217 protein-coding genes, 2 tRNA genes and 2 riboswitches (1 of these 221 running past the window's edge) are annotated in these 222,893 nt (G+C 67.2%); of the genes, 131 read left to right on the top strand and 88 right to left on the bottom strand.

Features of this window, described 5'->3' with window-relative positions; genetic code table 11:
- The 18 genes from AC1DP9_RS07955 to AC1DP9_RS07870 form a co-directional block, all read left to right on the top strand.
- Window positions 1-749: the 3' portion of an acyl-CoA dehydrogenase family protein gene (locus AC1DP9_RS07955; protein ID WP_092291335.1), read on the top strand. The gene continues 382 nt to the left of window position 1, outside the view; the window shows 749 of its 1,131 coding nt (coding positions 383-1,131); its start codon lies beyond the left edge, outside the window; its stop codon occupies window positions 747-749.
- 114 nt (window positions 750-863) lie between these two features.
- Window positions 864-1,532, top strand: coding sequence for a 2-hydroxychromene-2-carboxylate isomerase (locus AC1DP9_RS07950; RefSeq protein ID WP_092291337.1), 669 nt, complete (start codon window positions 864-866; stop codon window positions 1,530-1,532).
- Window positions 1,529-2,221 carry an HAD family hydrolase gene (locus AC1DP9_RS07945; RefSeq protein ID WP_477107004.1) on the top strand — a complete coding sequence of 231 codons (693 nt, stop codon included), beginning with the start codon at window positions 1,529-1,531 and terminating at the stop codon, window positions 2,219-2,221. Before AC1DP9_RS07950 ends, AC1DP9_RS07945 begins: the two co-directional genes overlap by 4 nt.
- The gene (locus AC1DP9_RS07940; RefSeq protein WP_092291341.1) at window positions 2,218-2,649 is read left to right on the top strand and encodes a YchJ family metal-binding protein; all 432 of its coding nucleotides are present in this window, start codon (window positions 2,218-2,220) and stop codon (window positions 2,647-2,649) included. The genes AC1DP9_RS07945 and AC1DP9_RS07940 overlap by 4 nt, the downstream gene beginning before the upstream one ends.
- Before the next feature lie 51 nt (window positions 2,650-2,700).
- On the top strand, window positions 2,701-4,308 hold the full coding sequence (locus AC1DP9_RS07935) for a carboxyl transferase domain-containing protein (RefSeq protein ID WP_477105391.1): 1,608 nt from the start codon (window positions 2,701-2,703) through the stop codon (window positions 4,306-4,308).
- A 72-nt stretch (window positions 4,309-4,380) separates the two neighbouring features.
- A complete protein-coding gene (locus AC1DP9_RS07930) occupies window positions 4,381-5,304 on the top strand; it encodes a dienelactone hydrolase family protein (protein WP_092291345.1) in 924 nt (307 codons plus the stop codon).
- A 31-nt stretch (window positions 5,305-5,335) separates the two neighbouring features.
- Complete coding sequence (locus tag AC1DP9_RS07925; RefSeq protein ID WP_477107003.1) at window positions 5,336-6,124, top strand: enoyl-CoA hydratase/isomerase family protein; 789 nt, start codon at window positions 5,336-5,338, stop codon at window positions 6,122-6,124.
- Window positions 6,125-6,380: 256 nt separating this feature from the next.
- Window positions 6,381-7,799 (top strand): adenosylmethionine--8-amino-7-oxononanoate transaminase, encoded by a 1,419-nt coding sequence (gene bioA / locus AC1DP9_RS07920; protein ID WP_477107002.1) that lies wholly within the window; start codon window positions 6,381-6,383, stop codon window positions 7,797-7,799.
- Complete coding sequence (gene bioF / locus AC1DP9_RS07915; protein WP_092291351.1) at window positions 7,789-9,003, top strand: 8-amino-7-oxononanoate synthase; 1,215 nt, start codon at window positions 7,789-7,791, stop codon at window positions 9,001-9,003. The genes bioA and bioF overlap by 11 nt, the downstream gene beginning before the upstream one ends.
- Window positions 9,000-9,764 carry a dethiobiotin synthase gene (gene bioD, locus AC1DP9_RS07910; protein ID WP_477107001.1) on the top strand — a complete coding sequence of 255 codons (765 nt, stop codon included), beginning with the start codon at window positions 9,000-9,002 and terminating at the stop codon, window positions 9,762-9,764. The genes bioF and bioD overlap by 4 nt, the downstream gene beginning before the upstream one ends.
- Window positions 9,765-9,794: 30 nt before the next feature.
- Complete coding sequence (gene bioB, locus AC1DP9_RS07905) at window positions 9,795-10,865, top strand: biotin synthase BioB (protein ID WP_477107000.1); 1,071 nt, start codon at window positions 9,795-9,797, stop codon at window positions 10,863-10,865.
- Window positions 10,866-10,930: 65 nt separating this feature from the next.
- The gene (locus AC1DP9_RS07900; RefSeq protein WP_477106999.1) at window positions 10,931-12,964 is read left to right on the top strand and encodes an acetyl/propionyl/methylcrotonyl-CoA carboxylase subunit alpha; all 2,034 of its coding nucleotides are present in this window, start codon (window positions 10,931-10,933) and stop codon (window positions 12,962-12,964) included.
- 96 nt (window positions 12,965-13,060) lie between these two features.
- Window positions 13,061-14,002, top strand: a complete 942-nt coding sequence (locus tag AC1DP9_RS07895) for a 2-hydroxyacid dehydrogenase (RefSeq protein ID WP_477106998.1) — start codon at window positions 13,061-13,063, stop codon at window positions 14,000-14,002.
- A 41-nt stretch (window positions 14,003-14,043) separates the two neighbouring features.
- Window positions 14,044-14,976, top strand: a complete 933-nt coding sequence (locus AC1DP9_RS07890) for a hydroxymethylglutaryl-CoA lyase (RefSeq protein WP_477106997.1) — start codon at window positions 14,044-14,046, stop codon at window positions 14,974-14,976.
- A 46-nt stretch (window positions 14,977-15,022) separates the two neighbouring features.
- Window positions 15,023-15,556, top strand: coding sequence for a YbaK/EbsC family protein (locus AC1DP9_RS07885; protein ID WP_477106996.1), 534 nt, complete (start codon window positions 15,023-15,025; stop codon window positions 15,554-15,556).
- Between the two features lie 8 nt (window positions 15,557-15,564).
- Window positions 15,565-15,825, top strand: coding sequence for a DUF1289 domain-containing protein (locus AC1DP9_RS07880; protein ID WP_092291365.1), 261 nt, complete (start codon window positions 15,565-15,567; stop codon window positions 15,823-15,825).
- Window positions 15,822-16,763: an MBL fold metallo-hydrolase gene (locus AC1DP9_RS07875; protein ID WP_441591433.1), complete on the top strand. Its 942-nt coding sequence runs from the start codon at window positions 15,822-15,824 to the stop codon at window positions 16,761-16,763. The genes AC1DP9_RS07880 and AC1DP9_RS07875 overlap by 4 nt, the downstream gene beginning before the upstream one ends.
- A gap of 15 nt (window positions 16,764-16,778) precedes the next feature.
- Window positions 16,779-17,327: a GNAT family N-acetyltransferase gene (locus tag AC1DP9_RS07870; RefSeq protein ID WP_477107091.1), complete on the top strand. Its 549-nt coding sequence runs from the start codon at window positions 16,779-16,781 to the stop codon at window positions 17,325-17,327.
- 3 nt (window positions 17,328-17,330) lie between these two features.
- Here the strand turns inward: AC1DP9_RS07870 and AC1DP9_RS07865 are convergent, their stop codons facing one another.
- The 6 genes from AC1DP9_RS07865 to AC1DP9_RS07840 form a co-directional block, all read right to left on the bottom strand.
- Window positions 17,331-19,472 (bottom strand): TonB-dependent receptor, encoded by a 2,142-nt coding sequence (locus tag AC1DP9_RS07865; protein ID WP_477106995.1) that lies wholly within the window; start codon window positions 19,470-19,472, stop codon window positions 17,331-17,333.
- 60 nt (window positions 19,473-19,532) lie between these two features.
- Window positions 19,533-20,018: a hypothetical protein gene (locus tag AC1DP9_RS07860; RefSeq protein ID WP_477106994.1), complete on the bottom strand. Its 486-nt coding sequence runs from the start codon at window positions 20,016-20,018 to the stop codon at window positions 19,533-19,535.
- The gene (locus AC1DP9_RS07855; RefSeq protein ID WP_477106993.1) at window positions 19,951-21,135 is read right to left on the bottom strand and encodes a GTP-binding protein; all 1,185 of its coding nucleotides are present in this window, start codon (window positions 21,133-21,135) and stop codon (window positions 19,951-19,953) included. The genes AC1DP9_RS07860 and AC1DP9_RS07855 overlap by 68 nt, the downstream gene beginning before the upstream one ends.
- 241 nt (window positions 21,136-21,376) lie before the next feature.
- On the bottom strand, window positions 21,377-21,796 hold the full coding sequence (gene dksA / locus AC1DP9_RS07850; RefSeq protein ID WP_008642844.1) for an RNA polymerase-binding protein DksA: 420 nt from the start codon (window positions 21,794-21,796) through the stop codon (window positions 21,377-21,379).
- Between the two features lie 617 nt (window positions 21,797-22,413).
- Entirely contained in the window at window positions 22,414-23,508 is a 1,095-nt protein-coding gene (locus AC1DP9_RS07845; protein ID WP_477106992.1) for a CobW family GTP-binding protein, read from the bottom strand.
- 31 nt (window positions 23,509-23,539) lie between these two features.
- Window positions 23,540-24,058, bottom strand: coding sequence for a Fur family transcriptional regulator (locus AC1DP9_RS07840; RefSeq protein ID WP_092292099.1), 519 nt, complete (start codon window positions 24,056-24,058; stop codon window positions 23,540-23,542).
- Window positions 24,059-24,416: 358 nt separating this feature from the next.
- On the opposite strand from AC1DP9_RS07840, the gene AC1DP9_RS07835 reads away from it, so the two are divergent.
- The 4 genes from AC1DP9_RS07835 (at window position 24,417) to AC1DP9_RS07820 (ending at window position 28,145) form a co-directional block, all read left to right on the top strand.
- On the top strand, window positions 24,417-25,403 hold the full coding sequence (locus AC1DP9_RS07835) for a tripartite tricarboxylate transporter substrate-binding protein (RefSeq protein WP_092291373.1): 987 nt from the start codon (window positions 24,417-24,419) through the stop codon (window positions 25,401-25,403).
- 210 nt (window positions 25,404-25,613) lie between these two features.
- Window positions 25,614-26,150 (top strand): ATP-dependent protease subunit HslV, encoded by a 537-nt coding sequence (gene hslV / locus AC1DP9_RS07830; protein ID WP_092291375.1) that lies wholly within the window; start codon window positions 25,614-25,616, stop codon window positions 26,148-26,150.
- A 48-nt stretch (window positions 26,151-26,198) separates the two neighbouring features.
- A complete protein-coding gene (gene hslU / locus AC1DP9_RS07825; protein ID WP_477106991.1) occupies window positions 26,199-27,530 on the top strand; it encodes an ATP-dependent protease ATPase subunit HslU in 1,332 nt (443 codons plus the stop codon).
- A gap of 243 nt (window positions 27,531-27,773) precedes the next feature.
- Window positions 27,774-28,145 (top strand): hypothetical protein, encoded by a 372-nt coding sequence (locus tag AC1DP9_RS07820; protein ID WP_092291379.1) that lies wholly within the window; start codon window positions 27,774-27,776, stop codon window positions 28,143-28,145.
- Between the two features lie 60 nt (window positions 28,146-28,205).
- On the opposite strand, the gene AC1DP9_RS07815 is transcribed toward AC1DP9_RS07820, so the two are convergent.
- On the bottom strand, window positions 28,206-28,799 hold the full coding sequence (locus AC1DP9_RS07815; protein ID WP_092291381.1) for a response regulator transcription factor: 594 nt from the start codon (window positions 28,797-28,799) through the stop codon (window positions 28,206-28,208).
- Window positions 28,799-30,127, bottom strand: a complete 1,329-nt coding sequence (locus AC1DP9_RS07810; RefSeq protein ID WP_255370705.1) for an ATP-binding protein — start codon at window positions 30,125-30,127, stop codon at window positions 28,799-28,801. The genes AC1DP9_RS07815 and AC1DP9_RS07810 overlap by 1 nt, the downstream gene beginning before the upstream one ends.
- Before the next feature lie 276 nt (window positions 30,128-30,403).
- On the opposite strand from AC1DP9_RS07810, the gene AC1DP9_RS07805 reads away from it, so the two are divergent.
- Entirely contained in the window at window positions 30,404-30,901 is a 498-nt protein-coding gene (locus tag AC1DP9_RS07805) for a copper chaperone PCu(A)C (protein WP_477106990.1), read from the top strand.
- 8 nt (window positions 30,902-30,909) lie between these two features.
- Here the strand turns inward: AC1DP9_RS07805 and AC1DP9_RS07800 are convergent, their stop codons facing one another.
- The 4 genes from AC1DP9_RS07800 to AC1DP9_RS07785 form a co-directional block, all read right to left on the bottom strand.
- A complete protein-coding gene (locus AC1DP9_RS07800; RefSeq protein WP_477106989.1) occupies window positions 30,910-31,848 on the bottom strand; it encodes a LysR family transcriptional regulator in 939 nt (312 codons plus the stop codon).
- A 62-nt stretch (window positions 31,849-31,910) separates the two neighbouring features.
- Entirely contained in the window at window positions 31,911-32,126 is a 216-nt protein-coding gene (locus AC1DP9_RS07795; protein ID WP_441591424.1) for a cysteine-rich CWC family protein, read from the bottom strand.
- Window positions 32,123-32,347, bottom strand: a complete 225-nt coding sequence (locus tag AC1DP9_RS07790) for a zf-HC2 domain-containing protein (protein WP_441591422.1) — start codon at window positions 32,345-32,347, stop codon at window positions 32,123-32,125. Before AC1DP9_RS07790 ends, AC1DP9_RS07795 begins: the two co-directional genes overlap by 4 nt.
- 36 nt (window positions 32,348-32,383) lie before the next feature.
- A complete protein-coding gene (locus AC1DP9_RS07785; protein ID WP_477107090.1) occupies window positions 32,384-32,995 on the bottom strand; it encodes a sigma-70 family RNA polymerase sigma factor in 612 nt (203 codons plus the stop codon).
- Between the two features lie 153 nt (window positions 32,996-33,148).
- Between AC1DP9_RS07785 and argB the strand changes: the two genes are divergently transcribed.
- The 6 genes from argB (at window position 33,149) to AC1DP9_RS07755 (ending at window position 38,842) form a co-directional block, all read left to right on the top strand.
- Entirely contained in the window at window positions 33,149-34,066 is a 918-nt protein-coding gene (gene argB, locus AC1DP9_RS07780; protein WP_092291393.1) for an acetylglutamate kinase, read from the top strand.
- A 79-nt stretch (window positions 34,067-34,145) separates the two neighbouring features.
- Window positions 34,146-35,198 carry a pyrimidine 5'-nucleotidase gene (locus tag AC1DP9_RS07775; RefSeq protein WP_477106988.1) on the top strand — a complete coding sequence of 351 codons (1,053 nt, stop codon included), beginning with the start codon at window positions 34,146-34,148 and terminating at the stop codon, window positions 35,196-35,198.
- Entirely contained in the window at window positions 35,195-35,854 is a 660-nt protein-coding gene (slmA, locus tag AC1DP9_RS07770) for a nucleoid occlusion factor SlmA (RefSeq protein WP_477106987.1), read from the top strand. Before AC1DP9_RS07775 ends, slmA begins: the two co-directional genes overlap by 4 nt.
- Window positions 35,855-36,154: 300 nt before the next feature.
- A complete protein-coding gene (gene metX / locus AC1DP9_RS07765; protein ID WP_477106986.1) occupies window positions 36,155-37,333 on the top strand; it encodes a homoserine O-succinyltransferase MetX in 1,179 nt (392 codons plus the stop codon).
- Entirely contained in the window at window positions 37,330-37,941 is a 612-nt protein-coding gene (gene metW / locus AC1DP9_RS07760; RefSeq protein WP_092291401.1) for a methionine biosynthesis protein MetW, read from the top strand. Before metX ends, metW begins: the two co-directional genes overlap by 4 nt.
- A 70-nt stretch (window positions 37,942-38,011) precedes the next feature.
- Complete coding sequence (locus AC1DP9_RS07755) at window positions 38,012-38,842, top strand: acyl-CoA thioesterase (RefSeq protein WP_477106985.1); 831 nt, start codon at window positions 38,012-38,014, stop codon at window positions 38,840-38,842.
- A 6-nt stretch (window positions 38,843-38,848) separates the two neighbouring features.
- Here AC1DP9_RS07755 and AC1DP9_RS07750 read toward each other — a convergent pair whose 3' ends face one another.
- On the bottom strand, window positions 38,849-40,132 hold the full coding sequence (locus tag AC1DP9_RS07750; protein WP_092291405.1) for a muropeptide transporter: 1,284 nt from the start codon (window positions 40,130-40,132) through the stop codon (window positions 38,849-38,851).
- A 148-nt stretch (window positions 40,133-40,280) separates the two neighbouring features.
- On the opposite strand from AC1DP9_RS07750, the gene AC1DP9_RS07745 reads away from it, so the two are divergent.
- Both AC1DP9_RS07745 and AC1DP9_RS07740 read left to right on the top strand, forming a co-directional pair.
- The gene (locus AC1DP9_RS07745) at window positions 40,281-41,201 is read left to right on the top strand and encodes a M48 family metallopeptidase (protein ID WP_177219863.1); all 921 of its coding nucleotides are present in this window, start codon (window positions 40,281-40,283) and stop codon (window positions 41,199-41,201) included.
- 116 nt (window positions 41,202-41,317) lie between these two features.
- Window positions 41,318-41,791 carry an excinuclease ATPase gene (locus AC1DP9_RS07740; RefSeq protein WP_092291407.1) on the top strand — a complete coding sequence of 158 codons (474 nt, stop codon included), beginning with the start codon at window positions 41,318-41,320 and terminating at the stop codon, window positions 41,789-41,791.
- A gap of 75 nt (window positions 41,792-41,866) precedes the next feature.
- On the opposite strand, the gene argC is transcribed toward AC1DP9_RS07740, so the two are convergent.
- Complete coding sequence (gene argC / locus AC1DP9_RS07735; RefSeq protein WP_477106984.1) at window positions 41,867-42,814, bottom strand: N-acetyl-gamma-glutamyl-phosphate reductase; 948 nt, start codon at window positions 42,812-42,814, stop codon at window positions 41,867-41,869.
- Between the two features lie 162 nt (window positions 42,815-42,976).
- Here argC and AC1DP9_RS07730 point away from each other — a divergent pair, with 162 nt between their 5' ends.
- Window positions 42,977-43,273 carry a type II toxin-antitoxin system MqsR family toxin gene (locus AC1DP9_RS07730; RefSeq protein ID WP_092291411.1) on the top strand — a complete coding sequence of 99 codons (297 nt, stop codon included), beginning with the start codon at window positions 42,977-42,979 and terminating at the stop codon, window positions 43,271-43,273.
- A 30-nt stretch (window positions 43,274-43,303) separates the two neighbouring features.
- Window positions 43,304-43,705 carry a type II TA system antitoxin MqsA family protein gene (locus tag AC1DP9_RS07725; RefSeq protein WP_477106983.1) on the top strand — a complete coding sequence of 134 codons (402 nt, stop codon included), beginning with the start codon at window positions 43,304-43,306 and terminating at the stop codon, window positions 43,703-43,705.
- Window positions 43,706-43,741: 36 nt separating this feature from the next.
- Here the strand turns inward: AC1DP9_RS07725 and AC1DP9_RS07720 are convergent, their stop codons facing one another.
- On the bottom strand, window positions 43,742-44,518 hold the full coding sequence (locus AC1DP9_RS07720; protein WP_477106982.1) for an exodeoxyribonuclease III: 777 nt from the start codon (window positions 44,516-44,518) through the stop codon (window positions 43,742-43,744).
- Between the two features lie 31 nt (window positions 44,519-44,549).
- On the opposite strand from AC1DP9_RS07720, the gene pyrE reads away from it, so the two are divergent.
- Both pyrE and AC1DP9_RS07710 read left to right on the top strand, forming a co-directional pair.
- Window positions 44,550-45,227 carry an orotate phosphoribosyltransferase gene (gene pyrE, locus AC1DP9_RS07715; RefSeq protein WP_441591415.1) on the top strand — a complete coding sequence of 226 codons (678 nt, stop codon included), beginning with the start codon at window positions 44,550-44,552 and terminating at the stop codon, window positions 45,225-45,227.
- A 54-nt stretch (window positions 45,228-45,281) separates the two neighbouring features.
- Window positions 45,282-46,625 (top strand): DUF3734 domain-containing protein, encoded by a 1,344-nt coding sequence (locus AC1DP9_RS07710; RefSeq protein WP_477106981.1) that lies wholly within the window; start codon window positions 45,282-45,284, stop codon window positions 46,623-46,625.
- 10 nt (window positions 46,626-46,635) lie between these two features.
- Here the strand turns inward: AC1DP9_RS07710 and AC1DP9_RS07705 are convergent, their stop codons facing one another.
- From AC1DP9_RS07705 to AC1DP9_RS07690, 4 genes are read right to left on the bottom strand one after another with little or no spacing between them, the layout of a single operon-like run.
- Window positions 46,636-47,445, bottom strand: a complete 810-nt coding sequence (locus AC1DP9_RS07705) for a PPK2 family polyphosphate kinase (RefSeq protein WP_477106980.1) — start codon at window positions 47,443-47,445, stop codon at window positions 46,636-46,638.
- Between the two features lie 37 nt (window positions 47,446-47,482).
- Entirely contained in the window at window positions 47,483-48,349 is an 867-nt protein-coding gene (gene dapF, locus AC1DP9_RS07700) for a diaminopimelate epimerase (protein WP_477106979.1), read from the bottom strand.
- Window positions 48,350-48,363: 14 nt separating this feature from the next.
- The gene (locus AC1DP9_RS07695; RefSeq protein ID WP_092291425.1) at window positions 48,364-49,257 is read right to left on the bottom strand and encodes a lipid A biosynthesis lauroyl acyltransferase; all 894 of its coding nucleotides are present in this window, start codon (window positions 49,255-49,257) and stop codon (window positions 48,364-48,366) included.
- Window positions 49,254-50,150 (bottom strand): lysophospholipid acyltransferase family protein, encoded by an 897-nt coding sequence (locus AC1DP9_RS07690; RefSeq protein ID WP_092291427.1) that lies wholly within the window; start codon window positions 50,148-50,150, stop codon window positions 49,254-49,256. Before AC1DP9_RS07690 ends, AC1DP9_RS07695 begins: the two co-directional genes overlap by 4 nt.
- A 325-nt stretch (window positions 50,151-50,475) precedes the next feature.
- Between AC1DP9_RS07690 and metK the strand changes: the two genes are divergently transcribed.
- Both metK and AC1DP9_RS07680 read left to right on the top strand, forming a co-directional pair.
- Window positions 50,476-51,639, top strand: a complete 1,164-nt coding sequence (gene metK / locus AC1DP9_RS07685) for a methionine adenosyltransferase (protein ID WP_092291429.1) — start codon at window positions 50,476-50,478, stop codon at window positions 51,637-51,639.
- Between the two features lie 131 nt (window positions 51,640-51,770).
- Window positions 51,771-52,664 carry a Kdo hydroxylase family protein gene (locus AC1DP9_RS07680; protein WP_477106978.1) on the top strand — a complete coding sequence of 298 codons (894 nt, stop codon included), beginning with the start codon at window positions 51,771-51,773 and terminating at the stop codon, window positions 52,662-52,664.
- A gap of 31 nt (window positions 52,665-52,695) precedes the next feature.
- Here AC1DP9_RS07680 and AC1DP9_RS07675 read toward each other — a convergent pair whose 3' ends face one another.
- Window positions 52,696-54,099 carry a coniferyl aldehyde dehydrogenase gene (locus AC1DP9_RS07675; protein WP_477106977.1) on the bottom strand — a complete coding sequence of 468 codons (1,404 nt, stop codon included), beginning with the start codon at window positions 54,097-54,099 and terminating at the stop codon, window positions 52,696-52,698.
- A gap of 230 nt (window positions 54,100-54,329) precedes the next feature.
- On the opposite strand from AC1DP9_RS07675, the gene AC1DP9_RS07670 reads away from it, so the two are divergent.
- Window positions 54,330-56,021 carry a GMC family oxidoreductase gene (locus tag AC1DP9_RS07670; protein ID WP_441591411.1) on the top strand — a complete coding sequence of 564 codons (1,692 nt, stop codon included), beginning with the start codon at window positions 54,330-54,332 and terminating at the stop codon, window positions 56,019-56,021.
- Window positions 56,022-56,034: 13 nt separating this feature from the next.
- Here the strand turns inward: AC1DP9_RS07670 and AC1DP9_RS07665 are convergent, their stop codons facing one another.
- Together AC1DP9_RS07665 and AC1DP9_RS07660 are read right to left on the bottom strand one after the other, a co-directional pair.
- A complete protein-coding gene (locus AC1DP9_RS07665; protein ID WP_477106976.1) occupies window positions 56,035-57,576 on the bottom strand; it encodes a methyl-accepting chemotaxis protein in 1,542 nt (513 codons plus the stop codon).
- A 175-nt stretch (window positions 57,577-57,751) separates the two neighbouring features.
- Window positions 57,752-59,419, bottom strand: a complete 1,668-nt coding sequence (locus AC1DP9_RS07660) for an acyl-CoA dehydrogenase family protein (RefSeq protein ID WP_477106975.1) — start codon at window positions 59,417-59,419, stop codon at window positions 57,752-57,754.
- 234 nt (window positions 59,420-59,653) lie between these two features.
- Window positions 59,654-59,755: riboswitch (TPP riboswitch) on the top strand.
- A 104-nt stretch (window positions 59,756-59,859) separates the two neighbouring features.
- Between AC1DP9_RS07660 and thiC the strand changes: the two genes are divergently transcribed.
- The 6 genes from thiC to AC1DP9_RS07630 all read left to right on the top strand — a co-directional run bounded on the left by thiC (window position 59,860) and on the right by AC1DP9_RS07630 (window position 65,785).
- Window positions 59,860-61,737, top strand: coding sequence for a phosphomethylpyrimidine synthase ThiC (gene thiC, locus AC1DP9_RS07655; protein ID WP_092291440.1), 1,878 nt, complete (start codon window positions 59,860-59,862; stop codon window positions 61,735-61,737).
- Window positions 61,738-61,794: 57 nt separating this feature from the next.
- Window positions 61,795-63,003, top strand: a complete 1,209-nt coding sequence (locus AC1DP9_RS07650; protein WP_454756747.1) for an FAD-dependent oxidoreductase — start codon at window positions 61,795-61,797, stop codon at window positions 63,001-63,003.
- Window positions 63,004-63,018: 15 nt separating this feature from the next.
- Window positions 63,019-63,216: a sulfur carrier protein ThiS gene (gene thiS / locus AC1DP9_RS07645; RefSeq protein WP_092291444.1), complete on the top strand. Its 198-nt coding sequence runs from the start codon at window positions 63,019-63,021 to the stop codon at window positions 63,214-63,216.
- Window positions 63,217-63,222: 6 nt separating this feature from the next.
- Window positions 63,223-64,071 carry a thiazole synthase gene (locus AC1DP9_RS07640; protein WP_092291446.1) on the top strand — a complete coding sequence of 283 codons (849 nt, stop codon included), beginning with the start codon at window positions 63,223-63,225 and terminating at the stop codon, window positions 64,069-64,071.
- Window positions 64,068-65,240, top strand: coding sequence for a thiamine phosphate synthase (locus tag AC1DP9_RS07635; protein ID WP_477106974.1), 1,173 nt, complete (start codon window positions 64,068-64,070; stop codon window positions 65,238-65,240). The genes AC1DP9_RS07640 and AC1DP9_RS07635 overlap by 4 nt, the downstream gene beginning before the upstream one ends.
- A gap of 110 nt (window positions 65,241-65,350) precedes the next feature.
- Window positions 65,351-65,785, top strand: a complete 435-nt coding sequence (locus AC1DP9_RS07630) for a PaaI family thioesterase (protein WP_092291450.1) — start codon at window positions 65,351-65,353, stop codon at window positions 65,783-65,785.
- On the opposite strand, the gene AC1DP9_RS07625 is transcribed toward AC1DP9_RS07630, so the two are convergent.
- The gene (locus AC1DP9_RS07625; protein ID WP_092291452.1) at window positions 65,782-66,198 is read right to left on the bottom strand and encodes a PGDYG domain-containing protein; all 417 of its coding nucleotides are present in this window, start codon (window positions 66,196-66,198) and stop codon (window positions 65,782-65,784) included. The two genes, AC1DP9_RS07630 and AC1DP9_RS07625, sit on opposite strands and share 4 nt — an antisense overlap.
- A gap of 9 nt (window positions 66,199-66,207) precedes the next feature.
- Window positions 66,208-67,047, bottom strand: a complete 840-nt coding sequence (gene thiD / locus AC1DP9_RS07620) for a bifunctional hydroxymethylpyrimidine kinase/phosphomethylpyrimidine kinase (protein WP_092291454.1) — start codon at window positions 67,045-67,047, stop codon at window positions 66,208-66,210.
- A gap of 98 nt (window positions 67,048-67,145) precedes the next feature.
- A riboswitch (S-adenosyl-L-homocysteine riboswitch) is annotated at window positions 67,146-67,217 on the top strand.
- Between the two features lie 110 nt (window positions 67,218-67,327).
- Here thiD and ahcY point away from each other — a divergent pair.
- The 4 genes from ahcY (at window position 67,328) to AC1DP9_RS07600 (ending at window position 70,815) form a co-directional block, all read left to right on the top strand.
- On the top strand, window positions 67,328-68,746 hold the full coding sequence (gene ahcY, locus AC1DP9_RS07615) for an adenosylhomocysteinase (RefSeq protein ID WP_092291456.1): 1,419 nt from the start codon (window positions 67,328-67,330) through the stop codon (window positions 68,744-68,746).
- A gap of 78 nt (window positions 68,747-68,824) precedes the next feature.
- Window positions 68,825-69,172 carry a phage holin family protein gene (locus AC1DP9_RS07610; protein ID WP_477106973.1) on the top strand — a complete coding sequence of 116 codons (348 nt, stop codon included), beginning with the start codon at window positions 68,825-68,827 and terminating at the stop codon, window positions 69,170-69,172.
- Window positions 69,173-69,184: 12 nt separating this feature from the next.
- Complete coding sequence (gene metF / locus AC1DP9_RS07605) at window positions 69,185-70,015, top strand: methylenetetrahydrofolate reductase [NAD(P)H] (protein ID WP_441591404.1); 831 nt, start codon at window positions 69,185-69,187, stop codon at window positions 70,013-70,015.
- Window positions 70,016-70,053: 38 nt separating this feature from the next.
- The gene (locus tag AC1DP9_RS07600; protein WP_477106972.1) at window positions 70,054-70,815 is read left to right on the top strand and encodes a Mut7-C RNAse domain-containing protein; all 762 of its coding nucleotides are present in this window, start codon (window positions 70,054-70,056) and stop codon (window positions 70,813-70,815) included.
- On the opposite strand, the gene AC1DP9_RS07595 is transcribed toward AC1DP9_RS07600, so the two are convergent.
- Entirely contained in the window at window positions 70,812-71,405 is a 594-nt protein-coding gene (locus AC1DP9_RS07595) for a 5-formyltetrahydrofolate cyclo-ligase (RefSeq protein WP_477106971.1), read from the bottom strand. The genes AC1DP9_RS07600 and AC1DP9_RS07595 overlap by 4 nt on opposite strands.
- Window positions 71,406-71,523: 118 nt before the next feature.
- Here AC1DP9_RS07595 and AC1DP9_RS07590 point away from each other — a divergent pair, with 118 nt between their 5' ends.
- The 4 genes from AC1DP9_RS07590 (at window position 71,524) to AC1DP9_RS07575 (ending at window position 76,678) form a co-directional block, all read left to right on the top strand.
- Entirely contained in the window at window positions 71,524-73,482 is a 1,959-nt protein-coding gene (locus tag AC1DP9_RS07590; RefSeq protein WP_477106970.1) for a lytic transglycosylase domain-containing protein, read from the top strand.
- A gap of 83 nt (window positions 73,483-73,565) precedes the next feature.
- Complete coding sequence (locus AC1DP9_RS07585) at window positions 73,566-74,588, top strand: complex I NDUFA9 subunit family protein (protein ID WP_441591401.1); 1,023 nt, start codon at window positions 73,566-73,568, stop codon at window positions 74,586-74,588.
- A 142-nt stretch (window positions 74,589-74,730) separates the two neighbouring features.
- Complete coding sequence (locus tag AC1DP9_RS07580) at window positions 74,731-75,420, top strand: glutathione S-transferase family protein (RefSeq protein WP_477106969.1); 690 nt, start codon at window positions 74,731-74,733, stop codon at window positions 75,418-75,420.
- Between the two features lie 7 nt (window positions 75,421-75,427).
- Complete coding sequence (locus AC1DP9_RS07575; protein WP_477106968.1) at window positions 75,428-76,678, top strand: multifunctional CCA addition/repair protein; 1,251 nt, start codon at window positions 75,428-75,430, stop codon at window positions 76,676-76,678.
- Window positions 76,679-76,688: 10 nt separating this feature from the next.
- On the opposite strand, the gene AC1DP9_RS07570 is transcribed toward AC1DP9_RS07575, so the two are convergent.
- On the bottom strand, window positions 76,689-76,883 hold the full coding sequence (locus tag AC1DP9_RS07570) for a DUF2905 domain-containing protein (protein ID WP_092291474.1): 195 nt from the start codon (window positions 76,881-76,883) through the stop codon (window positions 76,689-76,691).
- A gap of 12 nt (window positions 76,884-76,895) precedes the next feature.
- Window positions 76,896-78,074 (bottom strand): class I SAM-dependent methyltransferase, encoded by a 1,179-nt coding sequence (locus tag AC1DP9_RS07565; protein WP_477106967.1) that lies wholly within the window; start codon window positions 78,072-78,074, stop codon window positions 76,896-76,898.
- Window positions 78,075-78,090: 16 nt separating this feature from the next.
- On the opposite strand from AC1DP9_RS07565, the gene AC1DP9_RS07560 reads away from it, so the two are divergent.
- The 3 genes from AC1DP9_RS07560 (at window position 78,091) to ttcA (ending at window position 80,381) form a co-directional block, all read left to right on the top strand.
- Window positions 78,091-78,909: an SDR family oxidoreductase gene (locus AC1DP9_RS07560; RefSeq protein WP_092291478.1), complete on the top strand. Its 819-nt coding sequence runs from the start codon at window positions 78,091-78,093 to the stop codon at window positions 78,907-78,909.
- A gap of 64 nt (window positions 78,910-78,973) precedes the next feature.
- Window positions 78,974-79,366: a dihydroneopterin aldolase gene (locus AC1DP9_RS07555; RefSeq protein ID WP_092291480.1), complete on the top strand. Its 393-nt coding sequence runs from the start codon at window positions 78,974-78,976 to the stop codon at window positions 79,364-79,366.
- A gap of 70 nt (window positions 79,367-79,436) precedes the next feature.
- The gene (ttcA, locus tag AC1DP9_RS07550) at window positions 79,437-80,381 is read left to right on the top strand and encodes a tRNA 2-thiocytidine(32) synthetase TtcA (protein WP_477106966.1); all 945 of its coding nucleotides are present in this window, start codon (window positions 79,437-79,439) and stop codon (window positions 80,379-80,381) included.
- Here the strand turns inward: ttcA and AC1DP9_RS07545 are convergent.
- Window positions 80,374-81,186, bottom strand: a complete 813-nt coding sequence (locus tag AC1DP9_RS07545; RefSeq protein WP_092291484.1) for a DUF6279 family lipoprotein — start codon at window positions 81,184-81,186, stop codon at window positions 80,374-80,376. The genes ttcA and AC1DP9_RS07545 overlap by 8 nt on opposite strands.
- Before the next feature lie 254 nt (window positions 81,187-81,440).
- Here AC1DP9_RS07545 and glmU point away from each other — a divergent pair, with 254 nt between their 5' ends.
- The 9 genes from glmU (at window position 81,441) to AC1DP9_RS07500 (ending at window position 91,475) form a co-directional block, all read left to right on the top strand.
- A complete protein-coding gene (gene glmU, locus AC1DP9_RS07540) occupies window positions 81,441-82,805 on the top strand; it encodes a bifunctional UDP-N-acetylglucosamine diphosphorylase/glucosamine-1-phosphate N-acetyltransferase GlmU (RefSeq protein WP_477106965.1) in 1,365 nt (454 codons plus the stop codon).
- Window positions 82,806-82,912: 107 nt separating this feature from the next.
- The gene (gene glmS / locus AC1DP9_RS07535; RefSeq protein WP_454756753.1) at window positions 82,913-84,751 is read left to right on the top strand and encodes a glutamine--fructose-6-phosphate transaminase (isomerizing); all 1,839 of its coding nucleotides are present in this window, start codon (window positions 82,913-82,915) and stop codon (window positions 84,749-84,751) included.
- 251 nt (window positions 84,752-85,002) lie between these two features.
- Complete coding sequence (locus tag AC1DP9_RS07530; RefSeq protein WP_477106964.1) at window positions 85,003-87,225, top strand: catalase; 2,223 nt, start codon at window positions 85,003-85,005, stop codon at window positions 87,223-87,225.
- Between the two features lie 235 nt (window positions 87,226-87,460).
- Window positions 87,461-88,057 carry a GTP cyclohydrolase II gene (gene ribA / locus AC1DP9_RS07525; protein ID WP_092291492.1) on the top strand — a complete coding sequence of 199 codons (597 nt, stop codon included), beginning with the start codon at window positions 87,461-87,463 and terminating at the stop codon, window positions 88,055-88,057.
- Window positions 88,058-88,234: 177 nt separating this feature from the next.
- Window positions 88,235-88,690 carry a PA2169 family four-helix-bundle protein gene (locus AC1DP9_RS07520; RefSeq protein ID WP_092291494.1) on the top strand — a complete coding sequence of 152 codons (456 nt, stop codon included), beginning with the start codon at window positions 88,235-88,237 and terminating at the stop codon, window positions 88,688-88,690.
- A gap of 252 nt (window positions 88,691-88,942) precedes the next feature.
- Window positions 88,943-89,431 (top strand): bacterioferritin, encoded by a 489-nt coding sequence (gene bfr, locus AC1DP9_RS07515; RefSeq protein ID WP_092291496.1) that lies wholly within the window; start codon window positions 88,943-88,945, stop codon window positions 89,429-89,431.
- 95 nt (window positions 89,432-89,526) lie between these two features.
- Window positions 89,527-89,601 (top strand) — tRNA-Cys (locus AC1DP9_RS07510).
- A 353-nt stretch (window positions 89,602-89,954) separates the two neighbouring features.
- Window positions 89,955-90,398, top strand: a complete 444-nt coding sequence (locus tag AC1DP9_RS07505; RefSeq protein ID WP_092291498.1) for a GNAT family N-acetyltransferase — start codon at window positions 89,955-89,957, stop codon at window positions 90,396-90,398.
- Between the two features lie 93 nt (window positions 90,399-90,491).
- Window positions 90,492-91,475: a quinone oxidoreductase family protein gene (locus tag AC1DP9_RS07500; protein WP_477106963.1), complete on the top strand. Its 984-nt coding sequence runs from the start codon at window positions 90,492-90,494 to the stop codon at window positions 91,473-91,475.
- Between the two features lie 15 nt (window positions 91,476-91,490).
- Here AC1DP9_RS07500 and dmeF read toward each other — a convergent pair whose 3' ends face one another.
- Together dmeF and AC1DP9_RS07490 are read right to left on the bottom strand one after the other, a co-directional pair.
- A complete protein-coding gene (gene dmeF, locus AC1DP9_RS07495; protein WP_477106962.1) occupies window positions 91,491-92,492 on the bottom strand; it encodes a CDF family Co(II)/Ni(II) efflux transporter DmeF in 1,002 nt (333 codons plus the stop codon).
- 105 nt (window positions 92,493-92,597) lie between these two features.
- Entirely contained in the window at window positions 92,598-93,515 is a 918-nt protein-coding gene (locus AC1DP9_RS07490) for a LysR family transcriptional regulator (RefSeq protein ID WP_477106961.1), read from the bottom strand.
- Window positions 93,516-93,686: 171 nt separating this feature from the next.
- On the opposite strand from AC1DP9_RS07490, the gene AC1DP9_RS07485 reads away from it, so the two are divergent.
- Both AC1DP9_RS07485 and AC1DP9_RS07480 read left to right on the top strand, forming a co-directional pair.
- The gene (locus AC1DP9_RS07485; RefSeq protein WP_477106960.1) at window positions 93,687-94,565 is read left to right on the top strand and encodes an alpha/beta fold hydrolase; all 879 of its coding nucleotides are present in this window, start codon (window positions 93,687-93,689) and stop codon (window positions 94,563-94,565) included.
- A gap of 445 nt (window positions 94,566-95,010) precedes the next feature.
- Window positions 95,011-95,598, top strand: coding sequence for an acyloxyacyl hydrolase (locus AC1DP9_RS07480; protein WP_255370706.1), 588 nt, complete (start codon window positions 95,011-95,013; stop codon window positions 95,596-95,598).
- Between the two features lie 11 nt (window positions 95,599-95,609).
- Here the strand turns inward: AC1DP9_RS07480 and AC1DP9_RS07475 are convergent, their stop codons facing one another.
- Window positions 95,610-97,043 (bottom strand): aminotransferase-like domain-containing protein, encoded by a 1,434-nt coding sequence (locus AC1DP9_RS07475; RefSeq protein WP_092291510.1) that lies wholly within the window; start codon window positions 97,041-97,043, stop codon window positions 95,610-95,612.
- Between the two features lie 299 nt (window positions 97,044-97,342).
- On the opposite strand from AC1DP9_RS07475, the gene aptA reads away from it, so the two are divergent.
- Window positions 97,343-98,674 (top strand): omega-aminotransferase AptA, encoded by a 1,332-nt coding sequence (aptA, locus tag AC1DP9_RS07470; RefSeq protein WP_477106959.1) that lies wholly within the window; start codon window positions 97,343-97,345, stop codon window positions 98,672-98,674.
- Window positions 98,675-98,717: 43 nt separating this feature from the next.
- Complete coding sequence (locus tag AC1DP9_RS07465; protein ID WP_477106958.1) at window positions 98,718-100,244, top strand: CoA-acylating methylmalonate-semialdehyde dehydrogenase; 1,527 nt, start codon at window positions 98,718-98,720, stop codon at window positions 100,242-100,244.
- A 57-nt stretch (window positions 100,245-100,301) separates the two neighbouring features.
- On the opposite strand, the gene AC1DP9_RS07460 is transcribed toward AC1DP9_RS07465, so the two are convergent.
- From AC1DP9_RS07460 to AC1DP9_RS07450, 3 genes are all read right to left on the bottom strand, one after another.
- On the bottom strand, window positions 100,302-100,592 hold the full coding sequence (locus tag AC1DP9_RS07460; RefSeq protein ID WP_144199064.1) for a contact-dependent growth inhibition system immunity protein: 291 nt from the start codon (window positions 100,590-100,592) through the stop codon (window positions 100,302-100,304).
- Window positions 100,593-100,598: 6 nt separating this feature from the next.
- On the bottom strand, window positions 100,599-101,429 hold the full coding sequence (locus AC1DP9_RS07455) for an RNase A-like domain-containing protein (protein WP_144199062.1): 831 nt from the start codon (window positions 101,427-101,429) through the stop codon (window positions 100,599-100,601).
- 227 nt (window positions 101,430-101,656) lie between these two features.
- The gene (locus AC1DP9_RS07450) at window positions 101,657-102,073 is read right to left on the bottom strand and encodes a WapI family immunity protein (protein WP_477106957.1); all 417 of its coding nucleotides are present in this window, start codon (window positions 102,071-102,073) and stop codon (window positions 101,657-101,659) included.
- Between the two features lie 150 nt (window positions 102,074-102,223).
- Here AC1DP9_RS07450 and AC1DP9_RS07445 point away from each other — a divergent pair, with 150 nt between their 5' ends.
- Window positions 102,224-103,633, top strand: a complete 1,410-nt coding sequence (locus AC1DP9_RS07445; RefSeq protein WP_477105986.1) for an amino acid permease — start codon at window positions 102,224-102,226, stop codon at window positions 103,631-103,633.
- Window positions 103,634-103,643: 10 nt separating this feature from the next.
- Here AC1DP9_RS07445 and AC1DP9_RS07440 read toward each other — a convergent pair whose 3' ends face one another.
- Complete coding sequence (locus AC1DP9_RS07440; protein WP_477106956.1) at window positions 103,644-105,050, bottom strand: aminotransferase-like domain-containing protein; 1,407 nt, start codon at window positions 105,048-105,050, stop codon at window positions 103,644-103,646.
- Between the two features lie 176 nt (window positions 105,051-105,226).
- Between AC1DP9_RS07440 and AC1DP9_RS07435 the strand changes: the two genes are divergently transcribed.
- Together AC1DP9_RS07435 and icmF are read left to right on the top strand one after the other, a co-directional pair.
- Window positions 105,227-105,565 (top strand): DUF2917 domain-containing protein, encoded by a 339-nt coding sequence (locus AC1DP9_RS07435; RefSeq protein WP_477106955.1) that lies wholly within the window; start codon window positions 105,227-105,229, stop codon window positions 105,563-105,565.
- Window positions 105,566-105,799: 234 nt separating this feature from the next.
- Window positions 105,800-109,114, top strand: a complete 3,315-nt coding sequence (gene icmF / locus AC1DP9_RS07430; protein WP_477106954.1) for a fused isobutyryl-CoA mutase/GTPase IcmF — start codon at window positions 105,800-105,802, stop codon at window positions 109,112-109,114.
- A 27-nt stretch (window positions 109,115-109,141) separates the two neighbouring features.
- Here the strand turns inward: icmF and AC1DP9_RS07425 are convergent, their stop codons facing one another.
- The 4 genes from AC1DP9_RS07425 to AC1DP9_RS07410 all read right to left on the bottom strand — a co-directional run bounded on the left by AC1DP9_RS07425 (window position 109,142) and on the right by AC1DP9_RS07410 (window position 112,170).
- The gene (locus AC1DP9_RS07425) at window positions 109,142-110,671 is read right to left on the bottom strand and encodes a T6SS phospholipase effector Tle1-like catalytic domain-containing protein (protein WP_477106953.1); all 1,530 of its coding nucleotides are present in this window, start codon (window positions 110,669-110,671) and stop codon (window positions 109,142-109,144) included.
- A gap of 94 nt (window positions 110,672-110,765) precedes the next feature.
- On the bottom strand, window positions 110,766-111,227 hold the full coding sequence (locus AC1DP9_RS07420) for a DUF3304 domain-containing protein (protein WP_477106952.1): 462 nt from the start codon (window positions 111,225-111,227) through the stop codon (window positions 110,766-110,768).
- A 14-nt stretch (window positions 111,228-111,241) separates the two neighbouring features.
- Window positions 111,242-111,592 carry a DUF3304 domain-containing protein gene (locus AC1DP9_RS07415; RefSeq protein WP_222944701.1) on the bottom strand — a complete coding sequence of 117 codons (351 nt, stop codon included), beginning with the start codon at window positions 111,590-111,592 and terminating at the stop codon, window positions 111,242-111,244.
- Between the two features lie 125 nt (window positions 111,593-111,717).
- Complete coding sequence (locus AC1DP9_RS07410) at window positions 111,718-112,170, bottom strand: DUF3304 domain-containing protein (protein ID WP_477106951.1); 453 nt, start codon at window positions 112,168-112,170, stop codon at window positions 111,718-111,720.
- Window positions 112,171-112,397: 227 nt separating this feature from the next.
- Between AC1DP9_RS07410 and AC1DP9_RS07405 the strand changes: the two genes are divergently transcribed.
- Together AC1DP9_RS07405 and AC1DP9_RS07400 are read left to right on the top strand one after the other, a co-directional pair.
- Complete coding sequence (locus AC1DP9_RS07405; RefSeq protein ID WP_092291535.1) at window positions 112,398-112,826, top strand: HIT family protein; 429 nt, start codon at window positions 112,398-112,400, stop codon at window positions 112,824-112,826.
- A 51-nt stretch (window positions 112,827-112,877) separates the two neighbouring features.
- Entirely contained in the window at window positions 112,878-113,732 is an 855-nt protein-coding gene (locus AC1DP9_RS07400; RefSeq protein ID WP_144199048.1) for a 3-hydroxybutyryl-CoA dehydrogenase, read from the top strand.
- 46 nt (window positions 113,733-113,778) lie between these two features.
- On the opposite strand, the gene AC1DP9_RS07395 is transcribed toward AC1DP9_RS07400, so the two are convergent.
- Entirely contained in the window at window positions 113,779-114,447 is a 669-nt protein-coding gene (locus AC1DP9_RS07395; protein WP_092292105.1) for a Crp/Fnr family transcriptional regulator, read from the bottom strand.
- 231 nt (window positions 114,448-114,678) lie between these two features.
- On the opposite strand from AC1DP9_RS07395, the gene AC1DP9_RS07390 reads away from it, so the two are divergent.
- From AC1DP9_RS07390 to AC1DP9_RS07360, 7 genes are all read left to right on the top strand, one after another.
- The gene (locus AC1DP9_RS07390) at window positions 114,679-116,643 is read left to right on the top strand and encodes an AMP-binding protein (protein ID WP_477106950.1); all 1,965 of its coding nucleotides are present in this window, start codon (window positions 114,679-114,681) and stop codon (window positions 116,641-116,643) included.
- A 13-nt stretch (window positions 116,644-116,656) separates the two neighbouring features.
- Complete coding sequence (locus tag AC1DP9_RS07385; RefSeq protein WP_092291541.1) at window positions 116,657-117,577, top strand: ABC transporter ATP-binding protein; 921 nt, start codon at window positions 116,657-116,659, stop codon at window positions 117,575-117,577.
- Between the two features lie 15 nt (window positions 117,578-117,592).
- A complete protein-coding gene (locus AC1DP9_RS07380; RefSeq protein WP_092291543.1) occupies window positions 117,593-118,507 on the top strand; it encodes a branched-chain amino acid ABC transporter permease in 915 nt (304 codons plus the stop codon).
- A gap of 20 nt (window positions 118,508-118,527) precedes the next feature.
- Entirely contained in the window at window positions 118,528-119,604 is a 1,077-nt protein-coding gene (locus AC1DP9_RS07375; protein WP_092291545.1) for a branched-chain amino acid ABC transporter permease, read from the top strand.
- 59 nt (window positions 119,605-119,663) lie between these two features.
- The gene (locus AC1DP9_RS07370; protein WP_092291547.1) at window positions 119,664-121,001 is read left to right on the top strand and encodes an ABC transporter substrate-binding protein; all 1,338 of its coding nucleotides are present in this window, start codon (window positions 119,664-119,666) and stop codon (window positions 120,999-121,001) included.
- 79 nt (window positions 121,002-121,080) lie between these two features.
- Window positions 121,081-121,896, top strand: coding sequence for an ABC transporter ATP-binding protein (locus AC1DP9_RS07365; RefSeq protein WP_477106949.1), 816 nt, complete (start codon window positions 121,081-121,083; stop codon window positions 121,894-121,896).
- Window positions 121,897-121,916: 20 nt separating this feature from the next.
- Window positions 121,917-123,167: a phenylacetate--CoA ligase family protein gene (locus tag AC1DP9_RS07360; protein WP_454756762.1), complete on the top strand. Its 1,251-nt coding sequence runs from the start codon at window positions 121,917-121,919 to the stop codon at window positions 123,165-123,167.
- Here the strand turns inward: AC1DP9_RS07360 and AC1DP9_RS07355 are convergent.
- From AC1DP9_RS07355 to AC1DP9_RS07325, 7 genes are all read right to left on the bottom strand, one after another.
- Window positions 123,158-123,568 (bottom strand): YbaN family protein, encoded by a 411-nt coding sequence (locus tag AC1DP9_RS07355; RefSeq protein ID WP_477107089.1) that lies wholly within the window; start codon window positions 123,566-123,568, stop codon window positions 123,158-123,160. The two genes, AC1DP9_RS07360 and AC1DP9_RS07355, sit on opposite strands and share 10 nt — an antisense overlap.
- A gap of 132 nt (window positions 123,569-123,700) precedes the next feature.
- Window positions 123,701-124,678 carry an NAD(P)H-dependent flavin oxidoreductase gene (locus tag AC1DP9_RS07350; protein WP_441591379.1) on the bottom strand — a complete coding sequence of 326 codons (978 nt, stop codon included), beginning with the start codon at window positions 124,676-124,678 and terminating at the stop codon, window positions 123,701-123,703.
- 298 nt (window positions 124,679-124,976) lie between these two features.
- On the bottom strand, window positions 124,977-126,170 hold the full coding sequence (locus AC1DP9_RS07345) for a class I SAM-dependent rRNA methyltransferase (RefSeq protein ID WP_477106948.1): 1,194 nt from the start codon (window positions 126,168-126,170) through the stop codon (window positions 124,977-124,979).
- A 4-nt stretch (window positions 126,171-126,174) separates the two neighbouring features.
- A complete protein-coding gene (locus AC1DP9_RS07340) occupies window positions 126,175-126,480 on the bottom strand; it encodes a YbeD family protein (RefSeq protein WP_477106947.1) in 306 nt (101 codons plus the stop codon).
- 25 nt (window positions 126,481-126,505) lie between these two features.
- On the bottom strand, window positions 126,506-127,699 hold the full coding sequence (locus AC1DP9_RS07335; protein ID WP_092291560.1) for a D-alanyl-D-alanine carboxypeptidase family protein: 1,194 nt from the start codon (window positions 127,697-127,699) through the stop codon (window positions 126,506-126,508).
- Between the two features lie 43 nt (window positions 127,700-127,742).
- Entirely contained in the window at window positions 127,743-128,387 is a 645-nt protein-coding gene (locus AC1DP9_RS07330; protein ID WP_477106946.1) for an alpha/beta hydrolase, read from the bottom strand.
- 98 nt (window positions 128,388-128,485) lie between these two features.
- Entirely contained in the window at window positions 128,486-128,806 is a 321-nt protein-coding gene (locus tag AC1DP9_RS07325) for a (2Fe-2S) ferredoxin domain-containing protein (protein ID WP_092291564.1), read from the bottom strand.
- A gap of 421 nt (window positions 128,807-129,227) precedes the next feature.
- Here AC1DP9_RS07325 and AC1DP9_RS07320 point away from each other — a divergent pair, with 421 nt between their 5' ends.
- The 4 genes from AC1DP9_RS07320 to cmdF are packed head-to-tail and all read left to right on the top strand — an operon-like array spanning window position 129,228 to window position 135,600.
- Window positions 129,228-130,514 (top strand): dicarboxylate/amino acid:cation symporter, encoded by a 1,287-nt coding sequence (locus AC1DP9_RS07320; protein WP_092291566.1) that lies wholly within the window; start codon window positions 129,228-129,230, stop codon window positions 130,512-130,514.
- Window positions 130,515-130,563: 49 nt separating this feature from the next.
- Window positions 130,564-132,576: a sensor histidine kinase gene (locus AC1DP9_RS07315; RefSeq protein WP_477106945.1), complete on the top strand. Its 2,013-nt coding sequence runs from the start codon at window positions 130,564-130,566 to the stop codon at window positions 132,574-132,576.
- 27 nt (window positions 132,577-132,603) lie between these two features.
- A complete protein-coding gene (locus AC1DP9_RS07310; RefSeq protein WP_092292109.1) occupies window positions 132,604-133,923 on the top strand; it encodes a sigma-54-dependent transcriptional regulator in 1,320 nt (439 codons plus the stop codon).
- 60 nt (window positions 133,924-133,983) lie between these two features.
- Window positions 133,984-135,600, top strand: a complete 1,617-nt coding sequence (gene cmdF / locus AC1DP9_RS07305) for a tyrosine 2,3-aminomutase (protein WP_441644581.1) — start codon at window positions 133,984-133,986, stop codon at window positions 135,598-135,600.
- A gap of 10 nt (window positions 135,601-135,610) precedes the next feature.
- Here the strand turns inward: cmdF and AC1DP9_RS07300 are convergent, their stop codons facing one another.
- The 4 genes from AC1DP9_RS07300 to AC1DP9_RS07285 all read right to left on the bottom strand — a co-directional run bounded on the left by AC1DP9_RS07300 (window position 135,611) and on the right by AC1DP9_RS07285 (window position 139,178).
- The gene (locus tag AC1DP9_RS07300) at window positions 135,611-137,707 is read right to left on the bottom strand and encodes an ATP-dependent helicase (RefSeq protein ID WP_477106944.1); all 2,097 of its coding nucleotides are present in this window, start codon (window positions 137,705-137,707) and stop codon (window positions 135,611-135,613) included.
- 135 nt (window positions 137,708-137,842) lie between these two features.
- Window positions 137,843-138,025 (bottom strand): helix-turn-helix domain-containing protein, encoded by a 183-nt coding sequence (locus AC1DP9_RS07295; protein WP_477106943.1) that lies wholly within the window; start codon window positions 138,023-138,025, stop codon window positions 137,843-137,845.
- Window positions 138,026-138,109: 84 nt separating this feature from the next.
- Window positions 138,110-138,649 (bottom strand): TlpA disulfide reductase family protein, encoded by a 540-nt coding sequence (locus tag AC1DP9_RS07290; RefSeq protein WP_477106942.1) that lies wholly within the window; start codon window positions 138,647-138,649, stop codon window positions 138,110-138,112.
- Window positions 138,650-138,704: 55 nt separating this feature from the next.
- Window positions 138,705-139,178 carry a thioredoxin fold domain-containing protein gene (locus tag AC1DP9_RS07285; protein ID WP_477106941.1) on the bottom strand — a complete coding sequence of 158 codons (474 nt, stop codon included), beginning with the start codon at window positions 139,176-139,178 and terminating at the stop codon, window positions 138,705-138,707.
- Between the two features lie 157 nt (window positions 139,179-139,335).
- Between AC1DP9_RS07285 and AC1DP9_RS07280 the strand changes: the two genes are divergently transcribed.
- Both AC1DP9_RS07280 and AC1DP9_RS07275 read left to right on the top strand, forming a co-directional pair.
- Window positions 139,336-139,938 (top strand): hypothetical protein, encoded by a 603-nt coding sequence (locus AC1DP9_RS07280; protein ID WP_441591376.1) that lies wholly within the window; start codon window positions 139,336-139,338, stop codon window positions 139,936-139,938.
- Window positions 139,939-139,978: 40 nt separating this feature from the next.
- Window positions 139,979-140,638, top strand: coding sequence for a LysE family transporter (locus tag AC1DP9_RS07275; RefSeq protein ID WP_441644587.1), 660 nt, complete (start codon window positions 139,979-139,981; stop codon window positions 140,636-140,638).
- A gap of 234 nt (window positions 140,639-140,872) precedes the next feature.
- Here AC1DP9_RS07275 and AC1DP9_RS07270 read toward each other — a convergent pair whose 3' ends face one another.
- Both AC1DP9_RS07270 and AC1DP9_RS07265 read right to left on the bottom strand, forming a co-directional pair.
- Window positions 140,873-142,420: a YifB family Mg chelatase-like AAA ATPase gene (locus AC1DP9_RS07270; RefSeq protein ID WP_092291584.1), complete on the bottom strand. Its 1,548-nt coding sequence runs from the start codon at window positions 142,418-142,420 to the stop codon at window positions 140,873-140,875.
- 103 nt (window positions 142,421-142,523) lie between these two features.
- The gene (locus AC1DP9_RS07265) at window positions 142,524-142,802 is read right to left on the bottom strand and encodes an accessory factor UbiK family protein (RefSeq protein WP_092291586.1); all 279 of its coding nucleotides are present in this window, start codon (window positions 142,800-142,802) and stop codon (window positions 142,524-142,526) included.
- Window positions 142,803-143,349: 547 nt separating this feature from the next.
- On the opposite strand from AC1DP9_RS07265, the gene AC1DP9_RS07260 reads away from it, so the two are divergent.
- From AC1DP9_RS07260 to bfr (AC1DP9_RS07215), 10 genes are all read left to right on the top strand, one after another.
- On the top strand, window positions 143,350-144,159 hold the full coding sequence (locus tag AC1DP9_RS07260; protein WP_092291588.1) for a TorF family putative porin: 810 nt from the start codon (window positions 143,350-143,352) through the stop codon (window positions 144,157-144,159).
- A 55-nt stretch (window positions 144,160-144,214) separates the two neighbouring features.
- The gene (locus tag AC1DP9_RS07255; RefSeq protein WP_092291590.1) at window positions 144,215-144,553 is read left to right on the top strand and encodes a P-II family nitrogen regulator; all 339 of its coding nucleotides are present in this window, start codon (window positions 144,215-144,217) and stop codon (window positions 144,551-144,553) included.
- Between the two features lie 36 nt (window positions 144,554-144,589).
- Window positions 144,590-146,128 carry an ammonium transporter gene (locus tag AC1DP9_RS07250; RefSeq protein WP_092291593.1) on the top strand — a complete coding sequence of 513 codons (1,539 nt, stop codon included), beginning with the start codon at window positions 144,590-144,592 and terminating at the stop codon, window positions 146,126-146,128.
- Between the two features lie 423 nt (window positions 146,129-146,551).
- The gene (gene gshA, locus AC1DP9_RS07245; RefSeq protein WP_092292113.1) at window positions 146,552-147,847 is read left to right on the top strand and encodes a glutamate--cysteine ligase; all 1,296 of its coding nucleotides are present in this window, start codon (window positions 146,552-146,554) and stop codon (window positions 147,845-147,847) included.
- A gap of 21 nt (window positions 147,848-147,868) precedes the next feature.
- A complete protein-coding gene (gene gshB / locus AC1DP9_RS07240) occupies window positions 147,869-148,816 on the top strand; it encodes a glutathione synthase (RefSeq protein WP_092291595.1) in 948 nt (315 codons plus the stop codon).
- Between the two features lie 109 nt (window positions 148,817-148,925).
- Window positions 148,926-149,381 (top strand): PTS sugar transporter subunit IIA, encoded by a 456-nt coding sequence (locus tag AC1DP9_RS07235; protein ID WP_092291597.1) that lies wholly within the window; start codon window positions 148,926-148,928, stop codon window positions 149,379-149,381.
- Window positions 149,350-149,619: an HPr family phosphocarrier protein gene (locus AC1DP9_RS07230; protein WP_092292115.1), complete on the top strand. Its 270-nt coding sequence runs from the start codon at window positions 149,350-149,352 to the stop codon at window positions 149,617-149,619. The genes AC1DP9_RS07235 and AC1DP9_RS07230 overlap by 32 nt, the downstream gene beginning before the upstream one ends.
- 49 nt (window positions 149,620-149,668) lie before the next feature.
- Entirely contained in the window at window positions 149,669-151,426 is a 1,758-nt protein-coding gene (ptsP, locus tag AC1DP9_RS07225; RefSeq protein WP_477106940.1) for a phosphoenolpyruvate--protein phosphotransferase, read from the top strand.
- A 239-nt stretch (window positions 151,427-151,665) separates the two neighbouring features.
- The gene (locus tag AC1DP9_RS07220; RefSeq protein WP_092291601.1) at window positions 151,666-151,971 is read left to right on the top strand and encodes a (2Fe-2S)-binding protein; all 306 of its coding nucleotides are present in this window, start codon (window positions 151,666-151,668) and stop codon (window positions 151,969-151,971) included.
- A gap of 99 nt (window positions 151,972-152,070) precedes the next feature.
- The gene (gene bfr, locus AC1DP9_RS07215) at window positions 152,071-152,550 is read left to right on the top strand and encodes a bacterioferritin (RefSeq protein WP_092291603.1); all 480 of its coding nucleotides are present in this window, start codon (window positions 152,071-152,073) and stop codon (window positions 152,548-152,550) included.
- A 187-nt stretch (window positions 152,551-152,737) separates the two neighbouring features.
- Here the strand turns inward: bfr (AC1DP9_RS07215) and AC1DP9_RS07210 are convergent, their stop codons facing one another.
- The 3 genes from AC1DP9_RS07210 to gpmA all read right to left on the bottom strand — a co-directional run bounded on the left by AC1DP9_RS07210 (window position 152,738) and on the right by gpmA (window position 156,173).
- The gene (locus AC1DP9_RS07210; protein WP_477106939.1) at window positions 152,738-153,490 is read right to left on the bottom strand and encodes a HesA/MoeB/ThiF family protein; all 753 of its coding nucleotides are present in this window, start codon (window positions 153,488-153,490) and stop codon (window positions 152,738-152,740) included.
- A 101-nt stretch (window positions 153,491-153,591) separates the two neighbouring features.
- Complete coding sequence (locus AC1DP9_RS07205; RefSeq protein ID WP_092291607.1) at window positions 153,592-155,208, bottom strand: S41 family peptidase; 1,617 nt, start codon at window positions 155,206-155,208, stop codon at window positions 153,592-153,594.
- A gap of 218 nt (window positions 155,209-155,426) precedes the next feature.
- Window positions 155,427-156,173, bottom strand: a complete 747-nt coding sequence (gene gpmA, locus AC1DP9_RS07200; protein ID WP_477106938.1) for a 2,3-diphosphoglycerate-dependent phosphoglycerate mutase — start codon at window positions 156,171-156,173, stop codon at window positions 155,427-155,429.
- A gap of 109 nt (window positions 156,174-156,282) precedes the next feature.
- On the opposite strand from gpmA, the gene AC1DP9_RS07195 reads away from it, so the two are divergent.
- From AC1DP9_RS07195 to AC1DP9_RS07175, 5 genes are all read left to right on the top strand, one after another.
- Window positions 156,283-156,696, top strand: coding sequence for a rhodanese-like domain-containing protein (locus AC1DP9_RS07195; protein ID WP_092291611.1), 414 nt, complete (start codon window positions 156,283-156,285; stop codon window positions 156,694-156,696).
- An 89-nt stretch (window positions 156,697-156,785) separates the two neighbouring features.
- Window positions 156,786-157,043 (top strand): glutaredoxin 3, encoded by a 258-nt coding sequence (gene grxC / locus AC1DP9_RS07190; protein ID WP_092291613.1) that lies wholly within the window; start codon window positions 156,786-156,788, stop codon window positions 157,041-157,043.
- A gap of 174 nt (window positions 157,044-157,217) precedes the next feature.
- Window positions 157,218-157,736, top strand: coding sequence for a protein-export chaperone SecB (secB, locus tag AC1DP9_RS07185; protein WP_092291614.1), 519 nt, complete (start codon window positions 157,218-157,220; stop codon window positions 157,734-157,736).
- 209 nt (window positions 157,737-157,945) lie between these two features.
- Entirely contained in the window at window positions 157,946-158,974 is a 1,029-nt protein-coding gene (locus AC1DP9_RS07180) for an NAD(P)H-dependent glycerol-3-phosphate dehydrogenase (protein ID WP_441593647.1), read from the top strand.
- Window positions 158,975-159,015: 41 nt separating this feature from the next.
- Window positions 159,016-160,002, top strand: coding sequence for a Bug family tripartite tricarboxylate transporter substrate binding protein (locus tag AC1DP9_RS07175; protein ID WP_477106937.1), 987 nt, complete (start codon window positions 159,016-159,018; stop codon window positions 160,000-160,002).
- A 33-nt stretch (window positions 160,003-160,035) separates the two neighbouring features.
- On the opposite strand, the gene trmL is transcribed toward AC1DP9_RS07175, so the two are convergent.
- Window positions 160,036-160,506 carry a tRNA (uridine(34)/cytosine(34)/5-carboxymethylaminomethyluridine(34)-2'-O)-methyltransferase TrmL gene (trmL, locus tag AC1DP9_RS07170; protein ID WP_477106936.1) on the bottom strand — a complete coding sequence of 157 codons (471 nt, stop codon included), beginning with the start codon at window positions 160,504-160,506 and terminating at the stop codon, window positions 160,036-160,038.
- 68 nt (window positions 160,507-160,574) lie between these two features.
- Window positions 160,575-161,363 carry a phosphoribosyltransferase family protein gene (locus AC1DP9_RS07165; RefSeq protein WP_477106935.1) on the bottom strand — a complete coding sequence of 263 codons (789 nt, stop codon included), beginning with the start codon at window positions 161,361-161,363 and terminating at the stop codon, window positions 160,575-160,577.
- Between AC1DP9_RS07165 and AC1DP9_RS07160 the strand changes: the two genes are divergently transcribed.
- From AC1DP9_RS07160 to AC1DP9_RS07125, 8 genes are all read left to right on the top strand, one after another.
- Entirely contained in the window at window positions 161,352-162,290 is a 939-nt protein-coding gene (locus AC1DP9_RS07160) for a methyltransferase domain-containing protein (protein ID WP_441593644.1), read from the top strand. The genes AC1DP9_RS07165 and AC1DP9_RS07160 overlap by 12 nt on opposite strands.
- A gap of 271 nt (window positions 162,291-162,561) precedes the next feature.
- The gene (locus AC1DP9_RS07155; protein ID WP_092291622.1) at window positions 162,562-163,077 is read left to right on the top strand and encodes a DUF2244 domain-containing protein; all 516 of its coding nucleotides are present in this window, start codon (window positions 162,562-162,564) and stop codon (window positions 163,075-163,077) included.
- Between the two features lie 61 nt (window positions 163,078-163,138).
- Window positions 163,139-164,419, top strand: coding sequence for a cytochrome c oxidase subunit II (gene coxB, locus AC1DP9_RS07150; RefSeq protein WP_092291624.1), 1,281 nt, complete (start codon window positions 163,139-163,141; stop codon window positions 164,417-164,419).
- 41 nt (window positions 164,420-164,460) lie between these two features.
- Window positions 164,461-166,092, top strand: a complete 1,632-nt coding sequence (gene ctaD, locus AC1DP9_RS07145; protein WP_477106934.1) for a cytochrome c oxidase subunit I — start codon at window positions 164,461-164,463, stop codon at window positions 166,090-166,092.
- A 12-nt stretch (window positions 166,093-166,104) separates the two neighbouring features.
- Window positions 166,105-166,254: a cytochrome oxidase small assembly protein gene (locus tag AC1DP9_RS07140; RefSeq protein ID WP_218158021.1), complete on the top strand. Its 150-nt coding sequence runs from the start codon at window positions 166,105-166,107 to the stop codon at window positions 166,252-166,254.
- 12 nt (window positions 166,255-166,266) lie between these two features.
- Window positions 166,267-166,863 (top strand): cytochrome c oxidase assembly protein, encoded by a 597-nt coding sequence (locus tag AC1DP9_RS07135; RefSeq protein ID WP_092291628.1) that lies wholly within the window; start codon window positions 166,267-166,269, stop codon window positions 166,861-166,863.
- A 1-nt stretch (window position 166,864) separates the two neighbouring features.
- Window positions 166,865-167,086 carry a DUF2970 domain-containing protein gene (locus AC1DP9_RS07130; RefSeq protein ID WP_477106933.1) on the top strand — a complete coding sequence of 74 codons (222 nt, stop codon included), beginning with the start codon at window positions 166,865-166,867 and terminating at the stop codon, window positions 167,084-167,086.
- A 107-nt stretch (window positions 167,087-167,193) separates the two neighbouring features.
- Window positions 167,194-168,054, top strand: a complete 861-nt coding sequence (locus AC1DP9_RS07125) for a cytochrome c oxidase subunit 3 (protein ID WP_092291632.1) — start codon at window positions 167,194-167,196, stop codon at window positions 168,052-168,054.
- A 100-nt stretch (window positions 168,055-168,154) separates the two neighbouring features.
- On the opposite strand, the gene AC1DP9_RS07120 is transcribed toward AC1DP9_RS07125, so the two are convergent.
- Window positions 168,155-168,364, bottom strand: a complete 210-nt coding sequence (locus AC1DP9_RS07120; RefSeq protein WP_092291634.1) for a twin transmembrane helix small protein — start codon at window positions 168,362-168,364, stop codon at window positions 168,155-168,157.
- A 69-nt stretch (window positions 168,365-168,433) separates the two neighbouring features.
- Between AC1DP9_RS07120 and AC1DP9_RS07115 the strand changes: the two genes are divergently transcribed.
- The 5 genes from AC1DP9_RS07115 to AC1DP9_RS07095 all read left to right on the top strand — a co-directional run bounded on the left by AC1DP9_RS07115 (window position 168,434) and on the right by AC1DP9_RS07095 (window position 172,630).
- Window positions 168,434-169,201 (top strand): SURF1 family protein, encoded by a 768-nt coding sequence (locus AC1DP9_RS07115; protein WP_477106932.1) that lies wholly within the window; start codon window positions 168,434-168,436, stop codon window positions 169,199-169,201.
- Between the two features lie 7 nt (window positions 169,202-169,208).
- Window positions 169,209-169,865: an SCO family protein gene (locus AC1DP9_RS07110; RefSeq protein ID WP_092291638.1), complete on the top strand. Its 657-nt coding sequence runs from the start codon at window positions 169,209-169,211 to the stop codon at window positions 169,863-169,865.
- 6 nt (window positions 169,866-169,871) lie between these two features.
- Entirely contained in the window at window positions 169,872-170,984 is a 1,113-nt protein-coding gene (locus tag AC1DP9_RS07105) for a COX15/CtaA family protein (RefSeq protein ID WP_477106931.1), read from the top strand.
- 8 nt (window positions 170,985-170,992) lie between these two features.
- A complete protein-coding gene (gene cyoE, locus AC1DP9_RS07100) occupies window positions 170,993-171,919 on the top strand; it encodes a heme o synthase (RefSeq protein ID WP_177219866.1) in 927 nt (308 codons plus the stop codon).
- Window positions 171,920-172,012: 93 nt separating this feature from the next.
- Window positions 172,013-172,630, top strand: coding sequence for an SCO family protein (locus tag AC1DP9_RS07095; RefSeq protein WP_477106930.1), 618 nt, complete (start codon window positions 172,013-172,015; stop codon window positions 172,628-172,630).
- A 67-nt stretch (window positions 172,631-172,697) separates the two neighbouring features.
- Here the strand turns inward: AC1DP9_RS07095 and rpoH are convergent, their stop codons facing one another.
- Window positions 172,698-173,582 carry an RNA polymerase sigma factor RpoH gene (gene rpoH, locus AC1DP9_RS07090; RefSeq protein WP_255370730.1) on the bottom strand — a complete coding sequence of 295 codons (885 nt, stop codon included), beginning with the start codon at window positions 173,580-173,582 and terminating at the stop codon, window positions 172,698-172,700.
- Between the two features lie 417 nt (window positions 173,583-173,999).
- Here rpoH and AC1DP9_RS07085 point away from each other — a divergent pair, with 417 nt between their 5' ends.
- Window positions 174,000-174,875 carry a pirin family protein gene (locus AC1DP9_RS07085; RefSeq protein WP_477106929.1) on the top strand — a complete coding sequence of 292 codons (876 nt, stop codon included), beginning with the start codon at window positions 174,000-174,002 and terminating at the stop codon, window positions 174,873-174,875.
- Between the two features lie 33 nt (window positions 174,876-174,908).
- On the opposite strand, the gene ybiB is transcribed toward AC1DP9_RS07085, so the two are convergent.
- The 4 genes from ybiB to AC1DP9_RS07065 all read right to left on the bottom strand — a co-directional run bounded on the left by ybiB (window position 174,909) and on the right by AC1DP9_RS07065 (window position 179,093).
- Window positions 174,909-175,904, bottom strand: a complete 996-nt coding sequence (gene ybiB, locus AC1DP9_RS07080; protein WP_454756767.1) for a DNA-binding protein YbiB — start codon at window positions 175,902-175,904, stop codon at window positions 174,909-174,911.
- 93 nt (window positions 175,905-175,997) lie between these two features.
- Complete coding sequence (locus tag AC1DP9_RS07075; RefSeq protein ID WP_092291650.1) at window positions 175,998-176,801, bottom strand: ABC transporter ATP-binding protein; 804 nt, start codon at window positions 176,799-176,801, stop codon at window positions 175,998-176,000.
- A gap of 24 nt (window positions 176,802-176,825) precedes the next feature.
- On the bottom strand, window positions 176,826-177,737 hold the full coding sequence (gene ntrB, locus AC1DP9_RS07070) for a nitrate ABC transporter permease (RefSeq protein WP_092291652.1): 912 nt from the start codon (window positions 177,735-177,737) through the stop codon (window positions 176,826-176,828).
- A gap of 48 nt (window positions 177,738-177,785) precedes the next feature.
- Window positions 177,786-179,093: a CmpA/NrtA family ABC transporter substrate-binding protein gene (locus tag AC1DP9_RS07065; RefSeq protein ID WP_092291654.1), complete on the bottom strand. Its 1,308-nt coding sequence runs from the start codon at window positions 179,091-179,093 to the stop codon at window positions 177,786-177,788.
- Window positions 179,094-179,623: 530 nt separating this feature from the next.
- Here AC1DP9_RS07065 and AC1DP9_RS07060 point away from each other — a divergent pair.
- Both AC1DP9_RS07060 and maiA read left to right on the top strand, forming a co-directional pair.
- Window positions 179,624-180,325 (top strand): fumarylacetoacetate hydrolase family protein, encoded by a 702-nt coding sequence (locus AC1DP9_RS07060; RefSeq protein ID WP_441593640.1) that lies wholly within the window; start codon window positions 179,624-179,626, stop codon window positions 180,323-180,325.
- A 7-nt stretch (window positions 180,326-180,332) separates the two neighbouring features.
- Window positions 180,333-180,977, top strand: coding sequence for a maleylacetoacetate isomerase (gene maiA, locus AC1DP9_RS07055; RefSeq protein WP_477107088.1), 645 nt, complete (start codon window positions 180,333-180,335; stop codon window positions 180,975-180,977).
- A gap of 94 nt (window positions 180,978-181,071) precedes the next feature.
- Here maiA and AC1DP9_RS07050 read toward each other — a convergent pair whose 3' ends face one another.
- Window positions 181,072-183,408, bottom strand: coding sequence for a carboxypeptidase-like regulatory domain-containing protein (locus tag AC1DP9_RS07050; protein WP_477106928.1), 2,337 nt, complete (start codon window positions 183,406-183,408; stop codon window positions 181,072-181,074).
- Window positions 183,409-183,643: 235 nt separating this feature from the next.
- Window positions 183,644-184,963 carry a signal recognition particle-docking protein FtsY gene (gene ftsY / locus AC1DP9_RS07045; protein ID WP_477106927.1) on the bottom strand — a complete coding sequence of 440 codons (1,320 nt, stop codon included), beginning with the start codon at window positions 184,961-184,963 and terminating at the stop codon, window positions 183,644-183,646.
- Between the two features lie 61 nt (window positions 184,964-185,024).
- Here ftsY and AC1DP9_RS07040 point away from each other — a divergent pair, with 61 nt between their 5' ends.
- From AC1DP9_RS07040 to AC1DP9_RS07020, 5 genes are all read left to right on the top strand, one after another.
- On the top strand, window positions 185,025-186,575 hold the full coding sequence (locus AC1DP9_RS07040; RefSeq protein ID WP_092291663.1) for a M16 family metallopeptidase: 1,551 nt from the start codon (window positions 185,025-185,027) through the stop codon (window positions 186,573-186,575).
- Window positions 186,576-186,584: 9 nt separating this feature from the next.
- Window positions 186,585-187,952: a M16 family metallopeptidase gene (locus AC1DP9_RS07035; protein WP_477106926.1), complete on the top strand. Its 1,368-nt coding sequence runs from the start codon at window positions 186,585-186,587 to the stop codon at window positions 187,950-187,952.
- A gap of 117 nt (window positions 187,953-188,069) precedes the next feature.
- Window positions 188,070-188,714, top strand: a complete 645-nt coding sequence (rsmD, locus tag AC1DP9_RS07030; protein ID WP_177219859.1) for a 16S rRNA (guanine(966)-N(2))-methyltransferase RsmD — start codon at window positions 188,070-188,072, stop codon at window positions 188,712-188,714.
- A gap of 192 nt (window positions 188,715-188,906) precedes the next feature.
- Window positions 188,907-189,392: a pantetheine-phosphate adenylyltransferase gene (gene coaD, locus AC1DP9_RS07025; protein ID WP_092291667.1), complete on the top strand. Its 486-nt coding sequence runs from the start codon at window positions 188,907-188,909 to the stop codon at window positions 189,390-189,392.
- Between the two features lie 65 nt (window positions 189,393-189,457).
- Window positions 189,458-189,718: a YfhL family 4Fe-4S dicluster ferredoxin gene (locus tag AC1DP9_RS07020; RefSeq protein WP_092291669.1), complete on the top strand. Its 261-nt coding sequence runs from the start codon at window positions 189,458-189,460 to the stop codon at window positions 189,716-189,718.
- A 107-nt stretch (window positions 189,719-189,825) separates the two neighbouring features.
- Here the strand turns inward: AC1DP9_RS07020 and pth are convergent, their stop codons facing one another.
- The 7 genes from pth to AC1DP9_RS06985 all read right to left on the bottom strand — a co-directional run bounded on the left by pth (window position 189,826) and on the right by AC1DP9_RS06985 (window position 196,080).
- Window positions 189,826-190,422, bottom strand: a complete 597-nt coding sequence (gene pth, locus AC1DP9_RS07015) for an aminoacyl-tRNA hydrolase (RefSeq protein WP_092291671.1) — start codon at window positions 190,420-190,422, stop codon at window positions 189,826-189,828.
- Between the two features lie 122 nt (window positions 190,423-190,544).
- Window positions 190,545-191,162: a 50S ribosomal protein L25/general stress protein Ctc gene (locus AC1DP9_RS07010; RefSeq protein ID WP_092291672.1), complete on the bottom strand. Its 618-nt coding sequence runs from the start codon at window positions 191,160-191,162 to the stop codon at window positions 190,545-190,547.
- 170 nt (window positions 191,163-191,332) lie between these two features.
- Window positions 191,333-192,286, bottom strand: a complete 954-nt coding sequence (locus AC1DP9_RS07005) for a ribose-phosphate pyrophosphokinase (protein ID WP_092291674.1) — start codon at window positions 192,284-192,286, stop codon at window positions 191,333-191,335.
- A 98-nt stretch (window positions 192,287-192,384) separates the two neighbouring features.
- Window positions 192,385-192,461: transfer RNA gene (locus AC1DP9_RS07000), tRNA-Gln, on the bottom strand.
- Between the two features lie 60 nt (window positions 192,462-192,521).
- Window positions 192,522-193,400: a 4-(cytidine 5'-diphospho)-2-C-methyl-D-erythritol kinase gene (gene ispE / locus AC1DP9_RS06995; RefSeq protein ID WP_477107087.1), complete on the bottom strand. Its 879-nt coding sequence runs from the start codon at window positions 193,398-193,400 to the stop codon at window positions 192,522-192,524.
- An 8-nt stretch (window positions 193,401-193,408) separates the two neighbouring features.
- Window positions 193,409-194,029 (bottom strand): outer membrane lipoprotein LolB, encoded by a 621-nt coding sequence (locus AC1DP9_RS06990; RefSeq protein WP_304441450.1) that lies wholly within the window; start codon window positions 194,027-194,029, stop codon window positions 193,409-193,411.
- 137 nt (window positions 194,030-194,166) lie between these two features.
- Window positions 194,167-196,080, bottom strand: coding sequence for a tetratricopeptide repeat protein (locus AC1DP9_RS06985; RefSeq protein WP_092291676.1), 1,914 nt, complete (start codon window positions 196,078-196,080; stop codon window positions 194,167-194,169).
- 215 nt (window positions 196,081-196,295) lie between these two features.
- On the opposite strand from AC1DP9_RS06985, the gene mutM reads away from it, so the two are divergent.
- From mutM to mutY, 3 genes are all read left to right on the top strand, one after another.
- Window positions 196,296-197,231, top strand: coding sequence for a bifunctional DNA-formamidopyrimidine glycosylase/DNA-(apurinic or apyrimidinic site) lyase (mutM, locus tag AC1DP9_RS06980; RefSeq protein ID WP_477106925.1), 936 nt, complete (start codon window positions 196,296-196,298; stop codon window positions 197,229-197,231).
- Between the two features lie 318 nt (window positions 197,232-197,549).
- Window positions 197,550-199,493 (top strand): dynamin family protein, encoded by a 1,944-nt coding sequence (locus AC1DP9_RS06975; protein ID WP_441644599.1) that lies wholly within the window; start codon window positions 197,550-197,552, stop codon window positions 199,491-199,493.
- A 71-nt stretch (window positions 199,494-199,564) separates the two neighbouring features.
- Entirely contained in the window at window positions 199,565-200,734 is a 1,170-nt protein-coding gene (mutY, locus tag AC1DP9_RS06970) for an A/G-specific adenine glycosylase (protein WP_477106924.1), read from the top strand.
- A 27-nt stretch (window positions 200,735-200,761) separates the two neighbouring features.
- Here mutY and AC1DP9_RS06965 read toward each other — a convergent pair whose 3' ends face one another.
- The 11 genes from AC1DP9_RS06965 to AC1DP9_RS06915 form a co-directional block, all read right to left on the bottom strand.
- On the bottom strand, window positions 200,762-201,424 hold the full coding sequence (locus AC1DP9_RS06965; protein ID WP_441593633.1) for an LON peptidase substrate-binding domain-containing protein: 663 nt from the start codon (window positions 201,422-201,424) through the stop codon (window positions 200,762-200,764).
- Window positions 201,425-201,469: 45 nt separating this feature from the next.
- A complete protein-coding gene (gene rapZ, locus AC1DP9_RS06960) occupies window positions 201,470-202,372 on the bottom strand; it encodes an RNase adapter RapZ (RefSeq protein ID WP_441593632.1) in 903 nt (300 codons plus the stop codon).
- Window positions 202,373-202,436: 64 nt separating this feature from the next.
- Window positions 202,437-202,769 (bottom strand): PsiF family protein, encoded by a 333-nt coding sequence (locus tag AC1DP9_RS06955; RefSeq protein ID WP_092291688.1) that lies wholly within the window; start codon window positions 202,767-202,769, stop codon window positions 202,437-202,439.
- Between the two features lie 108 nt (window positions 202,770-202,877).
- Window positions 202,878-203,849 carry an HPr(Ser) kinase/phosphatase gene (gene hprK, locus AC1DP9_RS06950; RefSeq protein ID WP_008650955.1) on the bottom strand — a complete coding sequence of 324 codons (972 nt, stop codon included), beginning with the start codon at window positions 203,847-203,849 and terminating at the stop codon, window positions 202,878-202,880.
- Window positions 203,850-203,905: 56 nt separating this feature from the next.
- Window positions 203,906-204,361, bottom strand: coding sequence for a PTS sugar transporter subunit IIA (locus AC1DP9_RS06945; protein ID WP_092291690.1), 456 nt, complete (start codon window positions 204,359-204,361; stop codon window positions 203,906-203,908).
- Window positions 204,362-204,839: 478 nt separating this feature from the next.
- On the bottom strand, window positions 204,840-205,193 hold the full coding sequence (gene hpf, locus AC1DP9_RS06940; protein ID WP_092291692.1) for a ribosome hibernation-promoting factor, HPF/YfiA family: 354 nt from the start codon (window positions 205,191-205,193) through the stop codon (window positions 204,840-204,842).
- Between the two features lie 50 nt (window positions 205,194-205,243).
- On the bottom strand, window positions 205,244-206,725 hold the full coding sequence (locus AC1DP9_RS06935; protein WP_092291696.1) for an RNA polymerase factor sigma-54: 1,482 nt from the start codon (window positions 206,723-206,725) through the stop codon (window positions 205,244-205,246).
- A gap of 133 nt (window positions 206,726-206,858) precedes the next feature.
- Complete coding sequence (lptB, locus tag AC1DP9_RS06930; RefSeq protein WP_092291698.1) at window positions 206,859-207,659, bottom strand: LPS export ABC transporter ATP-binding protein; 801 nt, start codon at window positions 207,657-207,659, stop codon at window positions 206,859-206,861.
- 40 nt (window positions 207,660-207,699) lie between these two features.
- Window positions 207,700-208,344 (bottom strand): lipopolysaccharide transport periplasmic protein LptA, encoded by a 645-nt coding sequence (gene lptA, locus AC1DP9_RS06925; protein WP_441593631.1) that lies wholly within the window; start codon window positions 208,342-208,344, stop codon window positions 207,700-207,702.
- Between the two features lie 63 nt (window positions 208,345-208,407).
- Window positions 208,408-209,043: an LPS export ABC transporter periplasmic protein LptC gene (gene lptC, locus AC1DP9_RS06920; RefSeq protein WP_092291702.1), complete on the bottom strand. Its 636-nt coding sequence runs from the start codon at window positions 209,041-209,043 to the stop codon at window positions 208,408-208,410.
- A 12-nt stretch (window positions 209,044-209,055) separates the two neighbouring features.
- On the bottom strand, window positions 209,056-210,039 hold the full coding sequence (locus AC1DP9_RS06915; protein WP_092292131.1) for a KpsF/GutQ family sugar-phosphate isomerase: 984 nt from the start codon (window positions 210,037-210,039) through the stop codon (window positions 209,056-209,058).
- A 173-nt stretch (window positions 210,040-210,212) separates the two neighbouring features.
- Here AC1DP9_RS06915 and AC1DP9_RS06910 point away from each other — a divergent pair, with 173 nt between their 5' ends.
- Window positions 210,213-212,192, top strand: a complete 1,980-nt coding sequence (locus tag AC1DP9_RS06910) for a monovalent cation:proton antiporter family protein (protein WP_092291704.1) — start codon at window positions 210,213-210,215, stop codon at window positions 212,190-212,192.
- A gap of 24 nt (window positions 212,193-212,216) precedes the next feature.
- On the opposite strand, the gene AC1DP9_RS06905 is transcribed toward AC1DP9_RS06910, so the two are convergent.
- Window positions 212,217-212,600 carry a ribbon-helix-helix domain-containing protein gene (locus AC1DP9_RS06905; RefSeq protein ID WP_092291706.1) on the bottom strand — a complete coding sequence of 128 codons (384 nt, stop codon included), beginning with the start codon at window positions 212,598-212,600 and terminating at the stop codon, window positions 212,217-212,219.
- Window positions 212,601-212,675: 75 nt separating this feature from the next.
- On the bottom strand, window positions 212,676-213,254 hold the full coding sequence (locus tag AC1DP9_RS06900; protein ID WP_092291708.1) for a DJ-1/PfpI family protein: 579 nt from the start codon (window positions 213,252-213,254) through the stop codon (window positions 212,676-212,678).
- Between the two features lie 135 nt (window positions 213,255-213,389).
- On the opposite strand from AC1DP9_RS06900, the gene AC1DP9_RS06895 reads away from it, so the two are divergent.
- On the top strand, window positions 213,390-213,962 hold the full coding sequence (locus tag AC1DP9_RS06895) for an adenine phosphoribosyltransferase (protein ID WP_092291710.1): 573 nt from the start codon (window positions 213,390-213,392) through the stop codon (window positions 213,960-213,962).
- 147 nt (window positions 213,963-214,109) lie between these two features.
- Window positions 214,110-215,792, top strand: coding sequence for a Na/Pi cotransporter family protein (locus AC1DP9_RS06890; RefSeq protein ID WP_092291712.1), 1,683 nt, complete (start codon window positions 214,110-214,112; stop codon window positions 215,790-215,792).
- Between the two features lie 18 nt (window positions 215,793-215,810).
- Here the strand turns inward: AC1DP9_RS06890 and uvrA are convergent, their stop codons facing one another.
- Window positions 215,811-218,675: an excinuclease ABC subunit UvrA gene (uvrA, locus tag AC1DP9_RS06885; protein WP_092291714.1), complete on the bottom strand. Its 2,865-nt coding sequence runs from the start codon at window positions 218,673-218,675 to the stop codon at window positions 215,811-215,813.
- 291 nt (window positions 218,676-218,966) lie between these two features.
- Between uvrA and AC1DP9_RS06880 the strand changes: the two genes are divergently transcribed.
- Window positions 218,967-220,223 (top strand): MFS transporter, encoded by a 1,257-nt coding sequence (locus AC1DP9_RS06880; protein ID WP_441593629.1) that lies wholly within the window; start codon window positions 218,967-218,969, stop codon window positions 220,221-220,223.
- A 207-nt stretch (window positions 220,224-220,430) separates the two neighbouring features.
- Window positions 220,431-220,994 carry a single-stranded DNA-binding protein gene (locus tag AC1DP9_RS06875; protein WP_092291718.1) on the top strand — a complete coding sequence of 188 codons (564 nt, stop codon included), beginning with the start codon at window positions 220,431-220,433 and terminating at the stop codon, window positions 220,992-220,994.
- A gap of 115 nt (window positions 220,995-221,109) precedes the next feature.
- Here AC1DP9_RS06875 and AC1DP9_RS06870 read toward each other — a convergent pair whose 3' ends face one another.
- The gene (locus AC1DP9_RS06870) at window positions 221,110-222,432 is read right to left on the bottom strand and encodes an HdeD family acid-resistance protein (protein WP_477106923.1); all 1,323 of its coding nucleotides are present in this window, start codon (window positions 222,430-222,432) and stop codon (window positions 221,110-221,112) included.
- A gap of 231 nt (window positions 222,433-222,663) precedes the next feature.
- On the opposite strand from AC1DP9_RS06870, the gene AC1DP9_RS06865 reads away from it, so the two are divergent.
- A partial coding sequence (locus AC1DP9_RS06865; RefSeq protein ID WP_477106922.1) for a cysteine hydrolase family protein occupies window positions 222,664-222,893 on the top strand: 230 nt, incomplete at its 3' end.

Below are 222,893 nucleotides of genomic sequence, written 5' to 3'. Positions count from 1 at the left end.
TCGGGTCGGACGCCGCCGCGCTGCGTACCACCGCCCGGCGTGACGGCGACCACTACGTGCTCAACGGCGTGAAGCAGTTCATCACCAGCGGCAAGCACGCCGACGTGGCCATCGTCATGGCCGTGACCGACAAGGCCGCCGGCAAGCGTGGCATCAGCGCCTTCCTGGTGCCAACGTCCACGCCCGGCTACGTCGTGGCGCGCATCGAGGACAAGCTCGGCCAGCATTCGTCCGATACCGCCCAGATCGTGTTCGAGGACTGCCGCATCCCGGCTGAGAACCTGCTGGGCGAGGAGGGCGCCGGCTACAAGATGGCGCTGTCCGGGCTCGAAGGCGGGCGCATCGGCATTGCCTCGCAGAGCATCGGCATGGCCCGCGCCGCGTTCGACGCCGCGCTGGCCTACGCCAAGGAGCGGGAAAGCTTCGGCCAGCCGCTGTTCCAGCATCAGGCCGTGCAGTTCCGGCTGGCCGACATGGCTACCCGCATCGACGTGGCGCGCCAGATGGTCTGGCACGCGGCGACGCTCAAGGATGCCGGCCGCCCGTGCCTGAAGGAAGCCGCCATGGCCAAGCTGTTCGCCAGCGAGATGGCCGAGGCGGTCTGCTCGGACGCCATCCAGGTCTTCGGCGGCTACGGCTATGTGACCGATTTCCCGGTCGAGCGCATCTACCGGGACGTGCGCGTGTGCCAGATCTACGAAGGCACGAGCGACATCCAGAAGATCCTCATCGCCCGCGCGCTCGGCTGAGCGCGGGCGGGAAGCGTACTATCGGCAATCGTACTTGTACTATTGGCAATCGCCGTCGCAGTTCCTAGTTCCTGACCCCAACGCAAGCGAATCTGACCTGGAGCCCCCTTCGCCATGACCGCACCGATCGACTTCTACTTCGATTTTTCCTCGCCCTACGGCTACTTCGCCAGCACCCGCATCGACGAGATCGCGCAGAAGTACGGCCGCTACGTGGCGTGGCATCCGATCCTGCTGGGCGTGGTGTTCAAGACGACGGGCTCGTCGCCGCTGCCGAGCATCCCGCTCAAGGGCGAATACTGCTGGCGCGACTTCGAGCGCACCGCCGAATTCCACCACATCGACTACAAGCGCCCGACACACTTTCCGCTGCCCACCCAGCACGCCGCGCGCGCGGTGCTGTGGCTGCAGAACCACCATGGCGCCGATGTGGCCACGGCGTTCGCCAAGGCCGTGTACCGGGCGCTGTTCGTCGATGACCTCAATATCGCCGAGCCGGCGGAGCTGGCCAAGCTGGCCGAGCCGCTGGGCGTCGACCCCATCGCCATGAACGAGGGCGCCACCAGCTACCAGATCAAGGACCAGCTCAAGGCCGAGATCGAGGTGGCGATGGCCAAGGGCGTGTTCGGCTCGCCGTTCGTGATCATCGACGGGGAGCCGTTCTGGGGCTTCGACCGCTTCGAGCAGGTGGAGTCCTACCTCAAGAGCCGGCGGCAGACGGCACAGACCCCGCTGCGCGCCGTCGGCGGCAATGACATCACCAAGGAAAAGAAACCCGCATGACCGCAGCAACCCAGGCCCCCGTGCAGCCCTCCGCCTTCGATTGCGTGATCTTCGACTGTGACGGCGTGCTCGTCGACAGCGAGCCCATCGTCCACCGCGTGCTCAACGAGATGCTCAACGAGCTGGGCGTCGCCATCTCGCTGGAGGAGTCGAAGCGCTGGTTCCTCGGCCGCGCCGTGCGCGACGAGCTGGGCAATATCGAACGCCGGCTGGGCAAGCCGCTGCCCGACAACTGGCTGTCGACGTGGCTCGCGCGCCGCAACCAGGTGCTGGAGGCCGAGGTGGTGGCCGTGCCGCACGTGCGCGAGGCCATCGAGGCCATCACCGCGCGCGGCCTGCCCGTGTGCGTGGCTTCCGGCGCGGACCGCATCAAGGTGAAGCTGCAACTGACGCGCACCGGGCTGGTCGAGCTGTTCCAGCAGGACACGCGCGAGCACATCTTCTCCTCCACCGAGGTCGAGCGCAGCAAGCCGGCGCCGGACGTCTACCTGCTGGCCGCGCGCACGATGAGTGTCGATCCGTCGCGCTGCGTGGTGGTGGAAGACAGCCCCACCGGCGTGACGGCCGGCGTGGCGGCGGGCATGACCGTGCTCGGCTACGCCGCGCTGAACGATGCCCGCGAGCTGCGCGAAGCCGGCGCAAGCGCCATCTTCACGGACATGCGCCAACTGCCGGAGCTGATCGGATGAGTCCAAGCCGCCCTCAGCGCGCCGGTCCCGAGCCTTGCCCGTGCGGCCATGCCGACTACGCCGCGTGCTGCGGGCGCTTTCATCGCGGCGAGGCGCTGCCGCCGAACGCCGAGGCGCTGATGCGCTCGCGCTACAGCGCCTACGTCAAGGGGCTGGTGGACTGGCTGCGCCAGACCTGGCACGCCACCACCTGCCCGAACGACCTGGCCCCGGAGCGCGAGACGCGCTGGCTCGGGCTGACGGTCAAGGCCCACGCCCAGCAGGACGACACCCACGCCATCGTCGAATTCGTCGCCCGCTACAAGGTGGGTGGCCGCGCGTGGCGGCTGCATGAGCGCAGCCGCTTTGTGTTCGAGCCGCGCGAGGCCGGGGAGACGCCGCGCTGGCTCTATGTCGATGGCGAGATGCTCGGGCAGGATCAGGGGTAGGGATTGGCAGGGAAGCGGTAAGCGGGAACGAGACAAAGAACAGGACGAGACATGCCCACGCTGGAAACCAAACTGAACGCACGCTCGGAAGCCTTCAAGGCCAACGCCGAGGCCATGCAGGCGCTGGTGGCGGACCTCAAGGCCCGCATCGCCAAACTGGCCGAAGGCGGCGGCGAAGCCGCCCGCGCCAAGCACCTGGGTCGCGGCAAGCTGCTGCCGCGCGACCGCGTGCAGCAACTGCTCGATCCGGGCACCCCGTTCCTGGAGCTGTCGCAACTGGCCGCGTACGAGATGTACGACGACGCCGCGCCCGGCGCCGGCATCATCACCGGCATCGGCCGGGTGGCCGGGCAGGAGTGCGTGATCGTCTGCAACGACGCCACGGTCAAGGGCGGCACCTACTACCCGATCACGGTCAAGAAGCACGTGCGCGCGCAGGAAATCGCCGAAGAGAACAACCTGCCGTGCATCTATCTGGTCGATTCGGGCGGCGCCAACCTGCCCAATCAGGACGATGTCTTCCCGGACCGCGACCACTTCGGCCGCATCTTCTACAACCAGGCCAACCTGTCCGCCAAGGGCATTCCGCAGATCGCCGTGGTGATGGGTTCCTGCACGGCCGGCGGCGCCTACGTGCCGGCGATGAGCGACGAGTCGATTATCGTCAAGGACCAGGGCACGATCTTCCTGGGCGGCCCGCCGCTGGTGAAGGCGGCCACCGGCGAGGAAGTCAGCGCCGAGGACCTGGGCGGCGCGGACGTCCACACCCGGCTGTCCGGCGTGGCCGACTACTTCGCCCAGAACGACCACCACGCGCTGTCCCTGGCGCGCAACATCGTCCAGCACCTGAACCGGCGCAAGCCGGACCAGATCCGCCTGCACGAGCCGGCGCCGCCGCTGTATCCCACCGAAGAACTCTACGGCGTGATCCCCACCGACACGCGCAAGCCCTACGACGTGCGCGAGGTCATCGCCCGCCTCGTCGATGGCTCGGAATTCGACGAATTCAAGGCACGCTACGGCACCACGCTGGTCTGCGGCTTTGCGCGGATCTGGGGCTACCCGGTCGGCATCATCGCCAACAACGGCATCCTGTTCTCGGAGTCGGCGCTCAAGGGCGCGCACTTCATCGAGCTGTGCTGCCAGCGCAAGATCCCGCTGGTGTTCCTGCAGAACATCACCGGCTTCATGGTCGGCCGCAAGTACGAGAACGAAGGCATTGCGCGCAATGGCGCCAAGATGGTGACCGCCGTGGCCACGGCGCAGGTGCCGAAGTTCACGGTCATCATCGGCGGCTCGTTCGGCGCCGGCAACTACGGCATGTGCGGCCGGGCCTACTCGCCGCGCTTCCTGTGGATGTGGCCGAACGCGCGGATTTCGGTGATGGGCGGCGAGCAGGCGGCCAGCGTGCTGGCCACGGTGCGGCGCGACGGCATCGAGGGGCGCGGCGGCAAGTGGAGCGCCGATGAGGAAGAGGCGTTCAAGCAGCCCATCCGCGACCAGTACGAGCATCAGGGCCATCCGTACTACGCCAGCGCGCGGCTCTGGGACGATGGTGTCATCGACCCGGCGCAGACGCGCACCGTGCTCGGCCTGGGCCTGTCCGCCAGCCTCAACGCGCCCATCGGCGACATGAAGTTCGGCGTGTTCCGGATGTAGGCCCGCCAGTCAGCCACGTTTTTGCCGTACCCGTTTCGACCTTTCCCTCACCGCATTTTTTCTGGTTTGACCATGTTGCGCCTTGCCCCCCTCGTTCGCGGCGTTGCCGTCGCGCTGGCCTGCGTCACGCTGTGCGGGGCGGCCGTCGCCCAGTCGGCACTGGCCGCGCTGCCGCCGCGCACGATCGAGCGCGTGGTGATGGTGCCCAAGGCCGGCGCGGACGCCAACGTGGACCTGGAGACCACCATCTTCCGGCCCGCCGCCGATGGCCGCTACCCGCTGGTGGTGATCAACCACGGCAAGGCGCCCGGCAAGCCCGCCTACCAGGGCCGCGCGCGCTTTGCCGCGCAGAGCGCGGAGTTCGTGCGGCGCGGCTACGTGGTGGCGCTGCCGATGCGGCAGGGCTTCTCGAAGTCCGGCGGCGCCTACGTGGGCGGTAGCTGCAACATCAGCGCCAACGGCATGGCGCAGGCCGAGGATGTCATCGCCGCGCTCGACTACCTCGTGCAGCAGCCCTATGTGGACCCGACCCGCATCGTGGTGATCGGTCAGTCGCATGGCGGGCTCTCGACCATGGCGCTGTCCGCCATCGGCTATCCGGGCGTGCGCGGCGTGGTCAACTTCGCCGGCGGGCTGCGCAATGCCGCGTGCGCCGGCTGGGAGAACAACCTGATCGATGCGTTCGGCGACTACGGCCGCACGGCGCGCTACCCGTCGCTCTGGTTCTACGGCGACAACGACAGCTTCTGGCCCTGGCCGCTGCCCGAGCGGCTGTACAACAACTACAAGGCGACCGCGAGCGGCCCGGCCGCCGACGCGCGCTTCGTCGACGTGGGTGAGTTCGAGGGCGACTCCCACAAGCTGTTCAGCAGCCGCCACGGCATCGCGCTGTGGCTGCCCGAGGTGGACGCCTTCTTCCACCATATCGGCATGCCGTTCGACGACGCGCCGGAAGACCCGCCCAAGCCAGCCGGCGCCACCGAGCGCGCCTCCTGACACCCCCATCGATGCCCCGGAGACAGAGACCATGCACTTCACCACGCTGAACGTGACCGCCGCGCACCACGTTGCCACGGTCACGCTGAACCGCCCGGACGTGCGCAACGCGTTCAACGAAACCGTGATTGCCGAGGTGACCGGCGCGTTCCGCGCGCTGGGCGATACCCCCGACGTGCGCGCCATCGTGCTGGCAGGCACCGGCCCGGCCTTCTGCGCCGGTGCAGACCTGAACTGGATGAAGAAGATGGCCGGCTACACGGACGATGAAAACCGTGCCGATGCCCTGACGCTGGCCCAGATGCTCCACACCATCTGGGCCTGCCCCAAGCCGGTGATCGCCCGCATCCACGGCGACACCTACGCGGGTGGCGTGGGCCTGGTGGCCGCGTGCGACATCGCCGTGGCTGCCGAGCCTGTCAACTTCTGCCTGTCCGAGGCCAAGCTCGGCCTGCTGCCGGCCACCATCAGCCCCTATGTGATCCGGGCAATGGGCGAGCAGGCCGCGCGGCGCTACTTCATCACGGCGGAGCGGTTCGACGCCGCCGAGGCGCTGCGGCTCGGCTTCGTCCATGCCGTGGTGCCGGCCGCACAACTGGACACCAAGGTGGCCGAGGTGGCCGCCGCGCTGGTCGCCAACAGCCCCAACGCCGTGCGCGAGAGCAAGCGGCTGGTGCAGGAAGTGGCGGGGCGGGCCATCGACAACGACCTGCTGGCCGACACCGCGAACCGCATCGCGGCGATCCGCGCGTCCGAGGAAGGGCGCGAGGGCGTGCGGTCTTTCCTCGAAAAACGCGCGCCGGCATGGCGTCCGCAATGATTTTTCTGCCGATTTGTTTCGGGACGATGCCGGACGTTAGCGGCTGGAAGCCCGCATGGGGCGGCGCGCGCGTCACCGCATCCGCCAACATCGTGCAACCTCGGCCAAGTTGCCGCTAACGTGCCGGGGCAGCCCGGTTTGCCAAGTCCCCAAGGACCTTCCTACCATGAGCCTCCCCATTCCGTCCTGCTTGCCAGCGCGCCCCGGCCTCGTCCGGCGTGGCGCCGGCGTGGACGGACAACAAAGGAGGCTTCCCTTGGAACATCCGGAACACCTTTCTTCCCCAGCGGCTGACGGATCACTCGCCGCGCGCAGCCAGCGCGCCGTGTGGCACCCGTGCACGCGCCTGCGGCCCGACGCGGGCGCCAACGAGCCGCCGCTGGCCATCGCACGTGGCGAAGGCCCGTGGCTGATCGACACCGACGGCCGCCGCTACTTCGACGCCATCAGTTCGTGGTGGGTCAACCTGTTCGGCCACGCCAACCCGGTCATCAACGCCGCGCTGGCGGACCAGATGCAGACGCTCGAACACGTGATGCTGGCCGGCTGCACGCACGCGCCGGCCGTGGCGCTGGCCGAGCGGCTGTCCGCGCTCACCGGCGGGGCGCTCGGCAACACCTTCTATGCGTCCGATGGCGCGTCGGCGGTGGAGATCGCGCTCAAGATGAGCTTCCACTACTGGCACAACACCGGCCTGCCGGCCAAGCGCGAGTTCGTGTGCCTGCGCCACGGCTACCACGGCGAGACGGTGGGCGCGCTGGCCGTGACCGATGTGGAGATCTTCCGCGACGCCTACGCCCCGCTCACGCGCCGCGCCCATGTGGTGATGTCGCCGGACGCCCGCCAGGCCAATCCCGGCGAGAGCGCCGCCGATGTCGCCACCCGCGCGCTGGCCGACCTGGAAGCGCTGCTGCGCGAACGCGCCGGCCAGATCGCCGCGCTGATCGTCGAGCCGCTGGTGCAGGGCGCCGCCGGCATGGCGATGTATGACCCGTCCTATCTGGAAGGCGCCCGGGCGCTGTGCGACCGCTATCGCGTGCACCTGATTGCCGACGAGATTGCCGTGGGCTGCGGCCGTACCGGCACGTTCTTCGCCTGGGAGCAGGCGCGCGAGCGTCAGGAGGGTGAAGCCTTGCCCGCCCACGCGTGGCCAGACTTTCTGTGCCTGTCGAAGGGCATCAGCGGCGGCTACCTGCCGCTCTCGCTGGTGCTGTCGCGGCCGGAGATCCAGCGCGCCTTCGTCGCCGACGACATCGCGCGCAGCTTCCTCCATTCGCACTCGTACACCGGCAACCCGCTGGCCTGCCGCGCCGCGCTGGCCACGCTCGACCTGTTCGACGCGGAAGACGTGCTCGCCCGCAACCGCGCCCGCGCCCGCTGGCTGGCCGACGCCATGGCGCCGCTGGCCGCCGACCCGCGCCTGGTCAACGTGCGCCAGCGCGGCATGATCTGGGCTGCCGATGTGGACCCGGAGGTCGCCGGCGCCGATTTCGCGTCGCGCTTCCATCTGGCCGCGCGCGAACAGGGCGTGCTGGCGCGCCCCATCGGCAACACCCTCTATCTGATGCCGCCGTACGTGTTCGACCAGCAACTCGCCGAATGGCTGGGCGAGCAGCTGCTCACCACGCTGCACGCGGTGGCGGGACCGATGCCGGAGGTGCGCCATGCTGCTTGAGCAACTGACCCGCGCCGCCGCCGACCGCGAAGCCCAGGCGCTCACGCGCCGGCGCCGCATCGCCCACACGGCCTGCGCGCCGCACCAGTCGGTCGGCGCCATCGACGCCAGGCCGGTGCCGCTGCTGACCTTCAGCAGCAATGACTACCTCGGGCTGGCCAACCATCCGGCGATTGCCGAGGCGCTGGCCGATGGCGCGCGTCGCTATGGCGCCGGCAGCGGGGCTTCCCACCTCGTCAGCGGCCATTCGATTGCGCACGCCCAGCTCGAACAGGAACTGGCGCGGTGGCTGGCGCCGCATATCCCGCAGGCGCAGGCGCTGTACTTCTGCACTGGCTATATGGCGAACCTTGCCGTGCTGACCTCGCTCGGCACCGCCGGCGCGACGCTGTTCTGCGAGACGCTGAACCATGCCTCGCTGATCGACGGCGCCCGGCTGGCCCGTGCCGATGTGCAGCGTTATCCGCATGGCGATCTCGCCGCGCTGGACGCCCAGCTCGCCGCCCACACCGGCGGCCTGAAGCTGATCGTGACCGACAGCGTGTTCAGCATGGATGGCGATATCGCGCCGCTGGCTGGCCTGCTGGCGCTGGCCGAGCGCCACGATGCGTGGATCATCGTCGACGATGCCCACGGCTTCGGCGCGCTGGGCGAGAACGGGCGGGGCGTGCTGGAGCACCTCGGCCTGCGCTCGGAACGGCTGATCTATATCGGCACGCTGGGCAAGGCCGCCGGCGTGGCCGGGGCGTTCGTGGCGGCGCACGCCACGATCATCGAGCATCTGGTGAACACCGCGCGCCCCTATATCTATACGACGGCGGCGCCGCCGGCCGTGGCGCACGCGCTGCTGACCAGCCTGGCGATCATCGCCGGTGAGGAAGGGCGCCAACGCCGCGCGCAGCTTGGCGGGCTGATTGCCACGCTGCGCGACGGACTGGCCCGGCTGGCCGCGCAGGCCGGCTGGACGCTGGGCGAAAGCGACACGGCGATCCAGCCGCTGATCGTCGGTGACAACGCCGCCGCGCTGGCGCTGTCTGCCGCGCTGGAGGCCGAGGGCATCCGCGTGGGCGCCATCCGGCCGCCGACCGTGCCGGCCGGCACCGCGCGGCTGCGCATCACGCTGTCCGCCTCGCACACCGCGCAGGACGTGCAGCGGCTGCTCGATGCCATCGCGCGGGCCATCCCGCACCGGGAGGCCGCATGAAGGATATCGACAAGGAGCAGAAGAAGCCCGGCCGCGTGGCCTGCTTCGTCACCGGCACCGATACGGGCGTCGGCAAGACTCACGCCACGGCCACGCTGCTGCACGCGCTGCACGCGGCGGGCTACACCACTGTCGGCATGAAGCCGGTGGCGAGTGGCGGCGAGTGGCTGGACGAGCGCTGGCAGAACGACGACGTGGAGCAGTTGCGCGCCGCCGGCTCGGTGATCGTGCCGCAGGAGGAGATGTGCCCGTTCCTGATGCGCACGCCGGTCTCGCCGCACCTGGCGGCGGCCATGGAAGGGCTGCGCATCACGCGCGAGCCGATCCAGGCCGCGTTCGCGTCGCTGCGCCATCGCGCCGAAGCCGTGGTGGTGGAGGGCGTGGGCGGCTTCCAGGTGCCGCTCGACGTGGGCGCCGCGCGCTGGAACACCGCCGACCTGGCCGAAATGCTCAACGTGCCCGTGGTGATGGTGGTGGGCGTCCGGCTTGGCTGCCTGAACCACGCGATGCTGACCGCCGACGCGGTGCGGGCGCGCGGGCTCACGCTGGCCGGCTGGATCGCCAACCGCATCGACCCCGACATGCTGCTGCCGCACGAGAACATCGCCACGCTGCACGACGCGCTCGGCGCGCCCTGCCTGGGCGAGCTGCCCTGGCAGGTGGCCCCCGCCGTGGCGGCGACGGAACTCGACCTCGCCCCGCTGCTGGCCAGCATGCCGCCGCATATCCGATACACCGCCGTGGCCCAGTTCGCTGACTGAGCCCCGACTACACAGAATCCGCAAAAGACCATGACCCAACAAGCCCAACAAGCCCAACAATCCCAACAGACCTCCGCCCAGACCGTCGCCACGATTTCCGCCGACGCCCTGCGCCAGTCCGCCCGCAACCTGCAAGCCGCCGCCGAGCGTGATGAAAACGCCGCATGGCGGGTCGATGACGTCGCCGCGCTGTTCGCGCTGCCGTTCAACGACCTGCTGTTCCGCGCGCAGCAGGTGCATCGCGAACACTTCGACGCCAACACGGTGCAGCTTTCCACGCTGCTGTCGATCAAGACCGGCGGCTGCGAGGAGGATTGCGGCTACTGCCCGCAGAGCGCGCACCACGACGCCGGCGTGAAGGCCGAGAAGCTGATGGAACTGGACGCCGTGCTGGAGGCCGCCCGCAACGCCAAGGCCAACGGCGCCACCCGCTTCTGCATGGGCGCCGCCTGGCGCAGCCCGAAGGACCGCCATCTGGAGCCGGTGATCGACATGGTGCGCGAGGTCAAGGCGATGGGCCTGGAGACCTGCGTGACGCTGGGCATGCTCAAGGCCGAGCAGGCGCAGCGCCTGGCTGACGCCGGCCTGGACTACTACAACCACAACCTCGATACCTCGCCCGAGTTCTACGGCAAGATCATCGGCACGCGCACCTACCAGGACCGCCTGGACACCATCGGCCACGTGCGCGGCGCCGGCATCAACGTCTGCTGCGGCGGCATCGTCGGCATGGGCGAGGCCCGCGAGGCGCGCGCCGGCCTGATCGCCCAGCTGGCCAACCTGGATCCGTACCCCGAGTCGGTCCCCATCAACAACCTGGTGCAGGTGGAGGGCACACCGCTGGCGGGCACCGAAGCGCTGGACCCGTTCGAGTTCGTCCGCACGATTGCCGTGGCACGCATCACCATGCCGCGCGCGATGGTGCGCCTGTCCGCCGGCCGCGAGGCCATGGACGAAGCGTTGCAGGCGCTGTGCTTCATGGCCGGCGCCAATTCGATTTTCTATGGCGAAAAGCTGCTGACCACCGGCAACCCGCAGGCCGAGCGCGACCGCGCGCTGCTGGCCCGGCTCGACATCCGCGCGGAAGGCTACGCGGGATGACGGCCCTGCCGTGAGGTAAGCAACTGGCCGCCCCCCCGGATAACAAGGGAAACAAAGGAGGAGCCATGTTCAACAAGATCCTGATCGCCAACCGTGGCGAGATTGCCTGCCGTGTGGCGGCCACGTGCCGCCGGCTGGGCATCCGCACGGTGGCCGTCTACTCCGATGCGGACGCGAACGCGCGCCATGTGGCGTTCTGCGACGAAGCCGTGCATATCGGCGGCCCGGCCGCGCGCGACAGCTACCTGCGCGCGGACCACATCATCGAGATGGCGAAGGAGACCGGCGCCCAGGCCATCCACCCGGGCTACGGCTTCCTGTCCGAGAACGAGGCGTTCGCGCAGGCGTGCGCCGCCGAAGGGCTGGTCTTCATCGGCCCGCCGGCCTCGGCCATCCACGCCATGGGCAGCAAGAGCGCGGCCAAGCAGCTGATGGAAAGCGCGTCCGTGCCGCTGGTGCCCGGCTACCACGGCGAGGATCAGGACCCGGCGCTGCTGCGCCGCGAGGCGGACCGCATCGGCTACCCGGTGCTGATCAAGGCCAGCGCGGGCGGCGGCGGCAAGGGCATGCGCGTGGTGGAGGCGGGCGAGGGCTTCGAGGCCGCGCTGGCCTCGGTCAAGCGCGAGGCATCGGCCAGCTTCGGCGACGACAAGGTGCTGGTCGAGAAATACCTGACCCGCCCGCGCCATATCGAGATTCAGGTTTTTGCCGACACCCACGGCAACTGCGTCTACCTGTTCGAGCGCGACTGCTCGGTGCAGCGGCGCCATCAGAAGGTGCTGGAGGAGGCCCCCGCGCCCGGCATGACCGAGGAACGGCGCCGCGCGATGGGCGAGGCGGCGGTGGCGGCGGCCAAGGCCGTGGGCTACGTCGGCGCCGGCACGGTCGAGTTCATCGCCAATCAGGACGGCTCGTTCTACTTCATGGAGATGAACACCCGCCTCCAGGTGGAGCATCCGGTCACGGAGATGATTACCGGCCAGGATCTGGTGGAGTGGCAGTTGCGCGTGGCGGCCGGCGAGCCGCTGCCGCTGACGCAGGACCAACTCCGCATCGACGGCCACGCGCTGGAAGCGCGCATCTACGCCGAGAACCCCGAGAACCAGTTCCTGCCGTCCACGGGCACGCTGCGCTTCCTGCGCACGCCGCCGGCGGTGCAGTTCATGCTTGGCGGGGACTCCCACGGCCCGGCAGGCGTGCGGATCGATGCCGGCGTGCGCGAGGGCGACACCATCAGCCCGTTCTATGACCCGATGATCGCCAAGCTGATCGTCTGGGGCCCCAACCGCGACGCGGCGCTGGCGCGCATGGAGCAGGCGCTGGCCGGCTACCACGTGGTGGGGCTGCAAACCAACGTCGCCTTCCTGCAGCGGCTGGTCAAATCCGAGGCGTTCCGCACGGCAGACCTCGACACCGGCCTGATCGAACGCAACCAGGCGGTGCTGTTCCCGCCGCCCAAGGCGGCCGGCATGGAGGCCATCGCGCTGGCCGTGGCTGCGCTGCTCGAGCGCGAGACCCGCACGCGCCGCATCGACGAGGCCGACCGGCACTCGCCGTGGACCCACGCCGGCCCGTGGCGCCTGAACGGCCGGGAGTCCCGTACGCTGTACTTCTCGCATCGCGGCAACAAGGTGGAAGTGGTGCTGCGCGCCGACCCGCGCCGCAGCACGCTGATCTATGCCGATCAGGCGGCGCCGTTCGCCTACGTGTTCAAGGCCGACGACATCCGCGTGGACCTGGGCACCCGCCGCACCCACGGCCAGGTGCACGTGGAGGGCGACATGTTCCACGTCTTCACCGCCGGCCGGCACACGGAACTGGCGTGGCTGGACCCGCTGGGCCACGCCGGCGAGGCCGAGAGCGAGGGCGGCAAGCTCACCGCCCCGATGCCGGGCAAGGTCATCGCCGTGATGGTGACGCCCGGCAGCACCGTCACGCGCGGCACGCCGCTGCTGGTGATGGAAGCCATGAAGATGGAACACACCATCAGCGCGCCCGCCGACGGCGTGGTCAGCGAGGTGCTCTACGGCGTGGGCGAGCAGGTGGCGGAAGGCGCGCAACTGCTGGCGTTTGCGGTGGCGGAGCCAACGGCTGCCTGACGGTTTGCTCCCCTCTCCCAGAGGGAGAGGGGAGCAAAGCAGGGTCTGCCGTGCCAAAATGCCCCCACAACACCCCCGAAAAGAACTGGAGTCGAGATGAAGTTGCAGTTGTACGTGCCGGATGGCCGCTATGAACCCTGGATCGAAGGCTTTGCCGAGGCGCTGCCCGAGGCGCAATGCCTGAAGTGGGAGGAAAGCCAGGGCGAGGCCGCCGACTACGCCGTGGTCTGGCGTCCGCCCGTGGCCATGCTGCGTGGCCGCCAGGACCTGCGCGCCGTGTTCAACCTCGGTGCCGGCGTGGACGGCATCCTGCGTCTGCGCGACGAAGACCCCGAGGCGCTGCCGGCCGGCGTGCCCATCGTGCGCCTCGATGACGCCGGCATGGCCGCCCAGATGGCCGAATACGTCACCGCCGCCGTGCTGCGCTACTTCCGCAAGCTCGACGCCTACGACGCCCAGGAACGCGCCGGCACGTGGAAATTCCTCAAGCCCCATCGCCGCGCCGACTTCACCATCGGCGTGATGGGCATCGGCACGCTGGGCGCCCACATCGCCCGCACGCTGGCCGGCTTCGGCTTCCCGGTGCGCGGCTGGAGCCGCTCCGCCAAGGCCGTGGATGGCGTGGAATCGTTCCACGGCGAGGATGGCCAGCGCAACTTCCTCGACGGCCTGCGCGTGCTGGTGAACGTGCTGCCGCTGACCACCGAGACCGAGGACATCATCGACACCGGCCTGCTCTACCGCCTGGCCCGTGGCGCCTATGTGATCAACGTGGCGCGCGGCCCRCACCTGGTGGAAGACGACCTGCTGGCCGCCGTGCGCGAAGGGCAGATCGCCGGCGCCACGCTGGACGTATTCCGCACCGAACCGCTGCCGGCCGACCATCCGTTCTGGCAGGAGTCGCGCATCACCATCACGCCGCATATCTCGGCGCTGACGCTGCGCGAGGACAGCATCGCCCAGATCGCCGGCAAGATCCGCGCGCTGGCCGAAGGCAAGCCGATTGCCGGCGTGGTGGACCTGCAGCGCGGCTACTGAGCCGGGCCGGCACGTCCAGACAAGGAACCGAGGAGACAGCCATGACCATGCCCCAGTACGTGAAGATCGTCGAAGTGGGCCCGCGCGACGGGCTCCAGAACGAAAAAGCGATGGTGCCCGCCGACGTCAAGGTGACGCTGATCAACCAGCTCACCGACGCGGGCTTCGTCAATATCGAGGCCGCGTCGTTCGTCTCGCCCAAGTGGGTGCCGCAGATGGCGGACGGCGCCGAGGTCATGGCGCGCATCCAGCGCCGCCCCGGCACGCTGTATTCGGCCCTGACGCCGAACCTGAAGGGCTTCGAGGGCGCCGTGGCGGCCGGGGCCGACGAGGTGGTGATCTTCGGCGCGGCCAGCGAGGCGTTCTCGCAGAAGAACATCAACTGCTCGATCGCCGAGTCGATCGCCCGCTTCGAGCCGGTGGCGGCCGCCGCCAAGGAAGCCGGCGTGCGGCTGCGCGGCAGCATCTCGTGCACGCTGGGCTGCCCCTACCAGGGCGAGGTGTCCGTCCACGACGTGGTGGACGTGGTGCGCCGCATGCGCGACCTGGGCTGCGACGAGATCGACATCGCCGATACCATCGGCGTCGGCACGCCCGCGCGGGTGCAGGAAGTGATGCGCGCGGCGTCGATGGAGTTTGCGATCGACCGGCTCTCGGGTCATTTCCACGATACCTACGGGCAGGCGCTGTCCAACATCCTGGCCAGCCTGGAAGTGGGCATCGGCATCTTCCACGCGTCCGTGGCGGGGCTGGGCGGCTGCCCGTACGCCAAGGGCGCCACCGGCAATGTGGCCACCGAGGACGTGCTCTACATGCTCCACGGCATGGGGCTGCATACCGGCATCGACCTGGAGGCGGTGGTGCGCACCGGCGACTACATCTCGCAGGCCATCGGCCGCCCGAACAACTCGCGCGTGGGCCGCGCCCTGCTGACCAAGTGGGCGGCGGCGGACGACGCGGCGGTCTGCGTCTGAGCCTGAGCCGCCCCTATATATATAGACAGATAACGAGAACCGATCGATGAGCGCGTCCCCCGCATCCAATGAGCCGAACCCACCCGGCGAATTGCCCGACGCCGCGCAGCGCGTGGCCGCCCTGCTGGCCGGCATCGGCCATGACCGCCCAGTGGTGATGCTGCCGGCCACCGGCAAGACCTCGGCCGAAGCCGCCGCCGGGCTCGGTTGCAGCGTGGCGGAGATCGCCAAGTCGATCATTTTCCGGCGCGTGGCGGACGACGCCCCGGTGCTGGTTATCGCCAGCGGCAGCAACCGCGTGGACGAGGCCAAGGTGGCCGCCCGCGTGGGCCCGCTGGGCAAGGCCGATGCGAAGTTCGTGCGCGAGAAGACCGGCTATGCGATTGGCGGCGTCTGCCCCATCGGCCACGCCGTGCCGCCCGTGATGCTGCTCGACCAGGACCTGTTCCGCTACGAGAGCCTGTGGGCCGCCGCCGGCCATCCGCACGCGGTGTTCAACCTCACGCCGCACCAGCTCCAGGCCATGACCGGCGCCGAAGTCGCCGATGTGGCGGCGCAGGTGGCGCAGGTGGCAAACTGACCCGCGCGATGTCCGCCGTGCTCCCGCCCGCCGCGCGCCGCCTGCAAGCCGACCTCACGCGCGGCGCCGCTGCCGCGTTGGGGACGTCGCCGGTGGCGTCCCCGTGCCGCAACGTCTGCAAGATGGACCCGGTGACCGGCTATTGCGAAGGCTGCCTGCGCACCATCGAGGAAATCGCCGGCTGGTCCCAGGCCGATGATGCCGAGCGCCGGCGCGTCTGGGCGCTGCTGCCTGCGCGCGTGGCGTGGCTGGGCGGAGACGGGGCATGAACGCGCCGCTTTCCTTTTCCGCCTCTTTGCCGCCGTCCGTCCGCGTGTTCGAGCGCGGCTGGCTGTCGGCCAACAACGTGCTGCTGGTCGATGACGAGACTGGCGACACGGCGCTCGTCGATACCGGCTACCTGACCCACGCCGCCCAGACCGAGGCGCTGGTCGCATCGGCGCTCGATGGCCGGCCCTTGCGGCAGGTCATCAACACCCATCTCCATTCGGACCATTGCGGCGGCAACGCCGCGCTGCAGGCGCGCTGGCAACCGCGCACGTCGATCCCGGCCGCCGAGGCGGCGGCGGTGTCCGCGTGGGATGACGACGCCCTGAGCTTCGTGGCCACCGGCCAGCAGTGCCAGCGCTTCACCTTCGACGCGCTGCTGCACGACGGCGACCACCTGCGCCTGGGCGGCCTGGACTGGCACGTGGTGGCCGCGCCGGGCCACGACCCGCACGCAGTCATGCTGTTCGCCCCCGGGCCGCGCATCCTGATCTCGGGCGACGCGCTCTGGGAAAACGGCTTCGGCGTGATCTTTCCCGAACTCGACGGCGAAAGCGGCTTCGCGGAGCAGGCCGCCGTGCTGGCGCGCATCGCCGAACTCGACGCCCGCCTCGTCATCCCCGGCCATGGCCGCGTGTTCGGCGATGTGTCCGAGGCGGTGGCGCGCGCGCAGGGCCGGCTGGCCCACCTGCGCGGCGACCCGCTGCGCAACGCCAGCCACGCGGTAAAGGTGCTGGTGAAGTTCAAGCTGCTGGAGCAGCAGTCGATGTCGCGCACCGCGCTGCTGGCGTGGATGCACGGCACGCCGCTGATGCAGCGCATCCACGCGCGCTTCATGGCCGAGACGCCGTTCGAGACGGTCTTCGCCCAGACCCTGCGCGGGCTGGCGGCGGTGGGCGCGCTGGCGCTGGACGGCGAGACCGTCCACAACCGCGACTGAGGCGCCCGGGCCATGATGCCGCCGCTGCGGGGCAAGGACTTCATGCTGCGGCCCTTCCGTGCGGCTGACGTGCAGCCGTTCGCGGCGGCGGTGCGGGAGTCGATGGCCACCGTCGGCGCCTGGATGCCGTGGGCGCGGCACGACTACAACACGCTGGACGCCCAGGAGTGGTTCGCGCGCTGCGACACCAATATGGCGGATGGCTCCGCGTTCGACATCGGCGTGTTCTCGCCCGATGGCCGAGAGCTTTACGGCGGCGTGGCGATCAACCAGATCCGGCCGGAGGACAACCTCGGCAATCTGGGCTACTGGATTCGGGAGAGCCGCCAGCGGCAGGGGCTGGCGGCGGGCGCGGCCACGATGATGGCCTGCCATGGCTTCCACGGGCTCGGCCTGACCCGCATCGAGATCGTGGCGGCCGAGGCCAACGTGGCGAGCCGCGCCGTGGCGGTGAAGATCGGCGCCACGCTCGAATGCATCGCCCGCAACCGGCTGATCCTGCGCGGCAGGCCGGTTGCGGCGGCGGTGTACTCGCTGGTGCCGGAGTGGTTCTCGGGGGGCTGACCCTTAGAACGACGTCCGCATGCCGATCTTGACGCTGCGGCCCGGCAGCGGGGCGATGTCGCGCAGGATCGACGTGGCGCTGCGGGCTTCCTCGTTGGTGAGGTTGTCGCCGCGCACGTAGAACAGCGTCTGCACGCCCGATACCTTGAGCTTGTACGTCAGCGCCACGCCCAGCGTGGTGTACGCGTCGGTGGGCGTGTCGCCGCTCGGCACGCGGCTCTGGCGCGCGTTCCAGTTCACGTCCATGCGCGCGCCCCACGGGCCGGCGCCGTAGACCAGCGCGCCGCCCAGCCGCAGCGGGGACAGGCGCGGCAGGGCCTCGCCGGTGTTGCGGTTCTCGCCGTGGACGTAGTCGGCGCGGGCTTCGAAGTCCAGCGTGTCGCTGGTCGTCAGCATCTTCTGCAGCAGCCGCGTCTTGCCTTCGGCCTCGAAGCCATACAGCGTGGCCGGCACGCCGAGGTATTGCAGCTCCGGCAGCGCGCCGTCACTGCCGGCGGCCACCACATTGCCTTCCGCGTCGCGGAAGCTGCCCGAATTCACCAGCGCCAGGTAGTTCTGGAATCGGCTGTAGTAGCCCGAGAGCGAGCCGCTATGCGCGCCCTGCTTGAAGCGCACGCCCAGGTCCAGCGAGGTGGCGCGCTCCTTGTTCGCGTTGGGGTCGCCTACCTCGTAAGAGCCGGTGGCCAGGTGGGGGCCGTTGGCGTACAGCTCGTAGAACGTGGGCGCGCGCTCGGTGTAGGACAGGTTCGTGGTCACCGACCACACCGGGTCCAGCTTCCACAGCAGCCCGGCCGAAGCGCTGCCCGCGTTGAAGCTGCGGTTCGCATCGGTAAAGCGGTCGTTGCCGTTGGCGCTGGCCTTGACGCTGCTGTGGTCCAGCCGGCCGCCGAGGTTCAGCTTCAGGTCGCCCGAGGCCACCAGCGGCATTTCCTCGAACACGAAGATGGCGGCGTTGTCCGTGGCGGTGCTCGGCACGAACGCCTCCTCGCCCAGCGCGGAGAAGTTGGTGTGGCCGAACTGCGTGCCGATCACCCCGGTCATGTTGCCGATCTTGCCGTGCGTGGCTTCCAGGCGGGCGTCCCAGCCGTGGTTCTTGAAGATCGTGCCGGTCTCGCCGTCCTCGATCTCGCGGTGTTCGTAGTCGGTGTAGCTGAACTTGCCCTTCACCGCCTCGATAAAGCCACCGGTGTTGTTCGACAAATTGCGCGCCTCGCCCTCCACCGCGTAGCGGTCCTGGCGCATCTTGATGCGCGCGTCGGCTTCGGCCGGGGTGCCGTAGTCGTTGCGATAGGTCGAGAAGTTGGCGCCGACGAAGCCGTCGTTCCAGGTGTAGGCGCCGCCCATCGCGCCGCCTTCCTGGTGCGCGTTGGTGTTCGGGATCTTGCCGTAGGCCTCGCTCTCGCCCTCGGGCAGCGGCTGGGTGGCGCGCAGGTTGCCGCTGCGTGCGTAGCCGGGGATCTTCAGGTCGCTGGTCTGGCGCACGAAGGCGTCGGCGTGCACGGCGAACTGGCCATTGCCGGCCTCGATCAGGCCGCTGGCGTTGCGGCCCTTGTCGCCGCCGATGGTGCCGCTCACGTCCGCCGCGCCGCTCACGCCGGTAATCGGGTCGCGCGGGATGCGGTTATCGATCACATTCACCACGCCGCCGATGGCGCTGCCGCCGTACATCAGCGCGGCCGGGCCGCGTACCACTTCGATCTTCTCGGCCACCAGCGGGTCGATGGGCACCGCGTGGTCATAGGACAGCGTGGAGGCGTCCAGCGTGGAACCGCCGTTCTGGAGCACCTTGATGCGGTCGCCATCGAGCCCCCGGATGATCGGCCGGCTCGAGTTCGGGCCGAAATAGGTCGACGTCACACCGGGCAGGCTGTTCAGCGTCTCGCCGAGTGTGCTGGCCTGGCGCACGGCCAAGGCGTCCCCGCCGAGCGAGGAGACCGGCGCGACCATGTCGTTGAGGTCGCTGCCGAGCGGATTGGCGGTGACCACCACTTCCTTGAGGGTTTGCGGGGCGGCCTGAGGGGCAACCGGAGTCGCGGCTTCCTGAGCCGAGGCGCCAGCGGTGAAGCCGGCGGTGACGAGAAAGGCGGCAACGGCCGCCAGCGGGGTGCGGCGCACCGCCGAGGAGAAGTGAATAGGGGAGGACATGGCTCGCGATTCGAATTCGATGACGAAGCGCGGGCGGCGGTTCACACCGCAGCCGCGCGATCAGGCGAAGACGGGCGAGGCAGGCGGGGCGCGAGAGTGGAAGGGCCGGGCGGCGGGCAGGTCGGGCCAACGCCAGGCGAGGCTGGCCGGCTTGACCGGCTTGCCGAAGGCCAGCACCGGCAGGTCGACGCTGCCGTGGTGGCTGTCAGCCAGCGTCGCGCCATCGAACAGCACGCACGAGTGCAGGCCGAGCTTGAGCGCGAAGGTGTCGGTATGGGTGTCGGTGCTGTCAGTGGCGGCTTCAGCCGTCACCGGGGCCGTCATGCCCGGCAGGCCGCCGTGCATCACGCGGTGGATCAGGCCCGCGTGCTGGGCCAGCAGCAGGCCCAGCACGAGGCACAGCGCGGTCCAGAGGCCGGGGCCGTGGGCACGCCAGCGGGCCATCCGGCCGCCGATGCGGTCGGCGAGAAAGGTGGCTTCAGTGCGCATGGCCGCAATCGCACGCGTCATCGCCATGATCGTGGTCATGGTCGTGCGCGTGGTCATGATCGTGATCGTCACCGAAGGCGTCGCCCCAGTCGGGGAACGGGTCGGGGTAGGCCGCCCATGCTTCGGGGCCCGCCGCGAGTTCGGCGTCGGTCAGCAGGCAGGTGTCCAGCCGGGCCTCGAGCCCCGGGGCGTCGAGATTCTCGCCGATCAGCACGAGTTCCTGGCGGCGGTCGCCGTACTCGGCGGGCAGGCCGTCATCGACCATATCGGCCTCGATACCGGCGCGCGAGGCGGCGTCAGCCGGCCATTCCTCGGCGTCGATCGCGGCCCACCAGGCGCCGGCGGCACCGGGGCGGCACACGCCGCCTGCCTGATGCCAGTCGCCGGCAATGTCCATGCGGCTGGCCAGCCAGAAGATGCCCCGGGAGCGCAGCACGTCGCCATGCTCGCGCATCCATTCGGTATGAATCAGGTCCGCGAAACGCTGCGGATGGAACGGGCGGCGCCGGCGGTACAGCAGGGCCCCCATGCCAGCGGCGGCCGGCACCGGCTCGCCCTGCAGCGCCACCTGCCAGCCGGCGGCATTCGGGGTGGCGTCCGGGTCGAAGCGGCCCGTGCCGAGCACGCGCCCGGCCGGCACCTTGCCGTGGCTCGCATCGACGAGGTCCGCGCGCGGGTTCAGCGCGTGCAGCACGGCGTGCAGGCGGCCGAGCTGGCCGGCATCGACCAGGTCGATCTTGTTGATGACGATGACGTCGGCGACTTCGATCTGGTCGATCAGCACGTCCACGACGGTACGGTCGTCGTCGTCATGGGCGGCCAGGCCGCGCTCGGACAGGAAATGGGCGTCGTGATAGTCGCGCAGGAAGCGCTCGGCATCGACCACCGTGACCAGGGTGTCCAGATGCGCCACGCCCGCCGGGGCGTCGCCGTGGGCGTCCTCGAAGGCGAAGCCCTCGGCAATGCCGAGCGGCTCTTCGGTGGCCTGGGCCTCCGCCACCACGTAGTCGTGCTGGCCGGCCTGCGCCAGCCGGTCTACCTCGGCCAGCAGGTCGCCCTGGCTCGCGGCCACGGCCACGCGCGCGCCGCCCTGCGCGAGCAGGTGTTGCAGCACGGTGGTCTTGCCGGCGCCGGAGAAGCCGGACAGTACGGTGACGGGCAGACGAGGAGCCATGGAACGGGCGATTTCGGCGATGGGCGCGCCAAAGCGGCGCGCAAGGTGTTATTGCAACAAGGTTGCGACTGTAGCAGAAAGCCGCTCCGGACGACAGCCCGGCCAGGTGGGTAGGTGTCCTGCCAATGGTAGTGCCGTGGCCGCCGTGAGACAAACCGCCCGGCACCGGCGCGTCATCAATGTGTCACCAAACAAAACGGCCCGGATGACCGGGCCGTGTTTGTCGGAGCGGGGCGGGAGATCAGTCCCCGAACAGCTTCTGGCGCAGTTCGCGGCGCTGCTGGGCTTCCAGCGACAGCGTGGCCGTGGGGCGGGCCAGCAGGCGCGGCACGCCGATCGGCTCGCCGGTTTCCTCGCACCAGCCGTAGTCGCCGGACTCGATGCGCTGCAGCGACTGCTCCACCTTCTTCAGCAGCTTGCGCTCGCGGTCGCGGGTGCGCAGCTCGAGGGCGTGTTCTTCCTCGATGGTGGCGCGGTCGGCCGGGTCCGGCACGATCACCGTCTCGCGCAGGTGTTCCGTGGTCTGGTCCGCATTCTTGAGGATTTCGTCGCGAAGCTGCTCAAGGCGATTCTTGAAGAAGGCCAGTTGCGCCTCGTTCATGTAATCCTTGTCGCTCATCTTCAGGATTTCAGCTTCAGTCAGAAGTTTGTTGCTGCTCATGGTTGCTGCTGATTCTCTTGTTGATGCGACCGGCGGCGTCTTGGTCCGCTCGGGTGCAGTGGCCGCCCGCTTGCGCGGTGCGGTCGGTTCACTCTGGCTGGCTGCAGTCTTGCTGCTTCGCGTGCCTCCCTTGGCCTCGCCCGCATCGGCGTGCGCCGTACTGCCGCGGGGAGCTGGCGCTGCCTTCACTGCTGGCTGCGCGTCTGGCGTCTCCGCCGCAGCGGTGCCTGTCTTGCTGCGGCTTTCTTTGGTCTTCGTTGCGGCTGTCATGGGGACACCTCTCTCTACGCGTCGACGAGTGACGGCGCTGTTGCCAAGGTACCCCAAGCGGAGGGCGGTCTCCGCATGAAGCACTGCGACCGCGCCTGCCGGCGGCCCGCCTCATGCTGACGACGACCGCCGCCCTGCCAATACCGGCGCCGCTCAAACGTGCGTCGCCCGTATCAAATCCGGCCTATTGTACTTGAACAAGTTTTTCGTAGATATGGGAGAAAGCCGGACAAGAGACAGGAGTTTTCCCGGTACCCCGCCCAAAGGAGGGGAAGGGTGGGCGGAAAACCGGTCCGGCGGCAACCGCCACAGGATGCGGCGGTTGCTTCACATCGGGTGGGAGGGGCTCAGGCCAGGCAGGCGGCCAGTCCCTTGAGGATGGCATCGCGCGGCAGGTCCACGCCGATGAAAACCATCTTGGTGACCGGGGTCTCGTCTTCCCACTTGGCGCCGATGTCGCTGCCCATCAGCTGGTGCACGCCCTGGAACACCACCTTGCGGTCCACGCCTTCCATATAGAGCACGCCCTTGTAGCGCAGCAGCTTCTCGCCATAGACCGACAGGATGCCCGACAGGAATTCCTCGAGCTTGCCGTAGTGGAACGGCTTGTCGCTGCGGAAGACGAACGAGGCGATGTGGTCCGTGTGGTGGTGATGGTGGTGGTGGTCGTGCACGCCATGCCCGTGACCGTGGTCGTGGTCATCGTGGTCGTGGCCGCAGTGCTCGTCGTGCACGTGGCCATGATCGTGGTCATGGTCGTGCTCATCGTGCTCATGGGCCTCGGCGCGCAGGAAATCGGGGTCGATCTCGAGCTTCTCGTTCAGGTTGAAGCCGCGCAGGTCGAAAATCGTGTCGATCGGGGTCTCGCCGAAGTTGGCGGTGCGGATCGGCGCGCGCGGGTTCATGTGCAGCAGGCGATGGCGCAGGTCGGCCACCTCGGCCTCGGGCACCAGGTCGGACTTGGTGATGAAGATGGCGTCGGCAAAGCCCACCTGGCGCTGCGCTTCCTCCTGCTTGTCCAGCTGGAGGTTGCCGTGCTTGGCGTCCACCAGCGTGATCACGGCGTCCAGCAGGTAGCGCGCGGCGATTTCCTCGTCCATGAAGAAGGTCTGCGCCACCGGGCCCGGGTTGGCCACGCCGGTGGTCTCGATCACCACGCGGTCGAAATCGAGCTTGCCTTCGTCGCGCTGCGTGATCAGGTCGGACAGCGCCTGCACCAGGTCGCCCCGGATCGTGCAGCAGATGCAGCCGTTGCTCATCTGGACGATCTGCTCGCGGCCGTCCTGCACCAGGATCTCGTTGTCGATGTTCTCCTCGCCGAACTCGTTCTCGATGACGGCGATTTTCATGCCGTGCTGCTCGGTGAGGATGCGCTTGAGCAGCGTGGTCTTGCCGCTGCCGAGGAAGCCCGTCAGGATCGTGACCGGGATCAGTTTGGACATGTCTTGGAACTCCGGGAAAGGTTTGCGGCGCCTAGTGGGCGTCGCCGGCGCCGCGCGTGCGGCCGCATTCGGCGCACACGCCGTTGACGGTCAGCTCCACGTGCTCGACGGCAAAGCCGCGCGGCACCTTGGGCGCTACCGACGGCGCGGGCACGCCGGCCGCCTCGAGGCAGAACGTGCGGTCGCAGCGGGTGCAGTGGAAATGGCTGTGCTGGCGATGGACTTCGGCGCGCGCGGCCTCGTGCTCCACCAGCGTGAAGCGGAACACGCGGTCATGGCCCGCGCGCTTCTGCGCCAGCCCCTGCTCGACCAGCCAGTCGAGCACGCGGTAGACCGTGACGCGGTCCACGTCGCCATCGGCCGGCAGGCGGTCGATCACGGCCTGGTGCGTGAGCGGGTCCTCGGCGTCGATCAGGCAGGCGAGGATGGCCACGCGCGGCTGCGTCACGCGCGCGCCAAGCTGGCGCAGGCGCGCCTGCGCAGCGTCCAGCGTGGCGTCGGGGAGCGGCCCGGCTGCCTGGGCGGCCGGATGCGGGATGGTGCGTGTCATGCGGGCCATTTAACCATAGCGCCCGGGTCGATGCAATTCAGTTGCGTAAGCGGCTGCGCGGCACGAGCGCGGCGCAAGCGTGGCGAATCCGCCGAAAACGCCGCTTTCTCGCGGGTTAGCCCCTATACCTCGCTAATCTTTCAGGTTGCTAACATCCACCTCCGGCTCCGCCTGTCAGCGGGGTCAGTTGCTGTTCGCTTCCCATACATTGAGCCGATGGTCACCGCGTGTTTCCAATATGGACCGCGACCGGCGGCGCCGCCTCCCGGGCGGCCCGGCCGGCGGCAAGGGGTGTAAAGAGGAGGAGGCAAGGCGGACGGTGAGAACGGGAAAAGCAGGGTATCCAGGAGAGACAGTAATGAAACGAGTTGCAATGCATTTCGCGGCCGCGCTGGCTGTTGCCGGCGTGGGCGTTTTCACGGGGGCGCAGGCTCAGGAATATCCGGGCAACAAGCCGGTCCAGGCCGTGGTGCCGTTCGCGGCTGGCGGCCCGACCGACAAGGTGGCGCGCGAGCTGACCATGGTCATGTCCAAGCACCTGGGCACCACCATCGTGATCGAGAACCTCGGCGGTGCCGGCGGCACCATCGGTGCCAAGAAGGTGGCCCAGTCCAAGGGCGATGGCTACACCATCCTGATCCACCACATCGGCATGTCCACGGCCCCGGCGCTGTACCGGAACCTGGGCTTCGACCCGCTGAAGGACTTCGAGATGGTCGGTGAAGTGGCCGACGTGCCGATGGTGCTGGTCGGCAACAAGCAACTGCCGCCGGCTACCTTCAAGGACCTGCTGCCGTACATCAAGGCCAATGCCAGCAAGCTGTCGATGGCCAACGCCGGCATCGGCTCGGCCTCGCACCTGTGCGGCCTGCTGTTCCAGAGCGCGATCCAGACCGAGCTGACCACCGTGCCGTACAAGGGCACGGCGCCGGCGCTGACGGACATCCTGGGCGGCCAGGTCAACCTGATGTGCGACCAGACCACCAACATCGCCGGCCAGCTGAAGGCTGGCGCGCTGAAGCCGTACGCGGCCATGCAGTCGCGCCGCGTGGAGGCGTTCAAGGACATCCCGACCGCGGCCGAGCAGGGCCTGCCGGGCGTGGAAGTGAAGATCTGGCACGCCATGTACGCGCCGAAGGGCACGCCGAAGCCGGTGATCGACAAGCTCTCCGCCGCGCTGCAGAAGGCCGTGGCTGACCCGACGTTCCGCGCCAAGATGGCGGAACTCGGCGCCGAGGCCGTGCCGGCCCAGCGCGCCACGCCGGAGTCGCTGCGCACGTTCCTGACGGCGGAAATCAACAAGTGGACGCCGGTAATCAAGAAGGCCGGTGTGTACGCGGACTAAGCACGGACTAACCCCCGCGCCAGCCCGGAAGGCAGAAGGCCACGCAGCGATGCGTGGCCTTTTTGTTTTGGCGCCCGCCCGGCGCCTTCTATATTGTGGGGATTGCCCGTGGCGGGCGCCTGTGATGCGTGCGGCTCTTGAAAGCGCGCCGCGTGTCGCCACCTACCCCCTGACACACTCCACAGATCACAGAAGGACCACGAAGGCACCATGGAACAGTATCACGGCACTACCATCGTCAGCGTCCGACGCGGCAACCAGGTTGCGCTCGGCGGTGACGGCCAGGTCACTCTCGGCAATATCGTGATGAAGGGTACGGCGCGCAAGGTGCGCCGCATCTACAACGGCAAGGTGCTGGTCGGGTTTGCCGGCAGCACGGCCGACGCCTTCTCGCTGCTCGACCGCTTCGAGGCCAAGCTCGAGAAGTACCAGGGCAACCTGACCCGCGCCGCGGTGGACCTGGCCAAGGACTGGCGCTCGGACCGCGCGCTGCGCCGGCTCGAGGCCATGCTGATCACGGCCGACCGCGACACCACGCTGGTCATTACCGGCAACGGCGACGTGCTGGACCCCGAGGGCGGCATCGCGGCCATCGGCTCGGGCGGTGCGTACGCGCAGTCGGCGGCCAAGGCGCTGATCGAGAACACCGAACTGGCTCCCCAGGACGTGGTCGAGAAGGCGCTGACCATCGCCGGCGAGCTCTGCATCTACACGAACACGAACTTCGTCATCGAGACGCTGGAATAAGCGTCGCCCGCTGGCGCTGCACCGCACCGCACTGAACCCCCGGATACCATGTCGCAAACCATGACCCCGTCGGAAATCGTTTCCGAACTCGACAAGCACATCATCGGCCAGAACAAGGCCAAGAAGGCCGTGGCCGTGGCGCTGCGCAACCGCTGGCGCCGCCAGCAGGTGGAAGACCCGCTGCGCCAGGAAATCACCCCGAAGAACATCCTGATGATCGGGCCCACCGGCGTGGGCAAGACCGAGATCGCGCGCCGGCTGGCCAAGCTGGCCGATGCGCCGTTCATCAAGATCGAGGCCACCAAGTTCACCGAAGTGGGCTACGTGGGCCGCGACGTGGACACCATCGTGCGCGACCTGGCCGAGATGGCCATCAAGCAGACGCGCGAATCGGAAATGAAGAAGGTGCGCACCAAGGCCGAGGACGCCGCCGAGGACCGCATGCTGGACGTGCTGCTGCCGCCGCCGCGCGACATCGGCTTCGCCCAGACCGAGGACAAGGACTCGAACACGCGCCAGGCCTTCCGCAAGAAGCTGCGCGAGGGCCAGCTCGATGACAAGGATATCGAGCTGGAAGTGGCCGCCGGCCAGCCGAGCATGGACATCATGGGCCCGCCGGGCATGGAGGACATGACCGAGCAGATCCGCACGATGTTCGCCGGGCTGGGCCAGGGCAAGAAGCATCGCCGCAAGATGAAGGTCAAGGAAGCGTTCAAGCTGCTGGTCGACGAAGAGGCCGCCAAGCTCGTCAACGAGGAGGAGCTGAAGCACAAGGCCATCGCCAACGTCGAGCAGAACGGCATCGTGTTCCTGGACGAGATCGACAAGATCGCCAGCCGCAGCGATGTGGGCGGCGGCGAGGTGTCGCGCCAGGGCGTGCAGCGCGACCTGCTGCCGCTGGTGGAAGGCACCACGGTGAACACCAAGTACGGGATGATCAAGACCGACCACATCCTGTTCATCGCCTCGGGCGCGTTCCACCTGAGCAAGCCGAGCGACCTGATTCCCGAACTGCAGGGCCGTTTCCCGATCCGCGTGGAACTGGAGTCGCTGTCCGTGCAGGACTTCGAGGCCATCCTCACCCAGACCGACGCCAGCCTGACCAAGCAGTACCAGGCGCTGCTGAAGACGGAAGAGGTGGACCTGCAGTTCGCGCAGGACGGCATCCGCCGGCTGGCCGAGATCGCGTTCTCGGTGAACGAGAAGGTCGAGAACATCGGCGCGCGCCGGCTGTACACGGTGATGGAGCGGCTGCTGGAAGACCTGTCGTTCCACGCCACCCGCTCCTCGGGCGAGACGGTGACCATCGACGGCAAGTATGTCGATGAGCGCCTGGCCGACCTGGCCGGCAACGAGGACCTGTCGCGCTACGTGCTGTAAGCCGCCCCGGCGGGTTTGAAGGAACAACGAGCCAGACCGATGTCTGGCTCGTTTTGTTTTGGGGTCTTGACCGGCATGTGTCAGCGGCCCGCGCGGATGCCTCCCGCCAGTAACGACCGTAAGCATTGGTAAGCATGCTGGCGCCGGACCTCGTCGAAATGCGACCCTTGCGCACCTTGCTGGTCGATGGACCGGAGCGGGAGCCACCGCATTTCACTTCAAACACCTGCCGGGAGTCTGCCTATGTCGCGCCAACCTTCGCGCACGCTTTTTTTCAAACGCAACCAGGTGCGCAAGCGCCGCGTTGCCATCGCCACCGCGAGCGTGGTGGCGAGCATCACCGCCGCCACCGTCTTCCTGTGCGTCCGGCCCGCCGTGACCCCGGCCGCCGCCGCCGCGCTGCCGATCCCGGCTTCGGCCTCGGTCCACGCGGACCAGCCCGAGCGGCAGGCCGCGCACGGCGGCCAGGCTGCCGCCACGGCGCTGGCCATCGCCTCGGGCGAGCTGGTCACCCTGGCCGACCGCCACGCCAATGACGCCGTGCGCATGGCCGGCGTGGACCATGAATCGTCCGCCGATGATCTTGGCTGGGACTACGTCCAGCTTCGTCTGTAAGTTATTTCGCTTCGCCCGACGCGCCTAGCGCGACTATCGCGACTATCGCGACTATCGCGACTATCGCGACACCGGCCGCTTGCCGAGCTTGCGCTGCAAGGTGCGCCGATGCATGTTCAGCGCCCGTGCCGTGGCCGAGATATTGCCGCCGTGCTCGGTGAGCACGCGCTGGATATGCTCCCATTCGAGTCGCGCCACCGATAGCGGCGTCGGCTCCTCCAGCGCCGCCTCGGCCGCCTCTTCCGAAATCCCCGCCATCAGTGCCGTCAGGATCGAATCGACATTGGCCGGCTTGGCCAGGTATTCGTCCGCCCCCTGCTTGACCGCCGCCACGGCTGTGGCAATGCTCGCGTAGCCGGTCAGCACGAGGATGCGCGCGTCCGGCAGCGCGGCGCGCAGCGGCGCCACCAGATGCAGGCCCGATTCCGCCTGCGCCGTGCCGCTGGCCTCGGCGGGCGGCCCCAGATGCAGATCCAGCGTGACGTAGGCAAACGGCGTGCGCGCAGCCAGCGCCAGCGCCGCGCTGCCGTGGTGGGCCACCTGCACCGCATAGCCGCGCCGCGTCAGCGCCCGCGCGAGCGTGCCCGAGAAGACCTCGTCGTCATCGATCACCAGGAAGGGCGTTGCGTCGGTGGGCGCGGAGGCGTCTGTCATCACGGTTGGAAGTCGGAGGAAGTGAGGTTGAGCGGGGTGGCGCCGGCCAGCGGCAGGCGCAGCACGGCCACGGTGCCACCGCCGCGGTGGTCCTGCCAGGACAGGCTGCCGCCAAGCTGGCGCGCGGCGCTTTGCGCGAGGTAGAGGCCGATGCCCTGGCCGCCGTGCGTGCTGGCGACGGGCGCCTCGCCCAGTTGCGCGCGCAGCGCCGGGGGGATGCCGCCGCCGTGGTCGGTGACGGCGAAGCGCAGCGCGTGGCCATCGCCGGTGATATCCAGCCGCAGCGGCGGCGTCTGGCGCATCGCATGGCCCATGGCCTGCTGGCTGCGCGCGGCGTTGTCCAGCAGGATGGTCAGGATCTGGCTCACACGCGCGGCGTCCACGGGGTGGGTAGCCGCGTCCGGCGCCAGCGTCGATTGCAGGCTGGCCTGCGGATGGCGCAATTGCCAGCGTTCGACGAACGGCGCGAGCCAGGTGTCGAGCGGCTGCGGCGCCAGCGGTTCGCGGTCCGCGCGCAGGCGGGCCAGGATCGAGCGGCACAGGTCCAGCTGCTGCTCCATCGTGCGGAAATCGGGGAGGTAGTCGGCGAGTGGCGTGTTCGCACGCGCTGCGTCGGAGGCATCCCCACGCAACTCGCCGGCGATCACCGCCAGCGTGGCCAGCGGCGTGCCGATCTCATGCGCGACAGCCGCCGCCTGGTCGTTCAACGCCTCGGCACGCGACTCCCGCAGCAGTTGCTCGCGGGCGAGGTTCAACTGGGCATCGCGCTGGCGCAGCACGCCCGACAGCCGCGCCACGAAGAAGGCGATCATCACCGCGCTGGCCACGAAGTTCAGCCACATGCCGGCCAGGTGGTAGTTCACCGCGTTGTCCGGGTTGTGCAGGTGCAGCGGCACGTATTCGAGCAGCAGCAGCGAATAGCACGCCAGCGCATAGAGCGCGAGCGCCGAGACGAAGCGCCACGGCAGGATGGCCGATGCGATGGCCAGCCCGGGCAGGTAGAACGAGACGAACGGATTGGTGGCGCCGCCGGTGTAGAACAGGATGGCCGACAGCGCGGTCAGGTCCACGATCATCTGCGCCATCAGTTCGGCGTCCGACGGGACCGTGTTCTGCTGCCCGTGCCAGTGCAGGCGGACCACCGTCAGCACATTGAAGATGGCCTGCGCGGCGAACAGGTAAAGCAGCGGCTTGTAGGGCAGGTGGATGCCGGCCACCGACTCGCACGACACCAGCAGCAGCGCCTGCCCCGCCAGCAGCGCCCAGCGCAGCCAGCACAGGCGGCGCAGGCTCACCAGGCCGTGGCGCTGGGGCGCCCCGCCCGGCATGGCTGGGGCGGGAGCCGGCGCGACGGAGGCAGCGGGAGTCGGCGGTGCGGTAAGGGGCGGGGAGGGCGGCATGCCGGCAGTGTAGCAATGCCGCCATGCCGCGCGGCGGCGGCGACCCGGCGTGCGACACCTTGCCGCATTCAGGCCGGCCCGCGGCGCTGCCAGACTAGGCGGTTGCCATGCCCGGCAGGTTCGGGGGCGCCATGGTCTAATAGCCGCCTTTCGTTGAATTTCGTTGATCCCGTCGATTCCGTCGACTTCGTGGAGATGTTACCGATGCAAGCCCGTTTTCGCGCGCCGCGCGCCGCCTCGATCGTCACCCTGGCCCTGGCCGGCCTGCTGGGCAGCGCACACGCGTTGGCGCAGGTCGACGTGAGCAATGCCTGGGTGCGCGGCACGGTGCCGGCGCAGTCGGCGTCCGGCGCGTTCATGACGCTGCACGCGCATGCGGCCGCAAAGCTGGTGGGCGTGTCGTCGCCCGTGGCTGCTGCCGAGCTGCATGAGATGAAGATGGAGAACAACGTGATGCGCATGCGCCAGGTGCCGTTGCTGGACCTGCCGCAGATGCAGGACGTGGAACTCAAGCCGGGCGGCTATCACATCATGCTGATGGGGCTGAAGTCCCAGCTCAAGGCCGGGGATACCGTGCCGCTGACGCTGAAGATCGAGCAGAACGGCAAGATCGTCGAGCAGCAGGTCAAGGCGCAGGTGCGCGACCTGACCGCCGGCGCGCCGACGGCAGGCGCCGCCGGCCACGGCGATCACAAGCACTAAGACGCGGATCAGCCGCGCAGGCTGATCGCCGCCTCCGCTTCCGATTCCGGCGCTGCCGCCGCCTGCAGCACCCGCTCACGCAGCCAGGTGTGGCCCGGATCGGCCTCGGCCCGCTCGGGCCAGATCATGCTGTAGCTGAAGCCGGGAATCGAGAACGGCGCCTCGAAAATGGTCAGGCGCGGATCTTCCAGCGCCGCCAGCGTACGCCGCGCTGCCGTCAGGACCATATTGGTCCCGGCGATCAGTGCCGGCGCCACGCTCCAGTGCGGTACCGTGCACGCAATCTTGCGGCGACCGCCCAGGCGCGCCACGGTAGCGTCGATCAGCTCCCCGCGCTCGCTCGCCGCGCTCACCAGCACGTGGGAGCGCGCCAGATAGGCCACGTGATCGAGCCGGCCGGTGTCGCGCACCGTGGCCGCATCCACCGCACACGCAAAGTCATCGTCGAACAGCACCGCCGTGCGCACGCCTTCCGGCTGGTAGGTGAAGGCGCCCAAAGCAATGTCGAGTTCGCCGTCGGCCACCTGCGCCGTCATGGTCTCGCGGCTGGCTTGCGTGACCACGAGGTCGATGTTCGGCGCGGCCTTGCGCACCGTGCGCAGCAGCCGGGGCAGCACCACCAGTGCGCCGTAATCGGACATCGCCACGCGGAAGGTGCGGCGCGCCATGGACGGCTGGAAGCCGCCCGGGCCGAGCAGGATACGCACCTGCGCCAGCGCCTCGGCCAGCGGGGCAGTCAGTTCATGCGCGCGGGGCGTCAGCACGAGCCCGCCCTGGCCGCGCACGAGCAGAGGGTCGTCGAGCAGTTGCCGCAGCCGCGCCAGCGAATGGCTGACCGCCGGCTGGCTCAGTTGCAGCCGCAGTGCGGCCCGCGAGATATGGCGCTCGGCAAACAGTGCTTCGAGCACCACGAGCAGATTGAGGTCGATTCCGCGTAGGCTATTCATGTGGCGAATATTAAACCGGATGCGTCCGGTTATGCCATTCGTCGAGCGGAATTTTTAGGGCTTCAAGTGTTTTGCGAGGCGTCCCGCCGGGCCTTCAGGCAATCCGGGCACAGGCAGTGCTGGCCCGCCACGATCTGCCGCGCAGGCAGCAGCGGCTGGCTGGCGCACCAGCATTCCGGCAGTCCGGCCACGTAGCCGCAGACGAAGGCCGCGCCGCAGCGGCTGCACCGCTCCACGGGGCGTAGCTGGCCGGTCTGGATGGTCGATGGATCGGTCATGGCCTCGGGCCGGGTCCGTCGCCACCATCCTGCCCAAGCCGCCGCATCGCCTCGCGCATCATCCGCATCTGCCCGCTGAAGTGGGTACACGTGGCACAGATGGCCAGATGGCCGCGCAGGCGCAGCCGCTCCCCCCACGTCAGGGGCTGGTCCATGCCCTTCATGGTCAGGTGATGGATTTCCTCGCAGTTCGGCAGCAGGCGGCGGCGGGGTTCGGACATGAGACGAATTCGGCCTATCTATATAGAGGGGTGGGGTCAGCGCGACGGCGCGACGGGGGCGGCTGTTGTATTCGCACCACGGTTGCCGAACCATTTCACTTCCAGGCATTCGCGCAGCCGCATGCGGGCGCGGTACAGCATCACCCATGCGTTGGTCGCGCTGATCTGCAAGGCCTGACAGATTTCTTCGGTCTCCAGTTCGAGCCATTCCCGCATCATGAAAATCCGCGCGGACTTGGCGGGCAGGCGGTCGACGCAGATTTGCAGCACTTCGAAGAACTCGCGGCGCTCGAAAGTGCGGTCGGGGTCGCCCCAGTCGGAGGGCGGATGCTGGTAGTGGCCGTTGCGCGTGAACAGCGCGTCGAAGGCGTCCTGCTCGGATTGCGGCTCGCCATCGTCGCCGGTGGCCAGCGCCAGGCGCACCTCGCGCTTGCCGCTGCGCAGGATATCGACGATCTTGTGCTTGAGAATGCCGACCAGCCACGTGCGCAGCGCTGACTGGCCTGCAAAGCGCTCCGGATGCTCCAGCGCGGCCAAAAGGGTCTCGGAAACGGCGTCTTCGGCGAGCGCTTCGTCGCGCAGCTGCAACCGGGCAAAGCGCAGCAGATAGGGCCGCACGGCCTGCAATTCGGCGGGATCGAGGCTCATTGCGGGGGCGGCATCGGGCGTGCCGGGGATCAGGTTCTTGTCGTCTTCGCGCGTGCCGCGCGGTTTCTTGTAAAATCGGCGCCTGCCCGTCAAAGCCAGTCCGGCGGACGGATTCGCCATGATACCTGCTGATTCCAACGGATGTCCCTTGCCATGAACGCCGACAATCCTGGGCCGGCCACCACCACGGTTGCCGCCATCGCCCCCTCCCTCAAGGCCGAGATCCTCGCCGAGGCGCTCCCCTATATCCGCAAGTTCCACGGCAAGACCATCGTGGTCAAGTACGGCGGCAATGCGATGACGGAGGAGAAGCTCAAGCACGGCTTCGCGCGCGACGTGATCCTGCTGAAGCTGGTGGGCATGAACCCGGTGGTGGTGCACGGCGGCGGGCCGCAGATCGACGAAGCCCTGAAGAAGGTGGGCAAGGTCGGCACCTTCATCCAGGGCATGCGCGTCACCGACGAAGAAACCATGGAAGTGGTGGAGTGGGTGCTCGGCGGCGAGGTGCAGCAGGACATCGTCATGCTGATCAACCAGTACGGCGGCCAGGCTGTGGGCCTGACCGGCAAGGACGGCGGCCTGATCCGCGCCAAGCGCCTGCAGATGCCGGACCGCGAAAAGCCCGGCACCTTCATCGACATCGGCTACGTGGGCGATATCGAGGCGATCAACCCGGCCGTGGTCAAGGCGCTGCAGGATGACGCGTTCATCCCGGTGATCTCCCCGATCGGCTTCTCCGACGACGGCCAGGCGTACAACATCAACGCCGACGTGGTCGCCGGCAAGATGGCCGAGATCCTCAAGGCCGAGAAGCTGGTGATGATGACCAACATCCCGGGCGTGATGGACAAGAAGGGCAACCTGCTGACCGACCTGTCCGCGCGCGAGATCGAGGAACTGTTCGCCGATGGCACGATCTCGGGCGGCATGCTGCCGAAGATCTCGTCCGCGCTGGATGCCGCCAAGAGCGGCGTGCACTCGGTCCACATCATCGACGGCCGTATCGAGCACTCGCTGCTGCTGGAAATCCTGACCGAGCAGGCGTTCGGCACGATGATCCGCTCGCACTGAGCCGGATTTGCGGGCGCAGGGGCGGATTGACGCCGCCGCGCCCGCACCCCTCCCACCAGTCATCCCCCTGCAGCCCGGCGTGTTCCTCAGACAACCTCACCAGCGCCGCGGCGTGGCGCACGCGCGCCCGTCGGAGGCATCGACTCCCGCCGCGCGGCAACGCCCCCGGCATCCTCGGGTGCGCCGGCCAGCGGGCGACCAGTCGGGCGATATCGTCTGGCTGTTCGATCTCGACAACACCCTGCACGACGCCTCCCACGCGATCTTCCCGGCCATCAACCGGCGCATGACCGCCTACGTGGCGCGCGTGCTCGGGAGCGACGAGGCCACCGCCAGCCGCGTGCGGGTGGAGTACTGGCAGCGCTACGGCGCCACCCTGCTCGGCATGATCCGCCACCATGGCGTGGATGCGGCCGATTTCCTGCACGAAGCCCACGACTTCCCGGCCCTGGCCGAGATGGTGCGCGTGCGGCGCGGGCTGGCCGCCGCGCTGCGCCGGCTGCCCGGGCGCAAAATCCTGGTCACCAACGCGCCGCGCGACTACGCCCGGGCGGTCATGGCGATTGCCGGCATCGAACGCTGCTTCGAGCGCGTGGTGGCCATCGAGGATATGTGGGTGCACGGCCATCTGCGGCCCAAGCCTGACCGCCGTATGCTGCGCCGGCTGCTGGCGCGTACCGGCGTGGCGCCCCATCGCGCGGTGCTGGTGGAAGACACGCTGTCGCATCTGAAACACTATGCGGGCACGGGGATCCGCACCGCCTGGGTGACGGGCTACCTGCGCACGCTGGCGCCGTCGCGGCCCCAGCCGGTGCCGGCGGCCGCGCCAGTCCCGGTCGATGCCGCCGTGCCGGGCGCGGTGGCCGATGCTGCCACGCGCACCGCGCTGGCCGCCGAGGACCGCCAGCACGTGGGCCACGGCGCCCAGGAAAGATCGGTCACGATGATGGCCGCCGAAGCGCAGCTTCCGCCGCCTGGCGCGGATGGCGCACAATACGGCACGGCGCCGCAGCAGTTGCCCGACCATGCCCCGCGCGTACGGGCGCGCGTGGTGAATCGGCCCGGCTATGTGGACATAAAAGTACAATCGATGCATCAACTCCTACGACGAATACGGAGAACCGGGTCATGACGCAAACCATTGAAAGCCAGCCGGAGGCGCCGCCGCTGATGGCCGCCACCGCCATCCAGACCGCCGAAGGGCCCGCGCGCAAGCGCCCGCGCCCTGGCGAGCGGCGCATCCAGATCCTCCAGACCCTGGCCGGCATGCTCGAGCATCCGCGCGGGGAAAAGATCACCACGGCGGCGCTGGCCGCCAGGCTGTCAGTCTCGGAAGCCGCGCTCTATCGCCATTTCGCCAGCAAGGCGCAGATGTTCGAGGGCCTGATCGGCTTTATCGAGCAGACCGTGTTCGGGCTGATCAACCAGATCACCGCGCAGGAAGAACATGGCCTGCGCCAGGTGCAGGCCATCGTGCGGATGCTGCTGTCGTTTGCCGAGAAGAACCCCGGCATGACGCGCGTGCTGACCGGCGAGGCGCTGGTGGGCGAGCACGAACGGCTGCAGGAACGCATCAACCAGATGGTGGACCGGATCGAGGCGTCGCTGCGCCAGTGCCTGAAGGTGGCCGTCACGCAGGCCGCCTTCCCGGCCGACGCCGACATCCCGGTGCGTGTGGCGCTGATCACGGCGGCCGTGCAGGGCCAGTGGCACCGCTACGTGAAGAGCGGCTTCCGCAAGGCGCCGGGCGAGAACATCGACGCCCAGTTGCGGATCCTGCTGGGCTGAACCAGCGGGAGGACCGGGGGCGCGTCATACGCGGCCAGCAGCGCACCCGGGAACTGCACTATAATGGCCGCGTCGCGCCGATTTGATGACTGGCTTGCGGGCGCGCGGCAGCCAACGGGGATCTCAGGATGACCGCCGGCTGCCACTATAAATGCGGCTAAAGAGGTTGGGTCGGTGCCTCGCGGGAGCAATCCACGATATGGCGCCGACGCGCGGGACACCGCGACATGCCCGACTTGGCTGCGACACACGCAACTGCCAGTCGGGTTTTTTTATGCCCGCTCGCCGCGGGCCCCCTCCATGACAGATGTTGCTATTCCTGCCGCCGTACCGGAGGCCGACCTGCCAGCCGGCTCCGTCGGCGTCGTCACGCCCCGGCGCATGCACTTCGCCGAGCCGCTGCCGCTGCGCAACGGCAGCCAGCTGGCCGGCTATGACCTGATGGTGGAAACCTACGGCACGCTCAACGCGGCGGCATCGAACGCCGTGCTGGTGTGCCACGCGCTCAACGCCTCGCACCACGTGGCCGGCATCGCGGCGGACAATCCGCGCGACATCGGCTGGTGGGACAACATGGTCGGCCCCGGCAAGCCGCTCGATACCGACCGCTTCTTCGTCATCGGCGTGAACAACCTTGGTTCCTGCTTCGGCTCGACCGGGCCGATGAGCACCAATCCGGCCACCGGCCAGCCCTATGGCGCGCTGTTCCCGGTGGTGACCGTGGAGGACTGGGTCAACGCCCAGGCGCGCGTGGCCGACGCGTTCGGCATCACGCAGTTCGCCGCGGTGATGGGCGGCAGCCTCGGCGGCATGCAGGCGCTGGCCTGGAGCCTGATGTACCCGGACCGGCTGCGCCACTGCATCGTGGTGGCGTCCACGCCCAAGCTGTCAGCGCAGAACATCGCCTTCAACGAGGTGGCGCGCAGCGCCATCCTGTCGGACCCGGACTTCCACGGCGGCAACTACTACGCGCACAACGTCAAGCCGAAGCGCGGCCTGCGCGTGGCGCGCATGATCGGCCATATCACTTACCTGTCCGACGAGGACATGGCCGAGAAATTCGGCCGCTCGCTGAAGTCCGAGGACATCCGCTTCTCGTTCGACGTCGAGTTCCAGGTGGAAAGCTACCTGCGTTACCAGGGCGACAAGTTCGCGGAGTACTTCGACGCCAACACCTACCTGCTGATCACCCGCGCGCTCGATTACTTCGACCCGGCGCTGGCCTACGGCGGCGACCTGAAGCGCGCGATCTCCCACACCCAGGCCAGCTTCCTGGTAGCGAGCTTCACGACCGACTGGCGCTTCGCGCCGAACCGCAGCCGGGAGCTGGTCAAGGCGCTGCTCGACAACAAGCGGCCGGTTTCGTACGCCGAGATCGACGCCCCGCACGGCCACGACGCCTTCCTGCTCGACGATCCGCGCTACCACAACCTGATGCGCGCCTACTACGAACGCATTGCCGAGGAGATCGGCGCATGAACGCCTCCGCCAACCCCAATATCCTCGCGCTGCGGCCCGACTTCCGCGCGATTGCGCGCTGGATCGAGCCCAACTCCACGGTGCTGGACGCCGGCTGCGGCGATGGCAGCCTGCTGCGCGTGCTCCAGGACGAACTGGACGTGCAGGCGTATGGCATCGAAATCCGCGACGAAGGCGTGCTGGCCTGCGCCCAGAAGGGCGTGCACGTGATCCAGCAGGACCTGGAGGGCGGGCTGGCGCTGTTCGAGGACCGGAGCTTCGACACGGTGATCCTGTCCCAGACGCTCCAGACCATCCACAACACGGCCCAGGTGCTGCGCGACACCCTGCGGGTGGGACGCGAGTGCATCGTCTCGTTCCCGAACTTCGGCTACTGGCCGCACCGGCTATCGGTGTTCCGGGGCCGCATGCCGGTGTCGGAAGCGCTGCCGTACCAGTGGTACAACACGCCGAACGTGCGTGTGCTGACCATCAGCGACTTCGAGGGGCTGGCGCCCAAGGTGGGCCTGCGCGTGCTGGACCGCGTGGTGATGCACGAGGGCGTGACCGTGAACTGGGGCGAGAACTGGCGCGGCAGCCTGGCGGTGTACCGGGTTTGCGCGGTGTGAACCCGGCTTGACGCGGGGGCCGGGTCGGCATACCGTACGACGATTACCGAACGATCGTACTATTTTTGCCATGACCCAAGCGCCCCACACCGACTCGCAACATCCGTTCGACCTCGCCCTGGCGCTGGAGCCAGCCGGCGAGCACCGCTTCCTGGGTCATACCAGCCAGGCCTACTGGAACATGATTGGCCCGTTCGGCGGGATGACGGCGGCCACGCTCCTCCAGGCGGCGTTGAGCCATCCCGAGCGGCTGGGCGATCCGATTGCGCTGACGGTGAACTTCGCCGGGCCGATTGCCGAAGGGCCGTTCGAGATCGAGGCGCGTCCGTCGCGGACCAACCGGTCCACCCAGCACTGGCATCTGGAATTGCGCCAGAACGGCGAGGTGACGACCACCGGCAGCGCGGTCTTCGCCGTGCGGCGCGAGACCTGGGGCAGCGGCGAAGCCGTCATGCCCGATGTGCCGCCCGCTGACACCCTGCCCGGCATGGGCGGCTTCGCGCCGGTGCGCTGGATCGGCAGCTACGACATGCGCGCGGTGCGCGGCGCCAAGCCCTCAACCGCCGTCGGCACCGAGCATCCGGACAGCCTGACCCAGTTCTGGCTGCGTGACGAACCGGCCCGCACGCCCGACTACGCCGCCGTGGCGGCCTGGTGCGACGCCTTCTATCCGCGCATTTTCCTCAAGCGCGCCGGCTTCGTGCCGGCCGGCACGGTGTCGATCACGACCTATTTCCATGCCGATGCGGCCACGCTGGCCGAGTTGGGCGACAGCCACGTGCTCGGCAGCGCGCGGGCGCAGGTGTTCCGCCAGGGCTTCTTCGACCAGAGCGCGCAGATCTGGAGCGCCAGCGGCGTGCTGCTGGCCTCGTCGCACCAGATCGTCTACTACAAGGAATAAGGCCGATCAGGCCGGACGAGGGACGCCCGGCTCCTTGGCCGGCTCGCGCGCCTGGGCCTCGTAGCGGTGGACCGTGCCGCGCATCGCCCAGAGCAGGGCCACGCCGGGCACGGCTGCCACCACGGTGCCGAGGTAGAAGGGCGCCCAGCCCCAGGCTTCGACCATATAGCCCGAGGTCGGCCCCACGTAGACCCGGCCGATCGACGCCAGCGCCGACAGCAACGCGTACTGCGTGGCCGAGAACGAGCGGTTGCAGAGCGTCATCAGCAGCGCCACGAAGGCCGCCGTGCCCATGCCGCCGCAGATATTCTCGATGGCGATGGTCGCACCCATGCTCCAGATATGGGGCGGCGTGACCGAGAGCACCCAGTAGCCGAGGTTCGACACCGCCTGCAGGATGCCGAACAGCATCAGCGACCGGTACAGCCCGAGCCGCACCATCAGCGACCCACCGAACAGCGCGCCGATGATCGTCGCCGCGAGGCCCAGCGTCTTGTTGACGATGCCCACCTCGCCCGGATCGAAGCCCAGGCCCCGGATCAGGAACGTGGTGGACAGGCTGCCGGCGAAGGCATCGCCCAGCTTGTAGAGCACGATCAGCAGCAGCAGCCACCACGCGCCCTGGCGCCCGAAGAAGTCGCGCAGCGGGCCGACCACGGCCTCCTCCAGCGTGCGCGGCTGGCGCGCCGGCACGTCCGGTTCGGGCGCCCAGAGCAGCGTCAGCAGCCCTACCGACATCAGCGCCGCCATCAGCAGGTACATGCTGGACCAGCCCAGCACGCGGTCCGCCAGGTACAGCGCCAGCCCGCCCGAGACCAGCATCGCCAGCCGGTAGCCGAGCACCTTGACCGCCGCGCCGGCGCCGCGCTCGGCCGGGCGCAGCACGTCGGTGCTGTAGGCATCGAACACAATGTCCTGCGACGCCGACAGGAACGCCACCAGCGTGGCCAGCGCCGCCAGCGCCCAGAGCGCCTCGCGCGGCGGGCAGAACGCCATGGCGGCGATGCTGGCCACCAGCCCGAGCTGCGTCACCAGCAGCCAGCCGCGCCGCCGGCCCAGCAGGGGCGGCGTGTAGCGGTCCATCAGCGGCGCCCACAGGAACTTGAAGATGTACGCCTGCCCGACCAGCGAGAAGAAGCCGATGGTCTTGATGTCGAGCCCCTCCACGGTCATCCAGGCCTGGAGCGTGCCCGAGGTCAGCGCGAGCGGCAGCCCGGACGCGAAGCCCAGCGTCAGCATGGCGCCGATGCGGCGATTGCGGAAAATGTCGAGGTAGTCTTGGAACGTCATGGATGTATTATTGCATCACCGTTTGCGTCCCCACTCATCGATTCGACGCCGTTTGTCGACCCTTATCGCGCCGAGCCCTGCCGTGACCCTGATCGCGTCGAACGAATCGCCGTTGCCACCGTGCCGCACGCCCCGGCGCCCGGGATGGCTGACCTGGCTGGCTTGGTCCTGCGCCGCGTGCGCAACCGTGCCGGCCATCGCGCAGGAAGTGGCCCTGGTAGCCGCGCCCGACGACGGCGTGCGCGTGGAGCGCCGCTACTCGCGCGTGCGCACGATCGTGCCGATGGAAGTCATCGACCAGCAGGCTGCCCGCGAGTACGAACAGATCAAGCAGGAAGCCATCGCCAAGCACACGCTGGCCGGCGACGACAACCCGCAGGTGAAGCGCCTGCGCGAGATCGGCATCCGGCTGCTGCCCGAGACCGTGCTGTGGAACCCACGCGCCGGCCGCTGGGCGTGGGAGATCAACCTGATCGAGTCGAAGCTGGTCAACGCGTTCTGCATGCCCGGCGGCAAGATGGCGGTCTACTCCGGCCTGCTCGACCAGCTCAAGCTCACCGACGACGAAGTGGCCATGGTGATGGGCCACGAGATCGCCCACGCGCTGGAGGAACACGCCCGGCAGCGCGCGGCGCAGTCCGAGATCTCGAATCTTGGCGCCAACGTGGTGTCCCAGCTGACCGGCTTCGGCAATCTCGGCAATTTCGATATCGGCAACAATGCCCGGCTCGTTTCGCTGCGGTTTTCGCGGCTTGAGGAAACCGAGGCGGACCTGATTGGCATGGACATCGCCGCCCGCGCCGGCTACGACCCGCGCGCCGCCGTCACGCTGTGGCGCAAGATGGGCACGGTGCTGGAGATGGGCGACGAGTTCAAGTCCACGCACCCGTCCGGCCGCAGCCGCATCGCCGTGCTTGAGGCGCACATGGCCGAGGTGATGCCGCTCTACGCCCGCGCCATGAACATGCCGATGGAGAAGCTGCCCGCCCACACGCCCAATATGGCTAACCTGGGCGGTGCCCCGGTCGATGCCGGCGACGACGACAGCCAGCGTCCACTAAAAAAGTAAAGACGGCCGTCGACTCAGGTTATCGGCGATTCCTGTAGGATGGAAAAGTGGCGCCAACGCCCCTGCAACAGGCTTTGGCGCGCTGAGATTCTCAACCTTGATCAGGGAGAAAGACCATGAGGACTGGATTGCGCTGCGGCCTGGTAGCGGCCGCGCTGGTGGCTGCGGGCGCGTCGGGCGTGGCCAGCGCCGCCGACACGCTGCTGACGATGCCGATCGACCAGGCACTGGCTAGCCAGGCCGCCAAGGAACGCATCGACCCGAACACGAAGCTGCTGTTCGGCTTCAACCGGCTTGAGGGCGCCACGGATCCCACCTTGTACAAGACGGTGAAGCGCGTGCGCCGGCCGGTGAACAAGGTGCAGGAGGGCCCGGTGCTGACGGATGCCCAGCTGTGCGAAACGGTGTTCGTGCAGGCTGTGCAGGACCTCCAGCAGCGCGCGGCCCAGGGCGGCAGCAATGCGGTGATGGAGATCCGCAGCAACTGGAAGGACGACGAGACCTCCAGCGATACCACCTACGTCTGCGCCAAGGGCGCGGCGTATATCGGCGTGGCGCTGAAGGCGACGCTGGTCAAGACCGGCAGCTAGGCCAGCCGGATCCCAGGAAAGCGAAAAGCCGGCGCGAAGCCGGCTTTTCTTATTGTGCGACGGGTTGGTGACGCGTCAGGCGGTCAGCCCGGTCGCCTCGTCGGCGCCCACATGCACGTTCATGCATTGCACGGCCGCGCCGGCGGCGCCCTTGCCGAGGTTGTCCAGGCGTGCGACCAGATTCAGGCGCTCGCCATTGCCGAACACGAACAGGTCCACGCGATTGGTGTCGTTGCTGGCCTGGACGTCGAAGAAGCCGCCGTCGAGGTTGGCATCGCTATTGAACGGATGCACGCGCACGAACTGCTCGCCCTCGTAATGCTTGCGGTAGATGTCGAGGATGGCCTCGGCATCGGCCTTGCGCGACAGCAGCGCCGGGAACACCGGCACCGTCACGGCCAGACCCTTCAGGAAGTTGCCGACGATCGGGTTGAAGATCGGCGCCTGGGCCAGGCCGGCCTGCACGCGCATCTCGGGCAGGTGCTTGTGCTCGAGGCTCAGCGCGTAGGGGCGCGGGCTATCGAGACGCGGATTCCCGCCCGCCTCGAACTCGGCAATCATCTTCTTGCCGCCGCCGCTGTAGCCGGTCAGCGAGAACGCCGAAATCGGGTAGTCGGCCGGCATCAGGCCCGCTTCCACGAGCGGACGCACGGCCAGCACGAAGGCGCTGGCGTGGCAGCCCGGCACCGCGATGCGCTTGCTGGCGCGCACCTTCTCGCGCTGGCCACGGGTCAGCTCGGGCAGGCCATAGGCCCACGAGTCCGTGGTGCGGAACGCCGTGCTGGCGTCGATCACGCAGGTATTGGGATTGGTCACCAGCGACACGGCCTCACGCGAGGCCACGTCCGGCAGGCACAGGAACGAGACATCCGATGCATTCAGGAAGCGTGCTCGCTCTTGCGGGTCCTTGCGCTTGTCATCGGCAATGCGCAGCAGCTCCACATCGGAGCGACCCGAGAGGTAGTCCAGCAGCCGGAGACCGGTGGTGCCTTCCTGACCATCGACGAACACTTTGAAAACCATGGCTGACTCACTCTGAAAATGCGAAAAGTCGCCTGCCCAACGGGGCAGCGAACCTGCATTGTAGCGAGGTTAGGGGGCGGGCGCAGGGTTTACGCGGGAGAGGCGGTTGCGGTCCGACACATTCCGGGGCTTGCAGGTAATAACCAAGTAGGTTAATTTTGCATGGAGAAATCGTCAGCGCATTACAAGCTCTCTGTGGTGAGGGCGTTGGTGACGGAGGGGAGGTTGCGGTTCACCACCTCAGCTTCCCGGAGCTATCGGGCAATGGGGTTGAGTCGGAGGGAGGTGATTGACATCCTGGCGCGGCTTGAGCGAAGCGACTTGTATAAGAGCATGACAACGCACGCGGATCATCGAGTCTGGCAGGACGTCTACCACCCCGTCACCCCCTATGGGTCGCTCTACCTGAAGCTCAGCGTGATCGAGCAACTGGTGATTGTGTCATTCAAGGTGCTGTAAAGAGCACCACCTCGAAAAAGGAGTCGGGATATGAGATGCCCGGAATGCGGAGGATCCGAACTGGTCAGGGAGCGGCAGGACATGCCCTACGACTATCGCGGCGAAACCATGGTGATCGAAGGCGTGCTGGCGGACTGGTGTCCCGCCTGCGGTGAAGGGGTTCTTAATCTCGATGAAGATGAGCGGATCGGCCAGTTGATGGTTGCCTTCAACAAGCAGGTCAACGCCGCTATCGTCGATCCGGCGTTCATCGTGTCGGTGCGCCGCAAGCTGGAACTCGACCAGCGGGAGGCTGGCGAGATCTTCGGCGGCGGGGTCAATGCGTTCTCGCGCTACGAGACCGGCCGGACCAAGCCGCCGCTGGCGCTGGTAAAGCTGCTCAAGTTGCTGGATCGCCACCCGAACCTGCTGGAAGAAATCCGCGCCAACTGAGCGCGCCGGCCCCGGCATCCCGCCCGGGCGCCCCGCCTACAGCGGAAAATCGTAGTCGATCGACAGCGGGGCGTGGTCGCTGAACTTCTCGTCCTTGTAGATGGCGCAGGCGCGGGCCGTGGCGGCGATCTTGTCGGTGGTCAGGTGGTAGTCGATGCGCCAGCCGACGTTCTTCGCGTAGGCCTGGCCGCGGTTGCTCCACCAGGTGTACTGGTCCGGGCGTTGGTCGAGCTGGCGGAAGACGTCCACATAGCCGTGGTTATCGAACAGTTCACCAATCCAGGCGCGCTCCTCGGGCAGGAAACCGGAGTTCTTGAGATTGCCCTTCCAGTTCTTGATGTCGATTTCCTTGTGGGCGATGTTGACGTCACCGCACAAAACGACCTCGCGCCCGCTGGCCTTCAGTTGCAGCAGGTGGGGGAGGAAGGCTTCCATGAAGCGGAACTTGGCCTGCTGACGTTCTTCCCCGCTGGAGCCGGACGGCACGTAGACCGAGATCACCGCAAGGTGCGGATACTGCACTTCCACGTAGCGGCCCTCGGCGTCGAACTCGGGCACACCGAAGCCGGTGACCACCCGCTCGGGCTTGTGGCGCGTGTACAGGCCCACGCCGCTGTAGCCTTTCTTCTCGGCATAGTGGAAAAAGCCGTGGTAGCCATGTGGCGCCAGGAACGCCTCGGTCATGTCGGCTTCCTGGGCTTTCAGTTCCTGCACGCAGATCATGTCCGCGTCCTGCTTGCCCATCCACTCGAAAAAGCCCTTCTTGGCCGCGGAGCGGATGCCGTTGAGGTTGGCGCTGATAATCCGTAACATCTCGGGAAATTTTGAAATTCAGAGAGAAAAGATGACGCAGCAGACCACGCCGGACGACCTCAGCCAGACCTTTATCCGCTTCGCGCTCGATGCGGGCGTGCTGTCCTTTGGCGAGTTCGTGACCAAGGCGGGCCGCAAGTCGCCTTACTTCTTCAACGCCGGCCTGTTCAACCAGGGCGCGATGCTGGGTCAGGTGGCGCAATTCTATGCGAAAACCCTGCTCAACTCGGGCCTCGAGTTCGACGTGCTGTTCGGGCCGGCCTACAAGGGCATCACGCTGGCCTCGGCCACGGCCGTGGCGCTGGCCGGCATGGGCCGGGACGTGGGGTTTGCCTACAACCGCAAGGAAGCCAAGGACCATGGCGAAGGCGGCACGCTGGTCGGCGCCAAGCTGCAGGGCAAGGTAGTGATCATCGATGACGTGATCTCGGCCGGCACCTCCGTGCGGGAGTCGATGCAGCTGATTCGCGCCGCTGGCGCCGAGCCGGCCGCCGTGCTGATCGCGCTGGACCGCATGGAGAAAAGCGGCACCGCCGACAAGATCGGCACGCATTCGGCCGTGCAGGACGTGCAGCGCGAATACGGCGTGCCCGTGATCTCGATCGCCAGCCTCAAGGACCTGCTGGCCTACCTCGACGCGTCGAACGACCCCGCGCTCGGGAACTCCCGGGCGGCCGTCGCGGCCTATCGTCAGACGTACGGCGTCTGACGCGCCGGAGCGGGCGCCATGGGGCGCCCAGGCTCAACTTCGAGGGAGCATGGCGTGGCGGGCAAGCGGCAACAGCAGGTAAAACAGGCGACCAAGCAGGCAATCGGGCGCGAACTGGGCGAACAGGGCGCGCCGCCGCAAGACTCCGCGTCGACGGCCACGCCGGCCCGGGCGAAGCGCACCAAGGCGCCCAAGCGCGCCGCAGTGAGCGACCACTGCGCCCCTGATGCGCTGCCGGGCGACGGCCCCGCCCACGAAGCCTATGCGATCCGCGCGCTGGTGCTGCAAGGCGGCGGCGCGCTCGGTGCCTACCAGGCCGGTGTCTACCAGGGCCTGGCCGAAGGCGGCATTCATCCGAACTGGATCGCGGGTATCTCGATCGGCGCGCTCAACGCGGCGGTCATCGCCGGCAATCCGCCTGAAACCCGCGTGACGCAGTTGCGCGCGTTCTGGGAATACATCTGCGCCCAGCCGTGGCTGCCCGGCCTGCCGCTGGAGCTGCTGACCGAGACCGCGCCCACGTGGCCGGAGCCGATGCGGATCTGGTTCGACAGCCTCAACGCCGCCCGCGCGATGATCGAAGGCCAGCGCGGCTTCTTCTCGCCACGCGCTATCACCGATCTCTGGGGCCGCGGTGAAGACCCGGGCCGCGCCAGCTATTACGACACTGGGCCGCTGAAGGCCACGCTGGAGCGTTTTGCCGATTTCGACCGCATCAACCATCCGAAGGAGATGCGCGTCTCGGTGGGTGCCGTGAACGTGCGCACGGGTAATTTCGCGTATTTCGACAACACGCGCCAGCGGCTGCGCGCCGAGCACTTCATGGCGTCCGGCGCGCTGCCGCCCGGGTTCCCGGCCGTGGAGATCGATGGCGAGTATTACTGGGACGGCGGCCTGGTCTCGAACACGCCGCTACAGGAGGTGCTGACCGCCCAGCCGCGCCGGGACGCCCTGATCTTCCAGGTGGACCTTTGGAGCGCGCGCGGCAAGCTGCCGCACAATCTGCTCGACGTGGCCGAGCGCCAGAAGGACATCCAGTATTCCAGCCGCACGCGCGCCATCACGGACGTCATGCGCGAGCAGCAGAACTACCGCCGCATGCTGAGCGAGCTGATGGCGCTGGTGCCGGCTTCCAAGCGCAACGACCCCTGGTACAAGCGCGCCGCCGACCATGCCTGCGACGCGCGCCGTAACGTGATCCAGCTGATCTACCGCGACAAGTCGTTCGAGGGCAGCGCCAAGGACTACCAGTTCGGCCTGCTGACGATGCACGAGCACTGGGCGAGCGGGCTCGACGATATCCGCGACACGCTCAAGCACCCCAAATGGCTGGCGATGCCCGGCCCCGAGCGGCCGTTCGTCACCCACGACGTGCATCGCGGCAACGGCAGCGACTGACCGCCGGCCCCTACTCCACCTTTAGCTTCGCCAGCTCCGGCTTGGGCGGCGGGTATTCTGGCTTGAGCTGGCGGAACACGGCCGCCATGATCTCGGCCACCATCAGATTGCGGTGGGTCTTCGAGTCGGCCGGCACGATGTACCACGGGCAACTCGGCGTGGCCGTGGCGGCGATGGCGGCCTCGTAGGCTCCCTGATATTCCTTCCAGTACTTGCGCTCGGCCAGGTCCTGCGTGTCGAACTTCCAGTGCTTCTGCGGATCGGCGATGCGCGCCTCGAGCCGTTCCTTCTGCTCGTCCTTCGATATATGAAGAAAGCACTTCACGATGGTCGTGCCGGTATCGGTCAGCAGGGACTCGAACGCGCGGATCTGCTTGTAGCGGCGCTCGCACTCGGCCTCATCGATCCAGCCATGCACGCGCGTGATCAGCACGTCCTCGTAGTGGCTGCGATTGAACAGCGCGATCTCGCCGGCGCGGGGCACCTGCGCGTGCACGCGCCACAGGTAGTCGCGCGCCAGTTCCTCGGCGGTAGGGGCCTTGAAGCTCACCACGCGGATGCCAAGCGGATCGAAGCTGCGGAAGACCGAGCGCACGGTGCCGTCCTTGCCGCTGGTATCCATGCCCTGCAGGATGACCAGCACCTTGCGGCGGTGCTCGGCGTAGAAGATGTCCTGGAGCGCGTCGAGTTCGCCCGAGAGGGCCTCCAGCCGCGCGAGGTCGGCGGCCTTGTCGCCCTGCGACAGCGGTTTGCTGTGCGGGTCGAAATCGGCCAGATTGAATTTTTTACTACTGGTGATGCGGAAATCGTCCAGCGTCATGGGGTCTCCGGTGGCGTGGCCTGCGGAGCCCCCATAGTCACGCGTTCAGTGCGGCGAGGTCAATAGTGCCTTCGAACACGGTGGTCGCCGGGCCGGTCATCTGCACGGGCTGGCCCGCGCCGTTCCAGGCGATGGTCAGGTCGCCGCCATGGGTGTGGACCTTGACCGGCGAGTCCAGCAGACCGCGCCGGATGCCGGCCACCACGGCCGCGCAGGCGCCCGTGCCGCAGGCCAGCGTCTCGCCGGCGCCGCGCTCGAACACGCGCAGCCGCACGGTGCTGCGGTCCACGATCTGCATGAAGCCGGCGTTCACCCGCTTCGGAAACGTCTGATGGTGTTCGATCACCGGGCCGTCCTGGAGCACCGGGAACTGCTCGGTATCGTCCACGACCTGCACCGCGTGCGGATTGCCCATCGACACCGGCGTGATCCACGCCGTGCGGCCGTTCACTTCGAGGCCATAGAGCGTGTCGTCGCCCTCGCGGCGTGTCGGCAGGCCCTCGGCGAGGAAGGGCACGCGCGCCGGCGTCAGCTCGGGCGCGCCCATGTCCACCGTGACCTGGCCGTCGTCCTGCAGGGTCAGCGTGATCACGCCGTTCATCACCTCCACGCGCACCGAGCGCTTGTCGGTCATGCCCTTGTCCGTGACAAAGCGCACGAAACAGCGCGCGCCGTTGCCGCAATGCTCCACCTCGCCGCCATCGGCATTGAAGATCCGGTAGCGGAAGTCCACGTCCGGGCGCGTCGATTTCTCGACGATCAGGATCTGGTCCGCGCCCACGCCAAAGTGCCGGCTGGCGAGCGCGCGCCACTGGGCCTCGGTCAGGTCGAGCGTCTGGTGGAAGCCGTCCAGCACGACGAAGTCGTTGCCGGCGCCGTGCATCTTGGTGAACTGGAGTTTCATGGCTCGGATTGTAGCTAGTAAATCTCTGGCTCGCCGGGTGGCCGATGCTTGAAGCGCTTGTGCACCCAGTAGTACTCGGTCACGCGCGGGCGGATGGCGTCCTCGAAGAAGGCGTTCATGCGCCGCGTGTCGTCGGTCACGCTGTCGCCGGGGTAGTCGTCCCAGGCGGGCAGGATGTGCAGCACATAGCCCTTGTAGTCGGGCAGCATCTCGGTATAGATCGGCACGACCTTGGCGCCGGTCAGCCGCGCCAGCCGCGACACGGAGGTCAGCGTGAGCGCCTCCACGCCGAAAAACGGCACGAATTCCGAGTCGCGCTCGCCGAAGTCCATGTCGGCGATCAGTTGCAGCGCCTCGCCCTTCTTCAGGCAGCGCAGGATGTTCCGCGCGCTGTCGTTGCGCGAAATCATGTTCGCGCCGAAGCGGCCGCGCGCGTGCTTCAGGAAATCGTCGAACAGCGCGTTCTTCTGCTTTGTATACAGCGAAGCCCCGGAGCGGCCCACGTGGTCGCGCAGGTGGATGGTCAGCCGGATCGCGCCCGCCTCCACGCCCGAGAGGTGCATGGTCACGAGGATATGGGGCTTGCCGTCCAGCGCCACAAGGTTGGCCTGGTCGTCGATCTGCACCCAGCGGCGCATCTGCGCCTCGCTGCCGGTCCAGAAGATGCCGCGCTCGGCAAAGCTGCGGAAGATGTGGCGGAAGGTCTCGCGCGACATCTCGTCGATCTCGGCCTCGGATTTTTCCGGGAAACAGAGCCGCAGGTTGGCGCGCACCACCTCGCGGCGGCCGTTCGGAATCCGGTAAAGCAGGCCGCCCAGCCCTTCGCCGAAGCGCGCGACGAACGGATACGGCAACTTGCCCAGCACGGTCAGCAGGCCGATGCCGAGCCAGGTAAAGATTCGGCTCATTGGATGATGTCTTGGGGGGCCGCCTGCGGCTGGCTGGTCAGGTCGGGGGGCGGCGGGGCGCCGGTGGGCTGCTTGTAGCGGTTGTAGCCCCAGAGGTATTGGGTGGGCACCATCGCAATCGACTCCTCGACCGCGCGGTTGATCTGGGCGGCGGCGGCCTCCACCTCGGCGGCCAGCACGCCGCCACAGCCCACCAGGCGCATATGGCCGACATAGCCGGCGCCCTTGGGCAGGCGCTCGGCGAACATCATCACCACCGGTGCGTTGGTCAGGCGGTGCAGGCGGTGCACCAGCGTCATCGAATAGGCCGGCTTGCCGAAGAACGGCGCCCAGGCGCCGTCTCCGGCACTTGGCACCTGATCGGGCAGGATGCCGACGGCCTCGCCGCGCTTGAGCGCCTTGACCAGCATCCGCACACCGCGCGGCGTGGCAGGCGCCATCGAGATGCCCGGCCGGCTTCGCATCCGTTCGACGAAGTCGCGCAGCCACTGCTGGTGCGGCGGCTTGAACAGCACGGTTACGGGCCGATGCACCGCGTGCGACTGCGGCAGCACTTCGAAGCAGCCCAGGTGCGGGGTCAGGATGATGATGCCGTTGGCCTGCATCTGGAGCCGGTTCAGCGTGGGCCAGAGCGAGTCGTCGAAGTTGTAGAGCGCGGCGTCCAGCGTCTTGCGGCTCCAGAAGTACGGCATTTCCAGGATCAGGCGGCCCGTGGCGCGCGCGGCCTCGGCCAGCATGGCGTCGGTGACGTCCGGGTAGGCGTGGCGGAAGTTCTCGGTCAGGCGCTGGCCATAGCGGCCCGGGAGCCGCGCCGCGAGCAGGCCCAGCGCGCCGCCGATGGCGTGCAGCACGCGCAGGGGCAGGAGGGAGATGAGCCAGAAGATAAAGGTCATGGGGCCAAACGTGGAAATACGGGCAAAAAAGGCTTGTCGACGGGGAATCGCGCGCGAGGCAGGCACGGTATCGTACCGGCTACACGTCCTGCTGCCTCCGTGCGCGCGGTGCACTGTGCGGCGCGCCGCGCCGGAGTACTGCAGCGCACGCGGCAGGCGCGTATAATAGCCTGTATCGCCGAGTTAACTGACAACTTGCGGGGCGATGCCGCTCTCTCCAGAGCGGTCTGAAAATACCGCTAAAGCGTCGCCGCATCGTTTCCCGAGGGTGGCACGCAATAGCCGACTCACAGCCAATCTTGGCTAACCTTGGAGAAACAAGCTCGTGGCAAACGACTTCCTGTTCACTTCGGAATCTGTCTCCGAAGGCCATCCCGATAAAGTTGCTGACCAGATCTCGGACGCCGTCCTGGACGCCATCCTGGCCCAGGACAAGTACGCCCGCGTGGCGGCCGAGACGCTCTGCAACACCGGTCTGGTGGTGCTGGCCGGTGAAATTACCACCACGGCCAACGTGGACTACATCCAGGTCGCCCGCGACACCATCAAGCGCATCGGCTACGACAACACCGACTACGGCATCGACTACAAGGGTTGTGCCGTGCTGGTGGCGTACGACAAGCAGTCGCCGGACATCGCCCAGGGCGTGGACCGCGCCTCGGACGACTACCTGAACCAGGGTGCTGGCGACCAGGGCCTGATGTTCGGCTACGCGTGCGATGAGACGCCCGAACTGATGCCGTTCCCGATCTACTACGCACACCGTCTGGTGGAGCGCCAGTCGCAGCTGCGCCGTGACGGCCGCCTGTCCTGGCTGCGCCCGGACGCCAAGTCGCAGGTCACCGTGCGCTACCTCGACGGCCGCCCGCACAGCGTGGATACCGTCGTGCTGTCCACCCAGCACGCCCCGGACATCACCCAGGCCCAGATCCGCGAAGCCGTGATCGAGGAAATCATCAAGCCGGTGCTGCCGGCCGCGATGCTCAAGGACACCAAGTACCTGGTCAACCCGACCGGCCGCTTCGTGATTGGCGGCCCGCAGGGCGACTGCGGCCTGACCGGCCGCAAGATCATCGTCGACACCTACGGCGGCGCCTCGCCGCACGGTGGCGGCGCGTTCTCGGGCAAGGACCCGTCGAAGGTGGACCGCTCGGCCGCCTACGCCGCCCGCTACGTGGCCAAGAACGTGGTCGCCGCCGGCCTGGCGCGCCAGTGCCAGGTGCAGGTCAGTTACGCCATCGGCGTGGCCCGCCCGATCAACGTGACCGTGTACACGGAAGGCACCGGCAAGATCTCGGACGAGAAGATCGCCGAACTGGTGCAGGAGCATTTCGACCTGCGCCCGAAGGGCATCGTCCAGATGCTGGACCTGCTGCGCCCGATCTACGAGAAGAGCGCCGCCTACGGCCACTTTGGCCGCGAGGAGCCGGAGTTCTCGTGGGAAGCCACCGACAAGGCCGCCGTGCTGCGCGCCGCCGCCGGCCTGTAATCGGCCGTCCGGCAGTCAGGAACCCCGCCGGTCCTTCGGGACCCGCGGGGTTTTTTGTTATCTGGGCGCCACGTGGCACCCGCTGCGGCGCGGAGTAGAATCCCGCTCAACCGGACCTCCACGCCAAGACCATGACGACGCCGCTGAACCTGATCCGCACGCAGCCCTATACCGAATGGGCGCCCGACGTCACCCCCGAGGTGCGCGCCGACCTGCGCCGCCAGCTCGAGCAGGGCGCCGTGCTGTACTTCCCGAACCTGAATTTCCGCTTCCAGCCGGGCGAGGAGCGCTTCCTGGATGCCCGCTGGTCCGATGGCAAGTCGAAGAACATCAACCTCCGCGCCGATGACCGCGGCGTGCGCGGCGCCGCGGGCAGTGAGCAGGATCTGGCCGATCTCTACGCGCTGATCCGCCGCTATGCGGATTCCAGCGAGACGCTGATCCACACGCTGTTCCCCGAATATGTGACGCATATGACGCGCGCAGGCACGTCGCTGCGGCCCAGCGAGATCGCCGGCCGCCCGGTGAGCTGGCGCAAGGACGACACCCGCCTGCACGTGGACTCGTTTCCGTCCAATCCGATGCTGGGCAAGCGCCTGCTGCGCGTGTTCCACAACATCGACCCCGCCGCGCCGCGTGTGTGGCGCGTGGGCGAGCCGTTCGCGGATTTCGCCGCCCGCTTCGTGCCGAAAACGCATGGCATGTGGCCGGGGCAGGCGTGGCTGATGAAGCAGCTTCACATCACCAAGCGCACGCGGTCCGAGTACGACCACCGCATGCTCCAGCTGCACGACCTGGCCAAGGCCGACCTGGACTACCAGAAGACCGTGCCGCAGCAGGAGTTCCAGTTCCCGCCCGGTGCGACCTGGATCGTGTTCAGCGACCAGCTGCTCCACGCCGCCATGCGCGGCCGGGCGATGATGGAGCAGACCATCTACCTCGACCCGGCAGCCATCAGCGACCACACCCACTCGCCCGAGGCGGTGCTGTCGCGCATGCTCGGCAAGCCGATGCTGGCGGCCTGAGCGCCGCCGATCGTCCCCGAGCGGACCCGATTCAGCGCAGCAACAGCTTCAGCATCGACGCGAAACGCTTGCCGTAAGGCGGCCGCAGCAGGCCGGCGCCGTTCAGCCCGGCCTGATGGAACACCGGCTTGAGCTTGGAGAACGTCTCGAAGCCGGCCCGGCCGTGGTACACGCCCATGCCGCTCGGGCCCACGCCGCCGAAGGGCAGGTCGTCCTGGGCGATGTGGAACAGGGTGTCGTTAATGGTGACGCCGCCGGCCACGGTCTGGCGCATCACGTGGTCCACCACGTCGCGGCGACGGTCGAACAGATAGAGCGCCAGCGGCCGGGGCCGCGCATTGACGAAGCCGATGGCCTCGTCCACGGTGCGATAGGTCACCACGGGCAGCACCGGCCCGAAAATCTCCTCCTGCATCGCCATCACATCGCCGGGCACGTCCGTCAGCAGCACGGGCGGCAGGCGGCGCGCGTCGGCGTCCGGCGTGGCATCGGTCAGCGGCACCACGCCGGCGCCAGCCGCGCGCGCAGCGTCGATCATCGACACCAGCCGGCCAAAGTGGCGCGGGCTGATGATGCTGGTGTAGTCGGGGTTGCGGGCGAGGTCCGGATAGAGGCGGTTCACGCAGCGGCGCGCGGCCTCGGCAAAGCGGTCGCGCTGGTCCTCGGGCACCAGCACGTAGTCCGGGGCGATGCAGGTCTGGCCGGCGTTGAGCAGCTTGCCCACCACGATGCGCTCCACGGCGTGGTCGAAATCGGCATGGGGGCCGATGATGGCCGGCGACTTCCCGCCCAGCTCCAGCGTCACCGGCGTCAGGTTGGCGGCGGCGGCGCGCATCACGTGATGGCCGACGTGGGTCGAGCCGGTGAACAGCAGGTGGTCGAACGGCAGGGCGCTGAAGGTGGCGGCTACCTCGGCATCGCCGTTGATGACCGACACCTCATCCGGCGCGAAGGTGGCCTGCACCAGTTGGGCGAACAGGGCCGAGAACCGCGGCGTGTATTCGGACAGCTTGACCATGGCCCGGTTGCCGGCCACCAGCGCGCCGGTGAGCGGCCCCACGGTCAGGTAGAGCGGATAGTTCCACGGCACCACCACGCCCACCACGCCCAGCGGCTGCGGCATCAGGCGCGAGCGCCCCGGCAGGAACCACAGGCCGGTGCGGGCGCGGCGCTCGCGCATCCAGCGCCGGCCGTGCCGCAGTGCGTCATCGATACCCGCCAGGCTCGGGAACACCTCCAGCAGCGCGGTTTCCTGCGGCGGCCGGTTGGTGAAGTCGGCGCTGATGGCGGCGGCGATGGCGTCGTGGTGGGTCTTCACCAGCTGCCGCAGCCGGCGCAGGCGGTCCGCGCGGATATCCCACGGCGGGGTCTGGTCGTGCCGCGACGCCGCGCGCATGGCGTCGAACACCGATGACATGGCGGGAACTTCTCTCATCTGGCGGTCTCCTGGCTGTCCGAGGGGGCTGCATGGGAAGGGCGCAAGGCCCGCGCACCATCGCGCACCATAAGCCAGCCGCCCCGTTCCCGCAATGGAGGACGGCCCCCAAACGCAGCGTGCACCGGCCGCGGTCTTTTGCCGGTAGTCGCCCGGCTTCATTCCGCCGGCCCCAGCGCCTACACTGGATTTTCGCGGTGGCCCGGGGACACAGGCAGGCGAGGAGACAGATGGAAGCGATCTTTGACTATCTCGTCGTGGGGGCCGGCTCGGCCGGCTGCGCGCTCGCCGGCCGGCTGGCCGACAGCGGCACCGACTCCATCGGCCTGATCGAAACCGGCGGCCACGATCACCATGTGCTGGTGCGCACACCCGCCGGCTGCGGTGCGATGCTGCCGCGCGCCGGCCGCCGCAACTACGGCTACGAGACCGTGCCGCAGGCCGCGCTGGACGGCCGGTGCGGCTACCAGCCACGCGGCCGGGGCCTGGGTGGGTCATCGTCGATCAACGCCATGATCTATATGCGGGGCCGCCCGGCTGACTACGACGGCTGGGCCGCCGCCGGCTGCGACGGCTGGTCGTGGGATGACGTCCTGCCCGTTTTCCGCCGCGCCGAATGCAACGCCCGCGTGGCCGGCCACGACGACGATCCACTGCACGGCGGCACCGGCCCCCTGCACGTCAGCGACCTCTGTTCGCCCAACCCGTTCGGCCAGCATTTCCTCGATGCCGCCGAACTGGCCGGCCTGCCCCGCAATGACGATTTCAATGGCGACGAGCAGGAGGGCGCCGGCTGGTACCAGGTGACCCAGCACAACGGCGAGCGCTGGAACGCCGCGCGCGCCTACCTGCACGGCGGCAACGTGCGCGACCGCGCCTGCAACGGCGGGCGCTCGCACCTGCATGTGCTGACCGGCACGCAGGTGCTGCGGATCCTGTTCGAAGGGCGCCGCGCGGTGGGCGTGCTGGCCCGGCGCGATGGGGTGGAAGTGGTGCTGCGCGCGCGCCGCGAGGTCATCGTCAGCGCCGGCACGTTCGGCTCGCCGCAGTTGCTGATGGCGTCCGGCATCGGCCCGGCGGCGCACCTGCGCGGGCACGGCGTGGCCGTGGTGCACGACCTGCCCGGCGTGGGCGAGAACCTCCAGGACCATCTCGACATCATCCTGCACAAGCGCGTGGCGGCCACGGCGCTGTTCGGGATCTCGCTGGCCGGGGCCTGGCGGCTGCTGGCCGAGATGCGGCGCTACCGCCGCGAGAACGCCGGCATGATGACGTCGAATTTCGCCGAGGCGGGCGCCTTCGTGCGCAGCCGCCCGGACCTCGACGAGCCGGACCTGCAACTGCATTTCGTGGTGGGGATGGCGGACAACCACATGCGCCGCGTCAATCGTGGGCATGGCTATTCCTGCCATGTCTGCCTGCTGCGCCCGCGCAGCCGGGGCGTGGTGCGGCTGGTGTCGGCGGATATGCGCGAGGCGCCGGCCATCGATCCGCGCTACTTGTCCGATCCACAAGACATGGAAGGGATGGTCACCGGGCTGCGCATCGTGCGCGCCATTTTCGACCAGCCCCCGCTGGCCGCGTTTGGCGGCCGGGAGCTGTATTCGGCGGACCTGCGGCTCGATGGCAGCGACGATGACGCCGTGCGCGCGCTGATCCGCCGCCAGGCGGACACGATCTACCACCCCGTGGGCACCTGCCGCATGGGCATGGACCCGCTGGCGGTGGTGGACCCGCAGCTACGGGTGCGCGGCGTGGAGGGGCTGCGCGTGGTCGATGCGTCGATCATGCCGACGCTGGTCGGCGGTAATACCAACGCGCCCGCCATCATGATCGGCGAGCGCGCGCACGACCTGATCCGCTACGCGCCGCGCGTGACGCTGCGTATCCGCGAGTCGGTCGCTGGCGTGGCGGCGGACTGAAGCCGGTCGAACTTCAGCCGGCCATCCGGAACTGCCCCACGCAGTCGCGCAGCTTGCCGGCCTGCTCGTCCAGGGACTGGGCGGCGGCGGCGGCTTCCTCGACCAGCGCGGCGTTCTGCTGCGTGACCTGATCCATCTGGCCCACCGCGTGGCCGACCTGTTCGATGCCGGCGCTCTGCTCCTGCGAGGCAGCGGCGATCTCCGAGATGATGTCCGACACGCGCTTCACGGCCTGGCGGATCTCGGTCATCGTGCCGCCCACGCCGTGGGCCTGGGTCGAGCCGGTGCGCACGGTGTTCACCGAGGCCTCGATCAACTCCTTGATTTCCTTGGCGGCGCTGGACGAGCGCTGCGCCAGGCTGCGCACCTCGCCGGCCACGACCGCGAAGCCACGGCCCTGCTCGCCGGCGCGGGCGGCTTCCACGGCGGCGTTCAGCGCGAGGATGTTGGTCTGGAAGGCGATGCCTTCGATCAGGTTGGTGATCTCGGCGATGCGCTCGGAGCTGCCGCTGATGGCGCCCATCGTGTCCACCATCTGCTGCACGGCCTGGTTGCCGGCGTCGGCCACCTCGGCGGCGTTGGCCGCCAGCGAGCTGGCCTGGCGCGCGTTTTCAGCGTTCTGGCGCACGGTGGTGGTCAGTTCTTCCATGCTCGACGCGGTTTCCTCGAGCGACGCCGCCTGCTGCTCGGTGCGCGACGACAGGTCCACATTGCCGGCCGCGATCTGCCCGGCGGCCACGCCGACCGAATCGGTGGACTGGCGCACCTCGCGCAGGGTCTGCGCCACGCGCTCGATCAGCGCGTTGAAGGCGTGCGCGGTCTGGCCGATCTCGTCCATCCGCGCCACCGGCGCGCGATGGTCGAGGTCCAGCGTCTGGCTCACATGCTCGAGCGTGCCCTGGATGTCGGCCAGGCTGTGCTTGATGCGCCGATAGAGCGACACGGCCATGAAGACGATGATGCCCACCACGAGCGCGATGACGAGCAGGAACAGCCGCACCACGTGGGTGTGCTGGGCCTTGTTCTCGGCCACGGCGGCGTCGCCCATCTTGGTGTTGTATTCGACGTGCGTGTCGATAGCCTTACGAAGTGCCCGATACGACGCATTCAGCGTGCCGTCGGTCAGCATCTTCTGCGTGGCCGCGTAGTCGTTGTTATTGGAGCGATCGAGGAAAGTGGCGAATTCGGCACGATACTGTTTCGCGGCCTCGCGGTCCGCCTCCAGCAGCTTGCGGTCGGCGTCGTCGGAGATGTCTTCGCGCTCATAGGTGGCGATGAGTTCGTCGAAACGTTTGCTGGCCTTGTCGAGCGAGACCTCGGCCTCTTGCTTGGCGACGTTGTCGTCGGTCATCGCGTGGCGATGCAGCAACACGCGCATCGACGCCACGGCGTCATAGACGCCGTTCAGGTGCCGTACGCTGGCGAGCGTGTTGTCGTTGAAATATTCGAGGCGGTCTTCGGATCGGTTGAGTTGCCAGATGCCGCCGAAGCCGACAGATATAAGGGCGAACACGGCGAGGGACAGCGTGAGAAGCAGGCGTTGACTGATATTCATGGGGTGTGGACGGCACATGCTTTGTCGCAGTGCTCGGAGTGGCGACTGGAATGCAGGCAGGCTCGTAGCCCGTCGCCTCAACGTTTACGGCGCCCCTCGCTACCCCTGAAGCGGCTTTTGATGCGCTGCGCCATTTTCTAGTGCGATTTCCGGACAAAAACGGGCAGCTCCGCCATCAAGCCGGCCGCGCCCGATCCGCCACGCGCTGCAATGTGACGGGATCGGCATCCAACGTGCCGAACACGCGCCCGTGCTGCCGCCCGAGCCGGCTGGCGACGAACAGTTCGGCCGATTCCGGGTCCGCATGGGCGATCATCAGCGCCGCCTGCGCGGTCAGCACCAGCCCCTGTGCGAAGCGGCGCGCGCTCGCTTCGAGTTGATCGGCAGGCTCGCGCAGCATGCCCTGCAGCGAGGCCAACTCGGCACGCACCGCCGCATGGCCATGGGAGAGGCGGGCGAGGTCCTGCAGCACGCGCGCGCCATCGTCGGGATTGCGTTGCAGGGCGCGCAGCACGTCCAGGCACATCACGTTGCCCGAGCCTTCCCAGATCGAATTGACCGGCGCCTCGCGGTAGAGCCGCGCCATCGGGCCTTCCTCGACATAGCCGTTGCCGCCCCAGACCTCCATGGCCTCACCAGTGGCTTCCAGCGCACGTTTGCAGATCCAGAACTTGGCGGCCGGCGTGACCACGCGCTTCCACGCGGCGGCGAGCGGGTCGTCTTCGGCATGCTCGAAGGCATGGGCGAGGGCCATCATCATCTGCGTGGCGGCCTCGGACTCCAGGGCGAGGTCGGCCAGCACGTTGCGCATCAGCGGCTGGTCGGCCAGCAGCTTGCCGAACGCCATGCGGTGGCGCGCGTGATGGAGCGACTGCACCAGCGCCGCGCGCAGCAGGGCCGCGCTGCCGATCACGCAGTCGAGCCGGGTGTTGGTGGCCATCTCGATGATGGTGGGGATGCCGCGGCCTTCCTCGCCGATCAGGATGCCCGTGGCGCCCCGGAACTCGACCTCGCTGCTCGCGTTGGAGCGGTTGCCGAGCTTGTCCTTGAGGCGCTGGATTTCGATCGGGTTCTTGCTGCCATCGTCACGGAAGCGTGGCACGAAGAAGCACGAGAGCGGCCCCTCGGGGCCACCCATGCGCGCCACGACCAGATGGGCGTCGCACATCGGCGCGGAGAAAAACCACTTGTGGCCCGTCAGCGCGTATTCGGCGCCCCGGCCCTCGCCGCGCATGGGCAGGGCGACGGTGGTGTTGGCGCGTACGTCGGAGCCGCCCTGCTTCTCGGTCATGCCCATGCCGATCATCACGGCGGTCTTGTCGCGCCAGGGCAGGTCGCGGGCGTCGTGCTCGGCGGCGTAGAGCCGGGGTTCGAGGTCGCGGAACAGCGCGGGTTCCTTGCGCAGCACCGGAATGCTGGCCAGCGTCATGGTGGTGGGGCATAGCGAGCCCGACTCCACCTGGGCCTGGAGGAAGTAGCCGGCCGTGCGCGCGGCCCAGGCGCCGGGGCGCGGCTGGGCGAAGGGCAGCGCCTGCAACTGCTGGCCGCGCAGCAGCCCGAGCAGGGCGTGCCAGGACGGGTGGAAGGTCACCGCGTCGATGCGCTCGCCGGTGCGGCTGTGGGTGTGGAGTTCCGGCGTCAGGCGGTTGGCGTCGGCGGCCCAGGCCTGCACCTCGGGTTCGCCAAGCCGGGCGCCGAAAGCCCCGAGCGCGCCGGCGTGCCATCCGCCACCGAGCCGTTCCAGCGCGGCCCGCAGGCCGGGGTCGGTCTCGAACAGGTTGTAGCCGGCGAGGTCCGGCACCTGATTGAACACGGCGTGGGTCGCTGCGCTGGAATCGGACATGGCGGCTCCTGGAGATGGGGCGGGCTGCGTCGATGGTACGGCCGATGGTACGGCAACTGCCGCGTTCGGGAAACGCGCGCATTCCCCGGGCAAATGCGCTGGGACGTCCACATCGTCGGCCATCGTGCAGCGCAGCATTGGTCAGTCGATACCCAGTCGATACCATCATGCACGGCAGTCGCAACGAAATTCCGGGTGGCGCCGGGCGGGGGCTTGTGCTTAAATTCACCCCGTTGGATGAAACAGGGGTGCCGTACGGATGGGCCGTGCGGCTGAGAGAGTCCCTTCGAACCCGATCCGGCTAGTACCGGCGTGGGAAGTTTCACTGAATACCGAACAGCTCCTGTCCCGCAACGGGACCTCGCCGCCGGCTCTGCCGCGCAGCGGGCTCACAGGGCTCCTGGTTTCGTCCATCCCCCGCAAGAGAGAGGACGACACCCATGGCCCGCACTGCCCCCGCCGCATCGTTTGAATCGCTCGAGAGCGATCTCGACCAGAAATTCGCCTACCCGGCTTCCAGCAAGACCTACCTGACCGGCAGCCGTCCGGACCTGCGCGTGCCGCTGCGCACGATCCTGCAGACGTCCACGCGCACCGACAAGGGCGAGATGGCGAATCCGCCGATCCCCGTCTACGACACTTCGGGCCCGTACAGCGACCCGGACATCCATATCGACCTGAAGTCCGGCCTGCCCGGCGTGCGCACCCGCTGGATCGAGGAGCGCGGCGACACCGAGGTGCTGTCGGGCCTGTCGTCCGAATATGGCCGCGACCGCGCCAATGACCCGGCCACGGCGCACCTGCGCTTTGCCCAGCTGACCAACCCGCGCCGTGCCAAGGCGGGTGCCAATGTGTCGCAGATGCACTACGCGCGCCAGGGCATCATCACGGCGGAAATGGAATACGTGGCGCTGCGCGAGTCGCTGAACCTCCAGGCGCTCTACGACAAGCCCGAGTACAAGGCCCTGCTGCGCCAGCATCCGGGCAACGCGCTCGGCGCGAACCTGCCGCTGCGCCCCGAGGACATGACCCCGGAGTTCGTGCGCAAGGAAATCGCCGCCGGCCGCGCCATCATCCCCGCCAACATCAACCACACGGAACTGGAGCCGATGGCCATCGGCCGCAACTTCCGCGTCAAGATCAACGGCAACCTCGGCAATTCGGCCGTGACCTCCTCGCTGGCCGAGGAAGTGGAAAAGATGGTCTGGTCGATCCGCTGGGGCGCTGACACCATCATGGATCTGTCCACCGGCAAGCACATCCACGAGACGCGCGAGTGGATCCTGCGCAACTCGCCGGTGCCCATCGGCACGGTGCCGATCTACCAGGCGCTGGACAAGACCGGCGGCATCGCCGAGGACCTGACCTGGGAGATGTTCCGCGACACGCTGATCGAGCAGGCCGAGCAGGGCGTGGACTACTTCACGATCCACGCCGGCGTGCTGCTGCGCTACGTGCCGATGACGGCCGACCGCGTGACGGGCATCGTCTCGCGCGGTGGCTCGATCATGGCCAAGTGGTGCCTGGCGCACCACAAGGAAAACTTCCTGTACACGCACTTCGACGAGATCTGCGAAATCATGAAGGCCTACGACGTGTCGTTCAGCCTCGGCGACGGCCTGCGTCCGGGTTGCATCGCGGACTCCAACGACGACGCCCAGTTCGGCGAACTGCGCACCCTGGGCGAGCTGACCGCCAAGGCGTGGGAGCATGACGTGCAGGTGATGATCGAAGGCCCGGGCCACGTGCCGCTCCAGCGCATCCAGGCCAATATGGACGAGGAACTCAAGCACTGCTACGAGGCCCCGTTCTACACCCTCGGACCGCTGGTGACGGACATCGCCCCCGGCTACGACCACATCACCAGCGGCATCGGTGCGGCCAATATCGGCTGGATGGGCACGGCCATGCTGTGCTACGTCACGCCCAAGGAGCACCTGGGGTTGCCGGACAAGGAAGACGTGCGCGAGGGCATCATCACGTACAAGATTGCCGCCCACGCCGCCGACCTCGCCAAGGGCTGGCCGGGCGCGCAGCTGCGCGATAATGCGCTGTCCAAGGCCCGCTTCGAGTTCCGCTGGGAAGACCAGTTCAACCTGGGCCTCGATCCGGAGCGCGCGCGCTCGTTCCACGATGCCACGCTGCCGGCCGAGGGCGCCAAGATCGCGCATTTCTGCTCGATGTGCGGCCCGAAGTTCTGCTCGATGAAGATCACCCAGGAAGTGCGCGACTACGCGGCATCGCTGCCCGCAGCCGAGCGCGGCATGGAGGAGAAATCGATCGAGTTCGTGAAGTCCGGCTCGAAGATTTACTCGTAATTCAACTGGAGACCGCGCGGCGCCACCCCCACCCGGGCGCCCGCGGCGAATACACCCATGACAGCAGTAAAGTCCTTCGATGTCGCCATTCTTGGCGCCGGCCTGGCCGGGCGTTTGTGCGCCTGGCTGCTGGTGCGTGCCGGTGCCCGCGTGGCGCTGGTCGAGCGTGGCGGCCCCGACGGCACCGGCGCGGCCGCCCATGTGGCCGCCGCCATGCTTGCCCCGCTGGCCGAGTCGGCCATCGCGGAGCGGCGTATCGTCGATCTCGGCATGGCCAGCGTTGACCTGTGGCGTGCCTGGATCCAGGAATTGCCCGAGCCCGTGTTCTTCCAGGAAGACGGCACGCTGGTGGTCTGGCACGCGCGGGACCGCAGCGAGGTGTCGCTGTTCACGGGCCGTATGCGCGCCGTGGCGCCGCCGGAACTGGTGCGGGAGCGGCTGGCCGTGCTCGACGGCGCCGGCGTGGCTGCCGTGGAGCCGGAGCTGGCCGGGCGCTTCCCGCAGGGCCTGCTGCTCAAGGGCGAAGGCCAGCTGGACAACCGTGGCGCGCTGCGCGCGCTGCTCGACTGCGCGGTCAAGGAAGGCGTGCATTGCATCTGGGAGGCTGGCGATGTCGATATCGACCTGCTGCCCCAGTTCGACATCCGCGCCAACGTGGTGCTGGACTGCCGCGGCCTGGGCGCGCGAGACGCGTGGTGCGATCCCACGGCCGAGCCCGGCGTGGTCAAGCCCGGCCTGCGCGGCCTGCGCGGCGAGGTGGTGCGCGTGCACGCGCCCGACGTGAAGCTGCATCGGCCCATCCGCCTGCTGCATCCGCGCTACCCCATCTATATCGCGCCCAAGCCGAACGACCTGTACGTGATCGGCGCGACCGAAATCGAGAGCGAGGACGACTCGCCGATGAGCGTGCGTTCTGCGCTGGAACTGCTCTCGGCGGCGCACTCGCTGCACCCCGCGTTCGGCGAGGCCCGCGTGCTGGAGCTGAACGTGCAGCGCCGGCCCACGCGGCCGGACCACCTGCCGGCGATCCGCGTGGACCAGCAGGCGCGCGTGGTGCGTGTGAATGGCTTGTACCGGCATGGCTGGCTGATTGCGCCGGCCGTGACCGAGGCCGCCTGCGCCGTGGTGCGCGCGTTGCTGGCCGGCGACCCCGCCGCGCACGCGGTGCCGGCGTCGCTGCGCTGGCCGGGCCTGATCCAGTCCGTCGAGGAGCCCGCCCACGTGCGCGGCACGGCGGTGCCCGGATTGGGCAGCCTGCTGCATTAGGAACCCGCCCAGATCATGGAAATTATGCTCAACGGCAAGCTGCTGAACCTGCCCGAGGCCGCCACGCTGGCGGACGCGGTGACAGCGGCTGCCATCGCGCCCCCGTTCGCCGCGGCGGTCAACGGCCAGTTCGTGCCGCGCACCGCCCATGCCGCCACGCCGCTTGCGGCGGGCGACCACATCGACCTCGTGCAACCCGTGACGGGAGGCTGATCCATCATGACTTTCGAACCCGCTGAAACCCTGCGCGACCCGTTCGTGCTCTATGGCGAATCCTTCGCCTCGCGCCTGCTGCTCGGCACCGCGCGTTATCCGTCGCCGGCCACGCTGCAGGCGGCCGTGGAAGCCAGCCGTCCCGCCATGATCACCGTGGCGCTGCGCCGCCAGAGCGCGGTGGGCGGCGGTGATGGCCAGACGCTCGGCGGCCAGGCGTTCTGGCAGATGCTGCGCGATCTGGGCGTGCCGGTGCTGCCGAACACCGCCGGCTGCTTCACGGCGCAGGAAGTCATCACCACGGCGATGATGGCGCGCGAGGTCTTCGAGACCGACTGGATCAAGCTGGAACTGATCGGCGACGACTACACGCTTCAGCCGGACACGCTGAACATGCCCGCCGTGGCCGAGACGCTGATCAAGGAAGGTTTCAAGGTGCTGCCGTACTGCACCGAGGATCTGGTGCTGTGCCGCCGCCTGCTGGACGTGGGCTGCCAGGCGCTGATGCCGTGGGCTGCGCCGATCGGCACGGGCCGGGGCGCCGCCAATCCGCTGGCCATGCGCACGCTGCGCGACCGCCTGCCGGACACGCCGCTGATCGTCGATGCCGGGCTGGGCCTGCCGTCGCATGCGGCGCAGGTGCTGGAGTGGGGCTATGACGGCGTGCTGCTGAACACCGCCGTCGCACAGTCCGCTTACCCGGTGAACATGGCCCGCGCGTTCGCGCTGGCCGTGGAGGCCGGCCGTACCGCCTATCTGGCCGGGCCGATGCCCGAGCGCGACGTGGCGCAGGCCAGCACGCCGGTGGTCGGCATGCCGTTCTGGCACGCCGAAGGCGCGGAGGACCGCGCATGACGCGCCCCGGCGTGGCCGCGGCCATCGACTCCGCGCTGTTCGACACCCTGATTTCCCGCTTTGGCGCCACCTTCGGCCATGACGACGCCCCGTGGCGTGCATGGCCACTGGCCAACGCCCCGGCCGCGCCGCGCCGCCACGACGTCGTGCTGGCCGATGGCGAAGCCACGGCGGACGCCATCGCCGAATTGACCGCAGCCGGCGCGGTGCTGATCGAGACCGACCGCGAGGGCGGCCGCTGGATCGACACCGTGCGTTCGCCGATGGGCACCTGGGTGCTGGATGCCCCCGCCCAGGCCGATGACAACGATGGCGACACGCCGCACCCGCCAGCCTTCGTGGCCGTGCTGCTGGCGGCGCTGGCGCTGCACTTCCCGGCCCACGACGCGCTGTGCATCGCCCGCGCGTGGCAGCCGGGCCGCCAGGACTGGCCGACCGATTTCGCCCGCTTCCCACGCGTGCGCCACGCCGCGCTGGCCTCGCCCGACGCATCGCCCAACGCATCGCCCAACGCATCGCCCAAGCCCTTCGCGCCGTGCCCGCCGGACCTCGGCCTGTACGCGGTAGTGCCGAGCGCGGAGTGGATCGAGCGGCTGGTGCCGCTGGCCGTGCCGACCGTGCAGTTGCGTTTCAAGTCGGACGACGCGGCGGCGGTCAAGGCCGAAGTGGCCCGCGCCGCCAAGGCCGCCAAGGGGCAGGCATCGCGCCTGTTCATCAACGATCACTGGCGCGTGGCGCTCGACCACCATGCGGCGATGGGTGGCGACAGCGGCATCTACGGCATCCACCTGGGGCAGGAAGACCTCGACGAGGCCGATCTCGAGGCGATTCGCGCCTCCGGGCTGCGTCTGGGCGTGTCCACCCACGGCTACGCCGAGATGCTGCGTGTGGCCGCCATCGGCCCCAGCTATCTGGCGCTCGGGGCGATCTTCCCGACCACGACCAAGGTCATGCCGACCGCGCCGCAGGGCATGGGCCGCTTCCGGGCCTATGTGGCGCTGATGCAGCCGGTGGTGCCCGCGCTGGTGGGCATCGGCGGAGTGAACGGGAGCAATCTGCGCGAAGTGCTCGACGTGGGCGTCGGCAGCGCCGCCGTGGTGCGCGCGGTGACCGAGGCCAGCGACGTGCCGGCGGCGGTGGCCTCGCTCACCGCATTGTTTGGGCGCTGACCGCCCAGCCGGCTGGCACGGCCCCTGAAATCCGCATATCCTCTCCGCTCCACCGAACACAATGGATCGAGGTTCCGCCATACGGAACCCGGAGCAGAGAGGAAACAGCCGTGAACGAGATCAAGCCCGTCGCCCCTGGCACACCGGAAAAGCCGTATTTCGGCATCGACATTCCGCTGATGCGGCATCTGGGCCTGCAGCCGGAACATATGGAAGAGGGGAAGTGCCGCACGCGCCTGCCGGCCAACCCGGCGCTCGTGAACAGCCGGGGCGATGTGCACGGGGGCACGCTGATGGCCGTGCTCGATTTCACGCTCAGCGGCGCGGCGCGGTCCTACTCGCCGCTCGACGTGGGCGTGATCACCATCGACATGTCCACGCACTTCCTGGCCGCCGCGCGCGGTGAACTGACCTTCGAGTCGCGCTGCATCCGGCGCGGCGCCAAGATCGCCTTCTGCGAAGGCGAGGCGCGTGACGCGGCCGGCACCGTGGTGTGCGTGGCCCGCGCCGCGTTCAAGCTCGTGCAGCTGGCCGGCGGCAACTAATCCTCCATCCGGCGGTACACCGCCAGGAAGCGCGCGCGCTCGGTGATGCCATAGTCGCCGGGCGCGTATTGCATCAGCCAGTCGCCGGCCTTGCCGGTCAGCACATCGCCGCCGGCCGAGCGCGCGATGGCGAACGGCACCGTCATCTCCTTCGCCAGCACCGGCACCGGCCGGTTGCGCCAGCCACCGCCGTCCACCGGCAGGTAGCGCGCGTCGAAGCGGTCGCGCGAGACCACCCAGCGGTCGCCCGTGGCGCCGGTCACGATGGCGTCGCCGGGCTGGTAGCGGTTGGGGCCTTCCCGGCTCACCAGCTCGCCGGGCTCTGCGGCAAACGTCACCTGGACCACTTCCTCCTTGATATAGCGGGCCGCGGCCGGATCGGTGCGCAGGTCGATATCGCTCAATGTCTGCATGGTCGGTCCTCAACCCAGCGCGCGCGGCGCGAAGGCATGGTTCAGCGGGCCGTTGCCGGCCCCGATGCGCAGCCGGGCCCCGGCGGCGATGGCCTGCGCCACGTAGTCCAGCGCGGTGCTGATGGCGTCGGCCAGCGCATCGCCACGGGCCAGTTGCGCGGCGATGGCGGCCGCCAGCGTGCAACCGGTGCCGTGCAGGTTCGGCGTGTCGATGCGCGGATGGGTGAACACGCGCACCGTGCCATCGGCCAGCATCAGCAGGTCGTCGAGCCCCCGGCCGTGCGGGCCATCGTCCCGATCATCTTCCAGATGGCCGCCCTTGAGCAGCACGGCCTGGCAGCCTAGCGCGAGCAGGTCGGCGGCAGCGGTCTCCATGTCCGCGCGGCGCGCGATGCGGCGGCCGAGCAGGTACGAGGCTTCCGGCAGGTTGGGCGTGACCACCAGCGCGCGCGGGAACAGCAGCCGCACCATGGCCTGGCTGGTGGCGTCGTCCGAGAGCGTGGCGCCAGACGTGGAAATCATCACCGGGTCCACCACCAGCTGGCGGATGCCGTGGCGGTCCACCGCATCGGCCACGGCCTCGACGATGGCGGCCGTGCCGAGCATGCCGGTCTTGGCCGCGTCCACGCCGATGTCCGTGGCGACGGCATCGATCTGGGCGGCCACCATGTCGGCCGGAATGGCGTGCACGCCGGTCACGCCGAGCGTGTTCTGCGCCGTGATGGCGGTAATCGCGCTCATGCCGAAGCAGCCGAGTGCGCTGAAAGTCTTCAGGTCGGCCTGGATGCCGGCACCGCCGCCGGAGTCGGAACCGGCGATGGTCAGCGTGCGGGGTGGCGTGGAAAGCATGTGGGCGGGCAGGATGGCAGGGAGGCTGGAAGGGGAATAGACGGGAAAAAAGTCCGTTTCTCGCGCCGCAGGCGCGGACAGGCACGCTACAATACCGCCACTCCGAGGAGCGTTGCAACGGATGGCCCTCATCCGCCAGGCTCGGAATGTTTCAACGGCGCTCGCTGATCCGTGGTCCGCACGGAGGCGAGTCGACCTATCCGCCCGTTCCGCAATTCGCGCGGGATGCGGTCGTTGTCCCCCCTCGTCACCTGCGTGCCACTCTTCACCGGAGTGAAACATGAACGCTGTGACCGAACTCAAGCAAGACTACCTCGTGGCCGATATCGGCCTGGCCGGCTGGGGCCGCAAGGAAATCGCCATCGCCGAGACCGAAATGCCGGGTCTGATGGCTATCCGTGACGAATTCGCCGCCGCGCAGCCGCTCAAGGGCGCCCGCATCGCCGGTTCGCTGCACATGACCATCCAGACCGCCGTGCTGATCGAGACGCTGGTGGCACTGGGCGCCGACGTGCGCTGGGCCTCGTGCAACATCTTCTCGACGCAGGACCACGCCGCCGCCGCCATCGCCGCGTCCGGCGTGCCGGTTTTCGCGTTCAAGGGCGAGTCGCTCAAGGAATACTGGGACTTCACGCACCGCATCTTCGACTGGACCGACGGCAGCACGCCGAACATGATCCTGGACGACGGCGGCGACGCCACGCTGCTGCTGCACCTGGGCGCCCGTGCCGAGAAGGACGCGTCGCTGATCGCCAAGCCGACCAGCGAGGAAGAAACCTACCTGTTCGCCGCCATCAAGGAAAAGCTGGCCAAGGACCCGAGCTGGTACAGCCGTAACCTGGCCGCCATCCGTGGCGTGACCGAGGAAACCACCACCGGCGTGCACCGCCTGTACCAGATGGCACAGCGCGGCGAACTGAAGTTCCCGGCCATCAACGTGAACGACTCGGTGACCAAGAGCAAGTTCGACAACCTGTACGGTTGCCGGGAATCGCTCGTGGACGGCATCAAGCGTGCCACGGACGTGATGATCGCCGGCAAGGTGGCCGTGGTGGCTGGCTACGGTGACGTGGGCAAGGGCAGCGCCCAGGCCCTGCGCGCGCTGTCGGCCCAGGTCTGGGTGACCGAGATCGACCCGATCTGCGCGCTCCAGGCTGCCATGGAAGGCTACCGCGTGGTGACCATGGACTACGCCGCCGAGCACGGCGACATCTTCGTCACCTGCACCGGCAACTACCACGTCATCACGCACGACCACATGGCCAAGATGAAGGACCAGGCCATCGTCTGCAACATCGGTCACTTCGACAACGAGATCGACATCGCCTCGGTGGAAAAGTACCAGTGGGACGAGATCAAGCCGCAGGTGGACCACGTGGTGTTCCCGGACGGCAAGAAGATCATCCTGCTGGCCAAGGGCCGCCTGGTGAACCTGGGCTGCGCCACGGGCCACCCGTCGTACGTGATGAGCAGCTCGTTCGCCAACCAGACCATCGCCCAGATCGAACTGTGGGCCGAGCGTGACACCGGCAAGTACCCGGTGGGCGTGTACACCCTGCCGAAGCACCTGGACGAGAAGGTCGCGCGCCTGCAACTGAAGAAGCTGAACGCGCAACTGACCGAGCTGACCGAGCAGCAGGCCGCTTACATCGGCGTGCAGAAGCAAGGTCCGTACAAGGCTGACCACTACCGCTATTGATCGGCGGGAGGTGTCCCCCCCCTCTCCCGTTCGCGGGGGAGGGGGGAAATCGACAGGCAACCTGGAAAAGGAGTCGCAATGAGACTGTTGGCCGTTTGGATCATCAATGCCGCCTCGCTGTTCCTGGTCGGAAGTGTCATCTCCGGCATCTCGCTGGGCGGGTTCGGCGCGGCGATGATCGCCGCGCTGGTGCTGGGCCTCGTCAACACGCTGATCCGGCCCATCCTGGTCATTCTGACGCTGCCGGTCACGCTGCTGACGCTGGGCCTGTTCATCTTCGTCATCAACGCGCTGCTGTTCCTGTTCGTCGGCAACCTGCTGTCGGGCTTCGTGGTGCAGGGCTTCGGCGCCGCGCTGCTGGGCTCCATCCTGTACAGCGTGATCTCGTGGGTGCTGTCGAGCCTGTTGCTCGGCGACCGCGACTGAGACTTTATTCGCATGACAGACCGCTACTACAGCTTCGAATTCTTCCCGCCGAAGACGGCGGAAGGCACGGAGAAACTGCGCAACACGCGCGCGCAGCTGGCTCCGCTGCAACCCAAGTACATCTCGGTGACGTTCGGCGCCGGCGGCACCACGCAGCAGGGCACGCTGGACGCCGTGCTGGAGATCCAGCGTGATGGCATCGAGGCCGCGCCGCACCTTTCGTGCGTGGGTTCCACGCGCGACAGCATCCGCCAGATCCTGAAGACGTACCGCGACGGCGGCATCCGCCATGTCGTGGCGCTGCGGGGCGACATGCCGTCCGGCATGGGCGAAATCGGCGAATTCCGATACGCCAACGAACTCGTGGAATTCATCCGCGCCGAGACCGGCGACTGGTTCCACATCGAGGTGGCGGCGTACCCCGAGTACCACCCGCAGGCGAAGTCGCCGCGCCACGACCTCGATAATTTCGTCCGCAAGGTCCGCGCGGGCGCCGATTCGGCGATCACGCAGTACTTTTACAACGCCGACGCCTACTTCCGTTTCGTCGACGAAGTGCGCGCGCTGGGCGTGGACGTACCGATCGTGCCGGGCATCATGCCGATCACGAACTACTCGCAGCTGATGCGTTTTTCGGAAATGTGCGGTGCCGAAGTGCCGCGCTGGGTGGCCAAGCGGCTGGAGTCGTTCGGCGACGACCGGGAGTCCATCCGCGCGTTCGGCCTGGACGTGGTGACCGGGCTCTGCGACCGCCTGCTGGCCGCCGGCGTGCCGGGCCTGCACTTCTACACGCTCAACGCCGCCGGCGCCACCAAGGCGGTCTGGGAACGGCTGAAGCTGTAACTTCCATCGGACGGGGTCATGGGGGCATACTGCGCCCCATGGTTCCCGCCACCGTCACCGCCACATTCCGCTTCTACGAGGAGCTGAACGATTTCCTGGCGCGCACCCGACGCCACCAGGACATCGTCGTGCCCTGCGCCCGCGCGGCCACGGTCAAGCACATGATCGAGGCGCTCGGCGTGCCGCACACCGAGGTGGAGTTGATCCTGGTCAACGGCGAATCGGTGGCATTCGACCGCCCCGTGCAGGACGGCGACCGCGTGGCCGTCTATCCCACCTTCGAAGCCTTCGACATCTCGCCCCTGCTCCGCGTGCGCGATCAGCCACTGCGCGAGACCCGTTTCGTTGCCGATGCCCATCTGGGCGGCCTGGCGCACCTGCTGCGCATGACCGGCTTCGATACCCTCTACGACAACCATTTCGAAGACAGCGAGATCGCGCGGATTGCCGCCGAGGAGGGCCGCATCGTGCTCACGCGCGACCGCGAACTGCTCAAGCGGCGCGGCGTGACGCACGGCTGCTATGTACGGGCGATCAAGTCGGCGCTCCAGGTGCGCGAGGTCTTCCGGCGGCTCGACCTGGCCCGCAGTGCGCGTCCGTTCTCGCTGTGTCTGGACTGCAATGTGCCACTGCATCGGATCGACAAGTCGGAAGTGGACGGCCGCGTACCCGAGGGCGTGCTGGCGCGGCACACGCGCTTTGTCACCTGCCTGCACTGCCGGCGGGTGTTCTGGGAGGGGTCGCACTGGCGCAAGATGCGTGCGCTGGTGGACGAATTGCTAGCCGAGGAGAACGCTTAGAACGCGCCGCCTTCGGTGACGATCCAGTCCATCGGCAGGTCGTGTGGCTGCGCCTGCAAGGGAATCTCGCAGGCCGCGAAGCCGATGCCGATCGACACCGGCGTTTCTGCGAGGGCCGCCAGCGTGCGGTCGTAGAAGCCGCCGCCGTAGCCGAGGCGGAACTTATCGCGGCTGAAACCGACACAGGGAATGAGCAGCGCGTCGGGCAACACGGCCTCGGTGCCATCGGGCACGGGAATGTCGTAGTGGCCGGCGCGCATTGTCGTCTCGGGCGTCCAGACGTGGAAGTCCAGCGGCGTGCCGGGGCGGGTGACCACCGGCAGCGCGGCCTGGCGGCCCGGCATGCCGGCCAGCCATTGCACGATGACGGCGCGTGCGTCGAATTCGCCCTGGATCGGCCAATAGAAGCCCACGCGTCGCGCGCCCAGGCGTTCGAGCAGGGGCGCCAGCGCGGCCCCGATGCGCGCGTCGGCCTCGGCGCGATCCGGCAGGCCGGCGCGCAGCGCGAGCAGCCGCCGGCGCAGCGCGCGGCGCTCTTCGAGGAATGGCAGGTTTTCTGCCCCGTTGTCTGGGGCCTGTTCAGGCTGCATGGCGTGCAATAATGGCCGGCACCGCGATCGATCGATGGATCGACATCCGAATACCAACACGCGCGGGGCGCGACCGGGTACCCCGGCGCCGCGCGCGGACCAACAAGGGATAGCAAGAATGCCGAAGGGAGTATATCTGCGCCGTGCGCAACGCGCCGCGTGGCTGGCAGGACTGGGGGCGTTGACAGGTGCATTGCTGGCCACGCCGGCCTACGCCCAGAAGCGCCCGGCGCCGCAGCCGGCCGCGCTGACCATCCCCAGCAATCCGGACGATGCCTTTGTCGCGCTGCGCGAGGCTGCCCGCAAGAACGATGTGGACCGCACGGCCGCCATCTCGGCCACGCTGGTCGACTATCCGATTCCGTCGTATGTGGAGTATTTCCGCATCAAGCCGCAGCTGTTCGATGCCAGCGGCCTGGCCCGCATCGACGCGCCCGACGAGCAGGTGCGCGTGTTCCTGAAGCGCTACCAGGGCGAGGCGATTGCCGACCGCATGCGCAATGACTGGCTGCTGGTGCTGGGCAAGAAGCGCGACTGGGCCAACTTCGACGTCGAATACCCACAGTTCGTGCTGAAGGACGACACGCAGGTGGAGTGCTACGCGCTGCTGTCGAGTGCGCTCAAGGGCAAGAACGTGGCCGCCGATTCGCGCGCGGTGCTGGCGGACCCGCGCTACTACGGCGAAGGCTGCGTCGACCTGATCAGCTATCTGGCGCAGAGCCAGCAGATCCAGCGCAGCGACGTGGCGTTCCAGGCACGCCAGGCGCTCGAACTGAATTTCACGACGCTGGCGGCAAGGATCGCCGCGACCGTGCCCGACGCAYGCGTGGACAGCGACACGCTGGCCACCGTCGTCAAGATGGCCCGCAACGATCCGGCCCAGGCTGCGGCCTACCTGACCGCCTCGGGCGGCACGCTGTCGCGCGACGAGCAGGGCGCCGGCTGGGGCGTGATCGGCCAGTACGCGGCCAAGAAGCTGATGCCCGAAGCGGCCGGCTACTACAAGAACCAGATGACGCTGGGCGGCAACCAGTGGCTGTCCGATGAATCGCAGGAATGGCGCGTGCGCGCCGCGCTGCGCCAGGGCGACTGGAAGCAGGTGCGCCAGGCTGTGGAGCTGATGCGCCCCGAGATGCGCGCCAAGGACCCGGCGTGGATCTACTGGTACGCCCGCGCGCTCAAGGCCGATGGCCGCACCGCGGACGCGCAGACGCAGTTCCAGACCATCGCTGGCCAGTTCAACTTCTACGGCCAGCTTGCCACCGAGGAACTCGGCAACCGCATCACGCTGCCGCCGCGCACCACGGTCTCCGATGCCGAGGCGATGGCCATGCGCACGCGGCCCGGCTTCGTGCGCGCGCAGAAGTTCTATGACCTGAACCTGCGTTTCGAAGGCAATCGCGAGTGGAACTGGGAGCTGCGCAGCATGAGCGACCGCGAACTGCTGGCCGCCGCCGAGTACGCGCGCAAGATCGAACTGCTCGACCGCACCGTCAACACGGCCGACCGCACCAAGGCGGAGCACGATTTCTCGCTGCGCTTCGTCATGCCGTACCGGGACATCATGCAGCGGGCCACCGACGATGTGGGCCTGGACATGGCCTGGGCCTATGGCCTGATCCGCCAGGAATCGCGTTTCATCATGAACGCGCGCTCGTCGGCCGGCGCGCATGGCCTGATGCAGGTGATGCCGGCCACGGCCAAGTTCGTGGCGCGCAAGATCGGCATGACCGACTTCTCGCCGTCGATGATGAGTGACCCCAATATCAACATCCTGCTCGGTACAAATTACATGAGCATGGTGCTGACGGACCTGGACAGCTCGTGGACGCTGGCCTCGGCGGGCTACAACGCTGGCCCGGGACGGCCCAAGAGCTGGCGCAGCAGCCTCTCCCGGCCGGTAGAAGGCGCGATCTTTGCAGAGACGATTCCGTTCACGGAAACGCGAACTTATGTCAAGAATGTGCTTTCCAACGCTACGTACTATGCTGCATTGATGAGCGGCCGGCCCCAGTCTCTCAAAGACCGCCTGGGAACGGTCGCGCCGTCCTCGGTCACGACCACCAGCCTGCCTTGATGTAGCGGGGCCAGCAGGAGGCGCCGTGACTCCGGGCGCGCATCGAGAGATGCCAGCGTTACGTGACCGTCACGGAGCCCACCATGCTGACCAGTAATGTCCTCGTGATCGGTGGCGCCGGATTCATCGGCAGCCACCTCGTCTCCCGCCTTGCCGGCGCGGCCTCCGCCTCAGGGGTGCCGCGCAATCCCGCCACCAATCCCGACAGTCCCATCGCGCCAGAGCGCATCCTGGTGGGCTCGCGTCGTGCCGAGCACGCCCAGCACCTGTTGCTGCTGCCGCGCGTGGAAGTCTGCGAACTGGGCCTGGCCGACGCCGCCGCGCTGGACGACGCCATTGGCTCGGTCGGCGTGGACGGCATCGTCGTCAATCTCGTCGGCGTACTGCATGGCGACCGGGGCGACCCATATGGCCCCCAGTTCGCCGCCGCGCACGTAGACCTGCCGCGCCAGATCGTGGCCTCCTGCCAGCGCACCGGCGTTCGCCGGCTGATCCATATGAGCGCGCTCGGCGCGGACGCGCAGGGGCCGTCGATGTACCTGCGCAGCAAGGGCGAGGGCGAGCGCATGGTGCGCGAGAGCGGGCTCGACTGGACCGTCATGCGGCCGTCGGTCGTGTTCGGCCCGGACGACCACTTCCTGAACCTGTTCGCCCAGATGCAGCAGATGGCCCCCGTGGTGCCGCTGGCCTGCGCCCAGGCGCGCTTCCAGCCCGTGTTCGTGATGGACGTGGTGGAGGCCTTCCTGCGCGCGATGGTCAACCCGGCTACGGTCGGCCAGGTCTACGAGGTGGGTGGGCCGCAGGTCTACACGCTCGAGGAACTGGTGCGCTTCGCCGGGCGGGCGTCGGGCCATCCGCGCCCGGTCATCGCGCTGCCCGATGCGCTCGCGCGCGTGCAGGCGGCCGTGCTGGAACACATGCCCGGCGGCCCGGTCATGTCGCGCGACAACCTCGACTCGATGCGCCTGGACAACGTGCTGCACGCGCCGATGTCGGCTGAACTCGGCCTGGAACCGGCCAGCCTGGAGTCCGTGATGACCGATGTGCTGGGTGGCCGCAACCGCGAGGCGGCGCTCCAGGCCATGCGGGAGAGCGTGCACCGCTGACCCCCAACATCGCTCCCTCTGACGCCGATGTGACTTGCGCTCACAGCCTTGCGAGCGCAATTCATTTGGAGGCGGCGCGGCCCACTCGCTAGAATCATCGGTTCAGGCCATTTTCCCTCCCCCCGCCCCCCAAGGAATCGCGATGAAACTCGTCATCGGCAACAAGAACTACTCGTCCTGGTCGCTGCGCCCCTGGCTGCTGCTGCGCCAGGCTGGCATCGCGTTCGAGGAGATTCCCGTGCGGCTGGGCACGCCCGGCTTCGCGGCGCAGATCGCCCAGTACTCGCCGGCCGGCAAGGTGCCGACGCTGGTGGATGGCGACGTCACGGTCTGGGATTCGCTGTCGATCTCGGAATACCTGGCCGAGCGCTTCCCCGAGAAGGCGCTCTGGCCGGCTGACCCCGCCGCGCGCGCGCTGGCACGTTCGGTCTGCGCCGAGATGCATTCAGGCTTCGCCAACGTGCGCAACCAGTTGCCGATGAACGTGACCGCCGTGCTGCCCGGCTGCGGCTGGAACGTGGCCGTGCAGCGCGAGGTGGAGCGCATCGCCGCGATCTGGACCGACCTGCGCACACGCTTCGGCGCCGAGGGACCGTTCCTGTTCGGCACCTTCTCGGTGGCGGACGCGTTCTACGCGCCCGTGGTCTCGCGCTTCGCCACCTACGGCATCCATCTGCCCGAGACGGCCAAGCAATACGCCGATTTCATCCTCGCGCTGCCGGCCATGCAAGAATGGATCGCCGCCGCGCGCGAGGAACGCGATTTCCTGGCCGACGACGAGCCGTACCGCACCGTGCCGGACCATCCGGACGCCATCATCATCCATCACTAGGAATTTCATGCAGGTCTATGCCGTGGGCGGCGCCATCCGCGACCAGTTGCTGGGCAAGCCGAGCCAGGACCGCGACTACGTGGTCGTCGGCGCCACGCCGGCCGAGATGGAGGCGGCCGGCTACAAGCCTGTGGGCAAGGACTTCCCGGTCTTCCTGCATCCGCGCACCAAGGCGGAGTACGCCCTCGCGCGTACCGAGCGCAAGACGGCTGCCGGCTACAAGGGCTTCGCGTTCTACTGCGCGCCCGACGTCACGCTCGAGGATGATCTGGTCCGGCGCGACCTGACCGTCAACGCGATGGCGCAGGCCGTGGACGATGCCGGCCAGCTCGTCGGGCCGATCATCGACCCGTACGGCGGCCAGCGCGATCTGGACGCGCGGCTGTTCCGTCATGTCTCCGATGCCTTCGCCGAAGACCCGGTGCGCATCCTGCGCGCGGCGCGTTTCGCGGCGCGCTTCCATGACTTCTCCGTGGCGCCCGAGACCGTGGCGCTGATGCGCGCGATGGTCGAGGCGGGCGAGGTCGACGCGCTGGTGCCGGAGCGGGTGTGGCAGGAACTGGCGCGCGGGCTGATGGAGGCGAAGCCGTCCCGGATGTTCGACGTGCTGCGCGAATGCGGCGCGCTGGCGCGGCTGCTGCCCGAGCTGGACCGGCTCTGGGGCGTGCCGCAGCGCGCCGAGTATCACCCCGAGGTGGATACGGGCGTGCACGTGATGATGGTGGTCGATCATGCAGCCGCGACCGGCGCGTCGCTGCCGATCCGCTTCGCGGCGCTGGTCCACGACCTCGGCAAGGGCACCACGCCGGCGGACGTGCTGCCGCGCCACATCGGCCATGAACAGCGCAGCGTGAAGCTGCTCGAAGCGGTCTGCGAGCGGCTGCGCGTGCCGAACGACTGCCGCGACCTGGCAGTGCTGGTGGCGCGCGAGCACGGCAACATCCATCGATCGATGGAATTCGGCGCCGCCGCGCTGACCCGGCTGGTGGAGCGCTGCGACGCGCTGCGCAAGCCGGACCGCTTCGCGGAGGCCCTGACGGCCTGCGAGGCCGACGCGCGTGGTCGGCTAGGTTTCGAGGATCGGGATTATCCGCAGACCGAACGCCTGATGGCGGCACGGGCAGCGGCGGCCTCGGTCGATGCCGGCGCCATCGCCAAGGCCTGCGCGGACCGGCCGGACCTGATCAAGGAACGCGTGCACAAGGCCCGCATCGCGGCGGTGGCGGAGAAGCTGGGGCTGGGCGCGGAGCCCGACTGAAGGGCTACGCCTACAGCAGCTTCCCAATCGCCAGCGCGATCAGCGACAGCAGGATGGTCGAGGCGAACGGCAGCACGTACTCGCGCTTGAACAGCCGGAAGCGCACGTCGCCGGGCAGCCTGCCCAGGCCGATCTTCTGCAGCCACGGCAGCGAGGCCGACAGCACGATCACGCAGAGGAAGATGGTGAATGTCCAGCGCAGCATGGCGGCTGTTCCTCAGAGTGCGTGAACGCGGTCGCCGCGTGCGAAGCCTGCCAGCGGCAGCGCGTCGTCCAGACCGCGCGTCAGCACGATCACCTTGAACAGCTCGCCCATCTCGGCCTCGGACAGCAGCTTCTGCACCGCGTTGGCATGGGGCAGGAAGGCGCGGGCGTCGGTCGGGTCCAGCTCCATCAGCAACTCGGTGATCCCGGCGTTCATCAGGAAGCGCGCCTGCGAGGCGAAGCCGGCCACGGACAGCCCGGCGTCCACCGCCGCCTCGGCGATGCCGGTGAAATTGACGTGCGCGGTGATGTCCTGCAGCCCGGGATACAGGAAGGGATCGGGGTGCGCGTGGTGGCGGTAGTGGCACATCAGCGTGCCGTCGGCGCGCTGCGGATGGTAGTACTCGGCCGCCGGGAAGCCATAGTCGATGAAGAACGCCGCGCCGCGCGTCAGCATGGCGCCCACCGCCCGCGTGAAGCCTTCGGCCTCGGCATGGGTCTCGGTGACCATGTCGTGGTCGCCCGGCAGCGCGCGTAGCGCCTCGGGGACGGCGTTGTCTGCCAGCGGACGGTCCTCGAACGTGAACTTCCCGTCGGCTAGCGCCACGCCGCGCTCGTGCCAGCGGCCGTCCAGGCGCGCGAACAGGCGCACCGGCATGGCGTCCAGCACCTCGTTGCCGACGATGACCCCTTCGAACTGCGCGGGAAGCTCGTCCAGCCACTGCACGCGACTAGCCAGGTGCGGCGCGCGGGCGGCCAGCGTTTCCTGCTGGCGTACGCGCAGCTCGCCCGACAATTCGAGGATCTGGTAGGTCTCGGGCAGCGCACCTTCGGTTTCCAGGGCGAGCAGCAGGTCCGCCGCGAGGCGGCCCGTGCCGGCGCCGAATTCGAGCACGCGCGGCAGGTCCAGGGCGATCAGCGGTGCGAACTGGCGGGCCAGCGTGCGGGCGAAGAAGGGGGTCAACTCGGGGGCGGTGATGAAGTCGCTGCCGTCCCGGGCATCGCGGCCGAACTTGGCGGCGCCGCCACTGTAATAGCCGAGCCGGGGGGCGTAGAGCGCCAGCGCCATGTAGCGATCGAAGCCAATCCAGCCGCCGGCGGCCTCGATGGCGTCGCCAATACAGGTGGTCAGGGCCGCGGAGGCGTCCAGCGCGTCGGCGGGGGGAAGGGGTAGACTAGCGACTTTCTGCATACCGCGAATTGTAGCAATGCCAGATTCCCTGACTGCTGGCGCCTCCGGCGCCCACCCTGCCGCCGCGCGCGGCGTCGCCCTCGTGACCGGCGGCGCGCGCCGCCTGGGCCGTGCCATCGCGCTGGAACTTGCCACGCGAGGCTGGGACGTGGCGATCCACTGCAATCGCTCGCGCGACGAAGCCGAGACCCTCGCCACGCAGATCCGCGGCCTGGGCCGCCGCGCCGCCGTGCTGCAGGCCGACCTGTCCGACGAAGCCGCTACCAGCAAGCTGGTCGCGGCCTGCGCCGACGCGCTGGGCGTACCGACCTGCCTGGTCAACAACGCCTCGCTGTTCCAGTACGACGTGGCGACGAGCTTCTCCTACGCCTCGCTCGACACCCATATGCGCACCAACGTGGCCGCGCCGCTGCTGCTGGCGCGTGAGATGCACAAGGCGCTTGGTGCCGATGGCAACCAGACCGCCCAGCGCGGCGTGGTGATCAACCTGCTCGACCAGAAGCTCAACAACCTGAATCCGGACTTCCTGTCGTACACGCTGTCCAAGGCCGCGCTGCAGACCGCCACGGTGCAACTGGCCCAGGCGCTGGCGCCCCGGCTGCGGGTGGTGGGCGTGGCGCCCGGCATCACGCTGGTGTCCGGCGACCAGTCCGACCCCGGCTTCGTCCGCGCGCACGGCATGACGCCGCTGGGCAAGTCGTCCACGCCGGACGACATCGCCCAGGCCGTGGCCTACCTCGCTGGCGCCCACGCCGTGACCGGTACCACCCTGTATGTCGATGGCGGCCAGCACCTGATGCCGCTGGCCCGTGACGTGATGTTCCTGACCGAGTGATCCCGATCCCCGGTCGTTTTTAAGCATTTTCCGATTTACCGCAGCACCTGCCCGACGCCCCACCATGACCTTCGCCGCGCTTTCCCACCCCAGCCTGCAAGGCTGCCGCCGCATGTTCCTGCGCAACTATGAAGTGCAGATCAATATCGGCGTGCACGAATTCGAGAAGAAGGGCGAGCAGCGCGTGCTGGTCAATATCGACCTGTTCGTGCCGCTGGACCAGAGCACGCCGCAGGCCGACAAGCTCGAGGAAGTGGTGGACTACGACTTCATGCGCAGTACCGTGGCCGCGCGCATGGCCCAGGGCCACATCCACCTGCAGGAAACCCTGTGCGATGACGTGGCACGTGCCATGCTGAAGCATCCGAAGGTGCGCGCGGTGCGCGTTTCCACGGAAAAGCCCGATGTCTACCCGGACTGCGATTCGGTCGGCGTCGAGGTGTTCCACGTCAAGTAGAATACGGGCCCGTCCGACAGGGCCATCCGACGGGCTTCCCAAGGCCCGCGCCCCGCATCAGGTATGTCTTATGAGTCACTCCGCTAACTTCTATCGCCTCGAAACCCGCCTTCAGTCGCTGGCCGGCAAAGCCATCGGCGACTTCGGCATGATCGAGGACGGCGACACTGTGCTGGTCTGCATGAGTGGCGGGAAGGACTCGTACACCATGCTGTCGGTCCTGATGGCGCTCCAGAAGCGCGCGCCCATCCACTTTAAGCTGATCGCGATGAACCTGGACCAGAAGCAGCCAGGTTTCCCGGAACACATCCTGCCCGAGTATTTGAAGTCCACCGGCGTGGAATATGTGATCGTCGAGGCGGATACGTATTCGATCGTCAAGGAGAAGGTGCCCGAGGGCAAGACCACCTGCTCGCTGTGCTCGCGGCTGCGCCGGGGCGTGATCTACCGCACGGCCAAGGAGCTGGGCGCCAACAAGATTGCGCTGGGGCACCATCGGGACGACATCGTCCAGACCTTCTTCCTGAACATGTTCTTCGGCGGGAAGATGAAGGCGATGCCGCCCAAGCTGTCGACCGATGACGGCCAGCACATCGTGATCCGGCCGCTGGCGTATTGCGCGGAAAAGGACATTGCGTCCTACGCGCGGGCGATGGCCTACCCGATCATCCCCTGCAACCTGTGCGGCTCGCAGGAGAACCTGCAGCGCAAGAAGGTCAGCGAGATGCTGCAGGGTTGGGAGCGCGAGAACCCGGGCCGCATCGACAATATCTTCGCGTCGCTGCGCAACGTGGTGGCGTCCCACCTGGCCGATACCGACCTGTTCCCGTTCACCGGGCTGGCCACCGGCCTGGCCAAGGTGGACGAGGCCTCGCTGTTCGGCGAGACCACCTTCACCCAGCAGGCGCTGACCTTCACCGGCAGCGCCGAGCCGAACCGGATGGAGTTCGTCCGCTTCGACAAGCTGGCCGAGAAGGCACCCAGCGCCGATACCCCGGCCACCCCTCTTATTTAGACGCCTGCGACGGACCCGCCTCGCGCATCAGCGAGCGGGTATCGTCGATCCATTTCTGGAAGCGGTCCACCGCGTGGGCCTTTTGTTCCGGCGTGGTCAGGTTGGCGATGGTCACGGTCAGGTCCACCCCGGCCTCGTTGGCCTGCCGGATCTGCGCGCGCTCGGCCGCCGGGCGCTGCCAGTGGTCGGCGTACTTGCGCAGCATGTCCTCCACCTGCGACTTGGGCGGATGGGTCGTCGAGACCTCCCGGGCAATCCCCAGCCATTCCTGCTGCCGCTTCACGCGCTCCGCATAGCGGGCGTCGGCGCCCTGCATGTACGGCCCCATCGCGGCGCGGATCTTCTGCGCCTGATCGTCCGAGAACTTGCCGTAGACCAGCTTGGCGTAGTCCATGACCTTGTCGAAACGGGCGTTCGAGCGAGCCTGCGGGTCCGATTTCAGGAATTCCTTGCGATATTTGGCGTTGCTTTCGTTGAATTTCGATTCCATGCGCTGGATCTGCTCCGGCGTCAGCGTCAGCATCAGGTCGGCCAGGTCGGGTATGGCGTTCTCGAAGGCCTGGCGGCCCAGCCGCTGGGTGTCCTCGCGCGCGTGGCGCACCATCGACGCGTCCACCGGGCCGGCCACCTCGCTCTTGACCCGCGTCAGCACGTTGGCGATCTCGGGGAGCTGGGCGCGGCGGTGCCAGGAGAAGAACCGGGCGATGGCCTCGCGGGTGGGCGGCTCCTGGTCGTCCGTCACATCCACGTAGCGGTCTACCCACCAGTAGGCGAGCCGGTCACCCTGTTGATAGCCGAGTTTCATGGCGTTACAGCCACCCAGCGCCAGGACGACGGTAAATGCTGCAAATCCTGCAAAAATGCGCCGTCGCCAAATGTGAAAAACGGAAACCACCGGCGGTCGGGCGCCAGGCGCCATGCTAAAATCGCCGCGCATGTTTTCCCGCCTCGCAGATCGCCCGCCAGCCCAGTCCTGACAAGGGTTTGGAGGGATTGAAGAGATCGCTTGGTACGGGTTTTCGCGCTTATTATCAGACACACTCACTTAGGGACCTCCTTGTGAATATCGTCATTCTTGCCGCAGGGATGGGAAAACGGATGAATTCCGCCCTGCCCAAGGTCCTGCACCCGGTTGCCGGGCGGCCGATGCTCGCCCATGTGCTCGACACCGCGCGCACGCTTTCGCCGTCGCGCCTCGTCGTGGTGGTTGGCCACGGTGCGGAGCACGTGCGCGAGGCCGTCGCTGCGCCGGACGTGGCGTTTGCCGACCAGACCCAGCAACTTGGCACCGGCCACGCCGTGATGCAGGCGCTGCCGATGCTCGATGACAACCAGCCCACGCTGGTGCTCTATGGCGACGTGCCGCTGACCACCGCCGCCACGCTCGAGGCCCTGGTCCATGCGGCCGGCGCCGAGCGCATGGGCGTGCTCACCGTCGAGATGTCCGATCCTACCGGATACGGCCGCATCGTACGTGACGCCGCCGGCAACATCGTGCGCATCGTCGAACAGAAGGATGCCAGCGACGAGATCCGCGCCATTCGCGAGATCAACACCGGCATCATCGTCTGCCCGACCGGCCACCTGCGCCGCTGGCTTGCCACGCTGGGCAACAACAACGCGCAAGGTGAGTACTACCTCACGGACACCATCGAGCGCGCCGCCACCGAGGGCGTGGAGATCGTCTCCGCCCAGCCGGCGGCCCTGTGGGAGACGCTGGGCGTCAACAGCAAGGTCCAGCTGGCCGAGGTGGAGCGCATTCACCAGCGCAACCTCGCACAGCGCCTGCTCGAGGCCGGCGTGACGCTGCTGGACCCCGCGCGCATCGATGTGCGCGGCCAGCTTACGTGCGGACGCGACGTGACCATCGACGTCGGCTGCGTGTTCGAAGGCCGCGTGCATCTGGACGATGGCGTGCACATCGGCGCGCATTGCGTGATCCGGAATGCCACCATCGGCGCCGGCGCACGCGTGCAACCGTTCTGTCACATCGAGGAAGCAAAGATCGGGCCGGCGGGCCGGATCGGGCCGTACGCGCGGCTGCGCCCCGGCACCAAGCTGGGCGAGGATGTGCATATCGGCAACTTCGTCGAGGTGAAGAACAGCCAGGTCGGGGATCACAGCAAGGCCAACCATCTGGCCTATGTGGGCGATACCACGGTGGGCCAGCGCGTCAACATCGGCGCGGGTACCATTACCTGCAACTACGATGGCGTGAACAAGAGCCGCACGGTGATCGAGGACGACGCGTTCATCGGCTCGGACACGCAGCTGGTGGCGCCGGTGACGGTGGGCCGTGGCGCCACGATCGGCGCGGGCACCACGCTGACCAAGGACGCGCCAGCCGGCAAGCTCACGCTCTCGCGGGCCAAGCAGATGACGCTGGACGCATGGCAGCGCCCGGTGAAGCAGCCGAAGCAGTAAGCTAAGTCAGTCAACGTCAGTCAGGCCGGGCCCGGGGAGGGCCGGCCATCATCATTCAGCGGGTTGCGGCGCGCGGCGCGAGGCAACCCAAACGGGGGGTTCACAAGATGTGTGGCATCGTCGGCGCGGTTTCCACGCGCAATATCGTTCCGGTCCTGATCGAAGGCCTGCGTCGCCTGGAGTACCGCGGCTATGACTCGTGCGGCGTGGCCATCGTGCGCGACGAGATGCTCGAGCGCGCGCGCACCGTGTCGCGCGTGGCCGATCTGGACACGCAGACGCAGTCGTCCGGGTTGGCCGGCACGCTGGGCATCGCCCACACGCGCTGGGCCACGCACGGCAAGCCCGATACGGTCAACGCCCACCCGCATTTCTCGGACGAGACCATCGCGCTGGTGCACAACGGCATCATCGAGAACTACGAGCCGCTGCGCGACGAACTGCGCGCCGTGGGCTACGGCTTCGAGTCGCAGACCGACACCGAGGTGGTCGCCCACCTGATCCACCAGGCCTACACCTACCCGAGCAGCGCCACGCGCGGCAACCTGTTCGGCTCGGTGCGCGTGGTGACCAAGCGCCTGCACGGCGCCTACGCGATTGCCGTGGTGGCCAAGGACAACCCGGACGTGGTGGTGGGCGCGCGCGCCGGCTCGCCGCTGGTGGTCGCGCTGGGCGAGAACGAATCGTTCCTGGCCTCCGACGCGCTGGCCGTGGCCGGCACCGCCAACCGCATCGTCTATCTGGAAGAGGGCGATGTGGTGGAGCTGACCCGTGCCGGCGCCACCATCCGCGACGTGAACGACGTGGAAGTCGTGCGCGAGGAGCGCGTGGTGGAAGCCCACGCGGCAGCCGTCGAGCTGGGCCCGTACCGCCACTTCATGCAGAAGGAAATCTTCGAGCAACCGCGCGCGCTGGGCGACACGCTGGAAGGCATCGTCGCCATCGCGCCCGAACTGTTCGGCGAGAAGGCGGCCGCGGTATTTCCCGACATCGACAATATCCTGATCCTGGCCTGCGGCACCAGCTACTACTCGGGCTGCACGGCCAAGTACTGGCTCGAGTCCGTGGCGAAGATCCCGACCCAGGTGGAAGTGGCCAGCGAATACCGCTACCGCGACACCGTGCCGAACCCGCGCGCGCTGGTGGTGGTGATCTCCCAGTCGGGCGAGACCGCCGACACCATGGCCGCCCTGCGCCATGCCCGCGACCTCGGCCACACCCACACGCTGGCCATCTGCAACGTGGCGACCAGCGCGATGGTGCGCGAGACCGAAATGCGCTTCCTGACGCGCGCCGGCACCGAGATCGGCGTGGCCTCGACCAAGGCGTTTACGACCCAGCTCGCCGCGCTGTACATGCTGACGCTGGCGCTGGCCAAGGTACGCGGCCGGCTGACCGAGGAAGAAGAGGCCGCCGCGCTGACCAACCTGCGCCACCTGCCCGTGGCGCTGCATGGCGTGCTGGCGCTGGAGCCGCAGATCATCGCCTGGTCGGAAGACTTCGCGCGCCGCGAGAACGCGCTGTTCCTGGGCCGGGGCCTGCACTACCCGATCGCCCTCGAAGGCGCGCTGAAACTCAAGGAAATCTCATATATCCACGCGGAAGCCTACCCGGCCGGCGAGCTGAAGCACGGCCCGCTGGCGCTGGTCACCGAGGCGATGCCGGTGGTGACCGTGGCGCCGAACGACGCGCTGCTGGAGAAGCTGAAGTCCAACATCCAGGAAGTGCGCGCGCGCGGCGGCCGGCTCTACGTGTTTGCCGATGCCGACACGCATATCCAGTCGTCCGATGGCATCCAGGTGATCCGCCTGCCCGAGCACTACGGCGCGCTGTCGCCGATCCTGCACACGGTGCCGCTGCAACTGCTGGCCTACCACACGGCCTGCGCACGCGGGACGGACGTGGACAAGCCTCGGAATCTGGCTAAGTCGGTGACGGTGGAATAAGGCGGGGCCGCCGGCCGGAGAGCAAGACACGGCAAGCGGTTTTACAAGCCGGATGTAAAAGGAAGCCACGGTGTGCACGCACCGTGGCTTTTTTTTTGTCGCCCCCAATCCCGGCTTGCCAGACGTGGCGCGGCCTGGCGGGGAGCCGGTGCGCGCCGAGCCCCCGGTGGCACGGTATCTGCGGAAGCCATAGGCTCCAATCGGCTCCAATCCGCGATACCCAGCCACCGAACGCCACCGAGGGACCCCACATGACGAAAAAGACCGCACCGACCGCCGCCCAGCCACCCGGCAAGAAAGGCGACACCACGCCGCCCAAGCCACAAGGCATCGGCAACAACAACGACGGCAGCTACGAGCGCGCCGTGGCGGACCGGCTGGCCGAGCGGCCAAAGCAGCTGGGTTCGGACTCGGTCGGCAATCTCGTCTCGAACCGTGACCGCACGCTGACCACGAACCAGGGCCTCCAGATTCCGCAGGACGACGACTCGCTCAAGCTCGGCCTGCGCGGCCCCACGCTGCTCGAGGACTTCCACCTGCGCGAGAAGATCACGCACTTCGACCACGAGCGCATTCCCGAGCGCGTAGTCCACGCGCGCGGCGCGGCTGCCCATGGCTATTTCGAGCTGACCGAGTCGCTGGCTGACGTGACCACCGCCGCGCTGTTCACCGAGGTTGGCCAGAAGACCCCAGTGTTCGTGCGATTTTCGACCGTGGCCGGCTCGCGCGGCTCCGCCGATCTGGCGCGCGATGTGCGCGGCTTCGCCACCAAGTTCTATACGCGGCAGGGCAACTTCGACCTGGTCGGCAATAACATCCCGGTGTTCTTTATCCAGGACGGCATCAAGTTCCCGGATTTCGTCCATTCCGTGAAGCCGGAACCGCACAACGAGATCCCGCAGGCCGCGTCGGCGCATGACACGTTCTGGGATTTCGTGTCCCTCCAGCCCGAGTCGATGCACATGGTGCTGTGGACCATGTCCGGCCGCGCCATCCCGCGCAGTTTCCGAACGATGGAGGGGTTTGGCGTGCATACGTTCCGCTTTGTCGATGCAGAGGGGCAGGGCACGCTGGTCAAATTCCACTGGAAGCCGGTGGGCGGCGCGCATTCGCTGGTCTGGGACGAGGCGGTCAAGATCAACGGCAAGGACCCCGATTTCCACCGGCGCGACCTCTACGATTCGATCGAGGCGGGCCAGTTTCCCGAATACGAGTTCGGCGTGCAGCTGGTGCCGGAGACCGACATGCTCAAGTTCGGCTTCGATCTCCAGGACCCGACCAAGCTCATTCCGGAGGAACTGGCGCCGGTGCGGCGCGTGGGGCGGATGGTGCTGAACCGCAACCCGGACAACTTCTTCGCCGAAACCGAGCAGGTGGCGTTCCACCCGGGCCACATCCTGCCGGGCATGGATTTCACCAACGATCCCTTGCTGCAGGCGCGGCTGTTCTCGTACACCGATACCCAGCTCACGCGGCTCGGCGGGCCGAATTTTCATGAAATTCCGATCAATCGGCCGCTCTGCCCGGTGCATAACAACCAGCGAGATGGCTTCGGCCGGCAGACCGTAGTGCAGGGTAAGGAGAGCTACCAGCCGAACTCGGTCAGCGGCGGCTGCCCGTTCCTGGCCGGCGATGCCGACGCCTACCGGCATTTCGCTGCCGCCGCCGAGGACGGCGCGGTGAAGGTGCGCATGCGCGCACAGACCTTCGCCGATCATTTCTCGCAGGCCAATCTCTTCTGGCGCAGCCAGTCCGACGTCGAAAAAAGGCAGATCGTCGATGCGTACGCGTTCGAACTCTCCAAGGTCTTCGACCCCGCCATCCGGGCGCGCGTGGTGGGGCAGATCCACCATATCGCCGTGGAACTGGCGGAGCGCGTGGCGCAGAAGCTCGGGATTCCCGTCGAGCCGGTCGGGCCGAACGTGCAGATCAACGACTACGGCGTACCGGCCTCGCCCGCGCTGAGCCTGGACGCCCAGCCGAAGGGCGACATCACGGGCCGCAACATCGCCGTGCTGGTCAACGATGGTGTGGACGACGCGGCCATCGCCTCGCTCAGGAAGCTGGCCGAGGCGGCGCGCGCCAATCTCAAGGTCATCGGCCCGCGCGCGGCGAGCGTGACCACGGCCAAGGGCGCGGCGCTGCCGGTGGACCATGCGCTGTCGTCGGTCGGCTCGGTGCTGTTCGATGCGGTGTACGTGCCCGACGTGGCCAAGCCCCCCGCCGAGCCGGATCCGGACGCGCTGCTGTTTATCAAGGAGGCCTACAAGCACTGCAAGGCCGTGGGCGCGGGCGGCTCGGGCGCCGTGATGGTGGCCGAGGCCGCGCGCTGCGCGGGGCTGGCCGGCGGCTTCGCGGGGCCGGGCGTGGTGATCGCCAAGACCGAGGACCCGGCGCGGCATCGGGAATTCCTCGATGCCGTGGGCCAGCATCGCTGGTGGCAACGGCCGGACGCGATGCGCATTCCAGCCTGAGCGCAGGCGGCGCGAAAGCGTCCTAAGGGGCACTCGTCAGGCGACCCCGCCGTCGCCCGAGAGTGCCCGCTCGGCATAGGGGTACCTGCAGCGATACCTATAGCGAGAGGCGTTTCGCGGTATCCTTGCCGGCATGCCGCGCGCCACAGCCTCCTCAGGGTGGCGCGCAGTGCGCCTGTCCCGGCCCGCATCATGCGCGCCCGGGCCCCACGGCGCCCCCCGCGATCACAGGAATATGAAAGACCTAGAAAGTGAGCTGATCGGCTCCGCACGGCTGCCGACCCGCTACGGCGAATTCACCGCCCATGCCTTCCAGGGCGTGGACAGCCGCACCGAACACCTGGCGCTCTCCATGGGAGACATCTCGGGCGAGAACGTTCTCGTCCGCCTGCATTCCGAATGCCTGACCGGCGACGTCTTCGGCTCGTGCCGCTGCGACTGCGGCGAGCAGCTCGACCTCGCCATGCAGAAGATTGCCGAGGAAGGCCGCGGCATCCTGCTCTACCTGCGCGGCCACGAAGGCCGGGGCATCGGCCTCTCGAACAAGATCCGCGCCTATGCGCTGCAGGACGGCGGGCTGGACACGGTCGACGCCAACCTCGCGCTCGGCCAGGCCATCGACGGCCGCACCTACGCGTTCGCGGCGGACATGCTGCGCCAGTGGGGTGTGAAGTCGGTCCGCCTGATGAGCAACAACCCGATCAAGATCCGGGCGCTCGAAGACGCCGGCCTGGCCGTGACGGAGCAGATGCGTCACATCGTGCCCGCCAACGCCGAAAACGAGAAATACCTCGCCACCAAGCGGTCCCGCATGGGTCACCTGCTGGACTGATTCAGCGGGTGTAGGCGAAGGCCGACAACCGCTTGCGCAGCCTCCCGACAGCTTGTCCGGGGCCACTCTCCTATCGTGGATATAAGGTCCGCGCCATGCTCGGCATGGCGCGGGATGTTCCACGCGATGTGCCGCCGTGGCCTCACGGCGCGCCTCCGATGTGAGAGGAGTCCAACAATGGCTGACAACAACGTTTCCGTACTGAACGATTTGATCGAAGTCTCGCGCGATGGCGAGGAGGGCTTCCGCAAGGCGGCCGAGGACGCCAAGAATCCGGAACTGAAGACGCTGTTCTCAAGCCGTGCCACCGAGTGCGGCGCGGCGGTGCGCGAGTTGCAGAGCCAGGTGATGGCCCTCGGCGGCAAGCCCGAGGACCACGGCAGCGTGGCCGGTGCGCTGCATCGCGGCTGGGTGAGCCTGCGCAGCGCGGTGGCCGACCGCACGGACCTCGCCATCCTCGAGGAAACCGAGAAGGGCGAGGACGTCGCCAAGAAGAAGTATGGCGATGCGCTCCAGGAAACCGACCTGAGCTTCGACATCCGCGCGCTGATCGAGCGCCAGTACCAGGGGGTGCTGCGTAACCACGACCTGATCCGCGATCTGCGTAACCGCTATCGCGCGAGCGGCGAATAACCGCTTCCGGATCGGCACGAAGGCGCTTCCCTAGGGAGGCGCCTTTTGCATTGAGGATTATGTTCGCGCGTGCCGAAAGGTAGCTGAATCGGAATCGCAATCATCCGCAAAATCATCCGCATCGTGTCGTAAAGCCCCGTCTGGCAAGGGATTTATTAACGCGATTTTCCCTATGTATGCTTGATCTTCTGGCCTCGGCTATTAACATGAAAATCGTCCACCGTGGTGTGCAGGCGTTTTGGGGTCAATGTCATGAAAGGCGACAAGAAAGCCATCCAGTTACTGAACGGCCAGCTGCGTCACGAGCTGACCGCGATCAACCAGTATTTCCTGCACGCGCGCATGTACCGGCACTGGGGGTTGAGCGCGCTGGGCAAGCATGAGTACGAGGAGTCCATCGAGGAGATGAAGCACGCGGACAAGTTGATCGAGCGCATCCTGATGCTCGACGGCCTGCCCAACCTCCAGGATCTGGACAAATTGCTCATCGGGGAGAACGTCGAGGAGATGCTCGGCGGCGACCTGAAGGTGGAGTTGCTGTCCCAGACGAGCTGCAAGGATGCGATCAAGTACTTCGAGTCGATTAGCGACTATGTGTCGCGCGATGTGGTGACCGATATCCTCTCGGACACCGAGGACCACATCGAGTGGATCGAGACGCAGCTGGAACTCGTGCGCAAGGTCGGCGTGCAGAACTACCTGCAATCCGCGATGGGCGAGCTGGGCGAGTCCGACGCCTAGTCGGCAGGCAGGCGCTCTGCAGAGTTCCAGATCTTCGGCTACACTGCGCCCCGCACACTGAATGCAAGGCGCCCGCCAGGGCGTCCAGACTCCGGGGCGGGGTGGCAGAGTGGTGATGCGACGGCCTGCAAAGCCGTTTACGACGGTTCGATTCCGTATCCCCGCCTCCATCTCCTTCCTGCCGTTTTCCCTCCTGCTTTCCCTCCTGCTTTCCCTCCTGTTCTCCCTCGTTCATTGCCTTCGCCGGATCTGACCAATCTGTCATCTGGAAGGACTATCATCTTCTGCCGGGCATTTGGCAGATAACGCCGAGCCGCTGGCGCATTTCATGCTCGTTCCGCAGGCAGATACGCCGCAAGCGTTGAGTACGCCGCAACGCGGAGTTTCCCTGTGGATATAGCGCCCCGATTGCGATAATGTTTTGCCGCGCGTGCACCAAGTGTCAGCACGTGAGGCAGGGTTCACCATGCAGGGCTTCCATGGCGTTTCCGTCCCCAGACGATGAGAGAAACAGAGGCTCCCGATGATTAAAGATCTGCGAGTGCGTGCGGCGCAGCCGTCGGATATGCCTGCCATCGCGGCAGTGCTCGAGCGCTGCAACCTGCCGGTGGACGAACTGCCGCGTCTGGTGGGCGAGTTCCACGTGGCCCTGATGGAGTCAGAGCTGGTCGGCTGCGCCTGCGCCGAGCGCTTCGGCGATACGGCCATCGTCCGCTCGGTGGCCGTGCTGCGCGAATGGCGCGACCAGGGCGTGGCCAGCCACCTCGTCAACGCGGTGATGATGCGTGCCCGCGCCAACGGCACGCGCCGCGCGGTGCTCCTGACCTCGAGTTGCCCGAGCTACTTCGCCCGTTACGGTTTCTCGCTGATCCACGCCTCCAAGCTGCCCCCAGAAGTCCTCGAGAGTGAGGAATTCCAGCGCCTGCGCAACACCAGCGCGTTGTGCATGTGCGCGGTGCTGACCTGATGGTTTTTCCTTGATTGGCCCGCCTTCGGCAAGGTTTTACAAAAGCGACAATAATCGGGGCTCCAATTCTGCAAGCCTGACCAGGGAGACCCCATGACGACCACTGTCCGTGCCATCCGCCTCCAGGAATTCGGCGCGCCCGAAGTGATGCAGCTCACGCCGGTCGAGCTGCCGGCGCCGGCGGCCGGCGAGGCGCGCGTGCGGCATACCGCCATCGGCTTCAACTTCATCGATGTGTACCAGCGCCGCGGCACCTATCCGCTGCCGGTGGGCACGGGGCTCGGCCACGAGGCGGCCGGCGTGGTGGAGGCGGTGGGGGCGGGCGTGACGGACATCGCCGTGGGCGATCGCGTGGCGTACATGAACGCCGGCCTCGGCGCCTACGCCGAAGCGCGCAACGTACCTGCGGACAAGCTGGTCAAGCTGCCCGACAACCTCAGCGACGAGCAGGCTGCCGCCGTGATCTTCAAGGGCATGACCGCCCAATATCTGGTGCGCCATACGCACGCCGTGAAGCCCGGTGACACGGTCCTGGTCCACGCCGCCGCCGGTGCCGTGGGCCAGATCCTGGCAGGCTGGGCCAAGGCGCTCGGCGCGCGCGTGATCGGCACGGCCGGCGGCCCGGCCAAGTGCGAGCGCGCCCGCGCGGCGGGTTGCGACATCGCCATCGACTACAAGCAGGCGGATTGGGTCAAGCAGGTGCGCGACGCCACCGGCGGCCAGGGCGTGACCGTGGTCTACGACGCCGTGGGCAAGGACACCTTCATGGGCTCGCTCGATTGCGCCCAGACCTTCGGACTGGTGGTGCTGTACGGCGGGGCGTCCGGCCCGGCGCCGGCCATCGAGCCGGAAATCCTGAACAAGAAGGGCTGCCTGTTCCTGACCCGGCCCTCGGTGTTCCCGCACAACGCGGACCCGGCCCGCTTCCGCGCCAATGCGAAGGACCTGTTCGATGCCATCGCCGCCGGCCAGGTGAAGGTGGAGATCGGCGCCCGCTTCCCCCTGGCCGAGGTCGCCCGCGCGCACGAGGCCGCCGAGCGCCGCGAGACCACCGGCGCCATCCTGCTGCTGCCGTAATTCGACGGGTTTCGACTAGTGCGGATGACGATGACGGGCCGCCCGGCGCGGTGCCCCGTCATCGCACAGGCCGATCTCCACGCTCACGTGGGCCAGCTCCTCATGGATCGATAGCGCCTGCCGCACGCGCTGCGGCGTGAGCGTGGCGTCGTGCGTGACCAGGCTGGCGATGCAGGCGAACTGCTCGCGGCCCACGCGCCAGACGTGCAGGTCGGTCACGCGCGTGCCGTCTTCTCCGTGCTGGAACTCGGCCAGCACCTCTCGCACTTCGTCCACAACCGGGTGGTCCATCTCGCGGTCCAGCAGCACCGTGCCGCTCTGCCGCATCAGCCCGATCGCCCAGCGACCGACCAGCGCCGCGCCCACCAGCCCCATCACCGGATCGAGCCAGCTCCAGCCCAGCCACCAGCCGCCGGCCAGCGCCACGATGGCCAGCACCGAGGTGGCCGCATCGGCAATCACGTGGATATAGGCCGAACGCAGATTGATGTCGTGATGATGGTGATCGGCATGTCCGTGGTGATCGTGCGCATGCGCATGGCCATGATCGTGCCCGTGATGGTGCGCGCCGCCGAGGATGAACGCGCAGCCCAGGTTCACGAGCAGGCCGATGGCGGTGACGGCCATCGCCTCCTGGTAGTGGATGGCCTGCGGGGTGAATAGCCGTTCGACCGAGCCGGCGATCATCAGCGCGGCCACGCCCAGCAGGACGATGGAACTGGCGAAGGCCGCCAGCACCTCGATCTTCCACGTGCCGAAGGTGAAGCGGGCATCGTTGGCCAGCCGGCGCGCGGCGGCGTAGGCGAAGGCCGAGAGGCCGATCGCCAGCGCGTGGGAACTCATGTGCCAGCCGTCCGCCAGCAGGGCCATCGAGTTGAACCAGAGGCCGGCGGCAATCTCCACCACCATGGTGGCGAGCGTGATCCACATGACCAGGCGCGTGCTGCGCTCGGCTGCCGGATTGCCGGCATTGAAGACGTGGGAATGGGTCCACGCGGACAGATCGTGCGTGTGCATGTCGGGAGGGAGTCTGGAGTGGTTTGGGGGGCGCTGTCCAAGCGTACCAGTCATGGCGCGCCCGGTCACCCGCCACCCTGCCGCCGGCAGGGGTAGCCGCGCCGGCTACCAGCCGTGATAGGGCGCGGTCTGCTCGTACGCGCCGAGCCGTTCGGCCAGAAAGTCGACAAAGGCACGCACGCGGGCCGAAAGTTTGTCGCGCGTGAGATACACGGCGTAGATGTCCGCCGGCGGCGAGGCCCAGTCGGCCAGCACCTGCCGCAGCCGGCCCGAGCGCAGCAGCGGCGCCACCTCCCACTCCGAACGCAGCACGATGCCATGCCCCTGGAGCGCCCAGTTCGCCGCCGCCTCGCCATCGTTGGTCGCGGCATGGCCGCGCACCTTCACGGTCTCCTGCCGGCCGGCCGACTGGAGATGCCACGTACCGTAGGCCGATTCGCTCTCGCGGATCACAATGCAACGATGCTGTTGCAATGCGCGCGGCGAGGCCGGCTCGCCGTGCCGCGCGAGGTAGGCCGGCGACGCGCACAGCAGCCGGCGGTTCGGCGCGAGCAGGCGGGCGTTGAGCCGCGCATCGGGCAGGTCGCCGAGGAGGATGCCGACGTCGTAGCCTTCCTCGGCAAGGTTCATCGCCCGGTCGGTCAGTTGCAGTTGGACTTCGACATCGGGATAGACCTGCAGGAAGTCGCTGACCAGCGGGGCGATGTGGCGCCTGCCGAATCCGAGCGTCGCGTTCACCCGTAGCAGCCCGCGCGGCGCCACCCGGCTGCCGCCGAGGCCCTGTTCGAGTTCCTCCAGCTCGGCCAGGATGCGCCCGCCCTGGGCCAGGTAGGACTCGCCCTCGGGCGTGACCGACAGCCGGCGCGTGGTGCGGTTGAGCAGTCTCACGCCCAGCCGCGCCTCCAGCGCCGCCAGCCGCTTGCTGGCGGCCGAGGGCGTGACGCCAAGCTGCTGCGCCGCGCCGGCTAGGCTGCCGCGCTTGACCAGCAGGACGAAGAAGGCGAGATCCGAGAAGGCGTCCATGGGTGGCGGCAATTCGTGAATCGAGCGCACGAATGAAGTTCGGTTCGCGCAATTATAGCGATGGATTCCGCGATTACACTGCCCGCCGATGCGCATCCCATGCGCGGCGACTACCATGGCACGGCTTGCCACATTGACGCATCGACGCATCAAGGACCAAGGAGACAGCCGATGTTTGAAGGATTCAGAACACACCGGATCGACAGCCAGGGCGTGGCGATTCACGTCGTGGTCGGCGGGGAGGGCCCGCCGCTGCTGCTGCTGCATGGCCATCCGCAAACGCATGTGATCTGGCACAAGGTGGCTGGCGAGCTGGCCCGGCATTTCACGGTGGTGGCCACGGACCTGCGTGGCTATGGCGACAGCGGCAAGCCCGTCGGCCTGCCGGATCACGCGAACTACAGCAAGCGGACCATGGCGGCCGACCAGATGGCGGTGATGCGGGCGCTCGGCTTCGAGCGGTTCCGCGTGCTGGCCCATGATCGCGGGGCACGCGTGGCGCACCGGCTGGCGCTCGACCACCCGCAGGCCGTGGAAAAGCTCGTCACGCTGGACATCGCCCCGACGCTGGCGATGTATGCCCAGACCTCGGAAGCCTTCGCGCGCGCCTACTGGCACTGGTTCTTCCTGATCCGGCCCACCCCGTTCCCCGAAACGCTGATCGAGGCCGACCCCGACCTCTACCTGCGCCAGACCATGGGCTCGCGCAGCGCCGGCCTCGCCCCGTTCACCGAGGCCGCGCTGGCCGAGTACCTGCGCTGCCTGAAGCTGCCCGGCGCCGCCCACGGCCTGTGCGAGGACTATCGCGCCAGCGCCGGCATCGACCTGGAGCATGATCGCGCCGACGCCGAGGCCGGACGCCAGGTGGAGTGCGAAATGCTGGCCCTGTGGGGCGCCGACGGCGCGGTCGGCAAGTGCTTCCAGCCGCTGGAGGAGTGGCGCAAGGTGGCCCGCCGGGTGACGGGTCATGCCTTGCCGAGCGGTCACTATATTGCGGAGGAAGTGCCGGAACAGCTACTTGCGGAAGTGCTGCCGTTCCTGCGCGGCTGACGGGCGTCGTTATCGGCACAGATTGTGTGCGTCGGGGGAACAGTGTGTTGTACGATCCGCCGCGCTCGGCACAGTGCACGGTTCGCCGCTCACTGGCATTATGGCGAACTGAGGACTTTTGGCATGGTCTGACTGCGCAGTGTTTGACTCGGCAGAGTTCGGGGCAAACATACATTCACGGATGGATGTATAATCCGCGCACATTTCCATTCCAAGACCCCCTCAGAAGTCCCTTTCCACAATGACGTACCGATTTATTGCAGGTTGCCTCGCCGTCTGGCTCGGAATTTGCGTTGCCGCGAGCTGGTTGGTCGAGCGACTCTGGGCCTGATCGCCCGCGTTCCTTCTCGGGAGCGGGCAGGGCCCGTCAATCGCGCCGAGTTGTGTTGTCGAGCCATCTCTCTTCGTAGTCCTCCTCATGAAGACAGAACAACAAGAACGCCGCATGCATTCCGCCCTCTCCGCTCGTACCCTGTTTATCACCCGGACTCTTGCCGTTGCCGCGCTGGCCGCGGGCGCCACGTCGGCCGCCAGCGCCGAGGAACTGGTTGGCTGGAGCCATCCCGCCGTGCACGTGGCCTATGGCCGTGATCCCGGCCATAACATCAACAAATACGAACTCGGGCTGAACTTCAACACCCCAATCCAGTACGGCAATCCGCAAGGCTGGCTGTTCCGCCTGCAGGGCGAATTCAACGTCGCCGGATGGGATGCACGTAGCGGCACCAACCAGCAGAACCTGTTCGAGTTTGGCGTATCGCCGATCCTGCGCGTGGAAAAGCGCGGTGGCTATTTCGTGCCGTTCGCCGAGGCGTCGGTGGGGCTGCGCGTGCAGTCCCACACCGGCACGTCCGACGAACACCGTTCGGGCACGGCGTTCCAGTTCTCCGACATGGTCGGTATCGGCGTGGGCTTCGGCAAGAATGCCAACACGGAAGCGGGCTTCCGCTTCCAGCACATCTCCAACGCCAGCATCAAGGGGCCGAACCCGGGCAGCAACTTCTACACCGGGTACGTGCGTTACCGCTTCTGAGGCGTCTCGGGCTAGGCCGCGCGCGGCAGTTGGCCGGCGCGGCAGGCCTCGAAGAATGTCCACAATGCCGGGGCGTCGCTCGTCGCCACGTTGAAGCGGATCCACGGGGAATCGGTCTCGTCGGGCTCGAAGTACGAGCCCGGTGCCAGCCAGATGCCGTGGTCCAGCGCCAGCGTGGCGAGGCGGCTTGCGGGCGGCGCGTCGTCGCCCCGCAGCCGCGCCCAGGCGAACATCCCCCCTTCGGGCCGCAGCAGCACCTCCAGCCCGTGCGCTTCCATCTTTTCCGTCACGCGATCCTGTTGCGCGCGTAGCCGTTCGGCCAAAGCCGCCACGTGGCGGCCATAGTGGCCGCTGGTCAGTACGGAATACACCAGTCGCTCCGTGACCTCGGACGAGGTCAGTCCCACCGCCATCTTGGTCCGCGCGAAAGCCTTCGCCAGATCCGGGCTCGCCGCGAGGTAGCCCACGCGCAGCGACGGCGTGATGGTCTTCGAAAATCCGTTCACGTAGACCACCTGCGAGAGGCCGTCCATCGCCGCCAGCATCGGCGAGCCGGCCGGAGCCAGTTCGCGGTAGATATCGTCCTCCACCACCAGCAGCCGGTGCTGTTCGGCCAGTTGCAGCACGCGGAAGGCGTTCATGCTCGTCAGGCTGGCGCCGGTGGGGTTCTGCAACACCGTGTTGACGAACAGCGCGCGCGGGGTGTGCTGGCGGATGGCGTCTTCGAGCGCGTCGGTATCGAGCCCGGCCGCCGTGCGCGGCACGCCCACTACGCGCAACCCGGCCAGCCGCAGGATCTGCAATAGATTGCAATAGCAGGGCGCTTCCACGAGGACCGTGTCCCCAGGGCGCAGCAGCGTGCGCACCACGAGGTCCAGCGCCTGCGTGGCGCCCTGGGTCAGCACCACCTGCTGCGCCTGCACCGGCATGCCGTACTGGCTCATATGCGCCGCGATGTGCTCGCGCAGCGGCGCGAAGCCATAGGGATGGCCGTAGCCCGAGACCTGCGCGGCCGGCACGCGCGCGGCGCTGCGCATGGCCTGGTGCAGCCCTTCCTCGTTGAGCCAGTCGCCCGGCAGCCAGCCCGCGCCGGCCTTGATCGGCACGGAATGGTCGGCGAACACATCGGAAAGCAGCCAGGCGGCGTTGAGCCCCGGCGCCTCCCAGTGGGGCGCGCGGGCATGGCCGGCCGGCGCGTGGCGGTGCGCCACCGTGTAGCCGGAGCCGGGGCGCGCCGCGAGGTAGCCCAGCGCGGTCAGCCGGCCGTAGGCTTCCGCCACCGTGAACGTGCTGACGTTGTGCTGCTGCGCAAAGCGGCGCACCGAGGGCAGGGGGGTGCCGGCACGCAGCGCGCGGCGGTCCACCAGCGCGGCGATGCCGGCCACGATCTGTTCGGTCAGGGTGTCGCCGCCACGGCGGCTGCGGACGAGGTTCAGGTTAAGCATCAGGCACTCGACAGGGCGCGAAACCTGTACAGTGTACTGGCTACCGCGCCGCGCGACCGGGCACCTCTCCCATTGGTGCGGTGCAGCGGTGAAGCGCCGTATCACCGTCGATCCGGGCCGCCGCGTGACTTCGCGCCCCAATCCGCTATCTGTACAGTCGAGGCTGTCTACACTGTACGGTAAGGCAGCGATCTCCCGACCGTATATTCGTGCGGCCCGACCGCGCCGGTAGAGTTGCCGGAATCCGTGCCGGGGCGCTTCGCTCCGCGCCCCCTACCCCTGATTGCTGAGGAGAAAGTATGGACGCCGCCAAGACCGTGATCCCCGATATGGATGCCCTGTGGATGCCGTTCACCGCCAATCGCCAGTACAAGGCCGCTCCGCGCCTGCTGGCCTCGGCCAGCGGCATGTACTACACCACCCACGACGGCCGCAAGGTCCTGGACGGCTGTGCCGGCCTCTGGTGCGTGGCCGCCGGCCATGGCCGCAAGGAAATCGTCGATGCCATCGCCCGGCAGGCCGCCACGCTGGACTACGCGCCGCCGTTCCAGATGGGCCATCCGCTCTCGTTCGAGGCCGCCACCAAGCTGGCCGCGATCATGCCGAAGACGCTGGATCGCATTTTCTTCACGAACTCGGGTTCGGAGTCGGTCGATACGGCGCTGAAGATCGCCCTGGCCTACCACCGCGCGCGGGGCGAGGGCCAGCGCACGCGCATCATCGGGCGCGAGCGCGGGTACCACGGCGTGGGCTTCGGCGGTATGGCCGTGGGCGGCATCGGCCCGAATCGCAAGACCTGGTCGGCCAACCTGATGCCGGGCACGGACCACCTGCCGGCCACGCTGAACATCGCCGAGGCTGCGTACTCGAAGGGCCAGCCGCAGTGGGGCGCCCACCTGGCCGATGAACTCGAGCGCATCATCGCGCTGCACGATGCCTCGAACGTGGCCGCAGTGATTGTCGAGCCGCTGGCGGGTTCGGCAGGCGTGTTGGTGCCGCCGGTCGGCTATCTCKAGAAGCTGCGCGAGATCACGAGCAAGCATGGCATTTTGCTGATTTTCGATGAGGTCATCACGGCGTTCGGCCGCCTTGGCACCGCCACCGCCGCCGAGCGCTTCAACGTGACGCCGGACCTGATCACGATGGCGAAAGCCATCAACAACGCCGCTGTGCCGATGGGCGCCGTGGCTGTGCGCCGCGACGTGCACGACACCGTGGTCAACGCCGGCGCGCCGAACGGCATCGAGTTGCTGCACGGCTATACCTATTCCGGCCATCCGCTGGCGTGCGCGGCGGCCATCGCCACGCTGGACCTGTACCAGCGTGACAACCTGTTCGGCCGTGCCGCCGAACTGGCGCCGAAGTTCGAGTCGGCCGTGCATGGCCTGCGCGGTGCGCCGCATGTGAAGGACATCCGCAACCTGGGGCTGGTGGCCGGCGTGGAGCTGGAGTCGCGCCCCGGCCCACCGGGCGCGCGCGCCTACGAGGCCTTCCTGAAATGCCTCGAGCGCGGCGTGCTGGTGCGCTACACCGGCGACATCCTGGCGTTCTCGCCGCCGCTGATCATTTCCGAGGCGGAGATCGACCAGTTGTTCGATACCGTCAGGCAAGTGCTGAACGACGTGCAATAAGCCCGTACAGGGGCTCGCCAAGACAGACTGAGAGGAAGACGCAGTGAACATCGCTGAAAACCGGCAGATCGCCGAAATCCATCACTACATCGGCGGTAGCGTCCGCCGCGCCGCCGCCGAGGGTACCGGCCGTTTCGCCGAAGTATTCAACCCCGCCACCGGCGAGGTGGCTGCGCGCGTGGCGCTGGGCAGCGCCGAAGACGTCGGTGCCGCCGTGGCCGCCGCCAAGGCAGCGTTTCCGGCATGGTCCGAACTGGCCCCGCTGCGCCGCGCGCGCATCCTGTTCAAGTTCAAGGAACTGCTGGACAAGCATCATGACGACCTGGCCGCGCTGATCACGCGCGAGCACGGCAAGGTGTTTTCGGACGCCAAGGGCGAGGTCACGCGCGGTATCGAGGTGGTGGAGTTCGCCTGCGGCATCCCCAACCTGCTCAAGACCGACTTCACCGACAACATCGGCGGCGGCATCGACAACTGGAACCTGCGCCAGCCGCTGGGCGTGGTGGCCGGCATCACGCCGTTCAACTTCCCGGTGATGGTGCCGATGTGGATGTTCCCGGTGGCGCTGGCGTGCGGCAACACCTTCGTGCTCAAGCCGTCCGAGCGCGACCCCTCGCCAAGCCTGCTGATCGCCGACCTGCTCAAGCAGGCCGGCCTGCCCGATGGCGTGTTCAACGTGGTGCAGGGCGACAAGACCGCCGTGGACGCGCTGCTGGCCCACCCGGACGTGCAGGCGCTGTCGTTCGTCGGCTCCACGCCGATCGCCGAGTACATCTACACGGAAGGCACCAGGCACGGCAAGCGCGTGCAGGCGCTGGGCGGCGCCAAGAACCACCTCGTGGTGATGCCGGACGCGGACCTGGACCAGGCCGTGGACGCGCTGATCGGTGCCGCCTACGGCTCCGCCGGCGAGCGCTGCATGGCGATCTCGGTCGCGGTGGCGGTGGGCGACGTGGCCGACAAGCTCGTGCCGCGCCTGGCCGAACGCGCCCGCGCGCTGAAGATCCGCAACGGCATGGACGCCGACGCCGAAATGGGCCCGCTGGTGACTGGCGTGCACAAGGCCAAGGTCGAGGGCTACATCGCCAAGGGCGAGGCCGAAGGCGCCACGCTGGTCACGGACGGGCGCGGCCACAAGGTGGACGGCCACGACGGCGGCTTCTTCGTCGGCGGCACGCTGTTCGACAACGTGAAGCCGGACATGACGATCTACAAGGAAGAGATCTTCGGCCCGGTGCTGTCCGTGGTGCGCGTGCACGACTTCGCCGAAGCGGTGGACCTGATCAACCGCCACGAATTCGGCAACGGCGTGTCGTGCTACACCAGCGACGGTGGCATCGCCCGGGCATTCTCGCGCCAGATCCAGGTCGGCATGGTGGGCATCAACGTGCCGATTCCAGTCCCCATGGCCTGGCACTCGTTCGGCGGCTGGAAGCGCTCCCTGTTCGGCGACCACCACGCCTACGGCGAGGAAGGCGTGCGGTTCTACACGCGCTACAAGAGCATCATGCAGCGCTGGCCCGACAGTATCGGCAAGGGCGCCGAATTCACGATGCCGGTGGCGAAGTGAGGGTGTAGGGAAAGGTCGTAGAAGTGCGAAACGGCAGGGTTTTGACCCTGCCGTTTTTTATTGTCGAAGCACCCTTGCAATCTCATTCAGGAACGATTGCGTGGTGTAACCCCATAACGCCGGGTCAGGCTCACCGCCAAACAGATTCTCAAATGCTGCATCCAGATCGAAAGGGTGGTCTGCCTTTATGTTTTCTATCTCGCGCATCACGCTCTTGCGCATGTCAGGATCCGATTGACGCATGTAGGTCTCGACGATTTCCTCGATATTTTCTCCCCACATGTCCGCGTCCTCGTTAAAGTAGCCGATGATAAGGTGCCAAAGTTGAGGGTATTTGGGTGTCGCCATCTGGAGTCAAAGTCCGGTATAGGCCGTCACTATATAGAACGGCATGTCGTTGTAGCTGACGGGTTCCAGCACTACAGTAACGCTAGTGGCGTCATGCATCTTGCCTGAATTCCGAAACAGCACTTTCCCTACAGGTTTCCCCAAGCTAGATGTGAGGACCAGTCGGCCTTTTCCGGTGGCGGCCCATCCCGCTATTCGATTTTGCTCCCGACGCATGACGTCGGAAATCGCCCATTCGGCAGTGTGCAGATTGGTGAATGTCGATACCCTACCCCGCTTCGACTCCCGTACCAAACGGGCGCGCAATTGGGCTTCAGTTTGCCCGATGTGTTTCAGGATCGTATGCCCGCCCAAGCCGCCCGCAGTTTTCGCTTCATGCTGCATCAAATTGATGCGCCCCAGCGTAATGCTCGCCACCCGCGCGGCCTTCAACATCCCCGCAAGCCCGAAGCCTACGCCGATGTCCAGCGACAGCCCGATGTTGTTGGCCATATCGGGCGGCGCCCGCATTGTGTGGGCCAGCTTGGCGGCGCCCCGCTGGGTCAGGGTTGCCGTGTCGCGCCCGGTCCATGCCTGCCGCATGCCCCGCCAGGCGGTGTCGGCGCCATGCATGCCAAAGGCGATGCAACCTGCCTTGGTGACCCCGGTCGGCTCCGGTGCGATGCATAGCACCCCGGCACCGACCATCTCCAGCACGCCGCCGACGATGTCCAGGCCGCCCCACAGGCGGTTGCTCATCGTTTCAGCGGGGCTGATCGAGCGATGCGCAAGCACCGCAGCCAACTGCGGCGCGCTCAGGACTACGCGCACGCCTTCCATCTCGTCCAACTGAGCCATTGCAACCTACCTCCTGTCAGAAAAGGAGGATCGACGCTAGCTGTTCAACGGCCAGACACATTTGAGATATCTCAAACCGCGCGGGTTCGTAACGAAAATGTTGCAGTGGCCTGAGGCTGGCTTGGTTCTACACGCGCTGCATGATGCCGGTGGCGAAGTGATGGTGAGAAGTGCGGAATGGCGGGTGTGTGGACTCCGCAGTTTCTTATTGAGGCAGCCTAGATGGCTCAACCAGAAAAGGACAGAAGCGCGTCGATCCCTCGCAGAAGTTCGCCTAGGAAGGACTGATCCGGCCCACATTGCCCTGTAATCCATGCGCCAACGGGTGGTGCTGGCTGAAACCGCCAGTCGCCAATGATCTGCCCTTGATCAAGCGTTCGCAATATCAGCGAAAAGCCAGCTTCAACACCTGCCAACTCGGCTGTTTGTCCCACCTGGAGTTGGGTTTGCATGGTCTCCAGCTGTTGTTGAAACTGCCGCAATTCCCCAGGCATGACACTCCATGCCCCCTCGGCGCGAATGCCCGGGGCAGTCAAGTCGATCCGGACATCGATCCATTCGAGATAGGGGCCTCCCGGCTCTTCACGCCGCGCGGAAACCGGCCTGATTTGAAGCTTGAAGTCGTCTGTGTCAAGGGTCAGCATGGGCCAATAGTACATAGCGCAACGCACTGAAATGTTGAAAATGTCATCAGAGGGAGTCAATGCGTGCGAGAGACCCAGCCGACATTCCCCTTCCCCAAACCGTCCCCAAGCACAACAATGATCTGACCCACCCCCGTCGGAGCCCTCGCCATGAGTCTGTTTCGCACCAAGAACATCGATGCCATGCTCGAGGTCAGCGCGCACGACGGGTTGCGCAAGGTGCTCGGGCCTGTGGATCTGGTGATGATGGGGATTGGCGCCATCATCGGCACCGGGATCTTCGTGTTGACGGGGACCGGGGCGCTCACGGCGGGGCCGGCGTTGACGGTGTCGTTCGTGATCGCGGCGATGGCGTGCGGGTTTGCGGCGCTCTGCTATGCGGAGTTTGCGTCGGCCATCCCGGTGTCGGGGTCGATCTATACCTATAGCTACGCCACGCTGGGGGAGATCGTGGCGTGGATGATAGGGTGGGATCTGCTGCTCGAATATGGGCTGGCCACGTCGGCGGTGTCGGTGGGGTGGTCGGGGTACTTCCAGTCGCTGGTGGCCGGATTCGGGATTCGGCTACCCGTGGCGCTCACGGCGGCGCCGGGGGCGGTGCCCGGTGTGGAGACCATGCTGAACCTGCCGGCGGTGCTGATCATGCTGGCGATTACCTGGGTGGTGTCCTACGGCGTGCGCGAGTCGGCGCGGCTCAACAACGTGATGGTGGCGATCAAGGTCAGCGTGGTGCTCCTGTTTATCGTCGTGGGCGTGTGGCATGTGCGGCCGGTCAACTGGGAGCCGTTCGCGCCGTTCGGCATGACCGGCATCTTCAACGCCGCCGCGCTGGTGTTCTTCGCGTTCATCGGCTTCGACGCGGTGACTTCGGCGGCGGAGGAGGTGCGCAACCCGCGCCGGGACCTGCCGATCGGCATCATCGGCTCGCTGGCGGTCTGCACCATTCTCTATGTGGTGGTGGCCGCCATCATGACCGGCATCGTGCCGTACGCGAAGTTCGCGGGGGTCGATCACCCGGTGTCGCTGGCGCTCCAGTACGCCGGGCAGAACTGGGTGGCGGGGTTTGTCGATCTCGGCGCCATCCTCGGCATGACCACGGTGATCCTCGTCATGACCTACGGGCAGACGCGGATCATCTTTGCGATGTCGCGCGATGGGCTGCTGCCCGAGGCGCTCTCGGCCGTCCATCCCGTGCACGCCACGCCGTTCGTCGCCACCTGGACGGTCGGGCTGATCTTCGCCGCTATCGCCGGCTTTGTGCCGCTGAACGTGCTGGCCGAGCTGATCAATATCGGCACGCTGGCGGCCTTCACGCTGATCTCGATTGCCATCCTGGTGCTGCGCCGCACCCGGCCGGACCTGCCGCGCGGCTTCCACTGCCCCGGCGTGCCGGTGGTGCCGCTGCTGGCGGTGGGGTTCTGCCTGTTCCTGATGGCGCACCTGCAATGGCTGACGTGGGTCGCCTTCCTGTGCTGGCTCGCGCTCGGGCTGGTGGTCTACTTCGCCTACTCGCGCCGCAACGCCGTGCTGCACAACCACGGCGGCGACGCGGAGGGCTAGCGACTGGAGGTTACGCGTCCCTCGACCCGGCATCGGCCAGGAACGCCCGCGAGCGCGCCTCGCCGGCATAGGCCGAGTTGATGCGCACCCAGGGCGTGGTCTCGCCGGCCGGGCGGAAGAAGTGCCCCGGCGCCAGCGCGATCCCGTACTGCTCGCCGAGCGTGACGAGGTCGCGCGAGTCGGCCATGCCGCGCGGCCGGGCCCACAGGAAGTTGCCGCCCGCCGGCTCGCAGAACACGTCCCAGTTGCTCTCGCCGAGGATCTTCACCGCGTCGGCGGTCACCTCGCGGGTGCGCACGCGCAGCCGCTCCACATATTTGCGATAGGCGCCGCGTTCCAGCATCGTCGCCGTCACGGCTTCGGCGAAATGCGAGCCGGCCACGCTGGTCAACACCTTCACGTCGATCAGGTCCTTGACCAGCGCCTTGTCGGCCACGAGGTAGCCCACGCGCAGCGCCGCCGACACGGTCTTTGAGAATCCGCCTATATAGATGACGTGCTCGAGCTGATCGAGCGTGGCCAGCCGGTCGGTGAACGTGAGCTGGAAGTCCGAGAAGATGTCGTCCTCGACGAAGCGGAAGTTGTGCTTGCGCGCCAGTTCGAGCAGGCGGAACGCCACCGGCGGCGTCAGCGTGGAGCCAGTGGGGTTCTGGAGAATGCTGTTGGTGAAGAACAGCTTGGGCTTGTGGTCGCGCAGCAGGCGCTCGCAGGCTTCCGGATCGGGGCCGTTCGGAGTGTGCGGCACGCCCACCAGCTGCACACCGTGCAGCCGCAGCAGGCCGAACAGGTTGTAGTAGCCGGGGTCTTCGACGAACACGGTGTCGCCAGGCTTGAGCAGGTGCCGCACGACGAGGTCGAGCGCCTGGCTGGCCCCAGTGGTGATCAGCACCTGCGACAGCTCGGCCTGCACGCCCACCTGCCGCACGCGCGTGAGCACTTGCTTGCGCAGCTCCGGGTGGCCGAGCGGCGTGGCGTAGTGGATCACACTGTCGATGTCATGCCGGGTGATATGGCGGATGGCCTGCGTCAGCCCCTCCACATCGCGCCATTCCTCGGGCACGAAGCCGCCAGCCAGCTTCAGCGCGCCGCTGGGGTGGTGGAACTGGTCGATGATATGGACCGACAGGTCTTCGGCCAGGCTCGGGTCGGACCAGCCCCGGCCGCTGCGGCCGGCCAGCGTGCTGTCCGCCACATAGAAGCCCGAGCCCTGCCGGGAATCGAGCAGGCCCTGCGAGACCAGTCGGTCGTAGGCCTCGATGACCGGGAAGCGGCTGATGTTGTGCTCGGCGGCCAGCTGGCGGATCGATGGCAGGCGGGCGCCGGGCAGTGCCTCGCGCGAGCTGATCCAGGCTTTGACGGCGAGCACGATCTGCTCGGTCAGCGGTACACCGGTGGAGGGGTCGAGGACGAGCTTCATGGCGGGGGCGGCGGGGCGTGGCGGCGAACTGTCAGCAAAAACTACTGAACAGTTCATCGAAAACTGTTCGGAACTGTGCATGGGATTGTAATCCTCGCCATGAATAATGGAAGCGTGGCGGAGGCGTCCGCGTTGTCCTTCGACGCCGCTCCGCCGGGCAGAACAAGGAGACCCCCATGCGTGAACTCAGGACCTTTGAACTCGATGAACCGGGCAAGCCCGTGAGCTGGCGCGTCCGGCATGGCCAGAGCGTTGCCGTGCTCGAAGGCCGGCTGTGGCTGACCATCGAAGGGCAGGCCGCCGATATCTGGCTGCGGCCGGGCGACATCTTCGCGCTACCCGAGGGCGCGCAGGTCTGGCTGTCGGGCGAGTCGCTGCTGGCCCGCTTCCAACTGGCCGAGACCCCCGCGCCGCTCTCGCTCCAACGTGCCGCCGCCATCGCCCGGCAACTGCTGCGCCGCTGGCGCGCCCGCAAGACGGACGCCTTCGGCGACTGCCCGCAGATCAGCGCCTGAGCCTCCGCAACGCCGCGCGGCGGGCAAGTGCCTGCCGCGATCCATCCGGGCCAACCCCGCTAGTCCAATCCCTCCCGGCATGCGAGGATGCCGCCATGACCCTTGGCGCGCAGCCTTCCTGCCCGCCTTGCCTTACGTTAACGTAAACGTCATATAATCGTCCGGCCCCGTCAGTGCGGTCGTCAGAACCGCCGGCGCGTGGCACGCCAGCCACATATCCCAGCGGTGGAGACAATGACTGATCTTTCCGATGTGAGCAGGACCGCGGCGCCCAAGGCGCGCGCAGCCACGGGCAAGGGCGCCACTACGCCGAGCACGCCCGCCTCGCCGACCAACAAGGTGCGGTTTGTGACCGCCGCGTCATTGTTCGATGGCCACGACGCCTCGATCAACATCATGCGGCGCATCCTCCAGTCCCACGGCTGCGAGGTGATCCACCTGGGGCACAACCGCTCCGTGCACGAGGTGGTGACCGCCGCGCTGCAGGAAGACGCCCAGGGCATCGCCATCTCCAGCTATCAGGGCGGGCACGTCGAATACTTCAAATACATGATCGATCTGCTGCGCGAGCACGGCGGCGAGCACATCCAGGTGTTCGGCGGCGGCGGCGGCGTGATCGTGCCGGACGAGATCCGCGAACTGCAGGCCTACGGCGTGGCGCGCATCTACAGTCCCGAGGACGGCCAGCGCATGGGCCTGGCCGGCATGATCGCCGACATGGTGCAGCGCTGCGACATCGACCTGACCCGCTACGCGCCCACCTCGCTTGATGCCGTGGCCGGCGGCGACCGCCGCGCGCTGGCCCAGCTGATGACCGCGCTCGAGAACGGCCGCGCCGACCCGGCGCTGGTCGAGACCCTCCATGCCCAGGCGAAGACCGCCACCACGCCGGTACTCGGCATTACGGGGACGGGCGGTGCCGGCAAGTCGTCGCTGACGGACGAGCTGATCCGCCGTTTCCGGCTGGACCAGCAGGACGCGCTGTCGGTCGCGGTGATCTCGATCGACCCGTCGCGGCGCAAGTCCGGCGGCGCGCTGCTGGGCGACCGCATCCGCATGAACGCGATCAACCATCCGCACGTTTTCATGCGCTCGCTGGCCACGCGCGAGGCCGGCTCGGAGATTTCCCAGGCGCTGCCGGACGTGATTGCCGCCTGCAAGGCGGCGCGCTTCGATCTGGTGATCGTGGAGACGTCCGGGATCGGGCAGGGCGATGCGGCCATCGTGCCGCACGTGGACCTGTCGCTGTACGTGATGACGCCCGAGTTCGGCGCGGCGAGCCAGCTCGAGAAGATCGACATGCTCGACTTCGCCGACTTCGTCGCCATCAACAAGTTTGACCGCAAGGGCGCGCAGGACGCCTGGCGCGACGTAGCCAAGCAGGTGCAGCGCAACCGCGAGCAATGGCACAGCAAGCCGGACGAGATGCCGGTCTATGGCACGCAGGCGTCGCGCTTCAATGACGATGGCGTGACGATGCTCTACCAGGGGCTGGCCGCCGCCCTCGCCGAGCGCGGCCTGGCGCTGAAGCCCGGCGTGCTGCCGGTCACCAGCGGGCGGATCTCGACCGGCCAGAACGTGATCGTGCCGCCGGCGCGCAGCCGCTATCTTGCCGAGCTGGCCGACACCGTGCGCGCCTACCATCGCCGCGTGGCCGAGCAGAGCCGGCTGGCGCGCGAGCGCCAGCAACTGCGCGCCGCCGGGGCGATGCTGAAGCAGTCCGACGCCAGCGGCGATACCGCCGCGCTGGACACGCTGGCCGCCGACCGTGACGCCGCGCTCGGCGCCGTGGAGCGCAAGCTGCTGGCGATGTGGCCGCAGATGCAGCAGGCATACAGCGGCGACGAATACGTGGTGAAGATCCGCGACAAGGAGATCCGCACGGGGCTGGTGACCACCACGCTCTCCGGCACCAAGATCCGCAAGGTGGTGCTGCCGCGCTTCGAGGACGACGGCGAGATCCTGAAATGGCTGATGCGCGAGAACGTGCCGGGCAGCTTCCCGTACACGGCCGGCGTGTTCGCGTTCAAGCGCGAGGGCGAGGACCCCACCCGCATGTTCGCTGGTGAGGGTGATGCATTCCGCACAAATCGCCGTTTCAAGCTGGTGTCGGAAGGGATGGACGCCAAGCGCCTTTCCACCGCGTTCGACTCGGTCACGCTCTACGGCGAAGACCCGCACCTGCGCCCGGACATCTACGGCAAGGTCGGCAACTCGGGCGTCAGCATCGCCACGCTCGACGACATGAAGGTGCTCTACGACGGCTTCGACCTGACCAGTCCGAGCACGTCCGTGTCGATGACGATCAACGGACCCGCGCCGACCATCCTGGCGATGTTCATGAACACCGCCATCGACCAGAAGCTGGACAAGTTCCGCGTCGACAACGGCCGCGAGCCGACCGCCGACGAGGAATCGAAGATCCGCGCCTGGGTGCTCCAGAACGTGCGCGGCACGGTGCAGGCAGACATCCTCAAGGAGGATCAGGGCCAGAACACGTGCATCTTTTCCACCGAGTTCTCGCTGAAGGTGATGGGGGACATCCAGGAGTACTTCGTCCACCATCAGGTGCGCAATTTCTACTCGGTGTCGATCTCGGGCTATCACATCGCCGAGGCCGGCGCGAACCCGATCTCCCAGCTCGCGTTCACGCTCTCGAACGGCTTCACCTACGTGGAGGCCTACCTCGCGCGCGGCATGCATATCGACGACTTCGCGCCGAACCTGTCGTTCTTCTTCTCGAACGGCATGGACCCCGAGTACAGCGTGCTCGGCCGCGTGGCGCGCCGCATCTGGGCCGTGACGATGCGCGACAAGTACGGCGCCAACGACCGCAGCCAGAAGCTCAAGTACCACATCCAGACGTCGGGACGCTCGCTGCACGCGCAGGAAATCGACTTCAACGACATCCGCACCACGCTGCAGGCGCTGATCGCCATCTACGACAACTGCAACTCGCTGCATACCAACGCCTATGACGAGGCGATCACCACGCCGACCGGCGAATCGGTGCGCCGCGCGCTGGCGATCCAGCTCATCATCAACCGCGAATGGGGCGTGGCGAAGTGCGAGAACCCGAATCAGGGCAGCTTCCTGATCGAGGAGTTGACCGACCTCGTGGAAGAGGCCGTGCTGCAGGAGTTCGAGCGCATCGCCGAGCGCGGCGGCGTGCTCGGGGCGATGGAAACCGGCTACCAGCGCGGCAAGATCCAGGAGGAGTCGATGTACTACGAGCAGCTGAAGCACGACGGCACGCTGCCGATCATCGGCGTGAACACGTTCCGCAATCCGGAAGGGGACCCGACGCCGCAGAAGCTGGAGCTGGCGCGTTCGAGCGAGGAGGAGAAGCAGAGCCAGCTGAACCGCCTGGCGGAATTCCAGCAGGGCCACACGGCGGACGCCCCGGCGATGCTGGAGCGGCTGCGCCAGGCCGTGATCGCCAACCAGAACGTGTTCGCAGTGCTGATGGACGCCGTGCGCGTGTGCTCGTTAGGGCAGATCACGCACACGCTGTTCGAGGTCGGCGGGCAGTATCGGCGCAACATGTAGGAGTGGATGCAGGCAGCCGACGCAACGCTAGAAGAAGGTGCGGTAGCGGAAGTAGCCGTTTGTCCGCGCCGTGGACTCCATCTTTCCGGTGGGTCGGAACGCGCACCGCGAGTCGTGGATGTAGTCGTCCATGAGCTTGTGCACGCTTGGTGGCAGGGCGCCCGGCGCTTCCAGTGCTGCCAGCAGGCGAGCCGTGGCGGCATCCACGCGCGGCGCGATGGCGATGCTTGGGCCTACGCGGCCTCCTGCGGGAATAGGCGGACGCATCGCCACGCGCAAGCTTCGGTGGTGGGTGGCAAAGTCCTCGGCGCCTTCACGCAGGTCGATCTGGTCGGGGTCCTTTCTCGCCCGCTGGTAGAAGCGGCGTCGCTCCAGCGCCTGGCCCGGCAAGTGCAGGCCGCTGCGCCATTGCAGGTACTGATGGGTATGCGCCTCGAGGAAGGCTTGCGTTGCCGGCTTGCCGGTGGCACTTGGCGCGATGCCACAGGTCGCATAGAAGTCATTGACGGTGGCGATCAGGTCCGGGGAGCAATGGAAGGCCCTGGCGAGGCCGGGGTCCTCCTGGATTTCATCGGATGACAACAGCGGCACACCGCCGACGAGCGCCGCGTGGTGCATGTCGATCAGCGGTATCTGCGATAACTGCGGTGACAATCCCCAATCCGGCATCGCCTTGCCTTGATCACCGGGCCGGTAGCCGCCCCCCACGTCTGAATGCATGCCGGGGTAAGCCACCTGCTTGCCACGCGCCATTTCCAGCGGAAAGCTGCCGCGCTGTTCGTGCAGGGCAATGAAATGCACGCATTGTTCGATGGCGGGGTGGATGGCCATATGGGCGCCCCAGGAACCATGGCCGTCGGCGCCCGGGATGCCGTCGGGGATGCCGACTGCAGCGACCGTATCGAACAGGCCCATGAAGTGGATGCGAATCGGTATGCCAGCCAGCCGATGAACGCCATCCTTCTGCGCAAGAAATTCGAACAGCCAATGGGCGAATGCGCGGGCTGCGGCGGCACCGCGAGAGAAGCCGAACACCGCGACATTGATCCGCGTGACCTTGCGCTCGCGGTCTGCCACCACTTTCGCCAGTTTGTTCTCCCAGGTCTTGAACGCGAGCTTGCGCATGGGATCATTCGGGTCATAGCTCATGCCTGATACGACGGCTCTCATCACGTGATCTGGGAGCATGTCGACCTGTGTCAGATAGACGTGCACCGAATTCAATACGCTGAGAATCGCCCAGTGAATGCGATTGGCACCGCGAAATCCGGCCCCCAGCCCTAGCGGACCGCCATAGTCGCCAATTTCCTTGAATGGCGTGCCAACGCCCGGAATGTAATGGGCGAAGATGCCCTCTTCCCGCTTGTCTATGCACGCGTCATACAGGCGCGCGACATTGCTGTGCTTATTCGCCTCCGCTTGTGTGCAGCCAAGCCCAGGCTCGTTCCAATCCTTGTTGTTGCCCGTGCCATCGAAGAACAGACTGACAAACACCTGGCCCTGGCACTGCGCCGGGTCGCGCTTGTAAACACAGGCCATTACCCGCGCTCGCTGCATCGTTTCTCGTGGCGAAAGTTCGCGCTGTCCATTCGCAGGCATCGGTGCAGGTATCGTAAGGTTGTATGGCATATTGCTCAGGCTCGGATGTACTTCACAATTTGGCTTCGTCGCCTTTAAGCGGATAGTCGGGATGACTGAGGTCCATCATGGTGACGAACACCTTAACCTCGCCGCCGCGCAGGAAATGGACAGCGAACCGGCCGCCCTCGTCGGGGCCATACTGTGGCACTTCCACGTCGCGCTCCATGGCGTTTTCTCCACCCCAATCGCTCCACCAGACCTTTACCGTCATACCCGGCTTGTAAGCGCGTGGAATGCTTGTACAACAGGTGAATTTTCCGCCGCCACGATGTGCTCCCAAGTACGCGCCGCCATACTCGTTGACCCCAAAGCGGTAGATGCTCCTGTCGGTGTGGTTGTAGCCCACCAGACTCAACGTCATCTGGTCTTCGGTGCATCCGGTCAGTGGCAGGCACAGCCCGGCCAATAGGCAAAGACGCCAGACTGAGGGGAACCATTTCGTTTCGCGGCGATGACGCGTATTGGCAGGCATGGACGAAGTCTTTGTCACAGTTCGGCATCCTCACCCTTGAGCGGATAGTTGGGATGCCAGTAGCCCATCATGGTGACGAACACCTTGACCTCCCCGCTGCGCAGAAAATGCACGGCAAATGCACCGCCTTCATCTGGTCCATACCGTGGCACTTCCACAATGCGCTCCATGGCGTTTTCCCCACCCCAGTCACTCCACCAGACAGTGACCGTCATCCCAGGTCGGTAGGCGCGTGGAATGCTGATGCAACAGGTATGTCCCCCGCCGCCGCGGTGTGCTCCCAGGTAGCCACCGCCATATTCGTTGACGCCAAAACTGTAGATGCTCCTGTTGGTATGGTTGTGGCCCACCAGATTCAACGTCATCTGGTCTTCGGTGCATCCTGTCAGTGGCAAGCACAGCCCGGCCAATAGGCAAAGACGCCAGACTGAGGGGAACCATTTCGTTTCGCGGCGATGACGCGTATCGGCAGGCATGGATAGAGTCTTTGTCACAGTTCGGCATCCTCACCCTTGAGCGGATAGTCCGGATGCCCGAGGCCCATCATGGTGACGAACACCTTGACCTCGCCGCTGCGCAGGAAATGCACGGCAGAATGTCCGCCTTCATCCGGGCCATACCGTGGCACTTCCACGACGCGCTCCATGGCGTTTTCCCCACCCCAATCGCTCCACCAGACGGTTACCGTCATGCCTGACTTGTAGGCACGCGGAATGCTCATGCAACACGTAAATTTTCCACCACCGGTGTGTGCTCCCAAGTAGCCGCCGCCATACTCATTGACGCCGAAGCTGTAGATGCTGCGGTCGGTATGGTTGTATCCAAGAATGTCCAGTCCCATCTGGTCTTCGGTGCATCCTGTCAGCGGCAGGCACAGCCCCGCCAGCAGCGCCAGACGAAGCGTTCCCTTCCACCCTGCAGTACGGCCGATTGCGTGTGCCATCGATGAATCCCCCGGTTGCCATGGCATTGCACCTTAAACGCTGACCGGGGCACTGAAAATGCGTGAACGTTCACTTGCTGCGGGAGATCAGCAAGGACGTTGATTTCATCGAACTACGATTCCCATTGATGGAGACGTTGTGTAGGCGCGCGCTGCGCTACACTCGAAGGTTGCCGCGCGCCATCCTTGCGCGGGTCCAAGCCACGCAGAAGGAGGGCCCTGATCCCATGTACGACAACCAGAACATCTTCGCCCGCATCCTGCGCGGCGAACTCCCGTGCTTCAAGATCTACGAGGACGCTGACACCATCGCGTTCATGGACATCATGCCGCAGACCGACGGCCACGCGCTGGTCGTGCCGAAGGAGCAGGCAGTGGACCTGTTCGGCCTGTCCGAGGCCGGTGCGGCGGCGGCGATCAAGTCCACGCAGCGCGTGGCGCGTGCCGTGCGCGAGGCCTTCCAGCCGGACGGCATGGTCATCACCCAGTTCAACGGCGTGGCGGCGGGACAGACCGTGCCGCACATCCATTTCCACATCGTGCCGCGCTACGCGGACCAGCCGATTCGCGGCCATGCGCGCGAGCAGCAGGACATGGCCGTGCTCAAGGAGCACGCCGAGCGCGTAATCGCGGCGCTGGCGAAGCTGCCGGCCTGATCGGTCCCGATTTCATTCCCGGATACACGTAACGACACAAGGAAGTTCGACATGGCAATCAAGACAGTAGGCATCGTCGGTGCCGGCACGATGGGCAACGGCATCGCCCAGGCTTGCGCGGTGGCTGGCCTGGACGTGGTGATGGTCGATATCAGCGACGCCGCCGTGCAGAAGGGCATCGCCACGGTGGCCGGCAGCATGGACCGGTTGATCAAGAAGGAGAAGGCGACCGAGGCCGACAAGGCGGCAGCGCTGGCGCGCATCCACGGCAGCACCGCCTACGACGACCTCAAGAAGGCCGATATCGTCATCGAGGCCGCCACCGAGAACCATGAGCTGAAGCTCAAGATCCTCAAGCAGATCGACAGCATCGTCGGCGCGCACGTGATCGTGGCGTCGAACACCTCGTCGATCTCGATCACCAAGCTGGCTGCGGCGATCTCGCGCCCGGACCACTTCATCGGCATGCACTTCTTCAACCCGGTGCCGATGATGGCGCTGGTGGAACTGATTCGCGGCCTGCAGACCAGCGATGCCACGCATGCGGACGTCGAAGAGCTGGCCAAGCGGCTGGGCAAGTATCCGATCACGGTGAAGAACAGCCCGGGCTTCGTGGTGAACCGCATTCTCTGCCCGATGATCAACGAGGCGTTCTGCGTGTTGGGCGAGGGCCTGGCGTCGCCGGAGGAAATCGACGAGGGGATGAAGCTGGGCTGCAATCATCCGATCGGGCCGCTGGCGCTGGCGGACATGATCGGCCTGGATACGATGCTGGCGGTGATGGAAGTGCTCTACACCGAGTTCGCCGATCCGAAGTACCGTCCGGCGATGCTGATGCGCGAGATGGTCGCGGCGGGCTACCTCGGCCGCAAGACCGGGCGTGGGGTTTACGTGTACAGCAAGTAAGCCGATTGCCTTGCCCCCTCTCGCCGTCTCCGGGCGGGAGGGGGACTCACTCCCCGTACTGCCGCAGTCCCTCCAGGTCGAGCACCTCGATCACCCCGTAGTCCACCCTCACCAGCCCCTGCTGTTCCAGCACCTTCAGCGCCTGGTTGGCGCGCTGCCGCGAGATGCCGGCGAGCAGGCCGATCTCCTCCTGCGAGATCTCCAGCGTATTCCCCAGCCCCGGATACAGGTGTTCATTGAACAGCGACGACACCGCGCGCGCCACGCGCGAATCGATGTCCAGCAGCCGTTCGTACTCCACCGCCGCAATGAACTGCCCGAGCCGCTCGTTGAACTGCATCAGCAGGAAGCGCGTGAACGGCAGGCTGGTATCCAGCAGCCACTGAAAAGTCTCGCGCGGGATGAACGCGATGCGCGAGCGGCGCAGCGCCATCACGTCGTATTTGCGGATTTCCGACTTCAGCACCGCGCCTTCGCCGAACCAGCCGCCGGTCGGCACGCCGGTGAAGGTCACCGACTTGCCCGAGGGCGACACCGTGGTGATCTTGATGATGCCTTCCACCACCCCCAGCCAGTGTTCGGCCAGGTCGCCCTTGTGGCAGACATAGTCGCCCTGGCTGTACTCGCGCACGGTAGTCACGCGTTTGACACGCTCGCGCTGGGCCGGGCTGAGGTCCACGGCCCAGGCGCAACGGTCGATGAAATCATGGGAAATCGCCACTCGGTGCTCCCGTAGGGATTAACCCGGAATTGTCATCGGCGTGACAACCCGGGGGGATGGCATCGGCTATCTTACGATCACTACGGAACCGGCCCGGCCTGATGTCACAAGGCCTGGCGGCATGATGCGGTGCGAGAAGCGCCGCTTGGCGCCCAGTATAGCGACCGGTCCGGCGGCTTGATACCCGGCGTGGCCCCTACGCCCCCTGGGGGAGAGGAGACAGCGATGCAGGAATCGTCGGCAACGACCTTCCCGCGATGCCTGCTGGCGCACGCCACGCAGCGGCCGGACCATCCGGCCCATCGCGAGAAGGATCTCGGCATCTGGCAGACATATAGCTGGTCGCAAGCCGCGCGCGAGGTCCGCGCGCTCGCCTGCGGGCTGGCCGCGCTTGGGTTCCGGCGGGGCATGAACCTGGCCGTGGTGGGTGACAACCGCCCGCGTCTCTATTGGGCGATGACCGCCGCGCAGGCGCTCGGCGGCGTGCCGGTGCCGCTCTACCAGGACGCCATCGCCAACGAGATGGTCTATGTGCTGGAAGACGCCGAGATCGAATTCGCCGTGGTCGAGGACCAGGAGCAGGTGGACAAACTGCTCGAGGTGGAGGCCCAGCTCGCCGCGCGCGGCCGCGCCGTGCGTCATCTGATCTACGAAGACCCGCGCGGCCTGCGCGACTACGACCATCCCTCGCTGCTCTCCTACGAACGCCTCCAGGAGATCGGCCGCGAGTACGATGCCGCGCACCCCGGATTCTTCGATGAGCAGGTGCAGGCCGGCCAGCCCGACGACACCGCGATCATCCTCTACACCTCCGGCACCACCGGCAAGCCCAAGGGGGTCTGCCATTCGCACGGCGGCCTGATCGGCGCGGCGCGCAACGGCTGCCAGTTCGACAAGCTCGGCCCCGCCGACGACGTGCTCTCCTACCTGCCGATGGCCTGGGTGGGCGACAACCTGTTCTCGTACGCGCAGGCGCTGGTCGCGGGCTTCACGGTGAACTGCCCGGAGTCGCGGGAGACCGTGATGACGGACCTGCGCGAGATCGGCCCCACCTACTACTTCGCCCCGCCGCGCATCTATGAAGGGCTGCTGACGCAGGTGATGATCCGCATGGAGGACGCTGGCTGGGTCAAGCGCCGCCTGTACGACTGGGCGATGGGCGTGGCGCGCCGCTGCGGCGCGGACATCCTCGACAAGCGCCCGGTGCCACTGGCGGACCGGCTGCGCTACGCGCTGGGCGAATGGGTGATCTACGGCCCGCTGCGCAACGTGCTAGGCATGAGCCGCATCCGCGTGGGCTACACCGCTGGCGAGGCGATCGGCCCGGACCTGTTCCGCTTCTATCGCTCCATCGGCGTGAACCTGAAGCAGTTCTACGGCCAGACCGAGACTTGCGCCTACGTGTGCCTGCAGCCGGACGGGCAGGTCAAGTTCGACTCGGTCGGCCCGGCCGCGCCGGGCATGGAGATCCGCATCGCCGAGAACGGCGAGGTGCTGGTGCGCGGCGTAGGGCTGCTGAAGTCCTACTACAAGCGCGACGACGCCACGCGGGAAGCCATCAACGACGAGGGCTATTTCATGACCGGCGACGCCGGCGTGATCGACGCCGACGGCCACCTCAAGATCATCGACCGCGCCAAGGACGTCGGCAAGCTGGCCGACGGGTCGATGTTCGCGCCGAAGTACATCGAGAACAAGCTCAAGTTCTTCCCGTACATCAAGGAGGCGGTGGCCTTCGGCACGGACCGCGAATCGGTCTGCGCCTTCATCAACATCGATTTCGATGCGGTGGGCAACTGGGCCGAACGCCGCCACCTGGCCTATGCCGGCTACGTGGACCTGGCCGCCCAGCCGGAAGTGATCGCGATGATCGCCGAATGTGTGGAACAGGTGAACGCCGACCTGGCGGCGGACGCCATGCTGGCCGGCTCGCAGGTGGCGCGCTTCCTGATCCTGCACAAGGAACTGGACCCGGACGACGACGAACTGACGCGCACGCGCAAGGTGCGGCGCGGCTTTATCGCCGAGAAATACGCGGTGCTGGTCGAGGCGCTGTACGCGGGCAAGCCCGAGCAGTTCATCGAGACGCGCGTGAAGTTCGAGGATGGTCGCGAGGGCAGTGTCTCGGCCACGCTGAAGCTGGTGGACGTCAAGCGTTTCCCGCCCACGGGCGGCGCGCGCGCGGCATGAACAGGGGAATGGCATGACGCAGATGGCATGGCGCGTGGACGCCACGGGCACGATGGCGCCGGCAGGCACGATCACCGCGCCGGGGCACGCCGATGGCGTGCAGCACGAGGGGCTCCGCACCGGCGACGCGCTGGAGCCGGACTCCACCCTGCACACCCGCACGCGCGGCGACGTGATCCTGGACCTCCAGAACATCTCGCTCGCGTTCGGCGGCGTGAAGGCGCTGACCGACATCTCGTTCGATGTCTGCGAGCACGAGATCCGCGCGATCATCGGCCCGAACGGCGCCGGCAAGAGTTCGATGCTGAACGTGATCAACGGCGTCTATCACCCCCAGCAGGGCCGCATCGTGTTCCGGGGCGAGGAGCGGCGCCAGATGCATCCGACCGCCGCCGCGCGGCAGGGCATCGCGCGCACGTTCCAGAACATCGCGCTGTTCAAGGGCATGACCGTGCTGGACAACATCATGACCGGCCGCAACACCCAGTTCCGCACCGGCCTGTTCGCGCACGCGCTGTGGTGGGGCCCGGCGCGCGCCGAGGAGATCCGGCACCGGCACAAGGTGGAGGAGGTGATCGACTTCCTCGAGATCCAGGCCATCCGCAAGACCCCGGTGGGGCGCCTGCCGTACGGCCTGCAGAAGCGCGTGGAGCTGGCGCGCGCGCTGGCGGCGGAGCCGTCGATGCTGCTGCTGGACGAGCCCATGGCCGGCATGAACGTGGAAGAGAAGCAGGACATGTGCCGCTTCATCCTCGACGTGAACCAGCAGTTCGGCACCACCATCGTGCTGATCGAGCACGACATGGGCGTGGTCATGGACATCTCCGACCGCGTGGTCGTGCTCGACTACGGCAAGAAGATCGGCGACGGCACACCCGAGGAGGTCAAGGCCAACCCCGACGTGATTCGCGCCTACCTCGGCACCTCGCACTGAGCATCGGACCCCATCATGACCTTTTTCTTCGAAATCCTGATCGGCGGGCTGCTCTCCGGGCTGATGTACTCGCTCGTGGCGCTGGGCTTCGTGCTGATCTACAAGGCGTCCGGCGTGTTCAACTTCGCGCAGGGGGCGATGGTCTACTTCGCCGCGCTGGCCGTGGTGGGGCTGATGGACAAGGGCATGCCGATGTGGGCGGCGTTCATCGGCGCCTTCGTGGTCATGATCATCGTGGGCATCAGCACCGAGCGGCTGGTGCTGCGCAAGCTGGTCAACCAGCCACCGATCACGCTGTTCATGGCGACCATCGGGCTGTCGTTCTTCCTTGAAGGGCTCGGGCCGCTGCTGTTCGGTAACGAGGTGCGGCCGATCAACCTCGGCATCGTGGACGAGCCGATCGAGGCCATCCTCACCCGCTTCAACATCGTCATCTCGAAGTTCGACCTGGCCGCCGCCGCGATTGCCGCCGTGCTGGTGGCCGCGCTGGCGCTGTTCTTCCAGTACACCAAGGTGGGGCGGGCGCTGCGCGCGGTGGCGGATGACCACCAGGCGGCGCTCTCGCTCGGCATTCCGCTCCAGCACATCTGGGCGATCGTCTGGGGCGTGGCCGGCTTCGTGGCGCTGGTGGCGGGCATGCTCTGGGGCTCCCGCAACGGCGTGCAGTTCGCGCTGACGCTGACCGCGCTCAAGGCGCTGCCGGTGCTGATCCTGGGCGGCTTCACCTCGGTGCCGGGGGCCATCGTCGGCGGGCTGATCATCGGCGCCTCCGAGAAGCTGGCCGAGATCTACATCCCGCCCGTGTTCCAGGCGATGTTCGGCGGCAACTTCGGCGGCATCGAAGGCTGGTTCCCCTATGTATTCGCGTTGCTGTTCCTGCTGGTGCGGCCCGAAGGGCTGTTCGGCGAGAAGCACATCGACCGCGTGTAACCCGTCCGGAGACCGACACCATGCTCTATCGTGAAGCCGGGCAGTTCAAGACCAGCTACATCGCCGACAGCCAGATCTTCCCGATCCGCCAGGACCGCATCGGTTTTGCCGTGCTGATGGCAGTGGCCTTCGTCGCGGTGCCGTTCACCGCCTCGGAATACTGGTTCAACGCGATCCTGATCCCGTTCCTGATCTTCTCGCTCGCGGCGCTGGGGCTGAATATCCTGACCGGCTACGCCGGCCAGCTCTCGCTGGGCACGGCGGCCTTCATGGCCGTGGGCGCGTACGCGGCGTACAACTTCCAGTTGCGGATCGAAGGCATCCCGGTGCTGGCCACCTTCCTCCTGGCCGGGCTGTCGGCGGCACTGGTGGGCGTGGCGTTCGGGCTGCCCTCGCTGCGGATCAAGGGCTTCTATCTCGCCGTGGCCACGCTGGCGGCGCAGTTCTTCGTGGTCTGGGCGCTGACCAAGTTTCCCTGGCTGTCGAACAACAGCTCGTCGGGCGTGATCACGGCGCAGCGGCTGGACCTGTTCGGCTTCACCATCGACACCCCGGTGCGCAAGTACCTGTTCGTGCTCGCCTTCGTCACGGTGCTGGCCTTCGTCGCCAAGAACCTGGTGCGCTCGGCCACCGGCCGCGCCTGGATGGCCGTGCGGGACATGGACGTGGCCGCCGAGGTCATCGGCATTCCGCTGATGCGCACCAAGCTGCTCGCCTTCGCGGTCAGCTCGTTCTACTGCGGCGTGGCCGGCGCGCTCTATGCGTTCTGCTACCTCGGCTCGGTGGAGCCGGACGGCTTCTCGCTCGACCTCTCGTTCCGCATCCTGTTCATGATCATCATCGGCGGGGTAGGCAGCATCCTCGGCTCCTTCCTCGGCGCCGCGTTCATCCTGCTGCTGCCGATCTTCCTCGACAACGTGCTGCCCGGCCTGGCCGCGCTGCTGCACCTGCCGTTCACGAACGCCACGGTGTCGCACATCCAGCTGATGGTGTTCGGCGCGCTGATCATCTTCTTCCTGATCGTGGAGCCGCACGGGCTGGCGCGGCTGTGGCAGATCGCCAAGGAGAAGCTGCGGCTCTGGCCGTTCCCGCATTGATTCATCGTCGTAGCCCATAACAACGCCCGTCTACGAGGCGAAAGGTCAAGGAGACTGTCATGACAACCCTGATTCGCAATGTGCAGCGCGCCGCCCTGGTGGTTGGCGTGGCGGCGGCGCTGCTGGCGCCGTCGCTGCCGGCGCTGGCGCAGGCCAACGAGCAGTTCGTGGCGTTGCCGAGCTACCGCGTGGGGCCCTACGGCGCCAACGGCCAGTCGTTCTACGGCGGCTTCATCGACTACCTGAACTACGTCAACCTCAAGGATGGCGGCATCAACGGCGTGAAGCTGAGCTGGGAAGAGTGCGAGACCGAGTACAACAACGCCAAGGGCGTGGAGTGCTACGAGCGGCTCAAGTCGAAGAACGCGACGACCAAGGGCACCGCGTACCACTCGATGTCCACCGGCATCTCCTACGCACTGGTCGACAAGACCGCCGCCGACAAGGTGCCGCTGGTGATGATGGGCTACGGCCGCACGGACGCCGTGGACGGCTCGGTGTTCCCGTACGCGTTCCCGCTGGTCACCACGTACCAGATGCAGGTGTCGGCCATCGTCAAGTACCTGGCCACCAAGAGCGGCGGCTCGCTCAACGGCAAGAAGATCGTCTACCTGTACCACGACTCGGCCTACGGCAAGGAGCCGATCGTCGCCCTGCAGGCGGAGGCGCGGTTGAACAAGTTCAACCTGGTGGAGATTCCGGTGGCGCACCCCGGCAACGAGCAGGGCGCGCAGTGGCTCAAGATCCGCCAGGAGAATCCGGACTACGTGATCTTCTGGGGCTGGGGCGTGATGAACCAGACCGCGCTGAAGGCGGCGCAGAAGGTGGGCTTCCCGCGCGACAAGATGATCGGCTCCTGGTGGGCTGGTTCCGAGGAAGACACCGTGCCGGCCGGCGACGCCGCCAAGGGCTACATGAGCGCGACGTGGAACGTGGCGGGCCGCAACGTGCCGCTAATCGCCGACATCGACAAGGTGGTGTACGGCGCCGGCAAGGGCAATATGCAGGACCGCAACAAGGTCGGCTCGGTGCTCTATAACCGCGGCGTTTCGGCGGCCGTGGTGACTGTGGAGGCGATCCGCGTGGCGCAGGACAAGTTCGGCAAGGGCAAGATGATGTCCGGCGACCAGATGCGCTGGGCCTTCGAGAACCTGAACGTGACCAACGCGCGCCTGCAGCAGCTGGGTGCCACCGGCCTGCTGCCCGAGATCAAGACCAGCTGCGACAACCACGAGGGCTCCGGCAAGGTGAAGATCCAGCAGTGGGATGGCGCCAAGTGGGTGGTGGTGTCTGACTGGATCGAGGGCAACAAGGCGCTGATCCACCCGCTGTTCAAGGCCAACGCGGCGCAGTACGCGAAGGAGAAGGGCATTACGCCGGCCTGCGCGAAGTCGTAAGCGCGGCCTGCGGTTGTCTCCCCTCTTCCGCAAGCGGGAGAGGGGAGCGCAAAACCAGCGGCATTTGAGGTGTCCATCCATGTCCCTGCTATCCGTCAACAACATCGAAGTCATCTACGACCACGTGATCCTGGTGCTCAAGGGGGTCTCGCTGGAGGTGCCCGAAGGCCGCATCGTGGCGCTGCTCGGCGCCAACGGGGCCGGCAAGACCACCACGCTCAAGGCGATCTCGAACCTGCTCCACGCCGAGCGCGGCGACGTGACCAAGGGCTCCATCGAATATCGCGGCAATCGTGTGGACCAGCTCACGCCCAACGACCTCGTCAAGCGCGGGGTGATCCAGGTCATGGAGGGGCGCCATTGCTTCGCCCACCTGACCATCGAGGAAAACCTGCTCACCGGCGCCTACACGCGCGGGCTGTCGCGCGCAGACACGCGCCACGAGCTGGAGAGGATCTACACCTACTTCCCGCGCCTGCAGACGCGGCGCAAGTCCCAGGCTGGCTATACCTCGGGCGGCGAGCAGCAGATGTGCGCGATCGGGCGGGCGATGATGGCCAAGCCGGCGATGATCCTGCTCGACGAGCCGTCCATGGGCCTGGCCCCGCAGATCGTCGAGGAGATCTTCGAAATCGTGCGCGACCTGAACACGCGCGAGAAGGTCAGCTTCCTGCTGGCCGAGCAGAACACGATGGTGGCGCTGCGCTACGCCGACTACGGCTACATCCTGGAGAACGGCCGCGTGGTCATGGACGGCGAGGCCGAATCGCTGCGCACCAACGAGGACGTCAAGGAGTTCTACCTGGGCGTGGCCGCCAACGATGCCGATGGTGCCGCGCGCAAGTCGTTCCGCGATGTGAAGAGCTATCGGCGCCGCAAGCGCTGGCTGGCCTGAATTCCTACCCCTCCCGCACCATGGCTGACTATTTCGATTCGCTGGAAACGCGCACGCCGGCCGAGCGCGAGGCCGCGCTGCTGGCCGCCCTCGCGCGCCAGGTGGCGCACGCGCAGGCCCACGCGCCTTACTTCGCCGAGGTGCTGTGCGATGTGGACCCGCGCGACCTCACCTCCCGCGCCGCGCTGGCGGCGCTGCCGGTGACGCGCAAGTCGGAGTTGACCGCCCGCCAGCGCACCGCGCCGCCGCTGGGTGGCCTCAACGCTACGCCCATCGGCGGGCTGCGGCATGTGTTCCAGTCGCCGGGACCGATCCATGAGCCGGACGGCCATGCCGATGACTGGTGGCGCATCGCGCGCGCCATGTTCGCGGCCGGTTTCCGCGCCGGCGAGCTGGTCTACAACACCTTCTCGTACCACTTCACGCCGGCCGGCATGATGATGGAATCGGGCGCACACCGGCTGGGCTGCTGCGTGTTCCCGGCGGGCGTCGGCCAGACCGAATCGCAGGTGCAGGCCATGGCGGCGCTGCAGCCGTCCGCCTATGCCGGCACGCCATCGTTCCTGAAGCTGCTGATCGAGCGGGGCGCCGAGCTGGGAATGCCGTGCGCGAGCCTGTCGAAGGCGCTAGTCACCGGCGAAGCCTGCCCGCCGCCGCTGCGCGCATGGCTGCAGGACCATGGCGTGAGCGTGCGCCAGATGTACGGCACCGCCGACGTGGGGCTGATCGCCTACGAAACCGAGGGCGGCGACGGCTGGGTGGTCGATGAAGGTGTGCTGGTGGAGATCGTCGAGCCGGGCGGCACGCAGCCGATGCCCGAGGGCGAGACCGGCGAGGTCGTGGTGACGGTGCTCGGCAACGGCGACTATCCGCTGATCCGTTTCGGCACGGGCGACCTGTCGGCCATCGTCAGCGACTCCTCGCACCGCGCCAGCCCATGCGGGCGCACCAATATCCGGCTCAAGGGCTGGCTGGGGCGCGCGGACCAGACCACCAAGGTCAAGGGGATGTTCGTCCATCCCGGGCAGGTGGCGGATGTGGTGCGCCGCCATCCCGAGATCCGCGCCGCAAGGCTGGTGGTGACCGGCATGGTCGGCGCGGACACCATGACGCTGCACTGCGACGCCACGCGCGAGGACGACGGCCTGGCGCACGCCATTGCCGATTCGATCCGCGACGTCATGCGCTTGCGTGGCGAGGTGCGCTTCGTGGCGGCAGGGTCGCTGCCGCAGGATGGCAAGGTGATCGAGGACGCGCGCAGTTACGACTGAGGGGATTGGGGCGGCTCCGCCGCCTCACCATACCCACCCCGGGGCCGGGTCGGCAGCCGCACCATCCAGATGGTCACGGCGGCGCCCACCGCCAGCAGCGTCAGCGAGGACACCGGCCGCCCGCGCAGCAGCCAGGCGGTGGTCCCCATCGAAATCCACATCATCGACAGCGCCAGGCACTTGGCGCGCAGCGGAATGCTGCGATGCGCCTGCCAGTCCCGCACCAGCGGGCCGAAGCGCGGGTGCGAGATCAGCCAGTCGTGGAAGCGCTCCGAGCCGCGCGCGAAGCAGGCGGCCGCCAGCAGGACAAACGGGGTGGTGGGCAGCAGCGGCAGGAAAATGCCGATGAAGCCGAGCACCAGCGACACGACGCCGCAGGTGACCCAGAATGCCCGGATCACGCGCTCACGGTGCGTGAGCGCGTCGCTGGCGTTGCCTGGGGAGCGGGGCCGGCGGGTGTCGCCGGCGGGGCGTTCGGAGTCGGTCGGGTGCAAAGGAAGACCAAAAGGGACGAAGGGGGCGAAAAAACGCCCCTATCGTACCAGTCCGAGCCGAGCGCGCGCGGCGTCGTACTCTTCCTTCATGCGCGCGATGATCTCGCCGGCCGTGGCAATGTCCTCGATCTGGCCCACGCCCTGGCCAGCGCCCCAGATGTCCTTCCACGCCTTGGTCTTGGAGCTGCCGCTCGAGAAGTCCATCTTGGTCTTGTCCGCCACGGGCAGGTTGTCCGGGTCGAGCCCCGAATTGCTGATGCTCTCGCGGATGTAGTTGCCGTGCACGCCCGTGAACAGGTTCGTGTAGACGATGTCCGAGGCCGCCGCGCTGGTGATCGACTGCTTGTACTCCGCGCTCGCGTGGGCTTCCTGCGAGGCGATGAAGCGCGTGCCCACGTAGGCGAAATCGGCGCCCATGGCCTGGGCGGCCAGCACGGCGTCGCCGGTGGCGATGGAGCCGGACAGCGCGATGGGACCGTCGAAGATCTTGCGCACCTCGCCCACCAGCGCGAACGGCGACAGCATGCCGGCATGGCCGCCGGCGCCAGCCGCCACCAGGATCAGGCCGTCCACGCCCGCCTCGATGGCCTTCTCGGCGTGGCGCAGGCTGATCACGTCGTGCAGCACGATGCCACCATAGCTGTGCACGGCATCGATCATTTCCTTGACCGGCGCGCGCAGCGAGGTGATGAAGATGGGTACCTTGTGGTCGACGCAGACCTTCACGTCGTGCTCCAGCCGCGCGTTGGACGCATGGACGATCTGGTTCACGGCGATCGGGCCGACGCGCTTGCCCGGGTTTGCGGCCTGGAACGCGGCCAGGTCCTCCTGCATCTGCGTGAGCCATTCGTCGAGCAGCTCCGCCGGGCGTGCGTTGAGCGCGGGGAAGGAGCCGACGATGCCGGCCTTGCACTGCGCCAGCACCAGTTCCGGATAGCTGACGATAAACATCGGCGAGGCGATGACGGGCAGGGCCAGGTTCTGCAGGATCGGCGGCAAGGTCGTGGCGGCGGGCATGGGGTCTCCTCTGATCGGGTCGCAAATTGAACGATCGTTCGATTATAGGGACTTTCGCTCCGGATGGCGCCGCCCGGACCGTCGCCCGGCCTAGAGGCCCGCTTCCATTCCGCCAGGAGAGACGGACAAAAAAATGCCCCGCCGGGTAGGCGGGGCAATTACCACGAAGACTGATAAGAAGAGGCAGTGAGACACCTGCCAATGCCTCACCGCGAGACGAAGCATAGACGGTGAATATGACCGTCAGAAGTCAAAACCGAGGGTTTATACCGGGGTGCCCGGGCGCCCTCGGCCCCTCTCACACCTTCTCGAGCAGCAGGCCCTTCAGGTATTCCCCTTCCGGGAAGGCCGCCGACATCGGATGGTCGGTGCCCGCCGAGAGCCGGCGCAGGATGCGCGCGTCGCAGCGGGCATCGGTGGCCGCGCCAGCCACGATCTTCTGGAACAGTTCCATGCTGATGGCGCCCGAGCACGAGTACGTGAACAGCAGGCCGCCCGGCCGCAGCAGCTGCATGCCGACGAGGTTGATTTCCTTGTAGGCGCGCGCGGCGCGGTCGATGTGCTGCGCCGACGGGGCGAACTTGGGCGGGTCCAGCACGATCAGGTCGAACTGGCGGCCCTCGGCGCGGAACTCGCGCAGCGTCTTGAACACGTCGGCGTCGAGCCAGGTCGCCCGTTCAGCGTCGAAGCCGTTCAGCGTGACGTTGTTCGCGGCGATCTTGAGCGCCTCGCCCGACGAGTCGATCGACGTCACCGCCGTGGCGCCGCCCCGCAGCGCGGCCAGCGAGAAGCCGCCCGTGTAGCAGAAGCAGTTCAGCACCTCGCGCCCTTCGGCCAGATCGCCGACGAGCTTGCGGTTGTCGCGCTGGTCGACGTAGAAGCCGGTCTTGTGGCCGTTGCGCACGTCCACGTAGTAGCGCACGCCGTGTTCGGTCACGGACAGCTCCGGGTCCGGCTCGGCGCCAGCCAGCACGCCGGTCACCAGCGGCAGGCCCTCGCGCTGGCGCACGGCGGCGTCGGAGCGCTCGTAGACATTCGGGCAGCCGGTCTCCTTGACCAGCGCCTGCACCAGCGCCTCCTTCCACTGCTCCACGCCGGCCGAATTGAACTGGCAGACCAGCTGGCCCTTGTCGCCGCTGCCGTAATAGTCGACAACCAGCCCGGGCAGGCGGTCCGCCTCGCCGAAGATCAGCCGTACCGCGTCGGTATCGCGCACCCACTGGCGCCGATGGGCCACCGCGGCGGCCACGCGGCGCTTGAACAGCGCGTGGTCGACCGGCTCGTTCTCGTCGAACGTCCACACCCGTGCGCGGATCTGCGACTCGGGGCTGTAGGCGCCGCGTGCCAGGAAACGGCCGTCCGCGGCGCGGATGACCACCGTGGTGCCGGACTCCAGCCGGCCCTCGGTCGAGGCGATGCCGGTGGCGTACACCCAGGGGTGGCGGCGGAGCAGGGACTTTTCCTTGCCCGGTTTGAGCGTGATGGCGTTCATGCGCTTACAGCACCACCTTCACCATCGGATGCGACGTCAGCGCGCGGTACAGGTCGTCGAGCTGTTCCCGGCTGGTCACCCAGACCGTCACGGTCAGGCCCAGATAATTGCCGTTGCGCGACGGACGCATCTCCATCTTGCCGGCGTGGAAGTTCGGGTCGAAGTCCTGCACCAGGGTCACGATCGCCTCGGCAAAGCCGTCCTGCATCGCGCCCATGACCTTGATGGGGAAGTCGCTCGGGTACTCGATCAGCGAGGCCTGCGGCGGAATGCCGCCGGGCTGCTGACCATCGTTCGAATCGGTCGTCATGTTCGTGCTCTCGCGTGTGTGCGGATTACTTGCGCTTGAACCAGAGGCGGATGGTGTCCCACAGGCGGCCGAAGAAGCCGGCCTCGGGCACGTCCTCGAGCGCCACCACCGGGAACTCGCCCACCTTCGTGGTGCCGTCCATCAGCTTGACCGTGCCGACCTGCTGGCCGACCGCGATCGGGGCCAGCAGCAGTTCCTGGCGCTCCAGCACCGGCTTCAGGCGGCTGCCCGTGCCCTTGGGCACCGTGACGAAGGTCTCGTTGGACACGCCGATCTTGACCGTGCCGGCGGCGCCCTTGTAGATCTCGGGCGTGGCCAGGACCTGGCCCTTGTCGTACAGGCGCAGGGTGTCGAAGAACTGGAAGCCGTAGTTCAGGATCTTCAGGCTTTCCTGCGTGCGCACCTGCTCGCTGGTGGTGCCGATCACGATCGACACCAGGCGGCGGTTGCCGTTCGGCACGTTGGCGAGCGGGCGCTGCGCCGACGAGATCAGGCAGTAGCCGGCCGACTTGGTGTGGCCCGTCTTCACGCCGTCCACGGTGGGGTCGATGTACAGCAGGCGGTTGCGGTTCGGCTGCTTGATCTTGTTATAGGTGAACTCCTTTTGCGAGTACATGCCGTAGTACTCGGGGAAGTCCTTGATCAGGCGCGTGGTCATCGTGGCCAGGTCCACCGCCGTGGTGTAGTGCTCCGGGTCGGGAATGCCGTCCGTGTTCGTGAAGTGCGTGCCCTTGAGGCCCATGCGCTGGGCCTCGCGGTTCATCATCGCCACGAAGCCTTCCTCGGAACCGCCCACGGCCTCGGCCAGCGCCAGCGCGGCGTCGTTGCCGGACTGGACGATCAGGCCCATCAGCAGGTCCTGCACGCTGACCGGCTTGTTCGGCTCGATGAACATGCGCGATTCGTCGCTTTTCACCTTCAGCACGACGTTGGTCGGCACCACGGTCTGGTCCATCGTCAGGCGCTTTTCCTTGACCGCCTGGAAGGCCAGGTAGGCGGTCATGATCTTGGTCAGCGAGGCCGGCTCGATGCGCAGGTCCGCGTTCTGCGAGGCCAGCGCCTGGCCGCTCGTCACGTCGTACAGCATCCAGGACTTGGCGGCGACCTGCGGGGTCGGCACGCCCTGCGCCAGCACGGCGGCAGGGGCGGCGAGCGCGACAGTAACGGCAATAGCGACGGGGGCAAGGGCGGACGCGAAGCGCGGCGTGGCTCTGTTCATAGGTGCGAATTCCAACGGATGAGGGTTGCGCGGACGGGACGGATCACCGGTCCCACGCGTTGACGACAAGCTGCTTGATCAGATGCAGCTTGCGATGAAAAAAATGGTCGGCGCCAGGAATGACGATGATCGGGAGTTCCTGCGGCCGGACCCAGTCCAGCACGCTGGCCAGCGGCACGGTCTCGTCCTGCTCGCCATGGATGACGATGGTGTCGGCCGGCACCGGCGCCACGTCCCAGCGGCTGGTGGCGGTTCCCACCAGCACCAGGCGCTGCGCCGGCGTGCCGGCCTCGGCCAGCCGCCGTGCCACGTGCGTCTGCACGAAGCTGCCGAACGAGAACCCGCCCAGCGCCAGCGGCAGCGTGGCGGCGTCCGGGGACCACGCGGTCTGGGTGCGCATCCAGTCCACCACGGCCAGCAGGTCGTCCTGCTCGCCGATGCCCTGGTCATGCTCGCCCGCCGAGTTGCCCACGCCGCGGAAGTTCGGCCGCACCGTGGCGTAGCCGAGGGCGACGAAGGTGCGCGCCAGCGTCTGCGCCACCTTGTTGTCCTTGGTGCCGGCGAACAGCGGGTGCGGGTGGGCCACCAGCGCCAGGCCGCGCACGGGCACGCCCTGCGGCAGGTCGATCGAGATATCGATGGTGCCGACGGGGCCGGGAATCGTGGTGACCTGGGTATGCGCGTTCATGGTGGCAGGAGCAGGAGTGAAAGCGGGACGAAGACGGGCAACAAAAAAACCGGGCAACAAAAAAACCGGGCGGACCCGGCGGGCACGGCGGAGGCGGATCAGCGGTCGAGCATCAGGCGTTCGACCGGCTTGCCGTTCACCAGATGGCTGTCGATGATCTCGTCGATGTCCTGCTCGTCGACGAAGGTGTACCAGACGGCCTCGGGGTAGACCACCAGCACGGGCCCGAGTTCACACCGGTTCAGGCAGCCGGCCTTGTTGATCCGCACGCGGCCTTCGGCGCCGGAAATGCCAAGCTGCTTGCAACGCTTCTTCGCGTATTCCTGCATCGCCTTGGCATTGTGGTCGGTGCAGCAGGCTTTGCCGTCGTCGCGCTCGTTCAGGCAAAAGAAGACGTGGTGTTGGTAGTAGCTGCTCATGCTCGGGCGCGCTCGCGGGGGCGCGATGCGTCGATGGCGTTAGGGAAGCACGGAATTATACGTCGTCAGACTCCGCGTTCCGCCATGCGGGGCTGCCCGGATTTCCGGAATGGGGCGGGCGATCGGGCCCTGCTGCATCGGGCAATCCGGCTAAATGTGACGCGATATGCCCTTGCAAGGCGATCCCCGCGCCGCATCGGCTTCCGGAAACCCGGAGCGGTCCAGTCCGGAATTCCGGAAAGTCGGACCCGTCGGCCGTCCGGAAAATCGAAAGTCATTCCAAATCAATGGCTTGCGGACAAGTGCCTCGGTGGCACGTCTGTTGCAAATAGTTACCTTCAGACGCGCCGCAATCCGCCAGGCGTGCATCGCGGGCGCCCCGAGCGCCCGGCACCGGTCAAAAAACACCGAGGACGACATCATGAGGAAACCCTTCTACAAGATCCTGTACGTGCAGGTGCTGTTCGCGATTGCCGTGGGCATCCTGCTGGGCCATTTCTGGCCCGACACAGGCGTGGAGATGAAGCCGCTGGGCGACGCCTTCATCAAGCTGATCAAGATGATCATCGGCCCGATCATCTTCTGTACCGTGGTGTCCGGCATCGCCGGCATGCGCGACATGAAGAAGGTAGGCCGCGTGGGCGGCAAGGCGCTGCTGTATTTCGAGATCGTCTCGACCTTCGCGCTGCTGATCGGCCTGCTGGCCTCGCACGCGCTCAAGCCGGGCGTGGGCTTCAACATCGATCCGGCCACGCTGGACACCAAGTCGATCTCGCAATACGTGTCCAAGGCCCACGGCCAGAGCACGACCGAGTTCTTCATGCACATCATCCCGGACACGGTCTTCAGCGCGTTCGCCAATGGCGACATCCTGCAGATCCTGCTGGTCTCGCTGTTCTTCGGCTCGGCCCTGGCGGTGCTGGGCGACCGCGCCAAGATCGTGCATGAGATGGTGGACCAGGTCTCGAAGGTGTTCTTCCACATCGTCCACGTGATCACCAAGGTGGCCCCGATCGGCGCGTTCGGCGCCATGGCGTTCACCATCGGCAAGTACGGCCTGGGCTCGCTGGTGCCGCTGCTGAAGCTGATCGGCACGTTCTACTTCACGGCCATCGTGTTCGTGCTGGTGGTGCTGGGTACCGTGGCCAAGTTCACGGGCTTCTCGATCATCCGCTTCGTCGCCTATATCAAGGAAGAACTGCTGATCGTACTGGGCACCAGCTCCTCCGAGGCCGCGCTGCCGCACCTGATGGAGAAGATGGAGCGCCTGGGCTGCTCGAAATCGGTGGTGGGGCTGGTGGTGCCCACGGGCTACTCGTTCAACCTGGATGGCACCAATATCTATATGACGATGGCGGTGGTCTTCATCGCCCAGGCGACCGGCATCGAGCTGACGCTGCTCCAGCAGCTGACGATCCTGGCCGTGGCCATGGTGACGTCCAAGGGCGCCAGCGGCGTGACCGGCTCGGGCTTCATCACGCTGGCGGCGACGCTGGCCGTGGTGCCGACCATCCCGGTGGCCGGCATGGTGCTGATCCTCGGCATCGACCGCTTCATGAGCGAATGCCGCGCGCTGACCAACATCATCGGCAACGGCGTGGCCACCGTGGTGGTCTCGGCCTGGGAAAAGGAACTGGACCGTGCCCGCCTGAACCGCGTGCTGCGTGGCGAAGATGACACCGTCGGACTGGCCGACGCGGCCCGCTGACCTGTCCCGGCAACGGGTATCATCGGCGCGAGACCCTTCGTGCGCGCCGATGCCTCATTCCGACGATTTTCTAGCCGTACATGACCCTGCGGCGCCGGGTTCCGTGCATGCGCCCGGACCCGGCCCGCGCTGGTATGGCTTTGCCGGCGCCCTGCTGGCCGGCCTGCTGCTGCTCTGCGGGCTGACCTGGCTGCTGTCGGTGCAGCGCGGGATCTCCGCGCTGCAGCAATCCACGGCCATGCGCGCCGAGCGCTACGCCGCCACGCTCGAGTCCACGCTCGACCGCTACGAATTCCTCCCCGCGCTGGTTTCCCTGCACCCCTCGGTGCGCGCGCTGCTGGCCGCCCCCCAGGACCCCGCACGGATTGCCGCGGTCAATGACTATCTCGTCGATGTGAACCGGCGAGCGCGCGCCTCCGCCACCTATGTGATTGCCGCCAATGGCATGGCGCTGGCTGCCAGCAACCACGGCGAGCCGGGCAGCTTCGTCGGCACCGACTACCGCTTCCGGCCGTACTTCCAGCGCGCGGCGCGGGGCGAGGTGGGCCGCTTCTACGCCATCGGCATCACCAGCGACGAACCGGGCTACTACATCGCCCAGCCGATCGAGTCGGGCGGCAAGGTCATCGGCGTGACGGTGGTCAAGCTGAACCTGGAGTGGTTCCAGCGCGCCGGCGCGGGCCGGGCGGAGCCGCTGATGGTGGCCGACGACCACGGCGTGATCTTCCTCTCATCCGTGCCGGCCTGGCAGTACCGCACGCTGCGCACGCTGCCGCCCGAACTCCAGGCCGAGTTGCACAACACCCGCCAGTATCACGACCAGGCGGTCACGCCGCTGCCGCTGCTGGCGCTGGATTCGCCGGTCACGCGCTGGCTCGGCGACACCGTGCTGGGCGAGAACGCGCGGCTGGTGCGGCTGGGCGCCGATGGCGAGGCCGGCAGCCCGGCCGGCGGCATCGGGCTCACCGCCGACCGGGGCGACCGCTATCTGGAGATCAGCCGCGATGTCGGTCCGGCCGGCTGGACCATGCAGGTCATGGCGCCGCTGGACCCGGTGCTGGCCAGCGCGCGCGGTGCCACCGTGGGCGCGGCGCTGGCCTACGCCTGCGTCGGCCTGCTGCTGGTGAACCTGCGCCAGCGCCGCCAGCGCGCGCGCGACATGCAATACAGCCGCCGCATGCTCGAAGCGGCCTATGACGAACTCGAACGCCGCGTTGAGGCCCGCACGGCCGACCTGATGGCGATCAACGAACAGCTCGAAGCCGAGGTGGCCGAGCGTACCCGCGCCGAAGGCGAGCTGCGCGCCACGCAGGACGAACTCGTGCAGGCCAGCAAGCTCGCCGCGCTGGGGCAGATGGCCGCCGGCATCACGCACGAGCTGAACCAGCCGCTGGCCGCGCTGCGCACGTTCTCGGACAACACCCGCGTGCTGCTGGAGCGCGGCCAGCTGGACGCCGCCACCGGCAACCTCGGCGCCATCGCCGATCTCACCACCCGCATGGGCAAGATCACCGGCCAGCTCAAGCTGTTCGCCGGCAAGGCGCGGCCCCGGCGCCACGCCGTGCGCGTGCGCGCGGCCATCGACCACGTGCTGCAACTGATGGCGCCGCGCCTGGCCGGCGTGGGGCTGACCGTGCGCGGGCTGGAGGGCGATGAGACCGAAGGGGCCGACGGCGCCGAGATCGCCGTCTGGGCGGACGAACTGAAGCTGGAGCAGGTGCTGCTGAATCTGGTCGGCAATGCGCTGGACGCGATTGCCGGCGAGGGACCGGAAGCGCGGCAGGCCGGCCACATCGACATTACGGTGTACGTCGCCCCCGAGGCGGTGAGCGTGTCCGTGCGCGACAATGGCCCCGGCATTGCGCCCGATGTGCTGCCGCGCCTGTTCGAGCCATTCTTCACTACCAAGGAGATCGGCCAGGGGCTCGGGCTGGGGCTGGCGATTTCCTCGTCGATCGTGCGCGAGTTCGGCGGCCAGCTGGCGGCGCAGAACGCGGATGGCGGCGGCGCTGAATTCGTGGTGACTTTGCGGCGGGCGTACCAGCCCGCCACCACTGCCTGAGAAGGCGAGCAGGAATAAGGGATGGCGATGCAAGACGGATTGCGCGTGCTGTTTGTGGAGGATGAGCCGCTGGTGCGGCAGGCCACGGCGCAGAGCCTGGAACTGGCCGGGTTCGCGGTACTGGCGCTGCCCTCGGCGGAGGCGGCCATGCCGCACCTCAGCGCCGACTTTCCCGGCGTGCTGGTGACCGATGTGCGGCTGGGCGGCGCGAGCGGGCTCGACCTGCTGCACCACTGCCGCAACGCCGCGCCCGGCGTGCCGGTGATCCTCGTCACCGGCCACGGCGACATCACGATGGCCGTGCAGGCCATGCGCGAAGGCGCCTACGACTTCATCGAGAAGCCGTTCGGGGCTGACCGCCTGACCGACACCGTGCGCCGTGCCCTCGAACGCCGCGCGCTGGAACTGGAGAACGTGGCGCTGCGCCGCCAGCTGGCGGGCCCGGCGGCGGGCACGCGCATCATCGGCCGCTCGGCGGCGATGGCGCGCGTGCGCGACCTGATCGCCAACGTGGCGCCCACCGATGTGCCGGTGATGATCAACGGCGAAACCGGCACCGGCAAGGAACTGGTGGCGCGCAGCCTCCACGCGCTGTCCACCCGGCGCGACGCGCCCTTCATCGCCCTGAATTGCGGCGCGGTGCCCGAGGCGATCTTCGAGAGCGAGATGTTCGGCCACGAGGCCGGCGCCTTCACCGGCGCGGGCAAGCGCCGCGTGGGCAAGTTGGAGCATGCGTCGGGCGGCACGCTGTTCCTGGACGAGATCGAGAGCATGCCGCTGGCGCTCCAGGTGAAGCTGCTGCGGGTGTTGCAGGAGGGCACGCTGGAGCGGCTGGGGTCGAACACCTCGGTGCCGATCGACGTGCGCATCGTGGCGGCGGCCAAGGGCGACATGGAGGGGCTGGTAGCGCAGGGCGCCTTTCGCCAGGATCTGCTCTACCGGCTCAACGTGGTGACGATTCCGCTGCCGCCGCTGCGCGACCGCCGCGAGGACATCGTGCCGCTGTTCGAGCACTTCATGCTGGTGGCGGCCGTGCGCTACCAGCGCCCCGCGCCGATCCTCTCGGAGATGCAGCGCCAGTCACTAATGCAGCGCCCGTGGCCCGGCAATGTGCGCGAGTTGCGCAACGCGGCGGACCGGCTGGTGCTGGGCGTGCCCGAAGGCGTGAGCGGCAAGCCGGACGTCGCGGACGACTCCGCACCGCTGCGCGAGCGCATGGAGCACTACGAGCGCGCCGTGATCGCCGATACGCTCGCGCGCACCGGCGGCGCGGTGAGCCAGGCGGCGGATCTGCTGCAGGTCGGCAAGGCCACGTTGTACGACAAGATCAAGCGCTACGGACTGTAACGGGCTTGGTACACTCGGGGCCCTTCGCCTCGTGCGCCCCTGTGATTGCTGATCCGCCCCATGTCCGAAGTCACCCGCTCCGCCTTGCCTGCCGCCGACATCGACGGCCATCACCTTACCGCGCCCGCCGTTGTCGACGTGGCGCGTGGCCGCCGCCCCGGTCGAGTGCCGGGCGCCGTGCTCGACAAGGTGGGCGAAGCCCGCGCGCGCTTCGAGCAGGTAGCGTCGGCCAATGTGCCGATCTACGGCGTCTCCACCGGCTTCGGCGAGCTGGTCCATAACTGGGTCGATATCGAGCACGGCCGCGCGCTGCAGGAAAACCTGCTGCGCAGCCACTGCGCCGGCGTCGGCCCGCTGTTCTCGCGCGACGAAGTGCGGGCGATGATGGTGGCGCGCGCCAACGCGCTCTCGCGCGGCTACTCGGCCGTGCGCCCGCTGGTCATCGAACAACTGCTGAAGTATCTGGACGCCGGCATCACGCCGGCCGTGCCGCAGGTGGGCTCGCTCGGCGCCAGTGGCGATCTCGCGCCGCTCTCGCACGTGGCGATCACGCTGATCGGCGAAGGCAAGGTCCTGACCGCCGATGGCGGCACCGCGCCCACTGCCGAGGTGCTGCGCGAGCATGGCATCGCCCCGATCGCGCTGGCCTACAAGGAAGGGCTGGCGCTGATCAACGGCACCTCGGCCATGACCGGCGTGTCCTGCCTGCTGCTGGAGACGCTGCGCGCCCAGATCACGCAGGCCGAGATCATCGCCGCGCTGGCGCTGGAGGGCTTGTCCGCTTCCGCCGATGCCTTCATGGCCCACGGCCACGACATCGCCAAGCCGCACCCGGGCCAGATCCGCTCCGCCGCCAATATGCGCGCGCTGCTGGCCGATTCCGACCGGCTGGCCGGTCATGGCGAGCTGTCCGCCGAGATGAAGACGCGCGCCGGCGACGAGAAGAACACCGGCACCGGCGTCTTTATCCAGAAGGCCTACACGCTGCGCTGCATCCCGCAGGTGCTCGGCGCCGTGCGTGACACGTTGGACCATTGCGCCACGGTGGTCGAGCGTGAACTCAATTCGTCGAACGACAACCCGCTGTTTTTCGATGATGGCGCGCTGTTCCACGGCGGCAACTTCCACGGCCAGCAGGTGGCGTTCGCGATGGACTTCCTCGCCATCGCCGCGACGCAGCTGGGCGTGGTGTCCGAGCGCCGCCTGAACCGGCTGCTGAGCCCGCACCTGAACAACCGCCTGCCGGCCTTCCTGGCGGCCGCCAACGAGGGGCTGTCGTGCGGGTTTGCCGGCGCGCAGTACCCGGCGACGGCGCTGATCGCCGAGAACCGGACGATCTGCAGCCCGGCCAGCATCCAGAGCGTGCCGTCCAATGGCGACAATCAGGACGTGGTGAGCATGGGGCTGATCGCGGCCCGCAACGCGCGCCGCATCCTCGATAACAACCAGTACATCCTCGCCATCGAGCTGCTGGCCGCGTGCCAGGCCGCCGAACTGGCCGGCGCTGTGGAGCAACTGGCGCCGGCGGGCCGCGCCGTGTTCCACTTCGTGCGGACACGCGTGCCGTTCCTGGCGATGGATCGCTATATGACCGATGACATCGAGGCCGTGGCCGCGCTGCTGCGCGACGGCGCCTTGCTGGACGTGGTGCGGCAGGCCGGCATCGAACTCGTCTGATCCCGGCTGGCTACTTCCACATATCGCGCATGCGGCTGGCCAGGTCCACCTGGGGCAGGGGGGCCTTGGCCGGCGCGTCGCCGGGCATCGGCGGGGGCGGCCAGGACCGGCTGTAGAAGTTCGGCATCACCCGGTTCGGCAGGAAGCGCGTGCGCGACGCGTAGACGTGGCGGTCGCCAAATCCCACCTGCTGATGGACGTAGAAGCGCTGCGGCACCACGATGTCGAGGTGGTCCTTGGCGCGCGTCATCGCCACATAGAGCAGCCGGCGTTCTTCCTCGATTTCTTCCGTGGTGCCCGTGGCGAGGTCGGACGGCATGCAGCCATCCACCGCATTGAGCACGTAGACCGCCTTCCACTCCTGGCCCTTGGCCGAATGGATCGTGGACAGGATCAGGTAGTCCTCGTCGCGCGACGGCACGCCGGATTCATCGCTGGACGCGCTCGGCGGATCGAGCGTCAGCTCGGTCAGGAAGCGCTCGCGCGAGGCATAGGTGGCCGCAATCCGCTCGATTTGCTGGAGATCGGCCTGCCGCGCGGCGGCATCGTCGTGAATCCGCTCCAGATGGGGCAGGTACCACGCCACCACCTGCTCGAACTCCGACGGCCACGGCGAGGTGGGCGCCATCAGCCCGCGCGCCAGCGCGATCAGCTCGGCCCAGGCCGGCGCGGCGGCGGGCGGCGGCTCGAAGGCCTCCAGCGCCAGCAGTGGCTCGGTGGCCGCTTCCAGCCCCTCCAGCACGCGCGCGGCGGTTTTCGGGCCCACGCCGGGCAGCAACTGCAGGGTGCGGAAGCCGGCCATGCGGTCGCGCGGATTCTCCAGCCATCGCACCACGGCCATCACGTCCTTGACGTGGGTCGATTCCAGGAATTTCAGGCCGCCGAACTTCACGAACGGGATGTTGCGGCGGGCCAGTTCGATCTCGACCTGCGCGCTGTGGTCGGCCGCGCGGAACAGCACGGCCTGCGCCATCAGCGTCAGCCCGGCCTCGCGCCGCGCCAGCACCTGCTCCACCACGTAGCGCGCCTGATCGGCTTCATCGTTGACCACCACCACGCCCGGCTTCTCGGCCGACTCGCGCAGCGACCACAAATCCTTGGTGAACCGCTCTGCGGCCAGCCCGATCACAGCGTTGGCGGCGGCCAGGATCGACTGGGTGGAGCGATAGTTCTGCGCCAGCGTTACCTGATGCGCGGGCGGCGAGAAATGCTGCGGAAAATCGAGGATGTTGCGGACGGTGGCGCCCCGGAACGCGTAGATCGACTGGGCGTCGTCGCCGACCACGGTCAGGCCGCGCCCGTCCGGCTTCAGCGCGAGCAGGATCGACGCCTGCAAGGCATTGGTGTCCTGGTATTCATCCACCAGCACGTGGTCGAAGCGCGCGCCCATGTCCTGCGCCAGCGACGGCTCGATCAGCGCCTGCGCCCAGTAGAGCAGCAGGTCGTCGTAGTCGAGCACCTGCTGCTTCTGCTTGGCGGCCACGTAGCCGGCGAACAGGGCCTTGAGCGCGTCCGCCCACATCGCATAGCGGGGAAATTGCGTCTTGAGGATCACTTCCAGCGGGAGCTGGGTGTTGACCACGCGCGAATAGATCGCGAGGCAGGTTTCCTTGCGCGGGAAGCGCGAGGCCTGCTCGGAGAGGCCGAGGTCGTGCCGCACCACGTGCATTAGGTCGGCCGAGTCGCTCCGGTCGCTGATGGTGAAGGTGGGCGCCAGCCCCAGCGTTTCGGCGTACTCGCGCAGCAGCCGCGCGCCGATGGCGTGGAAGGTGCCCGACCATTGCAGCGCGGCCCGGCCCGCCCCGGTACTGGTGCCCAGCGCCTGATCGACGATGCGCTCCACACGGCGACCCATCTCGGCGGCAGCCCGGCGCGAGAACGTGAGCAGCAGGATGCGCCGCGGATCGGCCCCGCCCAGCACGAGGTGCGCCACGCGATGCGCCAGCGTATTGGTCTTGCCCGAGCCGGCGCCGGCAATGATCAGCAGCGGCGCATCCCCGGCATGCGACGCCGCCGCACGCTGCTCCGGGTTCAGGCGGGTCAGGTAGGCAGGGACGTCAGCAGGGACGTCGGGGGCGTCGGCTTCGAGAACAGGATCCGGGGACACGGGCAGGGGCAGGGGCGGCTGAGAAAATTCTGGCGCTCACTGTATATCCATACAGCCTGGGGAGGCAAGCGGGTCGTGAGGGCCCCACAACACAAGAGTGCGGTGCTGGGCGCAATTCGCCGGCGTCCTGGGGAATCAGCCCTTGATCGCCTTGCGTTGCCGCTTGAATGCCTTCAGATCCGCTACGGAAAATAACTGGCTACGGCCGACCGTTGCATGCGAAGTCAGCTTCCAATCGCGCACGAAGCGGCGGAAGGTGGCCATCGAGATCTCAAGATATTCCGCCGCTTCGGCTGCCGTGAAGTCGTCCTCTGCCATGCCGATCGCAAAAAAAGAAAGGCACCCACATGGGGTGCCTTCTGTCAGTCAGCGATGTCCGCCGACGGCGGACGTTTGGGCGCTTCAGGCCGCGCTGGCCAGCGCGCCGTCGAGCAGCTTGTGGAGCGACTCCCATTCGGGCTCGCCGACGTAGCGCTTGAGAATCTTCCCGTTCTTGTCGACCACGAAGGTCGTCGGGGTGAGTTGCACGTCACCGAAGGCCTTGGCGGCCRTGCCGTCGGAGTCCATCGCCACCTTGAACGGCAGGTCGCGGGTCTTGGCGAAGTTGGCGACGTACATCGGCGGGTCGTAGTTCATCGCCACGGCCACGAAGTCCAGGCCCTTGTCCTTGAACTGCTGGTAGGTCTTGATCATGTCGGGCATTTCCTTGACGCACGTGGTGCAGCTCGTGGCCCAGAAGTTGATCAGGTAGACCTTGCCCTTGAGGTCGGCCGTGCTGACCTTTTCGCCCGAGAGCAGCGTGAAGGTGGCGGCGGGTACGGTGCTGGCCGGCGCCAGCGCGCGGAAGCCGAAAAAGCCGAGCACGGCGAGGATGACCACGGCGACGGCGATCGGCACGATCGGGCGGCGCTTCGGTGCGGTGGAGACGGTGGAGTCAGACATGGGAGGCAGTCCCGTGAGATGGATCGGCGGAAAATCGTCGAAGAACGTCGCTATTCTACTTCCGGGCGATCTTGGCGCGCGCGGTGTCCAGCGCCTGCTCCAGGTAGGCGCCGTAGAAATCGCCCTGCAAGCCCAGCAGCGCGTTGGCCACGGGCTGGCCGTTGGCGTCGAGGAACAGCACGGTCGGTGCCACGGACACATTGTGAGCACGCGCCCACTTCTTGGCGGTGGTCATGGTGCCGTCGATGTCGCGCATCGGCGTGTCGGCGGTCATGTCCACTTCCCGCGCGGCGATCTCGCCGGCGGCGGCCTGCGGCGCGAGGTAGTTGCGGCGCACCGTCTCGCAGTAGCTGCAGCCGGGCAGGCTGACCAGCACCACCAGCGGCTCGCCGGCCTTGGCGGCGGCGGCGGCCTGGGCGGCCACGTCGGTCACGGCAGGCAGGTGGCCCGCCGCGTTGGCGGCGCCGCTGGCCAGCAGCAGGGTCGCGAGCCAGGGCAGGGCACGAAGGGTGGACAGGCGTGGACGCATAGAAGACGGGGCCAAACTCGGGGCGAAACTCGCAGAAAATCGATGCGGCGACGAGCGGTCGCGCGCGGCTTCCCGGATAATACCGGCTTGCGCCAGCGGGCGTGCGAGTGGTCAAAGACGCACCCGTCAGCCCCGTCGCCTGATAAGAATGTTCTCCATGCTCCGCCAACCCCGCCGACCGCTCCGTTCGCTTCCCCACGCCATCCTGCCGTCCCTTGTCCTCGTGCTGCTGGCGGCGCTGGCCGGCTGCTCGCCGCGCTATGACTGGCGCACCATCCTGTCCGACGATGGCCGGTACGCCGCGCTCTATCCCGGCAAGCCGACCAGCGCCGCGCGTGACGTGGCGATTGCCGGGCGCAAGCTGCCGATGACGATGGAAGCGTCCCGCATCGACGACACGCTGTTCGCCGTGGGCGTGGTCACGCTGCCCGCCGATGACGCCGCGCTGCGCCGCGAGGCGCTGGCGTCGATGCAGGCCGGCCTCGTGGCCAACCTCGGCGCCCATCCCGAGGCCCCGGCGCGCACGCGCGCGATCACGGTGACGTCGGCCGCCAAGCCGCCCGTGGCGCTGGAGGGCGTGGAGCTGACCGTAACCGGCGTCTCGCCGCAGGACAAATCGCCGCGCAGGCTTACCGCGCGGCTGGTGGCGTCCGGCACGCGCGCGTATCAGGCCGTCGTGCTCGAGTCGGGCGACGCCGCCCGTGACGCGCGGCAGGCCGAGCAGGTGGAGCAGTTTCTGACCGGATTCCATCCGTTCTGACCGATTTTTGTGAGTTGACTGACGTTCCAAGGAGAACAAGATGCGTTGGGAAGTGTGGCTGGCGTATTTCGCCGCGTGCTGGGTGATCGCGATTTCGCCGGGGTCGGGCGCCGTGCTGTCGATGAGCCACGGGCTCTCGTACGGGCTGAAGAAGACAACGACGACGATCATGGGCCTGCAAACGGGCCTGGTGATCATCCTGCTGATCGCGGGCGGCGGGCTGGGCGCGCTGCTGCTGGCCTCCGAAGAGGCGTTCGTGGTGGTCAAGACCATCGGCGCGGCCTACCTGATCTACCTCGGCATCCAGCAATGGCGGGCCAAGGTCGAGTCGCAGGGGGAAGGCAATGTTGATGGCGAGGGCGCCCCGGGCCGCGCGCGCGTCGCCGTGATGAGCCGCCGCCGCCGGTTCGCCACGGGTCTGCTGACCAACGTGACGAACCCAAAGGGGATCATCTTCATGGTGGCCGTGCTGCCGCAGTTCATCGACCCGACCCATCCGCTCGGCCCGCAGCTCGCCATCCTGGCCGCGACGATGTGCGGCGTGGATCTGGTCGTCATGCACGGCTACGCGCTGTTGGCCTCGCGCATGCAGGGCCTGTTCCGCAACGCCCGCGCGGTGCGCTGGCAGAACCGCTTCTTCGGCGGCGTGCTGGTGGCCGTGGGCACGGCGCTGTTCTTCGTGCGCCGGCATCCGGCCTGAAGTCACTGCAAGATGGTCACGATCCGGCTGGCGCCTGCCGGCCGGGTTTGCTTCAATGGGGAGAGACCGTTGCCGGAGATCCCCGATGCCTGCTGTACTGCGTTCTACCCTGATCGCCCAGAGCGCCCTGACTGCCGCGCACCGGGAGCCCCCTCCCGAGCCCCCGCCGCCCGGCCACCCGCCTGACCTGCCCCCAATCGAGGAGCCGCCGCCCCCGCCGGTGGAACCCCCGGTCTAACCCGCCCGCAACGCGCGCCGGTACTGGATGGCTTCCGCCACATGCGCGGCGGTCAGTACCGCCGCGTCTTCCAGGTCCGCGATCGTCCGGGCCACCTTCAGCACCCGGAAATACGCCCGCGCCGACCAGCCCAGCTTCTGCATCGCCCCGCGCAGCAACGCCTGCGCGTCGGCGGCCAGCGGGCAGTGATCGTCGATGGCGCGCCCGGACAACTCCCCATTCGGCATGCCTTGCCGCCCCAACTGCCGCGCCCGCGCTGCCACGGCCCGTGCGCGTACCGCCGCGCTGCCCTCGCCGGGCGGGCCATCGAAAATCTCCTGCTGGCTTTGCGCCGGCACCTCGATCTGCAGGTCCACGCGGTCCAGCAGGGGCCCGGACACCTTCGACTGGTAACGCTGGATCTGGTCCGGCGTGCAACGGCAGGGCCGCGACGGGTGGCCGAGGTAGCCGCACGGGCACGGGTTCATCGCCGCCACGAACTGGAAGCGCGCGGGGAAGTCCGACTGGCCCGCCGCGCGCGAAATGGTGATGTGGCCGGTCTCCAGCGGCTCGCGCAGGACTTCGAGCACGCGGCGCTCGAACTCTGGCAATTCGTCGAGAAACAGCACGCCGTGATGGGCCAGCGAGATCTCCCCGGGACGCGGATTGCCGCCGCCGCCGACCAGTGCCGGCGCGCTGGCCGTGTGGTGCGGGCTGCGGAACGGGCGCCGGCCCCATTGCGCCGGCTGGAAGCCGCCCGGCGTCAGGCTCAGCACGGCGGCGGCTTCGAGCGCCTCGGCAGCCGTCATCGGCGGTAGCAATCCGGCGAATCGTTGCGCGAGCATCGACTTGCCGGTGCCGGGCGGCCCCACCAGCAGGGCGGAATGCTGGCCCGCCGCCGCGATCTCCATCGCCCGCCGCGCCTGTAGCTGGCCGCGCACGTCGCGCATGTCCGGACCGATATTGACGCCATCGGGCCATGCGGCCAGCCCCGGCGGCTCGGCGCGCGGCAGGCGCCGGTCGGGCAGGGGGCCGAGGTGGTCGCAGACATCGCGCAGGGTGGCGCCCGCGTGGACGGTCAGGCCATCGACCAGCGCGGCTTCGGGGCCGTTGCCGTCGGCGACGATAAAGGCGCGCGCCGGCTGGCCCTGGGCGGTGCGGCGGGCGTTGTCGCGGGCGAGCCCCATCGCCATGACCAGCGCGCCGCGCACCGGGCGCAGGTCGCCGGCCAGCGACAGCTCGCCCGCAAATTCGCAGGCATCGAGCCCGTCCCCCGGGAGCTGGCCGCTCGCCACGAGGATGCCCAGCGCGATGGCCAGATCGAAGCGACCGGACTCCTTGGGCAGATCGGCCGGGGCGAGGTTGACGGTGATGCGCCGGGCTGGAAACTCGTAGGCGCTGTTGAGCAAGGCGGCACGCACGCGCTCGCGGCTCTCGCGCACCTCGGTGTCGGCTAGTCCGACGATATTGAACGCGGGCAGCCCGTTGGCGATGTGGATCTCCACGGCCACCGGCGGCGCCTCCACCCCGGTCAGCGCCCGGCTGCGCAGCACGGCGAGACTCATGGTGCGGGCCGCTCCCGATTTGCGAAAGTGTTAACGAAAAAGGCCGCCGGAGTCCGGCGGCCTTTCTGGCCTGCTGAGGTGGCGCTGGATCGGCGCCAGGGCGTCATACCCCTGCCGTCGGCGCGCCGCCCTGGGGCGCTGCCCCCGGCGTGGCGCGGCGCTCAAGCTCGGTCACGCGGGCTTCCAGCTCCTCGAGCCGGGCGCGCGTGCGGGCCAGCACCTGCGACTGCACGTCGAATTCCTCGCGCGTGACCAGGTCCAGGCGCGCAAAGCCCTGCGTCATCATGCTGCGCACGTTTTTCTCGATGTCCTTGGCCGGCGAGTTGCGCAGCGCCTCACTGACCTTCTGCTGCAGGTCGTTGAACAGATCGGTCGGTTTCATGGTGGAACTCCTCGTGGTGACCAATGCAATGGATTCGGGGTCCGCTGCGCTGCTATCCGCACTCCCGCACCGGAATGGTGCTGACGGACCCGGCGAGCGCCGGGATCGACGCATGACGGTGCACCCGACTGGGGCGCGGTGCGTCCTGGCACCCATCTTGTGTCCGTCATGCGTCCGCCGGCCGCCTTCGCGCCTGGGGGATCGCGCCAAGCGCGCAGCACTTGACCCTGTATGGGCGGATTATGACCCCTCGGCGCCCGCCATGAAAGCGCCGGCAAGGCCCGGACACATCTTTTAACGGATTTGGCGGGGGCGAAATGTCTGCTTCGATCGTCGACAAAGTGGTGTGTCGGGCGCCCGCGAACGATCCGGAAGCCCCCCAGGACGATGCACCGCAGGCGGGGAATCGGGCTGGCACGGCTGTTGCAGTAATCGGCTCAGGAGCGTCAATGCCCGAGGCTGCGGAAAAAGCCGCCCGGGCACAAACAAAGGTAGCAAACACCTCAAATCGAGCCCGCGAAGACCACAAGGAAAAGGAGAAACCCCGATGAAGACGTTCAGCCTCGCAGTCAGCGCCAGCGCCGCCGCACTTCTGCTGGCAGCCGCCCCGGTCATGGCGCAGACCGCCCCGGCCGAGCCGGCCCCGGCCGCCGCCCCGGCTGCAGCCCCCGCCGAGGAAGCATCGCCGCATACCTTCACGGCGAACGTCTCGCTGGTCAGCGACTACCGCTATCGCGGTATCAGCCAGACCAACCGCCGTCCGGCCATTCAGGGTGGGTTCGATTACGCGCATTCGAGCGGCTTCTATGTCGGCAACTGGAACTCGAGCATCAGTTGGCTCGAAGACGCCGACTCGACGGTCTCGGCGCCCGTGGAAATGGACTTCTACGGCGGCTTCAAGAACACCTTCAGCGCCGGCGGCGCCGATTTCAACTATGACGTGGGCGTGCTCGAGTACTACTACCCGGGCGGCTACAACACCCCGCGCCCCTACACCACCGAGCTGTACGCCGGCATTGGCTGGGGCCCGGTCTTCCTGAAGTATTCGCACTCGCTGACCAACCTGTTCGGGTTCAACGACTCGAAGAACAGCTACTACATCGACCTGACGGCCAACGTGCCGCTGAATTTCTGGGACCTGACCTTCAACGCCCACGTGGGCTACCAGGGCGTGAAGAACTTCAGCGATGCGTCGTACACCGACTGGAAGGTCGGTCTGACCAAGGACCTGGGCAAGGGTTTCGCGGTGGCGATTGCGTACGTGGACACCAACGCCGACAAGGCCGTGTACACCAACACGCGCGGACGCTACCTGGGCAAGTCGACGTTCTGGGCGTCGCTCACCAAGACTTTCTAATTAGTGCATCGAGGCGGGCGGCCTGCCAGACCGGGTCGCCCCGAGGAGAAATGGGATGAAACTCATCATTGCAGTCATCAAGCCGTTCAAGCTGGACGAGGTGCGCGAGGCGCTCTCGGACGTCGGCGTGTCCGGTATCACCGTGACCGAAGTCAAGGGGTTTGGCCGCCAGAAGGGCCATACCGAGCTGTACCGGGGCGCCGAGTACATCGTGGACTTCCTGCCCAAGGTGAAGATCGAGGTGGCGGTGCCGGACGACGTGGTGGAACGCGCCATCGAGGCCATCGAGAAGTCGGCCCGCACCGGCAAGATTGGCGACGGCAAGATCTTTATCGCGCCGATCGAACAAGTCATTCGCATCCGCACCGGCGAGACCGGCGGCGACGCGCTCTGACACGAGATAAAAGACACGAGACAAGAGGTTAAGCTCATGACAACCTGGTTCAAGCGAATCCTGACGGCCGGCGCGATGTCGCTGGCGCTCGGCACGGCCGGCCTCGGCCTGTCCACCCATGCCGTGGCGCAGGACAAGCCCGCCGCCGAGGCTTCGGCCCCGGCAGCGGCCACCGCCGCTGCCCCCGCTGCCGCCGCCCCGGCTGCCGCGGCCCCTGCCGCCGCCGCTGCTGCGCCGGCCGAGGCTGCCCCCGCCGCCGCGCCCGTGCCGAACAAGGGCGATACCGCCTGGCTGCTGGTCTGCACGGCCTTCGTCATCCTGATGACGCTGCCCGGCCTGGCCCTGTTCTACGGCGGCCTGGTCCGCTCCAAGAACATGCTCTCGGTGCTGATGCAGTGCCTGGTGATCTTCTCGGTGGTGTCGATCCTGTGGGCCGTCTACGGCTACAGCTTCGCCTTCACCGAAGGCAACGCGTTCTTCGGCGGCACGGACCGGCTGTTCATGAAGGGCCTGACGGTGGACGCCGTGGCCGCCACGTTCAGCAAGGGCGTGGTCGTGCCGGAACTGGTGTTCTTCGCCTTCCAGTGCGCCTTCGCCGCCATCACCTGCAGCCTGATCATCGGCGCCTTCGCCGAGCGCGCCAAGTTCTCGGCCGTGCTGGTGTTCGTGGTGCTCTGGTTCACCTTCGCCTACATCCCGATGGCCCACATGGTCTGGTTCTGGCCGGGTCCGGACGCCTACACCGACGCCGCTGCCGGCACCGCCGCCACGGCCAAGTCGGGCTGGCTGTTCCAGAAGGGCGCGCTGGACTACGCCGGCGGTACCGTGGTGCACATCAACGCCGCTGTCGCGGGCCTGGTGGGTGCCTTCATGTACGGCAAGCGCATCGGCTTCGGCCGCGAAGCGATCCGTCCGCACAGCCTGACCTTCACCATGGTCGGTGCCTCGCTGCTGTGGTTCGGCTGGTTCGGCTTCAACGCCGGCTCGGGCCTGGAAGCCAACGGCGGCGCCGCCCTGGCCTTTGTCAACACGCTGCTGGCTACCGCCGCCGCCGTGCTGTCGTGGACCTTCGGCGAGTGGATCGGCAAGGGCAAGCCGTCGATGCTGGGTGGTGCCTCGGGCGCCGTCGCCGGCCTCGTGGCGATCACCCCGGCAGCCGGCTTCGTCGGCCCGATGGGCGCCATCGTGATCGGCCTGCTGGCTGGCCTGCTGTGCCTGTGGGGTGTGACCGGCCTGAAGCGCCTGCTCGGCATGGACGACTCGCTGGACGTCTTCGGCGTGCACGGCGTGGGCGGCATCCTGGGTGCGCTGCTGACCGGCGTGTTCGCCGCGCCCAGCCTGGGCGGCACGGGCATCTACGACTACGTGGCCAACAAGGTGGCGGACGATTACTCGATCGCCGGCCAGGTCTGGATCCAGTTCGAAGGCGTGCTGACCACCATCGTGTGGTCGGGCGTGGTGGCCCTGGTGGCCTACAAGCTGGTCGACATGCTGATTGGCCTGCGCGTTCCGGAAGAGGAAGAGCGCGAAGGCCTGGACATCACCTCCCACGGCGAAACCGCCTACGAGGTCTGATATCCACGACAGAGTTGTGCTGGAGAGCTGATTGGGAATCTTCTCTCAGGAGTTTCGCCCGGCCTCGTGCCGGGCTTTTTTCTGCCCGAAAGCCGCCCGAACGGGCGCAGGGCCAGCCCCGACAAGGCCTCGCGGGGTATTCGCAGAGTGCTTAAATCGGATCTTAAAAAGTCTCAATTGTCTTTAAGGGGAGCCGCACATACAGTGCGAGTGAGGCAGTTTCCTCCACCTGCAGAACGCTCCCCGTATCTGTCAGGCCATTTGAAAGCGCGGCACACGCCGCGCTTTTTTTTTGCCCGACCGCCCCCACATCCCGGATTATTATGCTGACCCCCGCATATGGTTATGCGGCGGGCGTCAGCAGCCTATTGGCCGTTCCTCTACAATCGGGGCGGACAATAAAGACGATCAATTAGGATGGATATGGTCCCGCATCTCATCACCGCGCTGAACGGTCCGCTGCTCGAACTCGAAAAGAAGATCCTGGACGCGACGCCGTCCATCGAGCGCTGGTTCAGGCTGGAATGGCAGGAGCATACGCCGCCGTTCTACTGTTCCGTGGACCTGCGCAATGCCGGGTTCAAGCTGGCGCCGGTGGATACCAACCTGTTCCCGGGCGGGTTCAACAACCTCGCCCCGGAAATGCTGCCGCTGGCCGTCCAGGCCGCCATGGCCGCGATCGAGAAGATCTGCCCGGACGCCAAGAACCTGCTGCTGATCCCCGAGCGGCACACCCGCAACATGTTCTATCTGCAGAACGTGGCGCGGCTGTCGCTGATCATGCGCCAGGCGGGCCTGAATGTGCGCCTGGGGTCGCTGTCCGAGGACATCACCGAACCCACCCCGATCGAGCTGCCCGACGGCCAGACGCTGGTGGTGGAGCCGCTCGCGCGGCTGGGCACCAAGGGCCGCCGGCTGGGGCTGAAGGACTTCGACCCCTGTTCGATCCTGCTCAACAATGACCTCTCGGCCGGCATTCCGCCCGTGCTCGAGAACATCAACGAACAATATCTGCTGCCGCCGCTGCACGCGGGCTGGTCCACGCGCCGCAAGAGCAGCCACTTCGCCGCCTACGACGAGGTGGCCAAGAAGTTCGCCAAGCTGATCGATATCGACCCGTGGATGGTCAATCCCTACTTCGCCCGGACCACTGGCGTGGACTTCCACGAGCGCGTGGGCGAGGAAGAGCTGGCCGATGCCGTGGAAGGCGTGCTGAAGAAGATCGCCAAGAAATACCGCGAGTACGGCATCAAGGAAACGCCTTACGTGGTGGTGAAGGCCGATGCCGGTACCTATGGCATGGGTATCATGACCGTGCGGGACCCGTCCGAGGTCAAGGGCCTGAACCGCAAGGAACGCAACAAGATGAGCGTGGTGAAGGAGGGGCTGGAAGTCTCCGACGTCATCATCCAGGAAGGCGTGCACACCTTCGAGAAGGTGAACGAGGCGGTGGCCGAGCCGGTGGTCTATATGATCGACCGCTACGTGGTGGGCGGCTTCTACCGCGTCCACACGGGCCGCGGCAACGACGAGAACCTGAACGCGCCGGGCATGCACTTCGTGCCGCTGGCGTTTGCCCCGAACGGCATTCCGGACAGCCACGCCAAGCCGGGCGCGGCCGTGCCGAACCGCTTCTATATGTATGGCGTGGTGGCGCGGCTGGCGCTGCTGGCGGCCTCGCTGGAACTCGAGAAGACCGATCCGAACCCGATCATCTGAGCCAGGAACCCAGATCCCACCATGCGCATCCTGTTCATTACCGACCCGCTGGAGACCTTCAAGACGTACAAGGACTCCACCTACGCCATGATGAAGGAAGCGGCGGCGCGGGGGCACGAGCTGTCGTTCTGCCTCCAGTCGCGGCTGTCGCTGGCCAATAACGTGGTGGAGGCGGTGACGCAGCCGCTGCGCGTCACGGACGATGCCACCGACTGGTTCCGCCTCGGCGAGCCGGTGCTGACCCCGCTGGCCACGTTCGACGCGGTGCTGATGCGCAAGGATCCGCCGTTCGACATGGAGTATGTGACGAGCACGTGGCTTTTGGAGTTGGCGGAGGCGCAGGGCGCCCGCATCTTCAACAAGCCGCAGGCGATTCGCGACCACTCGGAGAAGCTGGCCATCGCCCGCTACCCGCAGTTCGTCACGCCGACGCTGGTCACGCGCGATGCGGACCGCATCCGCGCCTTCCATGCCGAGCACCAGGACATCATCGTCAAGCCGCTGGACGGCATGGGTGGCATGGGCATCTTCCGCGTGGGGCCCGATGCGATGAATCTTGGCGCGATCGTCGAGACGCTGGGCGACAACGGCGCCCGCACGCTGATGATCCAGCGCTACATCCCGGCCATCAAGGAAGGCGACAAGCGCATCCTGCTGATCGGCGGCAAGGCGGTGCCGTACTCGCTGGCGCGGATTCCGCAGGGCACCGAGATCCGGGGCAACCTGGCGGCCGGCGGGCTGGGGCGCGCCCAGGAACTGAGCGCGCGCGACCGCGAGATCGCCGAGACGCTGGCGCCGGGCCTGTTCAAGCAGGGCCTGCTGCTGGTGGGCCTCGACGTGATCGGCGACTGCCTGACCGAAGTCAATGTGACGAGCCCGACCTGTTTCCAGGAAATCACGCAGCAGACCGGCTTCAACGTGGCCGCGATGTTTGTCGATGCGCTGGAAGCTGCCGTCAACAACAAATAAGACAACCGGGCGACGCTAAGGCACCACACTCCGGGGACGCCGGGCGGTATCGCGGGATTTGGCCGCGAGGCCGCCTGCTACAATTCGGGCAGTCCAACGGATTCACATCATGGCCGGAATTCTGATCATCGCGCACGCGCCGCTGGCTTCGGCGCTGCGGGATTGCGCTGCCCACGTCTATTGCGGCCAACCGCCGCGCGTGGAGGCCATCGACGTCCTTCCCGACGCCGACCCTGCCGTGGTGCTCGCCGAAGCCCGGCGCCGCCTGGCCGCGGTCTCCGAGGTCAACGGCGCCCTGGTGCTCACCGATATTTTCGGGGCCACGCCGGCCAATATCGCCGCGCGCCTGGCCGATCCCGGCAAGGTCAAGGTGCTTGCCGGCGTCAATCTTCCCATGCTCGTGCGCGCGATCTGCTACCGCACCGAGGTGCTCGACCAGCTTGCCACCAAGGCGCTGGCCGGCGGCGCGCAGGGCGTGCTGCAGGTCGGCAACACCACTGTCCAGAACCAAACCGCCAATCATCCCGACAAATATGCTGCTGAGGGACACAACCATCATCAATAAGCTCGGGCTCCATGCCCGCGCCTCCGCCAAACTGACGCAACTGGCGGGGAGTTTCGCCAGCCAGGTCAAAATGTCCCGCAACGGTCGCCAGGTCGATGCCAAAAGCATCATGGGCGTCATGATGCTTGCGGCGGGCATTGGTTCGACGGTCACGATCGAGACCGATGGCCCCGACGAGAACGAGGCGATGGACGCGCTGCTGGCGCTGATCGCCAACCGGTTCGGCGAGGGCGAGTGAGTATCGACGCACAATACCGAATTCCTAAACGTTCCTGACGGAGCGGTTCATGCCTTTTGCCTTGCACGGCATTCCGGTTTCGCGTGGGGTCGCCATCGGGCGGGCCCACATCCTCGCACCGGCTGCGCTCGACGTTTCGCACTATCTGGTCGATGAAGACCGGCTCGATGCGGAGGTGGAGCGATTACGCTCGGCGCGCGCCGCCGTGCGCGCGGAACTGGTGACGCTCAAGCGTGACCTGCCGCGCGACGCGCCCGAGGAAATGGGCGCGTTCCTGGACGTGCACGCGATGATCCTCGACGACGAGGCGCTCTCGCGCGAGCCCGAGGCCCTGATCCGCCAGCGGCGCTACAACGCCGAGTGGGCGCTCACCACCCGCCTCGAGGAACTGATGCGTCAGTTCGACGAGATCGAGGACGAGTACCTGCGCGAGCGCAAGGCCGACATCCAGCAGGTGGTGGAGCGGATCCTGAAGGTGCTGGCCGGCGCGCCGGTGCTGGCGCCGGCGCCCGTGCCGGCCCTGGCCCCGGACGGCGAGCCCGCGCCGGGCGTGATCGTCGTGGCGCACGATATCGGCCCGGCGGACATGCTCCAGTTCCGCCAGACCGTGTTCCATGGCTTCGTGACCGACCTGGGCGGGCGAACCTCGCACACGGCCATCGTCGCGCGCAGCCTGGACATCCCGGCCGCCGTGGGCGTGAAAAGCGCCAGCGAGCTGATCCGTCAGGACGACTGGATCATCATCGATGGCGACGCGGGGCTGGTCATCGTCGATCCGTCGGCAATCATCCTCGAGGAATACCGCCACCGCCAGAGCGAGCGCGCGCTGGAGAAGAAGCGCTTGCAACGGCTGCGGCACACGCCGTCCGTGACGCTGGACGGGCTCGAGATCGAGTTGCTGGCCAATATCGAACTGGCCGAGGACGCCACCGCCGCGTTGGCCGCCGGCGCAGTCGGCGTGGGGCTGTTCCGCTCCGAATTCCTGTTCATGAACCGGCGCGACGCCATGCCCGACGAGGAGGAGCAGTTTGCCGCCTACCGTCGCGCGGTGGAGGCGATGCACGGCCTCCCCGTGACCATCCGCACCATCGACGTCGGCGCCGACAAGCCGCTGGACCTGCGTGGCGACGACTTCGAGACCGCACTGAACCCGGCGCTCGGGCTGCGCGCGATCCGCTGGTCGCTGYCCGAGCCGGGGATGTTCCTGACCCAGCTCCGCGCGCTGCTGCGCGCCTCGGCGTTCGGCCCGGTGCGGCTGCTGATTCCGATGCTGGCCCACGCGAGCGAGATCGACCAGACGCTGGACCTGATCGCCCAGGCGCGGCGCCAACTGGACGAGCGCGGCCAGCCATACGACCCGAGCATGAAGGTCGGGGCGATGATCGAGATCCCGGCTGCCGTCCTGCTGTTGCCGCTGTTCCTCAAGCGGATGGACTTCCTGTCGATCGGCACGAACGATTTGATCCAGTACACGCTGGCCATCGACCGCGCTGACAACGCCGTGGCCCACCTCTATGACCCGCTCCACCCGGCCGTGCTGCAACTGATTGCCCGCACCATCCAGGAAGCCAACCGGGCCGGCGTGCCCGTGGCCGTGTGCGGCGAGATGGCGGGGGACCCGGCCATGACGCGGCTCCTGCTGGGCATGGGCCTGCGCGAGTTCTCCATGCACCCGGCGCAGTTGCTGCGCGTGAAGCAGGAAGTGATCCATGCTGACTGCGAGAGCCTGGGGCCGCTGGTGGACCGCGTGCTCAACTGCTACGAGCCCGAGGAACTCGCGGCGGCGCTGAAGCAGATCGCGCCCTGAGGCACATCCTCCCAAGTCTCATACAACCCTCTGATTCTTAGGGTTTCTGTCTGCAATGTTGGCGAAGCCGGGGTCACTTTCCTGTCGGAAAAGTGACCCCGAAAATCCATGCGTATCGCCTGTGTGACGCCATACCGCCAAAGCGATTAATGGGAATTGTTATCATTCTGCTTCTCTGATATTCTGGCCTCCATCGCTGTTCGGCATGCCGGTGCCGACACCGCCCCCAGGAGGTATTTGTGTACGTTTGCATCTGCAACCAGGTTACCGACCACGAGATTCATGGCGCCGTTCACCTTGGCGTCTCGACCATGGACGAACTCGCCGAGACCCTCGGCGTGGGCACCTGCTGCGGCCGTTGCCGCGACTGCGCGAAGCAAGTGCTGTGCGAAGGCGTGGCCGCCGTGCAGACGATGCGTGCCTCCTCGCTATCGACCATTCAGGTCGTCGAGATTTCTTCCTGTTCCACGACTACGTCACGTGCGATAATGGACGCTCGTGACCCGGCAGTCGCGAACGATCAGCGTACCGCGCTGGTGGCCTGATCGATTCAGGCTTTACCGCGGTTCCGACTGCAATGGGGCGCCACTTGGCGCCCCTTCGTGCTTTTGCGCGGGTCCGGTTGTCATGACAGGAGCCCCCCTATGAAAGGTGACAAGAAGGTCATCCAGCATTTGAACGCCCAGCTCAAGAACGAGCTGACCGCGATCAACCAGTATTTCCTCCACGCCCGCATGTATCGGCACTGGGGCCTGAAGAAGCTCGGTGATGTCGAGTACAAGGAATCGATCGGCGAAATGAAGCACGCCGACCGCCTGATCGACCGCATCCTGATGCTCGACGGCCTGCCGAACCTCCAGGACCTGCACAAGCTGCTGCTCGGCGAAGACACGCCCGAAATGCTCAAGTGCGACCTGAAGCTCGAGCAGACCGCGCACGCCACCGTCAAGGAAGGCGTTGCGTACTGCGAGTCGGTGGGCGATTACGTGAGCCGCGAGATCCTCGTGGACATCCTCACGGACACCGAGGAGCACATCGAATACCTGGAGACGCAGCTCGACCTGATCGACAAGGTTGGCCTGCAGAACTATCTGCAGTCGCAGATGGAGCCGGGCGAGCAGTAAGCCGCCGGCCCACCGCGCGGTGCCTGGCGGCATCGCGCATCCGTGCGGGACGGGTTATTAACCGTTCTCATTCGGATTCTTTTCTTCATCCAGCATTTCCGGCAGCACATCGCGCCAATCAGGCGAACCGGCGGGGAGGGGGCTCCACCGCCGGGATCGCCGGGTCGATGGCCCGCTAGCGCTTTCGTTAGTGGTGCCCGCCGCAGACCTCGCAGGCCGGCGTGCGCGCCAGCCGCATCGTGGTCCACTCCATCGACATTGCATTGACCATCAGCAGCCGGCCTGCCAGCGTCTGGCCGACGCCCGTCAGCAGCTTGAGCGCCTCCGCCGCCTGCACTGTGCCGACCATGCCGACCAGCGGGGCGAACACGCCCATCGTCGCGCAGGCGGCTTCGGGCGCGGGTTCCGAGGGCGGGAACAGGCAGCCGTAGCACGGGGCATCGGCATCGCGCAGGTCGAACACGCTGACCTGGCCGTCGAAGCGGAGCGCGGCGCCCGACACCAGCGGCTTGCGATGGGCGAGGCAGGCGCGGTTCACCGCGTGGCGTGTGGCGAAATTGTCACAACAATCGAGCACGACATCGGCGTCCGCCACCAGCGCATCCAGTTCGGCATCGCCCACGCGCTGGGCCACGAGCCGCACATCGACATCAGGATTGATCCGCAGCAGCCCTTCCCGCGCCGACTCCACCTTGGGCCGGCCCACGTTGGCCGTGGTGTGCAGGATCTGGCGCTGGAGGTTGGTCAGGTCCACGTCGTCATCGTCGACGATGGTGATGCGCCCCACGCCGGCCGAGGCCAGGTAGGGCAGCGCGGCCGCCCCGAGCCCGCCCGCGCCGATCACCAGCGCATGGCCCGCCAGCAGCCGTTCCTGGCCCTCGATGCCGAGTTCGTCCAGCAGGATATGGCGCGAGTAGCGCAGCAGTTGGTCGTCGTTCATGTGCGAAAGCATCCGCTAGAAACAAGAACGGCCCGCCGGTGAACACCGCGGGCCGTCGCAATCCTCAGGATGCGCCCGGAGCCAAGCCCGGGCGCGCGCCGTCAGCGATTCTTGCCGGTCGGCGTGCCCAGCGGGTCGCCCATCGGCGCGCTGGCCGGCGGCTGGCTGGCGGGTTTCGCTGCCGGCTTGGAGGCGGGCTTCGCCGGGGCCTTGTCGGCGGCCGGCTTGGCCTTGCCCTTGTCCGCATCGGTGTCCGGCTTGCCAGCGGCCTGCGAGGCCTCGAGCCGCGACTTCGAACGCTGCACCGGCTTGCCGTTGAGCTGCGCGATAGCCTGCTGGAGCATGAAGTCGTCGGCCGTGCCGAATTCCACCGGCTTCTTGCGGCGATCCTTCTCGCGCTCTTCCGGCGTCTTCTTGGCGTTTTCTTCCTCGAGACGGCGCAGTTCGTCCACCCGGCGCTGCTCGCGCGCATTCATTTCCGGCTCTTCCGACTCCTGCTTGTTGTGCAGGTGGCGTTCGGTGTCGATTTCGCGCGTGATCAGCGCGTCGTCCGGATCGCCCTCGGGGTTCTGGTCGACCGGGATGTCCGGGCGGATGCCCTTGGCCTGGATCGACTTGCCCGTCGGCGTGTAGTAGTACGCGATGGTCAGCTTGATGCCGGTGTCATTGGTCAGCGGCCGCACGGTCTGCACCGAACCCTTGCCGAACGTGGTCTTGCCCATCAGCGTGGCGCGATGGTGATCCTGGAGCGCGCCGGCCACGATTTCCGATGCCGAGGCCGAGTAGGCGTTCGTCAGCACGATCATCGGAATCTTCTTGAACAGCGGCGGCAGGTCCTTGAGCGGATCGTCCTCGAGCGACGAGAGGCGGTAGTTGTTGAAGGTAGCCTTGTAGACGCGCTTGGCGTCCGGCACCTGGCCGTTTGTGGAAACCACGGTGGCATCGTCGGGCAGGAACGCCGCGGCCACGCCGACCGCGCCCTGCAGCACGCCGCCGCCGTTGTTGCGCAGGTCCAGGATCACGCCCTTGAGGCCCGGGTTCTTCTCGGCCATCTCGCGCAGGCGGCGGCCCAGGTCGGACACCGTGCGCTCCTGGAAGCTCGTCAGGCGGATCCAGCCGATGGTGTTGTTGTCCAGCATCTTGGTCTTGACCGACTGCACGCGGATCTCCGCGCGCGTGATCGAGACCGGGAACGTGCGTTCCTCGCTCTTGCGGTAGATCGTCAGCGTGACCTTGGTGCCGGGCTCGCCGCGCATGCGCTTGACCGCCTGCTCCAGCGGCAGGCCGCGCACGGGCTTGTCGTCGATGCGGGTGATCAGGTCGCCCGGCTGGATGCCGGCGCGGAAGGCGGGCGTGTCCTCGATCGGGTTGATGACCTTGACCAGGCCTTCTTCCTGCGAGATCTCGATGCCCAGGCCGGCGAAGCGGCCGCGCGTGCCTTCCTGCAGTTCCTTGAAGTCCTTCTCGTCCAGGTAGGCCGAGTGCGGGTCGAGGCTGGCGACCATGCCCTTGATGGCTTCGGTCAGCAGCTTCTTGTCATCCACCGGCTCCACGTACTCACGCTTGATCTGGCCGAAGATGTCGGACATCAGCCGGAGCTGGTCGAGCGGCAGGGGCCCGGACGAGTTCTGGGCCGTCGCCGAGATCTGCAGCGTCGCGAGCACGCCGGCAACGACGCCGACCGAGACTAGGCTAATGTTCTTGAGCGTCTTACGCATGTGGGGCAGCCTGAACAGTATGAGGATTGGCTAGGGGGCGATCCGGGTGCCCGGCCTTAAGGCCGGCGGCGCCGGATTTGTCCGACAGTATAAGAGGGTGCGCAGAAAAAGGCCTGCGGGGGCTTGCGCGCCGGGTGGGCGCGGTCACACATGGCCGCGGGCAAGCTGCCCGCGCCTACCCGGTCCAGACCGGGGCGGGCGCGGGCTGCGGCCTGTCGTCAGCGGGCCTTGCTCTGGTTGGCCACGGCCGCCAGCGAGGCAGCCAGGGCTTCCTGGTCGCCCAGGTAGTAATGGCGCAGCGGGCGCAGGTTGGCGTCCAGTTCATAGACGAGCGGGATGCCATTGGGAATGTTGAGGCCGACGATGTCGTCATCCGAAATCTGATCGAGGTATTTCACCAGCGCGCGGATGCTGTTGCCATGGGCGGCAATCACCACGCGCTTGCCCGATTGGATGTCCGGAGCGATCGATTCGTTCCACAGCGGCATCACGCGGGCCACCGTGTCCTTGAGGCACTCGGTCAGCGGCACCTGGTCGCGCGGCACGTTGGCGTAACGCGGGTCGTTGAACGCGGCGCGTTCATCGTCCGGCTGCAGCGCGGGCGGCGGGGTGTCGTAGCTGCGGCGCCAGACCAGCACCTGGTCGTCGCCGTACTTGGCGGCAGTCTCGGCCTTGTTCAGGCCCGACAGCGCGCCGTAGTGGCGTTCGTTCAGGCGCCATTCGTTGCGCACCGGAATCCACATTTCGTCCATTTCGTCCTGCACGTACCAGAGCGTGCGGATGGCGCGCTTGAGGACCGAGGTGTAGGCGATGTCGAAGCCATAGCCCGCTTCCTTGAGCAGCTTGCCGGCCTGCTTGGCCTGGGCGGCGCCGGTGTCGGTGAGGTCGACATCGACCCAGCCGGTGAAGCGGTTTTCGAGATTCCACGTGGATTCGCCGTGGCGGATGAGAACGAGCTTGTACATGCTGCTTCCAGGGTAGTAAGTGACCTGCGGCGCTCGCCCGCAAATAATGACGGGGGCGCGAAACCGCGTATTTTATAATGCCGCCGACCCAACCCAACGGAATGCCATTGTGAATTTCTTCGCCGATTACAACAACCTGGCCCTGATCGCCATCGCCGTGGTCTCCGGCGGCCTGCTGGCGTGGCCCCAGATCAAGAGCGGTACGGGCGGCAAGCGCCTCAATACGGCGGCCGCCACGCAGATGATCAACCGGCGCAACGCGGTGGTCGTGGACATCCGCGACGCCGCCGAATTCGCCAAGGGCCACATGCCGCAAGCGAAGAGTGCGCCACTTGCCGACCTGCCGTCGCGCGCCAGCGGCCTGGCCCGCGACAAATCCGTCCCCATCATCGTGATCTGCCAGACCGGCCAGCGCTCGGGCAAGGCCCAAGCAGCGTTGAAGGAAGCCGGGTACAGTGAGGTCTACGCGCTCGAAGGCGGCATGACAGCCTGGCAACAGGCCGGCCTGCCGGTCGTCAAGTAAGCGCGACAGCCCCATTTACAGCAGCGAAGCGGCGCGGTTCCGCCCGGGGCGGACCGCGCCGCCGCATTTTGAAGACAAGGAGATTCCGCATGGCCCGCGTCGTCATGTACAGCACGGTGGTGTGCCCCTATTGCCAGATGGCCGAACGGCTGCTGAAGCAACGGGGCGTCGAAGCGGTCGAAAAGATCCTGATCGACCGCGAACCGGGAAAGCGCGAGGAAATGATGTCGCGCACCGGCCGCCGCACCGTGCCACAGATCTATATCGACGAGACCCATGTGGGTGGCTTCGACGACCTCTCCGCGCTGGACCGCCAGGGCGGCCTGGTGCCGCTGCTGGCCGCCTGACCTGCCGGGTCTCCGGTAGCCCGCCGCCCATCGGATATCTGAGACGATTCTGATTCGGCGGCGAGCGGGTGAAATCGCCATCGGCGTCATGTACCATATGCGCTTTCCAGCCGGGCCCCGCGCCCGGCAGAGACCAAAAATCGATTCCAAACCGATTCAACCGGGAAGCCTTTCATGAGCGACGAGCAACAAGCCACCCAGCAGGACGATCAGCCCTTCTTCAACATCCAGCGCGTGTACCTGAAGGACATGTCGCTGGAGCAGCCGAACTCGCCGGCCATCTTCCTCGAGTCGGAAGCGCCGGCCGTGGAAGTGCAGGTCAACGTGGCCGCCGCGCAACTGCAGGAAGGCATTTTCGAAGTCGTGGTGACCGGCACGGTGACCACCAAGGTGCAGGACAAGGTAGCATTCCTGGTGGAAGCCCATCAGGCCGGCATCTTCGACATCCGCAACGTGCCGGTGGAGCAGCTGGACCCGCTGCTGGGCATCGCCTGCCCGACCATCCTGTACCCGTACCTGCGCGGCAACGTGGCCGACGTGATCACGCGTGCCGGCTTCCAGGCGATTCACCTGTCGGAAATCAACTTCCAGGCACTGTACGAGCAACGCCTGCAGCAGGCCATGGAAGAAGCTGGCCAGCAGGGCGGCGAGTCGGGCATCGTGATGCCCGACGGCAGCCAGGCGCGCCACTGAGGCACCGGCAAAACGATTCTGGCGTCGTTGCGCGGCCTTGCCGTACCACTTGTACTGTCTGCGGCCGCGCGCCTAGCCAGAACCGCTTCGCTTCGTTTTGCCGGCGCCTCAGGGTGCCAGGCAGAACGGGCGACTTAAAACGGGGCTTCGGCCCCGTTTTGATTTCCCCCCGCCATACTGACGTTATCCGCCATTCCGCCAGAATCGCCATGAAACTGACCTTCCTCGGCGCCGGGGCCTGGGGCACTGCCCTGGCCAGCCACGCGGCCACCGTGCACGATGTGGTGCTCTGGGGCCGCGATGCCGCGCAACTGGCCGATATCGCGCAAACCGGCATGAACGCGGCCTACCTGCCCGGGGTGGCGTTATCCCCCCGACTGGCCTGCGAAGCCGATTTCGATGCCGCCGTGGATCATGCGCTGGCTGACCCGGACGGGCTCCTGGTGGTGGCCACGCCGGTTTCCGGCCTGCGCGAGATGACGCGCCGGCTGGCCGCGCGCCATGCCGGACGGCCTGCGCCGCTGGCCATGCTCTGGCTCTGCAAGGGCTTCGAGGCCGACACCCACGCCATGCCGCACCAGATGGTGCGCGAGGAACTCGATGCGCTCGGCGTGACGCCGGGCCAGATCGAATATGGCGTGCTGACCGGGCCCAGCTTCGCCAAGGAAGTGGCTCAGGGGCTGCCGTGCGCGCTGACCGTGGCGGGCACGTCCCATGCGCTGGCGGACCGCGCGCAGGTGGCGTTCCATCACCATGCCATGCGGATCTATGGCAGCGATGACCTGATCGGCGTGGAGGTGGGCGGCGCGGTCAAGAACGTGCTGGCGATTGCCACCGGCGCCAGCGATGGTCTGGGCCTGGGCCTCAACGCGCGCGCGGCGCTGGTCACGCGCGGGCTGGCCGAGATGACCCGGTTCGGGCTGGCGCTCGGCGGCCGCGTGGAAACCTTCATGGGCCTCGCCGGGATGGGCGACCTGATCCTGACCGCCACCGGCGACCTCTCGCGCAACCGCAAGGTCGGACAGCAATTGGCGGGCGGCAAGACGCTCGAACAGGTGCTCGCCGACCTCGGCCACGTGGCCGAGGGGGTGCGATGCGCCCAGGCGGTGGCGGCGCTGGCCGCCCGGCATGGCGTGGAGATGCCGATCACGCGCGCGGTCTGCGCAGTGCTGTTCGAGGGCCTGTCCGCTGCCGACGCCGTGGCGCAACTGCTCCAGCGCGACGCGCGGGACGAATAACCGCAAATCACCGCAAACAACCGCAAATCCCCCAAGATTAAATGCCTAGCCGCCGCCAAGCCCTCGGGGCGATGATCGCCACGCTTTCCACGCTGTGCCTGGGCGCCGCGCCGGCGCTGGCGGAGACGTGGCCGTCGCGCCCCATCCGCATGATCGTGCCGTTCCCGGCGGGCTCCTCGCCAGACCTGATCGCCCGGATCGTCACCGAGAAGCTGGCCGTGGCGCTGGGCCAGCCGGTGGTGGTGGAGAACCGGCCCGGTGCAGGCGGCAATATCGGCACCGGCATGGTCGCCAAGGCCGTGCCGGACGGCAATACGCTGCTATTTACGATCAACGGCCCGCTTGTCACGGCGCCTGCGCTCTATCGCCATCTTGGTTATGACCCGGTGCGCCAACTGGCGCCGGTGACGCTGGTGGCCACCTCGCCGAATGTGCTGGTGGTCGATGCGCGGCTGCCGGTGCACACGCTGGCCGACTTCGTCGCGCTGGCCAAGGCCCGGCCGGGCGCGCTGAACTATGGGTCGGTGGGCAACGGGAGTGCGGCGCACCTGGCCATGGAGCAGCTCAAGGCCATGGCTGGCATCGATCTCCAGCACGTGCCGTATCAGGGGTTTCCGCAGATCACCACCGCGATCGTCGGCGGGCAGGTGCAGGCCGGTTTCATGGTGCCCGCGATTGCCATGCCGATGGTGGCGGCCGGGAAGCTGCGCCTGCTCGCCGTGACCTCCACGGGGCGTACCGGGCTGCTGCCGCAGGTGCCGACCGTGGCGGAATCGGGCTATCCGGGCTTCGAGGCCATCTCGTGGCAGGCCGTGCTGGCGCCAGCCGGGACGCCGGCGCCGGTGATCGACCGCCTGTACCGGGAACTCGTGACGATCATCGGCAGCGCCGACGTGCGCGAGAAGATGCGCGCCCAGTATTTCGTGCCGGCTGGTACCGCGCCGGCCTCGCTGCGCCAGACCATGGCCACCGAGACGGCCCGCTGGGCCAAGGTGATCCGCGCGGCGGGCGTGCAGCCCGAGGGCTAGGCGTCGCCCAGGCCGTCAGGTGCTCCTCTCCTGTCAGGCGCCGCCGGCGAAGCCGTTCTGGCGCCAGGCCTCGAACACCACCACGGCCACGGTATTGGAGAGATTCAGGCTGCGGTTGTCCGGCCGCATCGGCAGCCGGATGCGCTGCGTGGCCGGGAACCACTCGCGCCGCTCGGGCGCCAGGCCGCGGGTCTCCGATCCGAACACGAACCAGTCCCCGGGACGGAAACTGACTTGCCCGAACGGCGTGGAGCCGTGCGTGGTCAGGGCGAACATACGGGTCGGATCAGGCTGCTCGGCCGCCATCAGGGCGTTCCAGCTCTCGTGCACGCGCATCGTCGCGAATTCGTGATAGTCCAGGCCCGCGCGGCGCATGCGGGCGTCCTCGAGCGGAAATCCGAGCGGCTTGACGAGGTGCAGCTGCGCCCCCGTGTTGGCGCACAGGCGGATCACATTGCCGGTATTCGGCGGAATTTCGGGCTCGACGAGGACGACGTTGAACATGGCGCGATGGCTGGAAAATCGGCCCCGAGCTTACCGCGGCAGGGGGTGGCTGTCATCCCGTCGCATTTTTACGGGGTGCGCAGCGCGGGCAGGGCGGTGACGCGCCGGGCGCCATGGGCCTTGAGGACGGCGGCAGCGGCGCGCAGCGTGGCGCCGGTGGTCATCACATCATCGACCACGGCGATGTGGCGGCCGTCGAGGCACATGGGGCGGGCCAGTGCGAAGGCATCGCGCAGATTGGCCTGGCGGGCGGGCAGGTCCAGCGTGAGCTGGGTGGCGGTGTCGCGCCGGCGGGTGAGCAGGGTCGCATCGGCGCGCACGCCGAGCCGCCGGGCCAGCGGGCGGGCAATCTCCCACGCCTGGTTGAAACCGCGCGCGGCCAGCCGTTGCGGCGCAAGCGGCACGGGGACGATGAGATCGGGAAGATTGGGAAGATCGGGCAGGGCGCGCAGGCTGTCGGCAAGCTCCGCGGCGATCCAGCCGGCGACGGGCAGCGCGGCGCCGAACTTGAGCCGCAGGATCAGGCGATCGAGTGGCTCGGCGTAGTCGGCCAGCGTCACGGTGGCGTCGAGCGGATCGTCGGCCACGCAGGACTGACAATGGCTCCCGCCCGGACTGGCACAGCGCGGGCAGCGGGGCCGCGCCGCCAGTAGCGATCCGGCGCAGGCGGCGCAGACCACATCGCGCTGCACATCGCCGCAAATCGCACAGGCGGAGGGGAGCAAGGACGGGAGCAGGGACGGCAGCAGCCCAGCGAGGCAGCGCCCGGCAGCCCCGGCGGCGCGCGCGTATACTTGCGATCCTCGCGGTCCCGTCCGACCGCTCCCCACTGGTTCCGATTGTCCGTGTCCTTGCATGCCGCTGATTCTCCCGATGCCTGGTTGCCGCCCGCGCGGCTGACCCGGCTTGCCTTCGACCGCCGCAGCGCCGCCTTCGGCAAGCTGGATTTCCTGCTCGGCGAGATCGGCCGGCGCATGCAGGAGCGCATGGAGGTGATCCGGCTCGCGCCACGGCGCGCGCTCGATATCGGCTGCGGCCATGGCCAGGGCCTGGCGGGTTTGCGCGCGCGGTTTCCCGATGCGCAGATCGCCGGCCTCGATATTTCCGGCGCGATGCTGCACGAAGCCGGCCAGCGCGATCCGCAGCGCCGCCCGGGGTGGATCGGCCGCATGCTCGGCAAGCGTCCGATGTTCGACCTGGTGCAGGGCGATCTTGCCACACTGCCGTTTGATGGCGCCAGCTTCGATCTGCTCTGGTCCAACCTCGCGCTCCACTGGCATCCCGAGCCGCACCGCGTGTTCCCCGAGTGGCATCGTGTGACGGCCGACGAGGGGCTGGTGCTGTTCTCGCTGTTCGGCCCGGACACGCTGCGCGAGCTGCGCACGGCGTTCGGCGAGGTCGACCTCGATGCGCACACGCTCCGTTTCGTCGACATGCATGACATTGGCGACATGCTGGTCCACAGCGGCTGGTCCACGCCCGTGATGGACATGGAGACGCTGACCATCACCTACGAGTCCCCCGAGACGCTGCTGCGCGAGGTGCAGTCCTTCGGCGGCTTCCGGCGCCCCGGCCCGGCCGGGCTGCGCGGGCGCCGCTGGCATCGCGCCGTGCTGGACGCACTGGAGCGCCAGCGCAACAGCGATGGGGTGATCCCGCTGACCTTCGAGATTGTCTACGGCCATGCGTGGAAACTGGCGCCGCGTGGCCGGCAGGCCACCGACGATCAGGGCCGCGCGGTCGTGCCGATCGACAAGATCGGACGGGCTTCGCCACGCCGCTGACACACCGTGCGGACGGTCGCCCGGACCGTCGCGCAACATTGCGCACACACCGATTGTGTTGACTATCGGGGCTGTTGCAGCCATGCACAAAAACTTGAACTAGGCAAGCCCTCCGGTCAAATCCTCCCTTGTTCGAGTATGCGAAGCGCCATATAATGCGCCAGTTTGTCGCAGTGGTCCCCTGGCACAAGAACGCCCCCGGAATGCACTCCGCACGTGCCCGGGCGCGCCATTCGTCCCGGGTGTGCATCCGATGCAAAGTGGTTGGGCGATGCAAGACTTGGGTATCGCATTCCAGACGGCAGGAGTTGACTCCGGCGGTAATCACGACGGACGTCCCCCCTTGCCGAGCAACGACTGGCTGATGAAGCGGAATTGCTCGCTCTCCCCACGCCAGGTCGGCTGGTTCTACTTCTCCATCGTATGTATTTCCACTGCCATCGCGGTGTTCCTTGCCGCGTGGCATGGGGCCTGGCTCGTGCTGCCTTTCGCGGGGCTCGAGCTGCTCGGGCTGGGGATTGCCCTGCTGGCGTACGCACGCCATGCGACGGATTATGAACGCGTGAGTGTGACCGACGGTATGCTGGTCGTGGAGACAGCCAGCGCCAGTCGGGTCACGCGTGAGGTATTCAACCCGCGATGGGTGCGGGTGGAACTGGGTGAATCGTTCCGGGCGCTCGTGGTTCTGCGGTCGGACAAGCGCGTCGTGCGGGTGGGGTGTCATCTGGACCCGATACGGCGGCGCAAGTTCGCGCAGGAACTCGCGGCAGTCCTGCATTGCTTCTGAGAGGAAGGGAGGCAGGGCACGGCGGGGACAGATTTGAATCTGTAAATTGGGTAGATAAACAATGAAAATGTGGAAGAAGGCATCCGCAGCATGTCTGGCAGGTGCGTCCCTGCTTGCCAGCCAGGCGGCCTCCGCGGTCAGTGATATGCCAGGCGGCCCGGCCGTCCGACAGCTGAACCTGACCGAACCCGTTACAAAGATCGCCGAACAGATTCACTGGCTGAACTGGATGATGCTCATCATCTGCACGGTGATTTTCATCGCCGTGTTCGGCGTGATGTTCTATTCCATCTTCACGCACCGCAAGAGCCGTGGTGCCAAGTCGGCCGCGTTCCACGAAAGCATTACCGTGGAAGTGGTGTGGACCATCGTCCCGTTCCTGATCGTGATCGCGATGGCGCTTCCCGCCACCAAGACCGTGGTCGCGATGAAGGACACCACCAACTCCGACATCACCATCAAGGCCACCGGCTACCAGTGGAAGTGGGGTTACGACTACCTGAAGGGCCAGGGCGAAGGCATCTCGTTCGTCTCCACCCTGACCACGCCGCGCGAGCAGATCAACAACGAGCAGCCGAAGTCGAACACCTACCTGATGGAGGTGGACAACGAGCTGGTGGTGCCGGTCAACAAGAAGATCCGCATCGTCACGACGGCCAACGACGTGATCCACGCGTGGATGATCCCGGCCTTCGGCGTGAAGCAGGATGCGATTCCCGGCTTCGTGCGCGACACCTGGTTCCGCGCCGAGAAGATCGGCGTCTACCGTGGCCAGTGCGCCGAGCTGTGCGGCAAGGAACACGCGTTCATGCCGATCGTCGTGCGCGTGGTCTCGGACGCCGACTACACCAAGTGGGTCGACGAGAAGAAGAAGGCGCTGGCCGCAGCGGCGGACGATCCCAACAAGACCTGGACGCTCGATGAGATGAAGGTGCGTGGGGAGAAGGTCTACGCGTCGAACTGCGCGGTCTGCCACCAGCCGAACGGCAAGGGCGCCGGCGCGTTCCCGGCGCTGGACGGCTCCAAGGTAGTGAACGGTCCGAAGGCCGGCCAGATGCACATCCTGCTGGAAGGACGCGGCGGCATGCCGTCCTGGAAGCAGCTGTCCGACACGGAACTGGCCGCGGCCATGACCTACACCCGGAATGCGTGGGGCAACCGGACTGGCGAGGTAATCCAGCCGGCCGACTTCGTGAACGCCCGCGCGGGCAAGTTCCCCGAAGGCGGTGGCGCACCGACGGCGGGTACCGCCGAGGCGGCGCCGAAGGCCAAGGCCGATCCGGCCCCGGCAACCTCCCCCGACAAGCAGGCCAGCCTCGCGGGCAACCGCGTCGCAGGCTGACCCGCAGCCGCACCGCATACAGGAATTCAGGAGTCAACGCGATGAGTACCGCTACCCCGGAGACGCTGGGTCATCCGCACGACCACGCCCATGATCATGGACATGGCCACGGCCATGACGATCATGCGCACGATCACCCCCATGGCTGGCGCCGCTGGCTGTTCGCCACCAACCACAAGGACATCGGTACGCTGTACCTGCTGTTCTCGTTCACGATGCTGCTGTCCGGCGGCGTGCTGGCACTGCTGATCCGCCTGGAGCTGTTCGAGCCGGGCCTGCAGTTCTTCCGCCCCGAGCTGTTCAACCAGTTCACCACGATGCACGGCCTGATCATGGTGTTCGGCGCGATCATGCCGGCGTTCGTCGGCTTCGCGAACTGGATGATTCCGCTCCAGATCGGCGCCTCGGACATGGCCTTCGCGCGGATGAACAACTTCAGCTTCTGGCTGATGCCCCCGGCGGCGCTGCTGCTGGCCGGCTCGTTCTTCGCCCCGGGCGGCGCCACCGCCGCCGGCTGGACGCTCTACGCGCCGCTCTCGGTGCAGATGGGCCCCGGCATGGACATGGCCATCTTCGCCATGCACATCATGGGCGCCTCGTCGATCATGGGCTCGATCAACATCATCGTCACCATCCTCAACATGYGCGCGCCCGGCATGACGCTGATGAAGATGCCGATGTTCTGCTGGACCTGGCTGATCACCGCCTACCTGCTGATCGCCGTGATGCCGGTGCTGGCTGGCGCCATCACCATGGTGCTGACCGACCGCCACTTCGGCACGAGCTTCTTCTCGGCCGCCGGCGGTGGTGACCCAGTGATGTACCAGCACATCTTCTGGTTCTTCGGCCACCCCGAGGTGTACATCATGATCCTGCCCGCGTTCGGGATCATCTCGCACGTGGTGCCGGCGTTCGCGCGCAAGCGCCTGTTCGGCTACAGCTCGATGGTGTACGCCACGGCGTCCATCGCCATCCTGTCGTTCATCGTCTGGGCGCACCACATGTTCACCACCGGCATGCCGGTGACCGGCCAGCTGTTCTTCATGTACGCGACGATGCTGATCGCGGTGCCGACGGCCGTGAAGATCTTCAACTGGATCGCCACGATGTGGCGCGGCTCGATGACCTTCGAGACGCCGATGCTGTTCGCCATCGGCTTCATCTTCGTGTTCACGATCGGCGGCTTCACCGGCCTGATCCCTGCCGTGGCCCCGATCGACATCCAGATCCAGGACACCTACTTCATCGTGGCGCACTTCCACTATGTGCTGGTGGCCGGTTCGCTGTTCGCGCTGTTCGCCGGCTTCTACTACTGGGGGCCGAAGTGGAGCGGGTTCATGTACAACGAGACGCGCGGCCAGATCCACTTCTGGGGCTCGCTGATCTTCTTCAACGTGACCTTCTTCCCGATGCACTTCCTGGGCCTGGCCGGCATGCCGCGTCGCTACGCGGACTACGCGGTCCAGTTCACGGACTTCAACGCGGTTGCGTCGATTGGCGCGCTGGGCTTCGGCCTGATGCAGGTGTATTTCTTCTTCTTCGTGGTGCTGCCGTCCTACCGGGGCGGCCAGGCTGCCGGCGACAAGCCGTGGGATGGCGCCGAGGGCCTGGAATGGACCGTGCCGTCGCCGGCGCCGTTCCACACCTTCGAAGAGCCGCCACAGGTGCGCTGAGTGATTGACGCCATGAAGCCGGAAACCCCGTCGCGCACGGACAGCCAGGGCCGCCAGGCCACCCAACGGGCCGCCAACCGGCGGCTGGGCCTGATCCTGCTGTCCATCGTGGTGGTGTTCTTCCTGGGATTCTTCGCCAAGATGGTGTTCCTTGGCGGTTGAGCGGAGATAGACGTGGACGCGCAGCAGAAGGCGGAAGACCGGGCAATCGAGCGACGCTTCAACCGCGGCATGCTGCTGCGGCTGCTGGTGGTGGTGGGCCTGATGTTCAGCTTCGGCTATGCGCTGGTGCCGCTGTACAAGAAGATCTGCGAGGTCACCGGCATCAACGTGGTGACCACGCGCGATCTGTACGGCGGATCGCTGAAGAAGAACACCCAGGTGGACAAGAGCCGCACGATCACGGTGGAGTTCGACTCCAACGCGCGCGGGCCGTTCGCGTTCCGCCCGGTGAAGTCCTCGATGGAAGTGCATCCGGGCGAGCTGACGACCATCGTCTACGAAGTGGCCAACGGGCAGTCGCGCGATATTTCCGCGCAGGCCATCCCGAGCTACGCGCCCAAGCAGGCCACCGAGTACTTCAAGAAGGTGGAGTGCTTCTGCTTCAAGCAGCAGACGCTCAAGGCCAGCGAGGCGCGCGAGATGCCGGTGGTGTTCGTGATCGATCCGAACCTGCCCAAGGATGTGAAGACGATCACGCTGTCGTACACCTTCTTCGAGATCGGCACGCCGGTGGCGCAGACGGCGGCGCCGGCGGGGCAGGGAAGCTGAGATGGGTGTGACGCCAGACCCGCAGGATCCGCTTCAGCGCAAGGCGTCGTTCGCGCAGACGGTGCGCGCGGTGCTGTGGTCGTTCATCGGCCTGCGCAAGGGGTCGGAGCACGAGACCGACATGGCGCGGCTGAACCCGGTGCACGTGATCATCGCCGGCCTGATTGCCGCGGCGCTGTTCGTGGCGATTTTGATCGGCATCGTGAAGACCGTGGTGGGATGAAGCTGTCCCCGAAAAAATAAGAGAAGTACGAGCACACCACCGGCAGGGAGGTCGGCCGGCGGTGCGGAACTACAACGAATCAGAGACACTGAGCTGGAGATAGAAGAATGAGTGCGAATCGCGCAAATGCTCCGTACTACTTCGTACCGGGCCCGTCGCGCCACCCCATCACGGCGGCCTTCGGCTTGCTGATGACCGGCGCCGGCGCCGCGGGTTGGGTCAACGGCCAGTCGTGGGCCCCGTTCCTGTGCGGCTTCGGCCTGCTGTGGTTCCTGTTCGTGCTCAAGAGCTGGTTCGGCGACGCCATCCGCGAGTCGGAAGGCGGCCTGTACGGCAAGAACATCGACGTCTCGTTCCGCTGGTCGATGGGCTGGTTCATCTTCTCCGAGGTGATGTTCTTCGCGGCCTTCTTCGGCGCGTTGTTCTACGCCCGCACCATCGCCATGCCGTGGCTGGGCGACCTGAACAACAAGATCATCTGGCCGGACTTCGCGGCCGTGTGGCCCAACCTCGGCCCGGCGGGCACGGTGGAGAGCTTCCAGACCATGGGTCCGTGGCCGATCCCCACGATCAACACGGCGCTGCTGCTGACCTCCGGCGTCACGCTGACCTGGGCGCACCACGCGCTGCTGGCCGGCAAGCGCAGCCAGCTGATCCAGGGCCTGGTGCTGACCATCCTGCTCGGCGCGCTCTTCATGTGCCTGCAGGTCTACGAGTACATGCACGCCTACTCGGAACTGAACCTGAAGCTGACCTCCGGGGTCTATGGTTCGACGTTCTTCCTGCTGACCGGCTTCCACGGCTTCCACGTGACCATGGGCGCGATCATGCTGGCGGTGGTGCTGGGCCGCGTGCTGCGCGGACACTTCACGCCGCAGCACCACTTCGCGTTCGAAGGCGCCGCCTGGTATTGGCACTTCGTTGACGTGGTCTGGCTCGGCCTCTACGTGGTGGTGTACTGGCTGTAAAGACAGGAACGGGCCGCTGCGGCGGTCCTGCGGTACAAGACGAAGCGCCGCGGAGGACGATCCTCGCGCGGCGCTTTTTGTTTTGGGGACTGGCAGCCGCTCAGGGCGACATATGGATGCCGGTGCTGTGGATCCATCCCATCCAGTTGGCGAACAGGATGAACAGGAACAGCGCCACCGAGAAGCCGACGCGCAGCATCAACGAGCGCATCATGTTGGGGGTGCGGCCACGGTCGCGCATCATGAAGAACAGCGCGGAGGCCAGGCTGCCGATGATCAGAATGAAGGCGACGATGATGACGAAGCGCATGCTGGAGCGAAGGGAGGCCGCGGGTCACGAAAGTGGCCATTATGGCACCGTGGCCTCGCGAGGCCATTCGTGACGACCCGCAATCGGGGGAGCCTGTGGCGCCCGCCGGGGACGGTGCCGCTGGTGGCGGCACTGACCGTGGTCGTCGTGACCTGCGCGCTCGGCAACTGGCAATTGCGCCGGGCCCACGAGAAGGTGGACCGCGCCGCGCGGCTGGCCGCGCTGGCGGCGCAGGCGCCGGTGGACCTGAACACGGCCCGCATCGACGCCACGCAGGTGGTCGACCGCCGCGTACGCGCCCGGGGCCGCTTCGACGCCGCCCGCACCGTGTTGCTGGACAACCGCCCGCACGGCAACGGCTCGGACGGCCGCGCCGGCTTCCTGGTGCTGACGCCGCTGAAGCTGGCCGATGGCGGCGCCAGCGTGCTGGTGCTGCGCGGATGGCTGCCGCGCGACGCCCAGGACCGCACGCGGATCGCCCCGTTCCCCACGCCCGATGGCGACGTCACGGTGGACGGCACGGCGGTGGCCACGGCGCCGCGCGTCTACGGCCTCGGGCAAGACGCGTCGGCCGAAGCAGGGCAGAAGATCCGCCAGAATGTAGACTTGGCGGCGTTCGCCCGGGAAACCGGGGCGCCGCTACTGCCGTTGGTGATGCAGCAGGCCACCGATACCGGCGATGGCCTCGCGCGCGACTGGGCGGCCGCCGACCTCGGCGCGGACCGCCACTATGGCTACGCCGCCCAGTGGTTCGGCCTGGCCGCGCTGACCGTGGTGCTGGTGGCCGTGCTGGGCTGGCGCCGTGCGCGCCGGGACACCGCCCTGCCGAACCGATAACCGAACGATGAACGTACAGACGAACTCCATGCCATCGCAAGACCCCACGGCCACGCCGGACTCCCGCATCGATGCGCGCACGCGCCGTGGCCGCCTGCAGATGCTGATGCTGCTGCTGGTCTGCGCGTCGCCGGTCATCTTCTCGTATTTCACCTATTACGTGGTCAAGCCGAGCGGCGCCAGCACCAACTACGGCACGCTGGTCGATCCGCTGCGCCCGATGCCGCCGCTCAACGTGACCGACGAGCGCGGCGAGGCCGTGCCGCTGTCGTCCTTCCGGGGCAAGTGGCTGATGGTGATGACCGCCGCGTCCGCCTGCGACGAAGCGTGTGCCAAGCGGCTGTTCACGATGCGCCAGATCCGCGCGGGGCAGGGCCAGGACCGCGAGCGCATTACCCCGGTCTGGCTGATTTCCGATACGGGCACCGTGGACGAACGGCTGTCCAGCGCCTACAACGAACCCTATGCGGGCGTGCGCTTCCTGCGCATGGACGGCGCCGCGCTGCGCCAGTGGCTGCCGGCCGAACCGGGCGCCAGGGCTGAAGACACCGTGTACCTGATCGACCCGCTCGGCAACCTGATGCTGCGCTGGCCGAAGGAACCCGACCCGAAACAGATCAGCAGCGACCTGAAGAAGCTGCTCAAATTTTCCCGAATTGGCTGATTTGCGATGCTGCTCCAACTCGCCATCATTGGCATCCTGATTGCCCTGCTGCCGCTCTCGTACGTGCTGGTGCGGGGCAGCCGCGACAAGTATCGCAAGCTGGTCTGGGTCACCGCCTTCCTCACGCTGGACCTGATCATGTTCGGCAGCTTCACCCGACTGACCGATTCCGGCCTCGGCTGCCCGGACTGGCCCGGCTGCTACGGCCACTCGAACCCGCACGCGGCCATGGAGCCGATCCGCGCCGCCGAGACCGCGCTGCCGAGCGGCCCGGTCACGCTGGCCAAGGCGTGGATCGAGATGATCCATCGCTATTTCGCCATGGCGGTGGGTGTGCTGATCATCTCGTTGATGGTGCTGGCGTGGGTCAAGCGGCGCGAGCTGAAGCAGTCGCCGTGGTTCGCCACGGGGGTGTTCGTGCTGGTCTGCGTGCAGGGCTTGTTCGGCGCGCTCACCGTGACGATGAAGCTCCAGCCGATCATCGTCGTCACCCACCTGCTGCTGGCGATGGCGCTGCTGTCGTCGCTGATCGTGCTCGGCTCCCGCAATGACCCGCCGCACCCGGTGGCGCCGCAGGCGGCCTCGCTGCGCTGGGCGGCGTGGGTGGCGCTGGGCTTGCTGGTGCTCCAGATCTTCCTCGGCGGCTGGGTCAGCACCAACTACGCGGTGCTGGCCTGCACCGATTTCCCGCTCTGCAACGGCCAGCTGGTGCCCGAGATGGACTTCCGCCACGGCTTCACGCTCTGGCGCCAGCTCGGCATGACGGCCGATGGCGATTACATCCCGCACGCGGCGCTGGTGGCCATCCACTGGGTGCATCGCGGCTTCGCCTTCGTGGTGCTCGGCTTCCTGGCCTGGTTCGGCCTGCGCGCGCGCCGGATGGAGGGCCTGACGCGCCACGCCACATGGCTGCTGGCCGTGCTGGCGCTGCAACTGGCCACCGGCATGTCCAATATCGTGTTCGACTGGCCGCTTGGCGCGGCGGTGGCGCACAACGGCGGCGCGGCCCTGTTGCTGATGCTGTTGCTCCGTCTCCACTACAATATCGGCCTCGCGACCCTCGCGACACGTTATGCCGGCGCCGCTGCTCAATCCGCCTCAGCCGCGCGCGCCACATGAAGGACAAGATGCCCCCCGTGGTCTCCGCTACCCAACCTCATTCCTCCGTGGGCCGAATTCGGCACCTGGCTCGCCAATATGCCGCGCTGACCAAGCCGCGCGTCACGCAACTGGCCGTGTTCTGTGCCGTCATCGGCATGTTCCTGTCGACGCCCGGCATGGTGCCCTGGTCGGTGCTGCTCGGCGGTGCCGCTGGCATCTGGCTGCTGGCCGGTGCCGCGTTCGCCATCAACTGCCTGGTCGAGCAGAAAGTCGATGCGCTGATGCGCCGCACCGCGTGGCGGCCTTCCGCCACCGGTGAGATCTCCAGCGCGCAGACGCTGGTGTTCTCGGCCATCCTCGGCGGCGCCGGCATGTGGCTGCTGCACGTGTTCGCCAATGACCTGACGATGTGGCTGACCTTCGCCACCTTCCTCGGCTACGCCGTGGTCTACACGATCCTGCTCAAGCCGGCCACGCCGCAGAACATCGTCATCGGCGGGCTGTCGGGCGCCATGCCGCCTGCGCTGGGCTGGGCCGCCGTGGCCGGCACGGTGCCGGCCGAGGCGTGGTTCCTGGTGCTGATCATCTTCACGTGGACCCCGCCGCACTTCTGGGCGCTGGCCCTGTATCGCCGCGCCGACTACGCCAAGTCCGGCCTGCCGATGCTGCCGATCACCCATGGCGAAAAGTACACGCTGCTTCACATTTTGCTGTACACGCTGGTGATGATCGCCGCCACGCTGCTGCCGTTCGTCTACGGCATGAGCGGCTATATCTACCTCGCCGCCGCGCTGGGCCTGGGGCTGGTGTTCCTCGGCTACGCCTGGAAGCTGTTCCGCAACTACTCGGACGCGCTAGCGCAACGCACCTTCCGCTATTCGATCCTGTACCTCTCGCTGCTGTTCGCGGCGTTGCTGGTGGATCACTACTTCAAGTTCGTGCCGCAGGTCTGATGGCCCGCCTGCGGCATCTTGCCGCGCCCGGAGGCCAGCGCCGATGTGATCGGCGATACTTCCGGGCACCTCTCCCGACCACCGCGTATCCCGATGACTCTCCCCGGCTCTCCGTCCCTCCTTGCCCAGTTCCGCCGCCTCTGCCTGCTGGCACTCTGCACGGCTCTGCTGGCCGCCTGCGGGCAGCCCAAGCCCTCGTTCAAGAACGTGGATATCTCGGGCGCCACCGAGTTCGGCAAGGACTTCGCGCTGCTGGACCCGAGCGGCAAGACCCGGACGATGGCTGACTTCAAGGGCAAGGCCGTGGTGATGTTCTTCGGCTACACGCACTGCCCGGACGTCTGCCCGACCACGATGGCCGAGCTGAAGGCGGTGATGGACAAGCTCGGCCCGGACGCCGACAAGGTCCAGGTGCTGTTCGTGACCGTGGACCCGGAACGCGACACGGGCGCGCTGCTCGGCCAGTACGTGCCCGCCTTCGACGCCCGCTTCCTGGGCCTGCGCCCGGCCGACGAGGCGGCGCTGAAGAAGGTGACCAAGGACTTCAAGGTCTTCTACGCCAAGGTGCCGGGCACCTCGCCGAACAACTACACCGTGGATCACTCGGCCGGCAGCTATGTGTTCGATACCAACGGCCAGCTGCGCCTGTTCCTGCGCCACGGCCAGGGGCCGGACCCGATCGCGCATGATTTGAAGCAGCTGCTGTCGTAAGGCGAAGGCAAGACAAAAAAAGGGCCGGTCGCAAGACCGGCCCTTCTGCATTGCGGGGAGCGCAGGATCAGGCGAAAGCCGCCAGCGCACCCTTCATCTTCTTCATCGCGGCCGCCTCGATCTGGCGGATGCGCTCGGCGGAGACGCCAAACTCGTCGGCCAGCTCATGCAGCGTGGCGCCGCCCGAGCCGTCGTCGTTCACGTCCAGCCAGCGTGCCTCGATAATGCGGCGGCTGCGGGCATCCAGACGCTCCAGCGCCTCGACCAGCCCTTCGACCTGCATGCGGTCCTGGCGCTTGGCTTCGAGCACGCGGGTCGGCTCGTTGTGGTTGTCCGCCAGATACGCGATGGGGGCGAATTCCTCCTCGCCGTCGTCGATCTGGCCTTCCAGCGCCAGGTCGCCGCCCGACAGGCGGGTCTCCATCTCCATCACTTCTTCGGGCTTCACGTTCAGTTCGCGCGCCACGGCTTCCACCTGCTCGGGCGTGAACGTGTGTGCGCCGGTCTTGTGGCTGCGCAGGTTGAAGAACAGCTTGCGCTGGGCCTTGGTGGTCGCCACCTTGACCATGCGCCAGTTCTTCAGCACGTATTCGTGGATTTCGGCCTTGATCCAGTGCATCGCGTACGACACCAGACGCACGCCCTGATCCGGGTCGAAGCGCTTCACGGCCTTCATCAGGCCGATGTTGCCTTCCTGGATCAGGTCCGCATGCGGCAGGCCGTAGCCCAGGTACTGGCGGGCGATGGACACCACCAGACGCAGGTGGGACATCACCAGCCGGCGGGCGGCATCGACGGATTCATGGTCGCGCAGGTCGCGCGCGAGGCGCTGCTCTTCCTCGGCGGTCAGCAGCGGAATCCGGTGGATAGCCTGGATGTAGCTATCCAGATTGCCCACCGCGGCCGGGAAGGCGAGCGCGAGGCTGCCAGCGGCGGCATTCTTGGGGGCCATCGGCAGACGGCCAGAAATCTTGGTTGGGTCGGCAGACAGAACTGCGGTCACGCTTATTGCTCCTTTCGCATCCGGCGGTAGGTTGCCGGCGTGCCTCGATTCCAGAATCGGAAGAGTCACTGCACTGCAACGCATATTAGCACTCAGGTTCGGCGAGTGCTAAGTTAGAGCTTCTATAGGGTTGATAGTTCCGGACAATGAATGTCGCTGTTGGGATAGTCTAATGGGCCTCGGTGCGGCGTCCGCGCCTTGTCTGGCAAGGGCTGGCGGGCCGCCAGCGTCGCGTACCATGATTAGAGGGAACTCGCCCCGATCGGTTTCATCGTGATTTCGGGATGCTGTATTGCGCATTTCGCTACACTGGCGGCCGGCTTTCCGCTGTTTTCCCGTTGTTATCCCATTGCCAGGAGTCCTGTCATGTCTGCCATCGAACACTTGCTCAAGCCCCATGTGCGGGACATCGGCGAGTTCACGGTCCGCCGCCTGCTGCCCGCCGCCGCCACGCAGACCGTGGGCCCCTTCATCTTCTTCGATCACCTCGGTCCTGTGTCGATGCCGCCGGGTAATGGCATGGATGTGCGCCCACATCCACATATCGGCCTCGCGACCGTGACGTATCTGTTCGAAGGCGAGATCATGCACCGTGACAGCCTCGGCAGCGAGCAGGTGATTCGCCCTGGCGACGTGAACTGGATGACCGCCGGCATCGGCATCACGCACTCGGAGCGTTCGCCAGACGCCGCGCGCCAGGCCGGTCCGCTGCTGCATGGCATCCAGACCTGGGTGGCGCTGCCGAAGGCGCATGAGAAGGATCCGCCGTCGTTCCACCACCACCCGGGCGCCACGTTGCCCAAGCTGGAGCTTCCCGGCGTGCGGATGATCGTGATTGCCGGCGACGCCTTCGGCGCGGAATCCCCGGTCCGCGTGTACAGCCGCACGCTTTACGTGGCCATCGACATGGAAGCCGGCGCGACGCTGGTGATTCCGCCCGAGCACGTGCAGCGCGGGCTCTATCCGGTGGAAGGCGATGTGACGATCGATGGCGAGGCGCTGGCGGGGGAACACCTCGCCGTGCTGGTGCCGGGCGAGCCGGCCACGCTGACCGCGACCACCGCCGCGCGCGTGATGCTGCTGGGCGGCGATCCGACCGACGGCCATCGCTTCATCTACTGGAACTTCGTGGCGAGCACCAAGGAAGACATCGACGACGCCGCGCGCCGCTGGGAGAACGACGAGTTCCCGCACGTGCCGGGCGAGACCGAGCGGATTCCGCTGCCTCCGCGCCGGCCTTAATCGGCTCTAATCGTCCGTAATCGTCCGTAATCGTCAGACCGGGCTTGCCCAGGCCACGCGCGTGGCCTGCTTCAGGCAGTCCTGGATGGTCGCTACCTGCGTGGCGATGGGCGCCGGCACCGGCGCGTTCCCATCGAGCACCTTGCGGATCCAGGCGGCCGTCAGGCCGACGTCGGTGCCCGGCGGCAGTTCGGGCACGTCGCCAATCGACCCGCCTACCGGATCGACCAGCGTCCGCTGATGGCCGTCGTGCAGCCAGTCGATGCGGCCGCTGCGGCGGGCATCCGCCACCACTTCCCCTTCGGTACCGCGCGCCAGCAGCACGTTGGCAGGCTCGTGGGAGAAGTAATCGGTCAGCGTCTCGCGGTATTCGGGATGGGTGTAGCTATAGAGCCGCAACGCCTCGGCCGGCGTGTGGCTGCCCACCGGCTGCAGCATCTTGACGATGGTGTGCGAGGAATTGCGCAGGCCGATGATTGGACGCTTGTCGAGCAGGCGCGAAAGCGCTGGAGACAGCACATCGATCGGCAGTACGGCCAGCGGATTGGCGGCGTCGCGCAACTGGTCCTGCGCGGCCTGCGTGGTGGCGCAGAGCGGCACGCCGAGCGCCTCGAACAGCTGCATGCTCGTCACCCGGCCGTTGAACTCGCGCGAGCCGTGCACCAGCGTCGGCACGCCTTCGCGCGCCAGCAGCAGCGCCAGCAGCGGCACCAGATTCGGCTGCTTGCGCGCGCCGTTGTAGCTGGGGATGACGACCACGGGCTTGTCCGGCGGCGGCGCCAGCGCGGCGCAGTGTCCGTGGGCGGCCTCGAGCATGCCGGCCAGCTCGTGCGGCGCCTCGCCCTTGATCCGGTAGGCCATCAGCACGGCGCCCAGTTCGATGTCGGAGACGCGGCCGGCCAGCATCGCATCGAACAGCACCTGGGCGTCCTCGCGGGGCAGCGCCCGGGCGCCATTGACCCCGCGGCCAATCTCCTTGATGTACTTGCTGGCCGAAAACGGCGGAAGGGTCGGGGCGGCAGATGTCATGGCGGGAGGGGATATGTGGATCGTTCTGCCGTTCATGATAGCGGAGCAGGGCGGCTTCGCCCACGCCCGCCATCCCACGCATCCCCGCCGGGGTCAGGCTGCCTCGCGCAGCGCCGGGTTGCGCTGCTTGCGGTAGAGGAAGTCCAGCACGGCGGTGCGGCAGGCGTGGTAGCCCTTGTCGTCGGCCAGCGCCACGCGGTCGCGCGGGCGGGGGAGGTCCACCTTCAGGATCTCGCCCACCGTGGCCGCCGGACCGTTCGTCATCATGACGATGCGGTCCGCCAGCAGCACCGCTTCGTCCACATCGTGCGTGACCATGACCACGGTGCTTTGGGTGCGGGCGACGATCTTGATGAGTTCGTCCTGCAGGTGGGCGCGGGTCAGCGCGTCCAGCGCGCCGAACGGCTCATCCATCAGCAACACCTTCGGCGACATGGCCAGCGCCCGGGCGATGCCCACGCGCTGCTTCATCCCGCCCGAAATCTCGTGCGGATACTTGCTCTCGGCGTGCGTGAGGCCGACCAGCGCCAGGGTGTCCTGGGTGCGCGCCTTGAGCTGGGCGCGGCTCTCCGTGGCGGCGAACACGCGCTCCACGCCCAGGTAGACGTTCTCGAAGCACGTCATCCACGGCAGCAGCGAGTGATTCTGGAACACCACGGCGCGCTCCGGCCCCGGTCCGGCAATCTCGCGCCCGGCGCAGATCAGCGCGCCCGTGGTGGGCGTGGTCAGACCGGCAATCAGGTTCAGCAGCGTGGACTTGCCGCAGCCCGAATGCCCGATCAGCGTGATGAACTCGCCCTCGGCAATGCCCAGGTTGATGTCGCGCAGGGCCACGAACGGCCCCTTGCGCGTCTTGAAGGTCTGGCCCACGTTCTCGATGCTGACAAACTTTTCCATGGCGATGGCTCCTTCGGGGGGCGGTCAGTTGTTGCCGTAGCTGAAGCGGCGGGCCAGCGCGAGCAGCAGGTGCTCGAGGATCAGGCCCACCACGCCGATGATGAAGATGGCGATGACGATGTGCTCCACCTTGAGGTTGTTCCACTCGTCCCAGAGCCAGAAGCCGATGCCGGTGCCGCCCGTGAGCATCTCGGCCGCCACGATCACCAGCCACGCGGTGCCGATCGAGAGCCGCACGCCGGTCAGCATGTAGGGCAGCACGGCCGGGAACAGCACCTTGCGGAACACCTTCCATTCGGAGAGATCGAGCACGCGCGCCACGTTCAGGTAGTCCTGCGGCACGCGCGTCACGCCGACGGCCGTGTTGATGATCATCGGCCAGATCGAGCAGATGAAGATGGCCCAGATGGCGGCCGGGTTGGCCGCCTTGAACAGCAGCAGCCCGATCGGCAGCCACGCCAGCGGCGAAACCGGGCGCAGCAGGCTGATCACCGGCGCCGCCATCGCATTCAGGAAGGCGAAGCGGCCCAGCAGGAAGCCGGCCGGAATGCCGACCACCGCCGCCAGCCCGAAGCCCGCCGCCACGCGCGCCAGCGAGGCCAGGATGTTCCAGCCGATGCCCTGGTCGTTCGGCCCGTTGCGATAGAACGGATCGGAGAAGAGCGGCACAGCCGCGTTCCACGTGGCGCCCGGCGTGGGAATCGCCGGAATCATCGTGGCAATGCCGTGCCAGACCAGCAGGAACAGGACGAAGCCGACCAGCGGCGGCACCGTCTTGCGCACGACGGCGCCAAGCGCCTCGCGGCGGGCGGCCATCCGCTCTTGCGCGGCCAGTTGCGCCGCCCGGCGGCGGGTTTGCTCCTTGGTGTCGGTGTCGACAAGGTCCGAAGTCATGGCGGGTGTGCCTTCCGGGGCGGGGTGGGCAATGGCATTCACGTCTGGCTCCTGAGGTGAGGGCAGCGGGACATCAAGGAAACGACGAGGTCAGGCTTTGATCTTGAATCCATCGGCATAGGCCTTGGGGTCCTTGGTGGCATCCCAGGTCACGCCGTCGATCAGCTTGGCGGTGCGGAAATCGCTCTTGGGCACGGCCACCTGCGCGGCGGCGGCGGCCTGCTTGAAAATATCGATCCGGTTCACCTGCTTGGCCACGGCCAGGTAGTCCGGGTGCTCCTTGAGCAGGCCCCAGCGCTTGTGCTGCGTGAGGAACCACATGCCGTCGGACAGGAACGGGTAGTTGGCCGCGCCGTCCTGGTAGAACTTCATCGAATCGGGGTCGTCCCAGGTCTTGCCCAGGCCGTTGCTGTAGCGGCCCAACATGCGGTCCAGGATGATGTCCATGTCGGTATTCACATAGGACTTGGCGGCGATGGTCTCGGCGGTCTTGCGGCGGTTCGAGGTCGAGGCGTCGATAAACTTCGAGGCTTCGAGGATGGCGGCGACCATCGCCCGTGCGGTGTTGGGGTTCTTCTGGACGAATTCCGCCGTGGTGCCGAGCGTCTTCTCGGGGTGGTCCTTCCAGATCGCCTGGGTGGTTTCCACGGTAAATCCGATCTTGTCGGCGATGGCGCGCGCGCCCCACGGCTCGCCCACGCAGAAGCCGTCCATATTGCCCACGCGCATGTTGGCCACCATCTGCGGCGGCGGGACGGTGATGGCCTTGGCATCCTGCATCGGATTGATGCCGTTGGCGGCCAGCCAGTAGTAGAGCCACATCGCGTGGGTGCCGGTGGGGAAGGTCTGGGCGAACACGTAGTCGCGCCGCTCCTTCATCATCAGTGCCTTCAGGCTGGCGCCGTCCTTCGCGCCTTTTTCGGCGAGTTTCGATGACAGCGTGATGGCCTGGCCGTTGTGGTTCAGGTTCATCAGCACGGCCATGTCCTTCTTCGGGCCGCCGATGCCGAGCTGCACGCCATAGATCAGGCCATAGAGCACGTGGGCGGCGTCGAGTTCGCCGTTGACGAGCTTGTCGCGCACGCTGGCCCAGTTGGCTTCCTTGCTTGGCGTGATCTTGATGCCGTACTTCTTGTCCAGGCCGAGCGTGGACGCCATGACCACCGAGGCGCAGTCCGTCAGCGGGATGAAGCCGATGCGGACTTCGGATTTTTCCGGGGCGTCGGAGCCGGCCGCCCAGGCGCCGCTGCGCACCAGCGGATCCACCAGCGTCATCACGCCGGCCCCGGCGATGGTGGCCAGCACGCGGCGCCGGCTCTGGCTGGCTGGGGCTGCGTCGGGAGTGGCAGGGACCACGGCGGCGGGCAGGGGCTTGGCGTCTTTGAGGCGAGAGGGCATGGCGATGGCTCCGAAAAAAGAAAAAGGCGTCCCGACCCGCAGCCCGCCTTCGCCAGCTTGCAGTTCAGGACGCCGTTGTCCCGCCGCGCGTGCCATGGTGGACAGCGCGGACGCGTTGTTCAGGTTGTGAGTTCGGGTGCTTCGAGCTTCGTGCTTCGGTACCACGCGGCCGTCGTTGGCCGTGCAGGCGATAACGCAAGCCACGTGCCAGCGTCGTTGCGGCGCACAAGCGCGCGGAAAACCTGCCGGAAATCCCGATCTGGAGGCAGCGCGGGGCGGGTCCGCCCGGGGTCGGTGCGGACGGTGGGCCGTGGCGGGGCACGGCGGATGGATGGGCGGGTAATGGACTGCGCGAACTAGTGCGGGCCGGCCCGGCCCGCAGCGCCAGAGTTGTGCAACGCACCAGCTGCGTGCGGGCGGGGAGGGTGCTCATTCGCCACTGTATGCGGCCGTACGCATGGGTGTATGCTTTTGGCCTACCGCGCCGCGCCGGCGCGGATTCCCTCAGAAAAACAGTCTGGAGAGTTTGGATGACCGAGTTCGTTTTCGAGCCGCAAGCCCCCGTTGGCGTCCCCGTGCGCGGTAGCCGCGCAAGCTTTCCCGTGCGCCGGGTTTATTGCGTGGGCCGCAACTATGCCGCCCATGCGCGCGAAATGGGCTCGGACCCGGATCGTGAACCGCCGTTCTTCTTCTGCAAGCCGTCCGACGCGGTGAGCTACGTGGCCGACGGCACCGAAGGCACCTTCCCGTACCCGCCGGGCACCAGCAATTGCCACTATGAAGTGGAGCTGGTGGTGGCCATCGGCAAGGGTGGCAAGGATATCCCGGTCGAGCAGGCCGCCAGCCACGTCTACGGCTACGCCCTCGGCCTGGACATGACGCGCCGCGACCTCCAGAACGAATCGAAGAAGACCGGCCGCCCCTGGGAGACCGGCAAGGCATTCGACAAATCGGCGCCGATCGGCCCGATCCTGCCGGTGTCCGAGATCGGCCATCCGCAGAAGGGCGCGGTCACGCTGGCGGTGAACGGCGTGGAGAAGCAGCGCGGCGATCTGTCGGACCTGATCTGGTCGGTGCCCGAGATGGTGTCGTACCTCTCGAAATTGTTCGAATTGCAGCCCGGCGACCTGATCTACAGCGGCACGCCCGAAGGCGTGGGCCCGGTGGTGAAGGGCGACGTCATGCTGTGCCGCATCGAGGGTGTGGGCGAGTTGACCGTCAAGGTGGCCTGAGCCGATGCTGAAGCTCTACAGCTACTTCCGCAGCTCGGCTTCGTTCCGCGTGCGTATCGCGCTGGAACTGAAGGGCCTGCCGTACGAGTACGCGGGAGTGCACCTGCTCAAGGAAGGCGGCATGCAGCTCAAGCCCGAGTATCGCGCGCTCAACGCCGATGGCGTGGTGCCGACGCTCGTGGCCGACGGCAAGCCGCTGATCCAGTCGATGGCGATCATCGAATACCTGGATGAAACGCACCCCGAGCCGCCGCTGCTGCCGGCCAACCCGCTGGACCGCGCCATCGTGCGCGGACTGGCGCAGGAAATCGCCTGCGAGATCCATCCGCTGAACAACCTGCGCGTGCTGAAGTACCTCAAGCACACGCTGGGCGTGGCGGAGGAGGCGAAGGACGCGTGGTACCGGCACTGGATCGAGCAGGGCTTTGCCTCGCTCGAAGGCAACCTCCAGCAGATCGGCCGCGTGGGTCGGTACGCGTTTGGCGACACGCCGACGCTGATCGACCTGTGCCTGGTGCCGCAGGTATTCAACGCGCACCGGTTCAACGTCGATCTGGACCGATTCCCACAGATCGCGCGCACTCACGCGGCCTGCATGGAGCTGGAAGCCTTCCAGAAGGCCGCGCCGGCAGCGCAGCCGGATAGCGAGTAGTCCGCTTTTATCGGATGGTTCCGACGTTTGCAGGAAGCCCGGCAGCGATGCCGGGCTTTTTTGTTGCCGATTGGCCGATTGGCCGATTTGGCGGTTATGGGGCCAACGGCTTGCAGGCCGTATCACCGTGCCCGACGATGCAGCGCGTCAGGCGATTGCTGACGCCGCCAGCCGACCATTCGGCCATCACGTAGAGATAGGCACCGCTCCACGGACCCGGCTGGCCCGCCATGCCGGACAGGCGTCCGTCCGGCGTGAGCGTCGGCCGCCAGGCGGTAGAGGTGCAGAATGCGCCACTTCTCGTCAGGCACACGAGGCTCCAGGTGACGGGGGCCGTGACATCGAGCGCGGGGGCGGTACTGCGGACCGCTAGCTGGCCGTCTGTGACCACGTAGAGGCCGCTGGGAACGTCTGCCCCGGACGCCGCCGTGCCGGGCGTAGATGGGCCCACCGGCAAGACGATCTCCACCTTGTCGCCCACCGGGTCTTCCACCGGCACCACCTTGAGCTGCATGACGCCGCGCAGACCGGGTTTGTCGGCCGAGGTGGCGCGCAGCCAGAGCGACGGCACGCCGTAGCTCGCCCCGACGACGAGGTCCATCGTGTGATCGGGCGGGATGATGGGCGACACATCGGGCATGGTCAGCGTGCCATCGGCGGCCATGACAGCGCCCGGCGCCCACGGGGCGCAGTCGCTCACGCCGTAGTTGATGTCCATGCCGCACGAGAGCTCCCACTGCACCGACCGCAACGGATGGCCTGCATTGCCGAAGTAGGCCTGGAAGGTGTCGTCGTGCAGGTTGTGGACCGGGTAGGTCGGCAGGCTGTGCAAGCCGCTGTCATCGGTGTAGGTGGTCATGTCGTCGGTGGTGCGGCCGCCTGCGCCATAGCGTCGCCCGACGATGACGATCGTCGGCGCCTCCAGCGTCACCGATGCCTGGCGCATGACCAGATGGTCGGCCGTGCTGCGCACGGTGATCGAGACCTGCCGGCCGCCGGTGTTCAGTACAGCGTCCAGATCGGCGCCGCGCGGGGAGCGGTAGCGTCCGCTCGCCGAGATCGTGCCGACTGCCGCGTTGCCGCCGGGCACGCCATCGACCAGCCATTCCAGCGTGGCCGTGCCAAGGTTGCGGGTGGCGAGCGCGAACTGGATGCTCTTGCCGCCGGCCTTGTCGGCATCGAAGAACACCAGCGAGGCGGTACCGGGCGTCAGGTCGATCTGTGGCAGCCCGGACAGGCGCACCATCACTTCGTCGGTCGTGCTCCATTGCAGCTTGTTCACGCTGGCGCCGCCGCCGAGGTTGCCGATGCGCACCGAGAACCTGCCGTCGACCGCATCGTCCGGCACGGACACGGACGTGATACCGGCGTCCAGCGTGATCGCGGCGTGGCCGCTGGTGGCATAGCCCCCGGGCGCCTCGGTGAACGTGGCGGTCAGGTACGCCTGGCCAGAGTAGGGCACGCCGGCTGGATCGAGCACCTTGATGCGCATGGCGCGGGTGGTCCGGAAGTAGTCGCAATTCCACCAGCTGAAGTGATCGACATCGGCCTGCATCGCCAGGCCGGTGGGACTGTCGGGCGATGTCACCACAGTGCCCGCGATGCCGGTGGCCTGCCGCCACTGGCCGGTGCTGTCGTCCATGCTCCAGACCGGCACGGTATCGCCGGGGCGGAGCAGCTTGCCGTCAGGCGTGGTGGCGGCATAGAGCGGCACGGAGATCCGCGCGGTCTTGCCGGGCGCGAGCTTTAGCGGCTGGCCGTTCTGCGAGAACGAGAAATCGGCCATGCCCATGCTGACCATGATGCCGTCCAGGCCCGCCTGGCGCAGGTACGGTGTGCCCGGGAACCCTTCCGGATTGGCGGCCGCGCTGTAGGGCGTGATGTCGATCTGCACGATGCCGCTGACCGGCTTGCCGTCAGCGGTCACGAACGATCCGGGGGCCACGGTGACGCTGGCGCCGTCGCCGCCGGCAAAGGTGCCGCCGGACTCGAAGCCCGGCGCGGAGAGGGTCGTGCCGACAGGCAGCAGCGTGGCCGCGATGCGCGCGTCGCGCGCGGCGTTCACCGGCACGACCTGCGCCACGTAGCCGGGCTTCGACAGCCGCACCACGGCATCTCCGGTGGGCACCGCGAGCGCGGCGAAGTCGCCGCTGGCGGTCGTGGCGCCTTGGGCGACCATCGCCTTGCCATCGGCGTCGAACACCCTGACGGCGACATCGGCGGCAGGGCCCTGCGGATTGCCCCCGCCGGCTGCCTGGTAGACTTGGCCCGACAGGGCGATGGTCTGGCGCGGCACGGGCGGCGGATCGACCTTGCCGGTGCCTCCGCCTCCGCCGCCATTGTCATCGCCGCCGCACGCCGCCATCAGCGTGGCGACGCAAAGCGATCCGAGCCAGGCGCGCATCCTGCGTGGCTTCAACGTTCCATTCATGGTTCTCGTCCTCAGGTGAAAAATGCCGGGGGCGAGCCATTGCAGCAGCCATCCCTGGGACGACGGTTGATGTCAGTCAACGTTGGCCACGCAGCTAGTCCGGCCCCTTCCGGCAGCCAAACGGGCCTGCCGGAGGGGCAAGTCGCAGCGAGGCGCTAGCGATAAAACGAAAATGGCGAGCCCGGGGGCTCGCCATGCTGGTTTTGCAGGGGAAGCTGGCCAAAGCCAGCCGTGCTCAACCGAGCAGTGCTTCAGCGAATTCGTCCGCCTTGAATGGCTGAAGATCTTCCACCTTCTCGCCCACGCCGATGAAGTACACCGGCACCGGGCGCTGCCGGGCGATGGCGGCGAGGATGCCGCCCTTGGCCGTGCCATCCAGCTTGGTCACGATCAGGCCGGTCAGGCCCAGCGCGTCGTCGAAGGCGCGGGTTTGGGACAGGGCGTTCTGCCCGGTGTTGGCGTCGATCACCAGCAGCACCTCGTGCGGGGCCGTCGGCATCGACTTGCCGATCACGCGCTTCACCTTCTTCAGTTCTTCCATCAGATGCAGCTGCGTGGGCAGGCGCCCAGCGGTGTCCGCCATCACGATGTCGATCTTGCGCGCGCGCGCCGCGTTCACGGCGTCGAAGATCACTGCCGCCGCGTCGCCGCCTTCCTGGGCGACCACGGTGACGTTGTTGCGCTCGCCCCAGATCGTCAGTTGCTCGCGCGCGGCGGCGCGGAAGGTGTCGCCGGCCGCCAGCAGCACCGACTGGTGGTAGGCCTGGAAGTGCTTGCACAGCTTGCCGATGCTGGTGGTCTTGCCGGCGCCGTTCACGCCCGCGATCATCATCACCAGCGGCTGCTCGCGGCCCAGTTCCATGGTCTTCTCGAGCGGGCGCAGCAGGTCGGTCAGCAGCTCGCGCAGGGCGATCTTCACGGCTTCGGCGGTCTCGAGGCGCTCGTTCTTTACGCGGCGGCGCAGTTCGCCGAGCAGGAACTCGGTGGCTTCGACGCCGGCGTCGGCCATCAGCAGCGCGGTTTCGAGTTCCTCGAACAGGGCCTCGTCCACCTTCACGCCGACGAACAGCGTGCCGAGGTTTCGGCTCGTCTTCGACAGCCCGGCACGCAGGCGCGTCATCCAGCCACGCTTGGCCTCGGCGGTCTGGGTTGGCGGCGGCGTTAGTTCGAGTTCCTCGACAACCGGCGGCTCATAGGCGACCGGCGCCGGCGGCGGAGGCGGCACTTGGGCGGGAACCGGGACCGGCACGGGCACCGGGGCAGGCACCGGAGCGGGAACCGGGGCAGGTGCGGGGGCCGGAACCGGGACGGGGACAGGCACCGGAACAGGAACAGGCACCGGCACGGGGACCGGAACCGGAACCGGGGCAGGCGTTGGAGCTGGAGCGGGGACAGGCAAGGGCGCCGGCGCCGGGCTGGGCGACGGCTGGGGTTGGGGGGCAGCGGTGGGCGAGGCCACCGGTGCCGGCGTGATGGCCGGCGCCGGCTCGGCAGCCGGCGGCTCGGCGGGCGCAGGGGCCGGCTCGGCCTTGCGCTTCTTCCAGAAACTAAACATTAGGGAAAGGGGTCAATACCCCGGTAGAATCAATCGCCAAAATTCTAGCAGACGGGGTCGCATGAACCATTGCGCTGTCTTGTCCGGAGCGGGCGCCGCCCGAATCCGATCAATGCCCACCGCCCGCCTCTCGCGGCGCGTCCTTCCCACACTGGTTGCTGCTTTCGCCTTCTCCGGCCTGTCAGGATTGCCCGGATTTGGCGGATTCGCCGGATTTAGTGGCGCGGCGATGGCCCAGACCACCGCGCCCACGCCGCAGGGCCCGCCTTCCGGAGCGCGGACCGCTTCCGCGGTGGGCCAGCCCCAGGCGGGCACCACCGAATTCCAGCTCTCCAACGGCATGCGCGTGATCGTCAAGGAAGACCATCGCGCGCCCACCGTGGCGCACCAGATCTGGTACCGCACGGGCGGCATCGACGAGGTGAGCGGCACCACGGGCGTGGCCCACATGCTCGAACACATGATGTTCAAGGGCACGCCGAAGGTGCCGGTGGGCGAGTTCTCGCGCCAGATCGCCATGCTCGGCGGTCGCGAGAACGCCATGACCAACCGCGATTTCACGCTCTACTACCAGCAGATCGCCAAGCAGTACCTGCCGAGGATGATGGAGCTGGAGGCCGACCGCATGGCCAACCTCATCATCAAGAAGGACGAATTCGACCGCGAGATGAAAGTCGTGATGGAGGAGCGCCGCCTGCGCACCGACGACTCCCCGCGCGGCACCGTCTACGAGCAGCTACTGGCCACGGTCTACACCGCCGCCGCCTACCGGCATCCGGTGATCGGCTGGATGGACGACCTCGTCAACATGCGCGTGGAGGACGTGCAGGCCTGGTACAAGGCCTGGTACGTGCCGAACAACGCGCTGCTGGTGGTGACCGGCGACGTCAAGCCGGACGAGGTGCGCGCGCTGGCCGAACGCTACTACGGCAAGCTCAAGCCGCGCGCGCTGCCGCTGCGCAAGACCCAGCTCGAGGCTACCCAGAAGGGCATCAAGCGCATCTGGGTCAAGGCGCCGGCCGAGAACCCGTACATGGTCATGGCCTACAAGGTGCCGCGCCTGCATGACGTGGAGAAGGATGTCGATCCGTACGCGCTGGAGGTGCTGTCCGCCGTGCTGAACGGCTACGACAACGCCCGCCTGACCCGCGAACTGGTGCGCGAGCAGCGCCTGGCCGACGACGTGAACGTGGGCTACGACAGCATCAATCGCGGCGAATCGCTGTTCGTGCTCGACGGCACCCCGGCCAACGGCCACACCACGGACGAGATCGAAAAGGCCCTGCGCGAGGAAATCCAGCGCATCGCGAAGAACGGCGTGTCCGAGGAAGAGCTGAAGCGCGTCAAGGCGCAGGTGGTGGCGGGCCAGATCTACAAGCGCGACTCGGTATTCGGCCAGGGCATGGAGATCGGCACGGCTGAGATCTCCGGCATCTCGTGGCGCCAGATCGACCGCATGCTCGACAAGATCAAGGAAGTCACGCCAGCCCAGGTGCAAGCCGTGGCGGCAAAGTATTTCAACGATGACAACCTGACCGTGGCCACGCTGGTGCCGCAGCCGATCGACCCCAACAAGCCCAAGACTGCCGCCCCGGAAGGGCTGCGTCACTGAGGAGCCACGATGTCCTTGTCCGTCATGACGATTGCCTCGCCACGGATGGTGCGCCGGCTGGCCGGGGTGGCCTGCGGGGCGATTGCCCTCCTGGCCGGCTCCGTGGCCCAGGCCGCGCTGCCCATCGAGAACTGGACGGCCTCCACCGGCGCGAAGGTGTTCTTCGTGCCGAGTCCGTCGATTCCGATGCTCGATGTCAATATCGATTTCGACGCCGGCGGCCGCTACGACCCGCCCGGCAAGGCCGGATTGGCCACGCTGACCGCCGCGCTGCTCGACAAGGGCGCGGCCGCCCAGGACGGCCAGCCCGCGCGCAATGAAGCCCAGGTGGCCGATGCCTTCGCCGACACGGGTGCCGATTTTGGCGGCGCGGCTGGCGGCGACCGTGGCGGCATCGGCCTGCGCACGCTGACCGCCTCGCCAGAACGTGAGCAGTCACTACGGCTGGCCGGGCAGCTGATCAAGGCGCCGACCTATCCGGCGGCCGTGGTCGAGCGCGAGAAGCAGCGCCTGATTACCGCGATCCGCGAGGGCGACTCGCGTCCCGGCGTGATCGCCGACAAGACGCTGTCAAAGGCCGTGTATCCGAACCATCCGTACGGAGTGTCGGCCACGCCGGAATCGGTGGCCGCCATCTCGCGTGATGACCTGCTGAAGTTCTGGCGCGACAACTACACCGCCAAGCGCGCCGTGGTCACGCTGATCGGCGCCATCGACCGCAAGCAGGCCGAGCAGATCGCCGAAGACCTGACGCGCGGCCTCCCCGACGGCGTGGCCGCGCCCAAGGTGCCGGACGTGCAGATGACGATTCCGGGCAGCGAGAAGCGCATCCCCCATCCGGCGCAGCAGGCCAGCGTGGCGATGGGCCAGCCGGCCATCGCGCGCGGCGACCCCGACTACTTCGCCCTGCTGGTGGGCAACTACGTGCTCGGCGGCGGCGGGTTCAGTTCGCGGTTGACTGACCAGGTGCGCGAGAAGCGCGGGCTGACCTACGGCGTGGACAGCTATTTCGCGCCGGCGAAGCAGCCCGGGCCGTTTGGCATCACGCTCCAGACCAAGAAGGAGAACACCGACGAGGCGCTGCGGCTGGTGCGCGAGATCCTGAAGCAGTACGTGCAGACCGGCCCGACCGACGCCGAACTGCGTGCCGCCAAGGACAACCTCGTCAATGGCTTCCCGCTACGCATCGACAGCAACCGCAAGCTGCTGACCAACGTGGCGAACATCGGCTGGTACGGCCTGCCGCTCGACTATCTCGACACCTGGACGGCGCAGATCGGCAAGGTCACGCGCGAGCAGGTGCGGGCGGCTTTCCAGAAGCACGTGCATCCGGATGCCATGGCCACGGTCATCGTGGGCGGCCCGGCGCAACCCTGAGTTGGCGCTAACTTGGCGCCGGGTTGGCGCAGCATCGATCGTTGAGACGATTCTGATTGTGAAGCCGCGCAGCCGCCAGAGGGTGTGGCGGGGCGCGGCAGGCTCTACAATCACGGCATGAATTCGCGCACCAAACCGTCGCCCGCACCGCGCGGGCGATCTGCTTCTCCCTCCCCTCGCCAGGCGCCGGCGCAGGTCCGCATTATTGGCGGGCGCTGGAAGCGCTCGCTGCTGCCGGTCCTCGAGGCCGAAGGGCTGCGGCCCACGCCTGACCGCGTTCGGGAAACCCTGTTCAACTGGCTCGGCCAGGACATGTCCGGGATGACCTGCCTCGACCTGTTTGCCGGGTCCGGCGCACTTGGCTTCGAGGCGGCGTCCCGTGGCGCGGCGGCCGTCACGCTGGTGGAGGCCAACCCGCGTGTGGCGCGCCAGTTGCGCGACAATCAGTACCGGTTCGACGCCGAGCAGGTCAAGGTGATCCAGGGCGACGCCTTCGCCGTGGCCGCGCAGATGCCGGGCGCCAGCTTCGACGTGATCTTCCTGGACCCGCCGTTCGCCGAGGACTGGCTCGGGCCGGCGCTCGAGCATGCAGCACGGCTGTCGCGGCCGGGTGGGGCGGTCTATGTGGAGACCGACCACGCGCTGATCGGGCCCGATGCGCCGGTGCCGGCCTCGCTCGAGATCGTGCGGCAGGCCCGCGCGGGCGCGGTGCACTTCCACCTGCTCCAGCACAAGGTGCCGGGGCAGGGCGAAGCAGGATAGTCGTACGACGAGTTGCCGCGCCGGGCAAGCGTTTGCGGGCGTGCTGCGACGCCGCAGAAAGCCTGTGGATGGACTTCCAAATGCCGCATTTGGCGTTACACTACGCCGCTGTTGTTTGTTCAACGCTCGTCACGCAGCCAGAATCCATCGATCGGCCACAAGGCCGGCAGCGGGCACCCCAAAGGAGGAAATATGGTCGTCGCGGTCTATCCCGGTACATTCGATCCCATGACCCGGGGACACGAGGATCTCGTCCGTCGCGCGTCGAATATCTTCGACGAGCTGGTGGTCGGCGTGGCGCACAGCCCCAACAAGCGCCCGTTCTTCTCGCTGGAGGAGCGCATCGGTATCGCGAAGGAAGTGCTCGGGCACTATCCCAACGTGCGCGTGGAAGGCTTCTCGGGCCTGCTCAAGGACTTCGTGCGCAAGAACAATGCGCGCGTGATCGTGCGCGGCCTGCGCGCGGTGTCGGATTTCGAGTACGAGTTCCAGATGGCCGGCATGAACCGCTACCTGCTGCCGGACGTGGAAACGATGTTCCTGACCCCCTCGGACCAGTACCAGTTCATCTCGGGCACCTTCGTGCGCGAGATTGCCGTGCTGGGCGGCGATGTCAGCAAGTTCGTATTCCCCTCGGTGGAGCGCTGGCTGCAAGAGAAGATCGGCAAAGCGGAATAGAATGGAGCCTTCGAACCCGCCGACGCGGCCAGTCGGGCGCGGGCGGGTCGCAGGAAGGAAATATCATGGCGCTATTGATCACTGACGACTGCATCAACTGCGACGTTTGTGAGCCCGAGTGCCCGAACGAAGCAATTTCGATGGGGCCCGAGATCTACGAGATCGACCCCAACAAGTGCACCGAGTGCGTCGGCCACTTCGACGAACCGCAATGCCAGCAGGTATGCCCGGTGGCTTGCATTCCGAAGGACCCGAACCGCGTGGAGTCCCAGGAGGTGCTGATGCAGCGCTACCGGCTGCTGACCGCCGCGCGGCATGCGGCTTGAGCATTATTCAGCACTCAGGCCATACCCGTTCCGGGTTGTCCGGCAATAAAAAACCCCGCATTGCGGGGTTTTTTATTGCCTGCTGACATTGGGCCGGAAGATACCCTTCACTTGCCCGTGTGCAGCTCCATCATCGCGCGCTCGTTCTCGCCACGCGCCAGCAGCCCCAGCGGGCCGATGCTGCGGTCGATCGCCGTGTCGATGGCTTCCTGCTCTTCCTTGCGTGGCGGCTTGAGCACATAGTTGACCACATCCTCGCGGCCCGCCCCGGCGCCGCCCGGCGCATTGCGCGGATGGCCCACGCCGAGCCGCAGGCGCCAGTACTCCTGGGTGGTCAGGTGCGCGGCAATGTCCTTGAGCCCGTTGTGCCCGCCTGCGCCGCCGCCGCGCTTGAGCTTGACCGCGCCCGCAGGCAGGTCCATCTCGTCGTGCGCGACCAGGATCTCGTCCGGCAGGATCTTGTAGAAGCGCGCCAGCGACACCACGGCGAGCCCGGAGCGGTTCATGAACGTGGACGGCTTGAGCAGCCAGATGTCCTGGTCCCAGAGCCGGGCGCGGCCGGCCAGGCCGTGGAAGCGGCCCTCCACGCGCAGCGTTGTGCTGCCCATGCGGGCGAGTTGGTCGACGAGCCAGAAGCCGGCGTTATGCCGCGTGGCCTCGTATTCCGCCCCGGGATTGCCGAGGCCGACGATGAGCTTGATCATGCGATGAATCGGGAAGGTCGGGAGAGTCTGGCGCGAGACAGCATACGTCAAAACGCTGGCGAAAATCCCGCGCGAAAAAAAACCGCCGGCGAACCGGCGGTTTCTTCGATGCGCGAGAAGGCTTAGGCAGCCGGCGTTTCGCCAGCGGCTTCGCCACCTTCAGCAGCTTCGGACACACCACCGGCCGGCAGCGAGATGCTGGCAACGGCGGGGTTGTCGTCACCGTGGGTGATGGCGGTCACGCCCTTCGGCAGCTTCACGTCCGACAGGTGCAGGGTCTGGCCCAGTTCGGCCTGGCCCAGATCCACTTCGATGAACTCGGGCAGGTCGGCCGGCAGGCACGACACTTCCAGGTCGTTCAGGATGTGGTTCACGATGCCGTGGCCCAGCTTCACGCCAGGAGCGGATTCCTGGTTCATGAAGTGCAGGGGCACCTTGACGTGGATCTTGTCGGTGGCCGACACGCGTTGGAAATCAACGTGCAGCACCAGCGGCTTGAACGGGTGCATCTGGAACGCGCGCAGCAGCGCCTTCTCGGACGCGCCACCCACTTCCAGGTCCAGGATCGACGAGTGGAACGCTTCCTTCTTCAGGGCGTGCCACAGCGCGTTGTGATCCAGTTCGATCATCTTGGGCTCGGCGGCGCCGCCATAGATGATGCCGGGGGTCTTGCCGGAATTGCGCAGGCGGCGGCTCGCACCCGTTCCCTGTACGCTACGCTCGAAAGCGATGACTTTCATGGTGTACTCCAAATAGTAAGAAGGCTGTCCGCGACCAGACAGCCTCGACTGAAGCGGCACGACGAGAATGTAGTGCCGCTTGAAGCACATTGGCCGCCAAACCTGGCAGCCAATGCGGTAAAGCCCAAAATTCTAGCAGGTATCGCTATGCAGCGGCTACCCAGCGCGCATCAGTGGTCGGCAAACAGCGACATGATCGAGTCGCCCTTCACGATCCGGGTGAAGGTCTCGGCCAGCAGCGGGGCGGTGGAGACCTGGCGGATCTTGCCGGACTGGCGGGCCTCGTCGGACAGCGGGATGGTGTCGCACACCACCACTTCGTCCAGTTCGGACGCCGCGATGCGGGCTGCGGCACCGCCCGACAGCACCGGATGGGTACAGTAGGCGAAAACCTTCAGCGCGCCGCGCTCCTTGAGCACCTGGGCGGCCTTGCACAGCGTGCCGCCGGTGTCGATCATGTCATCCATGATCACGCAGTTGCGGCCTGCCACTTCACCGATGATGTTCATCACCTCGGCCACATTGGCCTTGGGACGACGCTTGTCGATGATCGCGAGGTCGCAGTTCAGTTGCTTGGCCAGCGCACGGGCGCGGACCACGCCGCCAACATCGGGCGAGACGACGAGCAGGTCGCCGTAGTTCTTCTCGCGCAGGTCGCCGAGCAGCACGGGCGACGCATAGATGTTGTCGACGGGAATATCGAAGAAGCCCTGGATCTGGTCGGCGTGCAGGTCCATCGTCAGGACGCGCTCTACACCGGCCACTTCGAGCATGTTGGCCACGATCTTGGCCGAGATGGCCACGCGCGCCGAACGCGGGCGGCGATCCTGGCGGGCATAGCCGAAGTAGGGCATGGCGGCGGTGATGCTGCGGGCCGAGGCGCGCTTGAGGGCATCGACCATCACCATCAGTTCCATCAGGTTGTCGTTGGTCGGCGCGCAGGTGGACTGCAGCACGATGACGTGCTTGCCGCGAACGTTTTCCTGGATTTCGACCTGGACTTCGCCGTCGGAGAAACGGCCTACCAGTGCCTTGCCCAGGGGAATGCCGAGGTGCTGTACGACAGCCTCCGCGAGTTTGGGGTTGGCGTTGCCGGTAAATACCATCAAGCCTTCGCTGCTCATTCGGGGCACCTGTCTTGCTGCTGGGGGAGATTTTGTGACCGCCGGCCATTGCCGGCAGCCGATTCTGCGAGTGTTCGTCAGAACACTATAGGAAGTAATGGCAGGGGAGGAAGGATTCGAACCCTCGCATGCCGGAATCAAAATCCGGTGCCTTGACCAACTTGGCGACTCCCCTACACAACCTTTATCGACTGTCGCGGCGCCAAACTGAAGCACCTCGCCAGACGAAAACTTGCTATGCGAATGTTGCGAGCGGGTGATGCGACAAACTACTCACACACCTGCCATCCCATTCCGATGGCACCTGTTCCACAACCTGCTGCGCAGTTTGCTGATCGTCGAAACGGGCAAACACGCAGGCTCCGGAACCGGTCATCCTTGCATGGGGACTGTATTGTCTCAGCCATTCAAGGGCTCGGGCAACTTCGCCGAATTTCGCTGTTGCTATCGCTTGCAGGTCGTTGCGACCGAAAGCGAATTTGTTTGTGCAAGCAGCGAAGTCGGTAATTATGGAGATGGGCGTATCCCTTGTCAAGCGTTCGTCCGAAAATATTGCAGCGGTGGGCACGTGCTGGCGCGGGTGGATGACGACGAACCAACTGGACGGCAAATCCACGGGCGTCAGTTCCTCGCCCACCCCTTCCGCGAAGGCGTTCTGGCCGAAGACGAACACCGGCACATCGGCGCCCAGCGAGAGGCCGATCCGCATCAGTTCGTCGCGCGGCAGCCGCACGCCCCAGAGGTGATTCAGCGCCAGTAGCGTGGTGGCCGCATCGGACGATCCGCCGCCGATGCCGCCGCCCATCGGCAGCCGCTTCTCGATGGCGATGTCCGCGCCGAAGCGGGTGCCGCTGGCCTGCTGCAGGGCACGCGCCGCGCGCACCACGAGGTCGGTGTCCGCCGGCACACCGGGGATGTCGGTGGTGCGGGCGATCACCCCATCGTCGCGGCGGTGAAAGTGCAGGGTGTCCGACCAGTCGACTAGCTGGAATACGGTCTGGAGCGTGTGGTAGCCGTCCGGGCGGCGCCCGGTCACGTGCAGGAACAGGTTGAGCTTGGCCGGCGCCGGGCAGTCGCGCAGGTCCGGGGGCGGCAGGGAGCTATCGGTGGTCATGGCGGCGGTCATTGGCGGGCCTCCGGGTCGATCACGAGCCGCACGGTCATCGGCGACGGGCCGCCGTCCCGCGCCATGTCGATGCGACGCGGCCGGGCGGTGGCCACGGTGGCACCTTCCGGCGGCTCCTGCCAATCCACATAGCGCACGGTCCAGCCGGCCTGCGTGAGGGTGTCGAGGCGGCCGCGCACGTCGCGCGTGGCGTTGGCCGGCGCGCCCGGCGCGGGGCGGCCGTGCAGCCAGTCGCGCATGCCCGAGACGGGCAGCGAGAAGCCCAGCGCCTGTTCCATCAGCGCGTCCACCTCGGGCGCGTTGCGCGGCGGCTCATTGGGCAGGTCGAGCGTGGCGCCCGAGGGCGTGGACGTCACCACGGCCAGCGTCTGGCCCAGCGGCGAAACGAGGTCCAGTCGCACGTTACGCCCCTGTTCCTCCCAGCGGAAGCTGCCCTGCACGCCTTCGTTGCGGCCATAGCGGGTGTAGTTGGCGGCGAAGCGGCCCGAGTAGTGCTCGCTGCGGGCGGTCTCGCCGGCGTCGAAGCCGCGCGAGGGCGCCACGCTGGCGCAGCCGGCCAGCCAGAGCGGGGCGGCAAGGCAGAACAGGGCCAGGCGACGGGATCGGAGCATGGTCATGAGTCGTCGGTCGGAAAAATCGGGATATATGACGAGGTGGCGATGGCCGCCAGGGCGACCATCGCACAACAGCGCCCCGGCGCCCTCCATCGCACGGTATTGCATCGGATGGCGGGCCGCCCGGGCCGGTTGGCAGCTTACTTGGACAGCAGCACGTTCTGGTTGTAACGGCGCAGCGTGTCGATCAGGGTCTGGTTCTCGGGCTCCGCCTTGGCGGCCTCGGTCCAGGTGCGGCGTGCTTCGTCATGCTGGCCCAGTTGCCAGAGCACCTCGCCCAGATGCGCGCCGATTTCAGCCTCGGGCGCCTTCGAGTAGGCGTTGCGCAGCAGTTCGGCGGCCGGTTGCAGTTCGCCCTGGCGATACTTCACCCAGCCCAGGCTGTCCATGATGTAGGGATCGTCCGGGCCAAGCTCGGACGCGCGTTCGAGCAGCTTGCGGGCTTCGGCCAGCCGCTCGTTGCGGTCGGCCAGTGAGTAGCCGAGCGCGTTGTAGCCCTGCTTCTGCTCCGGCTGCATGGCGATGACCTTGCGCAGGCCGCGTTCCATGCTGTCGTAGCGCTTCTCGCGCTCGTCGAGCATCGCCAGTTCGTAGACCCAGTCGGCATTGTCCGGCTCCACGCGCACGCGTTCCTCCAGTGACTTGCGCGCGCGGTCGTAGGCCTTGGCGTCGATCAGCGTGGCCACTTCTGCCTGGCGGATCGCCGCCATGCGCTGGCCGCGCTGGCCGGGGTCGGCGATGTCCTCGGCATCGGCCAGCATGTCGCTGAACACGGCCTGGGCGTCGTCGAGCTTGCCCATGCGCGCCAGCAGCTGCGCGCGCTTGGCCTGGGCTGCCGGTGCGAGGCGGCTGTCTTCGATCCGGTCGAGCCACTGGATGGCCTGCGCGTAGTCCTTCTTTTCCTCGGCGATCTGCGCCAGGTACTGGAAGGCTACGTCCGGATTGGCGGCCGGGGATTTCTCGGCCATGCGCAGGTATTCCTGCAGGTAGCGCTCGGCGTCGTCGTAGCTGCGCGCCTGGAGGCTGGTCAGGCCCAGCGCCAGCGGCACGCGCGGGTCGTTCGGGGCGACCTTGCGCAGCGCCTCGAACTCGGCGCGCGCGGCTTCCATGTCGTTCTTCTGCAGGTACAGGCGGGCCAGCGTGATGTGGCCGTTGACCGAGGCCGGTGCCTTGGCCAGGAAGCGCTTGAGCAGGGCGATGGACTTGTCCGGCGCGCTCTCGGCCTGGAGTTCGGCGGCCATCAGCGCGGCGGGCTCGAGGTCAGGCTTGATGCGCAGCGCCTCGTCCAGCTCGGCCAGCGCGCCGGCGTTGTCGCCGGCCGCTTCCTTGGCGCGGGCAATGGCCAGATGCGTCTCGGCGAACTTGGTGTCGTTGGCGGTCACGCGCTGGAGCACGGCCACGGCGCCGGCCGGATCGCTGGTGCGCGAGATCTGCTGCTGCATCTGCAGGATGGCTTCCGGGCGATGGCCCGGCGGCGAGCTGGCCAGCTGCTGCACCAGCAGCGGCTCGGCCTCGTCCCAGCGGCCGTTCAGCACCAGCAGGGTGGAAAGCACTTGCCGCGCGGCGGGCGAGGTAGGCGCCAGTTCGGTCCAGAGCCGGGCGGCGTCCAGCGCCTGCTGCGAAATCCGCGCGTTGAACGCGATTTCCGTGGCGCGCTGGGCCAGGCGCGGGTCACGCGTCTGGCGCGCGAGGTCCAGGTAGGTGCGGTAGGCGGTGCCGACCAGGCCACGCTGGAGCGAGATCTCGGCGGCCAGCACCCGATAGAGGATGTCCGGCGTCAGCGACACATTCGGCAGCGGCGTGCGCGGCGCCCGGGGCTTGGTCACGGAGGCCGGCGGCGGCACGTCGATGGCTTCTTCGTCGCCCTGCGCCACCCGGGGTGGCGCGGCGTGCGCCACCGTGGCGAACGCGCCGAATGCTAGGCAGGCGGAGACGGCCAGCGCACGCGCATGGCGGCGCAAGCCGCTGGCGGGGCCGGCGGGCGCGGCGGGAAATGCTGTCATCGGAATGAGGTCCGGGCGCATGGCCTGAAGGGACGAACGGAAGTCCGGCATGAAATCGATGCTCCGGGCGCGCGGGGGCGTAGGAATGGATGAGAGGCATTGTAGCCTGCCGCTACAATGCCCTGCTTGCCGCGAGGGGCCAATGCGTTTGGGAACCCGCACAGCGCGCCGCGCGCGCCGCGGGTTCCTGCGAGGTTGGAGCGCCAAACCGGGCAAGAGGTTCTGATGGGAAGGCCGACGGAAGTCGAGAAGGAGGTCCTGGGGCGATGCCGGAATTGCCGGAAGTGGAAGTCACGCGGCGCGGACTGCTGCCGCACGTGGTGGGGCGGCGTATTGTCGGCGTGACGGTGCGTCACCGCGGCCTGCGCTGGCCGGTGGAGCCGGAACTGGAGGCGCGGCTGGCCGGGCGCGTGATCGGGCGCGTCGAGCGGCGCGGCAAGTACCTGCTGATCGAATGCCTGCCGGCGGCCGGCACCGGATGTGGCGCGGAGGGCCTGGAAGGTGACACCGACACCGGCTGGCTGCTGATTCACCTCGGCATGACCGGCACGCTGCGGGTCTATCCCGATGCACCATCCCCGGGCACCCACGATCACCTCGACCTCGTCCTGGCCGCGCCCGACGCCCCCCCTGATGCCCCCAATGTCCCTGAAGCCCCGGATTCCCCCGATTCCCGTCCGGTGACCCTGCGCTTCCGCGACCCGCGCCGTTTCGGGGCGATTATCTGGAGCCCCTTGCCAGAGGCGGACCTCGGCGAGCATCCGCTGCTGCGCAAGCTCGGCCTCGAGCCGTTCGATCCGCGCTTCGACGGCGCCTGGCTCCATCGCCATACGCGGGGTCGGTCCGTGGCGATCAAGACCGCGCTGCTGGCCGGCGAGATCGTGGTGGGCGTGGGCAATATCTATTGTTCGGAAAGCCTGTTCCGGGCCGGCATCCGGCCGACCACGGCGGCGGGCCGGCTCAGCCTCGCGCGCTGCGACAAGCTGGCCGTGGCCGTGCGCGAGACGCTGGCCGAGGCCATCGCCCGGGGCGGCAGCACGCTCCGCGACTTCGTCGGCAGCGACGGCAGTAGCGGCTACTTCCAGCTGGATTGCTTCGTTTATGACCGGGCCGGCGAGCCGTGTCGCGTTTGCGGCACCCCTATCCGCCAGATCGTGCAGGGCCAGCGTTCCACCTTCTATTGCCCGCATTGCCAGCATTGACGGGGGTCTCGGCGGCTTGGTGCGCGTGACGATCCAATGTCCATACATTGTCGTCCGGCATTGCCGATGGCTCCGCGCAACACTCTGTGACGGCGGCGCGCGCAAGGGGCGTGAATTCCACAAAATCCGACACAAACCATGTATCGTGTGCGCAGACATAAAAAGTTACAAAAAGCGCCGAATCTCCCACTAATGTGGCATTGATCCGGTGCGCGTCTCGTGGCGGGGTCCGAGGGTCAACGGGTAGCCTTGCGCGAGGCGGGTCGTACGAGTTCGAACCAATAAATCCGAGCCGAAACAGCGAACGCGCACAACTCCATGACGAGCCTCGCCCATCAATTCGAACAATATGGCGCCTGGAGAACCGGGGTCCTTCAGTCTCTCGCCGAATTCCAGTCGTGGCTGCAACAGTACGACCTCTATGACGCTACCGCGGATGACCGCGTCCAGCGCATTCAGAACGTTCTCAAGAGCGACCGCCTCAAGGTGGCGTTCATCGCCGAGTTCTCGCGCGGCAAGAGCGAACTGATCAACGCGATTTTCTTTGCCGACTACGGCCGGCGCATCCTGCCGTCGTCGGCGGGCCGGACCACGATGTGTCCGACCGAGCTGCGCTACGACGAGAACGAGCAGCCGAGCATTCGCCTGCTGCCGATCGAGACGCGCCTGCACGACGCCTCCACGGCCGATTTCATGGAGCCCGGCTCGTCCAATTCGCATTGGACCACGGTGCCGCTGGATCCGTCGTCGCCCGAGGGCATGCTGGCCGCGTTCCAGCACGTGGTGGAAACCACGCGCGTGACGCCGGCCGTGGCCGAATCGCTCGGCCTCTATAACGAGAACGACCCGGACGCCGCGTGGTCGGTCGATGCCGATGGCATGGTCGAGATCTCGCGCTGGCGCCATGCGGTGATCAACTTCCCGCACCCGCTGCTGCGCCAGGGCCTGGTCATCCTCGACACGCCGGGCCTGAACGCGATCGGTACCGAGCCGGAACTGACGCTGCGGCTGATCCCCGATGCGCACGTGGTGGTCTTCGTGCTGGCCGCCGACGCCGGCGTGACCAAGAGCGACCTCGAACTGTGGCGCAGCCACGTGGGCGCCGGCCATCGCCGGGGCTGCCTGGCCGTGCTGAACAAGATCGACGGGCTGTGGGACCCGCTCAAGTCGTCGCCGGAGATTGCCTCGGAGATTTCGCGGCAGGTTCGCTCGACGGCCCAGATCCTCGGCATCGAGGAGCGCCGCGTCTACCCGGTGTCGGCGCAGAAGGGCCTGGTCGCCAAGGTCACCCATGACCAGCCGATGCTGGTACGCAGCAACCTGCCGCAGTTCGAGCACGTGCTGTCCGACCAGCTGATTCCGCAGCGGCGCGAGATCGTGTCCGATCAGGTCCAGCGCCTGGTGCAGGACATGTCGCGCGGCGCCCAGCAACTGCTGCAAAGCCGCCGCCGGGACATCGTCGAGCAGTTGTTCGAGCTGCGCGGCCTGCGCGGCAAGAACCACGCGATGGTCAAGCACATGCTGCTGCGCGTGCAGGGCGAGAAAGAGGAATTCGAACAGAGCATCTCGAAGTTCCAGGCGCTGCGCCTGGTCTTCGGCCGCCACAGCGCGGACATCATCAAGAGCCTGCAGTTGCGGGACGTGCGCCGCACCATGCGTGACGCCCGCGAGCAGATGAAGGAGCGATTTTTCTCGCGCGGCCTGCGCGAGGACATGGAAGCGCTGTTCGGCCAGCTGACCGGCCTGATCCACGATGCCGACCAGAAGATCGCCGGCCTGCATCAACTGGTGGACAGCATGTATCGCCGCTTCAACGCCGAGCACGGTTTCACGCTGCCGGCGCCGATGCAGTTCGTCACCTCGCGCTACGCGGTGGAGCTGCAGGAAACGCTGCAACTGGTGAACAACCACTTCGGCACGGTGAACATGCTGACCCGTTCGCGGCCGCAGTTGGTGCAGAACGCGTTCGCGACGATGGCGAGCCGGGTTCTGGAGAATTTCCGAGACCTGAACCGCGATATCGAGATCTGGCTGAAGTCCGTGATGACGCCGCTCGAGGCGCAGGTGCGCGAGCATCAGAAGCAGCTGCGCCGTCGGGTGGATTCGATCGAACGCATCCACGAGGCCACCGACACGCTGGAAAGCCGCATCGCCGAACTCGAACAGGTGCTTAACGGCCTGGACGAGCGCAGCACCAAGATCGAGGGGTTTGCCAAGGTTCTCGTCGAACCGGCAGTCGAGCACGGCGCGCGCGCGGCCTGACCGGGCACCGCATCGCGGTATCATGTGGCGCCGCCTTAGAGCGGCGCTTTTCTTTTCCCCACCGCCCCGCAATGCCCCGCAAGTCAGCCGCCGCCCCCACCCTCCCAGCCAGCCCCGACATTGCCGTGCCCGACGACTTCGGCGCCCGCGTGGTGACGTGGCAGCGCACGCATGGCCGGCACGACCTGCCGTGGCAGAACACGCGCGACCCGTACCGGATCTGGCTGTCCGAGATCATGCTCCAGCAGACCCAGGTGGCGGCGGTGATCGAGTACTTCCAGCGCTTCGTGACCGCGCTGCCCACCGTGGCCGCGCTGGCCGCCGCGCCGGCCGACGCCGTCATGGCGCTCTGGGCCGGCCTGGGCTACTACTCGCGCGCGCGCAACCTGCACCGCTGCGCGAAGACGGTCATGGACGACCACGGCGGCGAGTTCCCGACCGATCCGGCCGTGCTGGTCACGCTGCCCGGCATCGGCCGCTCGACGGCGGCTGCCATCGCCGCGTTCAGCGCCGGCGTGCGCTCGCCCATCCTCGACGGCAACGTGAAGCGCGTGTTCGCGCGCGTGTTCGGCATCCACGGCTATCCGGGCGAGCGGGCCATCGAGATGCGGATGTGGGCGCTGGCCGAGCGCGCCTTGCCGCCCGCCGGCCCGCATCAGGCCGAAGACATGGTGGCCTACACGCAAGGGTTGATGGACCTGGGCGCGACGATCTGCTCGCGCGGCAAGCCGGCCTGTCTGGTCGATGCGGCGGCCTGCCCGCTGTCCGACGAATGTGTGGCGCGCCGCGAGAACCTGACCGGCACGCTGCCGACGCCCAAGCCGCGTGCCGCGATTCCCGAGCGCAGCACCGTCATGCTGATCATCCGCCACGGCCGCGACGTTCTCGTCAATCTACGACCCGACAGCGGTATCTGGGGCGGCCTGTGGAGCCTGCCCGAGATGCCCGTCGACACGGTGCCCTTCGATGCAGACGCAGCCGAGGACGCCGCGCGCGAGGTCGCCCGGCAATTCGGCGAGCCGACCTCCGCGACGCTGGCCGGCGAGCTGACGCACGTGTTCACGCACTTCCGCCTGTTGATCCGCGCGGTGCGGGTGGACCTGGGCGCGCTGGCGCTGCGCGGCGGCGCGGACGATGGCGTCAGCCGGCGCTGGCTGTCGCTCGACGATCTCGATGCGCTCGGCACGCCCGCACCGGTGCGGCGGCTGCTCGAAGATCAGGCGCGCGGCGGTTTGTTCTAGGGAAGACTCAGGAAACGGCGAGGGGCGTCAGACGATGTGATGCTGACGCATGTAGCGGTGGACGATCTCGATGCGCATGCCGGCATCGGGTAGCGCCATCAGCATTTGCTTGGCCTTGAGCGGCACGGGCAGCAATTCGCAGAGCCGGTTGGCGACCCAGCTCGGGTCGTCCCAGTGATATGGCTCGTTGAAGGGCAGGCGCGACTTGTCGGCCTGCTCGGCATGGATGGCGCTGACGATGCGCCGCAGCGCCGACAGGCATTCGCCGAGCAATTCGAGCTTGCAGTCGATCTCGTCGGGCGGCAGCAACTCCACCCGGGCCACGATCAGGCCGTCATCACGCGTGCTGTGGGAAAGGACCTGGAAGCGTTGCCGGCCGCGCGCCTCGATCAGCAGCACGCCCAGTTGCTCCATATTGCAGTCGACGATATCGGCCAGGCAGCCCACGTCTTCGGGCACGGTGGGCTGGTCCTGCTGCGCCACCTCGTTGCCACTCGCGATCAGGCAGACGCCGAACGGCGTGTGGTCGCGCATGCAGTTGCGCACCATGTCCACATAGCGCGCCTCGAACACGCGCAGCGGCAGGCGGCCATCGGGAAACAGTACCGTGTGGAGCGGAAACAGGGGCAGCGCGTCCAGATCAGGCGCGGGATGCGTCGAATGACCAGTGTCTGGTGGATGTGACGACATGCGATGCCGGTTCCGGTTCCACTGCCAGGGAGGGACGTTGGCGCGTCAGCCTGCCGGGGCAAGCTCGCGGTGTCTGACCAGCACATTACCATGTGCCCGGAAGTAGTTGGCAAGTCTTTCCGCGATAAACACCGAGCGGTGCTGGCCGCCCGTGCAGCCGATCGCCACGGTCAGGTAGCTGCGGTTATCGGCAATGAAACTCGGCAGCCACTTCTCCACGTAGGCGCGGATGTCCTCGGCCATCGCCAGCACCATCGGCTGGCTTTGCAGGAAGTCGATCACCGGCACATCGCGGCCCGTGAGGGGGCGCAGCGCGAGGTCGTAGTAGGGGTTGGGCAGCGAGCGCACGTCGAAGACCATGTCCGCGTCACTCGGCACGCCATGCTTGAAGCCGAACGATTCGAACAGCAGCGTGAGCTGCTGGCTGTCCTCGCCCCGGATCAACTCTTTGATCCAGCTGCGCAGCGTGTTGGTGCGGACGTTGCTGGTGTCGATACGGTGCGCCGATTCGGCCAGCGGGCTCAGCAGCTCGCGCTCCATCTCGATGGCTTCGATCAGCGAGGTATCGTGCGGTGCCGCATCGGCATTGGCGCTGCCCGGCAGGGCGGGTACCTCGGCCACGCGCCCGGACAACGGGTGGCGGCGGCGTGTTTCGGAGTAGCGCTGCACCAGCGCGTCGGTGTTGGCGGTCAGGAACAGCACCTGCACCTGATGGCCGGCGGCGGCCAGTTGGCGCACGGTGTCCGGCAGCCGCGCCAGCGACTCGCGGCTGCGAATGTCGGTGGCCACGCCCAGGTGGGTATAGCCCTGCTCGGCCAGGTAGCTGGTCAGCTCGGGCAGGAATTGTGCCGGGAGGTTGTCGACGCAGTAGTAGCCTGCATCTTCCAGGACATTGAGGGCGACAGACTTGCCGGAGCCGGAGATTCCGGTGATGAGGAGGATCCGCATAGCCCTGCAAGGATAGCACCGGGTGATGGCTGCGTCATGACACCCGGCGCACAAAAAGTGACGATCAGGCCGCCGGCTTGGACAGGCAATCGCTCATGAACTTCTTGTAGTCGTCGCCCTTCTTGCCCTTGCCCTGCTTGCTGCAGGCGGTCATCTTGTCCTGCTGGGTCTTGGGTTCGGCGGCGGCGGCGGGCTTGTTGGAGAGGCAGTCGCTCATGAACTTGTTGCGCTCGTCGCCCTTCTTGCCGGTGGCCTGGGCGTTGCATGCCTTCATCTTGTCCTGTTGGGCGTTGGGGGCCTTGGCGCCAGAGGCGGCGGGGGCCGAGGCACTCTGGGCAAACGCGCCCGTGGCCAGCAGCGGGGTCACCAGCAAACACATCGCGATCAGCTTCTTCATGCTTCTCTCCTTGGCTGTGGAAACACTACGAATGGGTCCGATCCATTGGCTCGATGCCCATTACAGCACAAACGATGGAGAGCCGTGGCGCGTTGACGCRCCACCCCATCAGAGCAGGCGGCCCTGGCCGCGCGAGACCACGTCCGCCTGCATGGCGGCGCGCTGACGGTCCATGAAGTCGCGCAGGGTGTCGATGCCGCGCAGGCGCAGTATCGTATTGCGCACCGCAGCCTCGACCAGCACGGCCAGGTTGCGGCCGGCTGCCACCTGGATCTTCACCATGTGGATTGGCAGGCCCAGGACATCGAGGTATTGCGAGTCCAGCGGCAGGCGCTCGAACTCGCCGTCGTTGCGGCGCACGAGCTGCACCACGAGCTTGAGCTTCATCTTCCGGCGCACGGCCGTCTCGCCGAAGATCGTCTTGATGTCGAGCAGGCCCAGGCCGCGCACTTCCAGCAGGTTCTGCAGCAGCGGCGGGCAGCGGCCCTCGATGAAGTCGGGTCCGAGTCGCACGAAATCCACCGCATCGTCGGCCACGAGACCGTGGCCGCGCGAGATCAGTTCCAGGCCCAGTTCGCTCTTGCCCAGGCCGGACTCGCCCATGATCAGCACGCCCATGCCGAGGATGTCGAGGAACACGCCGTGCATCGTCACGCGCGGGGCGGAGATGCGCGACAGGTAGAGCCGCAGGTGGTCGATCACAGCCGCCGACGACACCGGCGTGGTGAACAGCGGCGTGGACGAGCGCGTGCAGCGCAGCTCCAGGTCTGGCGGCGGCTCCATGCCGTCCGCCACGACGAGGAACGGCGGCTCGAGCAGGATCAGCTCGCCCATCTGGCGCTTGCGCGGCTCGTCGTCGAGGCGCTGGTAGTACAGGATTTCCGGCTTGCCGAGCACCTGGATCCGGTTCGGGTGGATCAGGTTCAAGTGGCCGACGAGGTCCGCCGCCGAGGTGGCTTCGCGGGCGAATTCCACGTCGAAGGCCCGGTCGGCCCCTTCCAGGCCAGCAACCCACGAGAGCTTGATATCGGCTGCGTTGTCGTCGAAGATCGACTGCGAGGTGACGCCGGTGAGTTCCATGCGCGTATGACTTTCGGGGGCGGACAGGCCGTTTCAGGCGGCCGTTGGGGCGGGAGTCAGGGGTGCCACTGCGTCAGCAGATCATGCACCGCTTCCGACGTGGGCAGTGTGGCGAGGCCCTCGCGCATCTCGCGGTCCGAGAGCAGTTGGGCGATTTCCGACAGGATTTCCAGATGTTGTTGCGTGGCCTGTTCCGGCACGAGCAGGAAGATCAACAGCGACACCGGCTTGCCGTCCGGCGATTCGAACGGAATGGGCTCGGCCAGGCGCATGAAGCCGGCCAGCGGCTGCTTGAGACCCTTGATGCGGCCATGCGGAATGGCCACGCCGGCACCCAGACCCGTGGAACCCAGCGATTCGCGCGCGAACAGGTTATCGGTCACGGTAGCACGCGCCACGCCATGGTTGTTCTCGAACAGGAGCCCGGCTTGCTCGAACACCCGCTTCTTGCTGGTGACGGTGACGTCGAGATGGATGTTGCCGGGTGGCAGCAATTTGGCCAAACGATTCATGGGCGATGCGCGAGAAGTCAGGTTAGCGGGCCGGGGCGCGAAGGCCGTCCCGCCGGATTCGGGGCGAAACTTTGGTACCGAGATCTTGTCTGGGACGCCCGCATTGGAGCGTCCGGCCATTATAGAGCAGGGCTCCACCGCGATTTTGCGATGCAGCGCCGGGGTCGCGGCGGTGCCACGACGTGCCGGCCGGCTTGCCCACCCGGGGTGTCCCGGGGCCGTCCTGTCGTTATTTGTATGGCGGAGCATACACCGAGGCGGGCGGCTTGCGAACACTTGTTCCCATTTTGACCGCTCCCGGGTGCCCCGGGTCGCCCTCCGGCGTGGCAATAAGGTAACGAAACATTCCAGGTGCCCGCACCGTCACTGCCATGGCGCGCGCCCATCAAAAAAGCCGCGCTGATTGCGCGGCTTGAGCTCTTCTTTTCAGTCCTCTGCAGGGTCGGCAACCGCTCTGTTTTCGGTTGCCTGCAGGTGTCTACTGCTGCGTCAGTTGCTGGGCGGCCATCTGGTACTTCACCGCCTCGCGATCGTGGCCCTGTACGCGGTCCTTGTAGCGGATGACCTGGCGGTCGAGCTTGTCGACCAGACAGTCGATCGCCGCATACAGATCTTCATGATGCGCTTCGACGAAGATGTCCTTCCCCTTCAGATGCAGATTGATTTCCGCGTACTGGCGCCGGTCCTTCTCCTTGTGGTTGTCCACCGATAGCAGCACGCTCACGCCGATGACCTGATCGAAATGCCTGACAATTCGCTCCAGTTTCGTTTCCACATACTCACGCAGCGGGGGCGTGATGTCGAGGTGGTGTCCACTGATCTTGAAGTTCATAGCGCTTCTCCTTCTGAAAGAGCCGCACCAGGCAGGCGGTTGCGGCTCGGCTACAAAGTCTTGCGGAGATTGACTGCGGGGATCTTGAGCGCTTCGCGGTATTTCGCCACCGTGCGGCGTGCGACCACGAAGCCTTGCTCACCCAGCAGTTCGGCGATCCGGCTGTCGGAAAGAGGATTCCTGGGGTCTTCGGCTCCTATCAGTTGCTTGATCAGCGCGCGGATTGCCGTGGAGGAGGCCGCGCCGCCAGTCTCCGTAGAGACGTGGCTCCCAAAGAAGTACTTCAACTCGAAAGTACCCATGGGCGTGGCCATGTACTTATTCGTGGTGACCCGGGAAATGGTCGACTCATGTAAACCGAGTGTATCGGCTATTTCCCGCAAAACCAAGGGGCGCATCGCGATTTCGCCATGCGTGAAAAAGTTCTTTTGACGTTCCACAATTGCCTGCGAAACACGCAGGATCGTATCGAATCGTTGCTGGATGTTCTTGATAAGCCACCGCGCCTCCTGAAGCTTCTGCTGCAGGCCTGCCGTCCCCGTTTCGCCCTTCGCGCCGCGCAGGATCTGCGCATACATGTCGTTGATGCGCAGCCGTGGCATGACATCCGGATTGAGCGCCGCGATCCACCCGCTGCCGCTCTTGCGCACGAACACGTCGGGCACCACGAAGTCGGCCTCGGGACGGTTGAACGCGTGCCCCGGATACGGCGCCAGCGAGCGAATCAGTTCGTGTGCCGCCTTCAGTGCTATTTCGTCCACCTGGAGCGCTTTCTTTAGCCGCGTGTAGTCCCGCACGGCCAGCAGTTCCAGATGATGATTGACGATGGTCAGCGCCAGCTCACGATGCGAGTGCTTCAGGCGACGCAATTGCAGGCTGAGGCACTCCGCGGCATTGCGCGCGCCCACGCCGGGCGGGTCGAAGCTCTGCAGCAGGGTCAGGATCGCGTGGACTTCGTCGATCTCGAATTCGAGTTCCTCGGGCAGTTCGGTGCAGATTTCCTCGAGCGAGGCGCTCAGGTAGCCGTCATCGTCGAGCGATTCGATCAGGAAGATGGCCAGGCCCTTGTCGCGCACCGAGATCTTCAGCGGGGCCAACTGCCCCATCAGGTGCTCGCGCAGCGTGGGTTCGGCATCGCGCAACTGCATCGGCGACTTTTCGTCCTCGTCGCCCTGGGGGCGGCGGGCGAAGTCGTCGAGGCTCCAGTCGCTGCCGTAGTCCTCGCTGCCGTTGTCGTTGTAGTTATCGTCCTCACCGCCGGACGCGCCGTCGGTGCGCGCATCGCCGTTGGGCTGCGGCTCGGAAGAGGCCGGCGCGGGGGCGCTCTGGAGGTTGACCGAGCCATCGGCGGCTACCCGCAGCGGGCTTTCGATCCAGTCGTTTTCGCGTTCGAGCAGGGGATTTTCGGTCAGCGCCTGTTCCACTTCCTGCTGGAGTTCAAGCGTCGAGAGCTGCAACAATCGAATCGACTGTTGCAGCTGCGGGGTCAATGCCAGATGTTGCGAGAGACGAAGCTGAAGCGACGGTTTCATGCGACCTATTCTATGCGCATCCTTCCGACTATGGAACGGAAATTGCTATCGCCTATCGCTCTGACTTCCTGATCGACCCCGGCTGTCGCCGTGGAGGCCGGGAGAAGCGCGGCCGCACGCGGCGGCCGATGGGTCACATGCGGAAGTTTTCGCCCAGGTACACGCGTCGCACGGACTCGTTGGCGATGATTTCCTCAGGCTGGCCGGCGGCCAGCACCGTGCCTTCGCTGATGATGTAGGCGTGGTCGCAGATGCCGAGCGTCTCGCGCACGTTGTGGTCGGTGATCAGCACGCCGATGTTGCGCGCCTTCAGGAAGCTCACGATGCGCTGGATTTCGCCCACGGCGATGGGGTCCACGCCGGCGAACGGCTCGTCCAGCAGGATGAAGCGCGGCGCGGAGGCCAGCGCCCGGGCAATTTCCACGCGGCGGCGCTCGCCGCCGGAGAGCGACAGCGCCGGGTTGTTGCGCAGATGGGCGATCTGCAGGTCATCCAGCAGCGAATCCAGGCGGCGTTCGATCTCGGCCTTCGGCAGCGGCTTGCCCTTCTCCAATTGCAACTCGAGCACGGCGCGGATGTTTTCCTCGACGTTGAGCTTGCGGAAGACCGAGGCCTCCTGCGGCAGGTAGGACAGGCCCATGCGGGCGCGCTCGTGGATCGGCAGGCCGCTGATGTGCTGGTCGTCCAGCACGATGTCGCCCTCATCCAGTGCCACCAGGCCCACGATCATGTAGAACGACGTGGTCTTGCCGGCGCCGTTCGGACCGAGCAGGCCGACCACCTCGCCGCTCTTCACGTCCAGCGAGACGTCCTTGACCACGGTGCGCGAACCGTAGCGCTTCTTCAGGTGGCGCACGACCAGCGTGCTGCTGTCGGTACGGGCGGCCGACGGGGCTGCGGAGGCGTTCGGGGCGAGCGTGGCGGAGTCGTTCATCAGGTCAATGCATGCGTGACGCGGCGGGCGCGTCCGGGGTTCAGGGCTTGCCGGGCGCGGGCGCCGGCTTCAGTTCCAGCGGCGGTGGCGGCGCGGCGGCGCCGCTGGCCGGGTCCGCGCGCGGCGAGAGCACGGCGCGCACGCGGCCGGACGGGTTGCCGGTGGAGGTGTTGTTGTCGCCGCCGGCAGCCGTGTAGTACTCGTTGCGGCTGTCGTAGGTGATCACGGCGCCGCGGATCTCGTCGACGGTCTTCGCGCCGGCGATGCGCGCCGCACGGGCGTGGCCGATCAGCTTCGACATTTCCTGCTTGCCGTCGTACTCGATGCGGTCGCCCCAGCCGTCGATGTATTCGTCCACGCCGTCGCGCTTCTGGCGGATATACGCCTGGCGGCCCGGATTGGCCGTGGCCACCGCGTACTGGTAGCCCTCGGGGTCGGTGCGGATCTGCGCGGCGTCCGACTTCAGCACCATCGTGCCCTTGGTCAGCACGACGTTGCCGGTCAACGTGTAGATCTGCTTCACGTCGTCATAGCTGGCGTTGTTGGCCTCCAGCACCAGCGGCTTGTCCTTGTCGGCACGCTCCGCCAGGGCCGGCTGGGCCAGGGTCGCGCCGAGCGCGGCGATTGCCACCGCCAGGGCGGGCACGATGCGGCGACAGGACAACGTCGTCAGGGATGGGGTCATGTTGGTCAGCTGAGAGAATGACGGGCGATCCGTTGCCGGCGCCTGGCGTGCTTGTTGTTGTGCTTACTGCGTGGTCCGGGCCTGCCCCGACGGCGGATTCATGACGATGGTGCCGCGTACGTTGCCGAGCAATTGTACTTCGCGCGTGACATTGTTGAAGACCAGTCCGTTGGCCGTCATCACCGACGGGCCGCGCGTGAGTTGTACCGCTTTATCGGTCTTGACGATGTCGTCATTGACCAGCAACTGGAAATATTGCGATGCAGCGGTCATGCGCGGGTCCTTCGACGGATCCACGCCGGGTTGCCGTACCAGGAAGGCATTGCCGTACAGGTCGATGACCGAGCCCTCCGAGTTCATCACGCCCCGGTCCGCGTTGACCGTGACCGGGGGGCGGTCCGGCTGGTAGGCGCGCATGGCCGGCGTGGTCACCTCGTAGGTCTGGTCGTCCTCGAAATGGATCATCTTCACGCCGGTGAAGCGCATCTTGGTGGCGCCGGTCGTGTCCAGTTCCGTGGCCGAGAAGCGGTCCATGTAGTAGTCCGCCTCATGGCGCTTGGCGCGGTTCTGGGCGGCCTCGTCCTCATGGGGCGAGTTGATCTGCACCAGCCAGAACGTGCTGCCGGCGACCATCGCCATCAGCAGCAGCGGCAGCAGCCGCATGACCAGACCGGAGATCCTGCCGAAGAAGTCGCGCATCGCCGGCCCCGCTCAGATGACCTTGGCGCGGGTCAGGTCATGGATGTGGAGCGCGCCCACGAGCTTGCCGTCGCCATCGACCACCAGCAGCTGGTTGATGCGGTTCGCTTCCATGATCTGCACGGCTTCCACGGCCAGCTGGTCCTGGTTCACCACGTGGGGGTTACGGTGCATGACCTCGCCGATGGGCACGGTGCGCCAGTCGCGCGGGGTTTCCAGCAGGCGGCGCAGGTCGCCGTCGGTGAACACGCCGATGGCGTGGCCGTCCGGGTCCACCACGGCCGTCATGGCCAGGCCCTTGCGGGTGATTTCCATCAGTGCCTGGGCCAGCGGGGTGTTTTCACGCACCTCGGGCACGCCGTTGCCGGTGCGCATGACGTCGCGCACGTGGGTCAGCAGCTTGCGGCCCAGCGCGCCGCCCGGGTGCGAACGGGCGAAGTCTTCCTCGCCAAAGCCGCGCGCGTCCAGCACGGCCACGGCCAGGGCGTCGCCCAGCGCCAGCGCCGCCGTGGTGCTGGCCGTCGGGGCCAGGTTCAGCGGGCAGGCCTCCTGGGCCACGGCGCCGTCCAGATGGGCATCGGACAGCTTGGCGAGGTTCGATTCCGGGTTCCCGGTGACCGAGATCAGCCCGGCGCCGATGCGCTTGACGATCGGGACGATCGACAGCAGCTCGGCCGTCTCGCCGGAATTGGAGAACGCAATCAGCACGTCGTCGCGGGTGATCATGCCCAGGTCGCCGTGGCTGGCCTCGGCCGGGTGCACGAAGAACGACGGCGTACCCGTGGAAGCCAGCGTGGCCGCCACTTTGCGGCCGATATGGCCGGACTTGCCGATGCCGGACACGACCACGCGTCCGGTGCAGCCCAGGATCATCTGGACCGCCTTGGTAAACGCGGGCGTCAGTCGGTCAGCCAGCGCGGAAACGGCGTCGGCTTCGATCTGGAGGGTATGGCGGGCGAGCTTAAGTGCTCGTTCCGCATCGAAATTGGCTATCATGGCGACGAAGTATACCAACGAATGCGATGGCGACCGGCCCGGCTTTTCTGCCATGGGGTCCGGGCGACCGCCGCTTGCCGTGTTTCCCCGGCGAGGCACCGATGCCGGGACGGCGCGCGTGCCCGGCCGGCTCGTTCCAGGTCAAGCCCCAAGTCTTCCCCGAAGCCCGCCGAATGCATTCTCCGCTGGAACTGACCCTCGTGCTGCTGGCCGCCGCCGTTCTTGGCGTGGTGGCCTTCCGCATGCTGCAACTGCCACCCATGCTGGGCTACCTGGCGGTGGGCATCCTGATCGGTCCCCACGCGCTCGCGCTGGCCAACGATTCCGCCCAGACCAAGTACCTGGCCGAATTCGGCGTGGTCTTCCTGATGTTCTCGATCGGGCTCGAGTTCAACCTGGGCAAGCTCCGCTCGATGAAACGGCTCGTATTCGGGCTGGGCGGCTCCCAGGTGGTGCTGACGATGCTGCTCGTGGTAGCGGCCGGATGGGCGCTCTCGGCCTGGATCGGGCTGACCTGGCAGGCCTCGGTGGCGCTGGGCGGGGCGCTGGCCATGTCCTCGACGGCCATCGTCTCCAAGATGCTTTCCGAGCGCATGGAGCTGGAGGCGGAGCACGGCCGCAACATCATCAGCGTGCTGCTGTTCCAGGATCTGGCCGTGGTGCCGCTGCTGATCGTCATCCCGGCGCTCTCGCGCGACCCCGGCGAGCTGGCGGCGGCGCTGGGGGTGGCCACGGTCAAGATCGTGGTGGCCCTCGGCCTGATCTTCTTCCTCGGCCAGCGGGTGATGAGCCGCTGGTTCCACGTGGTGGCGGCGCGGCGCTCGCAGGAACTGTTCATGCTGAACCTGCTGCTGGTCACGCTCGGCATGGCCGCGCTGACCGAGCGGCTGGGTTTGTCGATGGCGCTCGGCGCGTTCATGGCCGGCATGCTGATCTCGGAAACGCCCTACCGGCATCAGGTGGAGGAGGACATCAAGCCGTTCCGCGACGTGCTGCTGGGGCTGTTCTTCGTCACCATCGGCATGCTGTTGAACATCAATGTGGTGATCGACCACATCTGGCTGGTGCTGGGCCTGCTGTTCGTGCCGATCCTGTTCAAGCTGGTGCTGATCACGGTGCTGGCGCGGCTGTTCGGCTCCCGGCAGGGCGTGGCCATCCGTACCGGGCTGGGGCTGGCGCAGGCGGGGGAGTTCGGCTTCGTGCTGCTGAACCAGATCGATGGTATCGGGTTGGTCGATCCGGTGCTGATCCAGGTCATCCTGGCCTCGATGCTGCTGTCGATGCTGGCGGCGCCGTTCCTGATCCAGTACAGCGACACCATCGTGCTGCGCTTTGCCGCCAACGAATGGCTGATGCAGTCGCTGAACATGACCCGCATCGCCGCCCAGAGCCTGCAGACCGAGAAGCACGCGATCATCTGCGGATTTGGCCGCAGCGGGCAGAACCTGGCGCATATGCTCGAGCGCGAGGGCATCAACTACGTGGCGCTCGACCTCGACCCGGACCGCGTGCGCGAGGCCGCCGGGGCCGGTGACACCGTGGTCTATGGCGATGCCGGCCGCCGCGAGGCGCTGATCGCCGCCGGTATCCATCGCGCCGCCGCGCTGATTGTGACCTATGCCAACACGCCGTCGGCGCTGCGGGTGCTGCACCACGTGCAGGAGCTGGCGCCGGCGCTGCCCGTGATCGTGCGGACCGTGGACGATTCCGAGCTGGACACGCTCCAGAAGGCCGGCGCCACCGAGGTGGTGCCCGAGATCATCGAGGGCAGCCTGATGCTGGCCTCGCACGCGCTGGTGCTGCTGGGTGTGCCGATGCGCCGCGTGGTGCGCGGCGTGCAGCAGGCCCGTGACGCGCGCTACAGCCTGCTGCGCGGCTACTTCCACGGTCGGGACGACGAAGAGGACATGATCGAGCGCGACACCGTGCGGCTCCATTCGGTCTCGCTCGGCGCCGAGCACACGGCCGTGGGCCGCCGGCTGGGCGCGCTGGGGCTGGAGCGGATCGGGGTGGAGGTGACGGCGGTGCGCCGGCGCGGCATCCGCGCCTTCGATCCGCAGCCGGAGACCGTGCTGGAACCGGGCGATATCGTGGTGCTGCGCGGCACGCCGGAGGCACTGGAGTCCGCCGAGGAACGGCTGCTGCGGGATTGAGCGCCTCTATATATAGAGAGCGGCTCAGGAATTGAGGGAGGAGCCTTCGCCGCCCCAGGACGGCGGCAGGCCGTCCAGCACCGCGTGGGCGTCAAGTGATCGGATCGGCACGTGACTATCGGCTGGAATCCGCCCTTCGCCCTGCAGCATCAGGTAACGCAAACAGCACACACGCAGGAATGACGCGAAATTGGCCGACAGCGACACTTCGCCGCGATGCTCGGCCAGTTCGTCATGGAGCCGGGTCAGCAACTGGTTGACCGTCATCGCGTCGCGCTGCGCCAGTTCCTCCAGCACTTCCCAGAACAGGTTTTCCAGGCGGATGCTCGTGGCCACGCCGTGCAGCCGCAGCGAGCGGGACTGGGTCTGGTAGGAATCCGGATTGGCCCGGACGAAGATCTCGCACATCGGCATGCCTCCTGCGACAGCGGCGCCGGGGCGGGCGCCGCGTTCGGAAGGCTCTACTGTACGTCGACTGGATGACTACTGGGTGATCCGGGTCCCGAGCACGGTCAGGAACTGGGCCAGCCATGCCGGGTGGGCCGGCCACGCGGGCGCGGTGACGAGGTTGCCGTCGGTATGGGCCTGATCGACCGGAATATCGGCGTACTTGCCGCCCGCCAGCCGGACTTCCGGCGCACAGGCCGGGTAGGCGGAGCAGGTGCGGCCTTCGAGCACGCCGGCCGCGGCCAGCAACTGGGCGCCGTGGCAGACCGCCGCGATCGGCTTGTTCGCCGTGGCGAAGTGGCGCACGATCTCCAGCACGCGGTCGTTCAGGCGGAGGTATTCGGGGGCGCGGCCGCCCGGAATGACGATTGCGTCATACGCAGCCGGATCGACATCGGCAAACGTCGCGTTCAGCGTGAAATTGTGGCCGCGCTTCTCGGTGTAGGTCTGGTCGCCCTCGAAGTCGTGGATGGCCGTGGCGCAGTGGTCGCCGGCCTTCTTGTCCGGGCAGACGGCGTGGACCACGTGGCCCACCATCTGGAGTGCCTGGAAGGGCACCATCGTTTCGTAGTCTTCGGCGAAGTCGCCAACCAGCATCAGAATTTTCTTGGCCATTGCAGTCTCCTGTATGGTTACGGGTGTCCGGAGCCGGTCCAGACCGGCCGGGCCATTGTGCGGCGGCCCTGCGCGGGGCGGGTGGTAGCCCGTTACCGCAGGCGGCACGCGATTTCCATTTCGACGCAAATCCCCATGGCAGATTCCCTCATCCAGTCCCCCGACCTCGGCGACGTCACCGGTTACCTGCGTGACCGCATCCGCACCGTGCCGGACTGGCCCCAGCCCGGCGTGATGTTCCGCGACATCACCCCGCTGCTGCAGAACCCCAAGACCCTGCGCGTGCTGATCGACGTATTCGTGCACCGCTACATGGACCAGGAGCTGGACCTCGTGGCCGGCATCGACGCGCGCGGCTTCATCCTCGGCTCGATCATCGCGTACGAGCTGAACCTCGGCTTCGTGCCGATCCGCAAGAAGGGCAAGCTGCCGTTCCAGACCGTGGCCGAGGAGTACGAGCTCGAGTACGGCAGCGCCACCGTGGAGATCCACGCCGATGCCTGCAAGCCCGGTGATCGCGTGCTGCTGGTCGACGACCTGATCGCCACCGGCGGCACCATGATGGCCGGCCGCAAGCTGCTGGAGCGTCTGGGTGCGACCGTGGTGGAGGGCGCGGCGATCGTCGACCTGCCTGAACTCGGCGGCTCGAAGCTGTTGCACAAGAGCGGCCTGCCGCTGTTCACGGTTTGCAATTTCGAGGGCCACTGAGCCCTGCGCCCGCGCCCGCCGTTGTTTTCCCCTCCATTGCCGGGTCCGGGGGCGCGGCGCATAATGCCCCCTTGACAACAACATGATGACCGGGCGGAGCCTCGATTGCTGACATCGGCACCGGTCACGAAGGAATAAGGACGCGCAATGGGCGTACTTCTCCATCTTCTATCTGGCGTGGCGCTCCTGGTCTGGGGCACCAACATCGTCAAGGTCGGCATCCTGCGCGTGTATGGCGCCAATCTGCGCCATGTGCTGTCAGTCAGCGTGTCGAACCGCTTCACGGCTTTCGCGGCCGGGCTCGGCGTGACCGGGCTTGTGCAGAGCAGCAACGCCACCGCCGTCATCGTCAGTTCGTTCGTGGGACAGGGCCTGATCGCCGTGGCGCCCGCGCTCGCCATCATGCTCGGCGCCAACGTCGGCACCGCGCTGATGGTGCAGGTCTTCTCGATGGACCTGTCGTGGCTCTCGCCGCTGCTGATCTTCGTCGGCGTGATTCTCCACCTGAGCTGGAAGGGCAGCCGCCCCGGGCACGTGGGCCGGGTGCTGATCGGGCTCGGGCTGATTACGCTCGCGCTGGAGCTGATCTCGATCGCCACGCGCCCCGTGGTGCAGGCGGCCGGCGTGAAGGTGCTGTTCAGCACGCTGACCGGCGATGCCGCGCTCGACATGCTGATTGGCGCGGTGCTGACCATCCTCTGCTATTCGAGCCTGGCCGTGGTGCTGTTCTGCGGCGCGCTGGCGTCGGCGGGCGTGGTGTCGATCCATGTGGCGCTGGCGCTGGTGCTCGGCGCCAACCTGGGGTCGGGGATCTCGGCGCTGCTGACCACCTCGGGCAACAACCAGCCGGGCAAGCGCGTGACGCTGGGCAACCTGCTGTCGCGGCTGCTCGGGTGCGTGATCGCGCTGCCGCTGCTGAACCAGGCCGAGGAACTGCTGGCGCTGGTCAGCACCGACCCGCAGCGGCTCATCGTCAATTTCCACCTGCTGTTCAACCTGGCGCTGGCCGCGCTGCTGCTGGGCGCCACGGCGCCCCTGGCGCGGATCTGCGAGGCCATCCTGCCCGGCCGCAACACCGGCGACAGCCAGGTCACGCCGCGTCACCTCGACCCCGCCGCGCTGCCCACGCCCACGCTGGCGCTGTCCAATGCCGCGCGCGAGGTGCTCCGCATCGGCGACCGCATCGAGCAGATGCTGGACAACATGCTGCGCGTGCTGCGCACCAACGACGCCAAGCTCGCCACGGCCACCTGCCGCATCGACAACGAGGTGGACGACCTCTACACGGCCATCAAGCTGTACCTGACCCAGATCAGCACCGAGGCGCTGGACGAGCACGACGGCCAGCGCTGGACGGAAATCATCTCGCTGACCATCAACCTCGAACATGCGGGCGACCTGATCGAACGGGTGATCCTGGACGCCAAGGACAAGAAGATCGCCCACAACCTGGCGTTCTCCGAGGCCGGCATGCAGGAGATCACCGAGATGCATGGCCGGCTGGTGGCCAACCTGCGCCTGGGTTTGTCGGTGTTCCTGAACGGGGATATCCGCAGCGCCCAGCAGCTGATGGGCGAGAAGGCCAACTTCCGCGAACTGGAGCGGAAGTACGCGCGGACGCATTTGCAGCGCGTGGCGGTGCAGACGACGGAGAGCATCGAGACCAGCTCGCTCCACCTGGACGTCATCAGCGAAATGAAGCGACTCAACTCGCTGTTCTGCGCCACGGCCTACCCGGTGCTGGAGCAGGCCGGGCTGATGAACCGCAGCCGGATGAAGGAAGACCCGCCCGCCGGCGTGACCGGTGTGCCGGAAGCCCAGACGCGGTAGCGCGCCCGGGGTGCGGTCTTATCCCCGCTTGAGCAGCGGGGCGAGGTACTTGCCAGTGAAGCTGGCGCGGCTCTTGGCCACGGTCTCGGGCGTGCCCTTGGCGATCACCTGCCCGCCGCCGGCGCCGCCTTCGGGGCCCATGTCCAGCAGCCAGTCGGCGGTCTTGATGACATCCAGGTTGTGTTCGATGATCACCACCGTGTTGCCCTGGTCGCGCAGCTTGTGGATGACCTTGAGCAGCAGCTCGATGTCATGGAAGTGCAGGCCCGTGGTCGGCTCGTCGAGGATGTAGAGCGTGCGGCCGGTGTCGCGCTTGGACAGTTCGAGCGACAGCTTCACCCGCTGCGCCTCCCCGCCAGACAGCGTGGTGGCCGACTGGCCCAGCCGGATATAGCCCAGCCCCACATCCAGCAGTGTCTGCAGCTTGCGGCGCACCACAGGCACGGCGCTGAAGAACTCGTGGGCCTGCTCCACGGTCAGGTCCAGCACCTCGGAAATGCTCTTGCCCTTGTAGAGGACTTCCAGCGTCTCGCGGTTGTAGCGCTGGCCGTGGCAGACATCGCACGGCACGTAGACGTCGGGCAGGAAGTGCATCTCCACCTTGATCACGCCGTCGCCCTGGCAGGACTCGCAGCGGCCCCCCTTCACATTGAACGAGAACCGGCCCGGATCGTAGCCGCGCTCCTTGGCCGACGGCACGCCCGCGAACAGCTCGCGGATCGGCGTGAACAGGCCGGTGTAGGTGGCGGGGTTCGAGCGCGGCGTGCGGCCGATCGGGCTCTGGTCGACGTTGATGACCTTGTCGAAGTGCTCCAGCCCTTCGATATGGTCGTGCGCGGCCGGCTCGGCCGTGCTGCCGTACAGGTGGCGCGCCACGGCGTGGTAGAGCGTGTCGTTGATCAGCGTGGACTTGCCCGAGCCGGACACCCCGGTGATGCAGGTCAGCAGCCCCACCGGAATCTCGGCGGTCACGTTGCGCAGGTTGTTGCCGGTGGCGTTGACGATGCGCAGCAGCCGCTCCTCGTCCGGATTGGCGCGCGTCTTGGGCACCTCGATGCGGCGCTTGCCGGACAGGTACTGGCCCGTCAGCGAGCCCGGCGCCTCCTCGATCTGCGGCGGCGTGCCCTCGGCCACGATCATCCCGCCATGCACCCCGGCACCGGGGCCGATGTCCACGACGTAGTCGCAGGCGCGGATCATGTCCTCGTCGTGCTCCACCACCAGCACCGAGTTGCCGATGTCGCGCAGATGCTTGAGCGTGCCGATCAGGCGGTCGTTGTCGCGTTGGTGCAGGCCGATGGATGGCTCATCGAGCACATACATCACGCCGGTCAGCCCGGAGCCGATCTGGGAGGCCAGCCGGATGCGCTGGGCCTCGCCGCCCGAGAGCGTGTCGGCGCTGCGCTCCAGCGACAGGTAGTCCAGCCCCACGTTGTTCAGGAAGTTCAGCCGCGCAGTGATTTCCTTGACGATCTTGTCGGCAATCTCGCGCTTGGCGCCGTGCAGGTTCAGGGTCAGGAACCACGTCAGCGCGTCGCGCAGCGGCCAGCCGTTGACCTCGTAGATGGCCCGCGCCTGGTCGTCCTCGCCCACCTTCACGTGGCGCGCCTCGGTGCGCAGCCGGGTGCCTTCGCAGGACGGGCAGGGCTGGTTGTTCTGGTACTTGGCGAGTTCCTCGCGCACGGCCGCCGAATCGGTCTCGCGGTAGCGGCGCTCCAGGTTCGGGATGATCCCCTCGAACACATGGGCGCGCACCGTGGTGCGGCCTTTCTCGTTGATATACGTGAACGGGATCTCTACCTCGCCCGAGCCGTGCAGCACCACCTGCTGGACGTTGGCGGGCAGGTCCTCGAACGCGGTATCGGTGTCGAAGTCGTAGAACGCCGCCAGGCTTTGCAGCATCTGGAAGTAGAACTGGTTGCGGCGGTCCCAGCCCTTGATGGCGCCCGAGGCCAGCGAGAGATTGGGGAAGGCCACCACGCGCTTCGGATCGAAGAAGGTGATCTGGCCCAGCCCGTCGCAGCTCTGGCAGGCGCCCATCGGGTTGTTGAACGAGAACAGCCGGGGCTCCAGTTCCTGAAGGGAATACGAGCAGATCGGGCAGGCGAAGCGCGAGCTGAACACGTGCTCGTGCCCGGTATCCATCTCCAGCGCGATGGCACGGCCGTCGGCCAGCCGCAGCGCGGTTTCGAACGATTCGGCCAGGCGCTGCTTGAGGTCGGCGCGTACCTTCACGCGGTCCACCACCACCTCGATGCTGTGCTTCTCGGTCTTCTTGAGCTTGGGCAGCGAGTCGATGTCGTAGACCTTCGCCTCGGCCTCATGGGCCGTGCCGCCGCCCGAGCGCACGCGGAAACGCACGAAGCCCTGGGCCTGCATCGTATCGAACAAGTCCGAATGCTCGCCCTTGCGGTCCGCCACCACGGGCGCCAGGATCATCAGCTTGGTGTCCTCGGGCAGGGCCAGCGCGGCGTCCACCATCTGGGAGACGCTCTGCGCCTGGAGCGCGATGTGGTGGTCCGGGCAGTAGGGCGTGCCGGCGCGCGCGAACAGCAGGCGAAGGTAGTCGTGGATCTCGGTGACCGTGCCCACGGTGGAGCGCGGGTTGTGGCTGGTGGCCTTCTGCTCGATCGAGATGGCCGGGGAGAGGCCCTCGATCAGGTCGACATCGGGCTTCTCCATCAACTGCAGGAACTGGCGAGCGTAGGCGGACAGCGATTCGACGTAGCGGCGCTGGCCCTCGGCATAGAGCGTGTCGAACGCCAGCGACGACTTGCCGGACCCCGACAGCCCCGTGATCACGATGAGCTTGTTGCGCGGCAGGTCGAGGTTGATGTTCTTCAGGTTGTGGGTACGCGCCCCACGGATCTTGATTTCTTCCATATACCGATTAGTTGCCCAGCCAGGCCGCCGCTGCCGCCGGGGGCGGACAGGTCGGTCTCACGGAATGTTCAAAGTGCCTTGCACAACGCCTGAAGCGCCGCTCCGACCCAGGCGCCAGGCGGCGGTTCGGCCGCCGCGTGACCCGGAAAGCGCGGGGAAGCAAACCTGCTAATATACCGAACTTCGGTTTCCCGGGTTGCCCGTTGGCCATCCGGCATGCGGACGGGCGCCACATGGCCCACCATCCGGGTGCTTCGCATCGACCGAGTCAGATTTCCATTCACGAGCGCAATGCCGTCGATTCCTTCTTCTCCCCAGCCCGCCAATCTTGCCGACCCGGCCGCCCAGACGGCGCCCGCGCGCGACCGCATGACGAAAAGCGAGTTGCGTGCCAGTCTCTCGCTGGCGAGCATCTTCGCGCTGCGCATGCTGGGCCTGTTCCTGATCCTGCCGGTGTTCGCCGAGTACGCGCGCGGCCTGCCCGACGGACAGGACGCCCAGCGCATCGGCCTGGCCATGGGCATCTATGGCCTGATGCAGGCCTTCCTCCACATTCCGCTGGGCTGGCTGTCCGACCGCATCGGCCGCAAGCCGGTCATGGTGGCCGGGCTGCTGCTGTTCGTGGCCGGCGCGCTGGTCGCTGCGTTCTCGGACACCCTGGCTGGCATCACCATCGGCCGGGCGATGCAGGGCATGGGCGCCATCTCGGCGGCCATCACCGCCTGCATTGCCGACCTGACGCGCGAGCGCCATCGCACCAAGGCCATGGCGATGGTCGGCGGCAGCATCGGGCTGACCTTCGCGCTCTCGCTGGTGATTGCCTCGCCGCTGCTGAAGAGCATCGGCATGTCCGGCATCTTCGGGCTGATGGCGGTGCTGGGCGTGCTGGCCATCGGCGTGACGCTGTTCCTGGTGCCGGCCCCGCCGCCGCCGCATCCGGTGCGCATGCCGTTCCGGCAGGTGCTGCTGAATGCGGACCTGATCCGCATGAACGTGGGCGTGCTGGCGCTGCACGCCAGCCAGGTGGCGATGTTCATGGTCGTGCCGGCCATGCTGGCCGACGCCGGTATGCCGCTGGACCAGCATTGGAAGGTCTACCTGCCCGTGGTGCTGGTCTCCTTCGTGCTGATGCTGGGGCCGATGATGGCTGCCGAGCGCTATGGCCGGGTGCGCCCGGTGCTGCTGGCCTCGGTGGCGCTGATGACGGTGGTGCAACTGCTGTTCGCGGCGGTGCAGGGCCTGTGGCCGATAGTGGGTGTACTGCTGCTGTTCTTTGTTGCATTCAACGTGCTGGAGGCCATGCAGCCGTCGCTGGTGTCGCGCTACGCGGCGGCCGGGCGCGGCGCGGCGCTGGGGGTTTACAACACCACCCAGGCGATGGGGCTGTTCCTGGGCGGTGTGGTGGGCGGCTGGCTGCTCAAGCACGAGGGGCGCAGCGCGGTATTCCTCGGTTGCGCGGCCGTGCTGGTGCTCTGGCTTATAATCGCGTGGAGCATGAAGGCGCCACCGGCCCGCGGGCAGGAGGGTGCGTCGGCAGTGGCGGGTTAGACACACTTGTTGTCATATCCGTAGCAGTCCGAAACGCTTTTTCGTCTTAACGGGGTTAGCATCTACACGCGCCCGACCGGATATCCGGGGGCGCGTGATGTCGTTTACCGTGTTGTCGTTTACGTCCTGTGACGGACGACCCACAAGCAAATCAGTCATGCCGTGCCGCCGCAGGGAAGCGGGGCGCGGTTCTTGGAGAACATTTACATGGCATCGGTCAACAAAGTCATTCTCGTCGGTAACCTGGGCGCCGACCCGGAAACCCGCTACATGCCCAGCGGCGACGCCGTGACGAACATTCGCCTGGCGACGACCGATCGCTACAAGGACAAGCAGTCCGGCGAGTTCAAGGAAGCCACCGAGTGGCACCGCATCGCGTTCTTCGGCAAGCTGGCGGAGATCGCCGGCCAGTACCTGAAGAAGGGCTCGTCGGTCTATATCGAAGGCCGTATCCGCACGCGCAAGTGGCAGGACCAGGCTGGCCAGGACAAGTACAGCACCGAAATCGTCGCGGACCAGATGCAGATGCTGGGCGGCCGCTCGGCGGGCGGCGGTGAGGAAGGCAGCTTCGGCGGCGGTGGCGGCGGCTACAGCCGCGAGGCCCAGGGCGGCGCCGGTGGTGCTGGCGCAGGCGGTGGTGGTGGCGGCTACGGCGGCGGCCGTGCCCAGGGCGGCGCCCAGGGTGGCGGCGCACAAGGCGGCGGTCAGCGCCGCCCGCAGCAAAGCCCGTCGAACGGCTTTGAAGATATGGATGACGATATTCCGTTCTGATCCACTGTCAGCCGTTCTTGTGAAGAAAAACCCCGCAATGTGCGGGGTTTTTTTATTTGCGGGATCGGCGCCTGTGTCGGATGGCAGCGTGGCTGGTCAGGAACCGTCCGGTGAACTAGCGCGACTGGCGCCCGGATCGTCGCGCAGTCAGCCCGTCCAGCACCGTCGCCCACGCGAAGGGGCGCGGATCGGCCAGCATGCTCATGGCGCGCGCGTAGTCGAGCGTCAGGCCGGGCGTCCACGCCATGGTGGTAGCGCGCTTGCGCAGATGGGCGGCAACCCACAGTTCCGGCGTCAGAAGCAGCCGCAACAGCGGCCACCAGCCGTCGAGGCGCGCCCAGACGCGCGCGGCGGCGCCCTCCAGCGCGGCGTCCAGCGCTTGCGCCACGGTACTTGAGCAGTTGCGGTGCGTCAGGTTGTAGGTGGTGTTCTGCCGATCGTCGTGCCAGAAGGTTCGCAGGCGTCCGGCATCGTAGTTGCGAATGCGCACCTGCACCGTGGACGGACACCACGCGCTTGATTCGGTGGGATAGTCCGGCTGGAACAATCCGGGCACGTCGTTCTCGCGGGTGGCGCGCAGCAGGCGAGCAAAATCGTCCGGAGAGCGGTCGATCTCGACGGCCGGATAGAGGCTGATATAGATCCCCTCCGGCGACTCCAGCGCGGCATGGCCCGTCGAAATGACGCCGTCGCGGTCCACGGCGGCGATGTAGCGGTCGATGATCGGCTGGCGCTGCGCCTCGGCCTTGGCGGTGCCCACCGGCGTCCACACATGAACGATCAACGCGCGCTCGTCTGCGGCAGGCGGGCCGCGCCATGTCGTCAGCCGCCGTCTGGCAGCCCCGTCCGACGTGAACGCCGGATCATCCCTCGAGCCAGGACCGGCGGGCAGACGCCGTACGCGCGACGCCAGCAGCAACATGTTCCAGCCGCCGAAGATCAACCCGAGCCCCACGCAGTACGGCACCGTGCCAACGTAGTGAGTCGGATAGGGTTGGATGAAGAAGATGGCAAGCGCGATTTCGAGCAGGCCGCCGGCCATTGCCAGACGCCAGGTGCGAAAGCGCACGACATGCGCCGAAGCCACCTGCAGCAGGCCATCGGCAAGAAACAGCGTGCCAAAGATCAACGACAGGATCATGTGGCCATGGTGATGGCCGGCCAGCACGAGAATCGCCGCCACACTGAAGGCGACGCCCTTGACGTAGCGCAGCGTCCGCTGCCCGCCCATGCCGGTCGAGGCCACGGCCAGCGTGGCCAGTCCTTCGAGCAGCAGCAGCCAGGCGAAGGGCTCGATCGGAAAATCGAGTTTGCCGTCCAGCGCATCGACGAACAGCACGGTGCCCACCACCATGCTGACCGCCCCGGCCCAGGCCAGCCCCTTCCATCGGGTACGCAGGTAATCGACTCCCAGTAGCAGCATCAGCAGGCGGACCATCGGCAGCTCCGGCGCCGTGTCAAGAACGGCTCGGGTGGAGTCTATCGTGCAAAAGCGCGGTGGAAAAATCCAATTTCAAAAAATTTGAATAACTACGTGAGACTTCAGCGGATTTACGTCACTTATCGCCCCGTATAGTTCATCCCATCGCAACGCCACAACAAAACAACGGCGAACAGCGAAAAGCAATAAAACTGAACGAATAAACCTTTAGCTACCGGAGAAACCACCATGTCGAACGCCACCAACGCCAAGCTGCAAGTCCTGACCCCGCGCAACAGCCAGCTGATCATCATCGACCACCAGCCGCAGATGGCCTTCGGTGTGCAGTCGATGGACCGCCAGACCATGAAGAACAACGTGGTGGGCCTGGCCAAGGCGGCCAAGATTTTCGATGTGCCGACGACGATCACCACGGTGGAGTCCGAGTCGTTCTCCGGTTACACCTACCCCGAAATCCT

Source organism: Cupriavidus sp. 01L43 (genome assembly GCF_056399925.1).
Note: the sequence above shows the minus strand (reverse complement) of the source record. Positions and strands in the feature narration are given on the sequence as shown.

Coding starts and splice junctions, on each gene's coding strand:
- AC1DP9_RS07280 (WP_441591376.1), top strand. CDS start 139,336: ATGCTCCGCCAACCCCGCCGACCGCTCCGTTCGCTTCCCCACGCCATC.
- AC1DP9_RS07845 (WP_477106992.1), bottom strand. CDS start 23,508: ATGTCCAAACTGATCCCGGTCACGATCCTGACGGGCTTCCTCGGCAGC.
- AC1DP9_RS07810 (WP_255370705.1), bottom strand. CDS start 30,127: ATGCCGGGCGGGGCGCCCCAGCGCCACGGCCTGGTGAGCCTGCGCCGC.
- lptB (WP_092291698.1), bottom strand. CDS start 207,659: ATGAACGACTCCGCCACGCTCGCCCCGAACGCCTCCGCAGCCCCGTCG.
- AC1DP9_RS07930 (WP_092291345.1), top strand. CDS start 4,381: ATGTTGCGCCTTGCCCCCCTCGTTCGCGGCGTTGCCGTCGCGCTGGCC.
- AC1DP9_RS07285 (WP_477106941.1), bottom strand. CDS start 139,178: ATGCGTCCACGCCTGTCCACCCTTCGTGCCCTGCCCTGGCTCGCGACC.
- AC1DP9_RS07625 (WP_092291452.1), bottom strand. CDS start 66,198: ATGCAGACATTGAGCGATATCGACCTGCGCACCGATCCGGCCGCGGCC.
- AC1DP9_RS06905 (WP_092291706.1), bottom strand. CDS start 212,600: ATGTGCGAGATCTTCGTCCGGGCCAATCCGGATTCCTACCAGACCCAG.
- AC1DP9_RS07720 (WP_477106982.1), bottom strand. CDS start 44,518: ATGTTACGGATTATCAGCGCCAACCTCAACGGCATCCGCTCCGCGGCC.
- grxC (WP_092291613.1), top strand. CDS start 156,786: ATGGCCCGCGTCGTCATGTACAGCACGGTGGTGTGCCCCTATTGCCAG.
- AC1DP9_RS07235 (WP_092291597.1), top strand. CDS start 148,926: ATGGCCGGAATTCTGATCATCGCGCACGCGCCGCTGGCTTCGGCGCTG.
- dksA (WP_008642844.1), bottom strand. CDS start 21,796: ATGAGCAGCAACAAACTTCTGACTGAAGCTGAAATCCTGAAGATGAGC.
- AC1DP9_RS07520 (WP_092291494.1), top strand. CDS start 88,235: ATGGCTGACAACAACGTTTCCGTACTGAACGATTTGATCGAAGTCTCG.
- AC1DP9_RS07500 (WP_477106963.1), top strand. CDS start 90,492: ATGACGACCACTGTCCGTGCCATCCGCCTCCAGGAATTCGGCGCGCCC.
- AC1DP9_RS07095 (WP_477106930.1), top strand. CDS start 172,013: ATGACTCTCCCCGGCTCTCCGTCCCTCCTTGCCCAGTTCCGCCGCCTC.
- ispE (WP_477107087.1), bottom strand. CDS start 193,400: ATGACCACCGATAGCTCCCTGCCGCCCCCGGACCTGCGCGACTGCCCG.
- AC1DP9_RS07375 (WP_092291545.1), top strand. CDS start 118,528: ATGCTCTATCGTGAAGCCGGGCAGTTCAAGACCAGCTACATCGCCGAC.
- AC1DP9_RS07530 (WP_477106964.1), top strand. CDS start 85,003: ATGACGAAAAAGACCGCACCGACCGCCGCCCAGCCACCCGGCAAGAAA.
- hpf (WP_092291692.1), bottom strand. CDS start 205,193: ATGAACTTCAAGATCAGTGGACACCACCTCGACATCACGCCCCCGCTG.
- AC1DP9_RS06915 (WP_092292131.1), bottom strand. CDS start 210,039: ATGATAGCCAATTTCGATGCGGAACGAGCACTTAAGCTCGCCCGCCAT.
- AC1DP9_RS07820 (WP_092291379.1), top strand. CDS start 27,774: ATGTCGCGCCAACCTTCGCGCACGCTTTTTTTCAAACGCAACCAGGTG.
- AC1DP9_RS06875 (WP_092291718.1), top strand. CDS start 220,431: ATGGCATCGGTCAACAAAGTCATTCTCGTCGGTAACCTGGGCGCCGAC.
- ttcA (WP_477106966.1), top strand. CDS start 79,437: ATGAGTCACTCCGCTAACTTCTATCGCCTCGAAACCCGCCTTCAGTCG.
- AC1DP9_RS07335 (WP_092291560.1), bottom strand. CDS start 127,699: ATGAACAGAGCCACGCCGCGCTTCGCGTCCGCCCTTGCCCCCGTCGCT.
- AC1DP9_RS07480 (WP_255370706.1), top strand. CDS start 95,011: ATGCATTCCGCCCTCTCCGCTCGTACCCTGTTTATCACCCGGACTCTT.
- AC1DP9_RS07755 (WP_477106985.1), top strand. CDS start 38,012: ATGACCCAAGCGCCCCACACCGACTCGCAACATCCGTTCGACCTCGCC.
- AC1DP9_RS07670 (WP_441591411.1), top strand. CDS start 54,330: ATGGAAGCGATCTTTGACTATCTCGTCGTGGGGGCCGGCTCGGCCGGC.
- AC1DP9_RS07455 (WP_144199062.1), bottom strand. CDS start 101,429: ATGGCTCAGTTGGACGAGATGGAAGGCGTGCGCGTAGTCCTGAGCGCG.
- cmdF (WP_441644581.1), top strand. CDS start 133,984: ATGTCCGAAGTCACCCGCTCCGCCTTGCCTGCCGCCGACATCGACGGC.
- AC1DP9_RS07315 (WP_477106945.1), top strand. CDS start 130,564: ATGCCTCATTCCGACGATTTTCTAGCCGTACATGACCCTGCGGCGCCG.
- metW (WP_092291401.1), top strand. CDS start 37,330: ATGAACGCCTCCGCCAACCCCAATATCCTCGCGCTGCGGCCCGACTTC.
- metF (WP_441591404.1), top strand. CDS start 69,185: ATGACAGACCGCTACTACAGCTTCGAATTCTTCCCGCCGAAGACGGCG.
- AC1DP9_RS07695 (WP_092291425.1), bottom strand. CDS start 49,257: ATGAGCCGAATCTTTACCTGGCTCGGCATCGGCCTGCTGACCGTGCTG.
- AC1DP9_RS07885 (WP_477106996.1), top strand. CDS start 15,023: ATGAGCGCGTCCCCCGCATCCAATGAGCCGAACCCACCCGGCGAATTG.
- AC1DP9_RS07665 (WP_477106976.1), bottom strand. CDS start 57,576: ATGAATATCAGTCAACGCCTGCTTCTCACGCTGTCCCTCGCCGTGTTC.
- AC1DP9_RS07005 (WP_092291674.1), bottom strand. CDS start 192,286: ATGAGCAGCGAAGGCTTGATGGTATTTACCGGCAACGCCAACCCCAAA.
- AC1DP9_RS07900 (WP_477106999.1), top strand. CDS start 10,931: ATGTTCAACAAGATCCTGATCGCCAACCGTGGCGAGATTGCCTGCCGT.
- AC1DP9_RS07265 (WP_092291586.1), bottom strand. CDS start 142,802: ATGAAACCGACCGATCTGTTCAACGACCTGCAGCAGAAGGTCAGTGAG.
- AC1DP9_RS07750 (WP_092291405.1), bottom strand. CDS start 40,132: ATGACGTTCCAAGACTACCTCGACATTTTCCGCAATCGCCGCATCGGC.
- AC1DP9_RS07840 (WP_092292099.1), bottom strand. CDS start 24,058: ATGACACGCACCATCCCGCATCCGGCCGCCCAGGCAGCCGGGCCGCTC.
- AC1DP9_RS07075 (WP_092291650.1), bottom strand. CDS start 176,801: ATGGAAAAGTTTGTCAGCATCGAGAACGTGGGCCAGACCTTCAAGACG.
- dmeF (WP_477106962.1), bottom strand. CDS start 92,492: ATGCACACGCACGATCTGTCCGCGTGGACCCATTCCCACGTCTTCAAT.
- AC1DP9_RS07815 (WP_092291381.1), bottom strand. CDS start 28,799: ATGACAGACGCCTCCGCGCCCACCGACGCAACGCCCTTCCTGGTGATC.
- AC1DP9_RS07870 (WP_477107091.1), top strand. CDS start 16,779: ATGCCGCCGCTGCGGGGCAAGGACTTCATGCTGCGGCCCTTCCGTGCG.
- gshB (WP_092291595.1), top strand. CDS start 147,869: ATGCGCATCCTGTTCATTACCGACCCGCTGGAGACCTTCAAGACGTAC.
- AC1DP9_RS07805 (WP_477106990.1), top strand. CDS start 30,404: ATGCAAGCCCGTTTTCGCGCGCCGCGCGCCGCCTCGATCGTCACCCTG.
- AC1DP9_RS07060 (WP_441593640.1), top strand. CDS start 179,624: ATGACCGAGTTCGTTTTCGAGCCGCAAGCCCCCGTTGGCGTCCCCGTG.
- AC1DP9_RS07880 (WP_092291365.1), top strand. CDS start 15,565: ATGTCCGCCGTGCTCCCGCCCGCCGCGCGCCGCCTGCAAGCCGACCTC.
- AC1DP9_RS07490 (WP_477106961.1), bottom strand. CDS start 93,515: ATGGACGCCTTCTCGGATCTCGCCTTCTTCGTCCTGCTGGTCAAGCGC.
- AC1DP9_RS06990 (WP_304441450.1), bottom strand. CDS start 194,029: ATGACCATGCTCCGATCCCGTCGCCTGGCCCTGTTCTGCCTTGCCGCC.
- AC1DP9_RS07450 (WP_477106957.1), bottom strand. CDS start 102,073: ATGCTGACCCTTGACACAGACGACTTCAAGCTTCAAATCAGGCCGGTT.
- AC1DP9_RS07380 (WP_092291543.1), top strand. CDS start 117,593: ATGACCTTTTTCTTCGAAATCCTGATCGGCGGGCTGCTCTCCGGGCTG.
- thiC (WP_092291440.1), top strand. CDS start 59,860: ATGGCCCGCACTGCCCCCGCCGCATCGTTTGAATCGCTCGAGAGCGAT.
- AC1DP9_RS07560 (WP_092291478.1), top strand. CDS start 78,091: ATGCCAGATTCCCTGACTGCTGGCGCCTCCGGCGCCCACCCTGCCGCC.
- AC1DP9_RS07040 (WP_092291663.1), top strand. CDS start 185,025: ATGAACCATTGCGCTGTCTTGTCCGGAGCGGGCGCCGCCCGAATCCGA.
- AC1DP9_RS07865 (WP_477106995.1), bottom strand. CDS start 19,472: ATGTCCTCCCCTATTCACTTCTCCTCGGCGGTGCGCCGCACCCCGCTG.
- argC (WP_477106984.1), bottom strand. CDS start 42,814: ATGGTTTTCAAAGTGTTCGTCGATGGTCAGGAAGGCACCACCGGTCTC.
- AC1DP9_RS07120 (WP_092291634.1), bottom strand. CDS start 168,364: ATGCGCTTCGTCATCATCGTCGCCTTCATTCTGATCATCGGCAGCCTG.
- lptC (WP_092291702.1), bottom strand. CDS start 209,043: ATGCGCGACTTCTTCGGCAGGATCTCCGGTCTGGTCATGCGGCTGCTG.
- AC1DP9_RS07705 (WP_477106980.1), bottom strand. CDS start 47,445: ATGACGCTGGACGATTTCCGCATCACCAGTAGTAAAAAATTCAATCTG.
- AC1DP9_RS07275 (WP_441644587.1), top strand. CDS start 139,979: ATGCGTTGGGAAGTGTGGCTGGCGTATTTCGCCGCGTGCTGGGTGATC.
- AC1DP9_RS07600 (WP_477106972.1), top strand. CDS start 70,054: ATGGTTCCCGCCACCGTCACCGCCACATTCCGCTTCTACGAGGAGCTG.
- AC1DP9_RS07400 (WP_144199048.1), top strand. CDS start 112,878: ATGGCAATCAAGACAGTAGGCATCGTCGGTGCCGGCACGATGGGCAAC.
- AC1DP9_RS06965 (WP_441593633.1), bottom strand. CDS start 201,424: ATGTCGTCACATCCACCAGACACTGGTCATTCGACGCATCCCGCGCCT.
- AC1DP9_RS07035 (WP_477106926.1), top strand. CDS start 186,585: ATGTCCTTGTCCGTCATGACGATTGCCTCGCCACGGATGGTGCGCCGG.
- AC1DP9_RS07545 (WP_092291484.1), bottom strand. CDS start 81,186: ATGAAACTCGGCTATCAACAGGGTGACCGGCTCGCCTACTGGTGGGTA.
- AC1DP9_RS07230 (WP_092292115.1), top strand. CDS start 149,350: ATGCTGCTGAGGGACACAACCATCATCAATAAGCTCGGGCTCCATGCC.
- bioB (WP_477107000.1), top strand. CDS start 9,795: ATGACCCAACAAGCCCAACAAGCCCAACAATCCCAACAGACCTCCGCC.
- AC1DP9_RS07635 (WP_477106974.1), top strand. CDS start 64,068: ATGACGCGCCCCGGCGTGGCCGCGGCCATCGACTCCGCGCTGTTCGAC.
- AC1DP9_RS07320 (WP_092291566.1), top strand. CDS start 129,228: ATGAGGAAACCCTTCTACAAGATCCTGTACGTGCAGGTGCTGTTCGCG.
- AC1DP9_RS07890 (WP_477106997.1), top strand. CDS start 14,044: ATGACCATGCCCCAGTACGTGAAGATCGTCGAAGTGGGCCCGCGCGAC.
- glmS (WP_454756753.1), top strand. CDS start 82,913: ATGTGTGGCATCGTCGGCGCGGTTTCCACGCGCAATATCGTTCCGGTC.
- pyrE (WP_441591415.1), top strand. CDS start 44,550: ATGACGCAGCAGACCACGCCGGACGACCTCAGCCAGACCTTTATCCGC.
- AC1DP9_RS06870 (WP_477106923.1), bottom strand. CDS start 222,432: ATGGTCCGCCTGCTGATGCTGCTACTGGGAGTCGATTACCTGCGTACC.
- AC1DP9_RS06895 (WP_092291710.1), top strand. CDS start 213,390: ATGGCAGATTCCCTCATCCAGTCCCCCGACCTCGGCGACGTCACCGGT.
- AC1DP9_RS07330 (WP_477106946.1), bottom strand. CDS start 128,387: ATGAACGCGCATACCCAGGTCACCACGATTCCCGGCCCCGTCGGCACC.
- argB (WP_092291393.1), top strand. CDS start 33,149: ATGAACGCCGACAATCCTGGGCCGGCCACCACCACGGTTGCCGCCATC.
- AC1DP9_RS07420 (WP_477106952.1), bottom strand. CDS start 111,227: ATGCCTGCCAATACGCGTCATCGCCGCGAAACGAAATGGTTCCCCTCA.
- dapF (WP_477106979.1), bottom strand. CDS start 48,349: ATGAAACTCCAGTTCACCAAGATGCACGGCGCCGGCAACGACTTCGTC.
- AC1DP9_RS06935 (WP_092291696.1), bottom strand. CDS start 206,725: ATGAAACCGTCGCTTCAGCTTCGTCTCTCGCAACATCTGGCATTGACC.
- ybiB (WP_454756767.1), bottom strand. CDS start 175,904: ATGACATCTGCCGCCCCGACCCTTCCGCCGTTTTCGGCCAGCAAGTAC.
- AC1DP9_RS06955 (WP_092291688.1), bottom strand. CDS start 202,769: ATGAAGAAGCTGATCGCGATGTGTTTGCTGGTGACCCCGCTGCTGGCC.
- bfr (WP_092291603.1), top strand. CDS start 152,071: ATGAAAGGTGACAAGAAGGTCATCCAGCATTTGAACGCCCAGCTCAAG.
- AC1DP9_RS07410 (WP_477106951.1), bottom strand. CDS start 112,170: ATGGCACACGCAATCGGCCGTACTGCAGGGTGGAAGGGAACGCTTCGT.
- AC1DP9_RS07180 (WP_441593647.1), top strand. CDS start 157,946: ATGAAACTGACCTTCCTCGGCGCCGGGGCCTGGGGCACTGCCCTGGCC.
- metX (WP_477106986.1), top strand. CDS start 36,155: ATGACAGATGTTGCTATTCCTGCCGCCGTACCGGAGGCCGACCTGCCA.
- AC1DP9_RS07660 (WP_477106975.1), bottom strand. CDS start 59,419: ATGTCCGATTCCAGCGCAGCGACCCACGCCGTGTTCAATCAGGTGCCG.
- AC1DP9_RS07260 (WP_092291588.1), top strand. CDS start 143,350: ATGAAGACGTTCAGCCTCGCAGTCAGCGCCAGCGCCGCCGCACTTCTG.
- AC1DP9_RS07440 (WP_477106956.1), bottom strand. CDS start 105,050: ATGAAGCTCGTCCTCGACCCCTCCACCGGTGTACCGCTGACCGAGCAG.
- slmA (WP_477106987.1), top strand. CDS start 35,195: ATGACGCAAACCATTGAAAGCCAGCCGGAGGCGCCGCCGCTGATGGCC.
- AC1DP9_RS07140 (WP_218158021.1), top strand. CDS start 166,105: ATGAAGCCGGAAACCCCGTCGCGCACGGACAGCCAGGGCCGCCAGGCC.
- hslU (WP_477106991.1), top strand. CDS start 26,199: ATGTCGCAAACCATGACCCCGTCGGAAATCGTTTCCGAACTCGACAAG.
- AC1DP9_RS07020 (WP_092291669.1), top strand. CDS start 189,458: ATGGCGCTATTGATCACTGACGACTGCATCAACTGCGACGTTTGTGAG.
- rpoH (WP_255370730.1), bottom strand. CDS start 173,582: ATGGCCCCCAAGAATGCCGCCGCTGGCAGCCTCGCGCTCGCCTTCCCG.
- AC1DP9_RS07740 (WP_092291407.1), top strand. CDS start 41,318: ATGAGGACTGGATTGCGCTGCGGCCTGGTAGCGGCCGCGCTGGTGGCT.
- AC1DP9_RS07175 (WP_477106937.1), top strand. CDS start 159,016: ATGCCTAGCCGCCGCCAAGCCCTCGGGGCGATGATCGCCACGCTTTCC.
- AC1DP9_RS07835 (WP_092291373.1), top strand. CDS start 24,417: ATGAAACGAGTTGCAATGCATTTCGCGGCCGCGCTGGCTGTTGCCGGC.
- AC1DP9_RS07205 (WP_092291607.1), bottom strand. CDS start 155,208: ATGCGTAAGACGCTCAAGAACATTAGCCTAGTCTCGGTCGGCGTCGTT.
- AC1DP9_RS07640 (WP_092291446.1), top strand. CDS start 63,223: ATGACTTTCGAACCCGCTGAAACCCTGCGCGACCCGTTCGTGCTCTAT.
- coaD (WP_092291667.1), top strand. CDS start 188,907: ATGGTCGTCGCGGTCTATCCCGGTACATTCGATCCCATGACCCGGGGA.
- AC1DP9_RS07105 (WP_477106931.1), top strand. CDS start 169,872: ATGCTGCTCCAACTCGCCATCATTGGCATCCTGATTGCCCTGCTGCCG.
- AC1DP9_RS07110 (WP_092291638.1), top strand. CDS start 169,209: ATGAACGTACAGACGAACTCCATGCCATCGCAAGACCCCACGGCCACG.
- AC1DP9_RS06985 (WP_092291676.1), bottom strand. CDS start 196,080: ATGCCGGACTTCCGTTCGTCCCTTCAGGCCATGCGCCCGGACCTCATT.
- AC1DP9_RS07130 (WP_477106933.1), top strand. CDS start 166,865: ATGGGTGTGACGCCAGACCCGCAGGATCCGCTTCAGCGCAAGGCGTCG.
- AC1DP9_RS07255 (WP_092291590.1), top strand. CDS start 144,215: ATGAAACTCATCATTGCAGTCATCAAGCCGTTCAAGCTGGACGAGGTG.
- AC1DP9_RS07650 (WP_454756747.1), top strand. CDS start 61,795: ATGACAGCAGTAAAGTCCTTCGATGTCGCCATTCTTGGCGCCGGCCTG.
- AC1DP9_RS07595 (WP_477106971.1), bottom strand. CDS start 71,405: ATGCAGCCTGAACAGGCCCCAGACAACGGGGCAGAAAACCTGCCATTC.
- AC1DP9_RS06975 (WP_441644599.1), top strand. CDS start 197,550: ATGACGAGCCTCGCCCATCAATTCGAACAATATGGCGCCTGGAGAACC.
- AC1DP9_RS07460 (WP_144199064.1), bottom strand. CDS start 100,592: ATGGCGACACCCAAATACCCTCAACTTTGGCACCTTATCATCGGCTAC.
- AC1DP9_RS07565 (WP_477106967.1), bottom strand. CDS start 78,074: ATGCAGAAAGTCGCTAGTCTACCCCTTCCCCCCGCCGACGCGCTGGAC.
- AC1DP9_RS07585 (WP_441591401.1), top strand. CDS start 73,566: ATGCTGACCAGTAATGTCCTCGTGATCGGTGGCGCCGGATTCATCGGC.
- AC1DP9_RS07555 (WP_092291480.1), top strand. CDS start 78,974: ATGACCTTCGCCGCGCTTTCCCACCCCAGCCTGCAAGGCTGCCGCCGC.
- AC1DP9_RS07125 (WP_092291632.1), top strand. CDS start 167,194: ATGAGTGCGAATCGCGCAAATGCTCCGTACTACTTCGTACCGGGCCCG.
- AC1DP9_RS07580 (WP_477106969.1), top strand. CDS start 74,731: ATGAAACTCGTCATCGGCAACAAGAACTACTCGTCCTGGTCGCTGCGC.
- AC1DP9_RS07365 (WP_477106949.1), top strand. CDS start 121,081: ATGTCCCTGCTATCCGTCAACAACATCGAAGTCATCTACGACCACGTG.
- AC1DP9_RS07325 (WP_092291564.1), bottom strand. CDS start 128,806: ATGAGCAGCTACTACCAACACCACGTCTTCTTTTGCCTGAACGAGCGC.
- rsmD (WP_177219859.1), top strand. CDS start 188,070: ATGAATTCGCGCACCAAACCGTCGCCCGCACCGCGCGGGCGATCTGCT.
- AC1DP9_RS07010 (WP_092291672.1), bottom strand. CDS start 191,162: ATGAAAGTCATCGCTTTCGAGCGTAGCGTACAGGGAACGGGTGCGAGC.
- thiS (WP_092291444.1), top strand. CDS start 63,019: ATGGAAATTATGCTCAACGGCAAGCTGCTGAACCTGCCCGAGGCCGCC.
- AC1DP9_RS07360 (WP_454756762.1), top strand. CDS start 121,917: ATGGCTGACTATTTCGATTCGCTGGAAACGCGCACGCCGGCCGAGCGC.
- AC1DP9_RS07165 (WP_477106935.1), bottom strand. CDS start 161,363: ATGCAAGGACACGGACAATCGGAACCAGTGGGGAGCGGTCGGACGGGA.
- gshA (WP_092292113.1), top strand. CDS start 146,552: ATGGTCCCGCATCTCATCACCGCGCTGAACGGTCCGCTGCTCGAACTC.
- AC1DP9_RS07570 (WP_092291474.1), bottom strand. CDS start 76,883: ATGCTGCGCTGGACATTCACCATCTTCCTCTGCGTGATCGTGCTGTCG.
- ribA (WP_092291492.1), top strand. CDS start 87,461: ATGAAAGACCTAGAAAGTGAGCTGATCGGCTCCGCACGGCTGCCGACC.
- AC1DP9_RS07935 (WP_477105391.1), top strand. CDS start 2,701: ATGCCCACGCTGGAAACCAAACTGAACGCACGCTCGGAAGCCTTCAAG.
- bioF (WP_092291351.1), top strand. CDS start 7,789: ATGCTGCTTGAGCAACTGACCCGCGCCGCCGCCGACCGCGAAGCCCAG.
- secB (WP_092291614.1), top strand. CDS start 157,218: ATGAGCGACGAGCAACAAGCCACCCAGCAGGACGATCAGCCCTTCTTC.
- trmL (WP_477106936.1), bottom strand. CDS start 160,506: ATGTTCAACGTCGTCCTCGTCGAGCCCGAAATTCCGCCGAATACCGGC.
- AC1DP9_RS07505 (WP_092291498.1), top strand. CDS start 89,955: ATGATTAAAGATCTGCGAGTGCGTGCGGCGCAGCCGTCGGATATGCCT.
- AC1DP9_RS07155 (WP_092291622.1), top strand. CDS start 162,562: ATGCAAGACTTGGGTATCGCATTCCAGACGGCAGGAGTTGACTCCGGC.
- AC1DP9_RS07295 (WP_477106943.1), bottom strand. CDS start 138,025: ATGGCAGAGGACGACTTCACGGCAGCCGAAGCGGCGGAATATCTTGAG.
- AC1DP9_RS06880 (WP_441593629.1), top strand. CDS start 218,967: ATGCCGTCGATTCCTTCTTCTCCCCAGCCCGCCAATCTTGCCGACCCG.
- AC1DP9_RS07610 (WP_477106973.1), top strand. CDS start 68,825: ATGAGACTGTTGGCCGTTTGGATCATCAATGCCGCCTCGCTGTTCCTG.
- AC1DP9_RS07485 (WP_477106960.1), top strand. CDS start 93,687: ATGTTTGAAGGATTCAGAACACACCGGATCGACAGCCAGGGCGTGGCG.
- bioD (WP_477107001.1), top strand. CDS start 9,000: ATGAAGGATATCGACAAGGAGCAGAAGAAGCCCGGCCGCGTGGCCTGC.
- AC1DP9_RS07250 (WP_092291593.1), top strand. CDS start 144,590: ATGACAACCTGGTTCAAGCGAATCCTGACGGCCGGCGCGATGTCGCTG.
- pth (WP_092291671.1), bottom strand. CDS start 190,422: ATGATCAAGCTCATCGTCGGCCTCGGCAATCCCGGGGCGGAATACGAG.
- AC1DP9_RS06890 (WP_092291712.1), top strand. CDS start 214,110: ATGGGCGTACTTCTCCATCTTCTATCTGGCGTGGCGCTCCTGGTCTGG.
- AC1DP9_RS07385 (WP_092291541.1), top strand. CDS start 116,657: ATGACGCAGATGGCATGGCGCGTGGACGCCACGGGCACGATGGCGCCG.
- hslV (WP_092291375.1), top strand. CDS start 25,614: ATGGAACAGTATCACGGCACTACCATCGTCAGCGTCCGACGCGGCAAC.
- AC1DP9_RS07795 (WP_441591424.1), bottom strand. CDS start 32,126: ATGACCGATCCATCGACCATCCAGACCGGCCAGCTACGCCCCGTGGAG.
- AC1DP9_RS06900 (WP_092291708.1), bottom strand. CDS start 213,254: ATGGCCAAGAAAATTCTGATGCTGGTTGGCGACTTCGCCGAAGACTAC.
- AC1DP9_RS07875 (WP_441591433.1), top strand. CDS start 15,822: ATGAACGCGCCGCTTTCCTTTTCCGCCTCTTTGCCGCCGTCCGTCCGC.
- AC1DP9_RS07945 (WP_477107004.1), top strand. CDS start 1,529: ATGACCGCAGCAACCCAGGCCCCCGTGCAGCCCTCCGCCTTCGATTGC.
- AC1DP9_RS07940 (WP_092291341.1), top strand. CDS start 2,218: ATGAGTCCAAGCCGCCCTCAGCGCGCCGGTCCCGAGCCTTGCCCGTGC.
- AC1DP9_RS07475 (WP_092291510.1), bottom strand. CDS start 97,043: ATGCTTAACCTGAACCTCGTCCGCAGCCGCCGTGGCGGCGACACCCTG.
- AC1DP9_RS07210 (WP_477106939.1), bottom strand. CDS start 153,490: ATGAACGACGACCAACTGCTGCGCTACTCGCGCCATATCCTGCTGGAC.
- mutY (WP_477106924.1), top strand. CDS start 199,565: ATGCCCCGCAAGTCAGCCGCCGCCCCCACCCTCCCAGCCAGCCCCGAC.
- AC1DP9_RS07065 (WP_092291654.1), bottom strand. CDS start 179,093: ATGCCCTCTCGCCTCAAAGACGCCAAGCCCCTGCCCGCCGCCGTGGTC.
- AC1DP9_RS07270 (WP_092291584.1), bottom strand. CDS start 142,420: ATGAGTCTCGCCGTGCTGCGCAGCCGGGCGCTGACCGGGGTGGAGGCG.
- mutM (WP_477106925.1), top strand. CDS start 196,296: ATGCCGGAATTGCCGGAAGTGGAAGTCACGCGGCGCGGACTGCTGCCG.
- AC1DP9_RS07310 (WP_092292109.1), top strand. CDS start 132,604: ATGCAAGACGGATTGCGCGTGCTGTTTGTGGAGGATGAGCCGCTGGTG.
- AC1DP9_RS06910 (WP_092291704.1), top strand. CDS start 210,213: ATGCATTCTCCGCTGGAACTGACCCTCGTGCTGCTGGCCGCCGCCGTT.
- AC1DP9_RS07690 (WP_092291427.1), bottom strand. CDS start 50,150: ATGACCTTTATCTTCTGGCTCATCTCCCTCCTGCCCCTGCGCGTGCTG.
- lptA (WP_441593631.1), bottom strand. CDS start 208,344: ATGACCCCATCCCTGACGACGTTGTCCTGTCGCCGCATCGTGCCCGCC.
- AC1DP9_RS07800 (WP_477106989.1), bottom strand. CDS start 31,848: ATGAATAGCCTACGCGGAATCGACCTCAATCTGCTCGTGGTGCTCGAA.
- AC1DP9_RS07085 (WP_477106929.1), top strand. CDS start 174,000: ATGTCTGCCATCGAACACTTGCTCAAGCCCCATGTGCGGGACATCGGC.
- AC1DP9_RS07340 (WP_477106947.1), bottom strand. CDS start 126,480: ATGACGACCGATTCGAACGATGGTCAGCAGCCCGGCGGCATTCCGCCG.
- AC1DP9_RS07785 (WP_477107090.1), bottom strand. CDS start 32,995: ATGAGCCTCGATCCCGCCGAATTGCAGGCCGTGCGGCCCTATCTGCTG.
- AC1DP9_RS07925 (WP_477107003.1), top strand. CDS start 5,336: ATGCACTTCACCACGCTGAACGTGACCGCCGCGCACCACGTTGCCACG.
- AC1DP9_RS07445 (WP_477105986.1), top strand. CDS start 102,224: ATGAGTCTGTTTCGCACCAAGAACATCGATGCCATGCTCGAGGTCAGC.
- gpmA (WP_477106938.1), bottom strand. CDS start 156,173: ATGTACAAGCTCGTTCTCATCCGCCACGGCGAATCCACGTGGAATCTC.
- AC1DP9_RS07950 (WP_092291337.1), top strand. CDS start 864: ATGACCGCACCGATCGACTTCTACTTCGATTTTTCCTCGCCCTACGGC.
- AC1DP9_RS07390 (WP_477106950.1), top strand. CDS start 114,679: ATGCAGGAATCGTCGGCAACGACCTTCCCGCGATGCCTGCTGGCGCAC.
- AC1DP9_RS07730 (WP_092291411.1), top strand. CDS start 42,977: ATGGAGAAATCGTCAGCGCATTACAAGCTCTCTGTGGTGAGGGCGTTG.
- uvrA (WP_092291714.1), bottom strand. CDS start 218,675: ATGGAAGAAATCAAGATCCGTGGGGCGCGTACCCACAACCTGAAGAAC.
- AC1DP9_RS07050 (WP_477106928.1), bottom strand. CDS start 183,408: ATGAATGGAACGTTGAAGCCACGCAGGATGCGCGCCTGGCTCGGATCG.
- AC1DP9_RS07370 (WP_092291547.1), top strand. CDS start 119,664: ATGACAACCCTGATTCGCAATGTGCAGCGCGCCGCCCTGGTGGTTGGC.
- AC1DP9_RS07425 (WP_477106953.1), bottom strand. CDS start 110,671: ATGCAGCGAGCGCGGGTAATGGCCTGTGTTTACAAGCGCGACCCGGCG.
- coxB (WP_092291624.1), top strand. CDS start 163,139: ATGAAAATGTGGAAGAAGGCATCCGCAGCATGTCTGGCAGGTGCGTCC.
- rapZ (WP_441593632.1), bottom strand. CDS start 202,372: ATGCGGATCCTCCTCATCACCGGAATCTCCGGCTCCGGCAAGTCTGTC.
- ahcY (WP_092291456.1), top strand. CDS start 67,328: ATGAACGCTGTGACCGAACTCAAGCAAGACTACCTCGTGGCCGATATC.
- AC1DP9_RS07415 (WP_222944701.1), bottom strand. CDS start 111,592: ATGACGTTGAATCTGGTGGGCCACAACCATACCAACAGGAGCATCTAC.
- AC1DP9_RS07855 (WP_477106993.1), bottom strand. CDS start 21,135: ATGGCTCCTCGTCTGCCCGTCACCGTACTGTCCGGCTTCTCCGGCGCC.
- hprK (WP_008650955.1), bottom strand. CDS start 203,849: ATGGAACTCACCGGCGTCACCTCGCAGTCGATCTTCGACGACAACGCA.
- ftsY (WP_477106927.1), bottom strand. CDS start 184,963: ATGTTTAGTTTCTGGAAGAAGCGCAAGGCCGAGCCGGCCCCTGCGCCC.
- AC1DP9_RS07435 (WP_477106955.1), top strand. CDS start 105,227: ATGCGTGAACTCAGGACCTTTGAACTCGATGAACCGGGCAAGCCCGTG.
- cyoE (WP_177219866.1), top strand. CDS start 170,993: ATGCCCCCCGTGGTCTCCGCTACCCAACCTCATTCCTCCGTGGGCCGA.
- AC1DP9_RS07350 (WP_441591379.1), bottom strand. CDS start 124,678: ATGCCCGCCGCCACGACCTTGCCGCCGATCCTGCAGAACCTGGCCCTG.
- AC1DP9_RS07575 (WP_477106968.1), top strand. CDS start 75,428: ATGCAGGTCTATGCCGTGGGCGGCGCCATCCGCGACCAGTTGCTGGGC.
- AC1DP9_RS07680 (WP_477106978.1), top strand. CDS start 51,771: ATGACGACGCCGCTGAACCTGATCCGCACGCAGCCCTATACCGAATGG.
- thiD (WP_092291454.1), bottom strand. CDS start 67,047: ATGCTTTCCACGCCACCCCGCACGCTGACCATCGCCGGTTCCGACTCC.
- AC1DP9_RS07860 (WP_477106994.1), bottom strand. CDS start 20,018: ATGACCACGCGCACGACCATGACCACGATCATGGCGATGACGCGTGCG.
- AC1DP9_RS07405 (WP_092291535.1), top strand. CDS start 112,398: ATGTACGACAACCAGAACATCTTCGCCCGCATCCTGCGCGGCGAACTC.
- AC1DP9_RS07790 (WP_441591422.1), bottom strand. CDS start 32,347: ATGTCCGAACCCCGCCGCCGCCTGCTGCCGAACTGCGAGGAAATCCAT.
- AC1DP9_RS07345 (WP_477106948.1), bottom strand. CDS start 126,170: ATGAACGCCATCACGCTCAAACCGGGCAAGGAAAAGTCCCTGCTCCGC.
- bfr (WP_092291496.1), top strand. CDS start 88,943: ATGAAAGGCGACAAGAAAGCCATCCAGTTACTGAACGGCCAGCTGCGT.
- icmF (WP_477106954.1), top strand. CDS start 105,800: ATGACTGATCTTTCCGATGTGAGCAGGACCGCGGCGCCCAAGGCGCGC.
- AC1DP9_RS06945 (WP_092291690.1), bottom strand. CDS start 204,361: ATGAATCGTTTGGCCAAATTGCTGCCACCCGGCAACATCCATCTCGAC.
- AC1DP9_RS07675 (WP_477106977.1), bottom strand. CDS start 54,099: ATGAGAGAAGTTCCCGCCATGTCATCGGTGTTCGACGCCATGCGCGCG.
- AC1DP9_RS07725 (WP_477106983.1), top strand. CDS start 43,304: ATGAGATGCCCGGAATGCGGAGGATCCGAACTGGTCAGGGAGCGGCAG.